Here is a 229235-nt window from a genome sequence, read left to right on the forward strand (position 1 = left end):
GGAAGGCGGCACAAAAGTGCTGGAGTTTTCGTTAACAAGTACGATGACGTATTTGGATGAATCAGGCGAAACCGAACAACCGAGCGGCATGTTTGGCGGCGGACGCGGACAAGGCCGACAAGGGCAGGATGACAATGAAATGCCCCAGCCACCATCCCAGTAAATAGCAAGCATGGTCAAAAATAAGAGGTCCAAAGAAAAATCGAACGATTCGACCCTTAAATAGTCGAACTCGTTCGATTCTTCTTTTCTGAATTTTATTAATTCGAATTAATATGGAAAATGATAAAGCAGCACTTTAATATGAATGGTAGCAAACACTCCGGCAAGGTACTTCGCTTTCCGCGGGCACGGCTTCAGCTAACTTGGTAAAGAAAGTCGCTTTACCAAGTGGATCTTCAGCTCGCGCTGTTCCCGCTGGAGTCTACGTATCTTGCCTCCGTTAGTTGAAGCGCTTCAACTTTAGTGAGAGATTCCTTGTTGAAGATAACCGTCACTTTCGGGAAATTAAGCCAACATTGAATCAATGTAAATCTCTCTATGCTAGTAATTGTGGTCTTCAGAACACTTTGTTGGCGGAAGTGAAATAGAAACTCCTCTGCTGATTTAGCCATAGAGAGTCTATTAATTGCTTTTTAATGCTGTTCAAACTTATCTGATCAACGTAAAGTAGTGAATGCTGGTTTGTTAAAATTACATCCACCATTCTATAAGCAGAACACTGTTAAATAGCGAAGGCAAGATGCGGAGACTCCTACGGGAGCAGCACGAGCTGAAAATCCCGCAAGAAAGCGATTTATGCTTTCTGAGGAAGTTGAAGCCGTGCCCGTGGAAAGCGTAGTGTCTTGCCGCAGCGATTAGAAGCACTCATCAAACAGCAGAACTTAAAGGAAGTTTATATTGGTAGAATCATTGTTGGTAATCGCCTGGATAATATCAGGAAAGAAAGGCTAACTTTCTATGATAAAATAACCTTGGGAGTTGAAAAGAATGAGCAGAGTGTTGATCATAGAAGATGAAGTCGCCATTAGCAAAGTACTGAATGTTTATTTACAAAAAGCCGATTTTGAAACAAAAGTAGTAATGGAAGGCAACCAGGCTATCCCGGCTTTTCAAGAATGGAGTCCGGATTTAGTATTATTAGACATTATGCTCCCGGGAATAGACGGCTGGCAAATACTAAAAGAAATAAGAGAAATAAGCACATGCCCTGTTATCATGTTGACTGCTCTAGGCGACGTCAATTACCGGCTGGACGGTCTGAATGGCGGGGCAGACGATTATATTACAAAACCGTTTATCGGGGATGAAGTAATCGCAAGAGTGAATGCCGTGTTACGCAGATTCCGCACCGATGATAACCAATTGAAAAAGTTCGGAGCCCTGCATATTGATCACGAGGCACACCGGGTCCTCCTCCATCAAAAAGAAATCGAATTAACACCACGTGATTTAGCATTGCTGTTATTTTTATCCGAGCATCCGAACAAAACGTTTACGAGAGATCAACTGATCGAGCAAGTATGGGGCTGGGATTATGAAGGCAGCGACCGGGCTGTCGACTTATCAATCAAACGGTTAAGAAAATCATTGAAAGATTGGTCCGGTGAAGAAGGAGAAATAAAAACGCTCAGAGGGGTGGGGTATCAGTTCCGTGTTCAAGAAAAATAAAAAAGTATCATTACAGCGATATTGGACAACCCGATACCTGATTACACTTGTGGTTGGACTTGCGGTTATCACGGTTCTTTCAGCGATGTGGATTCGCCATACCACCTTGGAAAATCGACTGAATATGATGGAATTCATGGCAGAAGAAACAACCAACCGAATTGAAAATATGACGGATGAAACGCTGCCTCCTGAATTTGAGATACATCGCCTTTTGACAGATAGAGGCAGATTTATGAATGGAGAAAGCAATCCCATCATTTATGTAACCGACCTAGAGGGGACGATTATTAGTAGTAATTTGCCCCCACAATCCAATGGCCAGGAAATCCATTCCTCTATTTTGGAAAAAGAAGATACCATTCAAACCATCACTTCCGAAAACGAAGAACAAGCCGAACTTTATGTCGTGAAAAAGCCGATTGAAACGGAAGATGCGACACTTGGCTGGGTGCTCTATGTGGAATCTAAAGCGGAACTGACAAAAGTTCGCCAGGAATATGGACAATTAATGATCGTAATAGGCAGTCTGCTTATATTGGGCTGGATTGCCATTTATTTTATAACGGGCCGATTATCCAAACCGATTAAAGAAGTTGCAGCAGCTGCCAAACAAATAGAGGAGGGGAATTACGATGTGCGTTTTTCCACAGATGCGAAAGAGGAAGAGGTTCATGAGTTAATCACTTCCTTCCAGCAAATGTCGCAAAAGTTAGAGCATCTGGAAGCCCTCCGGACGGAGCTGTTGGCAGGGGTTTCCCATGAATTAAAAACACCTGTCACCTCGATAAGCGGACTGTTGCAAGCGATCGATGAAGGTGTCGTCGACAAAGAAGAAGCAAAAGAGTTTTTGCAGCTTTCCATCAGAGAATCCGAAAAAATGAAAAAAATGGTGGAAGACCTGCTGGCTTTTAATAAATTTGCAGCAAACGCAGTACCGGTTTCAATGGATACCTATTTGATCAATGAATTGATGATGGATACCCTGGACGTTTGGAAAAAAACCAACATGCAAGAAGGCGTACAAATGGATGTTTCGTTGTTGAAAGATGATCGGACGGTTGAAGTGGATCCTTTGCGCATCCAGCAAATTATGACCAACCTCTTGAACAATGCTTCTCAGGCAATAGGGGACAAAGGAAGGATCACGGTAAAACTCCATACTACCCAGGATAAGGTAATGATCGATGTAAACGATACTGGCGAGGGAATTCCGGAGCAGGAACAATCGTATATATTCGAGCGGTTTTACCGGGGAGAGAACAAAAAGTACAAAGTTGGCGGTTTAGGACTGGGACTGCCTTTCAGCAAAATGATTGCGAACGTGTTAGACGGTGAGCTCATGCTTGTTGAAAGCAGCCATTCCGGTACCACTTTCCGCGTTGAATTACCGCTTTCCGAACAAGCCCCTGCTGAGGAATAGTTGTGGGGCTTTACACAATAGGAGGAGTTATGCGGCGGAAGCTTTACAGGTTAAGAGTGGGAGAATGGGAGGGCAATGGGATGCTTTGTCGAACTGGAAAGTTGGTGAACAGGAAAAGAGTATGAATACACAGTTGAAAGAAACGCATACGAAAAAAATTTTAACGGAAGCAAAAGGATACTTGAATGTTGGATTTACGCATTCCTTGAATCCATACAGCGGATGTGGATTCTCTTGTTTATACTGTTACGTTAGAGAAATGCCTATCCAAACGTTCAGAGATAGTACATGGGGAGAATGGGTCGATATTAAAGTAAATGCAGTCGAGAAATACCGCCATGAGATAAAAAAACTTCGCAAGAAACATTCCACGGTGAATCTCTTCATGTCTTCTGCCACAGACCCATATCAGCCGATAGAACGCAAGGCAGGGATAACAAGGGGCCTGCTAGAGGAAATGGTTGAAAATCCCCCTGATTTTTTGCAGATCCAAACTCGCGGCCCTCTTATCACGCGAGATATCGATTTGCTAGTTCAGCTACAAGAGAAATGTAAAGTGCTTGTATCCATGACAATTGAAACGGACAGAGAAGATATAAAGAAGCTATTCGCCCCTTATGCTCCGGGGATCCAATTGCGATTAAAGACGTTGAAAGAAGTCCACGAAGCTGGTATCTTCACCCAGGCTGCAATCTCACCGGTTTTGCCATTTACTCCTGACTTTCCAAAGGCACTGGAAAACATCGTAGACAGCATTTGGGTTGATACATTGAATATCGGTGATGGAATGTTTGGAAAGCGTTCCGCTAGGTTAGGCATGCCCAGGTTATTTAAGGAAAATGGACTGGAAAAATGGTATCAAAAAGATATCCACGTAAGAGTGGAAAAGTATTTTAAAAAATACTTCCCCGATCATATGGTAAGAGTTTCAAGAGAAGAAGCATTTCCGGAATTATGGAATAAGTAGTTCAAAAATTAAGTTGGGAATTCATATAAGAAAAGCGTAAGCGCCTTGGTCACCCCCGACAAGCTTAAGCCCAGCCTCGAAGTGGCGGTCTTTTGCCACCCAGAGGCTAGGCTTAAGACCTCGAGGGGGTAGGCGCTGCAGCTAGACAAGAAAAGCGCAAGCGCCTTGATCACCCCCGACAAGCTTAAGCCCAGCCTCGAAGTGGCATCTTTTGCCACCCAGAGGCTAGGCTTAAGACCTCGAGGGGGTAGGCGCTGCAGCTAGACATCTCTGAGATTTATACTTGCTTATCTTTTAAAAAAGAAGTCGGCCACTCCAAAAGGAAGAGACCGACTTCTTTAATTCTATTAATTTATTTTACCCATTTATCAATCAGATCTTGATTCTCTTCGACCCACTTTTTCGCCCCGTCAAGCGGTTCTTCGGCATTTTCTGTGTAATCGATCAGCTCGCCGATTTGCTTATCATTCATCTTCCAATTTTTAAACCATTCGCTCACTTCCGGGTAATCTTCCGCAAATCCTTGTCTGGTGGCATGGTGAATCTTTTCCACACCGCCGAATGTTTCTTGCGGGTCCTCGAGGAATTTCAGATCATATTTAGAAAATATCCAATGCGGGCTCCAAAGCGGTGCCACGATTGGTTCCTCAGCTTTTACTGCTTCTCCAATTTCAGCCAACATCGCAGGTTCAGAGCTAGGCAGCAGCTCATAATCGAGATCATAGTCTTTAATTAATTGTTCGGTTACTTCCATCGTACCTGCGCCAGGATCAAAACCGACAATTTCACCATCGAACAGCTCTTTGTGGTCGTTTAAGTCCTCTACACTGTTTACTTCTTCCAAATAACTTGGCACGACAAGTCCTACTTTTGCGTTATCGAACCACGTTGCATCGGAGAAATTGACCGTATCTTGGTATTTCTCCAGGTAATTGGCATCCTGAACAGGCAGCCATATTTCCAGGCTGGCGTCCAACTCGCCGTCTTCCAAAGCCTTCATTGTTGTACCCATATCCAGTACATTTAACTTCACGTCATAGCCTTTCTCTTCTAGGATGGCTTTCCACATATTTGTAACAGCAATATTTTCAGCCCAGTTAATTTGGCCGATCGTTATTGCTTCTTCGCCTTCTTCTGTTCCAGCTTCGCTGTTAGATTCTCCGCTTGTGTTTCCACATGCTGTCAATACTGCGAGCATGAGAATCGCTAAAATAAGACTAAGCTCTTTTTTCCAAGTATTCATGTTGAAAAAAACTCCCCTTTGTTCTTGTATATTTATTTAAATACATTTCAAATATTAAATGTATTTAGAAACAATTTAACGAAAAGATCAAAAGAATTCATCTCTTCTTTACAAAGAGACGATAACATTCCTATAGCCAGGTAGTCTATAGCCATCTTTCTATAGACTACCTGATAACAACCTGTCCACTTAATCGTGCTGGTCTTTCGGTAAAAACTCAAATATCTTGCCGCTTCTTATACTTGCAACTAAGTCATCCAACCAGCGATAGTAGGTTTTGGATCCCTCTAGTTGATCATAGTACTTTTTTGCATCGGCAACGATTTCCGGTGTGCTGGTGGTCTCTTTTATGACATCTATTAAATCTTCTTGTGCTTCCTCGATTGCTTCCATATTCATTTTTACTTCTCGTTCCCACATCTGACAATAAAACACCATGAAGGAACGAAAGAAATTTTTCTCCGCAGCATAGGTATGCTTCCGGGAGCCACGTGTAAATGTCTTTTTCACCATGGCTATTTCCTGGAGCTTACGTACACTGGTACTCATACTCGGTTTACTCATGTCCAGCTCCGTACGCATTTCATCCAGGGTCATCTGATCTTTAAAATACATGGTCGCATATAAGTTTGCGGCCGATGGGGTTACCCCATATAAATCCATTGTCTCTGCAATGGCGCCAATCACTTTGTCCTTTGCTTCTTCTATTTTCATTCTTGATCTTTCTGTCGATTCACTCATAAAGTCGCTCCTTCGCGATAAAGTAAAGCGCGTTAAATAACATTTAAATTTTCTTCACAAAACTTATGTTATCGCGTTCAGATGAAATGTCAAATGGAAAATCGCAATCCGTGCCGGATGCAATTGCCTGCTACCTGCATAACGACAACTATTACCGGGTATTTTGATTCTTCTTAAACTTACACGTTTTATTCTACTTTGACAGTCAAAAAAAGAAATGATATGATTTTTAAATGTTAAATATATTTTTAATAAACTTAATCTAATTTGAAAATTGGAGTTGATAGTTGTGAATCTAAAACAACAACAATACATTAATGGCAATTGGGTGGATGCGAACGCAGGGAATACGCGGGATATTATTAATCCATTTAACCAGGAAGTGATTGCTACCGTTCCAGAGGGGGATGAATCCGATACAAAGGCAGCAATCGCTGCAGCAAGAGTAGCATTTGATCATGGTGAATGGCCTACAACCCCGGCAACGGAACGGGGGGCGGTTGTAAGGAAAATTGCTGAATTAATAGAAAGAGATAAAGAAGAACTTGCTCATCTGGAATCATTGGATACAGGTAAAACAGTAGAAGAAAGCCGCGGAGACATGGAGGATATCGCTGGTGTTTTCCGTTATTTTGCCGAGCTTGCCGATAAAGATGGCGGGGAGTTGATCGATTCTCCTATTCCTAACTCTATCAGCAAAGTAGTGCGCGAACCAGTTGGTGTGTGCGGCCAGATTACCCCTTGGAATTATCCATTGCTTCAAGCGTCCTGGAAACTGGCTCCAGCGCTTGCGACTGGAAACACATTAATCATGAAGCCAAGTGAAATCACACCACTAACGACCATAAAAGTATTCGAACTAATCGAAGAGGCGGGAGTGCCTGCTGGTGTTGCCAACCTGGTTCTTGGTGCTGGCAGTACCGTGGGTGCCGAGCTGTCTGATAATACGGATGTAGACCTTATTTCCTTTACAGGTGGAATTGTTACTGGGAAGAAAATCATGCAAGCGGCAAGCGTGAATGTGAAAAAGCTGGCCCTTGAACTTGGTGGGAAAAACCCGAATGTCGTTTTTGCTGATGCTGATTTCGATGTAGCAGTCGACCAGGCGTTAAACGGGGTTTTTTTCCACGCAGGACAAATCTGTTCCGCTGGCACAAGACTGATTGTCGAAGAAAGTATTCACGACGAGTTCGTAAACGCACTTGTTGAGCGAGTGAAAAAGTTCAAGCTTGGCAACGGATTTGAGGAGGATACGCAAATGGGTCCGCTTATTTCAGCGGAACATCTTGCCAAAGTAGAAAAATATGTAGAAACAGGTATCCAAGAAGGCGCTACAGTAGCAGTTGGCGGCAGCCGTCCGGCTGATCCAGAACTGCAAAATGGATTTTTCTATCTGCCTACCATTTTCACAGACTGCACGACAGACATGCACATTGTTCAAGACGAAGCGTTTGGTCCAATTATTACGGTCGAGAAGTTCCGGACAGAAGAGGAAGCAATAAAGCTTGCGAACGATTCGATCTACGGGCTTGCCGGCGGCGTTTGGACCAACGATATTGCAAAAGCGGAGCGCTGTGTAGCGAAGATGCGCATGGGAACGGTTTGGATCAATGACTTCAACCTTTACTTCCCGCATGCCCCATGGGGTGGATTCAAGCAGTCTGGAATTGGACGCGAACTAGGAAAACTGGGGATGGAAGAATATACCGAAACAAAGCATATATTCCAAAATCTGAAACCTGAATCGATTAACTGGTTCTAAGCTATCAATCTATTATGATTTCCAGGATTGGGAGGGATACTTTTCATCCCTCTCAACTTAAAGCCCGGAACTTACAGTAAATGATAGATAAAAACAATAAATTTCATAAAGGAAGAAAGACTTTTTCTTACTTCTTTCTTCCATTTTCAACACCAAGGAGGAACAGAAGATGAGTGAAACATACGATATTGTGATTGTTGGCGGGGGGAGTGCGGGTTCCGTGCTCGGCGACCGCCTGAGTGAAGATGGAAAAAAAAGTGTCCTTGTTTTGGAGGCAGGACGCAGTGATTATCCATGGGATCTATTGATTCAAATGCCGGCAGCTTTGCCATTTCCAGCAGGTAAAAGCCTTTACGACTGGAAATACGAATCGGACCCTGAACCGCATATGAATGGGCGACGTATAAAGCATGCCCGTGGTAAGGTGCTCGGAGGCTCGAGTTCGATCAACGGGATGATCTATCAACGTGGAAATCCAATGGACTATGAACGCTGGGGAGCAGACGAAGGGATGGAATCGTGGGATTTTGCGCATTGTCTTCCGTATTTCAAACGCTTGGAAAATGCTTTAGGGTCGCCGGATGATGATCTTCGCGGCCACGACGGCCCGATTAAATTGGAACGCGGGCCAGCCAAAAATCCTTTATTCCAAGCCTTCTTCAATGCAGGGGTAGAAGCCGGTTATTCCCGCACCCCTGATGTGAACGGTTTTCGCCAGGAAGGATTCGGTCCGTTTGATAAGCATGTTTACAAAGGCCAGCGATTGTCAGCTTCACGCGCTTATTTGCGTCCGGCGATGAAGCGTGAGAATCTGACGGTCAAGACTCGCGCTTTTGTAACGAGTATCGACTTCGATGGTACGCGGGCTAAAGGATTGACCTATCGACGCAACGGGAAGACGCACCAAGTGAACACAGGGGAAGTCATTCTTGCAGGCGGTGCCATCAACACGCCGCAGTTGCTTCAACTGTCCGGTGTGGGCGACGCCGAGCACCTTCGCTCTTTAGGCATTAAACCGGTAGTTGACCTTCCAGGTGTAGGAGAAAACCTCCAGGATCACCTTGAAGTCTATGTCCAACACGCTTGTTCAGCTCCTGTTTCCGAACAGCCGAACTTGAATAAATTGCGGATGCCTTGGATCGGTTTGCAATGGATGCTCGGACGTACGGGAGCGGCAGCGACCAATCATTTCGAAGGCGGAGGTTTCGTCCGTTCAAACGAGGACGTCGATTACCCGAACTTAATGTTCCACTTCCTGCCGGTAGCTGTGCGGTACGATGGACAAAAAGCGGACACCGCTCACGGATTCCAAGTACACATCGGACCGATGTACTCTGATGCCCGTGGATCATTAAAGATTCGTTCGAAAGATCCGAAAGAGCATCCGAGCATGGTCTACAACTATCTATCTACGGAACAGGACAAACGCGAGTGGGTGGAAGCAATCAGAATCACCCGTGAAATTATGTCTCAACCTGCTATGAAGCCTTACAACGCAGGGGAAATCTCACCGGGCCCTTCCGTTCGTACAGACGAAGAGATATTGGAATGGGTAAGGAATGATGCTGAGACAGCCCTTCACCCGTCTTGTACGGCAAAGATGGGGCCCGCTTCTGATCCTATGGCTGTTGTAGATCCAAAAACCATGAAGGTCCACGGGCTTGATAATGTACGAGTGGCAGATGCTTCGGCGATGCCTTACGTCACAAACGGCAATATCCATGCGCCGGTCTTGATGCTGGCGGAAAAGGCAGCGGACTTAATCCAGGGGCGTAAACCGCTCGAACCTATTCATGCGGATTACTATCGTCATGGAGTACATCCAGCCGATTCAGGCACCGTAACTGCTAAATAATATGTTTTATGAGAAGGCCTCTTTTATGATGTGTTTGCTCGAAAAGCATCCATCCTTGTGAAAGAGTACCTTCTTTTTTTATGGGAAAGAGTACAAGGAATTATGGGAAAGAGTACAAGGAATCCCCACATGTATACTGTGGCTCGGTAAACATTCTGTAAAAAACCTGGAAAGCAAATTAAGGCTTTCCAGGTTTTGTTTTTTTGCCTTCTTTATTTTGTCTCCAGCTGGTTTTCAGCTAGTTTTGCCAGGTCCTGGGCGTTTGTGCTGATTTCTTGGACTGTGGCAGAAATGTCTGTGATTGCAGTTGCCTGTGTATCCGTCATTTGATGGATTCCGGAAAATGCATCATCCAGTTTGGCAATCAGGTTTTGGATATTCTTGGTGGCATCATTGATTTTTTTGACATTATCTTTTGAGTTGTTGGCAAGTTTCCGAATCTCCTCCGCCACAACACCGAATCCTTTACCCGCTTCACCCGCACGTGCGGCTTCAATCGATGCATTCAGACCCAGCAGGTTGCTTTGTTCAGAAATGCCCTTGACCACCGTTGATATTTCGCCGATTTCTTCGGTACTTTCACTTACTTTTTTCACTTGTGAAGAAACATCCGTTACATGCTCGGCCAAATCGTTTATGGAGCCTGTGATTTCCTGAACAGAAGCCGCAGACTGTTCTACAATTGCTAACAAACTTTCGGCCACTTCGTGAAGTTTATTCGCTTTTTCCAGACTGGTTCCGATCCCAACGCCTCCAATAACGGTACCATTCTCGTCACGCAGTGGGATGGCGCGGGCGATTAGTGGGAAGCCGAATAATTCTTTCGGAACTATTTCCGATTTCGGAGAGTTTTCCCTAATGGCATTGGTGATGATGTCTCCCTCTGTAAGCGGATCGCCGGGGCTGACATTAAGGGAGAATGTTTCCCCTGGAATATTGATGATCAGTTTTTCCGTATCATAGATGCCGACCGTGATGTCATCGTTTATTAATTGATTTAAGACGGGTGCCACCTTGAGAAAAGAATTTAACAGCTCTGAATCGGTCCCTGTTTGAGTTTTAACTTCGGTCATTTTATTCCTCCTCGTTTCGTTTAGTATGGAAACTGGCGCTGTCCATAGTTGATCGAAATCCATTTCAACGTCGTGAATTCCTCAAGACTCCATTCCCCGTTTAGCCGACCTAGACCAGATTGTTTTTCACCGCCGAATGCGACAATTGGTTCGTCATTAATCGTGATGTCGTTCACGTGAATCATGCCGGTATGTACCTGCTTTGCTAACTGGACACCGCGTTCTCCATCCCTTGTGTGCACAGCACCACTTAGACCAAAGTTGGTATCATTCGCAATCCGGATTGCTTCTTCATCCGTACTAAATGTCATAACACTTACTACTGGGCCAAACATCTCCTCACGAGCAATGTCCATATCCGGAGTCACACCTGTCAATATGGTTGGTTCCACCATATTACCTGAAATATTGCCTTGTAGCAGTGGTTCAGCCCCTTGTTCTATGCCTTTCTCGATGAGTGCTTTTAAGGTCTGGGCCGCTCTTTCGTTTACGACAGGGCCAATAACGGTATCAGGGTCTCGTGGATCGCCGGTTTTAAGGGAAGCAATTTTATCTCTATATTTGCTGATAAACTCGTCATAAACAGATTGGTGGACAATGATACGGTTTGCGGACATACAGATTTGGCCCTGATGGGTAAACCGGCTGAATGCCGCTGCGTTCACCGCATAGTCGATATCCGCATCGTCCAAAATGATAAATGCGCTATTCCCGCCTAATTCGAGCAGTGGTTTTTTAAAATGCTTCGCTGCCAGTTGTGCGATATGTCTACCCACGCCAGTGGAGCCTGTAAAGGAGATAATCCTTGGGATAGGGTGCTCTACAAATGAATCGCCAATTTCGCTAATGTCCGTAACCACTACATTGAATAGACCTTTGGGAATGCCAGCTTCTTCAAAAATCTTTGCAATCAATGTACCTCCGACGATAGGTGTTTCTTCGTGCGCTTTTAGAACAACACCATTACCAGCGCCGATTGCCGGGGCAATCGATTTAATGGACAAGAAAAAAGGAAAGTTGAATGGGCTGATAACTCCTACTACACCAGCAGGCATGCGATATAGGCGGTTCTCCTTCCCGTTTTCAACGGATGGTAGAATTTTGCCTTCTTTTTTAAGTGGAAAAGTTGCTGCTTCCTTGATCATATTTTTGACAAGGCCTATTTCGAACGCTGCTTTTAATCGTGTGCCACCAAGTTCATCGATAATGAGGTTCGTGATCTCCTCTTCATGGGCATCAATATATGTTACAGCATTCTCAAGGAGGTCTCGTTGTTGATAAGGATTAATTTGATTCCATTCATCCATAGCTGCTTGTGCTGCTAAATAGGCAGCATCTACATCTTCTGTCGAAGCCATTTTGAACTCTGTTATTACTTCACCGTTGTATGGATTTATATCTTTCAATGTGCGGCTGCTTTTTCCATCAATCCATGAGCCGGCAATGTATTGTTTGTTGAGCGAGTGGATGTCTAACATAATATTCCCCCTGGTATGTAAAATGTAATACCTTTTTAATATCGGCATAAATAGTCCATAAGTGAAGGTTTGTTTGTGAGGTAGCTTCAAGCCTTTCACGGCAAATGTGAAACGAATCGTTAAACTAATGAAGGAATAGAGGCACAAACTCTTGAAATTAGACGAAAAGCGGTCTGTATGGATACTAAATTCCACACAGACCGCTATTTTTAAAATTCTATTTCTCATAGTACTTCAGTTTTTCAGTGGGCGGCCTCCCATTTTGTGTGGAGGGGTTCCCTACCAGCCATATACACTTTCACACGTATTAGCCTGTGGTTCATAATAACAATGCTGTTTATATTGCCCTGTAAACGGCTGTCCGTACCACTCTGGTGGACACTCGCCATAAGGATTGAAGTACCAGAGGGAAAACTTGGAGGGATGTTCTCTCCAATAGTCCAACACTTGCCTGGCTAACCTTTTTTCTGCGCTTCTCGCTCTGTTATAAAAAACGTTCCCCTTTTGCACGGCTTCAAACGAGTAATTTCCTCCCTGTACTTGGAAGATGACATCCCGAATGGAACGTAAACCTTCAAAGTCAGAGCAATTGGCTTTCAGCCGATTTACAATGACATTTCCGACCATCAGCATCCCTTGCTTTCCTTCCCCTTCAGCTTCTGCCCTTATCATCCTTGCTACTAAGTCAACATCCTTGTCTGTATATTTTACTCTTGCCATTTTTGTATCACCTCTAAGAGCATTCTATGTAAAATGCCCATAAAGTTGCTTTTTTACATGAACAATATAGTGAAAGAAGATGAGTATGGCTGAGTGGGCTGCTTATATACAAACACTCGATGGTCGGATAATCGTTTGGGAATCTCTGGTCTTAGAGACCCTTTCCCTCGATTACTTATTTTCCTTCCCAATCTCCGGAAGTACGGTCTTTGCCACTTTTTCATCCAACGCTTCATAATCATAATACTTGATGGTTTCATATAGCTCTTGGCGTGATTGCATGTCTTCGAGCTTTTCTTTTTGCGTGTCGTGTTCCATGATTTCCGTAAAAACCCGCTCGTAAGCTTTGGCAGCCACGCGCAGGGATGTAACGGGATAAATGACCATGCTCATTCCGAATGAGAGGAAATCCTCTCCTGTAAAATAAGGGGTTTTTCCGAATTCGGTCATGTTGGCGAGGAGCGGTGCGTTGATAGCTGACGATGCCTGCCGGAAGTCTTCTTCACTTGTCAATGCTTCAGGAAAGATGGCATCGGCTCCAGCTTCGACGTACATATTGGCTCGCTCCATGGCTTTTTCCATTCCTTCCACTGATTTTGCATCTGTCCGGGCTACAATGACAAGTGTGGGAGCGACTTCTCTGATGGTCCTGATTTTTTGCATCATTTCTTCTGGTTCAATCAGTTTCTTTCCATTCAAATGCCCGCATTTTTTTGGCAGCAGCTGGTCCTCTATTTGCACGGCGGCAACTCCGGCTTCGACCATTTCTCTTGCCGCCCGGGCTACGTTGATGACGCCTCCGTAGCCTGTATCGATGTCGACGAGTAGAGGGAGATCGGAAGCCCGGATAAGTTCTTGGGCTTTTTCGGCCATTTCATTTGAATAAATGAGGCCAAGGTCAGGAAGCGCCCGACTTGCCGTATAGGCAGCGCCGGACAGATAAATGGCCTGGAAGCCGACATCCCGGGCGATTTTGGCGGATATCCCGTCGTGAGTGCCAGGGATTTTTAGCAATTCCGGTTGGTTGATCAATCTTTTAAACGTTTCTGCTCTTTCTGGCTGCGTTGATTTTGGTTCGACGATCCAAGACATCTATGATTCCTCCTTCATTATATGCGGAATAGCTCCATGAACTGATTGACAGGTGTATCTGTCAGTTCATTATAGTTCTCGCACAATTCAAGAATTTGGTTGGCCTGGCGAAGTGGAAACCGTGTCTTTATATTGTGCTGGAATTTATCCAAAAGCAGCGGTATGCCTTCCTCACGGCGGCGTCTGTGTCCTATCGGGTATTCTACTGCTATTTGGTCGGTGTGTGTGCCATCAATGAAGAACACTTGGACAGCATTGGCGATGGAGCGCTTATCCGGATCGAGATAGTCTTTGCTGTATTGTTCATTTTCGGTTATCACCATTTTGTTTCTCAAGCGGTCGATTTCCGGGTTGGCGGCTACCTCGTCTTCATAGTGGTCCGCATTCAATGATCCATATAGAAGGCCGATGGCTGTAATGTATTGGATACAATGATCTCGGTCTGCCGGATTGTAAAGCGGTCCCTTTTTATCGATAATACGGATGGCTGATTCATGTGTCGTAATGGTTATTCGCTCGATGTCTTCGATTCTTCCGTTGATCTGTTCATGAAGTTTGATTGCTGCTTCCGCTGCAGTTTGAGCATGAAATTCAGCAGGGAACGATATCTTAAACAAAATGTTTTCTATCACATAGGAGCCAAAAGGACGTGCCAGGGTCAATTCTTTTCCGCCGAAGAGGACATCCTGGAATCCCCAACCCGGCGCCGAGAGGGCAGTCTTATAGCCCATTTCTCCGTTCATTGTCATTAAGGCCAGTCTCACTCCCCGGCTTGTTGCATCTCCGGCTGCCCATGATTTTCGAGATCCAGTGTTTGGTGCGTGACGATAGGTGCGAAGGCTGGAATTATCGACCCATGCTTGTGAAACCGCATTGATGACATCTTCTTTGCTGCCTCCAAGCATAGCGGTCACTACGGCTGTCGTGGCCACCTTGACGTAAAGCACATGGTCAAGGCCCTCGCGGTTGAGGCTGTTTTCCAGTGCCAGTATCCCTTGAATTTCGTGAGCTTTTACGATATTTTCCAGCACTGTGCTCATCTGAAGTGGCCTTTTTCCTTCCGAACATCTTTTACGGCTGATATAATCGGAAATTGCCAGGATTCCTCCTAAGTTGTCGGAAGGATGTCCCCATTCTGCAGCAAGCCAAGTGTCATTGTAATCGAGCCAGCGAATCATGCATCCGATATTGAAGGCCGCATGGACAGGGTCCAGTTCATAAGGTGTACCTGGAACACGGGAGCCATTCGGGACGACGGTGCCAGGTACGATAGGGCCTAAATGCTTGGTGCACTCTGGATAGCGTAAGGCTAAGAATCCACAGCCAAGCGTATCCACCAATACATATTGTGCTGTTTTCAACGCTTCTTCGCTAGTGATCTTGCCATATACGGCGTAATCGGCAATACGTTCTAATACTTGGTCGGCAGTTTGTGCCGTTTTCACGTTCATTTCTGTCATTGTCAACGCCACCTTTTCATTATGTAGTAATCTTAAAAAAGCCAGCCGGGATATCCCGGCAGATTGTTATTTAAGGGTGAAGTCCACGCGGACCAGTATAGAGAACTCTTGGTCTGAACAACTTATTGTTGGCATATTGCTCAGATACATGGGCGCACAATCCCAGCGTCCTGGCCGCAAAGAAAATAGGGGTATACAAGTCGATCGGGATACCCAATAAGTAATAAACAGGCGCTGCATAGTAGTCCAGATTCGGATAAAGCCCTTTTTCTTCTTTCATCAATTGTTCCCCAGCTTCGCACATTTCCATGAGCTCCTCCTGTTTTTTCTCCGCTGCGAGCTCCCTCAATGCTTCTTTCATCAGCGTGGCTCTTGGGTCCATTTTTTTCATATAAACACGGTGTCCGAAGCCCATCACTTTTTCTTTCTTTTTAAGTTTTTCATAGAGGAGATGGCGGAATCCATCGGTTGTTTTGCCGTTTAGCAACATATACATAACTGCTTCGTTCGCTCCTCCGTGCAGGTTTCCTTTCAACGAAGCGACTGCTCCGGTCAGCGCCCCGTAGATATCTGAGTTCGTCGAAGCAATGACGCGTGCAGTAAAAGTTGAATTCGGCATTTCGTGTTCACTGTAAACCATCAAAGACTGGTCAAAATAGGAGGCTTCTGTTTCTGTAGGTTCTTTACCTGTAATCATATGCAAAAAATTTGCACTGTAAGACAGTTCCTGTCGCGGAGCGACCACGGACTCGTTGTGAAGGATGTGATAGCTGTTCGCCACGATATTGGGAATCTTCGCCAACAGACTGACAGCAATCTGCCTGATTTGTTCTTCGCCCCGTTCGTCTAGATGCTGTTCGTATCCTGCGAGTATGGAAATCCCTGTCCGCAACGCATCCATTGGGTGTGTATGTTTAGGCAGTTTGTGGAAAAGGGAGAAGAAATCATCTGGGAGCTCATACTCTTCTTTTAATTCTTGTTCAAGAGTGGAGCGTTCTTGTTGCTTAGGCAGTTCTCCCTGAAGTAACAGCTGAACGAGATCTAAATATTCCCTGTTTTGGGCGAGCTCGATTAAATCATATCCTCGAAGGACAATTTCTTCCGCTTCCACATCCAAGTAAGAAAGCTTCGTTTCGGATGCAATCACCCCGTCCAAACCGGGTTTATAACTCGTTTTTTCTTGCATAAGACCCCTCCTAGTCGTATTTAAGCAAGCGCTTTCAAAAAAGTGGTTAAACATTAAAATCCGCATGGCTGCCGACAGTCTTCGTAGATCGATATTCCATTCAATATGCAGTTTTACTTTTTAAATATAACAAATAGTTGGAAAGTAAACAATTTTTCTTTGAAAATGGGAGAGACAGGTTTTTTTCCATAATGAACGAATTTCCCATAGCTTGTTTGCTCGGAAGCGAGGAAAACGTAAATTCTGCTCAGTTCAACAGGTTGGCCTGCGCACTGCAATGGCGTTTCGACATTTCTTTTCCAAAGGTCGGGATGTTTTCCTGTGGCTTGCCGCCGGAAATTTGCTGTGTAGCATCTTTGAATAATTAATTGTATTTTGAAACCTATCTTCTCAAAAGTCGTAGAAGATATTGGAATAAATAGAAAATTCTTAATATAGTGAAAGGGTGAAAGAATGGCAGTAAATATGGAATCAGCAGTAGATTTTAAAAAGTTAATGGCTACAGAACTACAAATTAATCTTTAGTGAGTTAAGTAGTGAATCAAGATTTACATTTGTAACAGAATCGGCCCTTATAGAAGGGAAAATGCATTTACAAGAATCAGATTTTAATGAAAAGTCAGCACCGCTGGGTCACTCTTTAGTCACAACAGAAAGAGCACCAAAAATTGATATTAAAGGGAAAAACATAATTAACATCAAATCCTGTTTTTACCTGAAAGATGTTAAACTGATTCCTATTACAGACCAAAGTAATCATTTTTATCTAAATGAATTTATTCTATTTTCCGACCACATCTTAGGGGTAACTTTAATTGAAGAAGAATAACGGAGCAGTGTTGTTAAAGTAAAAGGGTGCTTTAGTTGAAGAGGAAAAACGTATAAGTGTCTAATAAAAAAGTAATGCAAAAAATTGAGATGAAGCACATTAAGTATTATTACAAGACATAAATAAAATTATGGAGGTATAGTTATGTGGTTAATATTAGGGGCGATTGCCATAGTAGCAACTTTTATAAATTTGTATATGTATAAAGCAGGAAAGGATTATAAGCTTGCTATGGCGATGGGATTATCATTTACAGCATTAACACTCTGTGCAGAGTACAGTCTTGTATCTCGGTGGGTAAAAGTGGAAGATTGGGCAGCCTTATTGGATGTAGTACCTGGTATGGAAAGGGCGCTATGGGTTTTGACAATTGTTTCTATCTTACTAAATATAGCACCTATACTTTTAGAACGAAAAGGCAAGAAGTAATTACTTAATTTTCATTTATATATTATGCAATTATTGTGTAGGTCTTTATGTATAACCAAGGGGTGCTTTAGTTGAAGAGGAAAAATTAAATATCACATAAAAACGCTCAGAAAACCTTCTGAGCGTTTTAGTTTGCTATTACTGTTAAATTGGGTTTGGAATGTATGCGAATTATTGTGTTTTTTCTAAAGTTATCAGCATTTTTTCCTCCCCAAATTAAACCTGTTAATTATAGGAGTGCTTTCTAATGAAAGTTTTAACTACCTAGTTTGCATTCAGTCCTCCGGTTGCACTATATACATGGCCTGTTACATAGCTTGCTTGCTCGGAAGCGAGGAAAACGTAAATACCGCTCAGCTCAACAGGCTGGCCAGCGCGCTGCAAAGGCGTTTCCGGTGTTTCTTTTCCGAAGGTCGGAATGTTTTCCTGTGGCTGGCCGCCGGATATTTGCAGGGCAGACCAGAACGGTCCGGGTGCTACGGAATTCACGCGTATCCCCCTGGAGGATAATTGTTTTGACATGGATTTTGTGAATCCTACAATGGCGCTTTTCGTTGCTGCATAATCCGGTAATAGTGGAGATGGATTATAAGCCTCTACCGAAGAGGTGGTGATGATTGAACTTCCTTCAGGCATATGAGGCAACGCTTCTTGTACCATCCAGTACATGGAAAACACATTGATCTCGAATGTAGAAACGAGTTGCTCGGTGGTAAGATCGGCGATATCTTTCACTGCCTGTTGCTTCCCAGCTACAAGTACAAGGGTATCCAAACCACCTAGCGCCTTAACTGCATCTTGTACGAGCCTGCGGCTAAATTCCTCTTCACGCAAGTCTCCGGGCAGCAAGATAGCTTTTCGTCCTTCTTGCTCGATTAATTCTTTTACCTCTTGGGCGTCGGGTTCTTCAACGGGAAGATAGTTGATTGCTACGTCCGCACCTTCTCGTGCATAAGCAATTGCGGCAGCACGGCCGATGCCGGAGTCGCCACCTGTAATCAATGCTTTTCTCCCTTTTAGTTGGCCGGAACCTTCATAGCTGTTTTCTCCACAGTCTGGAACAGGCTCCATTTCTTTTTGGATACCTGGCGGGTTTTGATATTGTTTTGGGAAATCTTTATGATAATACTTTTCTATTGGGTTCTTAGGCATAAATAAAACCAACCTTTCTGAAATCTTGTAAGGACATGTAGGTTTCCTACCTCGTTCGCAGCAAGGATAAACATTGCCGGGACGAGCAAAGGGAAAATACCGCAACAATCAAGAGGAAACGGTCGGATGTTAAAAATAAGTTGAAAGCGCATTCATTTTCTGGTACTGTAGAATTGTCGAAACGTTTCAATGATTTAAAAGAAAAGAACGGGAAGTTTTGGAATGGAAGGGGGAAGGGTGTACTTTCTTCAACTCAGAGCATGCAAAAGTGGTAAGCCAGCATAAGCGGAGCGAAGATAATTAGGAAAAATGGCAACGATAGTGCGTAACAGAAGTCCGAATTTCTCATGGCCTTTTACCCGATCTACAAGAAATGCAGCAGGCGACAATCCGGATAAAGGTATGTTATTGGAAAACGGTACAACGAAAAGAAGTGCGTTCAAAGCTATTATATGGATGGTTTCATGACGGCATTGATTGAAACGTTTCAATCAGCGTTGAAGGGTTTTATAACATATCAAAGGAGTGTGGAGATGTTGAAGAAGGGAAGCAAAGTCTTTCTGTTTGCAATAATCCTGATTGGTACTGCTTTTGTTTTGGGGGCCTGTTCCAATGCTTCCTCTGGTTCTGACGATACGCTTCAAGTATGGACGATGTCTGATGAATTGGAAGGGTTTGTGGAGGATTATGAAGCAGAACATGATATCGAGATAGAAGTACAAACAATTCCTTGGGAAAATGCACATGACAAATTATTGACAGCAGTCGCCTCCGGGAAGGGCCCCGATGTGTTGCAAATCGGCACCACGTGGGTCGCGGAATTTGCGGAAGCCGGAGCTTTTTATGATATGTCGGATGATATTGGCGACTATGAAAATTTAGAATTGGGTAATTTTTTTGAAGGGGCTAGAGGGACAGCGGAATATGAGGATCAAGTGATCGGGATTCCATGGTATGTGGATACGCGGGCCCTTTTTTATCGAACAGATATTTTAGAAGAGGTCGGCTATCCTGATGGACCGCAAACGTGGGAGGAGATGATCGATGCATCTGAAAAACTTGCGGACAGAGGGGACGGTCAATATGCAATCGATTTACCCCGAACAGACCCGCAGTTCCCGTTTATGTTAGGTTGGCAGCAAGGTTGGACGTATGAAGTAGGCGAAGGATCAGCAAACTTCGATGATCCTGCTTTTAAAGATGCAGTTGATATTTATACCAAATTCTATGAAGAAGGATATTCCCAACTGGAAGAGGGCAAAGAGATTGTCCAGGCATTCAGCGATGGGTCTAAACCGATGTTCTTCAGCGGCCCGTGGGATATCAAGACAATAAAGGATAACGGCGAAGATATTGAAGGAAAATGGGATGTCGCGCAAATGCCAGAAGGTGAAACAAATAAATCGATGATGGGTGGAGCGCATTTGTCGATATTCCATAATTCGGAGAAGGTGGACGAAGCGCTTGATTTCATTAATTGGATGGCTGATACCGATACACAATTGGCCTGGTATGAAACAATGAGCGAGTTGCCGGCTAATCAAGCGGCATGGGAAGATTCGATTTTAGCTGATGACCCGATGGTGAGTACCTTTGGAGAACAACTGAAGTCAACGGAACCACTGCCGCTGATTCCAGAATATGAAAGAATGGGAAATGAACTGTTAGACACACTGGAACAGATTTACCGAGGCGGTGCAGATACAGAGGAAGCACTAGAAAACTATCGGAAAGAAGTAGACGATATTTTGTCCGAATAGGCTTCTTACTAGAGAGGGGGGCGATTATACCTCTCTCCTTTTCTTATTGTATAGGAAATTATAAATTTAACTGTCTGTGGATAATTATTGGCTGAACCAGCCATGTCCGGCTCCAGCGCCTACCCCCTCGAGGTCTTAAGCCCACCCTCTGTGTGGCAAAAAGCGCCACGTCGAGGCTGTTCTTAAGCTTGTCGGGGGCTCACACGATGTGGGTCATGCAGGCGTTGCCACAGGATGTGGCGGCTCTAGCCTGTACTCCTTTAAACAGGCGCTTGCGCTTTTGTCCTATGTTTAACACGATAACCGAATAAGAGGAGAATGGAAATGATGGAAGTAAAAGATGAAAAAATGATCCTGAATGGAGAAGAGGTTATCCTTTTCGGAGGGGAGCTGCATTATTTTCGTGTGCCGAAGCCGGAATGGAGAAACCGCATCAGGCAAGCAAAGGAAGCAGGGCTGAACATGATCAGCACTTATATTCCCTGGGGAATTCATGAATATGAAGAAGGTAAAATCGACTTATCGGGTACTTCGAGAGAGGAACTTGATCTTATTTCCTTTTTAGAGATCGTCAAGGAAGAAGAGATGTACTGTTTGGTCCGTCCGGGTCCGTATGTGATGGCCGAGGTGATCGATCACGGAATTCCGACCTGGTTTATTGAGCATTATCCGAATGCCATGGCAAAAACGGAGGAAGGCAAAGTCCATCCGACCAGAGTGGTCAGCTACATGCATCCGACTTATTTAGAGAAAGTGGAAAATTGGTACAAGTATGTTTGTCCAATCATCGAAAGATTTCAGTGGCATCATGGCGGACCGATTATCATGTTTCAATTAGACAATGAAGTCGGGATGTTTCATTGGGTCACAAACCAGGGAGATTTTAGCTCTGTAACGCTGGACCTCTTCACGAACTATTTAGAAAACAAGTATTCCTTAAGCGAGTTTAAGGAAACATTTCATGTCGAGGATAACAGTATTGCCGATTTTGTGGAAACGAAGATACGGCAGCCGCAAGCGCTATATAGCATGACATTGAAAAACGAGTTCAGTTTATTTATGCGGGTACATTACCGGCAATATATCGAACGTTTGAAACAGCTTGCAGATAGCGAGGGCATCCAGGTGCCTTATGTGATAAACATTCATGGGTTTGATACCGTGGACCACTTGAAACGGGGGACAAAATATCCGATCGGATTATCGCAATTAGTAGAGGTTGCCAAAATAGATGGGGTAATGGCGGCAGGTGATTATTATATAGGAAACATTGAGTATGATAACTTTGTTGACATTGTCCTAGCGAATGCGTTTACCAAATCCATTCAATGGAAAGAGCAGCCTCTGTTTTCCGCTGAATTCCAAGGAGGCAGCATTCCCGACCGGCCGAGACTGCAGCCAAGTACATTCGACTTAACGACCCGCCTTTGCATTGCCAACGGGATGAATGCGGCAAACTATTATATGTTTGTCGGCGGCGAGAACTTTGGCGGAATCGGTATATTGGGCAGGCGTCATGAATGGCAGGCCCCTTTAACGATGATGGGTGAAAAACGGGCACACTTTCAGGTGATCCAGCATCTGGGGCATATGCTGCGGGTTTATCAGCAGCCATTAGCACGGTCAAAGCCGGAGATCCATACCCATCTTGCCTTCTATCCAGACTACTTCATGACCGAATTCAGCAATCAATTCACGGCTGAATGGGATAAATCGCTACAACAGGAAAGAGAAACCAATCTCTTTAATGGGCTGGCGAAAGGTCTGCGCGTGAACAACATTGTCTATGATGGCTTCAACTTATTAAAGGACGGCAATATAAATGTAGCAGAAATTCCGTCCCTGTGGGTGTTTGCCCATGAGCGGATGGACGGAAAAGTCCAGAGAAAGCTGATGGATTATATCGAAACGGGCGGCGAACTCGTCTTGTTTCCGGTCATCCCGACTAAAGATATGAACGGGGAGCCATGCACCGTGTTGAAAGATTACATGGATGTGGATGTAAAAGGGACCGAAGCTGGCGGGTTTGTTCAGGTAGACGATGTCGACAATGTGAAAATCGACCGCATGGAAACGTATGACATCCAGGAAGGCGCCTTCGGATGGGCTGAAAACGAGGAAAAATCTGTGGTCGCTTTCGAGAAGCGCTTAGGAAAAGGCAAATTAGTGATGTTCGGTGTCAGCATGGAATTTGACTATCAATATAAAAAAGAAATATACAGAAATCTAGCGGCAAAAATCGGCGTGAAAAGTAGTATCCGTGTCGAGGCGGAAGTGGATGTTTCGGTGAGAGCCGAGGGCCGGGATGGAATGTTTGTTTTCCTGAACAACTTTGACGAATACGAAAAGGAAACAACGGTCGGTTATCGAAACAACCAGTTGTTCGATGGAAAAGCAATAACCGTTCCTGGCAAAGGTGGCCTCCTGTTACCGATAAATGTGCAGCTGCGCGTTGATTTATCGATTCTGTATGCCACAGCGGAAATCGTCGAGCTGACGGAGGCGGACCGGAAATTAGCGATGATGATCAGAAGAAAACAAGGCCAGGAAGAAATCGTGCTTCAGTCAGAAAACTGGCGTCCCGAACAGAATGGAAATATTCAGATCGTGGATACAGGTGCGGGAGAATACCGTGTTCTTATTGATTCGCCGGAAGAATATGAAACGATAGAACTTTTACCAGTGTAAGAGACTTTGTGTGTTGGTTCAGGCTATCTTTCTTGGTTTTCTGGTAAGTATGTGGGCTTGAGCAAGTTTCGGCACAATTTTTCGTTCTTTGGGGGTAGGGCTTCAGCAGGGAGGCTGACCAGCCACCCGCGGAAAGCGTAGTGGTAGCGAGAAATCGTCTTCATGCCGTATATAGTAGTTGTTTACCACCTGATAATTGTTGAAAGGGAGGACAAGTCTATGAAAATACTCTATATCGATATCGATGCCTTGCGTCCTGATCACTTAGGGTGCTATGGCTATCATCGTAATACCTCGCCAAACATCGACCGTATCGCAGAACAAGGCGTCCGTTTTACCAATCATTATGCCTCCGATGTACCGTGCGCCCCGTCACGCTCTGCTTTGTTCAGTTCGCAGTTCGGAATCCATAACGGGGTCGTCAACCACGGTGGATTACAAGCGGATATGCGCCCGATCGGAAAAGACAGACCATTCAACTTTCATGACTCACAGTACCAGACATGGGTGGACACGCTGCGAAGCAAAAACATGCATACGGCGATTATCAGTCCATTTCCCGGCCGCCACGAAGCCTGGCACATTTTACGCGGATTCCTGGAAACATATGATACGGGAAAACATGCGGGAGAAACAGCGGATGATGTGACAAAAGAGGCACTGGATTGGTTGGAATCCCGCGGAAGGGATAAGGAGGATTGGTTCTTATACCTTAACGTGTGGGACCCGCATACGCCTTATCGAACACCTGCCTCGTATGGGAATCCGTTTGAAAAGGAGCCGGCACCTGAATGGCTTACCGAAGAAAGGATTGCCGAGCACCGTGCCAGTTTTGGCCCCTATAGCGCACGGGATCTACCTCCAGTAAGACAATGGCCGGGGATTCCGGAAGAAATCCACGACCGGAATGATTTCAAGGCATGGGTAGATGGGTATGATACCGCCATCCGTTACGTAGATGAACACATAGGGAAAATCATCGATCAGTTGGAAATACAAGAAATCCTGGAAGAAACAATCATCATCATTTCTGCTGATCACGGGGAAAACCAGGGAGAGTTGAATGTCTATGGAGACCACCAGTTAGCCGACCATGTCACTTGCCGTATCCCTTTTATCATCTCCGGACCAGGTATTATCCAAGGTCATGTGGATGAGGACTTGCATTATCAAATCGATGTCGGGCCGACGCTGGCAGAACTTGCTGACGGGAAGCAGCGTGAAAAGTGGGACGGGCGAAGTTTTTTGCCTGCCATTATCGATGGAAAATCGTCGGGGAGGCCTCATTTGGTTGTCAGTCAGTGTGCCTGGAGTTGTCAGCGAGGCGTGCGTTTTGATAATTGGATGCTTATCCGTACATATCATGACGGATTAAAGGAACTTCCCGATTTCATGTTGTTTGATATTGAAAACGATCCGCATGAAACCAATAACTTGATTGATGAACACCCTGAAGTGCTGGCGAAAGGTCTGCGCATCCTGGATGAATGGGTGACAGAACAGATGAAGACCTCTGATTCACCCGTCGATCCGATGTGGAGCGTGATTCATGAAGGTGGTCCTTTTCATACAAGAGATGACCTGGATTTAGATCGGTATTTGGAAAAACTACACAAAGAAGGCAGGAATGAGGCAGCGGCTAGATTAGAACAGCGATATCGATAAGAAAAGCCATCATCCAAATCGTAGGTTGGAAGAGCGCTGCCCCTCAAAGAGTATAAAAAAATCGAGCTTGCATGTTCAAGCTCGATTTTTCCTTTACTCAGAAAACTTTTTAAATGCCAGCACGGCATTATGCCCGCCGAAACCAAAACCATTGGAAATGGCATGGTTTATCTCTGTTTTGACGGCTTGATTTGGTACGTAATCCAAATCGCATTCCTCATCCGGTGTTTCATAATTAATGGTCGGCGGAGCGGTGTCTTCCAGGATGCTTTTCAGCGTGACGACTGCTTCGAGCCCGCCTGCCGCACCGAACAGATGTCCGGTCATCGATTTTGTCGAACTCACCTTCAGGTCGTAAGCGTGCGAACCAAATACACGTTTAATCGCATTTGTTTCCGATTTGTCTCCGTCCGGTGTGCTTGTTCCGTGGGCATTGATGTAATCAACAGCCGTCGGTTCGATATTTGCCATATTCAAAGCAAGCTTCATGGCGTTGGCAGCACCCTCAAAGTCAGGAGCGGTGATATGATGGGCATCCGTTGTCGACCCATAGCCGACGACTTCCCCTAAAATGGAAGCCCCTCTTGCTTTGGCATGCTCATATTCCTCCAGGAATAAAATGCCTGATCCTTCTGACATGACAAACCCATCCCGTCCGCTGTCAAAAGGGCGGCTGGCTTGTTCTGGAGAATCGTTGAAGGTGGACATGGCCCTCATTTTTGAAAATCCAGCAAAAGCTACCGGAGTGATAGAGGCTTCTGCCCCGCCGGCAAGAATGCCATCTGAGTAGCCGTGTTTGATATTCAGATATGCTTCCCCGATGGCCTGATTCCCTGTGGCACAAGCCGAGACAGGGGAGAAGCTTGGACCTTTGAAACCATTTTTGATAGAAAGGATGCCTGAAGCCATATTGCTGATCATCATCGGCACCATAAACGGCGAAACTCGCTTCGGCCCTTTGTCGAGAAACGCTTTGTGCTGTTCCAGCGTCGTATGGATCCCACCGATGCCGGATCCGACATAAACGCCGAGTCTTTCCTTGTTTGCTTTTTCCAAATCCAAGCCGGACTGAGCCAAAGCTTGCTGAGCTGCGGCAACGGCATACTGAATGAATAAGTCATACTTACTTATTTCTTTTTTCTCGAGATATTGCGCGGCATCGAAATCGGTAATATAACCGGCGATTTGCGTATTTATGTTTTCATAGCCATCTGCTTGGATTCTTTTAATGCCTGATTTCCCTTGTTTCACATTGTCCCAGAGAGCCTCGACAGTGTTTCCGAGTGGCGAGACAACTCCGTATCCTGTTACTACTACTCTTCTTGTCATATCCATGTATCTCCTTGATCACATTTTATTAGTCTATTGAACGCGGTCCATACCTTTGAAAAAAAGGCATCTCCCAGGACACGCTGATATTGCAGGCCACCCTTCGCACTAGTGATGAGGAGGGCTGCCAATCCTTCCAAGTCATCGATTGCTTTCAGGCCGCCATCCTGTTTTGCATCTTCAAGCAGCTCTGTCAATATCCTGATTTCCCTTTGGCTGATCTGTCGGACTTTTTCCTGCATGGGTCCGGGCAAGTCATTATAGTCTACCTGTAATGCGGAAATCGGACAAACCGCATGCCGATCAACTTGAGCCGCTCTTTTGGAGAGGAAGACCAATGGTTTGTCGGTGGTTTTTATCGTTTCCTCTTTGATGGTGGCATATGTTTGTTCAAGTGTTTCTTCCAGATACGTACAAACGGCGATGCCCAAATCTCCTTTCTTTTCAAAATGATAATGAATGCCAGCCTTTGTGATACCGAGCTCTTTCGCCAAGTCATCATAGCTGAAAGCCAGAAAGCCTTTTTCTTTTATAAACTTCATCGTTAATAAAACGATTTGGGTTTTTTTCTTTGTCATGGCCATACACTAACTTACTAATAGGTAAGTCGTCAACTGAACGGGTTCCTTCAAAATGAAAGCAATGGTATCTATATCACCTCATTTACAGGACATGGGTAGTCTTGATAATCAAAAGGTTATAATAGAGAATGGATAGATAACAGAAATATTGAAAATGCCCGCGTTATCACGGAAAGTGTTTTTGGTGAAATTGAAGAGGAAGGGCATTACTCGATCGTTTTGGGGAGTGAAATAAATGCAGGATATTTCTATTTTAATAGCGGACGATGAAAAGGAGATTGCCGATTTGATTTCCATTCATCTTGAAAAAGAAGGATATCGCGTCTTCGTGGCGGCGGATGGCAAGGAGGCATTGGACATAGTCCAGCGTCAATCCATTGATCTGCTTGTTTTGGATATCATGATGCCGAAGATAGATGGATATGAAGTGACCCGCCAGATCCGGGAGCGTTACAATATGCCGATTATTTTTTTGAGTGCGAAGACTTCGGATTTTGACAAGGTGCAAGGGTTGGTGATCGGTGCGGATGATTATATGACAAAACCCTTCAACCCGATTGAGTTGATTGCCCGGGTTAATGCAAAGCTGCGCCGGTTCAAGAAATGGAATCACAAGCAGACAACACAGACGTACGACCTGGAGTTCGGCGGATTGCATATTTCTCCTGACCAGCGTCGTGTATTGCTTTATGGAGAAACGGTTGAATTGACGCCGAAGGAATTTGATATTTTATATTTACTGGCCAGTCATCCGAAGAAGGTTTTCAGTGTAGAAAATATCTTTCAGCGAGTCTGGGATGAAGCGTATTATGAAGGGGCCAATACCGTGATGGTTCATATCCGCACCCTCCGGAAAAAGCTGAAGGAAGACAAGCGGAAAATTAAATTCATCAAAACAGTTTGGGGCGTTGGATATGCATTCAATGGGTAACCTATTACACAGTTTTCGAGCGAGGATGGTGATGTTATTCGGTTTGAGTATGCTGCTTTCCGGGCTGGTCACGTATCTGATCTATAAAGCTTTGCAATATTATTACCATACCATGGTTGATTACCAGGATCCGCTCACACGCTTGCGTGCCTTTATTCTCCAGGTGGGAGATATTAATTTCTTTTTAATCATTTTTATACCGGTTGCGATATTGTTTTTCTTCGTACTTACGAAGCCTTATTTAACGTACTTTGATGAAATATCGAAGGGAATACACTACCTTGCCCGAGGAGATTTTCAACACACGATTGCCATCCAGACAAAGGATGAATTCGGAGATATAGCAAAAGACATCAACCTGGCAGGAGAGAAACTGAAAGAGGCGATTGAGAGAGGTGATTTTTCAGAGAGCAGTAAAGACCAGCTGGTGGTGAATCTTGCACACGATTTGCGGACACCGCTTACCTCTGTTTTGGGATACTTGGATCTGATATTGAAGGACGATAGCTTGACGGAGGAGCAAAAAAAGCATTATATTACTATCTCTTATACGAAATCCCAGCGCCTGGAGAGGCTGATTGATGAATTGTTTGAGCTGACAAGAATGAATTATGGCATGATGACCGTTGAAAAAACCCTGATAAACCTAAGTAATTTACTGAATCAGTTAACAGAAGAACTATATCCGGTTTTCGAACAAAATCAATTGGCTGCCAGGTTGGATATTGTTCCGGATTTGCCCGTTTCGGGAGACGGCGAGCTGTTGGCACGGGTATTTGAAAACCTTCTGGCCAATGCGATCCGCTATGGACAGGATGGTCAATTCGTAGATGTAAAAGGATTTAAAGACAAAGATGACGCAGTAGTACAAGTTATCAACTATGGAGATAGTATTTCAAAAGATGAATTGCCCTACCTTTTCGATATGTTTTATAAGGGGGATAAAGCCCGGGTGCATCAGGAAAACAGTACTGGTCTCGGCTTGTTCATCGCTAAGAACATCATGGAGCAGCACGGCGGTACGATTACTGCGGACAGCAATTTAATCCGTACGGTATTTGAAGTCCGAATGCCGCTGAATGGAGAAGAAATGGACCAGACTTAGAGGTCGTTCGCATTACTTTAAGAAATATTTAAACTTTACCCCACTTCTTTTTTAAACAGTTTTTCCTATTCTATAACCAATTCGAAATAGGAGGAAACAGAAATGAAGAAGTGGGTTTTATTATTGTTGTTATTATTAATCGGTTTTGGTTATTTTTACGGAGATAAGACTAGTCCTTTCTTGCAAGATAAGGTGAAAATAGAAGAAAAGGTAAAGGAAGGTTTCCAGAATACCGAGAAAATAGAGGTAGGAAAAGAGCAAATTTATGAGGGCGAGTTGTTGCTGGTAAATGAGCAGTATGCAGTACATGAAGAAAGTGTTAGACAAGATATTGTAGAATTGTTTAACCATCCGGAATTGACGAAGAACTACGGACTGCTAAACAATGACATAAAGCTATCGGCGACTTTGGCCGAGGATTTTTCTTCGATGGTACAAGCTGCTGAACAAGATGGAGTGCAAAATTTTTTAATCAGCAGTGGCTATCGCGGTTTTGAAGAACAAAATCGATTGTATCAAGACATGGGTGCAGATTACGCATTGCCGGCAGGAAAAAGTGAGCATAATCTCGGACTGTCACTTGATGTGGGATCGACAGAGGCTGAAATGAGGGTAGCGGAGGAAGGGAGATGGATAGAAGAAAATGCATGGAAGCATGGTTTTATCCTGCGTTATCCGAAGAATAAAACGGCGATCACCGGCATTTCCTATGAGCCTTGGCATATTCGTTATGTTGGCTTGCCGCATAGTGTAGTTATGCAAGATAAAAACCTGGCGTTGGAAGAATACCTCGAATATTTGAAACAACAAGAAGAAATAACCGTCGAAGTGGATGGAAAAGAATATGTCGTTTGTTACTATCCGATATCGGAGACCGGGACCATCGAGGTGCCGGCGAATGGCGATTATACTATATCCGGCGACAACATCGGCGGCGTCATCGTGACATCGGAGAAATAGCAGAAGGGAAGCCGGCGGATAAACAGGAATGGTTAAATTAATGGAAGCGATCAAGAAAGTGTAACTTTTCCCTTGATCAATCAGTTAATCGAAATGATTTTTCTCTTTGTACTGCAAATTCTTTTTCATATCCTGATGTAACGCTATTAAATATTCCTGATTATCCTTCAAGTCTTTCAACTGCTTCAAAATAAAGATCAAACAGATAAGTGTAACGAGTATAAATAAAATTACTCCCAAGTCTATAAAAAAACTCATTTTGCTCCCTCCAAGTGTATGTCTAAGTATACCAGGAAGCTTTTGCGCAAGCATCCATCTTTTAAAAAGGCTCTTTTCGTAAAGATTGTTGCTTTTGAATTGGACAGGGTTTAATTTACTTTTTATGGTATTATATAAACAAGAATTTGTTCAGCTAACTGACAAAATACGGAAAGAGTAGTAAAGAAAGGGGGAATTAAAATGAACAATATTGAATCAGTAGTCGATTTTAAAAAGTTAATGGCCATTGAATTACAAATCAATCTTGCGGAATTAAAGAATGATTCAAGATTTACATTTGTAACAGAATCGGCTTTTATCGAAGGTGTAATGAACTTACAAGAGTCCGATTTCAATGGAAAGTCAGCACCGTTAGGGCATTCTCTTATAACGACAGAAAGAGAATCCAAAATCGATGTTAAAGGAAAAAATATCATGAACATCAAAGCGTGTTTTTACCTAAAGGATGTTAAACTGACTCCTTTCTCAGACAAAAATAATCCTATTTACCTGAACGAATTCATTTTATTTTCCGATCATATCTTAGGGGTAACGTTAAATGATAAATAATTCTACAGTATGATAAGAATCACTGCGAACCCGTCCCAGTTGAATTTCCTGTCCAACCCTCTATATAATGAAAAACATTGCAGCAAAGAATAGGGGGAGAAAAATTGGGATACATAAGAAAAATTTTGCCAATGGTGATATTGGTGCTATTGTTGGCAGCCTGCAGTAATAATGAAACCAGTGAAACAAACGATGGAGATGAAGGTGGAGAGGAAGAGAAAGTGCTCCAGCTAAGCGCCCCGGGGGAAATCCCTGGTCTCGATCCGACGATGGCAGATAACGATTTCAGCTTTGACATGATCAACCAGGTATTTGAAGGATTATACCGTCTTGATAAGGAAGGGAAGCCCGAGCTTGCCCTTGCAGCAGAAGAGCCGGAAGTAAGCGAGGATGGAAAAGTTTATACTTTTACCATTCGAGAGGATGCGAAATGGTCGGATGGCTCGCCTGTTACGGCCGGTGATTTTGAATATGCTTGGAAAAAAGCGGTCAATCCGGATACAGCAGCGGCTTACGGACCGCAGTTTGAGGAGATTGTCGCCAACGCTTCCGAGATTCTTGTCGGCGACAAGCCGGTCGACGATCTCGGAGTCGAAGCACTTGATGAACATACGTTGAAAGTGACCTTGGAAAACCCTGTGCCATTTTTCAAGGAACTGTTGACAACGGCGATTTTCTTCCCGCAGCCGGAAGACTTTGTCGAAGAGCAGGGAGAAGCATACGCGAGAGACTCGGAACATATTCTGTTCAATGGACCATTTGTCATCGAAGACTGGGCGGGCACCGACACATCATGGACCTTCCAGAAAAACGATCAATATTGGGACAAACAAGCAGTGAATGTCGATAAAATCCAAATGAATGTTGTCAAAGATACGTCGACCGCTGTGAACCTTTATAAAAAGGATCAGCTGGATCGTATTGAATTGACCGGCGAATATGTGGATGAATATAAAGATAGTGAAGAATACCATACCTTTTTGACTGGTGCTACTTCTTACTTGAAAATGAATCAGGGTAAGGATGGTGAAACCACTGATCTAGCCAATTTGCATATCCGTAAAGCAATCAACATGGCATTGGATAAACAGGAAATGGTCGATACCATTCTTAATAATGGTTCCATCGTGGTCAATGGCAACGTGCCAAAGGGACTGGCTGAAAATCCGGAAACCGGAGAAGATTTCCGTGCCGAAAATGGGGATTTGGTTGAATACGATGTCGAGCAGGCGAAGGACGAATGGCAGCAAGGACTGGACGAGCTTGGCAAAGAGGAACTGGAGTTCACGCTGACCACTTCTGATTCTGGAACGTCCAAACAATTTGCTGAAAACCTCAAGTATCAGCTAGAGTCGAACCTTTCCGGTATGACGCTGAATGTCAAAAGCGTCCCGCCTAAGGCCAGCATTTCAGCAAATGTGAACCAGGAATACGAACTGATTTTGACGGGATGGAACGGTGACTATCAAGATCCGTTGACCTACTTGAACCTGTTCATTACAGACAGCCCGGGAAATCACACTGGCTATTCAAACGATGAATATGACCGACTTGTCCTTGGAGCCAAATCTGATTTGGCCAACAAGCCGCAGGAACGGTGGGACGCCTTGCTGAAGGCGGAAAGAATGCTGATTGAAGACAGCGCCGTGCTCGTTCCGTTGTATCAGAAAGGCAGTGCTTATTTGCAGCAGGATTATGTGAAGGACCTGATCACCTACCAGGTGAGTGCCGATAATTATAAATGGGTCGACCTGGAAAAATAAGAATAAAAAAGTTGAAAAGGCCATTCTGTCGAGGGGGAGAAAACCACGACGGAATGGTCTTTTTTGTAAGGAGCTTTACGGACCTTATGAAATACGAAATTGGGGCGAAAAAATCAATTATCGTGCCCGGATAATGGAGGCACGGCCCTACAGGGACTGTAGCAAGGGATTATTTGAATGAGTAAATCACAATACTGCACATTGATTGTTCATTAATCTAAACTGAAAGCGTATACAAAGGCGTTTTTTTCCGTGCTACAATGAAACCAACAAGAGGGGGTGATGCAGTTTGGACGATCGCAGTGATCGAATCTTAAAAGAGATACTGAATTATCCTGGCACAACCAGCAAGCAGCTGGAAAAGAAGTATAATCTGTCGCGTCGTCAGCTTGGCTACAGTCTCGGCAAAATTAACAGCAGACTGAAAAAGAACAAATTGCCCGTCATTGAAAGGACCCGGCAAGGCCAGTTTTTAATCGGTCAGGAAGTATATTCTTATTTCAACCGGGATTCCGAAACCATCGACGAGGCGGCAGCACCCGTATTATCGGAAAAACAGCGTGTATATTTAATAGCGTTGATGCTGATCAGCAGGGAAGATCTATCCCTCTATCATTTCACGCATGAATTTTATGTCAGCAAAAACACCATATTGCAAGATTTGAAACTGGTGGAGGAGCTTGTCGGGAAATTTGACCTTTCCGTCCGGTATTCCCGGAAACAGGGCTATATTCTGGAAGGAAATGAGTTTCAAGTCCGGCGTCTGTTGACATATATCACGAACAAGACGCTGGAAATGATCAATGGCAAAACACACTTTCAAAACATTACCGGCATTGGAGAAAAAGACATCCAGGCACTGGCAGAAAGAGTCGGTGGAGTGGAAAAAGAGCTCGGCTTGAAATTCACCGATGAGAAACTTACCACGATGCCGTACATTCTTTCACTGGTCATCAAAAGAATCGACAAAGGATACTTGATCAACTCTTTTTACATCAAATATGAAGAACTGTCAGATACCAAGCAATATCAGGCGACGGAAAAAATATTATCCGATATTGGGCAAATCCCGATGGAAGAGCGACTGTTTATCACGCTGTTTCTCCTGTCTACCAATGTTTACTGGTCGGGTTTTTTGACAGAAGAAACGATTCCCAATCTAATCAGTGCGCTCAGGCAAATGCTGCGGATATTTGAAAAACGGGCATGCATTACCTTGCAGGATAAGGACCAGCTGCTCAACAAACTCCTTTTGCATGTCAAACCGGCTTATTATCGGATTAAATACCAGCTGACGGAAATGACGGAACATCCGTATGAACAGAACAAGCAGCTGCAAGAATTGCATCATTTGGTAAGACAATCTACCGGACCGCTGGAGGAGCTGATCGGATTACCGATACCGGAAAGCGAAACAAGTTATTTAACGCTGCTGATCGGCGGATGGATGACCAGGCAGGGGGATGATATCCGCAAGAAGTGGAAAGCAATCGTTGTTTGTCCGAAAGGTGTATCAGTGTCCAGGATGATGTACAGCGAGCTTCGTCATTTGTTTCCGGACTTTATTTTTCTCGATACCTTGTCGATGAGGGAGTTTCAGGAGTATCAATTGGATTACGATATTGTCTTTTCCTCTGTTCCGATAAACACGAAAAGGAAACTGTTCATTGCCAATCCGATTATGGAGCAGGAAGAAAAGGAAAGGCTCAAAAAACAAGTGATGCTCGAGCTTAGCGGAGTTTTCCCCTCTGACATTGATATAGATGATTTGCTCGAGGTCATTTCTGACCATGCCGACATTCGAAATGAAAAGCAGTTGGCCACGGCTCTTTACCAATATATCCACCGGGATCCTAATGCTGCGATAAAACGCAGCAGCTCCGAGCAAGATGGCCTGACTCTGGCCGATTTGTTGAGACCGGAACTGATTACACTCAAGCAAACAACCGGCTCGTGGGAAGAAGCGGTCCGGATTGCGAGCGGTCCTTTGCTGGAAAGCGGGGCAGTCACAGAGGGGTATGTCGAGGCGATGCTGGGTCATGAAAAAGATCCATATATTGTGCTTGCGCCAAATATGGCGATTCCCCATGCTGCACCTGATCAGGGGGTACGGAAAGTGGGGATGAGCATGCTCCGTTTGGAAGAGGGAGTGCCCTTCACAGAGGATTACTCGATTCAAATCATTGTAGTTATCGCAGCTGTTGATAAAAAGAAACATTTGAAAGCCTTAATCCAGCTGATGGAGCTGGCAAGATCAGAAGAAGCACGAAGCCAGGTGATGAACGCAGATACTTGCGCAGCCGTTCATGCTGTGATTCAGCAATATTCCGACACGTATTATTTCCAACAAGGTAGCGAGGTGGAGACATGAATGATTTCTATTTTGAAGAAGCCAACATACTTTTAAATCTGGAAGCAGAAAACGACAAAGACGTACTAGTTCAGATGGGGAGAAACTTGCAGGAGCTTGGTTTAGTTCGGGAGAGCTTTATCGATGCGATTGTCGCCAGGGAAGAAGAATTTTCAACCGGACTTCCTACCAGCACCATTTCCGTGGCGATTCCCCATACCGATATCGAACATGTGAAGCAGAAGTCGATCGGTATCGGGGTCTTAAAGAATGAAGTGGCGTTCGGCGTGATGGGCGATCCCGAGGAAACGACGCCAGTCAAGGTGGTGTTCATGCTGGCGATGGATGAAACGCATTCCCAGCTTTATCTATTGCAGCGGTTGATGAGTATTTTTCAGCATAACACCATGTTGACCACAATCGCCCAGGAGCAGGACAAAGCAAAGATTGTCAGGCTTGTGAAATCAGAATTGGACGTAATCAATGAAGGAGGAGAAGTGACATGGCAAAAAAACAAGTATTAGTGGCCTGTGGTGCAGGAATCGCGACGTCAACCATCGTAAACAATGCAATCGAGGAAATGGCTAAAGAACATCAGCTGGATTTGGATATCAAACAAATCAAAATAGCAGAGGTGAACAGCTATGCGGAAACAGCTGATCTTTTGGTAACAACAGCGACCATTCAAAAAGACTACGACTTTCCGGTTATCACGGCACGTTCCTTTTTGACCGGTATCGGAGTAGAAGATACCAAAAAACAAATACTCGATGCATTGCTGAGGTAAAGTAAAATAACGGAAGGAGCAACAGTCTGAGTATGGGTGAAACACTATTTGTGAAATATTTCACAAATAGTGGCGTTTGTGGATGCCGATAAAAATCTGGGGGGATGAAAGTGCAGGGATTTGTTGATTTTATACAAGGTTTTCTCGATTTAGGAGCGACGGTCATTTTACCAGTAGCGATTTTTATATTGGGTTTGGTTTTTGGTCAAAAGCCGGGAAAAGCGTTCCGCTCCGGCTTGACCATCGGGGTAGCGTTTGTTGGTATTTTCCTGGTTGTCGATCTGCTCGTCAACAACTTAGGACCGGCTGCCCAGGGAATGGTGGAAAGGCTTGGAGTAGAGTTGAATGTCATTGATGTCGGGTGGCCGGCAACGTCATCGATTGCCTGGGCCTCTGTGGTTGCAGCCTTTATCATTCCGGTGGGCTTGGTTGTCAATGTCGTCATGCTATTGACGAAAACCACCAAAATCATGAACGTGGACATTTGGAACTTCTGGCATTATACCTTCATGGGAGCAGTCGTATATGCCATTTCCGACAGTATTGTCCAAGGGCTTATCGCAGCGGTCATTTTTCAAATTATCACCCTTAAAATTGCCGATTGGACAGCGCCGATGGTCAGGGACTTTTACGATTTGCCCGGAGTGGCCATTGCAACAGGAAGTACGGTTTCCTATGCGCCGGGAATCTGGCTGGTAAAATTACTGCAAAAAATACCAGTCATCAAAGACTTGAATGCCGATCCGGATACCATTCAAAAACGATTCGGGATTTTTGGAGAGTCGATTTTCATTGGGTTGGCTTTAGGAGCGATCATCGGGGCTTTGGCAGGCTATGGGGTCGGTGACATCATTGATATCGGCATGGCAATGGCAGCTGTCATGGTATTAATGCCTAGGATGGTCAAAATTTTAATGGAAGGCCTGATGCCAGTATCGGAATCGGCACGCGAATGGCTCAACAAACATTTCGGCAACCGCGAAATCAATATCGGACTCGATGCGGCCGTATTGCTTGGTCATCCTTCGGTCATTGCTACTGCTTTAATCCTGGTTCCGATAACGGTCGTTCTCGCAGTCATTTTGCCGGGAAACGCCTTGCTGCCTTTCGGCGACTTGGCTACCATTCCGTTCGTTGTGGCTTTTATCGTAGGGGCTGCACGGGGTAATATAATCCACTCCGTAATCGTAGGGACAGTGATGATCGCATTGTCGCTGTATATGGCGACAGATATTGCACCAGTTTTCACGGAGATGGGGGCAAACGCTGATTTAGAAATGGACATTGCTGAAAAGTCGACACGAATATCCAGTATCGACCAAGGCGGAAATTTAATCAACTGGCTCATCTGGAGAGCTTTCGAATTATTCAACTAATGAAGTGGAGGAGCGATGTTTAGATGAAATCATTAGTCAAAACAGCGCCCGGATTCGGTCATCTGGAGATCCAGGAACGTCCGGAGCCGTCGCCTGGAAAGAACCAAGTGAAGATTCAGGTCAAATGTGCCGGTATCTGCGGCTCTGACATTCACACGTATGAAGGCAACTATCGCGTCGCAGTGCCTGTGACATTGGGGCATGAATTTGCAGGTGTGGTCGTGGAAGTTGGGGAAAATGTCTCGGAATTTAAGGTCGGTGATCGTGTCACTTCTGAAACGACTTACCAGATTTGCGGCGAGTGTGCATACTGTCAGTCCGGAGATTATAACCTCTGCAGCAATCGTAAGGGGCTCGGTTCCCAACAGGATGGCGGTTTTGCCGAATATCTGATTGCCCGGAAAGAAAGTGTCCATCATGTACCGGAGAACGTCGATTTTCACGCTGCCGCCATGACAGAGCCTTTAGCCTGTACGTACCATGCCGTAGAAAAAGCCGTTATCCATCCAGGTGACCTTCTTATCGTTCTCGGTCCTGGGCCGATTGGTCTTTTGACTGCCCAGGTTGCTAAAAGCCGCGGTGCCGTTGTCATTATTACTGGGCTGGATCATGATCAGGTTCGTCTGGATAAAGCGGAAGAGATCGGGATCGATCATGTGGTCAATATTCAGCACGAGGATTTGAAACAATTGGTGGACCGCTTAACGGATGGCTATGGAGCCGATATCGTGATGGAATGCTCAGGAGCTATTCCTGCAGCAAAACAGGGATTGGATTTGCTGCGGAAGAAGGGGCAATATGTCCAGGTCGGTTTGTTTCCGAAGGCGGAGGTTGCCTTCGATCTGGAGAAAATCATTCAAAAAGAAATCCGGGTAATGGGCACGAGAAGTCAAAAGCATGCGGACTGGGAACCTAGTCTGTCATTGATGAATGAAGGAAAGGTGGATGCTGCCACATTGGTCACCCATGAATTGTCGATTACCGAATGGGAGAAAGCTTATGAGGTGATAAAAAGCGGGGAAGCAATTAAAGTGTTGCTCAAACCAGTTGGCTGAACCATGCCATTGCTGTACCGGAAATACTGAAAAGGAGTGGGAAAATGGTTGATAGTTTTTTGGATTTGATGCTTGGCAATTTCCGTCTAATCAGTTCCTTTTATTTTCAGCACCAAAGCCTATTTAATGCGATCATAGTCGGAGGAACGGTATATCAGCTGTTTTTCCGCAAAAGCAACCCTACTCGCAGACAAACGCGCAGCGAAGGATAGAAAGGATGGGGAGGATGAAAGCACTCAACCTATACGGGGTGAAGGATCTCCGCTGTGAGCAAACTCCGGAGCCTGTCGTAGAGCACGAGAATGAGGTAATCATAAAGGTAAAAGCGGCGGGGATTTGCGGCTCTGATATTTCCCGCTATCAAAAGCTCGGTCCCTATGTTACAGGAATGACATTTGGTCATGAGTTTTCGGGAGAGGTTGTGGAAACTGGAAAAGCCGTCACCGGAATAAAAACAGGCGACAGAGTAGCTGCCTGTCCGGCGTATGCTTGTGGGAAATGTGAAAACTGTCGAAGCGGTGAACCGGCCCGCTGTGCCGAATTGACTGTCATCGGGGCCCGGTATCCAGGAGCCTATGCGGAATATGTGAAGCTTCCTGCCGGGCATGTCATGCGGCTGCCTGACAATGTCGACTATGACACAGCGGCTCTCGTTGAGCCTGCATCCGTTGTTGCCCACGGGTTTTACCGCACGAGCGTCCGGCCTGGGGCGGAAGTAGCGGTCATGGGAGCCGGCAATATCGGTCTGTTGGCGATTCAGTGGGCGAGAATATTCGGTGCCGAAAAAGTATATGCTATCGATGTCGACGATCAAAAGCTGGAAATAGCCAAGCAGCTGGGGGCTGATGTGACGGTCAATCCATTGGAACAGCCGGCTGACGAACAAATCATGGAACAAACTGGCGGGCATGGTGTCGATCTGGCGGTAGAGTCTGCCGGATCCCCTGTCACCTCTTCGCAAGTGTTGGCATTACCGCGAAAAGGCGGCGAAGTGGTGTTTTTAGGGATTCCTTATGCCGACGTTACGATGGAGCGGAATTATTTTGAAAAAATCGTTCGCAATGAATTGAGGGTGCTCGGTTCCTGGAATGCCGTGTCTGCCCCTTTTCCAGGTAAAGAATGGACAGCGACGATTGACTATATGAGCAGCGGTGCAATCCAGGCCGAGCCGATGATTTCGCATCGTCTTCCACTTGAAGAAGGGCCATCTATGTTCCAAAAGCTCGTCAACCGTGAAGAGAAAGCCGCCAAGGTGCTGTTCTATCCGGAAAAGGAGTAAGCGCTGCTAGAGGAAAAGTAATGTTAAAGCTAGTGTCTCCAAACAAAACCGGACTTATCCGATCCACACGCTCCAGAATATGGAGGGATTGGCTTGATACTTCCTCGTATCAAAAAGGATAGGAAGAGGAAAAGTAACAAGGAACGACCATCTAGGGGGTGAACAGCTCATGGACAAGCAAAGAGGTATGTGGATTCCGCTGATTGCTTCAGTAGGAATCGGTGCCGCAGCTTATTACAGCATGACGAAAGGACAGGGGCTGGGTAAAACAATCCAACAGTCGATGCCGATGATGTCCGGCATCACCGGCCAGGGCGGAAACGCTCATTCACCGCAAGCCCAGAACCTTTTCTAATAACCCTATAGATTTAAAAAGCACCCTTTGAACAGCACTCCAGTACGGAGCCGCCTCTCAGGGTGCTTTTTTTGTTTTTTTTGGGGACTGACCCCTACCGTGTTAGCATGCTGCAGTGTAGAGTGGCAGGGGTCAGTCCCCATGATTATCTTCTGTTATTCTCCCCTTGTTTTAGTCGAATTCGTCGTAATCGTAGTGGAAGGGTTGTTGGCCGTAAGGGTTAAAGCCTTGGCCTGGGAATCCTCCTCCATATCCCGGGTAACCGCCTTGACCAGGAAAACCATATCCAGGAAAGCCGTGTCCAGGATATCCATGCCCGTGTCCAGGGTAGTTCCAATTAGGACTGCCGTGATGGGGTCCGTGGTGTTGTTGCCAAGGCTGGCCGCCGTAATGTGGCTGGTACCCAGGCCCACCATAGCCGCCTCCGAAACCTGGATAGGAATACCCTTGATTGTAGCCGGGATAATTGCCACCACCTGTATAGCCGAATGGAGAAAATTGTCTCATATCTTCTTTAGGGAACAAAATCAATCACCTTCTTTTCTGGATTCACCATTATCTTATTGTGCCAATACCCAGAGTGAGCTTATCCCGATAGAAATTAGGCTGCTATCCTGATGTGAGCTAAAATTTTTAACAATGTCGGATGTTTTTTCTGAAAAATCCGGTTATTTCCTCGTTTTCCTGCTGTTGCAGCTTGGACGGCTCTAGTCCGAATGTAGTATAGTTATAGTAGGGAATTATGTGTACAACTTACACATAAAAAATTTGGAAGGAGTATGTATCTATATGACCCAGCACGCTTTTTTGTACAACTCCAAGATTAGTAAGGTCCTTAGAAATATCAACCAAGTAATCGTAGGAAAAGATGAACCCGCAACGTTAAGCCTTGTTGCTTTACTGGCCGAAGGACATGTCCTCCTCGAGGATGTTCCGGGAGTGGGAAAAACCATGTTAGTCCGGACTTTGGCCAAATCACTAGATTGTGATTTTAAAAGAATACAGTTTACTCCGGATTTGCTTCCATCTGATGTAACCGGAGTTTCGATATACAACCCGAAGGAATTGGAATTTGAATTTCGAGGAGGGCCGATTCTCGGCAACATCGTCCTGGCTGATGAAATCAACCGGACCTCCCCGAAAACACAATCTGCTCTATTGGAAGGCATGGAAGAAAACAGCGTCACGGTCGATGGCAACACAATCCAGCTGAAACATCCCTTTTTTGTCATGGCTACCCAGAATCCGATTGAGTATGAGGGGACATATCCACTGCCGGAAGCCCAGCTTGACCGGTTCTTGCTCAAACTGAAAATGGGTTATCCGACTGCTCAAGAAGAACTGCAAATGCTGGAAAAAACATCGAAAAACCATCCCATCAACGATATTGAAGCAGTGATTGACAAAGAAGAATTGATCACGATTCAAAAGGAAGTCAAGGATGTATATATGGACCAGAACGTCCAGCGCTATATCATCGATATCGTGACCGGGACAAGGGAACACCGGGGAGCCTATTTAGGGGTCAGTCCCCGCGGGTCGATTGCCCTGATGAAAGCGGCCAAAGCGTATGCCTATATTCATGACCGCGATTATGTGCTGCCGGATGATGTGAAATATTTGGCGCCGTTCGTGTTGGCCCACCGGATTATTTTGACTTCGGAGGCAAAGTTTGAAGGCATAACGGCAGAATCGATTATAGAGGAGCTGCTCGGTAATGCCTCGATCCCTGTACGAAAGGAATATAGTTGATGAAACGCTCGTTTTCCATGGGCTTTAAGTTTTTTTTCGTCTTACTGTTATTTGGCATCTTTTTTGCCTACGCTATGTTCCAGGGAGGCTTCGTCAGCTGGTTTTTGTTTTACAGTTTTCTGCCAATCATTGTCTACATGTTTTTATTGCTCATCTATCCAATTTCCAATTGGACGGTTAAGCGCCGCTTGTCCAGACATATTGTCCAGGCTTCCGATCATCTTTCAGTCGAAGTGGAGCTAAGCCGGCGCTTCGCTTTTCCACTTTACTATTGCATTGTCGAAGAGTACTTTCCCGCAAGTCTGCAAAAAGAAGATACCAGTCGTTCGAAATTTCAGCGTATGAACGAGCTAGATGCGCTGGCGAAACGGAGAGTCGTGAAACGTGTCTCCTTTCCATGGTTCAAGCGGAAATGGACATACCGTTATACCTTGGACAACGTGCCGCGCGGGGAGCATCACCTTGGTGCCTTCCGCGTCAAAACCGGTGACTTTTTCGGCTTTATCAAAAAAGAATACGTATACCCGACCGCCAGTTATCTGCTCGTATTTCCATCGCAACGCGACATTGTCTTTCGCGAAAAAGTGAACAGTTTCGAGGAAGGAGCGTCTGCTTCTTACAATGTGAATGCCAAGAATACCAACGTCGTCACGGGTGTTAGGGAGTATATGCCGGGTGACCGTTTTTCCTGGATCGATTGGAAAACGACTGCCAGAAAAAACACCGTTATGACGAAGGAATTCGAGCAGGAAAAGAGCTCGAACATGGTGCTGATCCTTGACGCCGTTGCCTTTCCCGGCCAGGACCAGATCGCCTTCGAAGGAAGTGTCGAAGTGACTGCTTCTCTGTTGGAAGCCTTAAAACGGAAAGCTTCGCAAATTACCTTCATTGGGGTGGGAGAGGAGCGCGTGTTTTTCCCTTTTCAAGAGGATCCGGCAAAAAATTTATTGAACCAGAACTATCTGGCCCGGATTCAGCCTGGCGGCAATGTACCGTTTTCCAGGATGCTCGACCAGGAGACACGCAATATTCCGCAAGGGCTGGTCGCCATGGTTGTCACCAATCAACTTGATCAAGCCACCATCAAAGCATTGGAGCGACTAAAGCGGAAAAGTAAAAAAATGATTGTCTTTTTGATTAAACCATCTGCAAAAATAACGGGGGAAGATAGTAGAATGATTCACCAATTATCCGTTGGTGGTGTGTCGGTGAATGTACTGACGGAGGAGCAGCTGGTGCAGCAGAAGTTGGAGGTGAGCAGCTGATGGCTTTGTTTTCGAGCAGTAAACGCCAGCTTGTTTTCCGTATGATCATCTATCTGTGTGGTTTCTTACTGCTTTGGGAATGGCTGCGTCCCTTGGAAACGCTGACGGACACCGGCAGCCTCTCAGCTTTCGTGATTTACACCGGATTTTGTTTTACCATATCGGTTCTGAATATGAAATGGTGGCTGTCGATACCCCTGAAATTGGGCGGTTTACTGTTTGTACTCGATGGCTTGTTTATTTCCGAGCCCATGTTCTCAAAAGGCTGGTTTTATTTATTATACTTGCACGTGCAATATAATGTAGAAATGATTTCCAGCCAGAACTGGACGGAAATCACACCGTTGTTCCGCAGCTTACTGTTTTTGATTTTGTTGTGGCTGATGAGTTATTTAATGTATTACTGGTTTGTCATCTCAAAAAGGATATTCCTGTTTGTACTGCTTACCTTTATCTACTTGACGGTGCTCGATACGTTTACTGCCTATGAGGCAAACACAGCCATAGTCCGTGCTTTTATCGTGTCATTGATTGCGCTTGGCGTCTCAAATTTTTATAAAGAGTTGGGCAGGGAGGCAATGACCTTTACCGGGTTAAAACGGGTTTCCGCCTGGGTGCTGCCACTGGCTGCGGTGATTGTTTTTTCCAGCCTCGTCGGCTTTGCTGCACCTAAACTGGACCCGCAGTGGCCTGATCCAGTTCCGTATTTGACCAGTACATCACCGGATGCCGGTTTTGGAGAAGATGGCACAGGCGGGGTGCAAAAAGTCGGTTATGGCGAGGATGATTCCCGTCTCGGCGGTTCCTTTGTCCAGGACGACTCCCTTGTCTTTCAGGCCCAGGTTGAAGAAAAGCACTATTGGCGGATTGAAACGAAGGATATTTACACGGGAAAGGGATGGGAACGTTCCACAGAACCAGAATATAACCTGACCAGCGATGGATCGGTAGATTTCGATACATTTGAAAACTCTGTAGAAACGGAGTCGCTTCAAGGGATCGTCACCTTTCAATCCAATGCCTTTTTCTCTAAACTTGTCTATCCATATGGGATCAAGCAGGTGGATGGGGAGGAAGATGTCAACTATCTGGTCGACAGTGAGTTCGGTTCGATTGCCGTGGAAGCCCCTGAGCAGCAGGGAATTGTCGACCAATACCAGGTTTCCTACGAAAACCCTTCCTATTCAATCGATCTCCTGTCGGAAGCCAGCGGGGAAGATCCGCAAGCAATCAAGGAAAACTACCTTCAGCTTCCGGATGACCTGCCGAACAGGGTCGGAAATCTTGCCAGCCAAATCGTATCCGAGGAAGAGACGAGGTATGATCAGGTGAAAGCGGTCGAGCAGTATTTCAACCGCAACGGCTTTGTCTACCAGACAGAAGATGTGGCGGTTCCAGGCCGTAATCAAGACTATGTCGACCAGTTTTTATTTGAAACAAAGGCCGGTTATTGTGATAACTATTCGACGTCAATGACGGTGATGCTCCGAACACTCGGCATTCCGGCGCGCTGGGTGAAAGGTTTTACAGGTGGAGATCTGGCGCCGGCTTCGGAGGACAGCATCGAAGGCCTGAATACCTACAAAGTAACCAACTCCAACGCGCATTCCTGGGTTGAAGTGTACTTTCCGGAAGTAGGATGGGTTCCATTTGAACCGACACAGGGCTTCAGCAATCCGGTTGATTTTTACCAGGATGTCAATCAGCAGCAGGACAGCTCTGACACCGATGAGGCTGCTGAACAGGAAGAACAGGAACGTCCTGGCAACCAGCAGGAAGTAGGGGCGGAAGAGGATGAAGCAGCTTCAGAAGGCAATGCCAATGTCCAGCTTACAGGTGGCTGGAATTGGACAGTCGCCGCTTTGGCAGTGGTGCTGATTGCAGCGGTCGTGATCCTCTTTCTCACCCGGTACCGTTGGATGTCGGCCTGGATGCGCAGGAAGTTTCATCACCAGCAAAATCCGCAAATGTACCAGGAAGCCTATCTATTCTTGTTAAAGCTGCTGAACCATAAAGGGATGGGTCGTCAGGATGGCCAGACTTTAAGAGAATATGCCATCCAGGTCGACAAGCGCTTCGAATCACAGGATATGGTTCGGCTTACGCATCAGTATGAACGGATGCTGTATCGGAATGAAACAGATTCGGCGCAATGGGGAAATATTACTGAATTGTGGGAAAACTTAATTAAACGGGCATTGTCTTGACCAGCTGTTTGCAGCGCTGATAGAATGGTAACAATTCAAGCGGGCCTGACTAGTCAGAGCCGGAATACAAAGGAATAAACACTTCATATATCCTCGATAATAAGGTTCGAGAGTCTCTACCGGGGCACCGTAAACGCTCTGACTATGAAGGTGGAAATCACCAGCTGTTCCAGGCTGTGCGGTATAGATTTCTGCCTTCCTCGAGACGGGAAGGCGGAAATCTATTTTTTTGCATTTTATATGGAGGGATTGCCGGTTCCTATAATAAAATCCGGCAGCTACTACAAGAAATGACAGCAATCAATTTGCGGAGCTAAGGAGATGGATGGGTTGGAAAACAATGAAATGATATTGGTTCTTGATTTTGGCAGTCAGTACAATCAGTTGATCACCAGAAGAATAAGAGAATTCGGCGTATATAGTGAATTGCATTCCCATCGCTTGACGGCTGAAACGATCAAACGGATGAATCCGAAGGGGATCATCCTCTCAGGTGGACCGCACAGTGTCTACGATGAGAACAGCTTTCGCTGTGATAAAGAAATTTTTGAACTGGGAATTCCGATTTTGGGAATCTGCTATGGCATGCAGCTGATGACGCTGCACTATGGCGGGCATGTTGAAAGAGCGAAAGAAAGAGAGTACGGCAAGGCGGACATCGACTTGACCGGCAGCCCGATTTTGTTCAACGGCACTCCGGCCAAGCAAACGGTATGGATGAGTCACGGCGATAAAGTAATCGAGCCTGCCGAAGGTTTCACAATCGATGCCACCAGTCATTCGACTCCGGTTGCAGCCATCAGCAACACGGACAAGCAGCTGTACGGCGTTCAATTCCATCCGGAAGTAAGAAATACAGAGTATGGCAATCATTTATTAAAACAGTTTGTTTTCGATGTATGTCAGGCCAGCGGCGATTGGACGATGGAAAACTTCGTCGATCAGGAAGTGGAAAAAATCCGCGCCAAGGTCGGAGACAAGAAGGTGCTCTGTGCGCTTAGCGGTGGCGTGGATTCGTCGGTAGTAGCGGCATTGATCCATAAAGCGATCGGGGACCAGCTCACCTGTATTTTTGTCGACCATGGACTGCTTCGTAAAAATGAAGGCGACATAGTCATGGAAACATTCCGTGACGGATTCCATATGAACATCATCCGCGTCGACGCACAGGACAGGTTTTTAAGCAAACTGCGCGGAGTGGCAGACCCGGAACAAAAACGGAAAATCATCGGCAACGAATTTATTTACGTCTTCGATGATGAAGCGGATAAATTGAAAGATATTGATTACCTGGCGCAAGGTACGTTGTACACCGACATTGTAGAGAGCGGAACGGAAACCGCCCAAACGATCAAATCCCACCACAATGTAGGGGGACTTCCGGAAAACATGCAGTTTGAGCTGCTCGAACCGCTGAACACGCTGTTCAAAGACGAAGTGAGAGAATTGGGCATCGAGCTCGGTGTACCGGAAGAAATCGTTTGGCGTCAGCCTTTCCCGGGACCGGGACTTGGCATTCGGGTACTTGGAGAGGTAACGGAAGAGAAAGTGGAAATCGTCCGGAAATCGGATGCGATTTTACGAGAAGAAATAAAGCTGGCCGGACTGGAGAGAGATATCTGGCAGTACTTTACTGTGCTTCCGGACATCCGGAGCGTGGGGGTCATGGGCGACACCAGAACCTATGACTATACGATCGGCATTCGTGCGGTTACCTCGATCGACGGCATGACTTCGGACTGGGCGAGGATCCCATGGGATGTTCTCGAAAAGATTTCCACCCGGATCGTCAATGAAGTCGACCATATCAATCGGGTTGTTTATGACGTGACCAGCAAGCCGCCGGCAACGATTGAGTGGGAATAGAAGAACAAAACACGAACATTGCTATCATTTAACAATAAAACATTCGTGAAACCCCTTGACGAAAATGTAGGACGTTAGTATGATAGTGAAGTAATTTTAAATAAATATTGATTGAAACAACCGTCGTATAATTTTGGGGATATGGCCCATGAGTTTCTACCGGACTACCGTAAATGGTCTGACTACGCTGGTGATTGACAGAGGATTTTTTGTCGATTCCCATACGTGTGTCCGGTAGCGCTCTTGGTTTAAACCAGGAGCGCTTTTTTCGTTGTATAGGAAATGATAAATTTAACTGTCTATGGATAATTATTGGATGAACCAGCCACGTCCAGCTCCAGCGCCTACCCCCTCGAGGTCTTAAGCCCACCCTCTGTGTGGCAAAAAGCGCCACGCCGAGGCTGTTCTTAAGCTTGTCGGGGGTGAGCAAGGCGCTTGCGCTTTTGTCCTTGGAACAGCAATTATTAGTTTTTGTATATGTTGAAAAAATTACTGCGACGGAATGGGGAGGAATAGAGAATGAAAAAATATTTTCGGTTTGAGGAACTTGGCACTAACTATCGGACAGAATTCATCGCCGGGCTGACCACTTTCTTGGCGATGGCTTATATTTTGTTTGTCAACCCGGCAACGTTAGCGCTAGTGGGCGTTGAGGAACTGCCGGAAGGCGTGACGCGAATCGACCAGGGAGCCGTATTTACCGCCACCGCGCTGGCAGCAGCTGTGGGAACCTTGGTCATGGGATTGTTTGCCAAGTATCCGATTGCGCTCGCCCCGGGGATGGGCTTAAATGCCTTCTTTGCATACACGGTCATCCTTGGGTATGGAATTCCGTGGGAAACAGCTTTAGCAGGCGTGCTTGCTTCCGGGCTGATTTTTATCGTTTTGACATTGACGGGACTGCGGGAAAGAATCATCAATGCTATTCCTGGCAATCTTAAAATGGCGGTTGGAGCTGGTATTGGCTTGTTCATCGCTTTTATCGGCTTTCAAAATTCAGGAATCGTCATCGGTGACCCGGACACGATGGTGGCCCTTGGGGATTTGACGGATCCGAACACGTTGTTGGCGGTTTTCGGAGTTGTCGTAACGGTCATCCTGCTCGCTTCCAACGTGAAAGGCGGCGTATTTTACGGAATGATCATCACCGCAATTGCTGGTATGATTGTCGGATTGATTGATCCGCCATCAAGCGCAGGCGACATCGTCGGACCGGCTCCAAGCCTTGCGCCGACCTTTGGACAGGCTTTCGCCCATTTTGGGGATATCTTTACGATCCAGATGCTTGTCGTCATCCTGACGTTTTTGTTCGTAGACTTTTTTGATACGGCTGGAACACTGGTGGCTGTTGCGACCAAAGCAGGTCTTATGAAGGACAACAAATTGCCGCGTGCAGGAAAAGCATTGTTCTCGGACTCCGCCGCAACCGTTGTCGGAGCCACGCTTGGCACATCGACGACGACTTCTTATGTCGAGTCGACAACCGGCGTAAGTGCAGGAGGAAAAACAGGTTTCACGTCCGTGGTTACGGCTGCCTTCTTTTTGCTTGCACTTTTCTTTTCACCACTTTTGAGTATCGTGACTTCTGCGGTGACCGCACCCGCTTTAATTATCGTTGGTGTCCTGATGTGCTCCACATTGAGGGACATCGAATGGGGCAGCTTTGAAATTGCCGTGCCGGCGTTTCTTACGATCATCATGATGCCGCTGACTTACAGCATCGCTACCGGAATTGCCATCGGTTTTGTCTTTTACCCAATCACGATGCTCGTAAAAGGGAAAGCAAAAGAAATCAATCCGGTTATGTATCTATTGTTTGTGATATTCATCTTGTATTTTATTTTCTTAAGCTGATGAAAAATGGATGGAAGATAATATAAATCACTAAACAGCAACAAAATCTCAACAATTGATTGATTACGCAATGGATAGAAACTGCGCAGTAATTGTAATAGGAAGTGCTATGCCTATTCAATAAGAGTTTTAACCAACGCTTCGGTAGCATACTACGCTTTCCGCGGGCACGGCTTCAGCTAACTTGGTAAAGAAAAGCCCTTTACCAAGTGGATCTTCAGCTCGCGCTTTTCCCGCTGGAGTCTGCGTATGCTACCTGCGCTAAGAAGTATGCTGATTATCGTAAGCGTAGAAACCTTTTCCCTTGAGACCCAAAAAGACATCTTAAAAACGCTTGTCAGGAAGCATGTACTTCTCTTCATAAAAAAACAGTTGAGGGTTCCGTCTTTTCTCGGTTCTCTTGGACTTTCTGCTTGTTTTCCTAGCTATGTCTTTTGATAAGACGTTTCTTGTAGTACCAAGTGAATCAAGGAAAAAATGTCTAGTACACTCGTTTATAAACAGGATGCTGTTCTAGCGGAGGAAATACCCGGAGACTCCAGCGGGAGAAAAGGCATCGGTGAGATCCCGGAGAGCGTTAGCTCGAGGAAGCTCACCAGCCGCCCGCGGAAAGCGCAGGGTAATTCCGCAGCGTCTGACTACACATTTTCTAATCAAGGACGGAAAGGAACCATTTAGTTCGCAGTTTATATGAAATCGGCAATGAAAGACCGAGCGAATTCGAATATGTAAAATTCGAATTATCGTTCGGTTTTTGCTTTGGCCGCTGTGACTTTTGCCCAAGTGCTAATCTTCATATTTTCCTAGGGTTGCATTAGCACTCATGCCAAACAAGGAAGGGGAATGATGGAAACAACACAAAGGTATTGCTTTACTCGAAAACACTCCTTTCTTGCATCCATCCTACTAATCCTCCATGTCGACAATCTCTAAACGAGTTTTCTTGTCGTCGTTTTTCATCAAACGATGCAGCCGGATCACCAGCAAGCCGCGTTGATAGGAAGCGTCCACTTTTTCCCGGCGTACAGGAAAGGGTAAGTCGATTTTTCGTTCAAAATTGCCGTGCAGGATCTCTTCACGGACGACCTGCCCTTCCGCTTCCTTCATGTCGATGCTGCCCCGGATTTCCAAGGTGGCATGATGAACAAAAATATCGATGTTTTTCAAATTGCTGACTCCCGGAAGGTTTACGATACAGACAATTTCTTTTTCCTTCTGATACAAATTCACCTGTGGCAGGGGCGGTTTCAATACACCTTCAAACTCGTTCCAAAAGCTATCGCCGAAAAAGTTATCCATATTCCGCTTCCAATCCCCCATGTTTTTGAATGGATCCACAGCGTTTCCCCCTTTTTTAGTTGTTTTAGCCAATTAAAATGCGATATATTGTATGCATGAAACAAAGATGGGTGAATGTCCCGTGCTTTCGGAGTAATGTTTAGGAGGAATTAAATGCTCGATAATGCGATCATCATGGTATCCATCATTTTGATTATCAATATTGTTTACGTTTCTTTTTCCACCATCCGCATGATTCTGACCCTGAAGGGCAGAAGATATATCGCAGCCATCGTCAGCATGTTTGAAATCACCATTTACGTATTAGGGCTCGGTCTGGTACTCGACAACCTGGATCAAATCGAAAATATCATCGCCTATGCACTTGGTTTTGGCATCGGTGTTGTCGTCGGTTCGATGATCGAAGAGAAACTCGCATTAGGCTATATAACTGTCAACGTCATCTCATCCGATCCGGAAATCGAATTTACGAAGCAGCTGCGCGACAAAGGGTACGGTGTCACCAGCTGGTATGCTTACGGCATGGACGGCGACCGGCTCGCCATGCAAATTTTGACCCCGCGCAAGTACGAACTCCAGCTTTACGAAACGATTCGTTTGATCGATTCCAAAGCTTTTATCATCGCATACGAACCGAAGCAGATCTATGGCGGATTCTGGGTGAAACAAGTTAGGAGGGGACGGATCAAAAGTGGCAAAAAAGAAGAGCAAGAGCAGCAGGAAGCCATCCGGCAAAACGAACAGTAAACGAAAGTTTGAAATATTGGAGGGCGAGACCATCGATCAGTGCCTGGATCGGATTGCAAAAGAAGGGTACACCCCAATCAGGAGGACAGAGGAACCCATTTTCGAAGAGGTCAATGAGAAAGGAGAAACCAGCTATCAGCCGGTAGATCGAACGATTATATTTGAAGCTGTCCCTGTCAAACACGAACGATAAATTTAATTGAAGAAGGATTGTTCGATTTTTGTTGACCATTTTTGTAAAGCTTGTTATCATAGAAATGCATTCGCAAACAAGGGCGGACTTTCGTGCCGCGTAAAGCATAATCAGCTGAATTTACCATACCTCATATAATTTTGGGAATAGGGCCCAATAGTCTCTACCCGTCACCGTAAATGACGGACTATGAGGGAGGATGTAACCCCGCATACGCAGTATGGCGGTGGTTCTATGGATGCATATATACGGTAGACGTGTGCCCATTCATCTTCTCTCATGAAAACGAGGAGGAGATGAATGGGCATTTTCATTTTTACATTCGCTAAGGAGCCGGCGATACATAATAAAGAAGAAATGGGGAGAGTCTGCTATGGCACTAGTTGGGGTTATCATGGGAAGTATTTCGGACTGGGAGACGATGGAGCATACCTGCAGCATGCTGGAAGAACTGGAAATCAGCTATGAGAAACAGGTTATCTCGGCCCATCGGACGCCGGATGACATGTTCGCCTACGCCGAATCGGCGAAGGAAAAAGGCTTGAAAGTCATCATTGCCGGTGCCGGCGGTGCCGCTCATCTGCCTGGCATGGTAGCCGCAAAAACCACCCTGCCAGTCATTGGCGTTCCAGTACAATCGAAATCGTTAGACGGCATGGACTCCCTGTTGTCTATCGTGCAAATGCCTGGCGGTGTGCCAGTCGCCACCGTGGCAATCGGCAAGGCAGGCGCTAAAAATGCCGGACTGCTTGCCGCGCAAATGATCGGGGCTTTTGATGACCAGACAGCCAGCAGACTGGAGGCTTATCAAGCAGCACAACGAAAAAAAGTTGCAGAAATGAGGGATCAGCTTGCAGACAAGTAGCGTTTTACCTGGCAGCACGATCGGAATTTTGGGGGGCGGCCAGCTGGGAAGAATGATGGCAACAACAGCCAAACACATGGGATACCGGATCGCCGTACTGGATCCTACGCCTGATTGTCCTGCCGCTCAGGTGAGCGATCGTCATATCGTCGCAGCATATGACGATATGGAAGCCATCAAGCAATTGGCAGAAGTCAGTGACGTGGTGACATACGAATTTGAAAATGTAGATTTAGATGCTGCGCGCTACCTGGAAAAGGAAGAGGTGCTTCCCCAGGGGGCGGAGCTGCTGCAAGTAACACAGGATCGTGAAACGGAAAAACGCCGTCTGGTGGAAAGCGGCCTGTCGGTGCCTGCTTTTGCGATAATCGAAGAGGAGCAGCAGTTGAAGGAAGCCGTGGCAAAAGTCGGTTTGCCTTTCGTACTGAAAACCTGCCGCGGCGGTTATGACGGCAAAGGCCAGATGATCGCCAAGTCGGAAGAGGATCTGGCAGAGGCCGGGCAGTTCATCTTGGATAGCGGCCGTTGCATCTTGGAAGAATGGATTCCTTTCGAGAAAGAAATCTCGGTCGTTTTCACTCGTTCGGCGGCTGGGGATATTACCTTTTTTCCTGTAGCGGAAAACGAGCATAAAAACCATATTCTCCATAAAACAATCGCCCCGGCGGCTGTTTCAGAGTCTGTACGGGATAAGGCGCTGGCTGCTGCAAAAACCGTAGCTGAAAGTCTTGCCGTTGTCGGCACCTTTGCAATCGAAATGTTCGTTGCCGGTGAGCGGGTGCTGATTAATGAAATGGCCCCGAGACCGCATAACTCGGGTCACTATACCATCGAAGCATGCAACGTGTCACAGTTTGAACAGCATGTCCGTGCAGTTTGCGGTTTGCCACTCGTGCCAGTGTGTTTTCACGGAGCAGCGGTCATGATGAACTTGCTTGGCGATGAAATGACAGCCTGTCTCGACAATATTGACTCCTTTGCTGAGGGGCATTTGCATATTTACGGTAAAAAAGGTGTCAAGCCGAACCGGAAAATGGGTCACATCACGTTTGTCGGCCCGCATCTGGCAGACATAGTAAACAAATTAGAGGAAGAAACGGTGATCCATCAGTAGTTTTCAGGATTTGATGAATACTAAACATAATAGCCGATCACTGGTTCGTGAATATTCAGGAGGTAACGTATGATTAATCGATATACAAGAGAAGAAATGGGAGCAATTTGGACCGATGAAAATAAATACAAGGCATGGCTGGAAGTGGAGGTTCTCGCCTGTGAAGCTTGGAGTGAACTTGGTGTCATTCCGAAACAGGATGTGGAAAAGTTAAGGGCGAAAGCTTCCTTTGATGTCGACAGGATTTTGGAAATCGAACAGGAAACACGCCATGACGTGGTTGCCTTTACAAGAGCGGTATCCGAATCGCTGGGGGAAGAACGGAAGTGGGTCCATTACGGTCTGACATCAACCGACGTTGTCGATACGGCATTATCTTATTTGCTGAAACAGGCCAATGACATTTTGCGCAGTGATATTCAAAGGTTTATCGATATTCTGGCAGTCAAAGCCCAGGAACATAAACATACAGTCATGATGGGACGGACACATGGCGTCCATGCTGAACCGACAACATTCGGTTTAAAAATGGCACTTTGGCATGAAGAGATGAAACGGAATTTGGAACGATTTGATGCTGCGGCGAAAACGATCGAGACTGGAAAGCTTTCCGGTGCAGTCGGTACTTATGCCAATATCGATCCGTTTGTGGAAAAATACGTTTGTGAAAAACTGGGACTTACACCGGCACCTGTATCAACGCAGACCTTGCAGCGCGACCGGCATGCGCATTATGTATCAACGCTATCGTTGGTAGCCACGTCGATTGAGAAGTTCGCAGTAGAAATCCGCAATCTGCAAAAAACCGAAACGCGCGAGGTCGAGGAATTTTTCGCAAAGGGGCAAAAGGGTTCCTCGGCTATGCCGCATAAGCGTAATCCGATCGGTTCGGAAAACATGACTGGCATGGCCCGTGTGCTGCGCGGGCATATGGTGACAGCATACGAGAACGTTGCCCTTTGGCATGAACGGGATATTTCGCATTCATCAGCAGAACGGATCATCCTTCCCGATGCCACAATTGCTTTGAATTATATGCTGAACCGTTTCGCGAACATAGTTAAAAACCTGACAGTATTCCCGGAAAACATGAAAGCCAACATCGATAAAACCTATGGCGTGATTTTTTCTCAAAGGGTGCTGCTTGCATTGATCGACAAAGGTATGAGCCGTGAGGAAGCGTATGATCTGGTCCAGCCCAATGCGATGAAGGCATGGGAAGAAGGCATTCCATTCCGCAGCCTGGTGGAACAGGAATCGAAAATCACCAGCTTGTTGAATGAAGGGGAAATCGCCGATTGTTTCGATTACACGTATCATTTGAAAAATGTGGACGGCATTTTTGAACGTATCGGACTTTAAAGCTGTGCAGGCGCTGAAAGCTGTAATCCAGACAACCAAAAAGGAATGGATGGGGTGAAGCAATTGAAGGGCGAGCTATTGTATGAAGGCAAAGCAAAGCAAGTATTTCAAGCAGAGGACAAACTCGATCAATTGGTACTATCGTATAAAAATGATGCGACCGCCTTTAACGGCGAGAAAAAGGCGGTTTTTTCAGGAAAAGGCAAGTACAACAATTTGATATCGGCAAAGGTTTTTGCATATTTGCGTGACAAAGGTGTGGCAAGCCATTTTGTACGGAGCCTGAACGATACAGAACAGCTCGTGGTAAAGACAGACATCATTCCGGTCGAAGTTGTCGTACGGAACCTTGCAGCCGGCAGCATCACCCGCCGGCTCGGCATTGAAGAAAAGACGGTGTTTACACCTCCGTTGGTAGAGTTGTTTTATAAAAAGGATGAACTAGGGGATCCGCTGATCAATGACGAGCACGCTTTGCTTCTTGCGGATGTACAACCAGAAGAACTGGAATCGATCAAAGTAATGGCATTGGAAGTGAATCAGCATCTGCAGACATTCTTTGAATCTATTAATCTGACACTGGCGGATTTCAAGCTGGAGTTTGGCAGAAATACCGACGGCGACATCATTTTATCTGACGAGGTCTCACCGGATACATGCCGGCTTTGGGATAAAGACAGCGGCGCTAAGATGGATAAGGATGTATTCCGGGAAGATTTGGGCGACCTTTTGCAAGTATATGATGCGATTCTTCAACGACTGGAGGCGGTAGTATGAATACAGTGAAAATCTTTATTACTTTGAAGCATGGTGTTTTGGATCCACAAGGAAAAGCAGTTCAGGAATCGTTGAACAAGTTGGGTTTCCCGGAGGTAAAGGGTGCAAGGGTTGGAAAATACATGGAACTGCAACTCGATTCCCAGGAGGATATCGATCGGCAAATCGAGGAAATGTGTGCCAAATTGCTTGCCAATCCAGTTATTGAAGATTATCAGTACACGATCGAGGAGGGAACTGTCCAGTGAAATTTGCGGTGATTGTTTTCCCAGGCTCGAACTGTGACAGAGACATGTATCATGCGGTGCAGGACTCACTCGGCGAAGAAGCGGAACTCGTTTGGTACGAGGATGCCGATTTGTCCGGATTTGATGCCATCTTACTGCCCGGGGGATTCTCTTATGGAGATTACTTACGGTCCGGTGCGATTGCGGCGATGTCCAATATCGTCAGTCAAATCAAACAAAAGGCTTCCGAGGGGATGCCGATTTTAGGGGTTTGCAACGGATTTCAAGTGCTGCTGGAATCCGGGCTTTTACCCGGTGCCATGCTGCGGAACAAAAAGCTGAAATTCATGTGCCACCAGGAAGAGTTGGTGGTGGAAAACAATCAAACCCAGTTCACATCTTCCTATGAGGAAAAGGAGACGATATCCCTTCCGATTGCCCACGGGGAAGGCAATTATTTCTGTGACAAGGAAGTACTCGCCGACTTGGAGGCGAACCGGCAAATCGTTTTCCGCTATGGTGACAATCCGAATGGTTCTGTCGGGGACATAGCCGGAATCATCAACAAACAAGGAAATGTGCTCGGTATGATGCCCCACCCCGAACGTGCAACAGAAGCGGTGCTGGGAAGTGCTGATGGCCTGAAGCTATTTAAATCGGTCGTAAACCATTGGAGGGAAGCATATGTTGCAGGCGTCTGAGATAAGCCCGGAAGTGGTTGAAAAGGATTTGCTCTATAGAGAGATGGGACTCACCGATGCGGAATACCAGCACATCAAAAAGGTGTTGAAACGACGGCCTAATTTCACCGAGACAGGCATATTTTCGGTCATGTGGTCGGAACACTGCAGCTACAAAACCTCGAAGCCGCTGCTGAAAAAATTCCCGACGAAGGCTCCTCATGTATTGCAGGGACCAGGGGAAGGAGCAGGAATCGTCGATATCGGCGATGGTCAGGCGGCTGTGTTCAAAATCGAGAGTCACAATCACCCATCAGCTGTCGAGCCTTACCAGGGAGCAGCCACCGGTGTCGGCGGCATCATCCGCGATGTTTTTTCCATGGGAGCACGGCCAGTCGCCTTGCTCAACTCGCTCCGTTTCGGCAGCCTTGCTTCTGAACGTGTCAAGTATTTGTTTGAAGAGGTTGTCAACGGAATAGCTGGATATGGCAACTGTGTCGGCGTGCCGACAGTTGGTGGAGAAGTACAGTTTGACAATTGTTATGAAGGAAATCCGCTCGTCAATGCGATGTGTGTCGGATTAATCGACCAGAAGGATATTCAAAAAGGAATTGCGGCCGGAAGCGGCAATACCGTCCTGTATGCAGGTGCGCCAACAGGACGGGACGGCATACATGGCGCCACTTTTGCATCGGAAGATTTGTCGGAAGAATCCGAAAGTAAGCGTCCTTCAGTTCAGGTCGGTGATCCATTCATGGAAAAACTGCTGATCGAAGCCTGTCTGGAAGCGATCCATTGTGAATCATTGGTCGGCATGCAGGATATGGGAGCAGCCGGATTGACTTCATCCGCCAGTGAAATGGCCAGCAAAGCAGGGATGGGGATGGAAATGAACCTTGATTTGGTACCCCAGCGGGAATTGGAGATGACCCCATATGAACTGATGCTGTCTGAATCGCAGGAACGGATGCTGATGGTAGTAAAGAAAGGCGAAGAACAGGAAATCATCGATATTTTTCAAAAGTATGGGCTTGAAGCCGTTGCAGTCGGACAGGTGACGGACGATAAACAATTCCGCTTGCTGCACAAAGGCGAGGTGGTTACCGATATCCCGGTCGACTCCCTTGCGGAGGATGCGCCAGTTTATCATAAACCTTCCAGAGTACCTGCTTACTTTAAAGCGTATCAACAAGTCGATTATTACCCTGAAGGTATCCAGAACTATACCGAAACGCTCAAGGCGCTGTTGCAGCAGCCGACCATCGCTAGTAAGGAATGGGTGTATGATCAGTACGATTCAATGGTGCAGACAAATACCGTCGTGACACCAGGCTCCGATGCAGCGGTGATCAGAGTGAAAGGGACGGACAAGGCGCTCGCCATTACCACAGATTGCAATTCCCGCTACATCTATTTGGATCCGGAAACCGGCGGGAAAATCGCAGTGGCAGAAGCAGCGCGAAATATCGTCTGCTCAGGTGGAAAACCGCTCGCCTTGACCGACGGGCTCAACTTCGGAAATCCGGACAAACCGGAGAACTTCTGGCAGATGGAAAAGAGTGTCGATGGCATGAGTGCAGCCAGTCTTGTTTTGAACACTCCGGTTATTAGCGGCAATGTATCCCTGTATAATGAGACGAATGGCCAGGCAATTTTTCCGACCCCTGTTGTCGGAATGGTCGGCTTATTGGACTCACTGAATCATGTGACGCCATCTTTCTTCCAGAAAGCGGGAGACGCGATTTACGTAATCGGTGAAGCGAAAGCGGAGTTTGGCGGAAGCGAACTGCAAAATGTCCTGGAAAATACTTACTTCGGCAAAGCCCCTGCAATTGATTTGGAGTTGGAAACGAAACGGCAAAATCAATTATTGGAGGCGATTCAGGCTGGCACCGTCGTTTCTGCCCATGACCTGGCGGAAGGAGGTCTTGCAGTGGCGTTGGCGGAGAGTTGTTTCGCCGGTCGGATCGGTCTGGATGTACAGTTGGAAGGAGACGCTGTAACCGAATTGTTCAGCGAAACCCAGTCCCGTTTCCTCGTATCTGTTAGTCCGAACAATCAACAGGTGTTTGAACAGACGGTGGAAGATGCCATTCAAATCGGTGCTGTCACAGACGATGGGCAGTTTCGTATCCGGATTAATGGCGAAACAAGAATCGATCAGGCGGCAGAAGACCTGAAAGCACTTTGGAAAGGGGCCATACCATGCTTGCTGAAATCAAAGGCTTAAATGAAGAGTGCGGCGTATTTGGCATTTGGGGGCACGAAAAGGCGGCAGAGGTTGCCTACTACGGACTGCACGCATTGCAGCACAGAGGCCAGGAAGGAGCGGGGATTGTAACCAGTGATGGGGAATCCCTGCATCTTCATAAAGGAAACGGTTTGATCAATGACGTGTTCCAACAAGACGAGTTTTCCCGGCTGAGAGGGAACGCGGCTCTGGGCCATGTCCGCTATGCGACGCAGGGGGGTGGCGGTTACGAAAACGTTCAGCCGCTCGTTTTCCGGTCGCAAAAGGAAAGCATGGCACTTGCCCACAATGGCAATCTGGTCAACGCGTATGCCTTGAAGCATCAGCTCGAAGCACAAGGAAGCATTCTGCAAACGACTTCTGATACCGAAGTGCTGGCTCATTTAATCAAGCGGAGCGGGCATCTGCAGATGGAGGAAGCGATTATTCAGGCGCTCAGTATGATCAAGGGAGCCTATGCCTTTTCCATCCTGACCGAGAACAAGCTGTACGTAGCTTTGGATCCGCGCGGCTTACGCCCGTTGTCATTAGGCATGCTTGGAGGTGCTTATGTCGTTTCATCCGAAACCTGCGCCTTTGATGTGATCGGTGCTTCTTACTTACGGGAGGTAAAGCCGGGAGAATTGTTGATTATTGACGAACATGGAGTGAGCTCCCGCACATTCGCTTCCCCGCTAAACCGGACGCTTTGTTCGATGGAATATGTTTACTTTTCCCGTCCGGACAGTGATTTGAACGGAAAAAACGTCCATGCTTCACGGAAAACGATGGGCAAAGAGCTGGCCAAGGAAGCGCCGGTCGAGGCTGACGTTGTGACCGGTGTTCCTGATTCCAGCATTTCAGCCGCAATCGGTTATTCGGAAGCATCCGGCATTCCGTATGAACTCGGACTGATCAAAAACCGCTATGTCGGCAGGACGTTCATCCAGCCCTCACAAGAGCTGCGGGAGCAGGGTGTCAAAATGAAACTTTCCGCGGTAAGGGGAATCGTAGACGGCAAACGGGTAGTCATGGTCGATGACTCGATTGTTCGCGGCACGACGAGCAAACGGATTGTCCGAATGCTGAAGGAAGCCGGCGCAACAGAGGTCCATGTCCGGATTGCTTCCCCTCCGATCGAGAATCCTTGCTACTACGGCATTGACACCTCGACAAAGGGCGAATTAATTGCCTCCAACCATAGCGTTGAAGAAATCAGAGACCTGATCGGTGCCGACAGTCTCTCCTATCTAACGACAGAAGGATTGGAAAATGCGATAGTAGCTGGTGATGATTCAGCAGAACACGGTATCTGCAACGCCTGTTTCACCGGGAACTATCCTACTGAAATATATCCTGAAACAGCACTTCCGGCCACAAAGGCGTAGCAGCCAGGCCTGGTTACAGAAAAGGAGCGTTCATATGAGTGAAGCTTATAAGCAAGCAGGCGTGGATGTAGAAGCTGGTTACCGCGCGGTAGAGTTAATGAAAAAACATATTGCCAAAACCGACCGAAAAGAAGTGATCGGCGGTGTCGGCGCCTTTGCCGGATTGTTCGAACTCGGTTCATTTTCTTACCAGGAGCCTGTCCTTGTTTCAGGGACGGATGGAGTCGGGACCAAACTGAAGCTGGCTTTTGAAATGAATAAGCACGACAGCGTAGGGATCGATCTTGTAGCCATGTGTGTCAACGACATTGTCGCGCAAGGTGCAGATCCGTTGTTTTTCCTGGATTATATCGCATGCAGCAAAAATGAACCGGAAAAAATCGAGCAAATTGTAAAAGGGATCTCGGAAGGCTGTGTGGAAGGCGGCTGTGCGTTGATAGGCGGAGAAACAGCGGAGATGCCGGGGATGTATCAACACGGTGAGTACGATTTAGGCGGATTTGTCGTGGGCATCGCTGAAAAAAGCAAAATCATCACCGGCAGCGAAATCGAGCCAGGGGATGCGGTTATCGGGATTGCATCGAGCGGCGTCCATTCCAATGGCTTTTCTCTCGTACGAAAAATCATCGAGGAGTATCAACTCGACTTGAACAAAGTCTACGAACCGTTGCATCAAACCTTGGGTGAAACTTTACTGGCGCCGACGAAGATTTATGCGAAGGCTGTCCAGTCCCTTCGCGGTCAGTTCACGGTAAAAGGGATTTCTCATATAACCGGCGGCGGTTTTTATGAAAATCTTCCGCGCGCGTACCCGGAACATCTAGGTGTGACCATTGATACCGGATCGTGGGAGGTTCCGCCGGTATATGAGGTACTGCAAAAACATAGCGGTCTTGCGTTTCAAGACATGCTCGGCGTATTCAACATGGGAATCGGAATGGCAGTAATCGTTCCGGAAAAAGAAGCTGCAGCTGCCATCTCCCTGCTGGAACAACAAGGAGAAACGGCTTTTCATATCGGGAAAGTGACCACTGAGCAGGGAGTGAACCTTCGTCATGCATGAGAAACAGCGGCTGGCTGTATTTGCTTCCGGAACCGGCAGCAACTTTGTGGCAATAGCAGATGCAATCGACCAGGGGAGATTGGATGCGGAAATCGTTTTGTTGGTTTGTGATAATTCTGAGGCTAAGGTTATCGGAAAAGCCAGGGACCGTCAAATTCCCGTATTTGTTTTTCAAGCTAAAAACTATCCATCAAAAGTGGATTATGAACGGGATATATTGCAAGAACTGAATCATTGCCAGGCGGAATGGTTGATTTTGGCCGGTTATATGCGGCTGGTCGGCGATACGCTGCTCGACCCTTTCGAAGGGCGTATCGTCAACATTCATCCCTCTTTGCTACCTGCCTTTCCTGGTAAGGATGCAATCGGACAGGCGCTTTCCGCAGGGGTCAAGGTGACCGGGGTAACGGTCCATTTTGTCGACGAAGGGATGGACACAGGGACAATCATCGATCAGGAAGTTATCAGGATCCAGCCCGAGGATGATCAGGACACCTTGCAGGCAAACATCCAGGAAATCGAACACCGGCTTTTTCCCAAGACGATTCAAGCACTCATTCAGACGGAAAAGAGAGAGGAGATTAAATCATGAAGAAGCGCGCATTATTAAGTGTGTCAGATAAAAGCAATGTAGTTGATTTTGCGAAAGGGCTGGACCGGCTGGGCTATGAGCTGGTATCTACGGGAGGAACCTTGAGGACCCTGCAGGAAGCTGGACTTTCGGCTGTTCCGGTTTCAGATGTAACCAAATTCGATGAAATTCTGGACGGCCGGGTCAAAACGCTGCACCCGAATATTCACGGCGGGTTGCTGGCAAAACGCGATGAAGACGGACATCTGAAGCAGCTGGAGGAGCGGGGAATCGATCCAATCGATATCGTAGTGGTCAATCTTTATCCATTTAAACAAACGATTGATCAACCCGAGGTCACCGAAGCGACTGCAATTGAAAACATCGATATCGGCGGTCCGACCATGCTTCGGGCAGCGGCGAAAAATTTCCGGGATGTCACAGTGGTAGTCGACCCTGATGATTATCAGCAGGTGTTGGAAAAGCTGGAACATGGCGGACTGCAAGTGGATGACCGTAAACAGTTAGCGGCCAAGGTCTTCCGTCATACTGCCAATTATGATGCCATGATTGCCGGGTATTTTTCCGAAATTACAGAGGAGACCGCTCCGGAAACTTACACCGTTACATATGAAAAAGTACAATCGTTGCGCTATGGGGAGAACCCTCACCAAAGTGCAGCTTTTTATAAACAGCCGAATGGAAAGAGCGCCTCGATTGCCAACGCAGAACAGCTGCATGGCAAGGAGCTTTCCTACAATAACATTCAGGACGCCAATGCAGCATTGGAGATGGTCCTGGAATACGAAGGACCGACAGCAGTCGCGGTCAAGCATATGAACCCGTGTGGGATCGGGGTTGGAAAAACAATTGGAGGAGCTTTCCACAAGGCCTACCAGGCAGATCCCGTTTCGATTTTTGGCGGTATTGTCGCTTTAAACCGTGAAGTGGATAGAGCGACTGCAGAACAATTGAAGGAGATTTTTTTGGAAATTGTCATAGCCCCTTCCTTCTCAGACGAGGCAATGGAATTGTTGACGGAGAAGAAAAATATCCGTCTATTGAAAATACCGATGGAGACTGCCGGCAATAACGGGCAAAAAGTCGTCAGTGTCACCGGCGGTCTGCTGGTGCAGGACGTCGATAGCGGCCAAGTGACCGAACAGGATTTGACCGTGGCGACAAGCAGAAAGCCAAATGAGCAAGAAATGAAAGACCTGCTGTTTGCCTGGAAAGCAGTCAAACATGTGAAGTCCAATGCCATCGTGGTTGCCAATCAAGACCAGACATTGGGGGTTGGCGCCGGGCAAATGAATCGCGTAGGCGCGGCGAAAATCGCACTTGAACAAGCTGGGGAACAGGCTAAAGGAGCTGTCATGGCTTCGGATGCCTTTTTCCCGATGCCTGATACGGTAGAGATCGCTGCGAGGGCTGGAATTACTGCGATTATCCAGCCAGGAGGTTCAAAGCGGGACGAAGATTCCATCAAAGCCTGCGACGAACATGGAATCGCCATGGTCTTCACTGGCATGAGGCATTTCAAGCATTAACAGGACGGAGAAAGCGGGACCTGAAAAATGAGGTTCCGCTGCTTTTGATTCAGAGCAGTACAGAGGAGGGATTTGATGAACGTATTAGTAATCGGCAGTGGCGGACGGGAACATAGCATGGTAAAAAAGCTCAAGGAAAGCAAGCATGTCGATAAGTTGTATGCCGCACCGGGAAACGGCGGGATCTGCCAGGATGCACAGTGTGTACCGATAAAGGATGACCAAATCGAAGAACTTGCTGCGTTTGCGAAAGAGACGGACATCGACTGGACCATCGTCGGTCCGGAAAACCCGCTGGCCGCAGGCATTGTCAACGCGTTTGAAAAAGAACAGCTGCAAATTTTCGGACCTGCGCAGGAAGCGGCCATCATTGAAGGCAGCAAGGATTTTGCCAAAGGATTCATGGATAAGTATGGTATTCCGACTGCTGCTTATCAAACCTTTACCGACGCTGACCAAGCCAAGTCTTATATTCGTGATCAAGGAGCCCCGATTGTTATCAAAGCAGACGGACTTGCAGCCGGCAAAGGAGTAGTAGTGGCCGAGACGCTGGAACAGGCTCTGGTTGCTGTTGACGATATGCTGATGGAAAACGAATTTGGAAATGCGGGAAGCAGAATTGTCGTTGAAGAATTTTTAGAAGGAAAAGAATTTTCCCTGATGGCATTTGTAAACGGCAGCCAGGTCTATCCGATGATACCTGCCCGTGACCATAAACGGGCCCATGAAGGGGATAGAGGACCGAATACCGGCGGGATGGGCGCCTATGCTCCAATCCCGGAATTGGACGCTGCGGTTGTCGAATCAGCCATCTCTGATATTTTAAAGCCTGCTGCTGCCGGAATGGCCGCAGAAAACCGGTCGTTTTCCGGTGTGCTTTATGCTGGCTTGATTGAAACCCCCGAAGGTCCCAAAGTAATCGAATTCAATGCCCGGATGGGCGATCCGGAAACCCAGGTCGTGCTCCCGTTGCTGGAAAATGACTTGCTGCAAGTCATCATCGATGTGAAGGCAGGAAAAGATCCTCATTTGACATGGAAGGAAGCAGCATGTATCGGAACAGTCGTTGCTTCTGCCGGCTATCCTGGCGCATACGAAAAATCCAAACCGCTGCCTGCTCTGAATGGTGCGGAAGAAGAAGGCTGTTTTGTGATTCATGCCGGCACAAAGCAGGAGGGCGATCAATTTGTATCTGCAGGCGGCCGCGTCCTGCTGGCTGGCTCGTTACAAAAAGATCAGCAGGCTGCACAGGAGGCAGTTTATTCCTTCCTGAAAAGGTTTGATGGCAATGAGGACTTTTTTTATCGTCGTGACATCGGTTTTGCCGACAAAACAGAAAAAGCATAAAAGGGCAGCCACCAGCTGCCCTTTTTCCATGCCTAAACAAGCTTGATGATTTTTCCGATAATAAGATAAGATGTTTCTATGTGTTACCTTTGCGGAAAACCTATAAACTACGACATGGTTTGGATGCGTCTTCCTGACTTCTTACTTTTGTTGACTTGGAATTCGACGCTGTGAAAATACCCTGCGCTTTCCGCGGGCGGCTGGTGAGCTTCCTCGAGCTGACGCTCTGCGGGATCTCACCGAGGCCTTTCCTCCCGCGGGAGTCTCCGGGTATTTTCTTCGCTAGGAACAGCTTCCTGTTTATAACCCCGTGTACTAGATATTTTTTATTCATGGTACTCCATGTACCGTTTTATCAAAAGACATAGCTAGGAAAACAAGTAGAAAGTCCAAGTACAGGAGAAAAGACGGAACTCCAACTGTTTTTTATTAAAAGACGTACATATTTCCTGACAACCGTTTTTAAGATGGCTTGTTGGGTCTCAAAGAAAAGTTCTCTACGCTTGCGATAATCAGCATGCTTTTTAGCGCAGGTAGCATACGCAGACTCCTGCGGGAACAGCACGAGCTGAAGATCCACTTGGTAAAGCGGTTTTCTTTACCAAGTTAGCTGAAGCCGTGCCCGCGGAAAGCGAAGTATGCTACCGAAGCGGTGGTTAGCACGCTTTTTGAATAGGCAATGACACTTCCCATTACAGTTAATGCGCAGTTTCTATCAACTGTGAATAGCTAGGCTTCAGGCTTCGACTAAGGATTAAAAGGCTCCCCCTCTTATAGGAATAAAGCCCGGTTTCGTAAAGGACCAGTTATCATCATAATTAATCGACGTTTTCGTGAATAGAATAATAGTAAAAATATGAAGATTTTGTTATATTATCTTCCAAATGCTTATCTTTGATTTCTACCTTGTGTTACGATAGAAAAAACAATCAGAGAATAGGAGAATTTGCCATGAATGAGCACCGCTATCGCTGGAGAAACAAACAACTGCGCGAACATGTTTCCGTAATCGACGGTCTGCTTGCACCGACATTGCTTTTGAAAAATGTCGTTTACTTAAATGTATTCTTAAAAAAATGGATCAAAGCAAATATTTGGGTATATCAAGACCGTATCGTTTATGTCGGAGACCGCCTGCCAAAAAACACAAATGGCACAGAAGTAACCGACTGCGAAGGAAAGTATGCTGTACCTGGGTACATAGAGCCGCATGCACACCCGTTCCAATTATATAATCCGCATCAGCTGAGTGAATATGTTGCCCAAACTGGTACGACAACATTGATGAACGACAACCTGATTTGGCTATATTTATTAGAAATAAAGAAAGCGTTTACACTTTTGGATCATTTTATGGATCTGCCCGTGTCGATGTACTGGTGGGCAAGATTCGATCCCCAATCTTCTTTGCAGGATGAGCTGGGTGTGTTCAGTAATTCCCAAGTCATTTCCTGGCTCGAGCACGAAGCCGTTGTTCAGGGAGGGGAACTGACTTCCTGGCCGCAGGTGCTGGAAGACGATGACCGGATTTTATACTGGATGCAGGAATCGAAACGACTGGGAAAACCAATCGAAGGCCACTTCCCGGGCGCTTCGGAACACACATTGATTAAAATGAAACTGCTCGGCGCTAGTGCCGATCATGAAGCCATGACCGGCCAGGATGTAGTGGAACGCCTGCAATCCGGTTATCAGGCAGGGTTGCGGTATTCCTCGATTCGACCGGATTTACCGAAGATTCTGGAAGAAATCCAACAGCTGGGCGTGGATCAGTTTGACCAGCTTACGATGACCACGGATGGATCAACCCCTTCATTTTATGAAAAAGGCATGATGAACCAGTGTATCCGCATAGCATTGGAACAAGGGGTCCCTGTCGAAGATGCCTATATGATGGCCAGTTACAATGCCGCCAAGCACTTCAATATGCGAGACAGACTGGGGAGCATCGCACCGGGGCAGGTAGCACATATCAATCTGCTCGAAGCGAAGGACAATCCAGACCCTGTCTCGGTGATTGCAAAAGGCCAGTGGATGAAACGGAATGGCAGTCAGGTATCACTTGAGCGTTCCATTGATTGGAAGGAGTATGGAATCGGACCGCTGGAGCTGGACTGGGACTTGGAAGATGGCGATTTGCAATTTTCCATTCCTATCGGCTTGGAGATGGTCAATGATGTCATCATCAAACCGGTTGCCCTGACACTGGATGTCACCGTGGACGAAATCGAGGAAAAATATGATGAAGCATTTCTAATGCTGGCAAGCCGCGAAGGGAAATGGCGAGTCAATACGGTGATCAAAGGGTTTACCAACAAGCTTGGGGGTATGGTCAGCTCTTATTCCAACACAGGGGATATCGTATTGATCGGAAAGAACAAACAGGATTTGATGCTGGCATTCCGGCATATGAAAGAAATCGGCGGCGGAATCGTCATGGCTCACCAAGGCGAAATCATTTACGAGATGCCGCTGCCTTTGGCGGGTATGATGTTTTCCGGGAAAATGGAAGAACTGATTGAGAAAGAAAGAGAGCTGAAATCAATCCTGAAAGCATTTGGCTATCGGTACAATGATCCGGTATATAATCTGCTGTTTTTATCATCGACCCATTTGCCGTTTATCCGGATAACCCCGAAAGGAATCATCGATGTGAAAAAGAAGGAGGTTCTTTTTCCGGCAATCATGCGGTAAAATAGAGGTTAAAACAAAATAGAGAGAGAAAACAGACAAAGGTGTGTGGGGAAATGCGAAATAAATGGGTGAAACTGGCTCTCGGTTTGCTGCTGATTTTCGTGCTGGCAGCGGCCTGCTCGAAGGACGAGCAGGCACAGGAGCCTGAATCGGAACCAGATGATCAGGAACAGGAGGAACCGGTTGGCGAGCCGGAAGAACCCGAAGAACCAGCGTATGAAAATGTCTATCCGTTAACCGGAATTGGCACAAACGATCCAGTCGATAACCGGATTGTTGCTGTTATGGTCAACAACCACCAGAAGGCAAGGCCGCAGTCCGGCTTGACGAAAGCGGATATTGTTTTTGAGATTTTGGCTGAAGGAAGAATTACGAGATTCATGGCATTATTCCACAGTGAACAGCCGGAAGTAGTCGGGCCGGTGAGAAGTGCCCGGCCGTATTATTTCAATCTGGCGGATGACTATGACGCTCTTTATGTGTATCACGGGGCTGCCAACTTTATCGAAGACATGCTGAAAAACGGAGCCGCCGATCACTTGAACGGGGCGTACTATGATAATGACGGTCATTTGTTCAAGCGGTCACAGGACCGGGTGGCACCCCATAATTCCTATTTGCAGTTTGACGCCGTGAAAGAGGTCGCCGAGGAAAAAGGCTATGAGATGCAGGCAGAATATGAGCCGTTACCGTTTTTGAACGAGGAGGAAACAGCCGCTATTTCCGGGGATAGTGCCTCCGAAGTTTCGTTTTCTTACAATGATACCCCAGTACGTTATGTCTATGATGAGAAACTGGAAAAATATTTGCGGTATAATGGAGATAGCCAGACAGTTGAACTGGACTCCGATGAAGCGGTACAATTAGATAACGTCTTGATCATGGCGACTCATCATGAAGTCATCGACGATGCCGGCAGGCGTGAAGTGGACATGGAGTCCGGAGGCAAGGCGTACTTGCTTCAAAAAGGTATAGTACAGGAAGTCCAATGGGCAAACATCGATGGGGAAATCCTTCCGGTGAAAGACGGAGAACCAGTAAGACTGGTTCCGGGCATAACCTGGGTCAATGTAGTGCCGGACAGACAAAGCCTGGAAGAGACTGTCACCATCAACTAGGAAACGTATTGGACAACCTCTTACAAGGAGTGTAGGAAAATGCAAATAGATAAACTACGGGGCGAGCAGCTCGATCGATTGTTCGATGCCATTCTCAGCCTGGAGGATCGGGAAGAATGCTATCGTTTTTTCGACGATATCGCTACAATCAGTGAGATTCAGGCACTGGCACAAAGATTGTTGGTAGCAAAAATGCTCCGTGAAGGGGACACGTACGGGGTGATTGTCGAAGAATCGAATGCTTCGACGACAACCATTTCCCGTGTAAAGCGCTGCCTAAATTACGGGAACGACGCTTATTCGATGGTCCTCGATCGGCTGGAGCAAAACGATAAGGATGAAGAGGAAAGGTAATAAGGCGCCGGGTCTGCGATAACGTGGACCGGCGTTTGTTTTGAAGAATAAGAAGTCTTGGGGGTCATAACATGGTCAAATTCGGGATAATCGGTACTAATTGGATCACGGAAAAATTCCTTGATGGCGCTGCACAAGTGGAAGATTTCCAATTGACAGCAGTTTATTCAAGGACAGAGGAAAAAGCACGTACATTCGCGCTAAAGCACAAAGCCGAACATACCTACACAGATTTACAAGCGTTCGCGTCCAGCGATACTTTCGATGCTGTCTATATTGCCAGTCCCAATTCGCTGCACGCTGAACAGGCGATAGCGTGTATGGAACATGGGAAGCACGTGATGGTGGAAAAGTCGATTGCTTCTAACAGTCGTGAGGTAGAACGGATGATCGAAACGGCAAAACGGAACGGCGTTTTATTGATGGAAGCGTTGAAGACTGTTTTCCTCCCTAATTTTCAAACAGTGCAGGATAATCTGGAGAAAATCGGACCAGTCCGCCGTTACTTTGCCAGCTACTGCCAATACTCTTCGCGTTATGATGCCTATAAGGAAGGGACCGTGCTCAATGCATTCAACCCGGCTTTTTCCAACGGCTCGTTAATGGATATCGGCGTGTATTGCATCTATCCGATGGTTACGCTGTTTGGTGGTCCGGAACGTGTAACGGCTAGCAGTCTGATGTTGGAGTCCGGCGTTGATGGGCAAGGCAGCGCCATTTTTGACTACCCGGAATTCAATGGAGCGGTGATGTACTCCAAAATAGCTGATTCCTATCTCCCTTCTGAAATCCAGGGAGAGAAAGGTAGTATACTGGTGGATAATATCAACACACCTACGCGTGTGGAAATCAAGTATAAAGACGGCACGAACGAGGACGTCAGCAGACCGCAAGTGGAAAATGGAATGTTTTATGAAGCAGAAGCTTTTGTTGAGCTGATAAAGCAAGGGAAAACCGAATCGGATATCTGTACGCTCGAGCGATCGTTGGAAACATCCAGGGTGCTGGAAGAAATTCGAAAACAGTCGGGTGTCCATTTTCCGGCAGATGAGCGATAGATACAAATGGTAAAACAAAAGACAAGGAAAAGCCTAAATCACACGGGGATTTAGGCTTTTTTGTATGGAGCGACGCTGGGATGGTAGTTATCCTACTCCTTGTTTTTTCAGATTTTTCTAATAAACAATGGAAATGAATGTTAAAATGAAGGTAAGTAAGAGGCTAAATACGTCTGTTTACAAAGCAAGATTCGTAAATCTGTTGTTAAGGAAAGGGGAAAGACGATGGAGTTTACTGATTTTTCCGCATCCCAAATTAGAATCGCGAGACCTACTGATAAGTTTGAGGAGATAATTCGTTTTTATGAAAAGGGGCTGGGGCTTAAGATACTTACAACCTTCTCCGGTCACCGCGGGTATGAAGGTGTTATTTTTGGACTGCCTGATCTTCCTTACCATTTAGAATTCACCCGTCATGCAGACGGAAGTCCTTGTCCTGCTCCCACAAAAGACAACCTGTTGGTTTTTTATATTCCTGATAAGGATGATCAGGAGAAGGTAGCAGAGAGGTTGAGCGATATGGGATATGGAGAAGTGGAACCGGAAAATCATTATTGGAAAGAAAAAGGAAAAACAATCGAGGATCCCGACGGTTGGAGAGTCGTCCTAATGAACACGGACGGTATTTAAAGCAGAAAACGATGCAAATAAAGCAAAACCAGCGAGGTAGAGAAGATGAAAGATTTTTATACAAAAGTTATTGAGTTGCCACTAACAGATGAAGATCATGATAGCTTTCAATTCGTCCTCAATCATGCCGATTGATCGGAAGAAACGAAATGGTGGCCTTTATACAGCAACTAAACACGTTCGAAAGGCGGAGGGGGAGTTAGATGGATTTATTGCGGTTGGCAACGGACCTTTCTGAAATATACATGCAAAACGATAAGGTTGAAGGGGTCTTGCTGGGGGGTTCGGTAGCGCGTAATTGGCAGGATGATTACTCAGACATCGAATTATTTGTGTTTTGGAAAGAAAGTCCAAATGATGAGGATAGAAAAAGTCCTATTAAAGATGTTAATGGAAGGATTATTGTTTATTACCCTTATGAAGAAGAAGAGTGGTCGGAAACCTACATAACGCAAGGAATCAAGTTAGAGATAAGTAACTTTTTGACTAATACCATCCACAGGATTCTCGATGAGGTAATCTTATATTATGATACAGACTTAGATAAACAATGCTTGGCAGCTACTGTTTATGACGGGGTTTCACTTGCCGGTGAGGACATCATTGATCAACTAAAGAAAAAAGCGGAAGTATATCCTGAAGAACTGGGTGAGGCCATGATTAGAGAGAATCTTGATTTAGGAAGCAGATGGAGTAATCGAGAAGCATTGCTAGCCAGAGAAGATTGGTTGATGCTTTATAAGGTGATCACTTCTGTCCAGTCTAACATCATGGGAATGCTTTTTGGCTTAAATCGGTTATATGTTCATCATCCTGCTTTTAAATGGCAAAAGCGTACACTGGAAAGGATGAAAATAGCACCAAAAAATATATCGAGAATCCTTCCGTCTGTCTTCATTGCCCCTCCTGAGGAAAGCATTCGGGAGCTTGAAGGAGTTCTGCAAGAAATTTACGGATTGATTCAGAGGACACATCCGGAAATCGACTTGACGAGTGTTATGGAAAGAATCCGATTCTTGAGACCGCAAAGGCAGGGCGATTAACCGTGATTGGCTATATTTTTCAACAGGAGGAGACAGAACATGTACAAACATATCATATGGGATTTCGATGGGACACTGTTTGATACTTACCCGGTGATGGCAAAAATTTTTCAAGAATTGCTTCAAGAGAGAGGAAGGGAAGAGCCAGTAGAAAATATAGTGAAACAATTGAAAGTCTCGATGTCAGCTGCTCTGAATTATTATGAAAAGAAATACCAAATAGACGAGGAATTCAAGGCAAGCTATCAAGCACGCCGAAGAGAAGTGGAAGCTGATTCCTCCAAACCATTTGCAGGAATTACAGAGGTTTGTAAATACATCCATTCAACCGACCGGAAAAATTATTTGTACACCCATAGAGGAGAGTCTTCCATCAGATTACTAGAGAAGTTCGGGTTGGATGGTTATTTTTCAGATTTCATCACCTCGCAAAATGGATTTGAACGAAAACCGAGTCCCGCTGCCATTCGGCATCTAATAAAGAAACATGGCATCGTACCCACTGAGGCAATCATGATAGGCGATAGGGATTTGGATTTAATAGCGGCAAAAAACGCTGGCATAAGTGCTTGTTACTATACAGAGCTGGAAGATACAAACCCTCATGCTGAGTACATTATTAAAGATTTTCAGCAGTTGTACACCATAGTTTGAATGGACTTATAGGTTATACGGGCAGCCATATCGCGTTTTTTTATGGGGGAATTTATGTGACAAATATAACAAAAAGAATCATCGCCGGTGCGGTTGGTTTCATTATACTTTTTATCCTGACAATGACCTGGTTGTATCCTTATTCCATTTTCAGTCTCCATAAATCGTATGCGTACACACCAGACCCGGTTATGGTGGATGGATATCTCGAAGATGTAGAAGAGTTCAACGATATTTTTGAAAAAGACTTGGAAAAACTGGAGTCAGAAACACCGCTCGACATGACGGTGGAGAGAGCGCAGTATATACTTCCTTTATTCGAACAAGAATGGCTGGTTAGCAAGAACACGCACAAGATGAAGGAAGAAGATTTAGAAACGATGCTGTTTGAAGTGAGAAACACGAGGGAGACTTTGCTTAGCCTGGTTGAGCAAGGCGATTATTCAAAAGAACAAAGGGGATATTTAGTTCTCAGCATAGAAAGCTTGCTTTCATTAGAGGAATCGATTGTAGATTTCCAAAATAGCAGCTTCAGCTCCAGAAAAACGTTGAAAATTCAATTCCATAATCTTCACGTCGGTTTCATGAACAATTTTATGATGTTTAGTACCTTTTATGAAAGGAGCACAGAAATTTAATGAAAAAATGGATTGGTTCTGCAGGCATTTGTGTGAATCACCTTGGCGAATTGCTTATGGTTTTACAAGGAAAACCGGAAGAGGTTAAAAAATGGACAGTCCCGTCTGGAGGAGTAGAACAAAACGAAACCTTCGAAACATGCTGCATGAGGGAGATGGAGGAAGAGACTGGTAATCGGGTGGGGATAGGGGAGGAAATAAAGCTGAAAAGCTATAGGGATAAAACACTCGATATAGTTGTTGAAGTGCATTACTTTTTAGCTGATATTGTCGGCGGTGAGCGAAATATTCAAGATCCTGACCATTTGATTTATGATATTGCTTGGAAAAGTATCGATGAGTTAAAGGATTTAGAGCTATGCTTTCCGGAAGATCGAGACTTTTTGATAGATTGGGTGATGAGGTGCCAGAGAAAACATACGTCTCAATAAATAAGGGGGCTTACGAAAATGGAACGGGATACGGCCGGATTTGGTATCCGATTGCTTGCAAGGTTATTGGATGCTCTTATTCTTATCTTCTTTAGCGGCTTTTTATTGTATGTTTTAAAAGGAGGTTTTTCGATTGGCTCTATGAGCGGGGTAACCTGGCAACTAGTGTATACTTTTTATTTCACCGTTACACCGGTAGTATGGAGCGGTTATGTTATAGGCAAGCGTATTTGTAAAATCAAAGTGAAAAGGGTGGATGGGAAAAGGGTAACGGTATCCAATATGATATTGAGAGAAGTAGTCGGTTATTTTCTGCTGGGAATAATAACATTTGGCATCTCTACCCTTATCACTGCCGTGATGGTGCTTGTACTGAAAAACAACCGGGGGATTCACGATTTTGTCGGAGGCACCTATGTGACATATGCTTAACAGAAGAACATGTCCTCTGATAATCCGGAATGGTTCCATCCTGCGGAAATCTATTTGCTTTTTTATTCTATAAGGTTTAAACTAATTAAAGACATTAAGGGTCTTTAATATATGAAAGGAGGAGCGTACATGAAATATTCGAGAGCGACCAATTATGCCTTACACACAATGGTATATTTGATGTCGGCGCCGAGAGGGAAAACGGTTGGCGTAGATCAGTTGGCGAAGGCACAAGATTTGTCTCCGACATACTTGTCCAAAATCTTGACCAAACTGGTAAAAGCGGGATTGATTGAGTCGACTCCGGGTGTAAAAGGCGGCTACAGTATCGCAAGGAATTCCAGCGACATTTCTTTTTTGGATGTGATACAGGCAATTGAAGGGATGACAACGCTGTTCAGTTGTTCCATGGAACATCAAGAATCCCGTAATGGCGAATGTATGATTGAAAATGTGATGATCGATGCGGAAGAAAAATTGAGAGAAGAATTAGACAAAAAATATATAAGTGAAATCGCCAAACAAATGGAAGCCAAAAGAGAAGAGAAAAACAGGGTAAACCATTCCCATTAATTTTTTGTTTTAATTATAGATATTAAGAGTCTCTAATGTACTCGATTGAAGGAGGAAACAGATATGTTGTTAGATTGTGTAATTGTCGGAGGGGGACCGGCGGGTTTAAATGCATCGCTTGTCCTTGCCAGGGCAAAAAAGAATATTGTGCTGTTCGATGAAGACAAACCAAGAAATGCAGTCACGTATGAATCCCATGGTTTTATTACCAGAGACCGGATTAAACCATCGGAATTCAAACGCCTTGCCAGGGAAGATTTGAAGGAATACCCGAATCTTGAAATCCAGAATCAACGTGTGACCGATATTCAAAAAGTAGATGGAGCCTTCTTGGTCCATACAGGTGATGGCAATTGTTATCGATCCAGAAAGGTTATTCTGGCCACAGGGCTTACTGAAGTCTTGCCTGATATCGAAGGAATTCATGAATTTTACGGGACTAGTTTGTTCAGTTGTCCGTTTTGTGATGGGTGGGAATTAAGAGACCGTCCACTAGTCGTCGTAGCAGAAGATGGGCGTGCCATGCATGGTGTGAAATTGATAGCTAACTGGAGTAAAGACCTGGTGGTTTGTACGAATGGAAAAACTCCTTTCACAGCAGAACAGAAAGAATTGTTATCGAAGAAAAATATCCGGGTCATCGACAAGGAAATAGAAAGTTTTCAAGGTGACAAGGGCCAGTTGGAAAAAATCAGATTCAAGGAAGGGGAGGAACTGGAAAGGGAAGGAGGCTTTGTTGCGAGCGAGCTCAAGCAGGCATCCTCATTAATAGAAAGCGTAGGGTGTTCGTTGAACACAATGGGCGGAATAGAAACAGATGATTTTGGCCATACGGAGGTCGAAGGGGTGTATGCATGTGGGGATAATGCCCTCGTCGCTCCTGCCCAATTGGTTATCGCCGCAAGCGAGGGGAGTAGAACAGCGATTGGAGTAGTAGCTGATTTAGTGAACGAAGACTTTTAAAAACACACCAAGGTATTTAGTAAAGAGGAGGAAAAAATAGATGGAAAAACAGAAGAATGGCAATGAGTCGAGAAAGAAGGAACGGTTGGCGAGAAAAATGGAATTCCTCGATAATCCAGACAAAAGAGGCGATATACCGCCAGAACAATTATTGAGCATGATTGCGGTTAAACAGGGAGACACTTTTTTGGACTTAGGTGCCGGGACTGGTTATTTGACGATTCCTGCTGCTAAGGCATCTGGAGGAATGGTTTATGCATTGGATGTAGACTCAGATATGCTGGAAGTCATTGAATCCAAGGCGAAAAAACACAATTTGATGAATGTCCGGACGTTAAAAGGAAATATTGATGATTTACCATTGCCTGGCGATTCGGTAGATATTGCAATTGCTTCGCTGGTTCTCCATGAAGTCGATTCATTATCCCATTCCTTACAGCAAATCAGGCAAGTAATAAAACCTGAAGGGTATTTTGTTTGTGTCGAATTGGAAAAGCAGGAGGAAGACGGCCATCATCCTCGAATTGCCCATGAAGATATGGAACAGGAAATGATAAAGGAAGGTTTCCGTGTCATCAAGAAGCTGAAACCGACCGATAAGGTGTACATTCTCCTTGCGCAAAAATAGTCCCCTGTACAGGGAGAGAAAAATTAGGGAAACCGCTTGGAAACGACCCAAGCGGTTTTTTCTATCCTCCTGCCGGGGACTGACCCCCAACATGCTGCATTGGTAGCGCGACCTAGTGTTACCATGTTAGGGGTCAGTCCCCTTCACCTAAAAACTTCACGCTTTTTTCACTCTTTTCATTGATTGTTTTTTGGTATAATGATTAGATGGATATATATTAGAACCTCTGTGCAATCAGGGGCTTACTTTAGCAGCCGGGCCGTGGCCGGCTCCGGATGGAGGTAGTTGTTGAATGTATGATATGAAGCAATGGGAGCATGTTTTCAAGCTGGATCCCGATAAGGATATATCGGATGAAGCATTGGAGCGGATATGCGAATCGGGCACGGACGCAGTGATCGTCGGCGGCACCGACAACGTTACCTTGGATAACGTCCTGAATCTGTTGGGAAGGATTCGCCGTTTTACGGTTCCTGTCGTTCTAGAGGTTTCCAACTTGGAGGCAATCACCCCGGGCTTTGATTTTTACTATATACCAATGGTGCTCAACAGCCGTGACAAGAAATGGATGCTTGATCTGCAGCATCAGGCTGTAAAAGAATACGGTGAGGTCATCGACTGGAATGAAATGTTTGTCGAAGGATATTGTATTTTAAATGAGAAAGCCAAGGCTTTTCAGGTAACCGACAGCTTTATTCCGTCCGATGAAGATGTTGTTGCGTACGCGCAAATGGCAGAGAACATGTTCCGTTTGCCGATTTTTTATCTGGAGTACAGCGGTACGTATGGAGATCCCCAGCTGGTCGAAAAAGTTAGCAGGGAGCTTGATGAAACATTGCTATTTTACGGCGGAGGCGTGTCAGCGCCTGGACAAGCAGAGGAAATGAAACAATATGCAGACGTAGTCGTCGTCGGAAACAGTGTGTACGATGATCTGAAAAATGCATTGAAAACCGTTAAAGCAGTCAAGGGAAATAAATAAAGGTGGTGTCACATGTGAGTCGAACGATGGATGACTTGCTGAAAGGATTGAACGAGGAACAACGGAGAGCAGTAACCCATACGGAAGGACCGCTTTTGATTATGGCCGGAGCCGGAAGTGGAAAAACCCGTGCGCTTACCCACCGGATTGCCTATTTACTTGGAGAAAAAGAAGTTTCCCCGCGAAGCATTTTGGCAATCACCTTCACCAACAAAGCAGCGAGGGAAATGAAAGATAGAGTTTATCAGCTTGTGGGTCCAGATGGGGCTAATATTTGGGTATCGACCTTCCACTCGATGTGTGTACGGATACTGCGCAGAGATATCGACCGGATCGGCATCAACAGTAACTTTTCGATTCTCGACAGCAGCGACCAGCTGTCTGTTATCAAGCAAATTTTGAAAGACTTGAATATCGATCCGAAAAAATTTGAGCCGCGGGCGATGCTGGGCGCCATCAGTTCGGCGAAAAACGAGCTGATCACCCCGGATGAATACAGCAAAACGGTCGGAAGCTTTTATGAAAAACAAATCGCCGAAGTCTACGAGCGTTATCAGAAGACATTGAGAAAGAACCAGTCGCTTGATTTTGATGATTTGATCATGCAGACGATCAACTTGTTCGACCGTGTCCCGGAAGTACTGGAGTACTACCAACGTCGTTTTCAATACATCCATGTCGATGAGTACCAGGATACCAACCATGCGCAATATTACCTGGTAAAACAACTGGCAGACCGCTATCAGAATCTCTGTGTCGTCGGGGACTCCGACCAGTCGATCTATCGCTGGCGCGGTGCGGATATTCAAAACATCCTGTCTTTTGAAAAAGATTACCCGAACGCGAGAACGGTTATGCTCGAACAAAATTACCGTTCCACCAAATCGATTCTCGATGCGGCCAATACGGTCATCAAAAACAACTCCGGAAGAAAACCGAAAAATCTGTGGACGGAAAACAACGAAGGAAGCAAAATCCGTTATTATCAGGCAGCTACCGAACAGGATGAAGGATTGTTCGTTGCCGATAAAGTGGAAGAATTTATTTCTTCCGGTGATTATACGTACAAAGATATCGCAATTCTGTACCGGACCAATGCCCAATCCCGTTCCATCGAGGAAACGTTTGTCAAAGCGAACATCCCTTATCAAATCGTCGGCGGAACCAAGTTCTATGACAGGAAAGAAATCAAAGACATGCTCGCTTATCTGCGGTTGATTGCCAATCCGGATGATGACTTAAGCTTTGCGCGCGTAGTCAATGAACCGAAACGTGGTGTGGGGAAAACCTCTCTGGAAAAGCTGCAGGCTTATGCGGCCGAGCATGGAATCTCGTTGTACACAGCGGTCCAGGAAGTTGATTTCACCGGCGTGAGCGCCAAGGCGGCTAAATCGCTTGCCGAATTCGGTGCATTGATCCGCAATTGGACGAAACAACAGGAATTCCTGTCCGCCACCGATATGGTTGAACAGGTATTGAAAGGGACAGGCTATGAAGAGATGCTTAAGAATGAACGCAGTATTGAAGCACAGAGCCGCCTGGAAAACCTGGAGGAATTCAAAACGGTAACCAAGCATTTTGAAGAAAACAGCGAAGACAAAACCTTGATTGCCTTTCTGACAGATTTGGCATTGATCGCTGATATCGACAAGGTCGACGACGACCCGATGGGTGACAATAAAATCGTCCTTATGACACTGCATGCGGCAAAAGGACTTGAATTCCCAGTCGTATTCCTAATCGGCATGGAGGAAAACGTCTTTCCGCACAGCCGCTCGATCATGGATGACGAAGAGATGGAGGAAGAGCGCCGGCTTGCTTATGTAGGCATTACCCGGGCGGAAAAGCAGTTGTTCCTTACCCATGCAAAAATGCGGACACTATACGGCCGCACTAATATGAACCCAGTCAGTCGTTTCATCAATGAAATTCCGGAAGAGCTGATGGATGGCCTGGAAGAGGCCAAACAAGCACCGTTCGGCTTCGGGCCGACCCAATCGAAACCAGATCCGTTCGCGGCACCAAAACGGTCGGCGAAGAAAATCAATCGTCCGGCGACGACTGGCGGAGAAAGCATTGGCTGGCAGCCGGGCGATAAAGCCAATCACAAAAAATGGGGACAGGGAACGGTGGTCAAAGTCCATGGCGAGGGCGAAGCGATGGAACTGGATATCGCTTTTCCTGCACCGACAGGCATCAAGCGGCTTCTGGCAAAGTTCGCACCAATCACTAAAGAATAAATTGAGGTGTATGAAATGAATCTAGAACAAGCCAAAGCAAAAATCGAGGAACTACGAGACACACTAAACCAATACGGTTACGAATATTATGTGTTGGACAAACCGAGTGTGCCGGATGCCGAGTACGATAAACGGCTACACGAACTGCTTGAGCTGGAAGGCAAGTTTCCCGAATTGGTTACACCCGATTCGCCTTCCCAGCGTGTCGGTGGAGAACCGATTGATGAGTTCAAAAAAGTCCAGCACACTGTACCGATGCTCAGCCTGGCCAATGCCTTCAACGAAGAGGATCTCCGTGCCTTCGACCGCAGGGCTCGTGAAGGGGTAGGCGAAGCTGTCACCTACGTTTGTGAATTGAAAATCGACGGGCTGGCTGTATCGTTGAAATATGAAGATGGCAAGTTTGTTCAGGGGGCGACCCGTGGCAACGGAACCGTTGGAGAGGACATCACCACCAATCTTCGCACAATTGGCAGCATTCCGTTGAAAATAAGCCAGAAGGAACCAATCGAAGTCCGCGGAGAAGCATACATGCCACAAAAGTCTTTTCTCGCTTTAAATGAAGCGAAGGAACAGAATGGGGAAGAGCCGTTCGCCAACCCTCGCAATGCAGCAGCAGGCTCATTGAGACAGCTTGATCCGAGGATTGCAGCCAAACGTAATCTCAGTGTTTTTTTATACGGTGTCGGTCAGTGGGAAGCCGGTACATTGTCTTCCCATAGTGAACGACTAGAGTACATGCAGAAGCTCGGTTTGAAAACCAACCCTGAATGGCGCAAGTGTGAAAATATCGAGGAAGTAATCGAATTTGTCAACGAATGGGTCGAGAAGCGGGGCAGCCTTGACTATGATATTGACGGAATCGTGATCAAGGTGGACCGTCTGGATCATCAAGAGCAGCTCGGTTTCACTGCCAAAAGCCCACGTTGGGCGATCGCTTATAAGTTTCCTGCCGAGGAAGCGGTCACCAGGCTCTACGATATTGAACTAAGTGTCGGCCGAACCGGCGTAGTGACGCCGACCGCCCTTTTGGATCCTGTCAAGGTTGCCGGGACCACGGTTCAACGAGCTTCCTTGCACAATGAAGATTTGATCCGGGAAAAGGATATTCGAGTGGGCGACACCGTCGTGATAAAAAAAGCCGGTGACATCATCCCTGAGGTTGTCCGGGTAGTAGAAGAACAACGGACAGGCGAAGAAAAGGAATTCTATATGCCTGACCAATGTCCTGCCTGTGGAAGCGAGCTGGTCCGTCTTGAGGAAGAGGTAGCATTGCGCTGTATCAACCCTAACTGTCCCGCACAGTTGAAAGAAGGACTGATCCACTTCGTTTCCCGAAATGCCATGAATATTGACGGTTTGGGGGAAAAGGTGATCGAGCAGTTATTCGATGAAAACCTCGTGCACCATATTTCCGATATTTACAAGCTGGAACGCGATGAGCTGTTAAAGTTGGAGCGAATGGGCGAAAAATCCGTTGACAACTTGTTAAAGGCCATCGAAGTATCGAAGGAAAACTCTTTAGAACACCTTTTGTTCGGTCTCGGTATACGTTTTGTCGGAGCCAAGGCTGCAAGAACATTGGCAGAAGAATTTGAACAAATGGACAGACTGCAGGCCGCTGAGTATGAAGATTTGACTGCAGTTTATGAAATCGGCGATAAGATGGCTGATTCCGTTGTCCGTTATTTCCAAAAACCGCAAGTGAAGGAATTAATAGAAGAACTCAAGCAACTCGGATTGAACATGGAATATAAAGGCGTGAAAAAATCGGAGAAAACCGAGGATTCTATTTTTGCCGGCAAAACAATTGTATTGACCGGGAAGATGGAAACCTACTCCAGGCCGGAAGCAAAAGAAAAAATCGAGATGCTTGGTGGCAAGGTGACCGGAAGCGTCAGCAAGAAAACAGATCTACTGATTGCCGGAGAAGACGCGGGATCGAAGTATGATAAAGCAAAAGAGCTGGACATAGAAATATGGGACGAAGAACAATTGAAGAGAGCCTTGGAAGAGTAGGGGTGAGCAAAAAAATGAAAAGAAAAGCAGTCATTTGGTTATGTGTGCTCCTGGCGATGGCCGGGTGTGCACCTTCCTTTGACAACGATGAGGAAATCATCGAGGAAAACCAAGATGATACCAGCCAGGAAACGGCCATCATTCCCAGCTACAATGTGACCGAAGAAGAATACAAGGTGATTCTTCCCTACAAAGTCAGCAAAGCCCGCGGAGTGATCGTCGGTCAAATCGCCAACCGTCTCGATATCGGGGAATTGGAAGAAGGTTTGCGCAGGCATTCCAAACAATCCTTTGATCCGGATAAGTTTTATTTTCAAGAAGGGCAAAAAATCGATGAAGACACGGTCCTCACTTGGATCGATGAGTTGAATCCGGAAGACGAAGAAGATTGGGATGAAAAAGTGTACCGGAATAACCCAAGGTACTTATCCCACATTTTGGAACAGGACTACCTGCAAAAAACCGGAGAAAATACAGTCGAATTGGGCGGCATGTCAATCGGGATCGCCCTGAAATCGAACTACCGCTTCCAGACAGAACCCGGCGGCCCTTATTACTATGAGGACATCAGCGAAAAAGAGATGCTGCGTGAAGGGAAGAAAATAGCCCAGCAAATTCTGGAGCGTGTCAGAGGGATGGAGGATATGCCGGATGTTCCGATCATGATTGCACTGTATCGGGAAGAAGGGCGCAATGCTCTTGTTCCGGGTGAATTCGTAGCCAAGACATCCGTTTCTGCCAATTCCTCTTCCATTGGTGACTGGGAATCGATCGATGAAGAAAACGTGCTGTTTCCTTCCGACGATGCGAAAGAAAATTACTCCGAAGAAAGCGATCGGATGAAGACGTTTGAACAAGATGTAGCGGAATATTTCCCGAATTATACAGGGGTGATCGGTAAAGGTTTCTATATCGATGATGAATTGAAAAAACTGAGGATAGAAATTCCGATTGAATTCCAAGGAAAAGCGGAAGTGGTAGGTTTTACTCAATATGTCTATGGGTTGGCCATGGAAACCTTTGAAAATTATTATGACCTGGAAATTAATATCAAGTCCAACCAGCGGCAGGAAAGCCTGATCACAAGGGATGCGGGCGAGGATGAACCAGAAGTCCATATCTATCAGTAACCGTTACGAAAGCGTTTGAATTGCGCGACATTTTCGGTTAAAATGGGTAATGGTTGCGCCTGACAATCTAGTAAGCAAGTTCAGGCCAGAATGTTTGATAGAATAAGGAGGTCATGTTCATGGTAACACCTTACAAGCACGAACCTTTTACAGACTTTACGATTGAAGATAACCGTAAAGCGTTGGAAGCGGAACTAAAGAAAGCTGAAGAAAACTTTGGCAAAGAGTATCCGCTGATTATTGGTGGAGAGCGTATTACTACCGAGGAAAAAATCGTTTCTTACAATCCTGCGAATAAATCGGAAGTGATTGGGTATGTTTCAAAGGCCAATCAGGACCTTGCTGAAAAAGCAATGAAAGTAGCAGATGAAACGTTTGAATGGTGGAGGAAAACCAATCCGGAAATGCGTGCTGATATTTTGTTCCGCGCTGCAGCAATTGTGCGCAGACGCAAGCATGAATTTACTGCCCACCTCGTAAAAGAAGGCGGAAAACCATGGAAAGAAGCGGATGCCGACACGGCAGAAGCAATCGACTTCATGGAATATTACGGCCGTCAGATGCTTGATATGAAAAATGGCGTTGAAGTGAACAGCCGCGAAGTTGAGAACAACCGGCTGCACTATATCCCGCTCGGAGTGGGAATCACCATTTCTCCATGGAACTTCTTATTCGCGATCATGGCTGGAACAACTGTAGCCCCTATGGTAGCCGGCAACACTGTGTTGTTAAAGCCAGCAAGTACGACACCGATCATTGCATACAAGCTGATGGAAGTGCTGGAAGAAGCTGGTATACCTGCTGGTGTTGTAAACTTCGTTCCTGGAAGTGGTTCGGAAGTAGGAGACTATTTAGTCGACCATCCGCGTACTAGATTCATAAACTTCACTGGTTCACGTGAAGTCGGAACCCGGATTTATGAACGTGCAGCGGTTGTACAGCCGGGACAAAAATGGCTGAAACGCTCCATTATTGAAATGGGAGGAAAAGATACCATTATTGTCGACGACAATTCTGACCTTGAGCTTGCTGCCGATGCGATTACCTATTCCGCTTTCGGATTCTCAGGCCAAAAATGTTCGGCTTGTTCCCGTGTCGTAGCGCATGAGGAAATCTATGATGATCTTCTGGCGCGTGTAGTCGAGAAGACCAAGGAAGTGAATGTCCAGGACCCAACCCGTCACGATACGTACATGGGGCCAGTTATCGATGAGGCTGCATATAATAAGATTCTTGATTATATTGAAGTCGGCAAACAGGAAGGCAAGCTGATGGTCGGCGGAACAGGGGATAACTCCCAAGGGTGGTTCGTACACCCGACCGTGTTTGCTGATCTGGCACCTGATTCCAGGATTATGCAAGAAGAAATTTTCGGTCCGGTGGTCGGCTTTACAAAAGCAAAAGATTTTGACGAAGCAATCGAAATTGCCAACAATACCGAATATGGTTTGACCGGTGCAGTGATTACCAACAACCGGGAGCATATTGAGCAGGCTCGGGAAGATTTCCATGTTGGTAACCTGTATTTCAACCGAGGCTGTACTGCAGCAATCGTCGGTTATCATCCCTTCGGCGGCTTCAATATGTCGGGAACAGATTCAAAAGCCGGAGGACCAGACTATTTGTCCCATCTGATGCAGCCGAAAACAACTTCGGAAATGCTATAATATACCTTAGAAACCCATTCCTTTTACAATTAAAAGGAATGGGTTTCTTTATTTAGGAAAGTAGGAAAGTTTTTTACTGCTTAACCGCTACAAAAACCCCTCAACTTTCCCAATATGAATTTTTATGAAATGTGTTATGATGGAATTACAGGAAAAACCCATATTTATAGATTAGTCCAATAGGTCTAACGGTCATCTATAAACATAGGTTATTTACCCAAAAGGTACAAGGTGGTGGACAATCTATGGAAATTGGCCCTTTTATCAAACTGCATAGAATCAAACAAAACATGACACAGGAAGAGCTGGCAGAAGGAATTGTTTCCGAATCCTACTTATCCAAGATTGAAAATCGCCGAACAGAGCCAAGTGCAGATGTCATCAACATGCTGTGCACCAAGCTTGGAGTCGAAGTCAAAAGTGAAGAAGACACTTTGTTGAAAGAAAAGTGCCAGGAATGGTTTGATATGTTGTTCGAGGTCAACAGCAAGGAAGAAATCACTGAAAAGTATCAGGAATTACAGGAAACTATCGACAACAACTATTCCCACACTCAAGTTTTATTCGAAATCCATAAGATCCGTTACTACTTGATTATGGATGAAGTCAATTTAGCTTTGAAGCAGATTAACAACCTGAAAGAAGTTTCCAATACCTTTGATAACTACCAGCTGTATTTCTGGATGAAATTCAAGGGTAATTACAATTCCGTCATTGAAGAATTTGGTCAGGCGATCAGGCTATATAAAATGGCTGAAGAAAAGGCAAATCAAATTGACATTTCAGATGACGAAGCTGCTGATCTCAAGTACACCATGGCAGTCACATTTAGTAAATTGCGTAACACCTTAGAAGTGATTGATTATGCAAACAAAGCATTAGAAGCGTACAGTAAAAATTACAATTTCATTCGCTGTGCACAGTGTCATATTCTTCTAGGGATTTCTTATAGAAGGATTAGGATTTATGATAAAGCGATTAAAAATTATAATCTTGCCCAACATTTGGCTAAGTTAAATAAACATGACGAACTGATTCAACTTACCAATATTAATTTAGGACACTTATATGCAACTCGAGGGGAAACACAAAAATCCATAGCATGCTTCAAAGATGTATTAGAACAACAAGGTCATTTAAAAATGAAAGATAGACTGGTAGTCATTACCTCTTTGATGAGAGAATATTATCTTAGTCAAGAATATGAGAAATCTAGAGAAATGTTAAACCAAGGTTTAAAGTTGATGAAAGGTATAGATAAGGAGAGATTTAAGCTTTTTGATTATGAATTTGAAACATATACTCATGCTTTAAATAATGAAAATGAAAAATTCGAAAGAGTAGTCATTGATTCATTTATACCTTATTTGAAAAAACAAAAGGACTATGCATCTTTGATAATCTACACTAATATGGTTGGGAAGCATTTTGAAGACCAAAAAAAGTATAAGCTAGCAACAAAGTATTACAAGCTAGCCAATTATTCTTATGAACAATTAATAAAAATATAGGGAGGATGGAAAATTGAAAAAAAGTATCACTAAATTACTTTTAGCCATTCTATTTTTGAGTGGGGCTTATTTAATTGGAAATCAAGGCGAGTTCTTTTCTAAAGAAGCAGAGCCAAGTATTTTCTCTTATGAGTTATCTAAAGAAGCAGAACCAAGTATCTTCTCCTTTGAATTATCAAAAGAAGCGGAACCAAGTATCTTTTCTTTTGAGGTATCAAAAGAGGCCGAGCCGAGTATCTTCTCATTTGAATTATCGAAAGAAGCAGAACCAAGCATTTTTTCTCAAGACTTATTTTATTAATAAAGCAATTTTATATTGCTTTAATTATACTACTACCTACTAAACCTTACTTGCTCGGAATGGTGTCCAATAAACGCCGTTCCGGGTCTTTTTTTGTGTGAGTCATTTCTCAGGATAACACACAGGATGCAAATAACTTCTTTTTCAAATGATAAAACCAGAATAAACTGATAAATCGAAACGCTTTCAGTTAAAAATGTCCATTTAATTTTATTAATTTTAGTGAATAGATATTATCCTAACCACAAAATATAAACAAAAATCGGCAAAATGGTGCATAATCATTAATTGAAATGGAGTTTCGATAAATTTTATAATGTTCTGAAAACTAATGTATGATATAGTGAAGAAGTTGTGTCTGTATTTTCGCTTTTACCCTTCTCGCAATGATAAAAACGAAAATGCATACATAATGTATAAAGAAAAGGAGGAGAAAAAATGGAAGATTTTGCACTGACTGGTGCCACTTGGTTTTGGTTATTTGTACCTATGCCAATTTTGATCATCTTATCAATTATCACGTTATTCACGGAGAGGAGAGAATAAGAAAACATGGGAACAGCAACGTTAGTAACTTTTATTGTGTACCTGATCGGTATGCTGTTAATCGGAGTAATTTCATATCGTTTAACGAATGACTTATCAGATTACGTACTTGGGGGCAGAAGGCTCGGACCTGGAGTAGCCGCATTGAGTGCCGGTGCTTCGGATATGAGTAGTTGGCTGTTATTAGGCCTGCCGGGAGCTATTTATGCGACGGGACTGGCAGAAGGCTGGATGGCTGTTGGACTAGCAATCGGTGCCTATTTAAACTGGCAATTCGTTGCCAAGCGTTTACGGGTTTACACCGAAGTATCCAACAATTCCATCACGATTCCGGATTTCCTGGAAAACCGTTTCCGCGATTCATCCCACATATTGCGTGTGATTTCAGCAATTGTTATTTTAGTTTTCTTCACTTTTTACACATCATCCGGTATGGTAGGAGGCGCGAAGCTGTTTGAAGCATCGTTTGGACTATCCTACAGTCAAGCACTTTGGATCGGTGCAATTGTCATTGTGTCTTATACATTCCTTGGCGGATTCCTGGCAGTAAGCTGGACTGACTTTATCCAAGGGATTTTAATGTTCCTTGCACTGATAGTGGTACCGATTCGCGCCATCTTTGTAATCGGTGGCTGGGATGCTACCATTGACGCTGTCGGGCAAATCGAACCGAGCCATTTGAATATGGTAGCTGGTGTAGGAATCATCTCCATCCTTTCCTCATTTGCATGGGGGCTCGGTTACTTTGGCCAGCCACACATCATCACACGTTTTATGGCACTTCGTTCACCGAAGGACGTACCGATGGCTAAGTTTATTGGTACGACCTGGATGATTCTCGGTTTGTATGGAGCGGTGTTCACTGGTCTTGCTGGACTAGCGTTTATCAACACGCAGGATGTTGGCATGTTGTCGCAATTCGGTATTGAAGTGACCAGTGAAAATGGCGTGCAGATGCTGGCTGACTCGGAAAAAATATTCATTGCATTTTCGCAAATCTTGTTCGACCCGATTATCGCCGGTATCCTGTTGGCGGCAATTCTTTCTGCGATCATGAGTACAATCGACTCACAGCTGCTTGTTTCTTCTTCCGCAGTAGCAGAAGACTTTTACAAAGCGATCCTACGCAAGAATGCCAGCGAGCGTGAACTGGTATGGGTTGGCCGTGCAGCAGTTATTGCGATTGCCTTGATTGCAACATTTGTTGCTTCCAATCCGGATAGTTCTGTATTGGAACTGGTTAGTTATGCATGGGCAGGATTCGGTGCAGCGTTCGGTCCGATTATCTTACTTTCCTTGTTCTGGAAAGGAATCACCAGAAACGGTGCCCTTGCTGGTATTATCGTTGGTGCGGTTACCGTGGTTATCTGGGGAGACTTCTTAGAGGGCGGCATTTTCGATTTGTACGAAATTGTCCCTGGCTTCTTGCTTAACTTGATTGTCGCGGTTCTGGTTAGTATGACCGGTAGACCGCATCCAGAGGCAGAAGCAGAGTTCGATGAAGCGAAATCTCAATATTAATAAAGCACAGGAGTCCTTCCGATGGGAAGGGCTCTTTTTCTTACTGTATAGGAAATTATAAAATGCGCCACGCCAAGGCCGTTCTTAAGCTTGTTGGAGGCCCAACGATGTGGGTCATGCAGGCGTTGCCACAGGACGTGGTTTAGCCTGTACTCCTTTAAACAGGCGCTTGCGCTTTTGTCCTTGAAAGGGATTAGGACCATTCCGTTTCAGCATGCTGCCGAAACATGGTAAAATAGCAGGTGGTGGACTGTTGTACAAGTTGCCAATGGTCCGGTGTTTTTGCTATTATCATAAATATTGCTTCTATTCGTAACAGGTAGCTTATCAAACCGTGAAACAACGGAGAACCTTTTTTTATAAACGAATAAAACAAGCGGAGGTGACTGAGATGTCCAACATCTCGAAGGAACAAGTAAGACATGTGGCCCATCTGGCCCGGCTGGCAATAAGTGATGAAGAAGTCGAAAAAATGACGAAGCAATTGGATGATATTATTCATTACGCTGAAAGCCTCAATGAATTGAATACCGAAGATGTAGAACCGACTACACACGTACTGGACTTGAAAAATGTCATGCGCAAGGACGAGCCTAGAAAGTGGATCGAGAAAGAAGATGCATTGAAAAATGCACCGGACAAACAGGATGGGCAGTTCCGTGTCCCATCAATACTTGAATAGGGAGGCTTACAAAGCATGTCGCTTTTTGATTATACGTTAAAACAATTACAGGACAAGCTACATAATAAAGAAATCACCGTCAGCGATTTGGTTGCCGAATCATTCAACCGTATCAACGCTGTCGATGATCAAGTCAAAGCGTTTTTGACATTGGATGAAGAAAAGGCGAAAGCCAGGGCGGAAGAGCTCGATCAGCAGCAAGGAGACGCTCTCTCCTTATTATACGGCCTGCCGATCGGCATAAAAGACAACATTGTGACCAAAGGTCTGCGCACGACGTGTGCCAGTCAGTTCCTCGATAATTTTACCGATCCATTGTACGACGCTACAGTCGTCGAGAAACTCCAGAAAGAGAATACGGTTACCATTGGAAAATTGAATATGGACGAATTTGCCATGGGATCATCCAATGAAAATTCGAGCTACTTCACTACACGCAATCCTTGGAACACCGATTATGTACCAGGAGGCTCGAGCGGTGGTTCTGCAGCAGCGGTTGCCGCCAAAGAAGTATTTTTCTCCCTTGGTTCTGATACAGGCGGCTCGATTCGTCAGCCGGCTGCCTTTTGTGGTGTTGTCGGATCGAAACCGACTTATGGACTTGTATCCCGGTTTGGCTTAGTGGCATTTGCCTCTTCGCTGGATCAAATAGGCCCGATTACCCGCACGGTGGAAGACAATGCCCACCTATTGCAGGCAATAGTAGGACATGACCCGATGGATGCTACATCCGTTGATATCGACATTCCGAACTATGCTGAAACCCTTGATCAGGGAGTAAAAGGATTAAAAATAGCCGTGCCTTCTGAATATTTATCTGAAGGTGTCAATCCGGAAGTGAAGCAAGCAGTACTCGATGCTTTGAAAGTATATGAAGATTTAGGTGCTACATGGGAAGAAGTTTCCCTCCCGCATTCACGCTATGCAGTGGCCGCCTACTACTTGTTGTCATCTTCTGAAGCGTCCGCCAACCTGGCTCGCTTTGACGGTGTCCGCTACGGCGTCCGTTCCCAGCAGGCGGATAATATGATGGATATGTTCAAACGTTCCCGCAGCGAAGGCTTCGGAGATGAAGTGAAGCGCAGGATTATGCTTGGAACATTCGCATTGAGTTCCGGTTACTATGATGCTTATTATAAAAAGGCACAGAAAGTCCGGACGCTGATCAAAAATGATTTTGAAAAAGTTTTCGAGAATTACGATGTGATTGTTGGGCCGACGACGCCTACTCCTGCTTTTAAAGTCGGCGAAATTATCGATGATCCGCTAACCATGTACACAAATGATATTTTGACGATTCCAGTCAACCTTGCCGGGGTTCCGGGAATGTCCGTACCGTGTGGATTTTCCAGCGATGGGTTGCCGATCGGCTTGCAAATCATCGGCAAGCACTTTGATGAAGCGACCATGCTGCGGACCGCTTATGCATTCGAGCAGGCAACCGACCACCATAAAAAACAGCCTGAATTGGGAGGTGCCAACTAATGAATTTTGAAACGATTATCGGTTTGGAAGTCCACGTCGAGTTGAAAACCGATTCGAAAATATTCAGCCCAAGCTTCAATCACTTCGGTGCTGATCCGAACAGCAATGTCAATCCGATTGATTTAGGATATCCAGGGGTACTGCCGGTCCTTAACGAGGAGGCAGTGAACTTCGCGATGAAAGCGGCTATGGCACTGAATTGTGAAATTGCCACTGATACTAAATTCGACCGGAAAAACTATTTCTATCCGGATAATCCGAAAGCCTACCAAATCTCCCAGTTTGACCAGCCGATAGGCGAACATGGCTGGATCGAAATCGAGGTGGACGGTCAGAAGAAAAAAATCGGGATTACCCGTCTTCACCTGGAGGAAGATGCCGGCAAGTTGACGCATAGTGACGATGGTTATTCGCTTGTCGATTACAATCGTCAGGGTACTCCATTGATCGAAATCGTCTCGGAGCCGGACTTGCGTTCACCGGAAGAGGCATATGCTTACTTGGAAAAACTGAAAAACATCATTCAATATACCGGTGTTTCGGACTGTAAAATGGAAGAAGGCTCACTGCGCTGTGACGCCAACTTATCCATCCGTCCGATCGGACAGGAAGCGTTCGGGACGAAAACCGAATTGAAAAACCTGAACTCCTTCTCGTTTGTTCAAAAAGGGCTGGAATTTGAAGAAAAGCGCCAGCAGAAAGTGCTGCTTTCCGGTGGAGAAATTTTACAGGAAACAAGGCGCTATGATGAACAGACAAAAGAAACCATCTTAATGCGGGTAAAAGAAGGATCGGATGATTATCGTTACTTCCCTGAGCCTGATTTAGTACCTCTTTTTATCGACGAGGCTTGGAAGGAACGCGTCCGTTCGGAGATTCCCGAATTGCCGGATGCCCGCAAACAGCGTTATATCCATGAACTCGAGCTGCCTGCTTATGATGCCATGGTATTGACCAGTACCAAGGAGATGTCCGATTTCTTTGAAGAGACCATTCAACAGGGAGCGGATATCAAACAAGCTTCTAACTGGTTGATGGGAGAGGTGTCTGCCTACATGAACAAGCAGCAGGTTGAGCTGCATGATCTTGCTTTGACACCTGCAGGACTCGCGAAAATGATCAAGCTGATCGAAGATGGAACGATTTCTTCGAAAATTGCCAAGAAGGTCTTCGCCGAGCTGGTGGAAAAAGGCGGCGATCCAGAACAGATCGTCAAGGAAAAAGGACTCGTGCAAATTTCCGACGAAGGCCAGCTGAAAGAAATCGTGACTGGCATTCTTGATGAAAATGGGCAGTCGATCATCGATTATAAGAACGGTAAAGACCGCGCGCTCGGTTTCTTGGTCGGCCAGGTGATGAAAGCTACCAAAGGTCAGGCGAATCCGCCAATGGTCAACAAGATTCTGAAAGAAGAAATGGACAAGCGCTAATACTGCGAGATGGGGGATTGCTTCTAATGGGAAGCAATCCTCTTTTTTCCTGAAAAGTTGAAAGGCAGGCGTTCCTGGCATCCAGACAAGCTTGATTAATATTCCCGCTTTAAATCAGTGGAAAAAGCTTTTCAAACCGGCGGAAAAGGGCTATGATGGAAGATGGACTAGCAAACGGTGCTTGTCTTTGTTTTTTTTCAATAGGGCGGTCTGGCTTTAACAGATGCCTGCAATGATAGATGGAACAGGGGGAGACCTTATGAAAAGGGCCCGTATTATTTACAATCCAACATCTGGTCGAGAAGCCTTTAAAAAAGAACTTCCCGGCGTTTTACAATCGCTGGAACAAGCAGGGTACGAAGCATCGGCTCATGCCACTACGTGTGCGGGGGATGCCACCAAAGCAGCCCAGACAGCTGTGGATCGAAGATTCGACATCGTAATTGCAGCTGGGGGAGACGGGACAATCAACGAAGTAATCAACGGCATCGCCGGCAATGATTTTCGTCCGAAACTCGGTATTATTCCGGTCGGTACCACCAATGATTTAGCGCGTGCGTTGCACATTCCGCGTAATATTCATAAAGCAGTGGACGTTATCCTGGCAGATCGGGTGAAAGCACTCGATATTGGCCAGGTAAATGACCAGTACTTCATGAATATTGCCGGTGGCGGAAAACTGACAGAGCTCTCCTACGAAGTACCGAGCAAGCTTAAGACAGTGCTGGGTCAACTTGCTTATTACTTAAAAGGGATAGAAATGCTGCCGTCTTTGCGGCCGACTAAAGTAACCATCGAGTATGACGGAAAAATTTTCGAGGATGAAATCATGTTGTTTTTAGTGGCGAATACCAATTCGGTTGGCGGCTTTGAAAAACTGGCCCCTGGCGCAACGATGGATGATGGCATGTTCGATTTGCTGATACTGAAAAAAGCCAACATTGCCGAGTTTATCCGCATTGCCACGCTGGCACTGCGAGGCGCCCATTTGGAAGACGCGCTGCTTTTCCATGCCCGGGCCAACCGGATCAAGGTGCATACGGAAGAGAAGATGCAACTGAATGTCGACGGGGAATATGGAGGCAATTTGCCGGGAGAATTCGTCAACCTCTACCGTCATATTGAATATTTTGTCCCGGAAAGCTTCATTGAAAAAGAAGAGGCCAAGAAGGCGGCTAGACTGGAAAATTCTTAATAATGAGACGCACGGCATTCCCGCCTGTGCGTCTTTTGTTACCTTTCGGGCATTTGACTATTAGGAGAAATCGCCTTTATAAAAAATGCTTCACGGAAGATGTAAACAGATGGAAAAGGATATGTCGAAAAGGCAAATATTTCCCGGGAAATTACCGGAAATGTCAGTTTGTGAATAGATATTTCCTTTCCGTCCCTATATGTGGTAAACTTTTGTCAGCAATTGACAAGAAGGACGATGATAGTTATGGCTAAACAAAAGCCGCCTGTAAAAAAGAATCAGACGATCGAGCTTTCGTTCCAGGATCTGACCCATGAAGGGGCCGGTGTCGGAAAAGTGGAAGGTTACCCACTGTTTGTTCCGTATGCACTTCCCGGAGAAACGGCAAAAGTGAAAGTTGTCAAAGTGAATAAAAACTTCGGATTCGGTAAGTTGTTGGATATAAAAGAAGTTAGCCCAGAGCGAGTGGAGCCGCCTTGTGACGTGTATGTCCAGTGTGGTGGCTGTCAACTGCAGCATATGAGTTACTCGCTGCAACTGAAAATGAAACAAAATCAAGTGAAGAATGCCATGCGTAAAATCGCTCACCTGGAGGATGTACCGGTTCATCCGGTGCTGGGAATGGAAGATCCTTGGCGCTATCGGAATAAGGTGCAGATTCCTGTCGGAGAACGCGACGGAGAATTGATCACTGGCTTTTACCAAAAGCGCAGCCACAAAATCATTGAAGGCATGGACCGCTGCGTCATTCAGGACGAAGTCAATGACCGGATGGTGGAAGTCGTCCGTCGTATGGCCGACCGACTGGGAATCTCCGCATACGATGAGGAACACGATAAAGGAGTCCTTCGCCATATCATGGTACGGACTGGACAAGAAACCGGCGAGACGATGATCGTGTTGATCACCAGGACAGAAGAGCTCCCCCATCAGGAAGAGTTGGTCAAGGAGATTCATGAGACCTATCCGCACGTCAAATCCATTGTGCATAACGTCAACAAAAAGAAGACCAATGTCATCTTTGGAAAAGATACCAAGGTATTGTGGGGGAATGAGTACATTTATGATAATATCGGTGATATTAAATTCGCTATCTCCGCACGATCCTTTTATCAAGTGAACCCGCCGCAAACGAAACGGCTGTATGATACGGCCTTGGAATATGCGGCATTGACCGGAGGAGAGACTGTCGTTGACGCTTATTGTGGAATCGGCACAATTTCGCTGTTTTTAGCTCAGCAGGCGAAAAAGGTGTATGGGGTGGAAATCGTCCAGGAAGCCATCGCGGATGCTAAGAAAAACGCCAAACTGAACCATATCGAGAATACGGAGTTCTACGTCGGGGAAGCAGAAAAAGTCATGCCGTGGTGGACAGCGCAAGGGCTGCGCCCGGATGTCATCGTCGTCGATCCGCCGCGGAAAGGCTGTGACGAGGATTTGCTTGAAGCTATGATCACCATGAAACCGGAGCGGATCGTCTACGTATCCTGCAATCCATCCACCCTTGCAAGAGACCTGCGAATTTTGGAAGACGGCGGCTATGAAACCAAACAGGTTCAGCCAGTCGACATGTTCCCGCAAACAGGACATATTGAAGCAGTGGCGGAGATTCGCTTAAAAAAATAATTATGCAAATAGAACCTGATTTCGTTAAAATAATTCTTTTGCGAAATCAGGGGCGTTTTATTTCCAAGGAAAAACGTTATTTAGGTGAAATAAAAAGAAGACAGCCTTCTCCTAAAAAGGAAAAGGCTGTTTTGTAAATTATCCCTGGTATCAGGCTTTTTGGTCAAACTTATTGATTAGCGTATTATCTTCATCCACCAATCCTAAGGCGAACGCTTTTTCCATGATACCTTTTACTTCCTGCGTGCGTTTTGGATTATCTGTGTAATTCATTTGTGTTTCTAAAGCACTCCGGTGAAAATTGGACATTTCTCTCGCATTCTTTTGATTCACAACTTTTTCTTCGTCCAGAAGTTCCTGAAACTTAGAAAAAGAGAGATCTTCCTGTTGTTCCGTCATACTTGTACCATCCCTTAATTGGTTTCGCAAATGTGCAGAAACCGTAAGGCGGCTGTAAGCGGCGAATTGTGTATTATCGGGGGTGATTCTCATATCTTAAAAACTCCTATTCTACTTCAATATATAAGTTTTCATATAGTGTATTATTTGGTGGATAGTAGTTGTTCGCGGAAATGGTGAATCTTCCACTTGAAACTGCGGATAATGGAAAGCCGACATACTTGATCGTACCTATCACATTATTGCCGCTGTCGGTTACGTATTCATCATCTAAGGCTTTAAAGGTTTGGGAGGTGATATTATTTCCATTATTGTAAACCCGGAATGTACCTTGTTGAATCGTGCCTTCTACATAGACGGCCAGATATCCCGTTTCTCCCCCCATCGGATTCACAGCGCTTTGCTGGTTGAAGTTAACATCTTCCCATACATAATTGGCTGCGTCCGAAGTAACCCCGAATATTTGGACATTTGTCAATTCCGGCGCAGGTGCTGCAGATGCTTTATCAGCCGGTAATAATGGAATGGCCAAGAAAGCAATAAGAAGTACTCCTAACAACTTTTTCATTCTTCGTCCTCCTCTTTTTTGGTAATAAATCCCTACAACACCATCCTAAACCAATCTATCACAAAAAACAACAATCTTCTGAAAAATAGGAAGAGTGGTCTAACTATCTTATTGATTGGGAATTTTTAACTACTAAGCTTTTACTGTTTGATAAATAGTGCTTAAGCATGGTATAAGTGTAAAGGGAGCAAAGCCATTTTGCTTTTTTTATTTTGGGGATAAGGGTTTGTTACGTCCCATAATGAGAGGAATGGAGTTAAACATGACAGATAATTTTTGGCGCGATTTACCACGGCCATTTTTTGTACTGGCACCAATGGAAGATGTGACAGATGTTGTTTTTCGCCATGTGGTGAGTGAAGCAGCCAGACCTGATGTGTTCTTTACAGAGTTTACAAATACAGAAAGTTATTGTCACCCGGAGGGAAACCAGAGTGTGCGCGGGCGTTTGACTTTTACAGAAGATGAACAGCCAATGGTGGCACATATATGGGGGGACAAGCCCGAATTGTTTCGTGAAACGAGTATAGGGGTGGCGAAACAAGGTTTTAAGGGGATAGATATCAACATGGGCTGTCCGGTAGCGAATGTTGCACCCAAAGGGAAGGGGAGCGGCCTTATCCGCCGTCCCGACGTTGCTGCGGAGATCATACAAGCAGCAAAGGCAGGAGGATTGCCTGTAAGTGTGAAGACAAGGCTCGGTTACACAGAGGTGGACGAGTGGAAAGACTGGTTAGCGCATTTATTGAGACAAGACATTGTCAATCTTTCCATCCATCTGCGTACAAGAAAGGAAATGAGCAAAGTAGATGCCCATTGGGAGCTGATCCCAGAGATTAAGAAGCTTCGCGATGAAGTGGCACCAGATACACTGTTGACGATCAATGGAGATATTCCCGACCGTCAAACCGGATTGAGGCTCGCTCAAGAATATGATGTGGATGGAGTTATGATCGGCCGCGGCATTTTCAACAATCCATTTGCTTTTGAAAAGGAACCCCAAGATCATAGCAGTAAGGAATTGCTAGATCTGTTAAGGCTGCACCTTGATCTCCATGACAAATATTCAAAAGAATTCGAGCCACGTCCGTTCAAACCGCTTCTTCGCTTTTTCAAGATTTATGTCAAAGGATTCCGCGGGGCGAGTAGTTTAAGAAATCAATTAATGGGCACAAAGTCGACAGATGAAGTGCGAGCATTGCTTGATGACTTCGAAGGAAAGAATCCTGATGGGACGGTTGAAGAAAGCGAAGCGTGACGTGGGTTCACCTACATTAATTCGTTACTGATTCAGGATTATTTCTACCAGCTTTCACTCTATATGTACGTTATTCAATGCCTAATTAAAGAAAAGCAGACACGACCCTGATTTCGGTAGAAAGTTTTTCCCGAAATTCGGGGTCTTTTTATAGCTTGCACTTTCGGTTCTCATTGGTAACTTTTTAAGAAATGAATGTAGACTATGCCAGAAAGCTGAATATATAACCTCTTCTATACATACAAATCCTCGCTTATTCCTTTTTGCAACTAGCCCCTCGCTCTAACCAATTCAAGTTTTTTTAAAATGAATTACTTATAAAAAAAGGTATTAATACAACAATCGAGAATATATTTCATAAGTTTTCCATTGAAAATGTCTAGCGAAGGAGGAATTGTTATGAGCCAGGTCGTTTTAAATATCTCTATGTCACTCGATGGGTTTATAGCGGGAAGTAATGATTCTCAACAATCCCCATTAGGTGATGACGGTGACATCCTGCATGCCTGGATGTTTTCTGGAGATAAAACAAGCGAGGTTAATCCTTTTTTTAAGCTTTCCCAAATCGACCGAAACGTTTTCGACTTGGCAGCTAAAAAAACTGGTGCCATGATCGTTGGCAGACGTACTTATGACATCGTTAAGGGATGGGGTGGAAGTCATCCTTTAAAAAAGGTTCCTGTATTTGTGCTTACGAATAAAATCCCTAAGGAGTACCCTAAAGGCAGTACACCGTTTACTTTTATAACTGAAGGGATTGAACAGGCCGTAGAACAAGCAAAGCGATCAGCTGGTACAAAAGATGTAAGTATTGGTACCGCAAGTATTGCCCAACAATGCATACAAACCGGATTGTTAGAGGCAATGGATTTACACATCGCTCCTGTCCTGCTTGGCAAAGGCGTACGTTTATTTGATGAAATTGGGCAAGTAACAGTCCGATTAAAATCCACTCAAGTTCTTGAAGGAACAGGTGTTGTCCATGTTAAATACGACATTATGAAGTAATTTGATATAAGCATGATTTAAGTGTTGGACAGTGATTGCTGAAGAGTGGGAAGTCTGTATATTTTTATGTTACTCCGTTAGTCTTTTAATCATCAAATCTACTAAGAAGTAAAAACAAAGGAGGAGGACTTTGTTGGCGGTAATTAAATATTATGAAATACATGCATCTAACATTAATGAGGAATTAACGTGGAAGGGATAAAACGCTAGTTCTAATTAATAATCACAAACCTTTTCTTTGCATTCATCTTTTACTTTAGGAAAGCCTTCTTTTTCCCCAAGGCTATTCACCGTAAATTCTTGTGGATCAACACTTGCAGAGAAACCCGACTTTCCATTTACTGTGCCGCGAATCATCAATCCACCCATCGGATCGCTCATATCATTACTAAATTCCACCGTACGAATGTTTTCATAGTTATTATATAAATAACTTTCAACAGTTTCTTTAGCTTTATTTATAGTTTCCTCATCGAAGTTGTTTTTATTACTATTCACATTACAACCTGCTAGCATTATGAGTATGAACAAAATAATGAAAGTAATTTCACGCATAAGGAATACCAATCCTTTTTCAATTAATCACCACAAGTATTTTCTTTACATTCTTCTTTCCTTTCAGGAAACTCTTTACTTACTCCTATACTCTCTATAGTATAGTCACTTTCAACCCCTGCTGAAAAATCTGCCTCTCCATCGTTAACATTGCCATCAACGGTTAATCCACCCATCGGACTTTGATAAATATCAGTAACTTGCACAGTGGTTATTCCCACGAAATTATTTTGCAAATACTTCTCGACAGCCTCTCTAGCTTTTTCTTTTGTTTCATCATTATATAGTTGGTTGGTTGAATCAACATTGCAACCTGTAAGAATTATGGAAGTGATCAACAGTAAAGTAAATAGAAACTTCCACACTTTTAAAACCTACCTATTTTAATAATCACAAACTTTTTTTACGCACTTTTCTTTTTCAGCGGGGAAGCCTTCTTCTAAACTGATTCCGGCCACTGTAAAATCCTCGTTAAATGTTATAGAGAAACCACCTTTATTATTTACCTTACCATCAATTGTCAACGCTCCCATAGGGCTTTGTCTTTAAATGTAATTGATTCCACACCTTTATAGTTTGTTTTCAATATAGCTTTCAGCAGTTTTTTTAGCTTGAGAGATTGTGTTTTCGTCATACGGATTAGACGAATTACATCCAACACACATGATAGTGGTTAATACAAAAAGAAATTTCCACAAGGAGAATACCATCCTTAATTAATAATCACAGCCTTGTTCTTTGCATTCTTCCTTTATGTTAGGAAACCCTTCCCCTGCGCCAATACTTTCAATTTGAAGAGAATTATTCATGCTAATAGAAAACTCTGATTCTCCATTAACCGTTCCTCTTAGCATCACACCCATAGGGCTACTGTAATCCTCACTAAATTCTATTGTCTGGATACTTTCATAATTATTTCTTAAGAAACTCTCAGCTGTTTCTTTAGCTTGATTAATGGTTTCTTCATCGAAGTTATTTTGATCAATGTCGGCCATACATCCTACTAACGAAACGAATGGCAAAATAATAATGAATAGAAATTTTCCTAAACTTGGTAGCCATCCTTTTCCATTAATAATCACAACTTTTTTCTCTGCATTCATCTTTTCTATCGGGGAAGCCTTTTTTTTCGCCAACACTGTTAACAACAAAATTCTTCGGATCAACACTAACCGAGAAACCTGCTTCTCCATTAACAATGCCACGGATCATTATTCCCCCCATTGGGTTATTATGGTCATCATTAAATTCAATAGTTTGGATGTTTTCATAATTGTTTTTTAAATAACTCTCTGCGGTTTCCTTAGCTTGATTAATCGTTTCCTCATCGAAGTTGTTTTTATTACTATTCACATTACAACCTGCTAGCATTAAGAGTATGAACAAAATAATGAAAGTAATTTCACGCATAAGGAATACCAATCCTTTTTCAATTAATCACCACAACTATTTTATTTATATACTTCTTTCCTTTCGGGAAACTCTTTACTTACTCCTATACTCCCTATGGTATAGTCACTTTCAACCCCTGCTGAAAAATCTGCCTCTCCATCGTTAACATTGCCATCAACGGTTAATCCACCCATCGGACTTTGATAAATGTCAGTAACTTGCACAGAGGTGATTCCCACGAAATTATTTTGCAAATACTTCTCGACAACTTCTCTAGCTTTTTCTTTTGTTTCATCATTATATAGTTGGTTGGTTGAATCAACATTGCAACCTGTAAGAATTATGGAAGTGATCAACAGTACAGTAAATAGAAACTTCCACACAGCATTTACCATCCTTCATTAATAATCACATGTTTTTTCTTTACATTCTTCCTTTTCTTCCGGAAATCCTTCGTCTTTACCAATTCTAGATATCGTGAAATCCTTATTTAAACTAATCGAGAATCCAATTTCTCCATTTACCGTTCCATCTACTGTCATGCTTCCCATGGGTGCTTGGTATGGCTCTTCCAGTTCAATAGAATGAATTCCTTCGTAGTTATTTTCAATATAACTTTTAGCGGATTCTTTAGCTTTTGATATTGTTTCTTGATCGTAACTATTCTTGGTTTGGTTCACATTACAACCTCCTAATAGTATAATAGCTAATAAAGTAAATATTGGTAAATATTTTATTTTTTTCACAAAACCACCTCTTTAACAGGAGTATACAAGAGAAAGGAAAAATTATCTATGGGACAAGGTGTAACTGATTTTGAAGCAAGTGGTATCTCAGAGGAAACTTATAAGGACGGCAAAAAGGAAATTGAATTCTTAAACTTTAATGGTCAGAATATCGTTTGGAAAACCATCGAAACCATCACTGACAAAGACACCGGCCTTCACGGTTACGTCCTGCAGAATCCCGAGACAGAAGAAGTGGTAATCAGTTTCCGTGGTACAGAACTTCCGACCACTACCACTAAACAAGTCGAACAAAAATATGTTGCTTCCCCTTCACAGGATGCGAGGTTGGCAGGAGCTGGTGGAGGGGCGAAACTAAAAGATGGCAAACTGATTTATGAAACGAAAGACACGGACTTTTCTGAATTCGCAAAAGATGTGAAAGAAGATGTGGAAGGTATCGTCCTTGGTAATTCCAATTATAGCAAAAAGGAATATCGAAAAACACCTTATATAGCAAGCCCCTCACAAGATGCTGCGCTTCTTGCTGGTACAGCTAAGTTAAATCCCCATGATATAACCATCACATACACCAACAAAAACCAATTTACCGAAGCGGACACCATCGTTAATAAATATGTAAAGCAATTTGGTGCCAACAACATCACCTTTGTCGGCCACTCGTTAGGCGGCGGACTTGCTCAGTATTATGCGGTGAAGTATGATTCCAATGCCATTACTTTCGCTGCGGCAGATGTTTTTGATTTACTGTCCGATGAAAATCAAAAGCGAGCTCTAAATGGAGAATTTAAAGATAACATCATCTCTTACACTTACCCTGATGATTCTGTAGGAACCTATTATAAAAAATCCGTTGGTTCCGTTTATTATATGGGGGATCCTGCGCCCGGCGGCTGGGGATTATCGAGTCATGGCATCAAGAATTATATGGACAACAGCATGTATGATGAAAACGGCTATTTTCTGCCAAGTCTTTTATATGATGAAAAGATTCAAGACCAATTAACAATGTCACCTTTAGCTCTGAAAAATAGTGGCGTTTCGGACTTTCCTATCCGTATCCAGGCGAGTTTAATGGATAGTTATGTGACAGAGCTGAAGGACAGTGAGCACCAAATAGCAGTGACAAGAAAGGCTTTGATACATTTTCTCGATGACTACTTAGCAACGATGACGGAATTGAAGAGTAAGTACATAAATATGGTAGGTTATGGTGAATTTGATAAGTTGAACGCTTCTCATGTGGAAGAAGCCCTTCGTGATGTGACAGATATTGGACCAGAAGGAATCCCGATGTTACTTGATATCGATGAACTGGAAGACCTGTTGGCAAAACTTCAAAGGTCCCATTTGGACACAGGGGATATTGCTTATAACATGGAAAAAATGAGCAAGGATTTTACCCAGATGGATCAGCTGCTTGCCCAATGGTTAAAAATCCAATAATGCAATACAAGAAGAAAAGTGGTGGATTCAATGAAAGAAAAGAATATAGCGGACTGGTGGGAAAATTACTTAGAAACGGAGAGGCAAGAGTATGAGTTAAAGAAACGCATCAAAAGTGATTTGGAATCAAAAGTGGAGTTCTACAAGCAATACCTTGCCCGATGTTATAAGGTCCAGCCTCTTTCCGAAAAACACAGGGATATCATTGGTAAACTTGAACATAATTTTGACGGGAAAGCGAACCAAGCACTGATCCAGCGATTTGAGAAGAATCAATCCGATCTTGCGGAAATCAACAATCTTTACAAGGATATCTATGAAAATATAAAGCTGAAATCATGGTTTTGGTAAAAAGTTCCCGTTCGATATTCTGACTGATCAAGCGTAACTTTTTTAGATTCCATAAAGTTCTCTAACTTAAGCCTTCCAAGTAATAAGGAACACACAATTCTGATATAATGCGAAGAAGAAACAACCGGTATATAGTATATAAGACAAAAATGGTTGTGAGGGAGGCAGCATGTCAGCAAACAAACATATATCAAATCAGCAGCATGTTCCCAGAAATAAACTCGGGGAGATAGCTGAAAATAAATACTTTCAAGCAATTGTCATTGCGATCATTGTGTTAAATGGATTAGTCATCATTGCCGAAACCTATTTTGTGGGCAATCGAATGCTCCAAGTATTGGATCGGATCATTATTTGGATATTCGTGGTGGAAATGGTGATCAAATTGGCCGGACTCGGGGCTAAAAGGTACTTCTCGGATAATTGGAATGTCTTTGACTTTTTGATCGTGGCTGCAAGCTTGATTTTTTATACAGCCCCGTTTGTTACGGTTGTACGGCTGGTACGAGTCCTGCGTCTGTTAAGAATGATCCCTGCTGTTCCGGCATTACGAAAAATCGTCGACTCTTTAATGCGGTCGATTCCAGCTTTAACAGGAATACTGGGCTTGACGGTATTGATCTTTTCCATTTACGCGATTATCGGCACCACCTATTTCAGAGATGTCTTGCCGGCTGAATACTTTGGCAGCTTCCATGCTTCCCTGTTCACCTTGACGCAAGTGGTCACATTTGAATCGTGGGCCAGCCAGGTTGCAAGACCGGTAATCAACGAAATACCATGGGCCTGGATTTACTTTATCTCCTTCATCGTCATCGGCGCCTTGGTAATCCTCAACCTGGTAGTAGCGGTGATTGTAGACTTCCTCAGTCAGGAAGGCGAAGATCTACATCAGGATCAGTTGGAAAAGCTATCGAAAGATAACCAGGAACTAAAAGCGGAAATTCGGGAGATCAAGCAACTGCTTCTTGAGCGGAAGAACCCAGAGGTCGACAGTGAGGAAGAGCGGTAATAGGATTGGCATTCTCGTTGGAAACCACTAACTTCTTTGGCAAGTTAGTGGTTTTAATTTAAAACAGCATTGGTTTTAGAAATTATCGCCGATAATTGTAGTAGCTTTGGTAGTTTATCATTATATGGCTTTCATACTGAAATAGGAAAAACCAGCTACAGATATAGGGTTTTGCTGGATTGGTCCCAATCTTTGAGGTGTGATTGTTTACTTGGCATTTAGCATTGCTATCATAATGGAGTTTATAACAATAACCATGTCAATAGAATGGGAGGGAAAATAATGGAATTAGTATTTACCAGGCACGGACAAGGAGAACATACCTTGAATCCACCTGAAAGTTTACATATGACAGACCCCGGATTAACCGAAGCAGGAATCCTTCAGGCAAAATCACTTCGAAAGCAGTTCCCTTTATCAGAAACAGAACTAATTATCAGCAGTCCTCTAAGAAGAACGTTACAAACAACTCAAATATGGAGTGAGGGTACTGACTGTACGAAAATGGTGAGCCCGCTCGTCTCTCCAAGAATGTTTCCTCAAAATCCAGAGTGGGAGACCTTGCCTTGTGATACGCTCCTTCCAAGAGAAAAAGTAACAGAAGAATTCAATGATTTTTTCATAGAAGAACAATCTGGTGAGTGGTGGTCAAAAGGAATCAATAAGATTTCTGAACAAGCGTTTGCGCGTATTGCAAAAAAATTCCTGAATAGGTGTAAGCAAACAGGCAAAAAAAGAATTTATATCGTTTCGCATGATGGAACCATTACTTCTTATAGACAATACATCACGGGTGAAAAATTATCTCGTAGCGACTTTCCAAAAGAAACTGTCGACTTGAAAATAAGTTTTTAATTGAACTTGAGTGTGCCCCGATTCGCTTCTTCATCCATCCAACACTTCTTATACTTCTCGGAAAATTATTGCCAAAATTTGATTAATTTGCAATGATTATACTAGTGTATATTTAAAATAATTGAAATGCTAAATAAAATGGAAGAATAAATAAGAGAAGTATCCGAGCGTCTAAAGGGGGTTAATAAGTGAACGGAAATATTAATTATAAATTTTGGACCACCTGTATGATAAAAGATAAAAACAGAGTATTGCTGCTAAACAGGCAGCATGATGCGTTAAAAGGCTATATTCCTCCTGGTGGAAAAGTGGAGTTTCCGGAAAGTTTTGTAGATGGCGCAATTCGTGAAGTGAGGGAGGAGACTGGACTAGCGGTGAGAAATCTGGTCTACAAAGGTCTGTATGAATTTGTGAATGAAGAAAAAAGCGATCGTTATATCATTTTTAATTACATAACGGAAGACTTCAGCGGCGAACTGCTAGAAAATCCACCAGAGGGAGAACCGACTTGGATACAAATAGATAAGGCCATGCAACTTCCAATGCAGGTCGCAACGAAGTTGAGCTTTCCTTATCTGTTTGAAGAAGGTACTTTTGAAATGCAAATCTATTGGGATATTGAACAAAATCAAGAAGGAAAAGTGACTGTTAAACGGACTTGACGTTCATTTGAAAAATCCACGCAGTGAAGTAGTAGTTTCATTACTAGAGTTGTTGCTATACATAAAGAGCTTTCTTGTTAAAAGGATATCTAATCCAGACATGGAGGGATAAAATTTGAAAACGATAGGACTTATAGGTGGCATGAGCTGGGAATCTTCCGTAGAGTATTACCGAATTATCAATGAAGAAGTGAAAAACAAGTTAGGCGGTTTACATTCGGCTAAATGTCTGTTGTATAGTGTGGACTTTGAGGAGATTGAACGTTATCAAGCGGAAGGCGATTGGGAAAGTGCTGGAAAGCATTTAGGTGAAGTCGCATTTTCTCTTGAGAAAGCGGGCGCGGACTTTATCGTGATTTGCACCAACACGATGCACAAAGTGATTGATTACATAGAAGACAAAGTGGAAATACCTGTTTTGCATATCGCTGATGCCACGGCAACTCAAATTCGAACTGCCCGTATAAAAACAGTAGGATTGCTCGGAACAAAGTACACGATGGAACAAGATTTTTATAAGGCGCGATTGGAATCAAACGGAATCAACGTTGTAGTTCCGGACGAAGACGAACGGACTAAGGTGAACAGTATTATTTATGATGAATTATGTTTGGGTGAAATTGCCTCTTCCTCAAAGGATTATTACAAACAGGTTATTCGCCATTTAGTGAAAAATGGGGCAGAAGGGATCATTTTAGGATGCACGGAAATAGGCTTACTAGTTAAACCGGAAGACGCAGCAGTCCCTTTGTTTGATACGACAGTTATTCATGCAAGAGAAGCAGTAAAAAAGGCGTTAGACCTTACCAAACCCAAGCAGGATTAACGCTAATTTTGTTGAAGTACTAAAGAGACAGGAGTGTTTAGTGAGTAGTTCCGGTATTTAGGAGGGGATATCTTTATGAAAAAAACGGTGTTGTTTGTTCATAGTGCTGGTCCACAAGGTCAAGATCAGGGAAGCGGCAACTTGTCTTCCTATTTAAACAAGGAGCTTGGAGATAACTATAACGTTGTTTCTCCTGAAATGCCTGAACCAGAAAATCCAGTGTATGCATTTTGGAAGAATCAGCTCGAAAAAGAACTCCATAAACTTACTGGAGACGTGATTTTAATTGGTCATTCATTGGGTGGTTCTGTCTTGCTTAAATATTTAACGGAGCACTCGTGTCACCTCCATTTCTCCGGTTTGTTTATTATTGCCTCCCCATATTGGGGGCTGGAAGAAAATTGGAGGTCAAAAGAATTTACACTCCAGCCTAATTTCGAACAAAAGCTCCCTGCCATACCGAATTTGTTCCTTTATCATAGTGTGGATGAAGACATCGTTCCTTTTGCACACCATCTTGCATATGCTGAAAAGCTTCCACAAGCAACCACAAGGGAACTGGAAGGAAAACAGCATTTATTTCTTCACGGATTGCCTACACTGGTCCAAGATATAGAGGGCCTGGAAGCTGCTCGTTAAATGTTTTTCCGGTTGTCGACGGAAAGGTGAAATCAAGATTTCCAAGTGATGCGAAACGTTTATCGGCATAGCGAAAGTTCGCCTGAAAAAAAGGGAGCAAAGGAGAAAACGGATGAATAAAAACACAGCATTGATCATCATCGATGTACAAGAAGCTTTTGACGATGAAAAATGGGGAGTAAGAAACAACCTACAAGCGGAAGAAAACATTAGCAGAATCCTGACGCTATGGAGAGAAAACGGACGGAAGGTCTTCCATGTGCAACATATCTCAGGACAATCCCGACTCGCTATTTCATCCTGACAACAAAGGTTTCGCTATAAAAGAGTCGGTACAGCCAAAAAATGCGGAAGAGGTTATGACAAAGAAAGTAAATAGCGGCTTCATTGGCACGGATTTGGAAGAGAGGTTGAAGCATCATGGTATCTCAAGGGTGGTTATCACCGGTCTTACCACTCCGCATTGTGTCTCTACTACCACAAGAATGAGCGGTAATCTGGGTTTCGATACATACCTAGTTTCAGATGCAACGGCAGCCTTTGGATTAACGGATCAAAGCAATATCTATTATGATGCAGAGACCATCCACAATGTCTCTCTGGCCACCTTGCATCATGAATTTGCAACGGTTGTTTCCACAGAACACCTTCTGGATGAATGGGGATAGAAAAGCTGCTATGTTCAAGTGAAGGAAAAAACAGGAGGATTTTATATGAAAATCACACCAGAAAATACGCAATTTGCGGCGTACAGCCGCTTAACAGTCTCCGCCCATTTGCGCAATCAATTACAAAATGGAGCAAGTATGAGTCAGCAGCCGCAAGATATTTCGTTCTCTAAATTTCAGCAGCTGCTCGAACAGGAAAAAGTTGTAGACCAAAAAAATGTAAGGGAAATGTCTGCGTTTCACCGCGATGCATTGGAAGCTCAAATGCATTATACCAATCACTCAAAACGGACATTGGAAGTAAAGGAAATAATGGAGAAAGCTTTTACACTTGGGTTGGTGGATAAAGACAATACGTTGATAAATAAGGTGGATGAAAAAGTCTGATCAACCTGAATACTGAAGAACTTTAAGTGAAGCACCCATTTCGTTAGATGAGGTGGGTTTTTTTATGGAATAAAATCTTTCTTCGCTTTACTCAGGCTTTTTGATTTCTATCTTCATTTTTCCATCCCTAAATCGGGCATATGGATCCTCTTTTTCTCCTATCATTAACTTTCCTTCCCGCATGAAGACCGTTTCATGAAGCCTTTTCTTTGCTCCATTTATCTCTACTTGCAGCATGAGATGGTGCCAGAAAGTATGACCATCCGAATATTCTACGTCTGTAATGTTAAAGTCTTTGATGGCGTAATTTTGTTCTTTTAAAAATGCTATCTTTTCCATATAAAAATCTCTAGCCTGCGCTTTCGTCAACGTTGTTCCCATCGAAAAGTCTTCGTCCGCATCTTCTTCCTTATCTTGTAAAAATAAAACGTCGAATGCTTTTTCATAATCTTCCTGGATAAGTGATTGGTAGTATTGCTTTATCAGATGTTCCGCTTCTTTTTCGGGAAAGTAATTTTTTCTTATGTTTGGCCAGGAAAAAATTAATATAACTGTTACCGCAATAAAAATAAAAAGCGCTATTCCTTTTTTCATCGAAATCCCTCCTTTCCCGTCCCATTATTTTAACATATTTTGGTTATTATCTTCTATATCATTAGAAGCCTGCCTTCCTTCCGATAAGCTGATACCTAATAAGGAATGGTGTTAACGATATCTTGGTTACCCTCTATTTAAAAAATAGAATTTTAGAAATCTTTGGAAAATGATAAACTATTATAGATAAGGAAGAAAAGACTTTTGCTGAAAAAGGAGAATTTCTAGTGGAGATTATAGAACCAGCGGGATTAGATAATAGAATTGTCTCCAGAATAATAGATGCCATGATTATTTCCTTAGGGACTGTGCTCTTTTCCTATCTCTTGTACGGGGACTTTAATAATGGAAGTGAGTTTCGTCTTACTGATTTTTTCGGACTTCTTTATAGTTTGAGCTTACCTGTGCTCTGGTACGGCTATACACTGGGAAGAAGATTGGCAGGGAACCGTATTGTCAGAATCGATGGAAGAAAAGTCGGTATTGGCACCATGTTATTACGGGATTTCGTCGCGGGTATTTTCTATGTTCTGACCTTGGGAATTGGATTCGCAGTCAGTGCCTTTATGGTGGGGATTAGGGAAGACAGACGTGCTATACATGACTTTATAGCACGAACGTATGTGACAAAGTGTACACTGGAGAAAAACGAGGATGTTTCATAGCAAAAGGAATCTATTTGAAGAAAAAAGGAGTGGGATGCCATGACGGAGGATTTTCATTGTGAAGAAGTGTTAAGTGGAAAAACAGAAGTTAACAAGGTGCTGGAAACGGATAATGTGTTAGCTTACTATCATACCAAGCCATTTTGGCCAGTACACATTGTTGCCATACCGAAGAAACATATTTCCTCATTAATTACGTTGGAAGAAAAGGATAATGAATTATTGCTAGAACTGCTGGATGTTATCAAAAAGATGGCTGCTATGGTAACGGACCAACATGGAGCCTGTAGAGTAATCACCAATTTGGGGAATTATCAGGATTCCAAACACCTTCATTGGCATATCGTATCTGGAAAAGCGTTAAGGTGACTAATATCCTGCGTGGAAGAATAAGAGAGGGGGGAAAGAATGGCAGATGCAAAGTACCAGGAAGTATGGAATCTAGGTTCCTTGTTCCAGGGTGGGAGCAATTCCCGTCCATTTCAAGCACATTTGGGAAAGTTAAGAGCTAAGCTCGCGAAACTTGAACACGACTTGGGAAATTTCACTCCATCGCAAGCAAATGACACAAGTGGCTGGATTTTAGAGTTGTTGAATCAAATCGGGAAAGTTCGTGAATATTTATCACAAGCCAAATCCTTTATAACATGTATATTGGCACAGGATCCCAAAGACCAGAGCGCCGGTTCCCTTCAAGGTGATGTCGAATACATAAGCGCGCGTTTCGAGTCTGTCCTATTAAGGATGAAAAGTAGTCTGGCATCTATAGAGGAAAAATTCTGGCAGGAAATCCTCGATAAGGGAAGAGTCAGCAACTACGAATTTATTTTGAAGGAATGGCGGAGAAATGGTAAAACGCAGCTTTCTAAGAAGGAAGAGTCATTATTAACCAATCTGACGGCCGATGGGTATCATTCTTGGGGAGCGTTTTATAAGGCATTGATAAATGATCTAAGTATTCATGTTTCCATTGAGGGAGAACAGAACGAATTGTCAATCGGACAAGCGATAAACCTAAGATCCCATCCCGATGAAAAAGTGCGAAAAGATGCGCACGAGGCTTTAGAACAAACATGGACGGAAAAGGAGGACTTATTCGCCAGAATTCTTAACCATATAGCCGGATTCCGCCTGCAAGTTTATAGAAAAAGAGGAATCGAGGACGTTCTGGAAGAGCCTTTAAGAGATAATCGGATTAAACAAGAAACCCTCCAAACGATGTGGCATGCAGTTCATAAAAACAAACAACCTTTAATAGCTTATTTAAATGAAAAAGCCCGCATTCTTGGTAAAACAAAATTGGAAGCTTATCAATTCTGGGCTCCCTTAACCAAAAGCAAGAAGAGGGTCTCTTATCGGGAGGCTGTTGATTTTGTCCTGGAGCATTTAGGCCGATTCGGACCCGAACTAGAAAACTTCGTTCGTGGAGCCTTTGAACAAGGATGGGTGGAGGCAGAAGACCGTCCAAACAAGTCAGTTGTTGCTTTTTGTGCCGGCTTCCCGCTCACAGAAGAATCCAGGATATTCATGACTTATGGTGGAACCTTCAAGGATGTTTTGACGCTTACCCATGAGTTAGGGCATGCTTTTCATAATCACGCCATGAAGCAGGTCGATGGGATGAATAAGCAATATCCGATGAGTTTAGCTGAAACAGCTTCGACTTTTGCCGAGATGATTATTTTTGATGCGGCGATTAAAGCTGCAGATTCAAAAGAAGAGAAGCTTTTTTTGCTAGATGAAAAATTAAAACGGAGTGTCATGAACTTTATGAATATCCATTCCCGCTTTCTATTTGAGAAAAAATTCTATCAAGAGCGAAAAAAGGGAACTGTTCCAGTTGGCCGTCTAAACGAGCTGATGGAAGAAGCGATGAATAAAGGCTATCAGGGCTCTCTTGAAGGCGGATCTGTCCATTCATGGATTTGGACACCGCATTTTTATATTACGAATTCTCCATTTTATAATTTTCCTTATACATTCGGTTATTTGTTTTCCCTTGGCCTCTATGCCAAAGCAAAGGAAAGCGGGAAGGCATTTGAGCAGGCTTATCTAGCATTACTGCGTGATTCAGGCAGAATGTCTGCTGAACAATTAGCAGCGAAACATCTTGGAGAAGATATCACATCCGAGACTTTTTGGGAAAAAGGGCTGGAAATGTGCAGGAAAGACGTGGAGGAATACTTATGGTTGGCTCGTTCGATGTGAGGAGAGCCGAAGTATTATTTAATTCAAGGAGAATGCAATATGGAGATACGTGAAGACGATGTAACCGGTACACACATAACAGCGTTAATCCTGGATCACCTTCAAAATATGGCGATCCATTCCCCGCCCGAAAGCAGGCATGCGCTTAATTTGGATGGTTTAAGAAGCCCCGATATTACGTGTTGGAGCGCATGGGAGGACAACGAATTACTTGGCTGCGGAGCGCTAAAAGAACTTGATGATACTCATGGAGAGATAAAATCAATGAAAACGTCTTCCAATCACTTGAGGAAGGGCGTTTCAAAGAAAATCCTTCAGCACATCATAAAAGAAGCCCAGGCCCGTGGTTATAAAAAGTTGAACCTGGAAACAGGCTCGATGGCAGCTTTTCTTCCTGCGCGGAAATTATACGAGAGCTTTGGATTTCACTATTGTCCGCCGTTTGCTTCATACAAGGAAGATGAAAATAGCGTGTTTATGATGAAAGAGACTTAGATTTCCTTTATACAATTGGATGCCCCTTTTTCTTCGCCCTTTACAATTTCTTCATACTGGCGGTAAATGAAGGGGGCTTCCAGCTGGGAGGCATTATATTTGGGTCGTTTTCCCAGCGTAAACAAAAGCTTTGATGGTTCATGAATTATTGAAGAAGGATCTGAATCAGATGGATGTATTTAATATATATACGATATTCCTTTTTTCAACAAAAAACTAATAACAGGTGGAATGATAATGGAACATTGGTTTCCTAAAAAGTTTACTCATAAGGAAAGATTGCAAATTGCCAACAAAATACTTGAAGTTTTAAAAGATAGATATAAAAAATCATTAGTATCGGTTGCAATTGAAGGCTCAACAGCTAAAGGCTTGGACGCACCAGAATCAGATCTTGAGTTAAGGGTGCTGTTGGATTGTGACTTGGATTATCATAGGTGGTATGCATTCTTTTTTGAAGGGATGTTTGTGGGGATTAGTTATAACTCTTATTTTAGAACATTGGAGGAATCTAAAGAGATTGATTACGAATGGTCTATAAGTGGTGATAACTTAGATACTGCTATAGTAATCTTTGACCCAAGTAATGTTTATGATGTGCTAAATCAAAATAATGAATTCGCTGAGCAAAGAGCAGATTTTAAAAAGCTAATAACAGAGTCTGTAACGGATATGTACGAACATATATATAAGGTTTTTACCTTGTCGGATAATGATTACATAAGCTTAAACAAGGAAGTGACCAACATAGCGTACTGGGCAGCTTTAACCGTTGGTTTAGCAAATAGAGTTAAATATAAATCGAACAAGAGTATGGTGGAAGAGAGTTTCGCATTAAAAAATACGCCTAGTAATTATGAAAAAAATATAAGAAACTTATTTTTAAATGAAAACTTATTTGATATAAAAAATGCTGTCAGTGTTTTATGGCCATCATTTGTTAAGTGGGTTTCTAGTGAGTTTGAGATAGATTTAAGCGATGATAATTTGAGCTTTGTGTAAAGACGAAAGGAACAACTCCATTATATGGTCATATTAAGTGCTTTTTTAAACTTTTAGTTGTTCTATCTCTGATAAATCAATGAGGATAAACGGGGTCCCCGAACTACAATTGTTATTTGACCACTTTAGCAACAAAAACAGCCGATACTTTCATAGACGCCTGGGATTCAGCCAAGCAAAGCAAAACGAACATCCCAATCGGAATGTTCGTTTGATGGAAGACTGCTTATCTTTTGACCGCATGAACGTAATGCACCGTCTCAAATGCAGACAAATAGTCAGAACGGTTTAGGAAAAATCGCTCCTGGATTGCCTCTGGTGATAAATGTTCATAAATAAGTAATCCTGCATCCTCTAACATTTTCTCCAGTTGGTTAAAAGAGAAACTAGATTTCATTGGTTCCCCGCTTGCTGCTGCCATTTGCACAATATGTTGGACTCTGTTCGATATTCCTTTTTCCTCAAAAAGTGTATCGTCCGGGTAATCAAAAACGATCGAACTGCCCGAAGGCACTTTGGCAAACAGTTTTTTCAATAAATCGGCATTTTCTTCTTTCATCAGATAATAGGACACACCTAAAAGACTGAAGAATGTTTTTTTGCTGGGAGAAAAACCTGCTTCCACTAGCGGCTGCTCCGTAAATCCTCCGGTTAAATCCATGGGGATAAAAGAAAGGTTGGCCGGCACTTCATAGTCCGACTGTTTCATCCGTTCCCTTTTAAATGCTTGTGTTGCTGGGTGGTCCACTTCGAATATTTTTAACTGATCCCTTAATTCGGGATGGCGTAAACTAAAGGTATCCATGCCAGCGCCAAGAATGACATACTGCTTAACACCTAATCGGATTTCATGAAGCAATACACTTTCACAATAGGCTGCACGTGCGAGAGGAGTAGGAGAAAGTTGAACTTGCGTAATCCATTTTAATATTTCATCTGGTTGGTCCTGAAACTGTCGGGCTACTTTTTCATTGAAAAAAGGAACCCCGTTGATCATGTTTTCCCGGATGTCGGCGAATTCTTTTTGGGTAATCAGTTTTTTTGCAACAAAGTCATCAAATACCTTTGGCTGGTCGTATTCACTGTGATAAGCACGGGCGAAAGCAGAAACAAGAGAAGTTAAACTGGACTTTTCGTTGTTCATTTATTGACCCTCTCCCTTAAACAAAATAAGATTCCCCTGGCCAGGAGAATCTTATTATACCTATACAATCATTTAATGTAAATTATAGCATAAATGGATTTTTTTATCAATTTTTTTGCTTGGTGTTATTCCTCTCCCAATTTCTTTGCAAGCTCACGGATATCCTCTTCTTGCTCCCTGCTTTTTTTGTAAATGAAATATACATTTTGAGCAGGGATCGTTTTTTGTGTTTCCATGGAAATGGGAATAAAACCTGTTGTGGAACGTTCGACCATTTCATCCGGCAAAAAACCCACACCCTCCAGCTCCTCGATCAGTTTCATTTCCAGCTCACTATGTCCGACTTCTATTAATGGTTTGAAAAAGTCACTTCCTAACTCAGCTTTCAACCAGTTTTCAAAATGATAACCCCAGTTCATATAAATCCACGGCAAACGGGTGAGTTCTTTTAGATTTTTTAGACTTGTACCAGCGAAGCACTTGTGGCCATACAAGCTATACGTGTCTTTCAATACGTGGATGGAAGCAATGTTCGGACTTAGCGGCTTACTATAGACGAATCCGGCATCAACCGTCCCATCGAGAACTTTTTCGACGATGACTGGAGAGTGATCGGTTTCCAATTTTAAGGAAAAGGCTCCATAGCGAGTAGGTAGCTGCGATAGTGATAGTGCGAAGGGCGGTATCATGTTCAGAAACCATCCGCTTGGACTTATCCCATAACTCCATTTGTCTTTGTAAATATGGCACTAGTTCAGCCCCGATTGGAGCCAGTTTTATCCCTCTCTTGCTTCTCACGATCAATTGTTTGCCGTAAAAGTTTTCTATCGCTTGGATTCTGGAAGTCACGGTGGACTGTGTGATATGTAATAACTCTGCTGCTTTGGTAAAACTTTTCACATCGGCCACGGTCAAAAAGGTTTTCAATTGTTCGTAATCCATTCTGCAAGTCGCTCCTCTGTTATTGGAAAATCCGATATTGATCATCGGAAAATTCATTTTGTCTATTATAGCACGTTGGATTAAAATGAGTGTCAGGATGATCAGGGAGGCGAGAACGATGGAAAATCTTCATGTGTTTATCGAAGAATTTGCTTATGCATGGATGGAGGCAAGAAGAAAACCGGGCACGCATCTGGAAAGAAAACCCCTCTTTATAAAAGTGGATTTCGGGGAGGAAGTGGCAGGGCGAAGAGCAGAGTTTTTGGTTGTACGGGATTCTGTCGATAAGAGAGATTTTTTAGCGGATGAAGGAGACCATTGGTTAAACGTGGTCGGTGACAATGATCCAGGAGAACTTGAGCATTATGAATGGGTCGCAAAAGAATACCTGATGTATCATCCTGATATTCCCCAACAATTTATCGGGAGGCAAAGCATTCATGATCACCACTCTGTAAAGCGTATTGATACGGGATCAATGGCTGCCAAGGTCAATGCTTTTTTTGACAAAGACTTTGCCGATCGGGAGCGGTTAAATGAATCTTCTGTTGAGTATTATGTCATTTATGATAACGGCGAATTGGCGGGACACGGGAGAGTTTCTTTCCTGAAGGAAAGGGATATTTGCTGCCTGGATAATATTTACATTGATTCCAAGTATCGCAGAAAAGGGTTGGCAAAAAAACTTTGTTCGCATTTGCTTGCCCAGGCTAAGGAAAATTCCTGCAGTCGTTGTATTCTGGGATCTTCTCAACAAGGCATGCGTTTGTATGAAAAGCTGGGATTCGACATCGTTTCTAATATGTATGTCTATCAATACAAAGCGGGGGAGGGAAAATAGATATGGATCGTAAGTTAGCGGAACATGTGAAAACAGATCGCTTACTGCTCCGAAAGCCAAGGGTGGAAGATGCCGGGGATGTTTTTGCGATAGAAAGTGATCCGGAAACCAATCGTTTTAGACCAGCCGGCCCGATGAAGTCGATGGAAGAAGCCATTGAAACGATAAAAGAATGGAGAGACAACTGGTCTGCAGACGGATGCGGGTATTGGCTCGTTGTTTTGCCGGAAACAGATGAAGTAATCGGCATCACCGGCATCAGAAGGATTTACTGGAGGAAAAGGGATGTGTTGAATCTATACTATCGCTTTTCACCCAAAGCATGGGGAAAGGGCTATGCGGCAGAAGCGGCCGCTTTTTCAGTTAAAGTGGCTCGAAAAAACCTCCCAGGCTTTCCTGTGCTGGCAAGAATCCGCCCGATTAATACACCCTCGCAAAAAGTTGCAGAAAAAAGTGGATTAAAGCGACGGCCAGACTTGGATACAGCCGGCCATAAGGTTTTTGCTTTGGGGTGGGAGATTGATATGGTAAACGGATAGAAGATAATAGGATATTGTGAAATGTCATTTTGCACAATTCCAGTTTATGTTAACATTGGTTAAAAATAAACTGGATGTTGGGGGCTATGTTTAAGTCAGATTTTGTAAACTATACAATTCGGATTATCCTCATGTGGGTGACCTACACAATAGTTATCTTCAGCCAGGAGGACTTCAGGAATAACGCCGTGCTATTAGCCATTGTCACCATTTTGTATCTGTTGTTTTCCTATATTTATGTGAGAAAAGCGGTAAAAGCGAGCAAAAAAGAAAGGGAATCCTGTTAATTCCAGTAAGAAGAATTTGTTGACAATACAAAGCACTTCAAAATAGAAAATAGTGAGGCAATTACATGCAAAACATATTCATACTAGCGTTAGTCTCGTGTACTATCCTGATTTGCGGATGCGAATCAAATGAGGTGATGGATTATTACGAGGAAACAAAAAGCACCGATCTATCAGAGATAGCCATCAATACACTGACTTTGAATGATACGGATACGCAGGTGAAAGAGGTATTGGGGGAGCCTGATTTTACAGAAACAGTGGAGCAGCCTCCATCCACTTATTACCTATATGGCGATGATGAACAAGTTTATGATTTGGATGTCAGGTTGGTCGATGGGAAAGTAAAGCGGTTTTTCCTTTCGAAAAATAACTTTTCTTCAGGAATAGGGGACCTGATTGGAAAACCTGAACAAGCTGTTTATAAGTTATTCGGGGATGATTATTATGAACGGACGGATACAGGGACGGATGTGATTGGCTACTTTGACAAGCCGAATAAAATAAATATGGAATTCACGGTCGATGAAACGGTCACAGGCATCATCGTATCGGAAATAGAATGAAAGAGATGAAGCCCCGGAATCCAACAGTTTTTCCGGGGCTTATTTTACGTAAGAAAGTTCTCCTTACTGCTTCAAAGGTTCCTGTCTCATACTCAAGCTAAATCCGACATAGGCCAGCAATGCCAGCAAAATCGATGTGACGACTGCATGCATTCCGAATGGCTCGGGATAAAAAGACTGGAATACTATATAAGAGATGATGCCGACCAGCATCGAAGCAATTGCTCCGTATTTATTGCCTTTATCCCAATACAAGCCCATCACAATTGGCCAGATGAACGCCGCTTCCAATCCGCCGATGGCAAACAGGTTCAGCCAGATGATTAAGTCTGGCGGATTTACCGCCATTAGGAAGACCAGGATGCCAAGCAATGCGGTGATCCCCATGCTCATTCCTTGTACTTTTTTTCTGGATGCTTCCGGTTTTATATAGTTGATATAGACGTCCTTGACGATTGTAGAACTGACAATCAACAAGAGCGAGTCGACCGTCGACATAATAGCCGCCAACGGTGCGGCCAAGACAACACCTGCCAGCCATGAAGGCAGTACTTCCAGAGCAATCAGCGGCATGACTCTGTCACCAATTTCAATGCCAGGCAAAATAGGCCGGGCAAATACACCAATCAAGTGCATATTCAGCATGATGACCCCGACGACGATGGTGCCGATCATCAATGCCAGATGGAACGACCTTGTATTTTTGTAGGACATGGCCCGGACGGCGATCTGCGGCAGGGCTACCACCCCGACTCCTACCAGTATCCAGTAAGACGAAACGTAAGGAGCAGTTAGCGTCCCATCAGAGCCGAACGGGGTAACCAGGTTGGGGTTTTCCGCCTGCAGGTCTGCCATGATCTCCGAAATACCGCCTCCTGCGATGATGACAGCTATAAGCAGCACCAGCGTTCCGATAAACATGATGCTTCCTTGGATGGCATCGGTCAACGTGACGGCACGGAAACCGCCGAATGTCACATAAATCAACACTGTCACGACAAAAATGAATAAAGCTGATGTATAAGACAAGCCGGTCAAGGATTCAATCAGTCTACCCCCGCCTATCCATTGCGCCGCCATCGCCGAGAATAAAAAGACGACGATACTGACGGCCGATAGGAGAACGACAAGCTTGGATTGATAGCGTTCCTTCAAAAAATCAATCAACGTGGTTGCTTTGTATTTTCTGGTGACAATCGCAAACTTTTTTCCAAGGATCATTAAGGTAAAGTATCCGGTTGCCACCTGTGTGACGGATAATAATACCCAGCCTAATCCTTCATTGTAAGCCACACCCGGGCCGCCGATGAAGCTGCTTGCACTTCCGTAGGTTGCCGTCATGGTCATGGCAAGAACAAAACCGCCTAAACTCCGGCTGCCCAAGTAATAATCCTGGACAAATGATTTACCGACTGTTTCTTTTCGGCTAGCCGTCAGCCCGATAAAAAAGATCAGGGCAACGGAACCAAATAACGTAATTGCTGCTTCCCAATTCATTGGTCCTCATACACCTCATCATCAAAGGATACATCCGTGAAAAAACGCTTCACGACAAAAAATACGAGTATCGCCATTACGACGACTCCGGCCACACAGCTGTAGAAAAACCATGCTGGCAAGCCAAAAACATATGTATATTCTGAGGGGTCTTTTCCGCCTAATCCATAGGCGAAGGCAAACCACCAGATAAAATTGAATAATACTAAACCAATCCCGATAAGTGCTTCCTTGTTGGCGATTTTAAAGCGTGGATCTTTTTCTGCCGAAGTTTTTTCGTTCAAGGTTCATCCCTCCCCGGTTTGAATTCTTAACTTTCTTCTATTCCTCTATTTTAAAGGTTTTGCACCCTGAAAAGCGAGAAACTTGTTGGCGATTGCTTTTACCATTATAGACCTTAGCGCGAATTTCTGCGTTATTCAACTCTGGAAGCTTCCGTTAGAGGAATCCTGCTTTTTCTTGTTGAATAGGAAAGTAAGAAGGAAAAGTTACATATATTCACGGATAAGATAGTTCATTTTATGTTTATGAGAGGAAATCGAAGTGACGCAAGAAGTTTTTCCTAGAAAGACAAATAGCTGTAAGAAGGGTTTGAGCAGAATGTCTCTACGTAATGTTGTATATTTTGAGTATGTTATCGGTTTTATTATCTGTCTGTTTATCTATATAACATTGGATTATTCCATTCTACTATTTTTTCTCCTGTTATTAGTACCGGATGTAACCATGATCGGTTACTTATTCAACCCTAAAACTGGTTCGCTTGTTTATAATATCGGGCATAGTTTGATGTTGCCGTACATTCTCCTTTTCATAGCTTATCTAGGTGAATTTTCACTCCTGCTGATGGTCGCTTTGATATGGATTGCGCATATTTATTTAGACCGTTCCCTTGGCTTTGGATTAAAGTATTCGAAAGGTTTTAAGGTAACACACTTACAAAAGATTGACTGATAGTATTCTAAACCGTCAAGAATGAGGAAATACAGGAAAGGTGATTTGGTTGCTGAAAAGAAAAACGTATGCTGGAATTCTGACTATTTTGATGACGGCCTTATACTTTGGGTTTCAAATGCCGGTTTTTGAAGAAGAAGGACCATTACAAAATAGTATTGTATTTATCCCTTACATTACCGCGGGAGTATTGTACGGCGGGTTTATTTCCATATGGATTGAGAGGATTACTGGTGAATTCGGAGAAGCCCGGATATATTATGCTTTTATTTTTCACTTGGGAGCTGCAATCCCCTGTGTTTTCTATCCTTTCCTCCTCCTGTATGCTGTCCCGGTTGCAGCGGTGTTCTTTGTATGTGATGAGTTCTTTCGTTTTCGTATGAACACCTCATAGTAGGAAAACCGCTACTAGAGTTCTGGCTGAAAATTTATCTGGCATCTTGCAGGAAAACATGTTAAAAAAGGATAGGAATCAACTTAAACGTGTAATGCCATTTATGGATGCGATAGAATAATAGATTCCGTATGGAGGGAGGAATAAGGATGCTGAATTTAAAAGCGGAAATCATGGAGACGAAAATCAACCATTTAGATAAAAAAGGTTCTGGCCGTGCAGTTGTCTGGCGGGACACTGGGCAGGAGAACCCTCGGAAGTTAAAGTTGATGATACCCAAGACGCTTCCGGGCGAAAAGGTGCGGGTGTCAGTAGAGAACCCGGAAGCGAAGCGGACCAAAGGAGCCCTGGAAGAATTGGTAGAGGTCCATCCGGAAAGAACGGCTGCGCCATGTCCGCATTTTGACAAGTGCGGAGGCTGTGCTTGGCAGCATTGGCAATATGAAGGGCAGCTGAAGCAAAAGACTGCTCACGTGAAAGATGCCTTGATATCCCAAGGATTTAATCCGGAAGTGGTCCGAGAAACCATTGGGATGGACGAGCCTTGGCATTACCGCAACAAAATGGAGTTCACGTTTGCCCCGGACGGCTCGATGGGCTTGCATGAACAAGGAAACTTCCGCAACATCATTCCGCTTGAAACATGCCTGATTGCGGGTGTAGAAATGACAGCAGCTGTCATGGAAGTAGCCGATTGGGCGAAAGAACATGCATTGAGCGGTTACGTAAAGGATGCCCACGAGGGGCTGCTTCGCCATTTGATGGTAAGACAGTCTTTTGTGACGGGAGAAATCATGCTGGGATTGTTTGCGACGGAAGGTCCTGACGGTAGACTGGCAGCCGCTGCCGATCAGCTGAAGAAAAGAATGGAAGAAAAATATCCGCAGGTGAAAAGCTTGTTATGGCTTGTGAATACCGATTGGGCGGACCGTATCCAGGCGGAGGAAATACACCTGCTGTCCGGCCGGGACTTCATCTATGATGAAATTGGAGGCTATCGCTACCGTCTTTGGTTCGATACTTTTTTCCAGACCAACCCGATCCAGGCACAGAAGCTGATCGACCTTGCTTTGGAAATGGGTCAGCCCAAGGAAACAGAAAAAATGCTGGAGCTTTTCTGTGGGGTCGGAACTTTTTCCCTCCCTTTCGCAAGCAAAGTTGAAAAACTTGCTGGCATAGAAATCGTTGAAAGTTCAATCGAATCGGCAAAACGAAATGCGGCAGATAACGGCATCTCCAACACGGACTTCTTGGCTGAGAATGCCAGAATGGGAATCGACCAGGTGCTTGAGAGACTAGGCACGCCGGATATCCTGCTGCTGGATCCTCCCCGTGCTGGCGCAGGCGGAAAAGTGATGCGCAAAATCGGCCGGGCGCAACCGCAGCGGATCATATATGTATCCTGCAACCCCGAGTCTTTTGCAGTGGATGTGAAGGAACTGGAGCAGTTCGGTTACACGCTGAAGGAAGTGCAGCCGGTCGATTTGTTTCCGCATACGGTGCACGTTGAGTGCGTATCGCAGATAGTTTTAAAAGAAGCAGCAGAACCCTCAAAATAGGGGGTTCCTGCTTCTTTTTTTTTGAAACAGAAAAGCGATAGTGAATAATAGGAGTTCCATCAGCATTAACTTCAATCCTATTGATTAACCGATGTAAGTTTGCTGGTGTAACTTCATTGAAGTTAAGGAATTCTAGTAGCTCTCAAACAGGGACTACTGGAAAGAGAAAAAATCTTCAAAAGATGATTGAAGAGGCTCAAGCAAAGAAGTTGTAACTGCTAAACTAAACTTAACAGTTTCTGCTTGATAGAATTGAACACTTTTTCGCCTATTACTTCCTTCCATCAGGTAAGATTAACAAGGATGTTAATGAATGATGGAGGGGGATTTAAGGAGTGGGAAGGTTGGAGAAAATTGTGTTGGTTCATCAATTAAAAAGAGAAGGATTTAAGATTTCTGCAATAGCCAGAAAATGCAATATATCAAGAAATACAGTTTATAGCTACTTAGAACAAGACTTTGAGGAAGCATTGGAGTGGGTGGAGAAATTAAAAACACGAAAGAAGAAGCTTGATCCCTATCAGTTAAATATATTGGATTAGCTCCATGAACACCCAGACCTTTCGGCCTCTCAGATTTCTGACTGGCTGGAGGAGCGCTGCTCCTTCAGCCATGTAGGAGCGAGTACAGTTCGTGCTTATGTAAAAGAGCTGCGGGAAACGTACCATATTCCGAAAGTGTTACTCCCCCGTACTTTTGAGGCACTTCCAGAGCTGCCAAAAGGAAAACAAATACAAGTTGACTTTGGAGAACTGAAAGTGAAAAATTCCGAAGGAAAAACAGTAAAGCTTTATGTCATCGTATTTGTGCTTTCTCACTCCCGTTATAAATATACAGAATGGCAGGAGCACCCTTTCACAACAAGGGATGTACTAAGGTGTCATGAAAATGCAATGGAGTATTATGGAGGGATGACAGAAGAATACGTCTATGATCAGGATAAGTTAATGACCGTCAGCGAAAATGGAGGAGATATTATTTTCACTGATGAATTCCAAGCCTACAAACAGGATCGAGGTTTCCGAGTTTATCTATGTAGAAAAGCAGATCCTGAATCAAAAGGGAAAGTAGAAAACGCAGTGAAGTTTGTGAAATACAATTTTGGGAAAAATCGCGTGTTTCACAACATTGAATCATGGAATGAGCAATGCCTCGCATGGCTAAAACGAAAAGGAAACTATCAAGTGCACAATACAATAAAAAAGAGACCTATCGAAGTGTTCGCCCTGGAAAAGCCACACTTGCGAGAAGTCTCTGCACCACTCTCTTTCGAGAGTAACCTTGGCTCTAGTATAACAAGGATTTATTGTAATTGAGGATCGAGAAGAAAAATGTTAAACAAAGGGTTGATCGGGTGACTTCCTCGATTTATGTTTCATAGGAAGCCCAGTATGAAGCATTATAGTAATATTTGAAACGATAAAAAGTAGGATATCTCACTTCTCATTCTTTAGCCATGGAACTAGAAAGTAAGTCAGGAAAGTATTTTCCGGCAAAACGCAAAAATTTTGAAGCACCCGGAACTACTCGGGTCTTGTTCTTCTCCATGCCGTTGATTCCATGTTTAACGAGTATCTAAACTCAAATTTGGAATGCTGCTCCTGCCCTTCATGCTCGGTTCAAGATTTGTTTCTGCAACGAGCGGCGGGACGAGCTCCATGATGTGAATATTCCTCTGCCTGCTAATTATCCAGAATACCTATGATTGGCTCGGGGAATACTGTAATAATTATACAAAGCATGAAACATAACCCTTTAGATTTATCGTATCTGAGCCTTGTCTTTCCGTCTTTAAATTATATGCACGTCTAGATGAAGTTTCATATTTTCTCACGATAGTCACTTTTTTATTCTATATTTACACCAGTGAATCACGAAAATCTTCACCTCATCTTTACACCATTATGATACGCTACCTTTAACTCTAACCTTTTCGGCATTGCGAGGGAGAAAAATGCAAAAAAACATATTAATTGTAGAAGATGAAGACATTTTACGGGAAATCGTGAAAGATTACTTAATGGATGAAGGATATAACGTATTAGAAGCGGTAGATGGAAAAGGAGCTTTAGCGATATTTGAAGAACAGGAAATACATTTAATTATTTTAGATATTATGCTTCCAGAGTTGGATGGATGGTCTGTATGCAAACGAGTTCGCAAAACATCTAATGTGCCTATTATTATATTGACAGCTCGTTCGGAAGAAGACGATACGCTACTTGGATTTGAATTGGGAGCAGATGACTATGTGACAAAACCCTACAGCCCACCCATTTTATTAGCAAGAGTAAAGCGATTAATCAATAGTCGATATTGTCAGGATGGTAAGTTAACAAATGAAGACAGCTTAATTATTAGTGGTATCCATGTTCATTTTCCTACACGTATCGTGACAGTAGACGGGGAACAAATAAGTTTGACATATACAGAGTTTGAAATATTAGCCTATTTAATGCAAAACCAAGGAATTATTATAACTAGAGAGCAATTAATCATGAAGATATGGGGATACGAATTTGCGGGGGATGATCGCACCATCAACAGCCATATTCGTAACCTACGTCATAAATTAGGTCATAAAGCAACTAGTATAGTAACGGTTATTCGGGCTGGTTACAAATTCGAGGTCAAAGCATGAGAATAGGAATTGTATTAAAACTATTTATGCTGACAACACTGTTATGTATGCTGGTTTTGGTCATTATGTACATCGGACAAACTATATTCTTTAAGGAATACTATGCTAATCAAAAGATAAAGGAAATAAATACGAGTATTCAATCTTTTGAGAAAGAATACTTAAAGGCTGAAGGAGACGTCCAAGCAATCAAAAAATTGGAACATGATTTCCAACAAGAGAATACGACATGGATTACCACGTTAGATAGTGTAGGAAATATTAAATACGCCAACGACTTCTCTGTGGAAATAGATATAGAATCCTCCAAATATAAGAATTTCTCTAATCGTATCATCAACATTCCATTGTATAGCTTCATTGATTTAGAAGAGCTAGATAGGCTAAGGTTTAATTTGGAACAAGTAAATGATATTTTTATTGATGGGATAATTAAAGATAATACCGTTGTCCCTGCTATTTTAACAGGAGAAAACAGTAATTTTTCATTGGAGAATAGGCTTTTATCCGAAGAGTTATATGGAAAAAGAACGGAAACAGAGCCTTCTCCAGAAGAGAGTTCAAAAAGAAACACCAAATATTCACAATTACCAGCAGAGGAGTTATATAGCCAAAAAACGGTTTCAGAATCTTCTCTATTAGAAAGCTCAAAGATATTTTTAAAAGGACGGATTACGAATTTACAATTACCAGTTGGTTTAACTATTTATAACAATCGTCTGTTTATAGAAAAAATAAAACAATTTCAAGTAAAATTACTATTAGATAAAATCAACCATAGCCATGCGCAAACAATGGATGAAGAGGAAAATAATATTCAGTACAAGCTCTTTATCAGACCTATCACCGATACGACTGGCGAAACCACTTATATTTTTGCGATGACGTCATTACAGCCAGTGGATGAAGCTGTTCAAATGCTGGAGGATTATTATCTATACCTTATTCTATTTGTACTACTTCTCATTGTCCTAGCATCCCTTTATTATTCCAAAAAAATAGCTAAACCATTGTTACAAATAAATGATACGACAAACAAGATAGCACATTTAGATTTTTCTGAGAACATCCCTGTTAAATCAAAAGATGAAATTGGTGCATTATCACAAAATATTAACACCCTTTCTACTACCTTACATTCGTATATTAATCAGTTGAGACAAGATATAGAGAAAGAAAAGCAACTGGAAACTACACGTAAAGAATTTATTTCCGGAGTTTCTCATGAATTAAAGACTCCTTTAAGTATTATGAAGAGCTGTATCTCCATTATCGAAGACGGTGTCGCTGCGGATAAGAAAGATTACTATTTTAATGCATTGAGAAAAGAAGTAGATAAAATGAATTTGCTCATTGTGGATATGCTCGAATTAGCAAAATTCGAGTCTGGTACGTATAAAATGGAAATGGACGTCTTCCCTATTGACGAGAGCATTGAATATATTTGTGAGCAATTGGCTTTAGAAATAGCAGACAAACAATTACATGTCCATCAACACCTTTCCAATAATAAGGTATTAGCAAATCAAAATCGAATAGAGCAAGTTTTAACGAACTTTATTACCAATGCAATTCGTTACACCCCAGAAAATCAACATATTTTTATTTCGACGATCGAAGACAATGGGCGCGTAAAAGTATGTGTAGAAAATAACGGGGATCCTATTGCACAGGAACATTTAGATAAAATCTGGGATCGTTTTTATCGAGGAGATACGTCCCGCAATCGTTCAGAGGGCGGAACAGGATTAGGGCTTGCTATTTCAAAGAATATTTTAGAGCTACATGGTGCGGAGTACGGTGTATTGAATACAGAAGATGGAGTGATGTTTTTCTTCTATTTAGATAGAAAAGAATGAAAAAAGCTTGTCCATTCATTTTTAAAAATGAACGGACAAGCTTTTTTGTTATGTCAAGCCCATATAGTCACGGAAATCCTGCATATTCCTAAATTTTTATTTGATATTGTTATGATCTGCACCTAATCTTTACCTCTCTTTATTAATTTGTAAATAGTTCAAAAAAGAGAGGAAAGATGAACGATGTTATTACAACGAAATCATAAAAGAAATCATTGGGTAAATAAGTTAAAGGTTAAAGGGATCTATACGAAACCAAATAGATGGTTACTCCTATTACTCCTATTTCCACTGCTAATACTATCAGCCTGTACGAGTGGTCCTGAAAACAGTAAAAAGGATGACGCTACTCCTAACAAAGAAAACACGAAAAGCAGTGGTACTGCTTTTAAGGTTGTCATTGATCCTGGACATGGTGGTAAAGATAACGGGGCAACAGGTGCCAGTGGCCGATATGAGAAAAATTTCACTTTAAGCTTGTCCAAAAAGGTGCAAAAGCTGTTGGAGGACGAGCCAGAAATAGAAGTTTTGATGACAAGAACAGACGATAGTTTTCTTTCCCAAGAAAGTCGATACAGACCGAAATATGCCAACAAGCAAAATGCGGATGTATTTATATCTATTCATGGGAACATTTTTTCCGATCCCGATGTCTCGGGCACAGAAACGTTTTATTATCATAAACATTCCCGCCAATTGGCCCAGACCATACAGAAGCATGTGGTAGAAGCCACTGAATTTAGAGATAGAGGAATCAAGAAGGAAGAACTGTTTGTTGTAAAAGATACGGAAATGCCGGCTTCTTTAATAGAAGTAGGCTATATGACGAATCCTCAAGAAGAGTCCAAAATGTGGACTGACGAATTTCAATCACGTGTTGCCACTTCCATAGTTGAAGGAATTAAGGAATATAGAGAACAATCAGAGGGACAAGGTAATTTGGAATGGATTTCTTAGCAATATCAAAAGTTTTCGGATGGCCATCCCAATTAAAAGAATGGCTTTTACTTTTTCGTTTTTATCTTAATTCCATTTCATTTCTATCTCTTCTTTACTCTATTGTATTAATCTTTCAACAAGCATAAAAGCAATATAGAATTGAGGTCTTGACATGAAAAAGCTTATACTATTAATTTCCCTTTCCTGTCTGGTTATTCTTTATGCCTTTCCAAGTGAAATAGATCGTAACCAAATGGAATCAAGGATAAATAATCTTGCTATTACAGCTCTTAACACAGAGTCGGAACCCGATAATCAAACATCCGAAAAATTGAACCACTCACAAGAAAAGGCTGAAAAGACTGTCTACTTAACCTTTGATGACGGCCCTACTTCCGCAACCTCGGAAATTTTAGATATATTACATCAATTTAATGCTACAGCGACCTTTTTCATGCTGGAACCTGCTATGAAGGAATCACCAGAAGTTGTAAAACAGATCGTAGAGAAAGGGCATGCTGTCGGGTTACATGGCGTGACCCATGAAGTCAACCATTTTTATAAATCGGAACAAGCTGCCTTGGAAGAAATGACTGCCTCCCAGAAGACACTCCAAGAGATAACAGGTATTCAATCCAATTTGATTCGGACACCTTATGGCAGTGTTCCGTATTTAACTGAATCATTTCGAGAGGTTTTAGACAATAATGGATTTAAAGTGTGGGATTGGAATGTGGACAGCAGTGATTGGTCTTTATCCGATGAAGAATATGTAGATAGGGTGATTGGACAAATAGAAAAGCTAGATAATGAAGAAGTGACGCCTATCATTCTGATGCATGATAAACAAAATACAGCAGACCATTTGTCTATTCTATTAACCTATTTATCAGAACATAGATTTCAAACAAGGAAAATCGAAGAAGATACAAAATCATATAACTTTAATTGTTACCAACGTTGTTACCGACTATCTACACAGAAGTAGGATCTTTATATCAATGTTGGGAACTTTTGCTGAATATGAAAGAACCTTAATAATAGAAAGAGTAGAAGGTGGCATGGAAAAACGAGCGAAATCAGGTAGGTGGAACGGTGGAGTTATATTAGGGTATGATACAGTTGATAAAAAATTAGTTATTAATGATGATGAAAGCAAGGTTGTAAATGAAATTTTTGAATTAAGAACAACTAGGCTTGGGTATAAGGCAATAGCAAACTCTTTAAATAGACAAGAAAAAAAGACTAAAAAAAATAATGACTTTAGCATAAATGCCGTTAAAACAATTTTAGAAAATAGAACTTACATAGGTCAATTAAATTGGGGTTCTTATAGGAAATGGGAAGAGAAAAGAAGGAGTGGAAAGACTGACCCTATTAGTTCAGAGGGTAAACACGATCCAATCATTGATGTTGAACTTAGGGAAAGAGTCCAAGAAGTTAGTCGTCGCAATAGGGAATCTTCAAACAACATTAAAAACATAAAAAGTGATTTTCTATTGTCAGGCATCCTAAAATGTCCTGTCTGTGGGGCAGGTACTGTAATGAGTAAATCTCAAAAAAGAGATAAGACTGGTTATCGTTTATACTACATGTGTCAAAATTACCATACTAAAGGAAGAGAAGTTTGTAGTTCAAACTTAATAAATAAAGAAATGATTGAAGAAAAGGTATTAAAGACTATAAATGGTCTAGTTTCAAATAATGATATTGTTAATGAAATCTTAGATAAAATAAGTAACGACAAAAATACAGATACATTAGAATTACAAAAGCAAATATGGGCTATTAAAAAGGAACTTATTGCAAAACAGAAGGAACAATCTAAAATTGATGCCGATTATTTTAGTAATGATATCACCGCTAAATCATATGGAAGGTTATCTGAAAAAATTGAAGAGGAAGTTGAAAGGTTACAAGAGGTTAATAATAATTTAGAGGATAAGTATGAGAAAATATTGTTAACCTATTCTATCGACGAAAAGATTGTAAAATAGGCTTTATCAAACTTTAACGAATTATTTGTTAATGCAAGTAATGAAGATAAAAAAGCCATAATCAGATCACTTATCAAGCGAATTGAAATGGAAGCTAATAGAAAGGATGTAAAACGTATCGTCTTCTGGTTTTTAGAAGACGATGCGTTATCTTACAAAGATGCTTTACCAAAAAATGAAATGCGGAGAACCGTATCGGTTTGTAATATAAGGTAAACACCACTACATCTTTATTGTCTGCGACTACTATTCAACACATGTGGAGTGTGTGGCGCAACTCATTTTAAAAGAAGGCAACTAACCCTTAGGGTGTTGCCTTCTTTTAAATGAGTTGCAAGGGGAATTAACCTGCTATCCTAGTTAAGGTTACTTTTTCTCAACAAGCGAGTGGAGAATTAGAAAGACGTCTATCACTTTCACAACTTTCGGCATTTACACATTGACAAGCCTGTTATTTTTATTCGGTTGAAGTTCATTTATTCTTTTTATGATAAAGAGCAACAAAAACCAACGAAGCAAATTCTATAAACCAAATAATCCATAAAATGAATTGAACTTGCCCAATAGGAGTACCACTTACTCCGCCGTTTGCAAATTTATATAACCACACAAATTCCCCCCACATAATGATGGCAATTAGTTGGGTAGATAACGTTAAAATGAGCAAAATAAGTAATCTTGTCATATAAAAACCTCCTTTATATATTTCATTAGTGTAGAAGATTTTCTATCAAAATTTCGATATCCCTTCAATTAATAGTGCTATCGTTACTTCCCCAAATCGCTCCGTATCTTGAACCTACTGTTCACCGGACTGAACTTCAACATTTCCAATAACTGATCGGCCATATAAGCCGGCGACAGCTTAAAACCGCCTTCCACCCATTCTATGATCATACCGAAAATCGCATAGGCCTGATAGCTTGCGTGAAGTTCCGGATCAATGTCCGGCCTTGGTTCTATATCAGTTAAATCATGCAGCGGCAGTTTTTTCAATTCATTAGTGATTCGTTTATGAAATCCAGGCAGAGCATTGGACTGGATAATCAATTGATAAAAGTTTGCATGGGCGTAAACATGCTCGAAAATTTTCACGGCAGAAGAAGATAGGCTGTTAAATGTGAAGGAATCTGTGTCCTGATAGGGTTGGCGGTAGGAGTCGACAAGGTCCGAGATGACTTCCTCGATGATTTCTTCCAGCAATTCTTCTTTATATTTATAGTGTTTATAGAACGTTCCCCGGTTATAATCAGCAAGCTCCACGATATCCGTGATAGTGATGGCTTTGAAATCGTGATTTTGCATCAAGGTAATCAGTGCGTTTTGCAGCGCTTTTTTCGTTCGTTTGATTCGTTTGTCAATCTTTTGGTTAGGTGACAATGTGATTCTCCTTTGTGCATTATCTGCAGTTTATTCAACAAAAGGGCTGAATTTGTTACTAAGTGTACATTTGCAGGATGCATTGGTCATTGTGCTTCTTGCTTCCTTCTCATTATACTATAGTTAGGTGTTCGTTAATGAACATCTGTTGAATAAATTTCGTTGTAAGCAATGAAAGGATGGGATAAAGCATGAAACTGAAAGATAAAGTTGCAATCGTAACAGGAGCAGCGTCAGGGATGGGAAAAGCAATTGCCCAGTTGTATGCTGCGGAAGGTGCGAAAGTGGTGGTCGCTGACATCAACCTGGATGGAGCAGAAGCTGTAGTGGAGGAAATCATCCGCAATGGCGGAAATGCCAAAGCTGTTTCCGTGAACGTGGTAAAACAGGAAGACGTAGACAATATGATTGATACCGCGGCGACGGAATTCGGCACCTTGGATATCCTGGTGAACAACGCTGGTATCATGGACGGATTTCAGCCTGTCGGGGAGATTGAAGATGATCAATGGGATTTCATTTTCGATGTTAATACAAAAGGTGTCATGAGAGCGATGCGCAAAGCGATTCCAATTTTCCTGGAAAAACAAGCGGGCGTCATCATCAATACTGCTTCTACCGGAGGGCTTAATGGTGCTCACGCCGGGGCTACTTACGGTGCATCGAAGCATGCGGTGATCGGGCTGACGAAGAACACAGGCTTCATGTATGCCGATGAAGGTATCCGTTGTAATACCATTGCTCCTGGTGGAGTAGAAACAAATATCGGTTCCTCCATGAAAAATATCAATCAATTTGGCTTTGAGCGTACCAAATCTGTCCGTGATGTCATGCCTCGGACCGGCAAGCCGGAAGAAATCGCGAAGGTTGCCCTATTCCTGGCATCGGATGAAGCAAGCTTTGTCAATGGAACAGTTGTTACAGCTGATGGCGGATGGACAGCGGCATTTTAATAAATTCAGACACCCGGAATTGAGGATGAAAGTTCTCGAGTTCCGGTTTTTTCATGCATCCCTTTGATTTACGCTGAAACTTTAAAGAGCTTTAACCGTAAACACTAGTAATACCAAGGCATGGTGGGTTTTCTATGTGGACTTTATTTCTAGTGCTCATCTGTATTCTGGTTGTCGCAACGGTGGTCATGGTGCCCTTGCAAGTCCGCTACTTAAAGGCTATGAAAGAAGAAATGGAACGAAAAAGACTATCCCAGCAGGAGTATTTCGATAAAATACCGGTCCAGGAAGAAATGCTGCATGCAACAGCTCGAGGAATTCCTTTTATCATTCCGGCCAATTTTATTGCCTGGTTGTGGTTGAAGTAGGAAAAGGAATTATAAACTTGTTAAAAAAATTTTATTTTAATCATGACAAACGTACAAACAAGCCCCTACCTTAGAAGCGTATTTCTCCGTTAACAGTTGATGATGCATCAACATATCGTTATATGCTTTATCCAGCTTTTCTATATGGTACACTTCTCCAGGTGCATCCTTATATGCTGGAACGCGCGCCGAATCCACTTGTTCAAACCCCGCTGAAGCAAGGAAGTTTTTCCATTCCTTTTCCTCTAGCAGTTCAGAAAATCCATAGAACGCTTTAAATTCTGCTTGTTCATCGGGATCTAAGTGACCAATTTTCGTCATTTCGTTCATCACTAAAGTGCCATTAGGCTTCAGTACTCGCCTGTATTCCTTTAAAGCCTTTCGTACCTGGGTGAAAGCTGTCACGGACTCGGACAAGACCAAATCGAAGCTATTCTCTTCGAATGGAAGTTCTTCTATATTTCCTTTGAAGACCCTTACAGGCGATGGAATTTCGGCGGCACGCCTTCTGGCTTTTTGGATCATTTCTTCATGTTGATCAATGCCGTAAACGGTACATGCGTACTTTTGGGCAATGTAAGCGATGGTTTGCCCGGTACCACAGCCTGCATCCAGCACGTTCGATTGCTTGTTTAGTTCCAGCGTATTTAACATCCGTTTCGTTTGTTTGAAGCTTCCGGGATGGGCCCCGTTAATATGGAGTGCTGCCAGCAAATCAGCATAGTTTTTCGTCACTTTTCTGCACCTCCAAGCTTTTTAATATCATTAAGTTATGTTATGCATGCTCGGTAGGTTTGGGAGTGGGGCTTCCCTCACTTTACTTTTGTGAAAGAAAGCCGAACTTGTGTGCTTTCTTTTCCTGCTTTGAAGGTGGTATAATCTTTTAGGCTATTTATTCATACATCAAAGGAGAGAACACAGATTGAAAAAGTTATTGCTGAGCATTCTAATGATTTCATTGGCTGTACTGTTCGCTGCCTGTTCAGATAGCGACGCGGATAAGGCAGACCAAGACACATCAAAAGCAGACGAAGAAACTGCTGACAAAAAAGAAACAGATTCGACTGATGTTAAACCAGGCGATATCGAAATAACGGATGAAATAAAAGACATGACCTATTCCACGATGGAAGGGTATGAAGGAGTCAAAGACGCTTATATCGAAGTTGACGGCGACCAAATCACCATGACCTTGCAGGTGGACGCCAGTTTAAACGAGGACAAGCGCAAAGAACTGGGAGATAACTTCGTGCGAAATCTTTCTTCCAATGCTTCGTTCTATTACGATGAACTGGAGGGACCAGAGAAAGACAGTTATGGTACCCTGTTTGAAGTATTTGATCTGCAAATCGGAGTGGGGCCTGGGTCTGAAGATATTCTTCAGGGGGCAAAGGTGACTTCTGGAAAAAGTATTATGTGGTGATTGTTACAAGAAGAGACCAAATCGTAAAAGGTTTTGGTCTCTTTTTATATCTCCTTTTCGTGAAGCGTTCAGTGCTTATCTATCCATCTGACGAAGGGAAATGAATATCCTGTGTTGAATGTATAACTTATACCGGCGTATTATCTAACAAAAAATACAAAATCAATAATCGGAGGAATTTTTTGGGCAAACACAGAGAAACACCAGAAGACAGAGGAGCACGACATCGGTAGGAAGAAATGAAAAACAATGCAACGGGCAATTTGCATGATGCTTATCATCGCTCGCAAAGTGGAAGTCTTGTGGACTTGGTAGAGGGATTGGGATGGAAAGGAACAGGAATCCTCATTGTTGTCTTCATCTTGGGATTTCTTCTCTATGCCGTCTGGTTTCATTAACCAAAAAATCCCCTCGGCAAAATTAAGTTACAGGGATAAACGGAGGAGGGTACGATGATTTATCGAAGAAAAACCTATCACATTGACCCAATTATCAAAGAAGAATTTAACGAGCATTTCAACAAGACACTTTTGCCTACCCAGCTCAAATATGGTGCTAGACTAGTCGGCAGATGGATGACCAAAGCAAACAATGTGACCATCGAGATTTTTGCTATGTGGGAATATCAAAGTTATGAGGAATACGAAAAAATTGAAAGCAAGATTAGGGCTGATAAAGGACGCGTAAACCGGGTAGAGGGTTGGTTTGAAAAAATGGGAGGTCGAGAAAAGCTTAAAGCGGTATTTTTCAAAATCGACCAGGACTTTTTGGAATCGACTGTACCACGAGATAAAACAATCATGGCAAAAAAACCTTAAGCAACAGTTCGCTTCTAGTTAATACTATAGGAGTTTTGGAGAGGATTCTTTTCACGAAAGAATGCTCTTTCTTTATGTCTGTGAAATGTAAATAAAGATAAAAACATGGCTCAAATCATTAATTATTTATTGTAAATCGATAAATAACATGATACTATTCAGATGAATACTAATCAGGTGAGGTGCTCTTTATGAAACGTGGAACAACACTCTTTTTGCGTATCGCTGTAATCCTTATCGGCATTCCGATATTGGCACTATGCATTTTTGTCGTCCCGGAAATAGGGAATTTCACAGCGGAATTATATCCGGAGATGTCTTATCTAAAATATCTTGTCTGGATCGATTTATATGCAACAGCAATTCCTTTTTACTTTGCGCTATATCAAGCATTTAAGCTCTTAAGCTATATCGACAAGAACAAAGCCTTCTCGGAACTGTCCGTGAAAGCATTAAAAAAGATAATGTATAGTGCTCTCACAATCAGTGCTTTTTACGTAGTGGGCATGCCCCTCTTCTATCTTATGGCGGAGGCAGATGATGCCCCTGGAATCATTCTCATTGGAATGCTCGTTATTTTTGCTGCACTTGTTATTGCAGTGTTTGCTGCTGTTCTGCAGAGGCTTTTACAGGAAGCGATTCATATAAAATCGGAAAACGATTTAACGGTCTGAGGTGAATAGAATGGCAATTATAATCAATGTGGATGTCATGCTGGCGAAAAGGAAAATGAGCGTTACCGAACTTTCGGAGAGAGTCGGGATTACGATGGCGAACCTTTCGATATTGAAGAATGGAAAGGCGAAGGCGATCCGGTTATCGACTTTGGATGCCATTTGTAAGGCTTTGGATTGTCAACCTGGAGATATATTGGAATACCGGGTCGATGAAGACACCGAGGAATAGGAGGAGGGAGGAATTGGGATGAATCAAATGGGGAAAAGTGGTGTTGTGCAAGAAAGGCACCACTTAAAAATAGAGGACATGAGACCGGTTAAGCAACTAATTCGGTTTGGATGGGAGCAGGCGTTGTCCTGTTTGTTTCCAGTCGTTATTTTTACGTCTCTGGCCCTTACAAAAATCACGCCGGTTCCCTTGCTGCCAAGGTATGACTGGCTGCTTATTATCTGTCTTTTGATGCAAGTATTGATGGTGTATGCTGGACTTGAAACGAAGGATGAACTAAAAGTGATCACATTGTTTCACGTTATCGGTCTTGCTCTCGAACTGTTCAAGGTACACATGGGTTCCTGGTCTTATCCGGAAGAAGGATATTCCAAAATTTTTGGAGTTCCTTTGTACAGCGGGTTTATGTATGCAAGTGTCGCGAGCTATCTTTGCCAGGCTTGGAGAAGGCTGGATGTGGAACTGATTAAATGGCCCCCGTTTGTGATCGTTGTCCCTCTTGCAGCGGCGATATACCTAAACTTTTTCACCCACCATTATTGGATGGACGTTCGTTGGATTTTGTCAGGTCTTGTGGTAATTGTCTTTTGGAAGTCCTGGGTCAGCTACGAGGTTAATGGTACGCGTTACCGTATGCCGCTGGCACTATCATTCGTGCTAATTGGCTTTTTTATTTGGATAGCAGAAAATATCGCAACATTCTTTAGTGCATGGGAATATCCGAACCAAGCCGATGCATGGAGTCTCGTTCATCTGGGCAAGGTGAGCTCCTGGCTTTTACTGGTGATTGTCAGCTTTCTCATCGTAGCGACGTTAAAACAGGTGAAGGAGAACGTTTCCTCGGATTCAACTACAAGAGAATTTCCATCTGAAGTTGATTCCTACAAATTAAACAGCGATCATCCAAGCCGATGATCGCTGTTTAATTTGCTTATATTTCTTTTTCAATTAATTCCTCGAAGGATTCAAGGTTTTCTTCAAATACGGGCACGGATTTTTCTTCCTCTGCTTTTCGGACCAAATGGACCAGCAGATCATTAAATGGTGTAGGAGTTCCGGTTTCTTTTCCTTTTGCAACTACTTCCCCATTAATATAGTCAATTTCTGACTTGCGATGCTTTTCCAAGTCCTGCAGCATACTTGCCCGCAACAGGGCTTGGGGCTCGAAAACTTTTCTTGCCATGCTGATTACCTCTGATAGGTTGCTCTTGTCCTTGTTTATTTTAAATGTCTTGGCAACATCGATGCCGGCAATAGAGGTGAATTCTACACCGGATGCTTGTCCGGCTTCCAGGGTTTCATCCGCAAGCATGACCGCACTGGTTACAGCCGTGTCATTCGCCAGTACATCTCCATAAGTACAGCCGAACACGGTAGAAGTACCGCTCATTGCAACGTTGACCAACAGCTTGGACCATTTCGTGCCGATCAGGTTTGTGGAAATTTCTGTTCCGCCTACAAGCTCCAGGACGTCCTTCAGTTTTTCCGTCCGTTCTGTGATACTGCCGTCCAGCTCACCGATTTGAAAAGCATTGGCTTTGAAGGATTCCGATGCGGTAGTCAACTCCGAGACGCCAGGTTTGATCCAGGTAGCGCCGAATTCCACTGAACCTCCAATCACACGTTTTTCGCCTAGTTCATCTGCAAGCCCTTCTTCCGGCACGCCGTTCTGCAAAGAAAGAACGATGCTTTCTTCGTTTATGTACTGCTTAAGGTTTTTCAACACTTGCACGTTATAGACCTGCTTTGTCAGCAGTAACACCAAATCATACACACCGTTCATCTCAGCGGGGGTAATGGCTGTTACGGGAATGGTTTCTTCCACTGTACCAACTATCGTTGCCCCCGACTTATTCAACGCATCCACGTGCTCCTGGTTTACATCGATTAAATCCACTGTTTGCTTTCCTTTTGATAAATAAGCTCCAATTATTGTTCCTAAAGACCCGGCACCCATAACTGCGATCCTCATTGAAAAACCTCCCATGATGTATGAATAATTAGGTTAATATACCTAAAAAAATACTGTTAAAAACATTAAAATTATAACAAAACGGGAATATTTTATCAAACGGTATTCCTTTTATGGGTAAAATGTATTACGATGGAAACCACGGAAAAATATTCTTTAATTTCAGATTGATAGGGGAAAGGGAGATAGTATGGAACAGCATGATAGCTATAATACGCAGCGAGTACATAAGGTCAACTTGGTGTTGCTGTTAATCGTCGTTTTTCTGTTAGTCATTCCGATTGTCATCGAGCGGGGGCTTGGTGATAGCATGGGCATTATTATTGCAGGGTCACTTGTTATATTACTATCAGTGGGTAACTACTTTTTGCCGATTCGTACATATTGGAAAGGATTTGCCTTCGCATTACTGCCTTATTTGGTCGTCATCGCACTTTTCTTTACAGATGGTTATGCGTTGAACAAGCATTATTTACTATTATTATCAATTGCCATGATCGCACTTTATTTTAAGAAAGAATTGATCCTTTTATTCGGTATCGTAGTGGACATCGGACTAGTGGTGACGTATTTGTTCAACTCTGCTGAGTTGTTGAATGTCGATGATAATTTCAAAGGATTTATCACTGTTTTTATTCTGGTCAACGGAGTATTGGCGGCTCTTTATTTATTGACCAATTGGGGGCGTGAGCTGATCAATGCTTCCTATGAAAAGGAAGAGGAAGCAAAGCAGTTGATAGGGAAACTGGAAGAAACATTCCGTTCGATCGAGGAGGGAACCGCTACACTGGAGAGCAATATCAGTCATTTTAACACCAATATTTCTACTATTTATGATTCCAGTCATAATATTTTGGATTCGGTCCAGCAAATGGCTGCCGGTATCCAGGAAGAAGCGAACAGTGTTACGATGGTTAGTGAATCGATGGGAAGTTCACTGCAAAAAACCAATCAGACGATCGCGATTTCCCAACAGATAGCCGACCAGTCGGGTGTCATGAATAACAAAGTGCAAGATGGCTGGGATAAAATCAATCAGGTCACAGAACACTTTACTACAGTGAATACAGCGATTGGGACAACAACTGTAACGGTTTCGGATCTGCAGTCGAGCTTGGAAACTGTCAACTCCTTGTTAGAAGGCATTAAACAAATTGCCGACCAAACGAATCTGCTGGCATTGAACGCTGCAATTGAGTCCGCACGGGCCGGTGAGCAGGGGAAAGGCTTTGCTGTCGTAGCAGATGAAGTGCGTAAGCTGGCGGAGCAAAGCGCAAGCATCACGGTGGATATTACCGAAGTAACCAATACGCTTTTCCTTAAATCGCAGGAGGCGCAGGAAAAATCGAGCCAGGGTGAGGTTGCCGTAGCAGAAGGGCAAAAGCTGTTAACCGAAGTCTCGACGTTTTTTGAGGAAATGAAGGATTCATTCCAGGGGACGAACGAACAGCTTTCGTTAGGAATGGATGAAATCAAGTCGGCTACGGACAATTTCGCACAGATTCAGACCCAAATCGAAAATGTAGCAAATATATCGGAAGAAAATGCGGCATCCACGCAGGAGATTGTTTCGACACTGGAAAACGAGCATCAATTGATCGCTGCGATTAACGACGCTGTGGCAGAGATTAATAAGCTAAGTGGTGAGTTGAAAGAAATGGTCAACAACAAGTAAGAAGATTGGTTGATTCGGTAATGGAGATTGCCGGGATGAGTGGGATGAGCCAGATAGGATGGAATGAAGAAGGAACAGTCGGCGGTAGAACCGTCCCTGTTCCTTTTTTGATGGGCGTTTAGTTTTGTGCTTCGCGAAATGCTTCCTCTGTTCCGACAAAACCAATCATCGTGGAAAGCTCCGTGCCATCCTCAGCGGTACAAGAACTCAGATAGACAATAGGTCCCCGCTGGGATATGTAGGAGCATTCGTATGTACCGACCGGGGATTGTTCATAGTTGCCATAATTATTTTCGAATGTGATGGTTTCCCCATCATAGGAAATCTTATTTTCGCTATGGCTCCCGTCGAGATCAAACACCGAAATCGTTACTTCGTCTTCTTTGTTTTCTTCCACATTGTTCATGAGTTGAACGAGCTTGTCGGCATTTTCAACTTCTACTGCACCTTGGGCGATTTCTTGAAAGCTGTTGGCTTGATGCTGGGCGATTACGTGATCGTTTTCCCGGGCGTCTTCAACGGAGTAGCTTTCTTCTGAATCTGCACTCGAGCAGGCAGCAAGCGGTGTGATTGATAGCAGTAAGAATACCAGTATTTTTTTCATAATACCTCCTGAGCGTTTTTTGGATGGCAGTGATCTGTTTTTTATGTATTGGAATGCTTAAAATTGCTTGAATGATGACGAACGAAGCAATGGACTGTGATGTTTTATGTAACAGCGAGAGGTAGGAGTCAGTTTGTTGTAGATAAGCATATCCCCTAGGAAGTTGCACATCCTTTTGTTAAAATCCTTATTCTTTATATATAGTATATTTTTAAAATGCTGCTAATACAATGTTTATTTCATTATTTTACCATTTATGCTCTTGCTTGTTGCTAATCTGGGTTGCTTCTTCACAGAAAAAACTAAGGCAGTAAGCCTTAGTGAATTGTTTCGAATCACTTGAAAGGAAGCACATTATGCCGCTCGATCACGATCGTCATCCGCAGGAACAACCGTGTCAGGGATGGTTTCTCTCTGAACATCCCAAAAATAAACCCGTGGCAGCCCAAAACACAGCCAATACTCCTGCACCAAAGAAGTACCCACAAACAAAACCAACTGCCAATCCATCCCTCTCACTAACCAACCTCCTTTCTTCGGAAATTAAGGGGTCAGTCCCTGATTCGATGTGAGCGATTCGATCGGCCCTGAATGGGGACTGACCCTCGAAATTGCAAAACCGCTCAGTGGCCGGGTTTCCGGAGTACTCCCCATCCTAAAGTGGTGAAAAACGCCTATTTGGGGTCAGTCCCCACGGGTCCGTGTTGGGGGTGACTCCGTCTGAATGGGGACTGATCCCTGTTCGTTTCCGGTCGTTTCTCTGGTCGGTTCTGCCCGGTATTTACAGTATATCGTTGGTTGGGCTTGTTTAAGAACTGGGGGTGGGTCAGTATAACAATATAGTTTCCGGCGTCTACCTGCTGGTAATCTGTGCTGGTTTTTGCAACAATAGAAGGGAGGATGCAGTTACTAGAAAATGAGAATGAATCCAGCCGGAGGGAGCAAAACTTCCGATGAAAAGAGGGTGATGCTATGTATTTAACGGTGAAAGAAACGGCTGAATATTTATCCATGAAAGAGTCGGTGATTGAAACGCTGATTTTGCATAACCGTATCCGGGCCATCCATGATGGCGAGCAGTACCTGGTCAACAAGGAACAGTTTGTTTCCCATCTGGAAGAAGTGGAAAAGTACAAGCAGATAATTCAGGAATACCTTGCTGAACCTCTGCCGGAAGATATTGATGTGAAAGACGAAGATTAAGAACAAAAGCGCAAGCGCCTGTTTAAAGAAGTACAGGCTAAAGCCGCCACGTCCTGTGGCAACGCCTGCATGACCCACATCGTTTGGGCCTCCGACAAGCTTAAGAACAGCCTCGGCGTGGCGCTTTTTGCCACACTGAGGTGGGCTTAAGACCTCGAGGGGGTAGGCGCTGGAGCTGGACGTGGCTGTTTCAGCCAATAATTATCCACAGGCAATTAAATTTATAATTAACAAAAAAGGCGGGACACCTTGGTTGGCGTCCCGCTTTTTCGCATTATTCGTCGTGTAAAAAGTCTTGCATCAAGGCCGCATTGTGTTCCACATCAATCGATAATGCCAAGCCAACACCTTCATATCTAACATCTTCATAGGAGCCGTCCTCTGGAATTCTCAATGTTTCAAATTCCTTCGTATTCCCCAGCACCACATCTTTTGCCATACTGGTAATCAAACCAGTACGGACATTGGTGTCTACATATCCTTGTGCAAAGCCGACCAATTCTGGAAGCTTGGTGACCGTCGAGACGCTTTTAACCTTATCGGTAAGCTTCTTGATGACTTCCTGCTGGCGCTGCACCCGGCCGAAATCACTCTTGTCATCGTGACGGAAACGGGCGTACGCGAGTAACTCTTTCCCGTTCAATTTCTGCGTCCCTTCTTCCAGTTGAATCCCGAGCGCTTTTTCGTCCTGGACCATTTCCGGCGTTACCGTTGCTTCGATGCCGTCTGGTGCTATTGTATTGACCACATCGACAAATCCTTCAAAGCCGACAATTGCATAGTAATGCAGATCTACTCCGAAGTTATGGCTAATCGTTTCGCGCAGTAAATCAGGACCACCAATCGCATAAGCCGCATTGATTTTGTTATAGCCGTGACCGGGTATTTCAACATAAGTGTCCCGCATAATCGAGACGATTTTCGGACGCTTCGAACTGGAATCATAATGAGCGATCATAATCGTATCCGTACGCGCAGGCTCATCTCCGCGGGAATCGTCACCCAACATCAGCACATTGAAATTGTCGGCTGTTTCTTCTGCTCCATGAAATTCGTACTCTTCCTTTGGCTGCTTTTCTTCAGCGGTCGACTTGGCTTGATACCATTGATAGACGGAATATCCACCGATCGCGATTATAAGCAACAGAAAGATGACAAGAAAACGTCTTCTTTTTTTTCGTTTACGCCTTTTTCTTCTATATTCCAACCTTTTATCATTCGTCTCTGTCATGATAAACTCTCCTAGTTTACTAAATAGTGGTCCACTCTCCGGACAGCTTTCAACATTATTCTACCATATTGTAGTTGAAGATAACTACAGTATCCTGGTTGTTTTCCTATGGTGAATCATTGCCGGAAATCTGACAGGAAGAAATGGTTGTTTGCAGAAACTATTGTCAGGTTACCTTCCAAAACTGTAACAATTTTTTAACAATTCATCTATAATGTGACTTAATACAGACATTTCAGCCTTCAAGTTCTTCTTTTTATATGCCTTTAGACCAGTAACAAGCTCCGCATTCTATCTTCCCTCTCGGACTTTCGCCTCAATTTTCTCCTATAAAGAAGATCTTGCCAGTCCAGCCAAAATAAAACTTGTTTTACCCAGAAAAAGAAGGGGTATCTATTGGTTACCAGTTATTTTTCTGACAATATTATCAAGGAGGATGGGGAAATGAAACCAGTGAAAAATGTAGAGAAAGGATCGCCAGAGAATTCATCTGCGGTTACTGAACAGGAAATACAAACAGAAAAGACAACATATGATAATAAATCGATAAAAGTTAATAGAGGTACCAGAACATTTCAGGAAAATAACGCGGAAACAGATCAAAATAAACAACAACGAAAAAAGGATAAAAAAGAGCAAAAAGGTTCGACATTTCTTGTACTGGCGAACCGGCTCCCGGTAGATAGTTATACAGATGAAAATGGAAATATACAATGGAAAAGGTCGCCAGGCGGACTCGTTACAGCATTGGAACCAATGCTGAAGAAGAGAGAAGGTGCCTGGATTGGCTGGGCGGGCGGCACCAGTGAACCGCCAGCACCATTCAGAGAAGATGGCATGAAAATAGTGCCGATCGAACTGACGCAAGAGGATGTGGAAGAGTACTACGAAGGTTTTTCCAATGCCACGCTTTGGCCGCTTTACCATGATGCCATGGTAACGCCGAAATTTGATCGAAGCTGGTGGGGTAAATACGTAGAAGTGAACCAGCGTTTTGCCGATGCTGCGGCCAAAGAAGCAGCAGAAGGTGGAACTGTGTTCATTCAGGATTACCAGTTGCAGCTTGTCCCACAAATGCTAAGGGAATTAAGGCCAGATGTCCGGATTGGATTCTTCCTGCATATACCTTTTCCGCCCAAAGAGTTGTTCTCCCAACTCCCTTGGCGACGCAGAGTGATGGAGGGGCTGCTCGGAGCAGACCTTATTGGCTTCCAAGTACATGGAGCTGCTCGTAACTTCCTGGATTTGACGCGTGACTTCCTCGGACTATCCCCGACGGAAAATACGGTTGTCGCCAAAGACGGCCGTCAAGTAAAAGTCGACGACTATCCTATCTCTATCAGCAGTAAGGAGTATGACACCCTGGCGCGAAGTGCTGAGGTGGAAAAATTAATTCATCAGTACCTTAGTGAACTTGGAAACCGGCGCATCATCCTTGGTGTCGATCGCTTGGACTATACCAAAGGCATTGACCGACGCTTGAAAGCTTACCGTGAAATGCTTGCTGATGGCATGCTGGATCCCGAGGAAGTAGTCCTCGTCCAAGTGGCACCGCCGTCCCGTGAACGGGTGGAGAGCTATGCAAAACTCCGCGAAGAAGTGGAAAGGGAAGTCGGCGGCATCAACGGGGAATTTGGCCGGTTTGGACTTCCGGCTGTCGATTATATCCCGCGTTCCTTAAACCGTACAGAACTTGCCGCGTTGTTCCGCATCGCTGATTTGATGATGGTAACACCGATCCGCGACGGAATGAATCTCGTATGCAAGGAATATGTCGCTTCCCGCATTTTTGGAAATGGGAACCTGATTTTGAGTGAGTTTGCCGGCGCTGCCCAAGAACTGAAAGAAGCATGGTTATGCAATCCGCATGATATCGATGGCATGAAGGAAGTAGTCAAAGCGGCTTGGGATGCATCGGAAGAGGAGCAAAAACGCCGGATGAGCACCATGCGCGATCATGTATTTGAATACGATGTCGACCGCTGGGCGAGCGACATTCTGCATGATTTGGGAATTGATTAAAGAAAATTTATGAAAAAATTTACATTCTGTTATAATAGAAGTTGATAAGATGAACAAGAAAGGAGCTTTCCCAGGCAAAATGCCGGGAAGGGCTTTTTCCTTTCTGAATCATGGAACGGACAATACACACAAAATCAGCAAAAGGGTGAGAGTAAATGACCAAAATCAAAAAAGCAATCATTCCAGCAGCAGGATTAGGAACACGGTTTTTGCCGGCAACAAAGGCGATGCCGAAGGAAATGCTTCCGATTGTGGACAAACCGACGATTCAATACATCGTGGAAGAAGCAGTGGAAGCCGGCATCGAGGACATTATCATTGTGACCGGTAAAGGCAAACGTGCCATTGAGGACCATTTTGATTATTCTTTTGAGCTGGAAGAAAATTTAAGAAGAAAAGAAAAATATGACTTACTGGAAAAAATCAAACAGCCTGCAAAAGTGGACATTCATTACATCCGCCAGAAAGAACCTCAAGGCCTAGGACACGCAGTGTGGAGCGCGCGGAAGTTTATCGGGAATGAACCGTTTGCTGTCCTGTTGGGGGATGACATTGTACAATCCGACGTCCCTTGTTTGAAGCAGTTGATGAATATTTATGATGAAACCTTATCGTCTGTCATCGGCGTACAATCTGTTCCAGAGGACGAGACACAACGCTATGGTATCATCGATCCTTCCAGTGAGAACGGCCGCCTGTACGAAGTTTCCGACTTTGTGGAAAAGCCGCCTCAAGGATCTGCGCCATCCAACCTGGCTATTATGGGACGCTACATCCTGACACCGGAAATTTTCATGTATCTTGATAAGCAGGAAAAAGGTGCAGGTGGTGAAATCCAGCTTACGGATGCGATTCAACATCTGAATACCATTCAGCGCGTGTTTGCCTATAACTTTGAAGGGAAACGATATGACGTAGGGGAAAAATTCGGTTTCATCAAAAGTACCATCGAAATGGCGCTTCAGGATGAAGAAATGAGCGAACAGCTTACCGAATTTCTTCGCAAAGCACTAAAAGAGAAGGATGTAGAAAACAGCATCAATTAATACTCAAGCAGAAGACTGTCGTGAATAAGGCACGCAGTCATCTGCTTTTTTTGTTGTAGGAAAATTAAAAAATTAACTGTCTGTGGCTCATTATTGGCTGAAACAGCCACGTCCAGCTCCAGCGCCTACCCCCTCGAGGTCTTAAGCCCGCCCTCTGTGTGGCAAAAAGCGCCACGCCGAGGCTGTTCTTAGGTTTGTCGAAGGCCCAAACGATGTGGGTCATGCAGACGTGGCCACAGGACGTGGCGGCTCTAGCCTGTAATCCTTTAAACAGGCGCTTGCGCTTTTGTCCCTGTCTGAAGGAGAAAGGCTCCAGCATCCCAAATCGAGTCTCAAGTGAAATGGAGATGAATGGGGCAAAAAGACGCTCATTCAATCTATGAAGAACAAAGACAAAACATATTGACTAAAGCAAAAACCAAAAGATGATTGGAAATCCTGCGCATATCAACTCCATCGGTTTTTCTTTTTTAGATTTTTCCTATTACACTACTATGATGTCTTATTCCCAGTCATTTTCTCGATTTCAGCAGCTTGGCTGCGCGCATGACAACTTCCTCAAAAGCTGGGGCATGCCCATCTCCGGGTTGATACCATTTTCTGATTCGATCGATCAACCAGATAGGAACCGGTTTTCCATCAATTAGGTGGTAATACAAGTCATAGCCCTTTTTTAAATGATCCCAACGACAGTCGCTGCCAGTTTTGATATATTCGGAAACATCCAGCAATTTTGCCCGGCCGTTCTGCATCAGGATGTTTTTAAGATGGATATCTCTTGGATTGAGGCCTGAAGATCGTACATACTGACGGGCAGCTTCAACGTCCGCTATCAATTGGCGAGGAATCGAAATACCCCGGATCAGGCAATCGTATAACGTGATGCCAGGTTCATAACTTAATACAAGATAACGGTCCCCGGCACCGTAACAGACAGGAAAATGCCGGTTTTGCCCAAGTTGTTGATAAACTTGATATTCAATCGCTTTTTTAGCAACTTTTTCACTCGCAAAAAGTTTAAAGGCATAACCGGGCAGCGGATCAAAAAGGAAAACTGCCGCATCCGTTCCAACTCCGGCAATCGTCAATCCTTTCATGCTGCCAGTAACAGTTACCAGCTTATTGTCCGCCGTAGAATGAACTTCCATTTGCGATAAAGCTTGTTCGGCTAGCTTCCATTCTGTCATTTTGGTCCCGTCCTTTACCCGGCTGTAATTATGTCATTCATGTTCTTCCTAACATTATACGATAAGAAGGTGGTTACTCGTTAGTTTTTTCTATCACTAGATAGAAAAAATTGGTTTCTATTCACCAGAAAAAAGCAGAAGGTGACAGGAATAAAGCGGGATATTGTCGAATGTAAAGAAGGATGGGAATCGAGAGGGAAAAGTAGGTGGAAAATATCGACTGTGAACAATCGAGACGGGTAGTCAAAAAGTATAAACAAGGTAAACTTTCAAATAGGAAAAAAGAAAAATTAGAAGGGCATGTCAGCCAATGCCCTGATTGTCGCCAGTATTTTCAGGAATATCAGGTGAAGAGCGGAAAAGGGATAAAGGAATGGCTTGCAAAAACAACTCCGAGGTTTTGGGGGATAGTGCTAATCGGATTTTTGTTTCTGGCAGGAGCAGCTTATGCTTTCGGTGGAGTGAACAAAGCTACTGATTGGTGGAAGAGCATGCGGATGCCTACAGAAGACAGTTTGGCGGAGGTTGAACAATATGGTATTGGAAATGAAGTGCATGTCAGTCAGCAGGATAAGGGAGTTGAAGTAACCATCACCCACGTGATTGCCGATGATTTTCAAACCTTTGTTTATTATGAAGTGGAGGATCATGTAGAAGGTAGATTGCTCCGTCTGGATTATTCTCAACCTCCAAGAATTAACAGTGAAAAAGGCGTTTTTGATATGGGGCGTTCTTATGGACAGCTTGTCAATGGTTTGAACGATGCCGAACAGCAGCAGGAGGGCAAGTATCGTGGGCGTATTGCCTTGGCGCCGATCAAGGAAGACACCGCTGCTTTTGATTTGGAAATCAGCATGCTGATGGAGGTTTCCGTGGAAGACTTAGCCGATTCGAATGATCCATACCAGTACGGTGGTTCCCATTCAACGGGTACTGCTCTAAATGGCGAGTGGAAGTTTACCATTGAAGCGGACAAAGAGGACATAATCGAGAAGCCTGTGAACGTAGAGGCGGAAATTGAAGGAAACCGCATTGTCATCGATCAGGTCAGGATTGCGCCGACCGGGACGATGATCGATTACAAATATGAGCTTGGCCCGGACGGTAACGACAAGTTCTTTTATTTCGACCGGTTAATTGGTGAAAAGCAAACTTACCAGCGGGAAGACCTGGGCATGGTCTATGCGGAGGAACAGCAACTGGACAACCAGTGGGTGCATGAACATGCGATGTTCAAATCAATGTATCGTTCCCCGGAAGACTCACTAGAGCTTGGTGTTGGCAGGATAGAAGAATATGTCATGACGGAAAAATCCTTCCCGATCGATCCGGATAAAGATGAACCCCAAACCTTCACTTTTAAAGGGACGGACATTTCGGTAACCGATATAAACATCGATGGAAAAACCAGTGTAACCATCAAAGAGGATTGGGATGAGGAAAGGGAGTTTGAACGGGTTCAGTATGATATTCGTACTGATCCGCCAAGCATGTCGGTATCTCAGGAGGAAAAAGACGGAATCCTTGTTGATGAAGATGGAAAAAAATATGATCCGAATCAAGTACAAACGTGGGACGAAATGCAGAAACTCCGTTATTTTCCGCTGGAAAATACGTACACCCTGGAGGCTAATGGAGCGGAAGAAGTGAAGCCGATAGAAGTGAGGATAAGCAGTTATCAGAAAACGTACTTTTCGACAGAAACCATTTCTTTTGACTTATAAGTGGAGGATAAAACAACGTGTTACACTCTTGATCTAACTAACAGATTAATAATCTTTTAATCTATATCGATTTTAGATTAATCGGTGGTTTTTTCGTGATACTTTCGCCGATTCATTATAGAATAGAGATAAGACAACGTTTTCGAAACTCAGAAGATTTAGGGGAAGGTGACACTTTGCAAACTTTAGAAAAGGAAAGGGACAGTAGTATGTCATTAAGGCGAGACGTGAAAGCATTGGGTAATATTCTTGGAGAGGTATTGTTGCATCATGGCGGACCTGAACTTTTGGAAAAAGTGGAAAAGATACGGGTCACCACAAAAAAGCTTCGTAATGAATATGATGAAGGAACATATAAAGCGTTGAAACAGGAAATCGCAAACCTGAAAGCGCCTATGCGGCAACAGGTGATTCGGGCATTTTCGGTATATTTTCATTTGATCAATGCCGCCGAGCAAAACCATCGCATTCGCAGGCGTAGGGAATATCAGCTTCAAGAAGGAGAGATGGCGCAGCCCGGTTCGATTGAAAGCGCTGTGGTTTCATTGAAAAACAAACAAGTGGATGAAGAAACGATTCAACAGGTGCTTGATGAGTTATCCCTGGAGTTAATCATTACTGCCCATCCGACGGAAGCAACAAAGCATTCTGTACTGGAAATTCAAAAACAGATTGCGAGTATACTGCAAAAGCTTGATCAGCCCCAGCTTACCAGTAAAGAACGGAAAGAGCTGGAAGATGGCCTGGTGAACGAAGTGACTATTCTCTGGCAGACAGATGAACTGCGTCACAGGAAACCAACAGTGATGGATGAAGTGCGCAACGGGTTATATTATTTCGATCAAACATTTTTTGATGTTCTGCCTGAAATCCATCAGGAGCTGGAAGAACAGTTGAAGGAGAACTTCGACAGCAGCTCTTGGAAAGTGCCGAACTTTCTGCACTTTGGTTCCTGGATTGGCGGTGACAGGGACGGCAACCCGAATGTTACGCCGGAAGTAACCTGGGAAACTTTGCACAAACAACGCAATTTGGCGTTGAAAAAGTACAAAGAAAACATTGTACAGCTGATGAAGCGTTTCAGCCATTCGACCGAGCGGGTGGACATCAGTAAAGAACTGATTGATTCCGTCAAGAAAGACGAAGCCAAGTATATGGATAATGGCCAGGCTTGGGCGGTCGAGGCAGAAATATACCGCCGTAAATTTGCGGTAATGCTGAAGCGGCTTGAAGAGACAGGGGAATCGGCTATCGGCTATCAGGATGCAGCCGAGCTCCTCGACGATCTGCAATTGATTGAGACCAGTGTCAAGTCGCACCAGCCGGTCGACCGGGAGTGGAAGGCACTTGGCAAATTAATCAGACAAGTACAGTTATTCGGCTTCCATCTGGCTTCGCTGGATGTACGTAACCATAGTGGAGAACATGAAGCGGCGATAACGGAAATCCTGAAGAAAGTTCATCTTGCTGATGATTATGCATCACTTTCAGAAACGGAAAAGCAGAAAGTGCTTGAAGACGTTCTGAATGATCCCCGGCCATTGTTGCTATTGAATGAAGATTATTCTGAAGAAACCCAGCAAATGCTCAAGGTCTTCCAAATGATTAAAAATGCCCACGATGAATTCGGACGGAATGCCATCACGGTCTATTTGGTCAGTATGACTGAATCGGCCAGCGACCTGTTGGAAGTTCTTGTACTGGCAAAAGAGGCTGGTATTTATCGTGTGCATGCCGATGGCTCAGTGGAAACACACTTGAATGTCGCACCATTGCTGGAAACGGTAGACGATTTGATTGCTGGTCCGGAAATCATGGAAACGTTGTTCCGGATGGAATGCTATAGTAGCCATTTAAAAAAGCACGGCAATCAGCAGGAAATCATGCTGGGCTATTCCGACGGCAGTAAAGACGGCGGTACGCTTACTGCAAACTGGAGATTGTACAGGGCTCAGCAAGAGATTCACGATGTAGCCAAAAAGTTCGGCCTCGGTTTGAAGTTTTTCCACGGACGAGGCGGTTCGCTGGGTAGGGGCGGCGGTCCATTGAACCGCAGTATCTTGTCCCAGCCGCCAGAAACATTGGGTGACGGGGTCAAAATTACTGAGCAGGGAGAAGTGCTCTCCTCTCGCTATTTATTGGAAGATATCGCCTACCGTAGCTTGGAGCAGGCCACTTCCACCCTTTTGGAATCAACAGTCGACAATACGATCGGGTTTGTGGCCGGCAATGAACTTGAGGAAAAGGAATGGCGGAGCATTATGGAGGATATTTCCAATGTTTCCCTGAAAAAATACCAGTCATTGGTGTTCGGTGATCCAGACTTCCTGACTTACTTTCAGCAGGCAACTCCGCTGAATGAATTAGGTGCTCTGAATATTGGATCACGTCCAATGAGCCGGAAAAACCGGAATCGGTTTGAAGATTTACGTGCGATTCCGTGGGTTTTCGCTTGGACCCAAAGCAGGCAATTGTTACCGGCATGGTATGCCGCCGGAACCGGATTGAACAGCTATGCATCAAAAAGCGCCGGGCATTTGCATCAGTTACAGGAAATGTATGAAAAGTGGCCTTTTTTCCGTTCGACTATCGATAATCTACAGATGGCCTTATTGAAAGCAGATATTACGACAGCCAAGGAATATGCAGCCTTGGTGGAGGATAAGGAAATTGCCGATCGTATCTTCGGCGACATCGTGGAAGAGTATAATAGAACCAAAGAAGTGTTGCTGGAAATCACCGGAAACCAGGAACTGCTGGACAATACGGTGAATATCCAAGAATCGGTTCATCGCCGGAATCCATACGTCGATCCACTGAACTTGCTGCAAGTCAACTTGATCAAGGAATTGCGAGACCAAGAGGATCCGGATGATGACCTGCTTGTGGAAGCGTTGCTGACCATCAGCGGTATTGCCGCCGGCTTGCGCAACACCGGTTGATATCAAGACAGCCCCGGGTAATAGGGTATCTATTGCCCGGGATTTTTATTTGATTAGATAAAATATAAGTTGTGGCGTGCCCTTGACCAACTACAGCAATTTATCGAGGTATGCCAAGCTTTCATGTAGCAAGGAGGAGGTAACAAATATGACAACAGTACAAGCTAAGTTACTATTGGACGCCAAAGCAGAGTTGGCGGAGAGTCCCTATTGGGATGCCGAGCGGCAGCGATTGTATTGGGTCGATATCAATAACCATCAGCTGCATGTTTTTTCGCCTAGTGATGGAAAGGATGAAACGATTCAATTTGATCAGTTTGTGAGCGCTGTAACGATGACCGCTTCCGGGAATCTGCTTTTGGCAATGCATCATGGAATACATCAATGGAACCCAGACAACGAAGAATTAACCTTGATCGCCAACCCGGAGGAAAACAAGCCGGAGAACCGCTTTAATGAAGGGAAATGCGACCCGGAAGGAAGGTTTTGGGCCGGAACGATGGCATTGAACGCCGAGCCGGGCGCAGCTTCCTTATACAGGATGGATACAGATCACGCAGTAACCAAGATGCTATCAGACGTAACGATTTCTAACGGATTAGCCTGGTCTACAGAGAAAAATACGATGTATTACGCAGATACGCCTACCCAAAAGGTTGAAGCATTTGATTATGAACCGACAACCGGAGCCATTTCCTATAGAAGAACGGTCATTCATATTCCGGAAGAGCAGGGAGCACCAGATGGAATGACCATCGACGAGGAAGGGATGCTTTGGATTGCGCAATGGGGCGGCGCCAGAGTTGGCAGGTGGAATCCGGAAACTGGAAATTGCCTCCAGACAATTGAACTGCCGGCAGCGCATGTCTCGTCTTGTGTGTTCGGGGGCGCTAACCATGATGAATTGTATATCACCACCGCGCGTGAGCACTTAACAGCAGAGCAACTGAAACAGCAGCCCCATGCCGGAGGTTTGTTTTGGATCAAGCTTAATGTAAAAGGAGCGGCCAGTAATAAGTTTGCTGATCAATCATAGTGGCAATGCTTGCATTCTAGTAAGGAAAAGGTCATTCCTAAAAAGAAGAAAGTCTGTGAGGAATTTTCATTTCTCACAGACTTTTAACATTAACCCGTTTGGTAAAAGGGAGCTTAGATTGCCTCTTCCCCTGTTGAAATGACCGATTCTTGTTCTGGTATTTGCTTCTTTTTGTTGCGGGTGAACAGTCGGTAGACCGCTGGAATCAGGAACAACGTGATAAAGGTTGCAAACAGCAGGCCGGAAATGATTACCGTCGCCATTGGCGCCTGGTAGTTTCCGGATGTACCGGAGGCAAACGCTAATGGAAGCATTCCGCCGGCAGTCGTCAGCGTAGTCAGGAAAATCGGGCGAATCCGGTTTTTTCCCGCTTCCACTAAAGCCGCATCAACGTTAGCACCATTCTTGCGCAACTGGTTGGTGCGATCGATCAGCAAAATCGCATTGTTAAGCACGATGCCAATCAACATGACAATACCCATACCTGACATGATACTTAGCTCGCGCTGTGTAAGAAATAAACCAACAATAACACCTACCACCGTCATCGGAATAATCGACATGACAATAAGCGGATGGGCGAGATGATTGAATTGAACAGCCATCACCAGGTAGACAAGGAAAATAGCCAGAAGGAAAATTACTGCCATATCCATCATTAGTTCCTGCTGTTGTTCCAGGTCTCCTGCAGTCGATATCGAATAGCCGCCAGGTAATTCATAGTCATCAATTAGCTTTTGTACCTCCCGGTTTATCGTGCCCAAGTCTTTCCCCTCAATATCGGCAGATACAGAGACATATCGTTCTCCGTTTGTATGGGAAATCTCATTCGGTGTTTCAACCGTTCTCAACGCCACAAATGAAGATAATTCCTGTTCCCCTTGCGTCGTAGGGATTTTCTTTTCCAGTAGTTGTTTTTGACTGAGTGTTTCATCACTCCAGGCAGCTGAAAGCGGTATGGTTTCATCTTCGGTGACCATTTCACCTACCGGTATGTCCCAAAAAGCTTGCTCGATATACTGCTTGATTTGTCCTTGTGACAAACCGGCATCCTCAATCTTTTCTTTATTCAGCTCCACAACTTGTTCAGGAGAAGCGTTTTCCATGGAATGGGTGACTCCTACGATTCCCTCTATTTTTTTTAAGTCGGTGATAAACTGCTCGGTTAACCCATTCAGTTCAGAGAAATCCTCGCCGGCAATATGGACTTGGACCGGATAACCACCGCCGCCCGTCATGGCGTTTTGGACACTGGTTAACGGTGTCTTGTCTTCCAGACTGCGCAGCGATGCCATGATATCCTCGTTGATATCCTTTTGCTCACGGGTAATGTCTTCTCCTTTGGTCATGTTGATAATAGCATAAAGCATATCGCCATTATCCATGACATAGTTGGTTTCTACATCATCGATTTCCTGCAATTTGTTATCTATTTGCTGAACTAGCGTTTCTTTTTCTTCTGGTGAAATCCCGGTTTCTGTCTCCACCATCAATTCGGAATATCGGTTGAAAACGTCGGGCATGATAGTCATTGGCAGTTTGGTGACCAGGAACAGGGATGCGGCGAACAAGACGAAGAACAGACCGATTACCGACAAGCTATAACGTTTTTTGCGAACCGTCCAAGCAAGTATGCGCTGGTATAGCTGCAACATTTTCCCATCCTTTTGCGTGGCTTGCTTTTTCCCGAACTTCAAAAATCTTTCGGAAAGAGCGGGAATCAACGTAAAGGAAACAAGGACCGAACTGGTTAAGGTGAAAACGACCACCAAGGACAACATAATCATGAATTGTGCAATTTCTCCTCCTAGCAATCCGATAGGAAGAAACACGACAATGGTGGTAAGCATCGAAGCGAAAACGGCAGTAGCTACTTCTTTTGTCCCTTGTAACACCGACTGTCGATTTGATAGTCCGGCTTCTTTTTTTCGATAAATGGATTCGAGAATAACAATGGATGAATCAACCATCATCCCTATTCCTAATCCGAGTCCGATCAGGGTCAACATGTTGAAACTGTAATCAAACAGCCACATGGCCGTGAAAGTTAGCAGGATGGATGTCGGTATCGACAGGGCGATGATTGCGGTTGCCCGGATATTTCGCAGGAATAATAGCAAAACAGCAATTGCGATGATCCCGCCGATTAAAATGTTGTTACTGACACCATCTATGGATTCCTGGACATAGTCAGCCTGGGCTACCATCTCATGAAGTTCGAAACCATTGACTAGACCTGCGTCTTCGATTTCTTTTATTTCAGCTCGTACTGCATCAGCCATTTCAATTTGACTGACACTATCAGTACGGCCCACTTGAACGAAAATAAAGTCTTTGCTGCCATTTTTCCAGACGAACGCGCCATCTTGGACAGGCTTTAGTGATACCTCGGCAACATCCTTTAAATGGATAACTCCGTCTGCTGTTGCGATTTCGGTGTTCTCAATATCCTGTATATCCGTGTAAGTGGTATCCCATCGAAGGGAAGGAGAGTCTTCATCATTGCTGAAGCGGCCCAATGTCGCTTCACTGTTGGCGGTCTGTACGGCCTGAACCGCTTGCTGGGCATCCAGTGCATGACTTATTAGCTTTTGTTCATCGAAAGCAATCACCGCTTTATGTTCTTCAATCCCGGATAGCGATACATCACGCACCTCAGCTAAATCCTCCAGCCGGGGCTCCAGAACATCTTTGGCGAAAGCTGTCATCTCTTCCATCGACCCGCCGGAAACATCCATGTAGAACTCGTAGCTTTGGTTGGAACCGTAACGACCGGTTTCGATATGTTCAACTGCAGGCATGTCTGCTGCAGCAGCATTAACCGACGATTCTACTTTTGGATAAAGTGCATCGCCTTTTCCTCTATCAAAGGTTACCTGCAAGGAGCTTCTCCCGATGCCTGTTGTTGATTCTACGTCTGTTACACCGTCCATAGCCAGTAACTGTTTTTCGATTGGATCGGTAATCGAACGTTCAACATCAGCAGACGCCATTTCTCCTGCTAGCATCTCTACGTAGGCTCCGTCCATGTCGATTGCAGGCATCAGTTCTTTGTCTAGTTTAACGGCAGCATAGCTGCCGATCATCAGAATAAGTACTACCAACAGCCCGATTAAAATCTTTCGTTTTAAAAAAAATTCCAACAGCTTCATTTACATCCTCCTTGATTGGTTTGTGGAACCCGCACATTGACAACGAACATCTATTTCTGCGTTTGTGTTCAGCAGAGGTAGTTAAGTCTTATGTTAAACCCAGGATGTTAACTTCTTGGGGAGAAATAGTAAAAAGTTCATGAATTCTTAAGGGGAACAAATGTTGACTCGTTTATCACATGCTTTTTCATCCTATGTATATCTTATCGTTGCCTTATTTGTTGCATAATGATCTCTGGATGTATCTCGACTAGGCCTTTAGACTGATGAGGAATTACTAGAAAAATGTAGTCTCCTGAGTTGGCGTTGTGCTTTCTAATGGTCAACCATTCTTTTATATATGATTTTCCATATGTTGAATAGTTGTGTTGAGAACCTTTAGAAATTTTACTTCTCTTTGCGAGAAGTTACGATCTCTCTCTAACATATGTCCACTTAGTATTAGGTATAGTACTTTTGTGCCAAAGAAAAAAACCATCAACGTATCGAAGACGCTGATGGTTTTATTTTGCGTTAAGGAGGTAAAACGGTTTTTATAAATCAACCCAGTACCGGGAGTTTTTTTCTAGCTGCGATAAATTCAGGCCTAGGCGCTGCGCCGGAGAATGGTTCGACCAGCCGGTTTTCTACGCTGTTATACACCATAAACAAGTTATTACGGCCATACGGCGTGATATTGCTGTTGCTGCCGTGCATCGTATTGCACTCGAACAGCAGTACGCTTCCTGCTGGTCCGGTCGGAACGGAAATACCATATTCTTCGGCAAGCCAACGCATGCTGTCATGGTCCGGTACGCCGAATTCCTGCATTTTTAATGATTTCTTATAATGGTCTTCAGGTGCTTCTCCGATGCAGGAAATAAAATGCTCGTGAGAACCAGGAATCAACATCAGCGGTCCGTTAAAGGAATAGTTGTCAGACAATGCAATGGATACACTGACCGCACGCATCCGCGGCATTCCGTCTTCGACATGCCAAGTCTCGAAATCGGAATGCCAATAAAATTCTTTTCCGGTAAACCCTGGCTTATAGTTGATTCGTGACTGATTGACGTAGACATCGCCTCCGAGCAGGTAATTGACGATGTCCAAAAGTCGCTGGTCTGCAGAAACCTTATCAAAATAGTCACTGTTCTGGTGTACGGCAAAAATGGAACGAATTTCCTCACTTGTCGGTTCGCGGACGACCTCCGGCTTGTCCGATTGTTTGTATTCATCAGCCAGGCCGTAGATTTCTTTGCTCATCTCTTTTACTTCATTTTCGGAAAAGAAACTCTCCAACATCAAAAAGCCATTTTTTTCGTACGAGTCTATCTGTTGTTGCGAAAGTGGAGAATGATTTTCTTGTCCTTCTCCTGCATGAATGACCGGGTCCTTTCTCGGAATAATGCTGACTTCCTGACTTTTTCTGGACGGATATAGATCTTGCATTAATCGCCACTCCCTTTTTGATTTTTTGTTTTGGATGATCCATTTTGCTTTTCTGCTAAGTAAGAAAACAAGCCTTTAAGTCTGTCCAAACAAATCCGGACTCCTGCGAATTGATTCACCTATGTTTTGGTGTCCGGTAGTCCAAGCGGGGAATGCCACCTCCTTTTTAATGAACATTCAGAAAACTTTTTCACCTCCAACCCTAATAGACAAAAGCTTTATTGGCAAAGCCGCTGAGGGCGACTCTCGGTTAATACAGCCCTCTCTAAGACGGTTGGGAAGAAATATATAGCGCTTGAGTTGTTTATCTCAAGCTTGTGTAGGCAAGATAGTTGATTTGGGGCTAGTCCTTTTTAAAGAAACATAGGTGGTTTGGTATGTGAGAGGAGTTGGGTATAAAACTTAGGAACCCAATATGGATCACCAAGGAGGAGCAAAATGGCTAGCAATAAACTTGCTTTACATGAAACGCTAGAAGTGCATGAGATTCTTACCTTAAAACAGTCGGCGATTCTCAAGGCGTACGCGATGAAAACATTAGTGGAAGACGACACCTTGAAGCAAATGTTGGACAATGAAGTGAATCGTTCGGAAAAAGCTATTAAAGAACTAGAGGAAGTATTAGGTCAATAAACAAAAGAGAGGATGACATACATGGAGCTATTGGATAAATTAAAGACAGCCGGAAAGATGCGAGATGAAGTAATTGCGACAGATTTTCTTGTAACTGCCAAAGCTGCAGTCAGAACATATGCTGTTGCTATCACGGAAACTGCTTCTCCAGAAGTCAGGGATGTGTTGAAAAAACAATTGAATGAGGCGATTGATACACATGCTAAAATTGCTTCTTACATGATCAAAAATGAAATGTATCATGCTTATGATATAAATGAACAGCTATCACACGACAAGGAAAAAGTAAAGAAAGCCTTGGAAATGGTCAATGGATAAAATAAAGAAAAGCGCAAGCGCCTTGATAAGGAACAGGCTAAAGCCGCCACGTTCTGTGGCAACGCCTGCATGACCCACATCGTTTGGGCCTCCGACAAGCTTAAGCAAAGCCTCGAAGTGGCGGCCTTTTGCCACACAGAGGATTTGCTTAAGACCTCGAGGGGGTAGGCGCTGGAGCTAGACATCTCTGAAATTTATACTTTCTTATCTTTGAATAAGGGCCCTGCATCCGATCAGTTGATCGTTCAGGGTCTTTTTTATTACTTATTTTGTTTTTTCCATTCCAACATAACATTGATAATTTTAATAAGTGCTTGGCGATCTTCTTCGCCTAATTGGTTTAAATGTAAGAGGATATTCATCTGCTCATCTTTAACATTCTCAGCGAGACGGAAGAGTTCGGAAATGGGAATCCCCAACGAAAGGGTGACTTTATGAATGGTATTGATGGTAGGGTTTTTTTCACCTCTTTCAAGCTGGCCGATATAGGTGGGATGTAATCCGGACAAATGAGCCAGTTCCTCCTGACTAAGTACTTGCTGTTTCCTAATTGCTCTGAGCCGTTCACCTACTACTTTTGAAATTGGCTTCTGGTGCATGCTATCACCTCTATACTAGAAATATACATGGTATTTGTGAACAACCGAAGATACTATAAATAGTGTTTTGTAAGCGTTGAAATACTAAAAGTATTTTAGTAAGATGTTTATAGGCAATTATCCCTATTGGTAAGGAACCGTATGGATAAGTAGAGAAGGTAATGGTTATAGAAAAAGGAAAGGTATTGCTGCTGTTTCAACTAGACGCAACTTTAAACTGGATGACATAACTATTGGGTTAAAGGTGATGTAAAAATGTTTGATAACTTGTCAGATGATATTTTGATGGACGCTTATTTGAAGGCGCTTGAACTGGATTTAGAAAAGGATTTTATTTCCCTGCTGGAAAAGGCCTTAGTGTACCGTGGCCTGTATGTACCAAAGTAAAGAACCTTACTTGATGCTGATTGTAGGGGACGACAGGTTGATCAAACAAGTTGACGTCACGGAGATATAATTCACTAAACGATCAGGAAGGACCTACAGGCTTTTATGCACAAGGGTACTAGGACATGCAAATCAGATAATGAGCGTGAATTAGAAAGGCGCCCCCAATTAAATTGGGAGCGCCTAATTTTATGAACACTATAAGCAACTTGTCTTCTTCTAACAAGTATCAAACCAAATGAATGTTGCCGCGGTCTAAGTTCCACCTGGATGTTTTTAAAACTTAAACGACGTAAGCCCTACCTCTCTTACATCCTCACGGCTCCGAAGCCGATCCAGTGTGAATAAGTGTTGCTAAAAACTAAGCAGAATGCCAGTTTAATGAGACTTGTCATTCTTAATAAGTTACTTCTTTGGCGAAGTCCATTTTTAAATATAACATTCTGCCGGTGGAATGTCAATACTCTATATATGTTCACTTCCATTGTGTGCACATATAAAATATACCCTTCCTTGCTTCACCTTAACCCTACAGAAAATAAAATGATAAAAATTACCCAGAAAAAGATAAGTAAAGAAAGTAACAGGGAAAACTAACGGGGTCAGGCCCCAAAACAGGAATAACTGCCAGAAAACCGGGTAAAAGAAAAGGCGGAGGGTCAGTCCCCGAGAACCCTATAATCTGATGGAATGGTGCTTCTGGGGACAGACCTTAAATCAGGACAAATCGTACCATAGCGACAATCTTGCTTTATTTGAAGGTGGATTTCGGTGGAATGGGGACTGACCCCACCCTCCTGACCCCACCCTCTCCTGCTGCCTCCTCTCCAGTCACCAGTTGGCTGGACTGGCAGTTTTGGTGTTTTGTATTATAATAGGGAGGGTTGAGGATTTAATACAGATGATTTCATACTAAAGGAGTTGTTTTGGTGGTAAGTAAACTTGACATAAAATTAATTGCATTAGACATGGACGGGACGTTGCTGAATTCGAACGAGGAAGTTTCGGAAGCGAATCGCAAGGCGATTACTGCAGCCCGCAATAATGGGGTGGAGGTTGTACTTTCCACCGGACGCCATCGGTCATCCTGCGAAGCACATGCAGTTTCTTTGAACCTTTCTTCTTATTTGATCACCGTAAATGGGAGTGAGATTTGGACTTCAGAAGGCGAACTGGTATCCCGCCAGTCTTTGGATATCGAAACCATAAAAAAATTGGTCGATCTTAATGAACGATATGGCACACGCGCATGGATGGCTTCCACAGAAAAAGTCTTCCGTGGAGAGTTCCCTGCTGATTTGGAAGGATACGAATGGCTCAAAGTCGGAATCGATATCGACAGCGAAGAGGTCAAAAATCGAATCCTTGAAGAATTGGAAGGTAATGATTTGCTCGAGCTAAGTAATTCTCATCCGATGAATATTGAAATCAATGCGGTCGGCATCAACAAAGCGAGAGCTCTTGAAAAAATTTGCGGGTTGATGGGCATTACGCTGGATCAGGTAATGACTGTAGGCGACAGTCTTAATGACATCAAAATGATTCAGGAAGCAGGACTTGGAGTAGCGATGGGCAATGCCCAGGAAGAAGTAAAACAGACTGCCGATTGGGTTACAACTGATAATAACCATGACGGAGTTGCCAAAGCAATCGAACATTGGATTCTGTAAATTCCGCAAGTCAACAAACGCCTGGTTTAGCATCCAGGCGTTTGTTGTTTCAAGACACGAATGAGTGCTGTCCGGGCCAGCGCCTACTCCCCTCGAGGTCTTAAGCAATTTCTCTATGAGACAAAAACGTCCCTCCAAGGCCTTGCTTAAGCTTGTCGGGGGTGAGCAAGGCGCTCTGCTTTTATTAAATACCATTACGATTGTCGTTCAACGTATCTACTAGTTTCATTGCATAATCAGCGGCTTCTTCAGGATAGGCAATATCGAATTGTCTGCATACGTCAGTGGAAATCGTGCGAAAAAAATCCATGGTGTTTTTTAATGCTTCCCACATTTCCTCCTGCTCATAGTGTGCGTACAGCTTTTTGAACTCCTCACTGACTGCTGGCTCCGTCCATTTTTCAAAAAAACGATATCCATGCCAGATTTGGATGTCGGCACCTTTTCGTGCTTTCACTTGCTTCTTCAACATTAAAATAAGGCAGTCTTTCATATAGCCATCACAAATGGACTTTCCGTCCAACAGTTCCCCACGTCGAAACTTTTTCGCTGCCAGGTATGCATGATACCAAAAATCATGGATAAGGTTTTCAATATCCATAGTCGCCATCCCTTGGTTATTGGAGAGCGGCGCTTTCGCTTTTTGGATGATCGACCGGGTGATGTCATCTTTATCGATCACTACTTTTACCCCTTTGGCGAGAACATGGAGTACTTCCGTGTTTTTTTCCATCCCGGATAAGGATGCTACCGGAAACAAGGCAAAATCGACATCCAGTCCACCCTCAAACAGGACTCTTCGTTCCGTGCTATCTCCTACAGCAGTCCTTTCCAGAAAGGTAATAACAGGTCTCCCCATGTGTGACAACCATTCCGTATCTTTTAAAAAGGGTGCCGTATCTTTAGAGAAAATGACTAAATCGAGATCGGCCCATTCATCTGCCGGCATTTCTGTTCTTGCTCTGGAGCCGACAATGAAGGCGGCCCGGATGTTTTCGCTTTCTTCTGCATAAAGAACAAAACGTTTTATCAGATCATCAAAGGTTACTCGAGACATCACACAGTACCCCTCCTTTACTACTCGCCAATTCGTTCATCAACCAAAGCTCCTTGTTTCACATAACGAATGATTTTAGCAGCCTCGGCAAAGGCGCGTTTTCTTCCGTGTTCGGTTTGAAACCAATTGTTTTTACCGGTGAGTAAATCATCTGCAGGACATAAAGAAAAGGCTATCCAATCCGGCATATAGGTCTTCATTGTTAAATAAAGTCGTTTCATATGATAGGAAGCAGTTACGATTAGAAGTCTTTCAATATTATACAGATGGAAAGCACGATCCAGCACGAGCAGGGAGGCGAGTACGTTCTCCAGCGTATGCCGGGATAGGTCTTCGGTTAGAATGTTTTCTTCCGGGATGCCCAGTGTCACTGCTTCGTTTTTCAATTCGATTGCTTCAGGAACGGTTTTTTCTCCCCATTTCACACCACCAGAGAACAGGATCTTCCCGGCGCGCCCTTGTTTGTAAAGCTCGATAGCCTTGGGGAGCCGGTACCGGACAGCCATACTGCTGCCGGCCACTACGATACAATCACCGTTTTGGTTGTCATCCTCCACACCGGAAAACAATAACGTTTCCAGCTGGGCATCGGTAAGCTTGTTTTCGTTCAGTTCCGAAATGTACATTTGTCACCTCACCTCCATTTGATTGGTTGTCTTTCTTTAGAATATGTAGCTTCCATTTAAATGTATCATAACCCAGTAGGAATCAGCGCCTGTTCTTAAAAAAATAATGAAAAAGCCATGTTGTATGAAAAAAGCCTAAATCTCAAGAAGATTTAGGCTTAGTGCTTTCACTTTTTTGTGGTTCTCTCTTTTATCCTGCTGTTGGTATGGAGAAAGCTGCGAACTTCCTCTGGGGTCATTCCAAGTCCTTTGGCGTTGATGATCAGTTGCATCCATTCCTGGTCCAGAACATCTTGTTCATTCTTTTTTCTCATTGTTTTCCCCCGTTATGGATATTTTCTTTTCCATCCAGCCAGTTCTTGAATTTTACATATTCCATGAGGTCACGAAAGTCATCTTTGCTCATGCCTTCCTCGATTGCTTTTTTAAAAAGTCCCTCCCATTCTTTATCCAGTTTGGGTGTTTCCGTATTCTTGTTATCCTCTGGCTGCTGGCCCAGCAGGTAATCAATACTCGTATCAAGCGCTGTAGCAATCTTGGATAGTATTTGCAGGGACGGATTTTGTTGTATGTCACGCTCAATATAGCTTAAATAAGACTTTGACACACGTGCCGCCCTGGCAAGCTCTGTAATCGAGTACCCTTTCTTCTTCCTTTGGTTTCTAACCCGGTTACCAATCATGGCTTTCTTCCCATCTTTGGTTGTAATAAAGAACAGAGCACATGCATACGATGTTGTTTTGTTCATTATATAAAACAATACGTTCTATAAAAAATACAAAATAGTAAGAAAATGAGCGTATTTTCTTGAAAACGAACGATATTCGTTCTTAATTAAGAAAAAACGGACAATTTTGCGGTTTTTCAATCTTGCGATAATGACATATACTCCAATTGTTGGTTCTTTAAAAAGAACAACGCAGAATGAATAACGAACAGATGCAGTCCTTGTTTGTAACTCCTTCAGTAGGTAGGAGTTCAAAAATATAAAAAAGGAAAGAAAGAGGAGGAGAAAGAATGAGCGTTAAAAAGAAATTAGGTATGGGAGTTATGTCGGCAGCGCTTGGGTTATCTTTGATCGGAGGAGGTACATATGCGTATTTCAATGATACTGCTGAATCAAACAACACTTTCGCTGCAGGTACACTAGACCTTTCGGTAGATCCTGTGGAAATTTTTTCTGTAGATAATCTGAAGCCGGGAGATTATATGCTTCGATCTTTTGAATTACAAAATGGGGGAACCTTGGATATTGCCAGAGTTCTAATGGACACTTCCTATACGGTAAACGATGCTGATGGCGATAATGCTGGAGAGGATTTCGGGGAGCATTTGGTAGTTAAGTTCATCAAGAATGAAGGCCATCCAGAACATATCTTTGATGATGACGAGTACACAGTAGTCTATCAAAAAACGTTAGCAGAACTTGCGGATATGACTCCAGACGATTTGGCTGTAGAGCTGGAGGACTTCTTGATATGGGATTATGAACAGGATGGAATTCCTGCAGGTGGAACAGACTACTTATCTGTGAAAATCGAATTCAACGATAATGGAGAAGATCAAAATAAATTCCAAGGCGATTCTCTTGATCTGACTTGGACCTTCACTGGCGAACAAGAAGCTGGCGAAAGAAGATAAGCTGATTTTCTGGAAAGGTGAGGATCCCTCACCTTTCCATCCTTATTCTTTCTCATCAATAGGCAACCAGCTTTGTATATTGATAAGAAAGAATAAATATTAGGGAGGCCCTCACATGCGAAGCACGCGTTTAGCAAAATATAAAAGAAAATACAAAAAAGCTGTGATAGCTTTGCAAATCCTGGCAATCTGGTATGCCGCCGTGTTCAGTGCTGCGTTGCTGACATCTCCGACTGGAGCGTACTTTAACGACTCTGCCGAAGCAATGACGAAAATTCCGGTTGGCGAGTGGGAGACGGATGAGTGGGATAAGAGTTCACTAGTTTTCCTTGGTGAAAAAGAACAAAAGGTGGAAGCGTGTGAACCGGAAAAAATCAAGGTCAAGCTTAAAAACGGCGGAGAAGACATGAAGGTCACTTCTAGCTATGAAGTGTATTATGCAGCCGATGGAAATCCGAAAAAAGGAAAAAAACTGGAGCTGGAAACGGATGAAGGTACGATAAAGAAATTGAAAAGCGGTGAAGAAGTTGAGTTGACATTCTTGGCTGGGGAACCAGGAAATTATAAATTCAAAGCTTATCAGGTTGAAGGACACCCGGGCAAAGGAGAACTTTGGAGCGAAACGATTACGATAGAATGCAAGAAATCGAATAAGACAAAAGCCGGTGAGAAAGAAAAGGTAGAGGAACAGCCTGCTGAAGAAGCTGAGGAAAAGGCAGAAGCAGAAGACAAGGCAACCGAAGAAAAAGACAGCAAACAGACCGAGGAAACCGAAAAAGAGGAACAAAAAGCTGAAGATAAAAAGCAGGAGTCTGACAAAGCAATCGATGAGAAACAGGAAGAATCGAAAGATAACCAGGAAGAATCGGAACAAAAGCAACAAGATCAGCAAAAACAGTCTGAGGAAAAGCAGGTAAAAGCTGCGGACACCAAATCAGAATCTTCCGAAGGTCAGCAGGAGAAAGCGAAGGAACAGGAAAAATCGCTATCCAAAGAAAAGAGCGAGGGTGACAAGGAATGAAGAAAGGAATGAAATTAATTATGAGGTGGCTCAGCCGCCTCGTAACATTTACATTATTTGCGACACTCCTGTTTATGGTTTTTGTGGTCATTTCCTCGAAAGCATCCGGCGGCGAGCCGCAAGTGATGGGTTATCAGTTGAAAACAGTCCTATCAGGTTCGATGGAGCCAGGAATCAAAACCGGTTCCATCATTGCGGTAAAACCAGGCGGCGATATGACACGTTTTGAAAAAGGCGATATCATTACCTTTCAGACAGAAGAAGAGCTGCTGATCACCCATAGAATCGTCGATGTAACGACTAGCGGTGACAATGTTCTTTATGAAACAAAAGGAGATAATAACGACGCTGCGGACAGAGAACCCGTTTTATCGCAAAACGTCATCGGTGAGTACACCGGATTCACGGTTCCTTATATCGGCTATTTTATAAGTTTTGCCCAGTCTAAAGAGGGAAGTGCATTGCTTTTGATCCTGCCGGGAGTTCTCCTGCTCGGCTACGCTGGGTTCACTATTTGGCAGACGATTTCCCAGCTTGATGCCAAAAGCAAAAAAGCAGCTGCGGCAAGTCAGGAAGAAACAACGGAGTCATAATTGATGAAGATAGAGGGTGAGAAGGATGAAAATTAAAGCCCGGCTTCTTTTTACGACGGCATGCGGTCTAGCAGTTTTTATCATGTTTTTTTCCACAGTCGGTTACCACAAATCGTTCGCCAGTAGTAACGAAATAGATATTGAAACCTTGCCAACAGACATCTTATTCGATGTGGACAATATGAAACCTGGTGACTGGGCGACGAGGACCTACACCATCCAAAACAAGGGTTCCCAGGATATGGACTACTACCTTTCAGCCCAGTTTAAATCAGGATCAGAAAAACTGTATAAGGCCTTGAAGCTTCAGGTGAAAAATGGTGAAGAGTCTTTATACAGTGGAAGCCTTGCCGGTTTTACGGATTTGGAGAAAAGACTACTGGCTGTGAATGATCAGGAAGAATTGACATTCACCGTTGATTTTCCAGAAGAGCTTGGCAACGAATTTCAGGGACTAATCAGTGATTTTGCTATCATAGTTAGTGCGGAAGGATACCCGCCAGCTGGTGTTTCACCAGATACTGGATCAGACTCCAGCTCAGGTGAACCGGACGGTGCTACTCCAAGTGAGGGTAAAAGCCTGCCTGACACCGCAACGAATTTATTCAATCTATTGATTGCTGGTACAGCTTTATTCCTTACCGGAGCAGCCATTTATCTGTACAGCAGACGCAGCAGGAAAGACATAAAAATAAGTTAGCTGAAAAAGGTCTTGCATTACCCCCAATAATCAGGACCTTTTTCTATACAAGAGACGTTCTTCAAAAAGAACGTCTCTTTTAAAAGGTGAAAATATAAAAGATCTAGGTCTAGCGTGATGCTGTCTAAGGTAAAAATCGCGGGGCGGGACGCTTGCGCTTTTTTAACAGAAATGGGGAGTTGGATGAAAACGTGTTTCCTGTACTTGGCATTGCTTAATTTGTTGGATGGCGTGATTACCTTCCTGGGAATCAAGTATGAATATATATCGGAAGCAAATCCGTTAATGAACAGTCTCTACCAGAGTGGCCCATTTCTTTTCTTGCTTATAAAACTACTGTTGTCCGCGATGCTTATCGGTTTTTGCGTGATCCATAAGCTTCCGAGATCACTAGTAGCAAGGCTGCTGGCATGTACTGCGGCCTTTCTGTACTCGGTTATCTGCCTGATGCATGGTTTCTGGTTATGGCAGCTTACCTGATGTCATATTCATAGACACAGAAGGAGGTTCTTTTCATGTATCGAAAGACGTGTGATCGTTGTTCACAGCCTTCGTACAGCAGTACCAAAATTGGCGGCTGGTTATGTCCGGTCTGTAACCAGGATTTATCCCAGCTGAAAGCGCGGGATCCGAATGATCCGCGGGATATGCCGCGGAACGATTATCAGACAAATAAGCTAAAAGTGCGCTATCAACAACAACCGGATCATCCACCAGCTTTTTCGGCTTATATTTAATTTCCTGAAGAATAGACTGCTCGTACCGACAAACTGTGACAAATGTATTATACTTATTGTATAGGAAGTTGGATGGACAACAGGGAAAGGAGCGCTGAAGATGTCTTTGCATCTGTTAATCAATGGGATTCCCTTACAGGCGTATAAATGGGAAGAAGAGCAGTCGGACCAGTATATATTAACGATAAATGTTAAATTGACCAGGGAAGAATATCGAAAACTCGATAAAATCAGAGAATATTCGGCCAAGAACGGAGAGGGTTTCCATGTGATGATTGCCGATTACGTAAGACCGATGCGTTTTGGGAAAATCATTTATTCCGATCACGGAGATTTTGTTAAATGGAGAGCCACACTGGTTGAAAAAGACAGAACCAAAGAGCTGCAAAAGTTTTATGGGAAGCAGGAGAAAGAGGACTTGGCCGATACGGTCATCAAGCTGAAACGAGCCAACGATAAACTGCTTGCCTTGTTGCAGGATAAAGGCATTTTGACAAGTGATGAGGCAAAGCAGGCGGGTCTGGAGGACGAGACAGGCTTGGTTGCGGATGAAGTCGACCTTTTTCAAGTGGAGGATATTGACTTCTATTTGGATGGAACGGATAACAAGCAATCCGGTGTTCATTGAATAGTAGGTCTGGAAGCACTTCTTTTTGAGCGTTAAAAGAGGGGTGCTTTTTGTATGGGTGCATGTTTGATAGTTATTGTGTATTCTGGAAGGGAAAGGATGAAAGCGGAAGAATGATGGGAGACTAGGGGGAATATCGAATGGCAGTAGTAACGGAAACCGGGCGGTTGCGGTTGCGTTTGATGAAATGGGACGATCACGCTGACATCATGAAAATTTTTTCTGATCCAGTTGCGATGCGTTATTACCCGAGTATGAAGAACGACGAAGAAGGCAACTTCTGGATCAATTGGACGCTCGATAATTACCGGAAATTCGGCGTCGGGCTGTGGGTCGTCGAGGATTTGGCCACAGGGGAATTTTTAGGAATGTGCGGATTGGTTCCACAAAAGGTCGACGGAACGGTACAGATGGAAATCGGTTATTTATTCGTGAGAAAGCATTGGGGGAAGGGTTATGCGACAGAAGCGGCCCTGGCCTGTAAAGATTATGGGTTTGATCATTTGAAATGTGACGAATTGATCTCTTTGATTGATCCTGACAACCAGCCATCAATCAAGGTTGCCAGGAGAATCGGCATGGAATTCATAAAAAACATCACCAAGTGGAATAAGACCATAGCGATTTACCATGTGGAAAATCGTTGATAGGCTCCGTTGTAGACGGAGGCGGGTCATTTTTGTATCTCGAAGATATCCTCCAGTTTTGCAGATAGGAAAGCGTGGGAATCCTCTACACCGATATTGTAAAACTTCGGTGCAAGCTCTTCCGTAAAGAAATCCAGGATGAGCGATGCTGCAAGATCCCCTAAATCTTCATTCCTTTCTTTGGAAAAATAGGATTTGATTGCAGCAGTCATATCCTCTTTCTGTTGAGGTGTGAGTTCAAAGCTTTGTTTCATCGTGAAACCCTCCAGGGAATGGATATTGTAGTTAGTTTGAGTATAGCAGAGTCATTGCATAGAAGATAGAAGAAAAAGGAGGTGCCCCAATGGCAGCATTAGACTATGAAATTATCGAAACAATCGGAGTGATTTCCGAATCACCGAAAGGCTGGAAAAAGGAATTGAACTTGGTCAGTTGGAATGGCAGGGATCCGAAATATGACATTCGGGACTGGGCCCCGGATCATGAAAAAATGGGGAAGGGTATCACCTTGAACAAAGAAGAAGCAGAAAACCTGAAAAAAGCACTCGAAAACCTCGATTAAAAATCGCGCGGGGTCAGTCCCCCACCCTGGCAGCATTGCGTCTCGGTAGAGTGGTGGGGGACTGACCCTGCAGTTAGGAGGGGAGCTGATGCTTTCGGAGGATTTAATTGAGTTGGCGAAGGAGCGGATGCGTCCATATGCTTGTGAAGGATTTGTGCAGGGGCGCGGGCCTAAAGGGGCCGATTTGATGTTTGTCGGGGAAGCGCCGGGGAAAACGGAACTGGAGATCGGCAGGCCGTTCACCGGACAGGCCGGGAAGATTTTTTCCGGATATTTGGACAGGCTGGGAGTGACCAGAGAAGAAGTATTCATTACAAGTGCTGTACGGAGCAGGCCTTATAAGATTGTTGAAAAAATAGTGAAAGGCAAGCCTGTCACGAAAAATTACAATCGCACACCGAATAAAAAAGAAATTCTCGCCCATGCGCCGATTCTGGACGAGGAAATCCGACAGGTGAAACCGAAGCTATTGATCCCAATGGGTAAGACTGCCGTATGGAGGTTGACCGGCCGGGATGTAAGCATGCAGGAAGTTACCGGCCGTTTGTTTGAAATCCCAATTATGCAGCTGGCAAGTCTCGATCAAACAGATTACCGGCTGACTGAAGAAACCTATCTTGTTTTTCCCATTTACCACCCGGCAGCGATTTTATATGCACGTCGCTTGGAAACAAAAGCTTATCAAGATATCGATCGCTTAAAACAGCTAAAGGACAGCCTCTGATTAAATTTCTTGATCAGATAGGCTGTCCTTTTATGCATGATAAATGAATGATAGCTGTTCATACGCGCTATTCCAAGCTGCCATATTTAAGCAGGGATTGTTCCTCTACGATTTCCCGGTCGCTGTGCGGATGCTTGGTGTCTTCGATAATCTGATAGTCCTCTTGTCCTTTGCCGGCAAAAATAAGGATATCTCCTGGTTCGCTTTGTTCGATTGCATGGCTGATCGCTTCCTTCCGATCGGCGATCAACGCGTAATTAGCGTGTTTCATCCCTTTTTCCATGTCACGTAAAATCGTCTCTTCATCTTCGAACCGAGGATCATTGATCGTCAGAATCACATAATCTGCCCGGGATGCTTTTTCAGCCATGGCTGGTCGCTTATATTCATCCCGGTCACCGCCCGTGCCGACCATGAAAATCAACCGATTCTCTTTGAAAGGTTCTACGGAATCAATTGCTTTTTCAATTGCATCTGGTGTATGGGCATAGTCGATATACATGGAAATCGGAGCATCGATATCAACCTTATCCATCCGCCCGTCAACCGGCGACAGTTCCCGGATGAATTGGACGAGATGTTCCACCGACACACCGTGCGCGTACAAAGCGGCCATTGCTGCGAGAACATTGTAGACATTGAACTCACCAAGCAGGTTCATTGATACCGTATAAGATCCTTCAGGGGATTGTAAGGTGAAGACCGTTTTATCCGGATAATAGCGGATATTCTCTGCCTGAAAATCAGCAGGTGATCGCAGGCTGTAGGAAATAATTTCCGCGGCAGTGGCTGCCCTGTACGTATCGAACCATGCATCGTCTTGATTAAGCACTGCATATTTGGTTTTGGTCATATCTTGCCCCAATTGGGAAAATAAAAGTCCCTTGGCATAGCCATACTGTTCCATCGTATCATGATAATCCAAATGATCGTGGGTTAAATTGGTGAATACGACGATGTCGAAATCAACGCCCCAAAGTCTGCCCTGGCTTAAACCATGGGAGGAGACTTCCATCGCCATATGATCAATACCCTGATCCAGCGCATGCTGGAGGATCTTTTGGTTGGTCAGCGCATCGCAGGTAGTGTTGGTACTTGTGATTTTCTCGTCGGATAATTCCACGCCGATTGTTCCGGAAACAGCCGACTTTCTCCCATCCTTTTGTAAAAGGGAGTGAATCAAGTTCGTTACTGTCGTTTTACCGTTCGTTCCAGTCACGCCGAATAGCTTCATTTTTGTAGAAGGAAAATCATAGTAATGATTGGCAAGGATAGCAGTGGCTTTATAAGTATCATTAACAATGACAAGTGCCGCCTTGTCCAAGTCGACATCCAGTCTTTTTTCGGCGATGATAACCGAAGCGCCGTTATCGATTGCTTGTTGGAAAAAATCATGACTGTCGACGGTGAATCCGCGAGTACAGATGAAAATGCTGTCAGGGGCTGTCCGCCTGGAATCGTTATGGATCGCAGTTACTTCTTCAGGCAGTGTTCCGTATATTTGTTTGATTTTAAGTGATGAAAGTAGTTCTGCTGTTTTCATATCGCAACCTCTCAATCCAAAATGTCTATTTGGCTTGTCCATTATATGTAGTTGTTTTTTCGGATAATTGTCAGAAGACTCTTTCCGATAGTACCCCTATACCCAAGATTACAAGCAACTAATCTTATGATGTGTTTATTGGATGGGATATGTGCGATTTTATCTCTCAGATGAAAAAGACGCTGTTACGATGTGCGACGTATCGATTAGCTTAGCTAGTTCACGGGTAAGCAGTTGGATTTGTCCATCTTCTTTTAATTTCCCGGAAACCTCTTCATAGTGAGACTGATTGCGAAAAGTAATTTGTCCGAATAAAAAGTCTTCATCTTCTGCCTTTTGAAAGTAGGTGGATAAGCCTGCTGCCGCATCGGAACTGGAAGGAAGATAAATCTCATGTTCAATAGCGCCGTGAGACATATTGATCAAACCGACTTGTTGATTAAGGGCGATAAATTGGTTTGTATGATGCTTCTTTACCCGGTAAAAAGAGACAACAGTGAACAAAGCAATCCACTCCTTTTCCTTCACTATATGAATAGGCAGAGTAAAGTGTGAAAAAGAAGCAGATCGCATGTATTCACAGTAAAAAGTTATGCAGGCAGCGTTATTTCGCTGCTTTTTGCAATTTGTTGATCATTTTCAGCGCCCGACCCGTTCCAATTGCCACCGATTCAAGCGGATTCGGGGCGATATGGACAGGTACCGAGATTTCATCAGCCAGCCATTTTTGCATACCCTTCAGCAGTGCGCCGCCGCCTGTCAAGGTGACACCATGGTCGACGATGTCTCCACTCAACTCAGGAGGGCAGTTTTCCAGTGTTGTCCGGATGGTTTCCAGAATCGCCTCCAGCGATTCTCTAATGGCGTCTTGTACTTCCGTGGAAGTGATCGTAATTGTACGCGGCAGACCGGTAACCATGTCGCGGCCGCGGATATCCATGGACAACTCGTCATGGTCGATCAAGGCATAACCGATTTCCATTTTGACGTTTTCAGCTGTTCTTTCTCCAATCAAGATATTGTAGTGCTTGCGGATATACTGAATGATTTCATCGTCCATTTTGTCTCCTCCAGTGCGGACAGAACGGCATGATACCACGCCGCCGAAGGAAATGATGCCGACCTCACTAGTACCTCCGCCGATATCAACGATAACGTTGGCCACAGGCTCGTCCACCGGCAGGTCAGAGCCGATGGCAGCAGCAACCGGTTCCTCGATAAGATGTACTTCCTTGGCGCCATAACTTTTTACGGCGTTATGGATCGCCCGTCTTTCCACAGAAGTGCTTCCTGACGGTGTACAAACGACTACCGTCGGCTTACGCATCGATAAGCCGGCGACTTTGCTAACTTTTTTCAATATTTCCTTAAGCATTTGGGCTGTGACATCATAGTCCGCGATGACGCCGTCTTTTAACGGTCGGATTGGTACAATGTTTTGTGGTGTCTTCCCGACCATTTCTTTCGCTTCGCTGCCTACAGCTACAACATTTTTTGATTCCATATCAATAGCGACCACAGAGGGTTCGTTTAAAACAATTCCTTTGGATTTCGTGTACACTAATATATTTGCAGTTCCTAAATCGATTCCAATCTCAGCGTTAGAAAACATATATCATTTCCTCCATTGATGACAATTTTCAATTATAGCTTTTCTCCCCCGTGTTTTTATTTATGGGGGTGAAAAGCGTGGGATTTATTGGTTTTTCCATAATTTCTTTTCAGGCCATTCCAATTTAGAGTGTTGATTTTTGATTAAAATCAATGATAATAAGGTTTCAAAGGATGCTTTTTAGCAAAACGGGTATTTTATAAAAAAAGGCAGGAAGTTCATTCCCGCCTTTTGCGCTTTTTCGTAAAAGCCTACTGTTGCTTTTCTGCTAATAGGTTTGCAAGTACTGGCTTTTTATAACGCTCGAGTTTGCGTCCTTCCAAGCGACGGACACCCAAATTCTTTAATTCGTATACGTACCAACCTTTGCTTCCTACGTGCATCCCTATCATCCTTTCCCGTTTTTTCAATGTGCGAAACGTCTAAAACATGTTTTTGACGTTTCCTTTAAGCTGGGTAAGCACCAACTTAATTTTTTTCACGGGACATTGTAACATCTACAAAAACAACGAAAAAGTGAAAAGGCTAATTCAATGTTCATCTAGGTGCTATTATATAAGATATAGAACGGGTTTGTTACTTGTAAATTTTGCTACATGCCCGGATGCGGGGCCACTGTTATAATTGGTATATAGTGGAACGGAAAAAAGAGAGGAGGAACGGCGATGGATTTTGCGAGTCGTATGGCAGAGGAAAAAATCCAACAAGCAATCCGGGATGGAGAATTTGATAACCTGCCCGGGAAGGGGAAAAAGCAGGAATTGGAAGATTTGTCCGCAGTCCCGGAAGATATGCGAACGAGCTATCTTATGATGAAAAATTCCGGTTACCTTCCGGAAGAAATCCGCCTGCAGAAAGAATTGGTTTCTCTGCAGGAAATGTTGGATCTAGCCAAGAATCCAGAGCAAAAAGAAGGCTACCGCAAACGACTTTCCGAAAAAGAAATCCAGCTGCGTATGCTGGTCGAGAAGAAAAACTTGAACAAAAACAGCGGATTCCGGAAATACTCCGGAAAAATCACCAAACGCTTCGGAATATAACTAACAGCAGCTGGCGTGGTCAGCACTAGCGGGGGCACTAGCGGGGTCAGTCCCCCGAGGTGACTTATCATGTGCAAAATGCTGTTATGCCAGGGTATAGCTCCTGGCAAATTAACGTTCTTTACGGGATTTCAGGCACATTGGGGTCAGTCCCTCCTAAGGGCTATAAAGTAGCCTGAGGCCAGAGTGGGGACTGTCCCCAAATTAGTCACAAACAGAAAGGAGGATTGGGATGTGTGGTCGTTTTACATTACAGGCTGGCGAACTGGAAATCTTAAAGGAATATGACTTGGATCAGCGGCTGGAAGGCTATCAAAGTCGATTTAACATTGCTCCGGGTCAACGAATTTTGTCGATCATCCATAATGGGGAAGAACGCAGGGCCGGGTTTTTGCGTTGGGGTTTGGTCCCGTCGTGGGCCAAAGATCCGAAAATTGGTTATAAAATGATCAATGCACGGAGCGAGTCTGCACATACGAAACCAAGTTTTAAAAATTTATTGGCGCGCAGACGCTGTTTAATTGTTGCAGATAGCTTTTATGAATGGAAACAAACAGACGGACAAAAGCAGCCGAAACGTATTTCATCCTCCCGGCGTTCTTTATTTGCTTTTGCCGGTCTGTGGGATAAATGGGAACGAGAAGATGAAGAACCGTTATTCACGTGTACAATCTTAACAAGAAAGGCAGACCGTTTTATGGAGGACATCCATGACCGTATGCCAGTCATCCTTCCTAAAGAAGCGGAAGAAGACTGGATAGCCCCGGTAAAGCGGACTCCAGAAGAAGTGACCAGTTCCATCGAGGAACTGCCCTCAGAACCATTGCAGGCATATGATGTGAGTACATTCGTGAACTCACCAAAAAACGAAGGGGAGACCTGCATTAAGCCATTGGCCTAGGAGCTGATGGCTTTTTTTGAAAAGACAGGGAGAAGTGATTGGGTTCTGCTTCTAAAAAAGCATATAAAACACATCCACTCCCTTTATTCCTTTATCATGATAGCGCGCTACCATATTGGGGGTCAGTCCCCTGCCCTCCCAGTGCTCTGGTATCTGGGCTTTCCTGCGGACCCTTCTGTAACAAGTTTTCGACTTTTTTCTTTTGGTTTCGGTGTTGTTCGCGTTTTCTCTGTATTCGTGATATACAATCGCTTTCTTTTCCTTTATACTTAAGGGGTAATATGCCATACATTTACATTAAAACTAAAGGTGACTAAAATGACGCTACTAAACTTAGATCCCAGCTTTGCTGAGCAGGAACTCGAGGATTTATTCAATCGATTGAGTGCTGCGGAAGACCGGGATGAATCTATGCGGTTGATGGTCGAATTAAAAAACTTTGCCCGGAATCATTTCGAAAGACTTCATCAATTCACACATGCGTTGGAGCAGTCGGATACAACGATTACCATCACGGACAACGGGGGAAGAATTACATATGTCGATGACAACTTTTGCGAAATGACCGGATTCACTGCCGACGAGATACTCGGCAAAACGCACCGGCTCATAAATTCTGGATATCACCCTGATTCTTTTTTCCGTGAGTTATGGCTGACAATCCTGGAAGGAAAGGTATGGCGTGGTGAGGTGAAAAACCGCCACAAAAACGGTAGTATTATTTGGATGCAGACGACCATCATCCCTCTATTGGATCAGGAAGGGATTCCTTGTTCGTTCATCGCCTTCCGCAAAGACATATCAAGAGAAAAAGAGATGGAGCAGCAGTTGATCAAAACGATGGAGGATGAGTTTGAACGAACGTTCGATGCGTTGATCAATATGATTTACAAAGTACAGAAAAGAGAAGAAGACGGCAGGTTCTTTCATACGATGATCAAGGGCAGGCTTGCCAAAACACTCGGTTTACCAACGGAATTGGGTGAAGGCATCTATTTGGAAGACTTTCTCCAGTTAGAGCAGGCAGAACGATTCAAGGAGAAATATCAGGCCGCCTTTCTTGGCGAGGAAGTCAATTTTAAAATGGAGTTCAACTCTTTGTATTTGTACTTCACACTGGCACCCATTCGGGAAAATGGGGAGGTGGTCGAAGTGGTCGGATCCGCCGTCGACATTACCTCCCTCGAGGAAGCAGAGCAGCAAGTGCGCCATTTAGCCTATCACGACCAGCTGACAGGACTGCCGAATCGCAGCAAGTTAGCGGAGGATTTAGATGTGTGGATTGCCCAGGACAACGGACCATTTGTTGTGTTTTACTGTGACCTGGACAGGCTCAAATACATAAACGATGCGATGGGGCAGTTTGCCGGAGACCAGGTGATTTCCACGATTGCTAAAAGGATCGAGGATGTAACCTGGGGCCAAGGAAACCTGTATCGCTATGGCGGGGACGAGTTTATTTTTGTTCTGCAGGATGAATGTACCGATGAAGTGATGGAGCAAATAGGCAATCTCATCCTAAAACAGATCAACAAGCCGCTGATCATCGCCGGCAAGGAATTTTTCATTACCTGTTCCATCGGTATCAGCAGGTTCGGCAGCCATGGAAAAACCTCCGAACAGCTGATTAATCATGCGGGTATCGCCATGCACTACTGCAAGGTGAATGGCCGCAATGGCAAGTTGGTTTACTCGAAAGAAATGAATCAAACATACAATGATCTTATCCTACTGGAAGGCGAGCTACGACGCGCTTTGACGAAAGAGGAATTGACGCTGTATTATCAACCGAAAATCGACGTAAATAGCGGCGAAATTATCGGTATGGAGGCGTTGACGAGGTGGTTCCATCCTGAACGCGGCTTTATTTCTCCACAGCGGTTCATCACCCTTGCTGAAGAAACAGGGTTGATCATCCAACTGGGGGAATGGGTCATCAAAGAAGCCTGTCGTCAGCAAAAGCAATGGAAGGAAGCTGGTTTTAAGATGCAGCGGGTGGCCATCAATGTGTCGGCACTCGAAATCCAGCGTAAGGATTTCACGGCAAAAGTCCGCAACATTCTTAAAGAAACCGGCGTACCACCCCAGTGTCTTGAACTGGAAATAACGGAAAACAGTGTCATGCAAAATACCGAAGAATGTATAGAAACCATGAATGAATTACGGGAGATGGGAATTACGCTGTCCATCGATGATTTTGGAACCGGCTATTCATCTTTTGGTTACTTGCGGAAATTCCCGATCAATCATTTGAAAATCGACCAATCGTTTATTCGGGATGCATTCCATGAACCGAGCAACGCGGAAATCGTCAAAGCCATGATTCAGCTTGCCCATACGTTCGGAGTCAAAGTAGTCGCTGAAGGAGTGGAGGAACGTGCTGCCCTCGACTTTCTTAAACATCAGAACTGTGATTACTATCAGGGTTATTATTTTAGCAGGCCGGTTCCGGCTGAAGAGTTCGAAAACATGCTGATACCTGAAGAGGTGTGACCTCGGGTTTATTCCTCCATTTACATAAAAACTCCCGCCAAAAGGCGGGAGTTTTCTTATGCTCCATAAGTATTTTGCTGATCCGGCTGATTTTTTTCTTCCTTAGCGACCTTAAGAAAACGCTTGGTTTCGGCTGCCACTACGCCGGAAAGTCCGAGCAGTCCGATCAGGTTCGGAAATGCCATAAGACCGTTCATGATATCGGCAATTCCCCATACCACATCAAGGGCAGCGACAGAACCGACGAATACAGCAAGAACAAATATGATCCGGTAAACAGGAATCGCTTTGTCGTTGATTAAGTAACCAATGCATTTTTCCCCATAATAAGACCAGCCGACAAGCGTTGAAAACGCGAAAAAGATAATGCCGATTGCCACAATATAAGTACCTGTATTGCCAAGAAATACGCCAAATGATTCAGAGGTTAAATCCGCTCCGTCCAATCCGCCTGTATATTGTCCGGCCATGACAATCGTTAATCCGGTGATGGAACAGACGAGGATGGTATCGATGAATACTTGGGTCATGGATACGAGTGCCTGTCTGCCCGGATAGTCGGTCCTCGCTGCCGCAGCAGCTATTGGTGCTGAACCAAGACCGGCTTCATTGGAAAATACGCCGCGAGCCACCCCGTAGCGAATTACGGTACCGAGAATACCGCCGCCAAGAGCGCTGCCCGTAAAGGCATCTGAAAAAATGGTTCCCAGAGCTGAAGGGACGAGGTCGATGTTCAGGATAAGAATGATCAATCCGCCAAGGACATAAAAAGCAGCCATGATCGGTACAAAGAAGGAGGTGACTTTTCCGATGCTCTTAATCCCGCCAATGATCACAAGGAAGACGAGTACCGTTAAAATTACTCCGGTGATCCAGGTCGGGATACTGAACGAGGTTTCCAGGACATCGGCTACCGAGTTTGCCTGCACCATGTTGCCGATCCCGAATGCCGCTATCGCACCGAACAATGCGAATAAAACTCCGAGCCATTTCGCCTTCAGTCCCTTTTCCAAATAGTACATAGGACCGCCGGACATTTCACCATTACTGTTGGTGACACGGTACTTCACGGCCAAAATTGCTTCTGCATACTTCGTGGCCATTCCGAAAATTGCCGTAATCCACATCCAGAACACGGCACCTGGACCACCCAATACCACAGCAGTAGCGACACCGGCGATGTTACCGGTACCGATGGTAGCGGCCATTGCTGTTGTCAGTGCCTGATAGTGACTGATATCCCCTTTTGACTTTTTGTCCTGTTTGGCAGGACTGAATGCCAGTTTCAGCGCATAGGGCAGAGACCGTATTTGCAAAAAGCCTAGCCGCAGCGTTAGATAAATCCCTGTACCGACCAATAAAATCAGCAGTGGCGGTCCCCAGACATAACCGCTGACCGTATTGATCATGTCCAATAATTTACTTTCTTCTCCCATATTTTTCCCCCTTAAAGTATGTACTATTAAAATTTTCCGAAAATTTAGGTAAAATGTCAAGGATAAAAATTACCAGCATGCTGAATGGATGGTGTTGGTCATAATAAAACCTCCAGTAGAAGGAAAACTAAGCAGAAAAGTAGAAGAAGTAACGCATCGGTGTTAACGCTGAAGTAAAAATAAATCGCTTTCGGGGTGTTTTCCGTGAAAATCGGAAACAGAAACGTTACATTTATAATAGTACAACGAGACTTTTGGAAAGCGGGTGAGAACAACTAGTGATTAACGTTTTATTTGTATGCCTGGGTAATATTTGCCGGTCCCCTATGGCCGAAGCGATTTTTCGTGATTTGGTGCAGAAGGAAGGACTGGAGAATGAAATTACCGCAGATTCAGCAGGAATTGGCGACTGGCACACCGGAAAGCTTCCGCACGAAGGGACCAGGGCAATTCTGGACGAGCGTGCCATTTCCTATCAGGGCATCACTGCCAGGCAGGTACGCCCTGCAGATTGGAACGACTATCAGTATATTGTTGCGATGGATGAAAACAACGTCAACGACCTCGGCCTGATCAGAGAGAAAACAGAGGGAACCAAGGTGGCCAGGCTGATGGATTATGTCGAGGATGCGGAAGAAGTCAATATACCAGATCCCTACTTTACGGGGAATTTCGATTATGTTTATGAATTGATTTATCAGGGCTGTAACCAGCTTCTGGATCAAATGAAACTGGACCATCATTTAAAGACAAGGAGTGGATTGGATGAGTGATTCAAAGTTAGTTAAAGGGATGATTATCGGAGCAGCAGTTGGAGGGTTGATTTCGTTGTGTGACCGTTCGACAAGAACGCAATTTGTCGGGAATCTGAAAAAGACAGGCAACAGCGCGGGCTATTTTTTGCGGAACCCATCTGTGGCCGTACACAATGTCCGTGAATGCTATGAAAATGTAGCGGGCACTTTAGCTAGTGGAGCAGAAAGCGCATTGGAGATCATGAACCAAGTGCAAAGTACATTGGAAAATGTCAGCCAGCTTGATGACGATGATAAGTACAAATAATCGGTTTGGCAAAGGAGAATAAAGGTAGTGGGCGAGTTGATCCAGTTTGTCATTCGGCTTATCAAACGGATATTGGACGATGATGTGGGTGGCATGGCAGCACAGCTTGCCTTCTTTTTTCTATTGTCCCTGTTTCCGTTTTTGCTGTTTTTGATTACGTTGATCGGCTATCTTCCATTGACGCAGCTTGATATCATGCGGTTTGTTTCCCTGTATGCCCCGGAAGAAACGTTCAACTTGATCAATGAGAACCTTAGCGGTATTGCAGAGAGCCGTAATGGTCGTTTGCTGTCAGTGACGATCCTGGCCACATTGTGGACGGCGTCTAATGGTATCAATGCAATCATCCGTTCTTTAAACGCCGCTTATAATGTGGAAGAGAATCGCTCGTTTATCGTTTCCCGGTTAATTGCAGTGGTGCTGACAGTGGCGATGGTATCGGTGATTGCAGTGGCGTTCCTGCTGCCGATTTTCGGGAAGACGATTGGTATTTATTTATTCTCTTTCTTCGGCCTGTCGTCGGACTTTTTGCAGCTGTGGAATGCCTTACGCTGGTTGATTTCTTTTGTCGTGTTTTTTATTGTGCTGCTTGCCCTTTACAAAATGGCGCCAAACAGGAAGGTGTTCTTCAAGGATGCGGCAGTCGGTGCGGCATTTGCCACACTCGGCTGGCAGCTGGTTTCTCTTGCCTTTTCCTATTACGTGGACAACATGGGCAGTTATTCTGCTGTTTATGGAAGTCTGGGAACCGTCATCGTCTTGATGATATGGTTTTACCTTTCCGGTATGGTTATTATTGCCGGTGGGGAAATAAATGCGTTATATGAAAAGTTCCGTTTGAAAAAATATCATCAATGACAACGAAAATGGCTATCCTTTAAAAGGGTAGCTTTTTTGTGTTTTTGTTTTTCCAAAAATGGAGGAGCTTAAAATATAACAGTGATTATATTAAAGAGATACAGTTTACAAAAATATTGATTTAAAAGGAATATGCTGTTATCTTTTTATGTGTAGTTATATATAACAAAATAGTAGAGGCGGGATGAAATGAAGAAAGTTTTATTATGGTTTGCCGTAGCCACCATGACGGTGTTATTGGCAGCCTGTGGAGACGAAGCAGAGAATTCGCAAAATTCAGGGGAAGACTCAGGCTCGAGTAAATGGGAGGAAATCCAGGAAGCAGGGGAAATCGTCGCAGGTACTTCCGGTACCCTTGTGGCCGCTTCTTATTACGAAGGGGAGGAAGAAAACACCGATCAGCTTACTGGTTATGACGTGGAAGTGATGCGGGAGGTTGCCGATCGACTTGGTCTTGATGTTTCCTTTGAAATCATGGGAATCGACAGTATGCTGCCGGCAGTCAACAGCGGTCGTATAGATGTGGCTGTCAACGATATCGAAGCGACAGATAACCGTAAAGAGAAATTCAATTTCAGCGAGCCTTACAAATACTCTTATTCGACGATGGTCGTTCGCAAAGAGGATAACTCAGGAATTGAATCGCTGGAAGATCTTAAGGGGAAAGAAGCTGGTGGAGGAGCTACAACCATCTATAGTCAAATTGCCGAGCATTACGGCGCAGAGGTGGTACCTTACGGAAATGCTCCCAATGAAGCTTATTTACGCGATGTAGATAATGGGCGAACCGATGTGATCGTAAATGACTACTTTCTGTCCAAGTTCGGAGTAGCCGCTTTTCCTGAATTTGATATCCACTTGCATCCTGATTTAAAGTTCCATCCGACTGAACAGGCTGTCGTTATGCCGAAGGATGCGGATGTACTGACCGAGAAAATCAACGGGGCACTTGCTGAAATGCGCGAGGATGGTACATTGACCGAGCTGGCCGAGAAATTTTATAAAGAAGATGCTTCACAGAAACCGGAAGGAGAAATCCAGGAAATCGAAGGGCTGGACCTGTAACCGATTATGATCAATGTGAACGGTTTTTCCTTTGGCGGTTTGTTTGATGTCGAATTAGCGTTAGAGAATCTGCCATTCGTTTTGGGCGGCGTGCCGATGACAATCGCTGTATCGTTTGCCGGAATGGCACTCGGGCTCATCTTAGGAATGTTCCTTGCCTTGGCCCGCGGCTCGGAAAAGAAGCTGTTGCGCTGGCCGGCGAGGGTATATATCTCGTTTATGAGAGGGACGCCGATTTTAGTGTTTTTATTTATTTTGTACTTTGGCTTACCGGTAGCAGGGATTGAACTTACCGCATACGTTGCCGCTGTGCTTGGATTTGGACTGAACAGCGCTGCCTATATTGCAGAAGTGAACCGGTCAGCGTTGAATAGTGTGCCGAGAGGTCAATGGGAATCGGCTCATGCCCTGGGATTCAGCTACTGGCAGACGCTTCGGCGGATTATACTTCCGCAGGCATTCCGAATTGCAATCCCGCCGCTGACAAATATTTTTCTCGACCTTGTCAAAGCAACCTCGCTCGCCGCGGTGATTACCGTTCCTGAATTGTTTCAGAAGGCGCAAATCGCCGGCGGCAGGACTTTCGACACGATGACCATGTACGTACTGGCTGCGTTTATTTACTGGCCTTTATGTTCTGTCATCTCTTTTCTGCAGGAAAAATTGGAAAAACGGTACAGCCGTTTTGTAAAATAAAAAGAGATGCAGAGAAGGGAGACAGTTCATATGGGAAAAATAGCCGTGATCGGTAGTCTTAACATGGATATTATCGTATCCGTGGAAAGGATGCCGCAAAAAGGAGAAACAATCCACGGAAATACGGTGCAATACTTACCTGGCGGTAAGGGTGCCAACCAGGCAGTGGCTGTCCATAAATTGGGCGCAGACGTCCAGCTATTCGGAAAGGTCGGGAAGGATTCGTTCGGGGACGAGATTCGCGATAGTATCTCCCGGCAAGGGCTGTCTACAGACACTATTTTCCCGGTGGAAACAGCGACTGGCATTGCCAATATCACGCACTTACCTGATGATAACAGTATTGTAGTGATTCCTGGTGCCAATCAGAAGTGGAACGCGGAAACCATCAGGGGCTTTTCAGAGGAAATCGGCTCTGCCGACGTATTAGTGATGCAGCTGGAGATTCCAGTCGATGCTGTCCATCAAGCCTTAAAACTGGCAAAACAGCATCGGGTGCCGACCATCTTGAATCCTGCTCCGGCTAAACAGCTGCCGGAGGAAATGCTGCGGTTAGCGGATTATATCACTCCTAATCAGACAGAACTGGAGACATTGACAGGCAGGCGAATTACCACGGATGAGGAACTGGGCAGAACGATACAAAAGTGGGAAACAGATTTCGGCGGGCGGTTGATCGTCACCCTGGGAAACAAGGGAGCGGCTTACGCCGAAAGTGGAGAATTAAAAATCGTCCCCGCACCAGAAATCGACCGCGTCCGGGATACAACGGGAGCAGGGGACTGTTTCAACGGAGCACTTGCCTATGGAGTAGCAGAAGGCTGGGAGCTTTCCAGCTCAATTGCTTTCGCGGTGACAGCCGCTTCATTGTCGGTCACGAAATTTGGAGCACAGGCAGGTATGCCGTCTTTGGAGGAAGTATTGAAATGGATGGGTTAGTTAAATGCCAGCTTGGCAGCATTGGGGTTTCTGAGGTGCTGATGGACTTTGTGCTTATGAATCTACCGAGTAAGGTTTAGAGATATTCTTGTCTCTAAGCCTTATTTTTAATTGATACCCTAACACTAAAGTTAGGAAAAATCACTGAATGACAATGCTCCCTACATTACTAGACTCGTCGTTTATTAAAAGAATTTATCTTAAAAAACGTTATTTCCAAAAGGAAATAACGTGTGTGAATCGGTATATCTTTTAGCCACTGAAGTTGTGGGGGATTTTTATTCAGCTGCACGAATTGGCTGCTTCGACTGTTGCAGGAGCAATGCTCCTAGGATGACGATCAGCATCGCAACGATGACATAGAAAAAGGAAACGGCAGGAAACAAATCGATAAACACACCGCCAAGATAAGGGCCGGAAATGCTGCCTATGCTGAAGGCGATTCCGCACATGATATTGCCTGCAGGAAGCAGGGCTTTCGGCAGGATATCGGTCATGTAGGATACACCTAAAGAAAAGATGGACCCCAGGAACATGCCCGCCAATGCAAAGGTAATGAACAGCCAGGCTGCTGAACCTTCAAACAGAGCGGCCAGCAGAAACGAGGCACTGCCGAAGCAGAGAACGAGACTTAACAATTTTTTGCGTCCGATTTTGTCACTGAGAATTCCGAGTGGTATTTGCGTAATCAAGCTACTGGCAGCAAAACAGGGAATAATCAGCGACAGCACATCGACATCGTGGCCGATCCGCAAGCCGTAAACCGGAAAGATCCCGTTCAACGTAGCTTCCAAGAAGCCATATCCGAATGGCGGAAGCAATGCCACCCAGGCAAGTTTCCAGGTTTTGATGAACCTTCCCAGCGAAGAACGCGGTGCAGCATGGACACGGTCCTCCCCCTCTTGCTGTGGCCATTCATTGCGGATAAAAAACAACGATGTCCAAACCAAAAAACAAAGTACCGCGGAAATGATGAACGGCAAGTTTTCATTGACGGACAACAAACGCGTCATCGTCGGCCCGATGGAAAACCCGAGACTGAAAAACAGTCCGTAATAGGCGATATTTCTTCCCCTTTTTTCTGGTGCTGACGTATAGGTGATCCATGTTTGTGTTCCGAAATTGAGCATGTGGTCCCCAATCCCGACGGTAACCCGCAGGATGAACCAGAACCATAAGGCATGCCATATTGGGAAAAATGCCAAGGAAATAAAGACGAGCAGCCCGCCGATCAATATCATCGGTTTGAATCCCAATTTTTGCATTGGTTTCTCCATGAATGGGGAAGCTAACAGTACTCCTATGTATAATCCGGTCGCATGGAGTCCGTTCACTGAGGATGGCACTCCATCCTGTTCTAAAATGAGGGCGAGGAGCGGAAGCAGCATCCCCTGTGAAAATCCAGAAATCGTTACAAGACCGATCAATAGTTTAAATCGTGTCCGATCGGAAACCATCGCTCATTCCTCCCATCTGTTCTGGACCTATGAACCATGCCTGAAAACCTCGGGAACAAGATCCATCAGGTTGTTTTATGTAGAGAATAGCAATCCTTTCCAATCTAATATGTCCTGTTGAAAAGGTCAACTCTTTTATCTTGCTTATTTTGTATTAAAAAAGCGGTGTTCCGGGAACATCAATACTAAACGGATACAAGGGAGTGGTGAGATGGATTTTTATATGAAGGAACAAGGGGTACGAACCTCCTTCGATTATGGGCAATTAAATATATCCGGTAATGAAGATTATGGTTTCCGGCCGTACCAACTAATGGTTTCCTCGATTGCCGGTTGCAGCGCTTCTGTATTCAGAAAAATAGTCGAGAAGCAGCGAATGGAGTTGGAGGATTGGAAAATTACTGCTGACGTCGAGCGAAATCCCGAAGAGGCGAATCGGATAGAACGGATTCAGCTACATTATATTGTAAAAGGAAAAAACCTCAGCGAGGAGAAACTGAAAAAAAGTTTGGAGACGGCAAGAAAAAATTGTTCGATGATCCGCTCTGTCGAAGACAGTATTACAATTGAAGAAAGTCTTGAATACATCGAGCTGTCTGTATAAACTGAAAGGGTCTTATCTTTTTATAAGACCTTTTTTCTTTTACTCAAAGACAGGGCTCTCCGCATTAAGAGAGTGTTCTTAACGGAGAAGCGAGCAGAGGAGTCCTATATATGGGGAAACAATTAGTCGTACGGTGGATATTTTTCCTTGCCGGTTTGATCGTGCTGTCATTTGGAATCAGCTTGACTATTACGGCCGATTTGGGAGTCGGTGCCTGGGATGCGGTCAATGTCGGATTATCCGATGTAACGGATTTGACAGTCGGGAACTGGGTGATGATTATCGGAATTGTTTTGATAGGGGTGAATGCCTGGCTTACAAGGGAACGACCCGATTATTTTGCAATCGTTACCATCCTGGTGATTGGAATGATGATTGATTTTTGGCTGCTGATCGTCATGGAAGCCTGGCATCTAGACGGTTTAGCAATCCAGGCAGCAACGCTTGTTGGTGGTGTTCTGGTACTTGCTTTCGGAGTCTCTTTGTATTTACAACCCAAATTGTCATTGAATCCGGTCGATGGGTTAATGGTTGCCATACAAAAGCGTTGGAAACTTCCGCTTTTGGCGGCCAAAACCATTACGGAAGGATTGGCCCTCGTTGCTGCTTTGCTTATCGGCGGTCCAGTCGGTATCGGCACAATCGTGATCCTGTTGCTGATCGGACCGGCGATTCAATTTTTTGAACCGCAAGCTAAGAGGCTGCTGACAGCATTGATACATAACCAGGGATAAAATAGAGGAGAAGCCCGGCGTCCATGTGGAAAAACGGTCCAGCTGGTTTTTTCTCCTCTTTGTCCGGGTGCATAACAAGCCCTGTTAGTGAAATACTAGGGAAAAAACCGAAAGGATTGGGCACATGAATAAGCTAAAATGGATATTGACGATTGCCTTATGTCTCATGATCGCTTTTCCTTCACTGCTTCGGGCAGAAGAAAAGAAGCGGGAGGATGAGTCGAAAACGAATGAGATTCCCAGCCATGTGTTGAACGTTTCCAAGGAAAATACCTATCCTAATTCTGCGAAGGATGAAGCAGTTTTAGAACCGAGCAAGCTGGTAAAGGAGCTAATCGAAGCTTCCGATGTAAAAATAGAAAATCCGGAATTAATTAAATTGTTGAATGAAACATCGTTGAAGCCTTCTCCGTTGGCGATCGGTTACCGCGGAATGGTATATATGGGGCACTGGCCGCTGAATTATAAATCTGCTGAAACAACTCCCAACTGGGAATACCAAAAAATCAATACAAATCAGTTAAACAACATCGGCGGTGAGAATCAGAAAACAATGAGTTACAACCAGGAAGAGGAAAAACATATAAAAGGGGCATTGACGGCAAAAATCACCAACGCCGACCAGGTAAAACGGATGATGCTTCTTGACGCCAAAGCAAACACCGACCTGCCGTTGTCGTTTCATACCGTATTAGGCAAGGGAACGAAAACAAGCAATGCATACGGCGTGCCAAAGGAAAAAATAGGCTTTTTAACGGCATATGCGCCAGCTGTAAATGAAAAAGGGCAGGTAACCTTCGGGGAAGTATATTTGGAACTGAAGGGCTCCAAAAAACGCATCGTCGTGAAAAATGTCACCAAACAAGGAATCGGTGCCTGGATACCGGTGCAAGACCATGTTTCTTTTTCGTTTCAGCTGAAATAACCAACAAAAAAGCATTCGATTTTTACAATCGGATGCTTTTTTTGTCTAGGAAATTATAAATTTAACTGACTGTGGATCATTATTAGCAGAAACAGCCACATCCAGCTCCAGCGCCTACCCCCTCGAGGTCTTAAGCCTACCCTCGGTGTGGCAAAAAGCGCCACGCCGAGGCTATTCTTAAGCTTCTAGGAGGCCCAAACCATGTGGGTCATGCAGGCGTTGCCACAGGACGTGGCGGCTTTAGCCTGTACTCCTTTAAACAGGCGCTTGCGCTTTTGTTCTGGAGTGGAGCTTTGATGATAATCTAGAGAGACGATCGGAGCGGCTGTGAGATCAACTAGCCGGGAAAAGACGGGCAGTCTTGTGCGCAAGAAGATCCATTCCAATCCAGAGAGCGACTATCGACTATCCATATCAACTCGATCATGAAAAAAATTCAATGATGGGCTCTCCCCTTGTCGAAAAAAGAAAATCAAGAAGATCAACTGGAATGTTGATCTCCTGGACGGTTGCGGTAATTGATTTGCTGTTCGGCCATCATGATGCCGTGTTCGTACATCGTTTCTGCGAGGATGCGTCGCGTTTCTTTGGCGGCGGTAAAATAAAGCAGGTCATTGCACAAACCGGTGACCGTGTACTGATAGCCATGGAATTGGTCATTCAGCGACGACATGCCATACAGCTGAAAAGATTCAATCGGATTTCCGGTCAGATCTTTTTTTAAATAATCCCCCAGCTCGGAATTAAGCCGCTCGACCGTTTCTTCCAAGAGTGCAAATATCTTCTTCGGGTCTTCATAAAAACTGACGCTGACATTTTCGATTACCCGCATTTCTTCCATATTGTAATTTTCAATAGTATGGATTTGGCCATTGCCGATGGTGGTCAGCTTTCCGGACCACTGGCGCACCTTTAGAAAACGCAACCCGATTTCTTCGACCAACCCTTCGTAGGTATTATTGACCTTGACCCAGTCCCCTTTTTCAAGCTGTCTTTCATAAAGAAGGAACATCCCGGCCAACAGGTCTTTGACCAGGCTTTGGGCACCGAATCCGACGATAATCCCGAGGACACCGGCTCCGGCAAGGATATTGCCTGCATGGATACCGAATTGACCTAGCACATATACGATAAAGCCGAAGGTGGCGATATACTTGATCAACGAATTCAACATCGATTCAATCGTTTTTTCTTTTTTTTCTTCAATAAAATTGGTCCTTTTGAAAAAGGAATGAATAATCCTCCGTAAAATGACGACTAATAGGAACGTAAGGATGGCTCCGATGACAATATGCGTGATCGGATTTCCCCAAATTTTCTCCGTGTATCCCCAAATATCTTGAAATGACATAGCATATACCTCCACGATTTGCTTAAAGGGTATTATAGCATGTTCCCGGAAGTAGTTTAAGTCCAACTGATCTATCTAGGGGAGAAGTGGACATGCTGGCTGTTTTCCGTTAGGATAGGAAGGGCTTTTTAATGATAGGGTGTAAAAAAGACAGTGATCCGCTAGAAGGAGGAGCAGCTTAGATGGCAGACCAGGACAAAATCGAACAGCTGAAGGTTCACTTAGCAGGTTTTATGACTCGTCTGGAAAACATGGATCCGGAAGAAACGTCCATTGAAGACATTGATCAGTTGATCAGCATTTTGGACAGGATGGAGACAAGTTTGAAATGATTTTTGTCAAATGCCGGCAATTTTCGATTGTCGGTTGATTTTTTTTATCCAATCCTTTACTATGGTAAAGTGGTAGAGCGATAAAGAAACGTTTTGTTGAGAGGAGTATAGATTACGTATGTGGATTGTTCTTATTTCTGTATTAGTCATGACCGTGCTTAGTCTTTTGCGCGTGAATGTCATCATAGCGATTATCGCTGCGGCGCTCACTGCTGGATTGATGGCCGGATTATCACTGGCTGAAGCGGTCGAGATGCTGGTCAATGGAATGGGAGATCAGGCAAATACTGCGCTGAGCTATATTTTACTTGGAGCATTTGCAGTCGCTATCAGCTATACAGGCATCACCAGCCTGCTGGTGAATTATCTGATTAAAGCGTTGACGGGCAAAAAAACGATGATGCTGCTGGCGATTGCCGGGATTGCTTCGCTGTCGCAAAACTTGGTCCCTGTGCACATTGCCTTCATTCCTATTTTGATTCCGCCATTATTGAAATTATTCGATAAAATGAAAATGGATCGTCGTGGAGTGGCAACGGCACTGACGTTTGGTTTGAAGGCACCGTATATTATGATTCCTGCCGGTTTCGGTATCTTGTTCCATCGCACGATTGTCGATGGAATGGCCAGCAATGGCAGTGAATTGACGATGAATCAGGCAGCATTGGCCATGTTAATTCCAGGTTCCGGAATGATTGTCGGGCTGTTGATTGCTGTGTTCATCACGTATCGCAAGCCGAAAGAACCGATTGGAACCAGTGCGGAAACAGGGGCAGACGAAGAAATGGGTCAGGCGGTTGCCTTTAACAGGAAACATACTTTTACGATCATAGCAATTGTAGCAGCGTTAATCGTGCAGATTGTGACAGACAACCTGATTATCGGTGCACTGACAGGGCTTGTGCTTATGTTCGCCTTCCTTGTCGTTCCTTTTAAGCAGGGAGATGGTATTATCAGTGAAGGAGTTGCGATGATGGGTACCATTGCCTTCGTTATGCTCGTCGCTGCCGGTTATGGAAATATCTTAAAGGAAACAGATGCTGTCACAGGAATGGTGGAAGCTTCCTCCAGTGTGCTTGGGGATAATAAAGTGATCATCGCATTTGTCCTGTTGTTGGTCGGTTTGTTCGTCACCATGGGAATTGGTTCTTCCTTTGGCACCGTACCGATTTTAGCAGCCCTGTATGTACCGATTTGTCTGGCAGCAGGCTTTTCGCCAATGGCTACGGCGGCATTAATCGGAACGGCCGGAGCATTAGGTGATGCTGGTTCACCCGCTTCCGACAGTACGCTCGGACCGACGGCAGGCCTAAACGCGGACGGCAAGCATAATCATATTTGGGATACCTGTGTCCCAACCTTCATCCATTACAATATTCCATTATTTATCTTTGGCTGGATTGCAGCGGTTATCCTGTAAATTTTGCCTGAAAGCGGCTGTCTCTTCATTGAGGCAGCCGTTTTTTATCCTGGCGATGGAAATTTTTGCGCCAGTATTTCCTGCATAATCTTTCTGCCCAAAGAAAAAATAAGCGAAAAAGAATCTGGGTGAACCACATGTATAAATTTTATTGGGTTATGCTTGCACTACTGCTGTTTTGGGCGGTCGCTATGCCGACAGGTAACCAGGCTGAAGGGTACGGGTGGGGATACAAGAAAAACAGCAACCACCAGCCGCCGGAAGTAGGAAAATATGACACCATTCTAGAAGATAATGGCGGTTACTATCTCGATAAGTCTGGAGAAAAAGTCATTTACTTAACCTTTGATAACGGCTATGAGCAGGGGTATACGGACAAAATACTCGATGTTCTGAAGAAAAAGGATGTACCGGCAGCCTTTTTTGTAACGGGACACTATGTCGACAGCAGTCCGGAATTAGTGAAACGGATGGTGGATGAGGGTCATATTGTCGGCAATCACTCCTATCATCATCCGGATTTCACCAAGTTATCGAAGAAAAAAATGAAAGAAGAGCTGGACAAGCTCCAATCAGCTGTGGCGAAAATCAGTGACCAAAAAACGATGCAATATGTCCGGCCGCCAAAAGGAACTTTTACCGAACAGTCGATCAAATGGGCGAACGAACTCGGCTATATCCACATGTTCTGGTCATTGGCCTTTGTTGATTGGAACACGAATAGTCAGAAGGGCTGGCAATCTGCCTATCAACAGGTGATCGACCAAGTCCATCCTGGTGCGGTCATCCTGCTTCATACGGTTTCGGAGGATAATGCAGAAGCACTGGAGTACATGATCGATGATATGCGTAAGCAGGGTTACACCTTTAAAAGTTTGGATGACTTGGTCATGAAAGATTTACTGCCAAGACCGTTTTACCAGTTATAAAGCTGCAATCCGCCTTTCCTTTTGGAGGGGCGGATTTTTTTGGTATCAATAAGGGTGAGTGTATTGGTGATTCTGGTCCAGCTTCTTTATCGTGGTAATCGAGTCTCGAGCCCCTATAACTTATCTTATCAAAAGGAAAAACTGTCAGAGGTCAAGTTTTCTACTATAATAAAAGGAGACAGGAAAAGGTGGGAGGCGGAAAATGTGCTGCATCATGTGGAAATGAACGTGTCAGATATAGAAGCTAGCCGCAAGTTTTGGGGCTGGCTGTTGGAGGAATTGGGCTATAACCTTTATCAGGAGTGGGAAAATGGTTTCAGTTATAAGGAGAACACCACCTACTTGGTGTTTGTACAGGTACAGGAACGGTTTCAGGATGCGGGCTATCATCGAAGCAGGGTAGGGTTAAATCATCTTGCATTTCACGCTGAATCGAGGGAACATGTCGATAAGATGACGGAAAAGCTAACAAAGAGGCAGGTGCCGATTCTTTACCAGGACAGACATCCGTTTGCCGGCGGAGAGGACTATTATGCCGTGTTTTTCGAGGACCCGGACCGGATAAAGGTAGAGCTTGCAGCACCTGAATAAATCAATAAGGAGCATGTATATGTGGAAAGAGACCATTACACTGGATACAATGTATGACTTTGATTATTCATTACAACGGTTGCAAATGGATCCGTTGCTGTTTATTGATCGTAATGAGCGCAGCGTGGACATTCCCTTGAAAACGGAGGACGGCGAGAAGCACAAGGTAACGGTCAAAGCGAAGGGAAATACGCCACATCCGGTATTTGAAATATCGGGTGACCACGACAATTATAAGACGGAGTTATTAAAACAAACGTTTGATTTATTTCAGTGGGAGAAGGATTTGACCATAGTCAACGAGCATTTTATCGGCACAAATTTAGAACAGCTTTTCTATGCACATCCGGGGACACCGATTGTGCGGGACTTCGATTTGTATTTTTCTCTGATGAAAGGGATCATCCACCAACAATTGAATATGAAGTTCGCCTATACACTGAGCACGAGGTTTGTTGAAGCCTACGGCACTTTTCTGGATGGCGTCTGGTTTTATCCGGAACCGGAAGATATCGCCCGGCTTCATTATGAAGACCTACGGAGAATGCAGTTCAGCCAGCGGAAAGCGGAATATGTGATTGATACGTCGAAAAAAATTGCCGGAGGGGAAATCGATTTAGAGACACTTGCTGCCCAGTCAGATAAACACATCATCGACCAATTGGTGAAAATCAGAGGGATCGGTCCCTGGACTGCGGAAAATTGGTTATTGTTCGGCCTTGGACGTGATGACTTGCTGCCCAAGGCCGACATAGGGATTCAAAATGCGCTTAAGTTTTATTTTGAAATGGATAAGAAACCGACCATACCCGAAATCACCGAAATGAGCGCTGGATGGTCGCCTTATCAAAGCCATGCCTCTTTGACGCTTTGGCGCAGCATTGAAGGTTGAGTGAGATCAACGCTGCATTTGTAGATACAATTGCTGGTAGACGGCCGCTTCATCCTTATTGCCTAACGTCAAATATACTTTGGACAAAAGATGTACTGGTTTTGGATCCTCGGGTTTTAGTTCCATTTCCCATTTAAAGCAGTCGATTGATTTTTCCGGCTGATGGAAGTACAAATATAGTTCGCCAAGCGTTCCCTGCTGTTCAGGGTCTTCTTCCAACTGTTGCATTTTGTTCAGTTTTTGTTCAATTGGCAGATGAATCCCCTGTTGTTGAAAGGCTTCGAGCCATTGTTTGAGGGTATCCAAGTCATAGTCACGGAAAAAGGCTGATATGCATCGTATCACGATCGGTTCCAATAACTGTGGCTGATCGGAAAACAGATCGAGCAGACGGTGGTTCAGACGGCTGAAGAGGGGCGGAAATATCGATAAGTCAGCTTTGGCAAAACAGTCGGCGATGGCTTGTTTGTGCACGTCTGAAGGTTGGATGTCGTTCGCAGTCAAAAGCTGAACCACAGCGTCGGGCTGTTGGCTTTCGAGAAGTTTTTCAAGCAGTTGGGTGCCCAATGCTGCTGGTAATTCGGGGGAGTAAGCCAGCTGACGGTAAAACTGCAGCTGCTGCTCCTGGTCGAAGTGCTGTTCAATCAAGTCAAAAACGATAAGATCCTCTGCTATTGTCCGGTTTGTGAGCAGGTGCAGCCGGACGGCAATTTCGTCGATCAAACGGTTTTGTTTGTGCAGGCTGTCGAGCAGTAAACGGCTGGTTTCCGGATCAGTCAGGCGATCGAAGCTGACCCTCTCGAAATGCTGCGGGTCTGAAGAAGCAACCTTTTTCACATCCGCATACCGCTGTCGATAGCGCTGAAAGTCCAAGTGCCCTTGCATGTCACGGGCAAAAGCGTCTTCTGGTGCAAAGTCGGCAAAAATGTTCAGTGTCTTGTAAGCTAATAGCATTTGACCGTTCCGACGGTATTTGTAATAAGTATTTTTGAGCAATTTATGGATGGGTTCATTGGCAGCAAAGCTGTCGAATAAGGTGAGTATATAGGCGGTTTCCAAGGGAGAGTGGCTGGCGGCTATTTTTTTGTACAGTTGATTAAAGCTGATCGATCGGAATGAAGGATGGTCGGACAGCACCTGGAGTGTGAGCGGATGTGTTCCGGAAAAGCTGATTCCTCTGGCGAGTGCGCGGTGGAGAAAGGATCCAAGTTTTATGTGTTTGGCCCGGATGCCGTTGAGCGGCTTATTTTTGTACATATATAAGTAATAACAGGCGTCGTTCCGGTCAACCGCTTCGATAATCTTACACGAACGGTACACCACCATTTGCTGCGGTTTCAAGTCGATTGTCTTCTTATTAGCCATTAAGGTAACAGTTTCCCTATTCATGACAATCCCTCCTTCATATTTGTAACTAGCATATCACAAAAAACCAAGCATTTCCCCCCTCACAAATTAAGAAAACATAAATATTCAAGAACAGAAGAGATCCGGGGACAGTCCCCGCCCCGCGGTAGGGTCAGTCCCTAAAACCCAGTTTAGCCTCGACCGAATTGCCGAAAACCCCATTAAACCAGGATTTTACCCCCATCGGGGTCAGTCCCCAATACGGAGAAAGGACTGACACCACGCAGCAGGAGGGACTGACCCCCGACTCTGATCCTGTCCGGTTTGGCTGGTACTGGTCTCGAAATGTAAAAAGGGACAGTTCCGTTTGATAGCGGGGACTGTCCCTTGTATTATTAGTCTTCAATCATGGCGAGGTAGCGTTTGGTTTCTCCGTTGTGTTCGGCGATCAGTATGTTTTCTTTATCGGTAGCATAAATGGCGGTGCCGGCAGGGAGTTTGGTCGCCATGTTATCGGTGAATTCATCTCCCTCTGAATAAGTGGATTCAATGGTTCCGATTTGTTTCTCTTTGGTCACATCCATGGATTCGAGCGACTTCAAGTTGGTTTTATATATCCGTTTTTTCCATTGGAACACATCGGCATTCTCGTCTTTTTTCAGGATTTGTTCCACATCAGGGTATGCCTGATTGTGAATCCCTTCATTCCCTGATGATTTTTCTTCTGAATTTGTGGAAGCGCAGGCAGTTAAAACGACGGACAGCAACAGGAGAAGAAGCAGACGAAACCTCATGATCATCACGCACCAATCTTAATTTTTTTCCAATCAAGTTTAGCAGCCTGGCCGGTCCTGAAGGGGAATTCCGTCTTACTGAAAACTTGACTGACTTTGCTAAAGTATTCACCGATTTACTTTTGTTAAAACTTGCTAATCTACAAAAGTTTATTTTCTTACCAAAGACCTACAAAACGACCTACCCCCCACACTTTTTCCCGCATCATTCCCCCCTTGTAAAAGCTGGAACCAAATTTTATCATATTATTGATAGCGCTTCCATAAAGTTTTCATAAGTTTTCTTACTTTTCATAGACATTAGTAATTGATATAATGACTAGAAATTAATACCTGATACTAAAAAGAAATGAGGGATGAACGGATGGATAAAAAAGAGCTGATTGCTCCGGAAAATTACAACATTGCAATGGAAGTAGAGAAGTATGCCAGCGGTCCGGAACGGAAGGCGTTGATTTATGAAGATAATGAGGGAAACCAACAGGAAATCACCTATCAAGAGCTGCTGGTTAACGTTAACAAGATCGGAAATGTGTTTTTATCCAATGGTCTCAAAAAAGGGGACAAGGTATTAGTCATGATGCCCCGGTTGATCGAGTCGTACCAAATTTACATGGCTGCTCTTAAAACCGGTGTTATTATCATTCCTAGTTCAGAGATGCTGCGCACGAAGGACTTACAGTACCGGGTCACACATGGAGAAGTTGCTGGTATCATCAGCTATCATCCATTTGTTGAACAATTCACAGGAATTAAAGAATATGATGAATTAATCAAGTTTTCGGTCGGCGGTGAAGTGGAAGGATGGCATCACCTTGACCAACTGAAAGAAAAGGCGTCAGATCAACTGGAAATGGCTTCGACGACCAGGGACGATATCGCCTTTCTTCCATACACGTCTGGAACGACCGGCAATCCAAAGGGGGTTGTCCATACACATGGCTGGGGTTTTGCCCATCTGAAAACGGCAGCGAATAACTGGCTGGCAATCGAAGACGGAGACGTAGTTTGGGCGACAGCTGCTCCAGGCTGGCAAAAATGGGTGTGGAGCCCACTTTTGTCTGTACTCGGTTCCGGTGCCACCGGACTGGTTTATAATGGAAAATTCGAGGCGAAGAAGTACTTGTCTCTATTAGAAAAGCATGAAGTAAATGTTCTTTGCTGTACTCCGACGGAATATCGGTTGATGGCCAAGCTGGATAATTTGGACAGTTACTCGTTAACCAAGCTGCACAGTGCCGTATCGGCAGGAGAGCCTTTGAACCGCGAAGTAATCGATACATTCCGGAAGTACTTCGATATCACGGTGCGTGATGGTTACGGGCAAACTGAAAACACCCTGCTGCTCGGATTCATGAAAGGTATGGAGGTAAAACCCGGATCAATGGGCAAGCCCACCCCAGGTAATGAAGTCGAATTGATCGACGAAGATGGAAACCCGGTGGCAGTTGGCAAGGTCGGGGATATTGCCATACCGCTTGATACGCCTGCCTTGTTCAAGGAATATTATAAAGATCCGGAACGTACCAAAAAATCGCTGCGAGGTAACTATTATGTCACCGGCGACCAGGCATCAAAGGATGAGGACGGCTATTACTGGTTCGAAGGGCGAAGTGATGACATCATCATTAGCTCTGGTTACACAATCGGGCCGTTCGAGGTGGAAGACGCTTTGGTCAAACATAAAGCGGTCAAGGAATGTGCCGTCGTAGCCAGTCCCGACCCGGACAGAGGTAATGTGGTCAAGGCATTTATTGTCCTTCAGCCGAATGTAGATAAAAATAAGGAAGGCCTTGTCAAGGAATTGCAGGACTTTGCCAAAAAGTGGACCGCTCCTTACAAGTATCCTAGAAAAATAGAGTTTATCGAGGAGCTGCCGAAAACCTCTTCAGGTAAAATAAGAAGAATCGAACTGCGCCAAAAAGAAAAAGCAACCACTAACTAATAGGCGGGGACAGTCCCTTGTTCTCAGAACCAGGGACTGTCCCCCAACGCTTTAGAGTGATAAAGGGGTATTTGCGAATCTAGTAGGATGTGTTATGCTTGGGATAAATGAAGAGCTATTCTAATAGGAGGAGAACAGATTGAAAATCTTACGCGAACTTGGATGGGTTGTACTGCTGGCTTCTATTTTGATTATGATTCCCTTCAAGGTGATCGGTCCGCTTCAGCAAGAATTGCCGAACACAGAAGCGGAAGAAAGCTCGTCCGTCAATGAATCGGTTCATGAATAGCTGTTCAGGTAACTACAATCCTGATTGCAAATGCGCATTTATATAAAGAAATATTTTTCTTACATTTACTAAGCCATTCCGGAAGCGGAATGGCTTTTCTTAATCGAAAGCTATGATAGACGATAATGTAGATTATTGGAGTTCCTCTTCCTCCTTTTAATTAATACTCCTATTTGTTTAATACGCATCATCTCTCTAAAGTTGTCAAAGATGAAGTGGTTAGTTCTTCGCTTTCTATAACGATTGCAGTTAAACCTGTACTTGTTTTCGTTTCGTGCCATTCATCTTTATCCCAAAATACCGCTTCGCCACAATGAATTTTGAAATACTCATCCGTTTCGCCTCTAACCCAACCTTCTCCGTTTACAATTAATAGTAGCTGAGGGACAACAGCTTGATGATAACCAATTATTCCATTACCATCTAAGTGCATACAAGCAATATGAGCTGCTTTCTTTGTCTGCGTAATTCGTGAAATCACAAAATCAGAGTCGAATTTTGTGATTTTCTTACCTGTCTCTTTTTTAAAGTGATATATTTCCATAATACCTCCGACATCTACTACTTTATTGCCCTCTCGGTTGTTTTCATTCATAGTTTATCACCTATTAATCATGCGGAAAATATTGATAGCCTTGTTATCATCCAGTTGTTCATCTACACAATGTTTAACAAAATCCTCTGCCTATTGGTAATTGAGAACAAACAATAAATTTGACCATTTTTGATTAAAGGAATAAAATAGCGGGTAATAGGATGAAAGCAAGGGTTTATCCTTCTCAACCTCAGACAGGCTAATACAGCCAATTCTAAATTTATTTATAAAAATTCTAATGTAGGGGTTGAAAGTCAAAGAAAGTCAAACTATAATAAAAGTAAGGTCAAAGATAGTCAAAGTCAAAGACCAAACTACTTACCTTATATATCTGAAGGAGGGAAAGCGAATATGCAATGCCAAAATTGCGGTGTTCGTGAAGCAACCATTAATGTAAACCTTCGTTTTAATAATCAAACACAACAATTGAACTTATGCGAAACGTGCTTTCAAGAAATAAAAAATAGTGCAAAAAATCCATCCGGCTTTTTCAACCAAGGCGGTATGGACTTCAACCAATTCTTTGGCGGGGGAGCTTCTCCGTTTGAAGGATTCCAGCAAGGAGGCGGTCAGGCGCAACAACAGCAAGCCAACGGCGGAAAAGGCGGCGGTTTGCTGGACGAGCTTGGCAGAAACCTCTCACATGCTGCGAAAGCAGGTTTGATTGATCCGGTTATCGGACGTCAAAATGAAGTGAAACGTGTGATTGAGACATTAAATAGAAGGAACAAAAACAATCCGGTTCTTATCGGGGAACCTGGTGTAGGGAAAACGGCGATTGCAGAAGGCCTTGCCTTGAAGATCGCTGAAGGCGACGTTCCTGCTAAACTGATGAACAAAGAAATTTATCTGCTGGACGTAGCCTCTCTGGTAGCCAACACAGGCATCAGAGGCCAGTTCGAAGAGCGTATGAAACAGCTTGTATCCGAACTGCAAAACAGAAAAAACGTCATCCTGTTTGTCGATGAAGTACATCAACTAGTCGGCGCAGGTACAGCTGAAAGCTCCCAAATGGATGCCGGCAACATCTTAAAGCCCGCTTTGGCTAGAGGGGAACTGCAATTAGTCGGTGCAACGACGTTGAAAGAGTACCGCAAAATTGAGAAGGACGCAGCGCTGGAACGCCGTTTCCAACCAATTATTGTGAAAGAGCCAAGCGTCGAAGAAGCAGTGCAAATCCTGCAAGGGCTGCAAGAGCGTTATGAAAACTACCATCAAGTAAGCTATACAGACGAAGCCATCCGCGGTGCGGTAACGTTGTCACAGCGTTACCTACAGGACAGATTCCTGCCGGATAAAGCGATCGACTTGATGGATGAGGCGGGAGCGCGTTTGAATCTTGCCAATTCCCAATCCGATAAGGATGCCATCCAAAAACGCCTGGATGAGCTTCATGAGGAAAAAATGCAAGCGGCAGAAAAAGAGGACTATGAACGTGCTGCCAACTTGAGACACCAGGAAATCAAGCTGGAAAAACAACTGGAAGAAGCAACAGAGGCACCTGCTGCCGAAGTGACAGTAGAAGATATTCAGTTGCTTGTAGAAGAAAAAACCGGTATTCCGGTTCGGAAAATCCAATCCGACGAGCAGCAAAAAATGAAGTATTTGGCAAAAAATCTTTCCGAAAAAGTAATTGGACAAGATGTTGCGGTGCAAAAAGTGGCCAAAGCTGTACGACGCAGCCGCGCCGGCTTGAAATCAAAACATCGTCCAATCGGTTCCTTCCTGTTTGTCGGCCCGACTGGTGTTGGTAAAACAGAATTGACCAAGGCGCTGGCAGAAGAGCTTTTCGGTACAAAAGAATCGTTGATCCGTCTTGATATGAGTGAGTACATGGAGAAACATTCTGTGTCTAAAATCATCGGTTCCCCTCCAGGTTATGTCGGCCATGAGGAAGCCGGACAACTGACAGAACGTGTGCGCCGCAATCCGTACAGCTTGATTTTGCTGGATGAGATTGAAAAAGCTCATCCGGACGTCCAAAACATGTTCCTGCAAATCATGGAAGATGGTCATCTAACCGACAGCCATGGCCGCAGGGTGAGCTTTAAAGAAACAGTCATCATTATGACAAGTAATGCGGGAACCGGCGACAAGCAAATTTCAGTTGGATTCACCAACACAACAAATGAAGCAGTTTCAACCCTGGAAAATCTCAGCGAATACTTCAAGCCAGAATTCTTGAACCGGTTCGACGCAATCATTCCATTCAATGAATTACAAGAATCCGACTTAATTCAGATTGTCGATTTGATGATTGCCGAATTGGAAGAAACGTTGAAAGAAGAAGGATTGACCATTACGATTTCCGACGATGCGAAAAGATACCTTGCTGACAAAGGATATGACCCTCGCTTCGGTGCAAGACCGCTCCGCCGTGTCATCCAAGAAAAAGTCGAGGATGGTATCACCGACCTCGTATTGGATGAAGAAGATATCAAGTCGATAAACGTCGAACTTGTGGAAAATGAAATCAATGTAGTAAACGCATAAGCAAGAAATGTGGCTGGTCCCTGATAGGGGCCGGCTTTTTTACATATTCAAAAAGCATTTGTTTTACAAAGACGGTTATTCCCTATGCTGAAACATTCAGGAAGCTTTCAAGCGAAATGAATACTGCTGCTGCAATCAAAGCGAATGTTTTCTTTTTGGTTTTTCCTGCTCCAGTCGGCTTCCCACCGCATAAAACCACGGGTTCTTTCTAATTATAAGGTTAACCATCACGTTGACGGAGGTTTTTTATGTGGCAAGGCTGATTGCTGCTTTTGTTATGGTATGTTTGATTGCGATAATCCTCCCTATTACTGCAGCCGGCCGCCATGCAGAAAACGAGCTGCAGGTGCATTTCATCGATGTCGGACAGGGCGACAGCATTCTGATAGAAGCACCGAACGGACGAAAAATGCTGGTGGATGGAGGACCGCCGTCTGCAGCGGAAAAAGTGACTGAATATCTTAAGGAAAGAGGAATCAACAAGCTGGACCTGGTTGTAGCGACTCACCCGGATATCGATCATATCGGCGGACTCGTCGAAGTTTTGGATGAATTTGACGTCAAGCATTTGATCGACAGCGGCAAGCTCTATACCACCTCTACCTATTTTCACTATTTACAGCAAATCAAAAAGAAAAAAATACCAGTGACGGTTGCAGTGGGGGAAGAGAATATTGTCATCGATCCGCAGCTCACAATCCGTGTTTTGAATACACAAAATGCCTTCAAAACAAATAATCAGTCGTCGATTGCTCTTTCTTTAAGGTACGGCCGTGTAGACTTTTTGCTGATGGCTGACGTGGAGACAATCCAGGAACAAAATATTCTGGACGTGAAACAGCTGCAAGCAGAAATATTGAAGGTGGCACATCATGGAAGTGGAACCAGTACCTCGTTTGATTTTATCCGGGAAGTACGGCCGGAAACCGCGATTTTGTCTTACAGTAAGAACAATGAATTCGGGCATCCTGTCGACAGGGTAGTTGATTACCTGCAGCTTGCCGGCGCCACCATTTACTCGACTGCCAAGGTCGGGGATATTGTGATCCGGACAGATGGGAACACCTATGACGTGGATGTTTCAGGTACAGATCGGGTTTTGAACTATTAAACGGTTTCCGATATAAAAAAGGCTGGCTCCTTTCGGAACCAACCTTAATCATTTCTGTTGCTGAAAATATTATTTGTTGTTATTATTGTTTCTAGAGCGACTATTACCGCCTTTTTGACCGATTTCTTCATAGAATTCACGGTCATATTTGTCGCTAGTAGTGTTACCGCCTTTTTGGCCAATTTCCTGGAAGTGATCTTTGTCATATTTATCGCTTACAGTGTTACCGCCTTTTTGGCCAATCTCTTGGAAATGGTCTTGACCATATTTATCGCTTACGGTCTTACCGCCTTTTTGACCGATTTCTTGAAAATGGTCTTGACCATATTTATCACTTACAGTGTTACCGCCTTTTTGTCCAATCTCCTGGAAGTGATCTTTGTCATATTTGTCGCTTACAGTGTTACCGCCTTTTTGTCCAATCTCCTGGAAGTGTTCTTTATCATATTTGTCGCTTACAGTGTTACCGCCTTTTTGGCCAATTTCCTGGAAGTGATCTTTGTCATATTTATCGCTTACAGTGTTACCGCCTTTTTGTCCGATTTCTTGGAAGTGGTCTTTGTCATATTTGTTGCTTACAGCGTTACCGCCTTTTTGACCTGCTTCTTCTACAGACATCTTATTGTTTCTGCGTTTATTATTGTTTGCCATCTTTATCTTTCCTCCTTTAAATTGTTTTCACTACTACGAATTCCACGTATGGACGCTTTTAAACTTTTCTTCTTCGAAGAGGCTACTTTCGATTCATGAATTTTACTTCAATTGGAAACTCTATCAGTCTCTTTATCTACTTAACTTTATTGGCAGCCGAAGGAAGGCTGGAATACTTGCCAAAGTTTTAACTATTGTTTTATACTTAAATGTTAGAAAATTCAATCAATAAAACAGGCTGCCGTGCGGTTTTTGATGATAAGGAAGAGGGAATATCTCCTTATAGAAGTTAGTATATTATTCCAAATGATAATGGAGGTAACCCGAATTGATGATAAAATCAGAAGAAAAGACCGTTGAGTGTACGACAGAATATCACAAGCTTGAAACGTTATTCATTTGCAGGCCGAAATATATGGAAATCACCGAAATTATTAACGAAACACAACGGTATTATATCAATGGTAATATCGACGTCGATTTGGCGATGGAACAACATGAGGATTTTGCCCGGGCACTGGAAAAACACGGAGCGGAAGTTATCCGGCTGGAACCAGAACATCAGCTCAATGAACAAGTTTTTACCCGGGACATCGGTTTTTGCATTGGCGAACGATTGTTTTTATCGGAAATGAAGACAAATATCCGTGGCGCCGAAGTAGATGTGTTAAAACAAAACCTACAGGAGAAAAACATCGCTTATCATCGCCCTTTTTTACAATCGATTGAAGGCGGAGACGTGATGGTCGATGGAGATAAAATCTGGGTCGGTATCAGCAAAAGGACCACGAAAGAAGCGGTGGAGACACTGCAGTCGCAGCTGGGGAACGATTACCAGGTGATCCCGCTCCCTATTGATAAAAGTATTCTTCATCTTGATTGCGCATTTAATGTACTTAGTCCCGACTGGGCGCTGGTGTATCCCGATGCATTTGCCCCGGAAGATTATCAGAAACTGAAAGAAAACTATCAACTGATTGAAGTTTCCGCTGCAGAGCAGTTTTCCATGGGAACCAACGTACTTTCCATTGGTGGTGGAAAAGTGATCAGCATGCCGCAAAACAAGGATGTTAATGAAAAAATGAGACAAACCGGTTTCCAAGTGATCGAAGTGGAGTTTTCCGAAATAATAAAATCGGGAGGATCTTTCCGTTGTTGCAGTCTCCCGGTTTACCGGTCCAATAGTTGATAAAAAAGAAGCCGCCGTGATTGGCAGCTTCTCTCTTATGATCGATTTGTTGTAATTGATCAACTTCGTCCGGTATTTCTTTCAGGTCGATTTGATCTGCTTTTCCTGGTATTGATCTTCTTTCAGGCAGAGTTGATCTACGTTTCCTGCCATTTGCTCATCATTCAGGCAGAGTTAATCCACTTCACCAGGTACTTGATTTACTTCCAGGTCGATCTATCAGCCTTTTCCTGGAAATACTCTTCTTTTCTCACTCAGATAAAACTGTAACCAACATAAGCACAAAAAAGAAAACGGAATTGAGGATTTCCAGGATGCCGATTTTTTTAATAGAAAGCGTTCTTCCCGGCAGCAGCCAGGCTCTTAACAAGCTTGGAAAGTAAGCGACCGCCAGCCATAATCCTACAATGAAAAAAAGACCAATCGTGAGTAAAAGATGATAACACCAGGAAAAGTACAGAAACTGCCGGTTTTTCTTTTGTCTGATCATCGTTTTTACGTAAAAAATACTGCCGAAAAAGAATAAAAAGTTATAGGCTGCCAATACAATTGCTGTTTGATCAATGGTTCCGGTGCCGAGAAAGTAGCTGGCCAGTCCGCCGATACAAAAGGTGACCACAGCAACCACATCATTGAGGAAAGCTCTTTCCTTTTTCTGTTTGGCAAAGTAAATATTGATCCAAAACAAGGGAAGCATAGAAATGCCGAAGAAAATCAAGCGCCACTCTGTCCAAAGTACTGGGAGCAGAAACAGCAGGGCGGCAAGACCGAATAGAATTGCTCCTTTTTTATAATGGGAGTTGTTCCGTTTCTTCTTGAACACCATGATAAACGGATAAGATGACAAATATAAACACAGCCACCCTAGAAACAAAGGAATATGCCAGAATGTAAAGCGGCCGGCAATGGATCCGAGGAAGAAAGGGATAATCAGCATTGCCCAGGCACCGTGCTGCTTCGGGAGTAGTTTTTTCATTAGAAAAACTCCTTTAAAGGAATTGGTTTCTTCCATTATACTGGTTGGGATAGAGAGGTACCGTGAGATTTATCACACGAATGAACTGGAATATGCCTGATCATTGTATTGGAAACACATTTTTTGCTCAACCTCTTGCAAAACAGCTCGGTAATGGTATATAATACTTCTTGTCTGAGTCAAACAGGAATAGTAATCGAATACGGGGCATTAGCTCAGCTGGGAGAGCGCTACACTGGCAGTGTAGAGGTCAGCGGTTCGAGCCCGCTATGCTCCATCACTCAACCCCTTGTCTATCAAGGGGTTTTGCTATGTGTGCGCTTTTAGTTAAGGATGTTTTTAATCCTTTTGGGGACGGATTGTTGACGTTTTTTTCTAAAGGTGCATATTGTTGAATCCTTTCTTCATAGATTCCACTTTAAGTCAGCATCCCAAATGGGGTGTTTTTTTATAGGCCGAATTCTTCCGTTACCCTTGTCGATTTTCGTCGAACAAAAGCTATAGGAAATTTTCGTCTAATGTCGAATTTATATGATGTAGGGAGTTGTACATCTTGGAGCGTTTGTACAAGATGTTAGAATGCTTACTTAGTGATTTAGGGATGTATTGGGAAAAGTGGTATTTAAATTTCTTTCCTGTAAAAACAATAGGTTTGGTTCTGTCCTAATCTAGAAATTGATCATTCAGATTACATAACAGATAAGGGACAACAAAAGTGGTATCGTATTCAGGCTGCAGTTACGAATTCAATAATAGTATTTATCACTGGTATCTGAAGCGGTGCTCTAAAAGGAAATAGGGTAGATTCGAATGGAGATTTACATTCTATTTACCAGCCACAATAAGGAGAGGATGAATAATGTCGGGATTAACCAATGTTTCTAACAGCCAACACATTAATCTCAATCACACTAATCGCAGTACACCACGACAAATATCGAATGGAGAGAGCCTCCATAATTATTCAAATATGAAGCTAGATAAGCTGTTTCTCTCTGATGTAGTGGGTGAAGCAATAAATCAGTCCTCAAAGCTGGAAGTGACCGAGATTAAAGATAAAACTTCAGTGAGGTCAGAATCAGATTATAATGACTATTTTTCTTCTTTTGTTGAAGAGTTAGAAGGGATTTCTGAAGAAGAAAAGAATCAGCTTTCGGAACTTATAAAGAAAGCGATAACCAGGAATGAAGATTTTTTCTCGAGTGGATGGACTAGTTCAAAAGAAAGCATATACCATCTTCAAACGAAAGAAAAGCTCCATTTAATAGCAGAAAAGGCATTACCCCCTTCTTTTGCAGGGGAGATGAAAAATGTATCGAATCAATTTATAGATGATCAGTTGGAGCAGACGGTTGACAAGTCATTACGAACTTACGAAATCATTTACAATCGAGATAAGTCAAAAGCAGGTCCATTAGGGGATATAGCAGACCGCTTACAAACTGCCGTCCAAAATATTCAAGAAGGAAACCATATCGTTCAAGTTGAGCAAAAACACTACAGTGAATTGTTTTCTGATTTAAAACTGTCTGATCAATTCCAACACGATTATGAAGAAGTGATGAAAGGTTACAAGGAGATTCAAAAAGAACAATTGGGTGGCACGTGGAACAATAAGTCTGAGACAAGTGTCAATCAAAGTATTCAGTTACTCAGGGAAGATTGGAACGAATTTATCAACCAGTTTGAAAAATTCAAGGCCTACCGTGTGTCATCCATTCACAACGCACGTGTAGATATCAAAATCTGAAATTTAGATGGGTAAATAAACCTCATATAAGAAGGCATCCATTTCGTCTTAGTGGGTGCCTTCTTATATGAAGTAGAAATAAGCGATAAGGGAAATTATACTATCTCTTTCCTATAGACATGAATGCCCTCCCGGTATATGGTGGTTGATGATAATCTTTCCTAAAGCAATAAGCTGTTGAGCTACTTCCTTACAATCTTCGCCAAAATCCTTATAATTAGGAATTATTCATCTATCTATGAGATAATTTATCGAATGAAGCTTTCAGGTAAAGGGGAAATTCGCTATGAAACGAAATGTGGTTGTCCGAAATAACGTTACGATAAAAGGTAAAGGGAGCCGGCCTATCCTGTTTGCGCCTGGATTTGGTTGTGATCAATCCGTATGGAGCAGGGTTTCTAAGTCTTTTGAACAAGACTATCGAGTCATTTTATTTGATTACGTTGGGATGGGGAAATCCGATATAAAGGCTTTTGACAATGATAAATACAGTACACTTGATGGCTATGCACAGGACGTACTGGATATTTGTGAGGTATTGGCGTTAAAGGATGCCATTTTCGTTGGACATTCGGTAGGAAGTATGATCGGTATGTTGGCTTCCTTGCGACAGCCTGATTACTTTTCTTCCCTGATGATGATTGGTCCGTCTCCTTGCTATCTCAACCATCCACCTGATTACTTTGGCGGATTTGAAAAAGAAGAGCTGTTTGGTTTAATGGACATGATGGACAAAAATTACATCGGATGGGCGAACACTTTTGCTTCTACTATTACAAATGACGCGGAGCACCCGGAAGTTGCTGAAGAGTTGGAAGACCGCTTTTGTTCGACAGATCCCGTCGTTGCACGCAAATTTGCAGAAACTTGTTTCTTTGCAGACAACCGGAAGGATTTGCCGCGAGTGACCCTGCCAACCCTGATTCTACAATGTGCTGAAGATGTAATAGCACCGACTGTAGTGGGGGATTACATGAATCAACGATTACCGGTAAGCACCATACGTTATATGAAAGCCAAAGGCCATTGTCCCCATATGAGTCATCCTGACGAGACGGTTGCATTAATACATGAATATTTAGAGAAGCTTGAATCAGAGAAAATAGGTGGTTTAACTTAATGGACGAACAGCTAAATCAGGCACCATGCGGTTTTCTTACCTTGTCAACTGAGGGTACAATTTTTTCGGTGAATGAGATGTTGCTGCGATTACTTGGGTATCAACGGGCCGAGTTGGATGGACAGCATATAAATGTCATCTTATCACCTTCGGCGCAGATGTTTTTTCAATTATATTTCATCCCTATGGTGACACATAAGGGGTTTGTCGAGGAGATGTACCTTTCATTGATGAATCACCAATCAGAAGAAATACCAATACTGCTAAATGCTTCCATGAAGAAAGACAGTCAGCCTTCACTTATCGATTGTGTTTTCCTTCCAATGCAGAGAAGGAACGATTATGAAGATCAACTGTTATTCGCCAACAAGGTTGCTAAAGATGCTCTAAATAAAAAACAAGAAGCCATGGAAGCACTGGAAGCGAAACAGGCCCAGTTAATTAAAATTAATAAGCAAAATCAAAATGAATTACAGCTGGCAAAAAAAATTCAAGAAACCTCGTTAACGGATGCTTTTGGCAATGCCAAGATTCAGATTGAATCTTATTATAAGGCATCAAAGGAATTATCAGGAGACATCTATGGTTTTTATCAGATCAATGACCACCAATATGGTGTGATTTTATTGGATGTAATGGGACATGGAATTTCTTCTGCTTTAGTAACCATGTCTCTACAATCCTTATACCAAAAAGTAATCCCAAAGGGAACGAGCCCAGCTTCTGTTATGAAAGAATTAGATAGCCATTTACATTACTTATTTCATCATGATGAGGAGGCTTGGCATTACTGTACTGCTATATACCTTCTTATTGATACCGAAAAGCAAACGATGGAATATATCAATTCTGGCCATCCCCCCGCGATTTATCAAAATAAACAAGGGAAACAGGAGACATTGGGTGCTACGAACCCTCCGCTAGGCACATTTGAGGGAACAACGTACCATTCCAAAACCATCAAATATGCTAAAGGATCCAGATTGTTATTATACACGGATGGCGTATCGGAACTTATCGGGTATGACTATATGGAGGAATTTTTGAGGTATGCGAAAACAAATTCGTTATGCCATATGAAGGAAGAATTAGTAAGGGAACTACAACAGAAACAACATAGTTACGACCAAAAAGATGATCAGTGCTTTATACTAGTCGACTTAAAATCATAGCAGTGAATAGGTGCGCGTCGGTGGCACACTCTATATAAAGAATAACGAGCAAAAAAAATAACAACCACTATTTCAAAAAAAATCAGCTAGCATTCTCAAGAATCCAAAACCGCTTTGCCATACAGACTTCTGCTATGCTATAATGTACCTACTACAGACGAAAGGAATGATGGGTGGACAATGAAGAACTAATCTTATTCTCAACTGTTTGAAATAGCATATTTCAAAACACACGAAATAGGATTAGTCTGCCCATTAATTTATATCATTCCATAGCTGTCGCAACATGCAGCTTATTTGATACGGCACCGGTACGGCTAATCCTTCCAACTCGCTTGGGAGGATTTTTTATTGGCTGCTTTTTATCGATAGACCCACCATGCCGGCCATTTGAAAGTCCTCCCTTTATAGAAAGGGATTGATGGAATGACCGAATTATTGAAGCTGAACAATCTTGGCTATGAGGTCATGAATGTAAAGTTGTTTGAAAAGGTGAATACTAGTGTACAGCAGGGAGAAGTCATCGGTATCATCGGCAAAAATGGTGCCGGGAAATCGACGCTGCTGAAATTGATTAATGGAGATATTGTGCCGACAAGCGGTCACATACAGTGGCTTCAGCAACCTATCACCATGGAAATGGTCGAGCAAGAAACAGAAATTCATAAGGTGGAAAACATGTCCGCAGACGAAGGAAAACTGAGAAAGGAGTGGCAGGTACCTGATCATGAGTACGATCAATATAGTGGCGGGGAAAAACTGAAAGCACGGCTTGCTGCCGGATTTTCAAAAAACGCGCAGCTGTTGTTGCTGGATGAACCGACCAACCATCTCGATCAGCAAAGTACGGATCTTTTACTACACCTCTTCAAAAGCTACCGGGGCACTATCCTTTTCGTATCGCACGATCGTTATTTTTTGGATAAGGCCGCCACGAAAGTGTGGTCATTGGAAGGCAATACGCTGATCGAGCATACAGGGAATTATTCCAGCTATATGAAGGTACGCAAGCAACGCAGGCTCACCCAGCAGCGCGAGTATGAAAAGCAACAAAAAATGGTGGAACGGATCGAGGGGCAGCTGAACGAACTCACCTCCTGGTCGAAGAAAGCGCATGCGGAATCGACGAAAAAAGAAGGATACAAGGAATATTACCGGTTGAAGGCGAAACGAATGGATACCCAGGTAAAGTCGAAGCAAAAGCGATTGGAAAAAGAACTGGAAAAAAACAAGGTGGACCCTGTTGAACCTGAATACACGGTTGATTTTTCGATGAAAGCCAATACCAAGGTCGGCAAGCGTTTCCTGGAAGTGAAGCATTTATCTAAATCCTTCGGTGGTAAAACGTTGTTTCAAAATGCCAGCTTTATCATCCAGCACGGGGAAAAACTGGCCATCACAGGCCCGAATGGCAGTGGGAAAACGACTTTGTTGAACATCATCATGGGCAAGGAACCGGCGGAAGGCGAGGTGTGGATCTCGCCTGCAGCGGATATTGGCTATTTAACCCAGGAAGTATTCGATTTGCCGCTTGATGAAACGCCGGAGCAATTGTTTTATCAAGATACGTTCGAAGGAAGAGGAAAGGTCCAGAATTTGATGAAGCACTTAGGATTCTCTGCTTCACAGTGGACAGAGCCTATTGCCGAGATGAGCATGGGTGAGCGGGTGAAGTGCAAGCTGATGGCTTACATTTTGGAGGAAAAGGATGTACTCCTGTTGGATGAGCCGACGAACCATTTGGATTTGCCTTCACGTGAGCAGCTGGAAGATACGTTAGCGCATTATAACGGAACGCTGGTTGTCGTATCACATGACCGTTACTTCCTGGAGAAGGCAACGGAAGACAAACTCGTCATAGATAATCATCAGATTCAAAAGCAGGGTAATACAGCCATATCCCAAGTGGATGAGCAGGAAGCATTACGGATGAAACTGGAAACAGAACGTCAAGAAATACTGGGAAAGCTTAGTTTTATGACGCCAGGTGACAAGAGTTATGCGAAGCTGGACGCAAAGTTCCTCGAGCTTACCCGACAGATTAAGCAGCTGCGTTAACGGATTATTTAGAACCGCTTCTCTTAGATGTAACGAAGAGAAGCGGTCTTTCTTTTTAAAGACCATGCCACAAAAGCAGAAAATGACTTGATAAAAAGCATTAGCTTTTACTTCGATTGCAATTTTCTTGTTCCTCTTTTTTAAACTTTCTTGAAATCTAGAATTAAGCTATAAAAAAAATTTACTAAACAAGAATTAAAGCGCAAAAAAAAGGAAGAGTTGTTCACCTTATTTCTAGTACACTATTGCTACAAAGGGGTGAGGTGATGAACAATAAATCTATTGGAGTATTTCAAGGAATTGCATTATACATTGCTGCTATTCTTGGTTCAGGCGTCCTATTTTTATCAGGGGTAACAGCCTCAATGGCGGGACCCGCATCTATTATATCCTGGCTTATTGTTATTATCATTAGCTTTCCGCTAGCTTATTCTTTTGCTTGTTTGGCAAGAAAATATCCTGATGCTGGGGGAGCAGCAACCTTTGTTAGAAATTCTTTCGGATATCATCTTGGCAATATCGTTGGGTGGTTTTACTTTGTAACAGCAGCAGTTGGTCAAACCATTGTGTCTTTAACCGGTGCTTATTATGTCAGTCAGGCATTTGGACTTTCAAGTGGAGAAGCAACAGTAATTGCAATCTCTATTTTGGGAATTGCAGGTGCTTCCAATTATTACGGCGTAAATGTTAGTGGGAAAGTTGCATTGATTTTAAGTTCTTTTTTATTAATACTTATAGTAGTGGCAATATTGGTGTCACTTCCAAGAATACAATGGGCGAATTTTACTCCTTTTGCCCCGAATGGGTGGTTTTCTGTCGGGAGCGCTATAACGGTTATCTTTTGGTCTTTTTTCGGTTGGGAGGCGATTTGTAATCTAGCCGAGCAATTTAAAAGACCGGAAAAGGATCTTGTCAAAGGAGCAGTTGTTAGTGCAATCGTTATTGGATTATTATTTTTAGCGTTGAGTGTTGTCACTATTGGAACAGCAACGTATGGCAGCCAAGAAAGCAATCTTTCTCCTATTGGGATCTTAATGGGAGCGACATTAGGCTTAGGTGCTAAAGTCTTCACTGCTATTTTAGCTTTAATTATTTGTACAGGCACATCAAATGCTTTTGTAGCTAGCCTGACGCAATTAGGTTATTCATTAAGCAGACATGGTGCTTTTCCCAATTTTTTTTCACGAAACCAAGTAACTACTCAAATCCCAAGACGAATGGTATTATTCGTTACCTTGTTTTCAATGGCAGGTGTGTTAGTTACAAAGTCTTTATCTTTGACATTTGATAACATTTTGTTTATACCGACCTCTCTTGGGATTCTAGTTTATGTTCTTTCAATGGCTGCGGGTGTTAAATTATTCAGGAAGAACACTTTAGCATGGTGGGCATCGTTAACCTCTTTCGTTTTATGTTTAGGAGTTCTTCCGTTTTTTCAATTGTATATATTTGTCCCGATGATTGTCGTGGTTTTATATACGATTTATATGATTTTTAGCAAGAAACTTTCTCTTATAAGGGAGGTTTAAAATTCAATGAAGAATCAAATTAACCATTCTAAGGAAATCATGTGGCAAGCGACTGTATCATGTGATTCATCATATGATGGGATATTTTTTTATGCGGTCAGGACAACAGGAATTTTCTGCCGTCCTTCTTGTAGGTCTAAGGTTCCGAATTGTGAAAATGTATCCTTTTTTCTAAATGGGAACGATGCCCAAAATGCAGGCTATCGACCATGTAAAAGATGCCGGCCAGATTTAAATATGAAAATATATGACCCCTTAGAAAGCCTTGTGAAAGATACTAAACAATTGATAAAAAATAAGTATGTTCAAAATCTCTCTTTACATGAGATAGCGTCAAGGGTTGGGGTTAGCCGTTTTCATTTAAATCGGATCTTCAAAGAAAGAACAGGATATACACCACGAGTATACTTAGAAAAGATAAGAGTGAATGAAGCGAAGGAACTTCTTTTAACGACCAATCTTAATAGTACGGAAGTTGGTTATCGAATAGGCTATCAAAGCGTTTCTAGCTTTTATAATGCATTTAAGCGAAATACAGGACTTTCACCGAGTCAATTCCGCGCTTACCGAAACTTAAATAACGTCAACCAAGAATTGGACTGAATTTACGTTCGTTAACAAAAGCTAGAACGAATTAACAGGAGTGCGTTGCGCTTCTGGTATTATTTTGATCGAGAAAACTGTTGTAGAGATAAACGTAAACCAAGAGAATAAAAGAGATAGCGTTTAAGCAAATTGATCTAAATATATTCCATAAAATAGAAAATTGTGAAAGGAACCAGCCCCTGTTTGTCGAATTGATAATATAATAAGGAGGGGGTCGGATGAAAGTAATTCTGAAGTTTTCGGATGGGAATGTCATAGAAGTACCAGATGCTTCTAAAACCCATGAATTTGTCGAACTAGTCGAAAGATCGAGAAGGGTCAACAAAGTATTGAATTTCGAGAACCCTTCCAGTGGCTTTCAATTAAAACGGAATGCCGGAGATATTGTTTCTGTCGAGGTCGAATTTTAGCAGTAAGAAAGTTCCACGAATAACAATGCAGCGAAAGACTGTATTGTTTCCTCCTGCAGAGGCCAACTCTTTTCGGGCGTACTGGTTAAGATGTTTCCTAGTAATTAACCGCCGTGCTTGTACATTTGACAGAATTTTTAGTTAAAATGAATAGGGGGCATATAACTAGATGGGGAGGAAGGATATGGGCCGAAAGCTGGAACCACCTCCGGTGATGTTGTACTTTCTCATTCTGGTGAAATCACAGAGGTGAATGTCGAAACAACCAGCGGCGATGTATCGGTCGAATATGGTTTACCTCAAGAGCGATTTGAAGTTGATTTTCAAAGCAGCTCGGGTGATGGGCGTGTTTCAATGGAAGAAGTTTTGTTTGAAGAAAAATCCGAGCACAATATCCATGGTTTCATCGGAGAGAATCCTATCCATGTACTGAAAGTCAGGACGAATTCAGGTGACTTTAGATTGAAAGGCAGGTAACTTCACAGGCTGTTACACGGCATTGCAACCAGGGCTTTTGGACAATGCGAGACAGAAAACAAGGTAGACGGGTATATTTATGGCAAAAGCGGTGAGCTTGTTTTTTTAGATGAAAAAGGGACTTTCCTGCATAAAGTCCCTCCCTAGCTCCTTCTCACTCATTTGTGGGAGTGTTCCGTCTTTTCTGTGCCTGCCAGGTCCTAATCATACTGGGAATGCCGGCCATCATACTAACCATCAGACTCCACATTACATACCGCCATTCCCCAGTGAAGATGGCTACCCCGATGAAAAACACGAGTTGGCCGACTAGCGCAAACCAAGAAGCAATCCAAGCAAATCGCAGGTTTTCTTTCATCTCATCCTCCTATCTTGAAATCAACTGCCTCCTTATGTAGACAATTGGTCCGATAGTTTATACCATATAGTTTAACATGAAAGCCTGTTAGAAAAGTGGGTTTATACAATATGTGTAATTAGGGGTGATAAGATGTATCGCAAAGTAATATATATCCTATTTATCCTATCTTTTATATTATTGGTAGGATATTTTGCGTTCATGTATTTTGTTCGCCATTTCCCCTTTAATGGCTGATTATTCCCCAATACTGAAACTCGCGGAAGGACTCCGGCGATTTCGCGTTGAAGGGCAGGTGACTCCGTCGGCATATTACCAGGAAACCTCTATAGGATCGAAGGTGATGCCTCGTGCTTCACCGCTTAAAGTATGAAGGACTGATTCAATAGTCAGTTCATACTTCCCACCTTCTTCCACGGTGAATGTTTGTTTGCCAGGAAAAGATTGATTGGGTTTGACAGTGGTTTGATAAGCAATATCCGGATAAACCATTTCATCGACAGCATCATCGCTTTTCAGGTTTATCATCCCGAATTGAATTATTGCCATTCCGTGGGTGAGTGTGACAGGCTTTTCCCCTGTATAGGTTAAAAGCCCTTCTACGGTCAGCGTATCGGGAGAATGGGAATAAATTTTGGCAAGAAGATGGAAGTTATCCCTTTCTTTTTCCAATGTCATCGGTTCTTGTCCTGTTGTAAAACTGTTTTGCTTTTCCTGTTTTTCGGCTGCCTGGTTTTCCGAATCTCCACAGGCAGCCAGTAAACAGATTGCCGCCAGTAGAACTGCAAATATTGTTTTATTCTTCATGTTATCCCCTCCTGCTTAAACAGTCGTCTCTCAGGGGGAGGGGTTTCTAAAGAAATTGTAAAGAAGAAAAGGAGTAGGACATAACATAACCCCACTCTGAAAACCGAACTGGGATAGGGAAGACAAAAAACCCAACGATAGCTAATGCTTAGCATTTTCGAATATCGTTAGGTTATCGCTTTTGTTACTATGCTTTTTTCCCAGCTGCTTTTTACCAGTCAAAGATATACTTTAACGTTAAGGTGATCGCCGTATGGCTTAGGGCTCCGATTAAAAAGGCCGGCAAATGAGCGTTTTCTTCGGAAGGTAGTTCTTTTTTTAACACATTCAAAATCATCGCTCCGGAAATAAATGCGTATACAAGCGCCAGTACAAACGGTGGGAATGGAACGGCAATTCCGGCTACCCAGCCGGTAAAAATACCGAATGCCAAAATGTAGCGACCGAATTTTTCATAGCGGAGGGCGTCTTCCCGCCATAAGTCATGTGAGACGGCCATATAGTGAAATCCTACTGCGACCCCATAAAAAGCTGCTTCCACCCCTTCGATATCCGTTCCAAATACAATAAAGGCGATCAGCATGTTATAGACACAGAAAAAAGCGATTTGAATCCAAAAGAAGCGGCCTTCGCCATTGGGGTGTTCCCTCTCCGCTTTATCCGCTGCTTTGTGGATGGCATAAAAGACTATTACGCCGATAAGTCCGATGAAGTACAGCTCCGTTTCCATTGTCAATCCACCGGCTTTGTCTCCGTAGTCCTCTTGTTGTTTATGCAGAGATGGCAGGACGTAGACAAATACGTAAGAAACGGCGATCCCGCCTGAAAATGAAAGCCATCGTTCAGGGCCAAGCCGGGATGAAGCGATGATTTTGTTGGAGAATAATTGGACAATCAAATAAACAATTCCAATAATGATACTGCCAGCAGACACTTGGTTTCCTCCATCCTGATGATTTTTCCGTCATTTCAGCGATTCCCTTGGGGCTTTTGCAATAAACCAATATAACAAGTGCCAATCTGTTCCCTTTGCAGAGTGGCAGTAGACGTTTTACAATAAGAGCAGTGTTTTGTTTTATGTAAAAAGACGGGACGCAGGAACGGAATCGTAGGTGAACAGCATGAAGGCATTTATCAAACAAACTGCATCGGAATTGTTTCCCGGTTGTTTTGCCATGGTAATGGCGACCGGAGCTTTATCGATTGCTGCAGAAGTACTTGGCATCGGGTGGATTGCCACCTCCTTATTGGTATTTAATATAGTCGTTTATCCACTGCTCTGGCTGCTGACGCTCATTCGGCTGATCGGATACTTTCCGCTCTTGGCTGCAGATTTTGCCAACCATGCGAAAGGGCCTGGTTTTTTTACGTTGATTGCTGGTACATGTATGCTGGGCAGTCAATGGATCATTGTAACGGGGAACGCCTATCTGGCTTTCTGGCTGTGGGTAGTCGGCCTCGTTTTATGGTTGGCCATCATGTATAGTTTTTTTACCATTGTCACGGTGCGAAAGGCGACGCCCACGCTGGAAATGGGAATAAATGGCGCCTGGCTTTTAGCTGTTGTGGCAGTCCAGTCCTTATCCATTTTAGGCAGTTTGTTAGCAGAAACATTGGAAACCGGGAAGCAGCTGATGTTGTTTCTGACTCTGAGCTTTCATTTGCTCGGATGCATGCTGTACATCATCCTGATTACGCTGATTTTTTACAGGTTCATTTTTCTGAGGATGGAGCATGCGGAACTTACCCCGCCTTATTGGATCAATATGGGGGCAGTGGCGATCAGTACGATGGCTGGTTGTACCCTGTTGCTACATGGCGCCAGTTGGCAGCTGATTGATACAATCCGGCCGTTTCTGACGGGATTCACCCTATTTTTCTGGGTATTCGGGACCTGGTGGACCCCGCTTTTGCTGATTTTGTTTATATGGCGGCACTTGTACCATCGTTACCCGCTAAGCTATGAACCGCAGCAGTGGGGGATGGTGTTTCCGCTTGCGATGTACACAATCAGCACATTTTATTTAGCTACGGTGCTTCATCTGGATTTTTTGTTCTTCATCCCGGAGGTGATGGTATATGTCGCCATGACAGCTTGGTTGACCGTAACCATGGGATTACTTCGACATGTAGTCAAAAAATATCGTACTTATGAGGCAGATGGAAAGCAAACACAGCTTTACAGATGAAGAGGAGGGCTAACGGTGCAGGTTAACAGAAAGCGGGTGTATGAGCAACCGGAAAACGAAGACGGTGTGCGCGTTTTGGTAGATCGGATTTGGCCTCGTGGTCTTACGAAGCAAAAAGCGGCAGTGGATCATTGGCTGAAAGAGCTTGCACCGTCAACCGAACTGCGGAAATGGTTCCAGCATGATCCGATAAAGTTTCCGGAATTCAAACATAAATATATCCAGGAATTGGAGTCAGACGAAACAAAGAGAGAGCAAATCGATAAATTGGTAGCGATCATCAAAGAAAATCAGTCTGTGACACTCGTATATGCGGCGAAAGATACAGCGCATAACCAAGCGGTTGTTCTTCAAGAGTGGCTAAGCAGCATGTGCTGAAAGGCCGTTGATTTGAGCATTGACGCTTTTGCTAGTAAAATAAAGGTGTAAAAACGATAGAGAGGATTGTTTTTATGTTCAACCTTTTTAAGAAGAAAAAGTGTGCAATGTGCGGCCAGAAAGCAGTAAGGCCGACTGAATATATAAATGATAACGGCGAAAAGGTTCTCGTTTGCTACAAGTGTGTCCCATATGCGGAGAGAAGGGCCTTCCGGAAAGCATAACGAGGGAAAAACAATGGCGTGCAAACCGATGTGGTTTGGCACGCCTTTTTTATATGGTTGGATTCTTCGATTTTTCCGGAGCGTTTACATAGGTTAGAATCAAAATATAAAACGGATATGCGAATAATCCAGACAAAATGATCACCCCGGATGCAGGGTTCGGTTGATCACCCGGGTTTGTGATAGGAAACAACCCGGCAAACCAGTAAGTAAAAATGAGAAAGAACGGAATCCACAATACTGCTGTCCAAAAACCGGCGTTTCGGCCTTTCAGCCATTTTTCACTTAATAGAAATATGCCAATCGTCCCCACAATGAACAGTGTCAGCGTGACGGCGAGAAGTGTTCCATTGACGACTGTCGGCTTCCACCCGGTTAACCGGTATATTCGATAAATGTTTGCAGTCAGTTGGATTGGAATCAGTGCCATTAATGCATAAAGAATACTGACCCCGTTTAACTTCAGAAAGTATGGCATCCTTCCTTCTCCGTCAATATCCTTTGTCATAGTCGACAAGGTTGATGGAAGGTGCTGCTCCTTTGAGATACTCTTTTAGATTGGGAATGAAAATGTCTTCGATTACGCGCTTGTCATAATGTTCGGTGGAACCGGCCGAGTGCGGCGTCAGGATGACATTTTCCAGCTCCCAGAGCGGACTATCTTCCGGCAGCGGTTCTTTTTCAAATACATCCAGCCCTGCGCCGGCGATTTTTTCCGTTTTCAAGGCTTCCATCAAGGCGGGCTCGTCGACGACTTCTCCGCGGCCGATATTAATGAAAAAGCTGGAGGGTTTCATGGAATGGAACTGCTCTTTTCCGAATAAATGACGTGTTTCGCTGGTGAGCGGCACCGTGACGATGACATAGTCGCACGATGGTAGAACATCGTTCAGCCGTTCCGTGGTGACCATCTCATCGACAAACTCCTCCGGTTTTTGCGAATGCCTTACGCCGATTACCTTCATGCCGAATGCTTTGGCAATTTTGGCTGTTTCTTTCCCAATCGCACCCATGCCGATAATGCCGGCTGTTTTCCGGTGTATTTCCAATTTCAACTGTTCATGGGCCCATGTTTTTGATTGCTGATTGCGGACATAGGCATGAATCTTTCTTGTCAGGCCGAGCATGAGCGCGAAAATCGTCTCGGAAATCGGATAAGCGTGCACGCCGTTTGCGCTCGTCAAAGCGACATTACGTTCTGCGAACCGGTCGAGAGGATGGCTGTCCACGCCGGCACTCCAGCTTTGCACCCAGCGAAGATTGGATTCGGCTTTCAGCGATTCGTTCATGTCTTTTTTCCAGCCGGCAATGATTTCTGCCGATTGGATGTGCCTCTGCCACGTTTCTTTCTCTTTTCCGACAATCACCTCCCAATCTGGTACAAGGTTTTCCACTTGGTCTTGGAGTTCTTTTTCAATGTTTTGTGCGATTATCAGTTTACGCTTGCTCATATTGTCACCGCTTTCTATTATTTAATGATCTTTCCTTTCCATCATTCTATCATGGCAGCGTAGTGAAAAGCGGATGATCCGCTTTTACGAAGGAGGAGGGGCTATCGTTTTGTATTGTTTTTCTTGAGCTGGTAGTAGTAGCCGGACAATGCGTAAATAAAGAGAGCGAGAAGAATAGCAATATCCATGTTATACAGGGAAAGGAGAGGATGCGGTGAGCGAAGAGAATCAAGAGCGCTGATGACCACCCCGACAGGAACAAAAAGGAGGAGCCAGGTGAAATATTTCTGCTTTTCTATTGTTTTTTTCATAGACTGCCTCCTAATGTACTGATTTTATTTCCTCTAAATATACATATAGCTGCTCTTCTGTTAGTTCACCCACGTGCCTGTTGACTATCTTTCCGTTCGCATCGATAAAGTAAGTGCTTGGAAGATAATTCACTTGATATTTATCCATTAATTTCTGTCCTTTATCTAGTAAGATAGGGAGCTGTAGATTGTTTTCTTCGGAAAAGCTTTCAACAATTTGTTTATTTTCACCTGCATTTACTGTTAAAAATACGATCTGGGAATCTCGGTATTGTCGGGAGGCTGCTTCCAAAACGGGCATCTCCCGCTGACAAGGCTCGCACCAACTTCCCCAGAAATTCACCATTAATGCTTTTCCTTGAAAGTCTTCCTTGTTGACAATATGCCCGGCAAGCGTGGGCAGCTGGAAAGAAGGTGCCTCTGGGCTGGGATTTTGTACCTCCTGGTGTGATTTTAAAACCTGAGAAAGAAAAAGTACGATTAACAATGTAACCAGCAAACTGCCAATAACGGTCAATAATTTACGGATAACTATCCCTCCATAAAATCCGATAATTGTATTTTATCATACCTGGAGTTTGTTGGTTCGCTTCAAAAAATACATTCTTCCAAAATATGCAGTCAAGGAGGAGCGGCTATGCTTAAAACAGGACCACAAACGAAAAAGAGAATCAATCTTCATATGTGAAACTAGGAGGAAAAAGAAAAGCTTGCAGAAAACAAAAAGTTTCCTTGCAAGCTGAGCGGATTCACCTGTTTTCTGTTTGGCTTTCGCGATCATCCTCCTGAGAGGAAGGGAGGGGGGGCTCCGGATTGTTGTCACTTACCAGCTCGTTGGCAGACTTTTTAAATTCTTTTAGCGTACTCCCCAAAGCTCTGCCGACTTCTGGCAGCTTTGATGGACCGAAAATGATCAACGCAAGAATGACCAGCAAAATCAAACCAGGAATACCGATGTTTTGCAGCATGTTTATCCTCCTGACTATAGTATAGGAACGCCGTGGCGCTCCAGGGCAGCCACTTCCAAGTCTGACATGCCCTGCTGTTCGGCAAAAGCTGTAAGCTCTCCGGAAACGGAAGGACCTAAGCCTGCCGGTGGTGCGGCGTGAGCCATCTGGCGTTGTCGGCCTGCATTTCTCCGGGCAAATGGCCCCCAAATTGCAAAGGTGATTCCGGGTGTTTGCATGTTGACGAAGAACGTGCGCCCGTCAGGTGAAAAAGTTGGACCGGCAAGTTCCGAATCATTTAACTTGTTTTCGGCAAATTGATAGACCTGTCCCTCCGGAGTGATTCCCATTACACGGTCATTTCCCGGACCATCCTCGACAAACCAGACATCTCCCCAGGGGGTGATGCAGAGATTGTCGGGCATCTCCATTTCATTGGCGCTAGCTGCTTCATAAAATAGCTCAAGCTGGTTGGTCGCAGGAATGTACCGGTAAATCCTGCCCTGCTCGCCTGTGCTGCTTCTTGCGGAAGTGTCGCTGAACCAGAAAACGCCGGCAGAAAATTGCGATCCCTCCAGCCTGCTGAATTGGATGCATCCCTTTGCTTCCGCATCATCGCTGGCTTTTTCCGGGTTAATGGTCTTCCAGATGACGTTATACTTTTTATGCGGATACAGTGACTCCGCATGACGGTTTGGCGTTTCTTCATATGCTGCTGCCTGCAGAGTTCCGCCTTTTTGCAGTGCGCCTGGCCGCGGACTTGGATCGACAGGAATAAAACGATAAAGAAAGCTTGGAGAGGAATCCTCTGTTAAATACACCATTCCGGTAGCGGGATCGACATCACATGCCTCATGGGAAAAGGCGCCCATTTCCCGAATAGGAGTACGTGACCGTTTGTTTTCCGGATCATTCGGATCCACTTCAAATACATAGCCATGTCCCCTTTCTAAGGTTTCCTCGCAGGTGAGCCATGTTCCCCATGGTGTCCCGCCCCCCGCGCAATTGCGGATCGTGCCGGATGAAGAAACATATTCATCGATCACTTTCCGGTTCGGCCCGACTACCAAAGCAGTAGTTCCTCCAGTATTGTCTTTGTCGTACGGATTTTTTCCGATAACCGGGTAGGAGGTATTTCCGGTCAATTCGTGGTTGCGGACAAGCACAGTAGAGTTATGCTTGCCGGGGAATGCTGCCATGCCGTCAAATGCAGAAGGGATCGGACGTCCATCTGATAACTGTCCCCCTTCTTCGGAAATAATCCGGTATTGGAATCCACTTGGCAAATCGAGAATGCCTCCGGGATCCTTCTGTAGTTTGCCATAGCCGTTAAAGATACTGTCCTGGTTTTTATTACTGGCGGCCATTAGCGATTGAGTACCAGGGAAAGAGAGAATCCCGGTTGTCCCCAACAATGCGATCGTACTTAATCCACCGACTTTTAAAAAATCTCTCCTATCCAAATTCGAAGGCTTCCTTTGCAAAACAATCATTCCTCCTTGGGTCCGTGTGCTGACAGGTCTTTGAAGAATCCTCTACTATCAAGCTAGCATCCTTCTTTTAAAACTAGATATAGTTGGTGTAAAGCCTTTGTGAACCAAGAAAAATGATGAAATGGTAATAGGTAAAGAGAAGGAGAAAAAGGAGAGATTGGGTCAGAAGACAACAAAAAGCAGGAATAAGGTATCAAGGTAAAATTGGAATGAACAATTTCCGTAATGGAACAACTATATTATAATATGGACAAGGGGGTTGAGGATATGGAAGACCAAACGGTATCGGAGAGCCGTTATATGATGGTGAAAATGAACAGCATGGAAACGGCGACAATCCGAAACATAGATCCTACTTTTTACGTCTATGATAAAAAAGGAGAGGAGACCATCTCTTTTTCCGTTTCCGAGATTGCTGATTTAGAAAATAAAGAACTGAAAGCTTATTTAAAAGAGTATTTTCAGCAACTGGCAGAAGAAGCCTCCAAATAGGAGGCTTCTTTTACTATTTACTGACGTTCTGTTCAGGCTCGGAGACTTGCTTAATCTGACTTAGCGTAGCGCCGTTACTTAAGTCTCCGTGTTATAGGAACCAAAGTACGTTTCCCCTTCTTCGATTAAATTCCATGTGTTCTCATTTTTGATTTTTATAGTAAACTCTTTCTCCTCTTTATCAAATGGATCTATAACTTCTATAGAATATGAATGGTGTGTGGAATCTTCATGTTTTTGTTTTACTTTTATGTAACTTGCAGTAATGTTTTGGCTGCAGCCAGATGTCACCATTTACAAAATAATGAAGGGTACTAATCTAGTCTTAAAAAACATACTTATCCTCCTAAATAATGTTGAAGGAATAATACGATGATAGTTATCTAGCCATTAGTTTAGCGGAAAACATAGAAAATACCAATTTTTATTATATACCTTGTAAAAAAAAATATTGTAGGCTCTTTTGTACACAGAACCTTTCGGGAAAAATCCTAAAAGTAACAAAAAGAGGCCTCCAAATAGGGGGGGGGCTTCTTTTTGTTATCACTTGCCCGTCATTAACTGCTGCTTGAGGCAGCCGCAGCTGAGGCTCCTGCAACAGCTGCAAGCATGGCTGCCTGTTGTGCCTGTATAACGGTTTCCATCGTGGTGTAAAGGCTTGTTTCCAGCAGGGATGAATCTGCGAGCTTTTCGCTCATGAACAAATTGATGGCTAGGATGGTCGTGATATCCTTTTGCCAACGGAATGACTTGTGTTTGTTTAACTCATCGATAATTTGACTGATGACATCCAACTCGACGAGATCCTCCGGCAGCAGTGCCAGCATGCCCATCTCCGGATAAAACTTGGTTTTCTGTTTAATTCCTGCCTGTCCAAAAGCCTGATAAATATGGGATGTACGCTCGACAAGCAAATCCACATCGACATGCTCATCCAATGTCAGGATATGACTGAGAAACTGTAAGTCATTCCCCTTGCGGAACCCCTGGTTGTTCAGCCGCTCGTAATACGCTTCTGTCCGGTCGGTCAATTCCGTTACAGTGCCATCGTTTTGAGCCAGCAGTGCTGCCAGTGGATAATCACTGCTGGAGGTAAGAAAACTGTGCTCGTCCTTCATCTTTTGGAACATCGCATCCGTCTTGAGAATGTCATCGCTGAAATCGCCGTTTTCCTTTGCATGGGAAAGCAGGACCATGGCGGAAATATAGGTGAAGATTCCGCGACGGAACCCTGTCTCTATCAGCCTTTTATATATCCTGCGCAATTCCTGGAATTTTTCCCGGGGATTCGCAAACCGGACATCGAGCATCGCGGCAATGGTGAATCTGGAATGAGATTTCAGCGAGGAAAACATCCCCACTTCCTGTTTTATATAGTCAGCTAGGCGGACAAATCTTCCGTAATCAAACGTTTTCCCGTTTACAACATACATGGAAGCGGCCATCATCAGTATCCGCTGGTCTGAAACTTTCCATTTCAACTTTGCTTTCAGTTCGTCAAAAATTTCTAAGTTCGCTGAGGCCTTCTGCTGTAGTTCTTGGGTATACATGTAAACACGTCCTTGTTAGTGCGGTTTACTAAGTATACGAAAGCTATCTGCTAAAAGTTTCATTCACACCGGTAAAATTACCTGGCGACTTCCTCAATAAGCAACTGATAGTTATCAGGCAGCGTATTTTCTCGTTTTGCTTTCTCAATAAAGGCAGCTGCCTCGTCGTATGTGTCGAATAGCAGCTCCTTATTATCTTGATAAAACTCTATTCGTATGCCGCCTTTTACTAACCCGGTTACTTTATACACGTTATCTACTCCCCCAGTTTAACATATGGAACCGTCGAATGGATTGTTTTGCTATACAGATTGGAAAAATTTACAAAATAAAAAGCCGAAAAGGAGTTCATTCCTTTCCGGCTTATGTCTGGCTTTCAGCATCCAGCTCATTTCCACCTGTTATTTTTCTGGTTTCATTATAATAATGATATAGCCTTTATCCAAGGAGAAGTCCCAATCGGCGAACACGTCCTCGATTTGGACTCCAAGCAACGATTCCAGCAAATCAGTATTCAGTAAACTTTTTTCCAGCCGGCGTTTGGACAGCTTCAACTGTTCCTCGAATCCGGCAGCTATCAGTTCCTTTTCAATCCGTACCAGGATTCCTTCCCGGACGATTACCAGTGTCCTCGGATTCAGCATCAGTGAATGCAAGCTGCGCGGAGCCTTTTGCGCCTTTTCACTGAAGCGGACAATTTCCTCATGCACCTGTTCCCGGCTTGGATAGCTTAAATAGTCATTATCGTTTTCCATTTCTCTTTCTGCCATCTCTGCAATAATGATGCCGGTCTTGTTTTCCAAAGACCAGTCGTAATAAATATTGCTGATTTCCACTTTTGCCGTTGTCCGGATGGTCGCCTTGATATCAGGAAGCAGTTCCTGCATCAACAAATCCCGTGTTTCTTGAACCTTTAAATTGTTGTTTTGTTTGACGAGCACTTTTTCCATTGGTGCCAGAAAATCACGAAGATGAATGGTGATAAATGGCCGGACAAACGAAACATAAATGGATGATGGGCCTTTGCCGAAATTTTCTCTGAATAGCTTTCCAGTATAGCTGGCAATTTCTGCTTCGATTGATTTCTTATCCATTGTTGTCATTCCTTTTAGCTAAGGACCGAACGTTATTTTCCAGTCCCGTACTCAATTATAACATTTCCCGATTTGAATGTAAGGCAAACGGCCTTTTCCTCGGACAATTGTATCTTTTGACGCAGAAAAGCACAATAGATTAGTCATATAGTAGGAGAAACAACTTACAGGTCATTCTCCATACCAATTATTCCCTATGTTTGGTAGCAATCCAGATGCTTATACATTTTTTGTCGTACTGCCCTTAACGTTTCGACCCGTTTTGATTGGGATATATAAAATAGAAAAAAGTTTATCGGGAAAGGCGTGAAGTAGATGACTGCAGAAGTGACCATCATGAACAAGCTGGGCATGTCGCTTGCTGCCGACAGTGCTGTGACGAGCGGCAGGGAAGGTGTGCAGAAGGTGTATAACTCTGCCAACAAGCTTTTTTCCCTATCCAGGCATCATTCCATCGGATTTATGGTATATGGTGCAGCTTCTTTTATGGAAGTTCCTTGGGAGGTCATCATCAAATCTTATCGAGCGGAACTAAAAGACCGTACTTTTGATGATGTCAGCGATTATTTTGCTGATTTTATTTCTTTTTTGAACCGGGATGACCGGTTTAAAGCAGAGGATATTGAAGAGATCATCATACATAGGACCTTTTCAGATCTCCTAAAACGAATAGTCCGCGATGTCGAAGAAGATGTCAACAGCCGAAAAAGCGAAGGGGAAGACGTCACCGACGAAAAAGTCACCGAGCTACTTATTATGGAAGTTGAAAAACAGACGACAACGTATGCGGAAATGGAGAAAGAATTTCTGGAGATCGAGTATGCCCCATTCAAGGAAAAGTTTCAACACGTCATATCGGAAATCAAACAAGAACTGATTGTTTACACGGTACCTGACTCGCTCGAAGAAAAGCTGACCAGACTAGCCTTCGAAGCGGTCAAAAAGGATTTCTTCAGCGTAGGCAGCACTGGTCTTGTCATTGCAGGATACGGTGATAAAGAGATTTTCCCCCATTTGCTCGAATATCGACTGGAAGGGTTTGTGTTCGGAAATTTGAAATACAAAAAGCTCCGGGAAAGGAAAATCACCTATACCAATGATAAACAGGCAGGTACAGCAAGCATCACGGCGTTTGCTCAAAGAGAAATGGTCGATTCCTTTATGGGCGGAATAGAACCGAACATGGAAGACGCAATGTTCGGCATCATCGACCGGGTGCTTGGAGATTATCATGAACATATTCAGAAGCAGTTGAATATCAAGTTTTCGACGGAACAGGTTAGAACCATGAAGAAAATGGGTAATGAACTATATGAGTCGATCAAAGATTCAGTGGAAGAATATCAGCAGGATCAATATGTTAGGCCGTTGCTCGGCATCGTCAGGTCGCTTCCGAAAGAAGAACTGGCGGAAATGGCAGAAGCTCTGGTCAATCTTACTTCCTTCAAGAAGAGGCTGACGAGAGCGACGGAATCCGTCGGACCGCCGATTGATGTTGCTGTGATCACCAAGGGAGACGGTTTCGTCTGGATCAAACGGAAAAATTATTATGATCCGGAAATTAACCAGCCGTTTTAACCACTGCAGCCGTTTTCCCGGATGGCAAATAAAAGGAGAGGGGCAGGAAGCAAATGGCTTTGAAGGATGAACAGTCCCGTAGAGAAGAGTATTTCAAACTGCCGGACAATGACCGGGTTCTATTTGAACAGGAAGAGGCAGAGAAGAAAGAAAAAGATAATGTTGTCAACAAGGTATTCGAAAAATTCGATAAAAAACAGGATAATCATAAATAATCCCGGGAAACCGGGCTTTTTTTATTTTAAAGCGGAGAAAGTGGATGGGAAAACCAGAAAAAGCTGTTCATGTGGATTATGAAGATGAAAAGAGAGCGAAGAGTGGAGGGAAAGCCGTTCATGCCTACATTGCAATCTAATCTGCTGTTGAGCTTCGGCGCCAATCCTTCGCCGTTTTACTCCACCCTCTGTGTAAAAAAAACGCCATAATGACGTTTTAGGGTGGATCATTGCAACCTTTAATTTTCAAGAACGAAGTATAAATGCGACATGCCTTCGTCATCGCCTACAGGTTCGCCAGGCGTCTGATTTTTTATCGGAACGGGCAGGCGGCCAGCTTTTCTTCCGATACCGTTATACCCGGCTGAATTCCTCGACCATACTGGCAATCATCCGGTGAATCGCCTTCTGTCTTTTAACGGGAAGGTCCTTCATCTGTTTCACCTGCTGCTTGAATTGCGGGTGTTTGATTATGTAGTCGAAAATTTCCAGGGTCTCCTCGTCAATGGCTTCGCCTGTAGAGTTATACAGTCGATTGAACTCCTTTAGTACGTCTTCACGTGGTGTATCGATGCCGACAATCAGATCGACGGATATATCAAAAATTCTGCTAAGTTTAATGATGGATTTGAGATCGGGGAGGACGGTGCCATTTTCCCATTTGGTTACGACAGAGCGGGAAACATTCATTTTTTCAGACAGCTGCTTCTGTGTCCAGCCCGATTGTTCGCGGTAATATTTCAAATTGTATGCTAGTTGTTCATAGTTCATCCGGCAATCACTCGCAACTCGTATTTGTTAATCGTTATCGTAACATTATTAGTAGAAAAAGTGCGGAAACCGTTGTTCTATTAGTGAACATGTAGTAAAATGTTACCAAATAGAACAAAAGGAGGAAGTAAAGGATGATTGGCTGTCTTGCTTTATACCCAGAAGAAGGTAAGAATATGGCGGAATGGCTGGTGAATGGATTGAGAATGGACAGCGCAGAGGTGTCGGTGAAACAGGAGCTGGAAGGGACGCTCACCGTCATGCTTCCAGGTACGACAAAGACAGCGGTTTGGCAGGCAGCATTGGAATTGGAATGTGCCGGTATTGCAGCGGGTTACGGTTTTGGTGAAACAGCTGCTGAAGCATTGCGAAGTGCGCGTGAGCTGCTGGGCAGGCGAATAGACGGAGATTTATCCTTTACATAAAAAAACTGGTATAGCTGAGATGCCGACCCACCCACTTGGTTCTCCTTAAAAAAAGAAGGCTTTCGCCAATTTACTGGCGAAAGCCTTCTTTTTTCAGATTGTCGAACTCTTAACCGAAAAGGGGAGGAATCGGGAAAACGTTTGGAGTAGGACAATCTCTTATTAACAAGCTTATCCACAAATCAAACCGGTTATACACACGGTTTGTGGATATTTTCCACATTATCCACAATAATTGGTAAAAAGTTAATAAGATTTTCATCAACAATCAAAGTTTAATTACTTCAACTATTTCAGACACTTATCAACACTGTGCACAACCATGTGGATAACCTTTGCCCACAATTTACTGGGCTACAGTGAAGGTTTTCCCTGCCTGGACAAACTTAAACCCGCTTTTTTGTTTCAGCATACATTCGATCTGCTGTCTTGAATTCTTTTTGATATAGCACTTGCTGGGTTTTAGATAACGTGTTCTTTGGATCGTTGACGCCTCGCTTATTGCTCATCGAATCCCTCGCTTTCGAATCGCCCGCCGTCCAAAGGGAAGATACAGGCTTTTCCTCTAGCGTTTCCCAAAACGCTTCCTTTATACGACGGCTTCCCCTTCGCTTACTTCGACCGGCTGATGATGGAGGAAATAGCTTGTCGGAGTGATGACAAACAAATCGTACACGGGAACATCATAGTGCGCATTAATGGCTTGATAAACATCCGGGTAGGCGGATTGTCCAGAGAGAAGGTATGGCAGCTTCAGGGCAGCCCGCATCGAACGTTCGTTAGTCTGGCGGATTTTGATAAACACCGCTTCCATCCCGTGCAAGGTGAATACTTCTTCCAAAAATTGCTCTTTGGCAATCCGGTTGTAGCCCTTGCCAAAAAAGGGCTGGCCGATCCATGTTGCCAGAAAGCCTTTGTTATCGCTCATATCAAATAAATTGATGGTGCCGATCGGCTGCTGGTACTCATCCAGAATCGTGCGCGACAACAGCATGCCGGCTTCTTCCTGTTCGATTGTCTGTTTAGTCAAAAAGTAAAATTCATCCATCGAAAATGCTTTGTGGCGGACGTATGGAAACACCTTCGGATGGCTCATCAGTTCGAATAATTGGGGCACCTCGTGTAAGTCTCGTTTTTTCAGCATAAAAAAAATCCCTCCTATTAGTGGAGAGGATGAAAGTAACACTAGGAATCGCTAGTGGTCCGCCTCACCCTCGAATTTTTATCAACTACCAACAAAAATTCGGGGTGGGAATCGAACCCACTAGAACCAGTCAAACTGGTGGCGCACCATTTGCCTTCCCATTTTCTATTTTTATTCCCTTTGTACAGATGGGAAAATACAGCCGCTTTTTACAAGAATATAGTACACAAAAATTTGCAAAAAGGGAACAAAAATCTTCAGGCAATATCCGACAACTTTTTCGCACTCGGAGCGTGCTGCATGCAGGTGGGCGGTTTATGCAGAAAATATATCGCGTAATGCCGGTTCCAGATACGGATATTGAAAGGCATACCCATGGGCTTGAGCTGCTGCAGGGAGTACAGTCTGACCTTTTAGTACCAGCTCGCTCATATCTCCCAGTGCTGTCTTCATCAGTTTTTCGGGTACAGGCAGCCAGCAAGGCCTGTTGAGCACCTTTGCCAAGGTTTCGCTGAAATCTTTATTGCGCTGCGGCTTTGGAGCGGTGACGTTCAGGGGGCCGCTTATTTCGTCGGTGTCGAGGGCGAACAGGATCAATTCGATTACATCATCGATATGAATCCAGGAAACCCACTGCTCGCCGCTTCCGACCTTGCCACCTGCCATTAGTTTGAAAGGCAGTGACATCAACGGCAGGGCACCCTGGCGGCCAAGAATCAAACCGAATCGCGCATAAACCGTGCGGACGCCGAGCGTTTCGGCTTCCGCTGCTTTGGCTTCCCACTGGGCTGCAACGTTTGCAAGAAAATCATCGCCCGGTTCTACCGTTTTTTCTGTGAAAGCTTGGGTGGTGGATGTACCGTAGTACCCCATTGCCGAACCATTGACCAGAACATGGGGCTTTTCCGGCAGTGTCCGGAGAAGCCGGATTACCTCTTCGGTAGACTTCAGGCGGCTGTTCATGATTTTTTGCTTTTTTTCTTCCGTCCAATAACCAAAAATCGAGTCGCCTGCTAAATTGACAAACGCATCGAGTGCCGGCAGTTCGGCTTCCGGTTCGCTGTGTTCCTGCAGCCATCCAATATAGGTAACCGAATCCGTGTTGCGGTGGTTTTCCGGATGACGCGTCAATACGTAGACATGGCTCCCTCTTTCGACAAGCTGGTTGATTAGATGACGACCGACAAATCCTGTTCCTCCCGTAATTGCAACGTTCATATCATGGCCTCCTTTAGTATGTAAGAGTAAGATATCTTTATTATACGATGTTTCGATGCGTGTGTGTGATTTCCTTCCGTGCTAAAATGAAGAGTGGAGGTGAATCCCGTTGGCAACTATATCCCGGATAACCACACAGAAGAAAAACAAACACCGCTATAATATTTTCCTTGACCGAAATAACAAAGATGCATACGCATTCAGCGTCGACGAGGATATCTTGATTTCCTTCCAGCTGCGCAAAGGAATGGAACTGGACGAGCCGACAATTAACGCGCTGATTGAAAAAGATAACATCCACAAGTCCTTTACCCTGGCATTGAACTATTTAAGCTATCGAATGCGCTCCAAAAAGGAAATTCACGATTATCTAGTCAAAAAAGAAGTCGAACCAGAACAAATTCCGGTAGTCATCGACCGACTGGTAAGGGAAGGGTTTCTTGATGACCGGGAGTTTGCTGCTTCCCTTGTACGGACCCGAAAGAATACGACGAGCAAAGGGCCGTTGCTCGTCAAAAAAGAACTGCTGGATAAAGGCGTATCCGCTGCGATTGTCGAAGAAGCGATTCAGCTTTATACCTATCAGGATCAGTATAACAAGGCGTTGAAATGGATGGAGAAAAAGATGAAACTCGACGGCAGGAAGTCGTTCCGCGAACAGCTGCAAAATGTGCAGAAAACATTGATGCAAAAAGGATTTACCGGCGATGTCATCAAAGATGTGCTGGCGGAAGTGGACACCGACGACGATAACGATGCTGAATGGCAGGCGGTCGTTTACCAGGGAGAAAAGCTGCTGCGCAAGTATGCGAAAAAAGACGAAGGGCTGCAGCTCAAACAAAAGCTGAAGGGTGCACTTTACCGGAAGGGCTTTGGGTTCGAAGAAATCGATCGCTTTATCGAAGAATATGTGGAAGAAGCAGAATAAAACCAGGCTGTGCTATTTACAGCCTGGTTTTCTATGGCGGCCATTTTTTTAGTATCTCCTACTCTTGGCTAATACAATCTACGAACGACCACCAGGGATTATATGAAAAGGGTTAATAAGCAGCTGCGGAATTCCGCGGGCTGCTGGTGTCCTTCAATAAATCCCGCGTTCTTTCAAATCGTTTATTGCCTGGTGGACGTGATCGACGACACGAGTTGCGGTTTTTTGGACTTCAGGATGCGCAGTCGACATCGCGTAGCTGTATGGTGTCATTTCCAGCATTGGCACATCGTTGAAAGAATCGCCGATCACAGCAATCTCCTCTGCGGTAATACCTAGCTTTTCAATGAGGCGTTGCAGGCCGAGTGCTTTGCTGATTCCTTTAGGAACGAAATCGACACAATGGGCATCGGACAGATAACTCTCCATGACCGGACCGAATTCTTCCGTGATTTCTTGTTTGATTTTGAGGATGTCTTCGGTTTCGCCGTGAATGGTGAATTTGGCAGGGAACACGGTCTCGCCGTAATAAGCTTCCAGCCGTTTCTCCTCTTTGACAGGAAAATAAAGCAAGTGCTCGAACGCTTCGATTTCCGGCGTTTTTTCTGCTACATATACATCATCCGCTGTAGATACAGAATAAACGACAGGATACTTCGCTATCGCCTGGTGCAGACGCCGGCTCAATGCTTCGGGAAATGTTTCGGTGTGTACCAGTCCATCTTGCCCATGATAAACGAAGCTGCCGTTCTGGCTGACCCGGTGCCCCGTTTGGTTAACCTGTTTAAATACTTCGAGAATATCGCGGTCCATTCTTCCGGAAGCAACAGCAAATTCCACGCCCTTATCTACCAGACCGGCAATAGCGTCGATGTCCTCCTGCAGAATATGATTTTCCTTTCCAAGCAATGTACCATCAAGATCGGTGACAAAAAGTTTGAGCATAGTTTTGGCTCCT

The 229235-nt window shown here is 44.1% G+C and carries 235 protein-coding genes, 1 tRNA gene, 4 pseudogenes and 3 riboswitches (1 of these 243 running past the window's edge); of the genes and pseudogenes, 165 read left to right on the plus strand and 75 right to left on the minus strand.

Going from position 1 to position 229235, the window contains the following annotated elements:
• The 4 genes from ERJ70_RS01850 to ERJ70_RS01865 form a co-directional block, all read left to right on the plus strand.
• Nucleotides 1-163, plus strand: the 3' portion of a protein-coding gene (locus ERJ70_RS01850) for a carbohydrate-binding domain-containing protein (protein WP_209366748.1). 1922 nt of this gene lie to the left of the window's left edge; only the last 163 of its 2085 coding nucleotides appear in the window; its start codon lies beyond the left edge, outside the window; its stop codon occupies nt 161-163.
• 827 nt (nt 164-990) lie between these two features.
• Nucleotides 991-1671: a response regulator transcription factor gene (locus ERJ70_RS01855; RefSeq protein WP_209366749.1), complete on the plus strand. Its 681-nt coding sequence runs from the start codon at nt 991-993 to the stop codon at nt 1669-1671.
• A complete protein-coding gene (locus ERJ70_RS01860) occupies nt 1655-3094 on the plus strand; it encodes a HAMP domain-containing sensor histidine kinase (protein WP_209366751.1) in 1440 nt (479 codons plus the stop codon). Before ERJ70_RS01855 ends, ERJ70_RS01860 begins: the two co-directional genes overlap by 17 nt.
• Before the next feature lie 121 nt (nt 3095-3215).
• Nucleotides 3216-4061 (plus strand): SPL family radical SAM protein, encoded by an 846-nt coding sequence (locus ERJ70_RS01865; protein WP_209369089.1) that lies wholly within the window; start codon nt 3216-3218, stop codon nt 4059-4061.
• A gap of 352 nt (nt 4062-4413) precedes the next feature.
• Here ERJ70_RS01865 and ERJ70_RS01870 read toward each other — a convergent pair whose 3' ends face one another.
• Nucleotides 4414-5304 carry a glycine betaine ABC transporter substrate-binding protein gene (locus ERJ70_RS01870; protein ID WP_209366753.1) on the minus strand — a complete coding sequence of 297 codons (891 nt, stop codon included), beginning with the start codon at nt 5302-5304 and terminating at the stop codon, nt 4414-4416.
• Nucleotides 5305-5493: 189 nt separating this feature from the next.
• Nucleotides 5494-6045 (minus strand): choline uptake/conversion transcriptional regulator CudC, encoded by a 552-nt coding sequence (gene cudC, locus ERJ70_RS01875; RefSeq protein ID WP_209366754.1) that lies wholly within the window; start codon nt 6043-6045, stop codon nt 5494-5496.
• Between the two features lie 289 nt (nt 6046-6334).
• On the opposite strand from cudC, the gene betB reads away from it, so the two are divergent.
• Both betB and betA read left to right on the plus strand, forming a co-directional pair.
• Entirely contained in the window at nt 6335-7807 is a 1473-nt protein-coding gene (gene betB, locus ERJ70_RS01880) for a betaine-aldehyde dehydrogenase (RefSeq protein WP_209366756.1), read from the plus strand.
• Between the two features lie 169 nt (nt 7808-7976).
• A complete protein-coding gene (gene betA, locus ERJ70_RS01885) occupies nt 7977-9662 on the plus strand; it encodes a choline dehydrogenase (protein ID WP_209366758.1) in 1686 nt (561 codons plus the stop codon).
• A gap of 212 nt (nt 9663-9874) precedes the next feature.
• On the opposite strand, the gene ERJ70_RS01890 is transcribed toward betA, so the two are convergent.
• The 7 genes and pseudogenes from ERJ70_RS01890 to ERJ70_RS19950 all read right to left on the minus strand — a co-directional run.
• Nucleotides 9875-10735 (minus strand): methyl-accepting chemotaxis protein, encoded by an 861-nt coding sequence (locus tag ERJ70_RS01890; protein WP_209366760.1) that lies wholly within the window; start codon nt 10733-10735, stop codon nt 9875-9877.
• Nucleotides 10736-10755: 20 nt separating this feature from the next.
• A complete protein-coding gene (locus ERJ70_RS01895; protein ID WP_209366762.1) occupies nt 10756-12213 on the minus strand; it encodes an aldehyde dehydrogenase family protein in 1458 nt (485 codons plus the stop codon).
• Nucleotides 12214-12492: 279 nt separating this feature from the next.
• Nucleotides 12493-12933 (minus strand): cell wall hydrolase, encoded by a 441-nt coding sequence (locus tag ERJ70_RS01900; protein ID WP_209366764.1) that lies wholly within the window; start codon nt 12931-12933, stop codon nt 12493-12495.
• 171 nt (nt 12934-13104) lie between these two features.
• The gene (gene prpB / locus ERJ70_RS01905; RefSeq protein WP_209366766.1) at nt 13105-14025 is read right to left on the minus strand and encodes a methylisocitrate lyase; all 921 of its coding nucleotides are present in this window, start codon (nt 14023-14025) and stop codon (nt 13105-13107) included.
• A 17-nt stretch (nt 14026-14042) separates the two neighbouring features.
• The gene (locus ERJ70_RS01910; protein WP_209366767.1) at nt 14043-15485 is read right to left on the minus strand and encodes a bifunctional 2-methylcitrate dehydratase/aconitate hydratase; all 1443 of its coding nucleotides are present in this window, start codon (nt 15483-15485) and stop codon (nt 14043-14045) included.
• Between the two features lie 70 nt (nt 15486-15555).
• Nucleotides 15556-16671: a citrate synthase gene (gene mmgD, locus ERJ70_RS01915; protein WP_209366769.1), complete on the minus strand. Its 1116-nt coding sequence runs from the start codon at nt 16669-16671 to the stop codon at nt 15556-15558.
• A gap of 113 nt (nt 16672-16784) precedes the next feature.
• Nucleotides 16785-17014, minus strand: a pseudogene (locus tag ERJ70_RS19950) (hypothetical protein); the annotation flags it as partial.
• A 243-nt stretch (nt 17015-17257) separates the two neighbouring features.
• Between ERJ70_RS19950 and ERJ70_RS01920 the strand changes: the two are divergent.
• Both ERJ70_RS01920 and ERJ70_RS01925 read left to right on the plus strand, forming a co-directional pair.
• Nucleotides 17258-17500, plus strand: coding sequence for a hypothetical protein (locus tag ERJ70_RS01920; RefSeq protein WP_209366771.1), 243 nt, complete (start codon nt 17258-17260; stop codon nt 17498-17500).
• A 144-nt stretch (nt 17501-17644) separates the two neighbouring features.
• A complete protein-coding gene (locus ERJ70_RS01925) occupies nt 17645-17929 on the plus strand; it encodes a hypothetical protein (protein ID WP_209366772.1) in 285 nt (94 codons plus the stop codon).
• Between the two features lie 264 nt (nt 17930-18193).
• Here the strand turns inward: ERJ70_RS01925 and ERJ70_RS01930 are convergent, their stop codons facing one another.
• Nucleotides 18194-19081: an SDR family oxidoreductase gene (locus tag ERJ70_RS01930; protein WP_209366774.1), complete on the minus strand. Its 888-nt coding sequence runs from the start codon at nt 19079-19081 to the stop codon at nt 18194-18196.
• Nucleotides 19082-19614: 533 nt separating this feature from the next.
• Here ERJ70_RS01930 and ERJ70_RS01935 point away from each other — a divergent pair.
• The 3 genes from ERJ70_RS01935 to ERJ70_RS01945 all read left to right on the plus strand — a co-directional run bounded on the left by ERJ70_RS01935 (nt 19615) and on the right by ERJ70_RS01945 (nt 25194).
• Complete coding sequence (locus ERJ70_RS01935; protein ID WP_209366776.1) at nt 19615-20841, plus strand: sugar ABC transporter substrate-binding protein; 1227 nt, start codon at nt 19615-19617, stop codon at nt 20839-20841.
• Between the two features lie 324 nt (nt 20842-21165).
• Entirely contained in the window at nt 21166-23529 is a 2364-nt protein-coding gene (locus tag ERJ70_RS01940; RefSeq protein WP_209366777.1) for a beta-galactosidase, read from the plus strand.
• Nucleotides 23530-23748: 219 nt separating this feature from the next.
• Nucleotides 23749-25194, plus strand: a complete 1446-nt coding sequence (locus ERJ70_RS01945) for a sulfatase family protein (protein WP_209366778.1) — start codon at nt 23749-23751, stop codon at nt 25192-25194.
• Nucleotides 25195-25287: 93 nt separating this feature from the next.
• Here the strand turns inward: ERJ70_RS01945 and fabF are convergent, their stop codons facing one another.
• Both fabF and ERJ70_RS01955 read right to left on the minus strand, forming a co-directional pair.
• The gene (gene fabF / locus ERJ70_RS01950) at nt 25288-26523 is read right to left on the minus strand and encodes a beta-ketoacyl-ACP synthase II (RefSeq protein ID WP_209366779.1); all 1236 of its coding nucleotides are present in this window, start codon (nt 26521-26523) and stop codon (nt 25288-25290) included.
• Entirely contained in the window at nt 26520-27101 is a 582-nt protein-coding gene (locus tag ERJ70_RS01955; RefSeq protein WP_209366780.1) for a TetR/AcrR family transcriptional regulator, read from the minus strand. Before ERJ70_RS01955 ends, fabF begins: the two co-directional genes overlap by 4 nt.
• Nucleotides 27102-27339: 238 nt before the next feature.
• Between ERJ70_RS01955 and ERJ70_RS01960 the strand changes: the two genes are divergently transcribed.
• The 3 genes from ERJ70_RS01960 to ERJ70_RS01970 all read left to right on the plus strand — a co-directional run bounded on the left by ERJ70_RS01960 (nt 27340) and on the right by ERJ70_RS01970 (nt 30100).
• Nucleotides 27340-28035 (plus strand): response regulator transcription factor, encoded by a 696-nt coding sequence (locus ERJ70_RS01960; protein ID WP_209366781.1) that lies wholly within the window; start codon nt 27340-27342, stop codon nt 28033-28035.
• Entirely contained in the window at nt 28028-29140 is a 1113-nt protein-coding gene (locus ERJ70_RS01965) for a HAMP domain-containing sensor histidine kinase (protein ID WP_209366782.1), read from the plus strand. Before ERJ70_RS01960 ends, ERJ70_RS01965 begins: the two co-directional genes overlap by 8 nt.
• A 102-nt stretch (nt 29141-29242) precedes the next feature.
• Complete coding sequence (locus tag ERJ70_RS01970) at nt 29243-30100, plus strand: M15 family metallopeptidase (RefSeq protein ID WP_209366783.1); 858 nt, start codon at nt 29243-29245, stop codon at nt 30098-30100.
• 84 nt (nt 30101-30184) lie between these two features.
• Here ERJ70_RS01970 and ERJ70_RS01975 read toward each other — a convergent pair whose 3' ends face one another.
• A complete protein-coding gene (locus tag ERJ70_RS01975) occupies nt 30185-30358 on the minus strand; it encodes a hypothetical protein (protein ID WP_209366784.1) in 174 nt (57 codons plus the stop codon).
• Nucleotides 30359-30559: 201 nt separating this feature from the next.
• On the opposite strand from ERJ70_RS01975, the gene ERJ70_RS01980 reads away from it, so the two are divergent.
• The 10 genes from ERJ70_RS01980 (at nt 30560) to ERJ70_RS02025 (ending at nt 39893) form a co-directional block, all read left to right on the plus strand.
• On the plus strand, nt 30560-30928 hold the full coding sequence (locus ERJ70_RS01980) for a hypothetical protein (protein ID WP_209366785.1): 369 nt from the start codon (nt 30560-30562) through the stop codon (nt 30926-30928).
• Nucleotides 30929-31059: 131 nt separating this feature from the next.
• Nucleotides 31060-32691 carry a peptide ABC transporter substrate-binding protein gene (locus ERJ70_RS01985; RefSeq protein WP_209369091.1) on the plus strand — a complete coding sequence of 544 codons (1632 nt, stop codon included), beginning with the start codon at nt 31060-31062 and terminating at the stop codon, nt 32689-32691.
• 289 nt (nt 32692-32980) lie between these two features.
• Nucleotides 32981-35062, plus strand: coding sequence for a BglG family transcription antiterminator (locus tag ERJ70_RS01990; RefSeq protein WP_209366787.1), 2082 nt, complete (start codon nt 32981-32983; stop codon nt 35060-35062).
• Nucleotides 35059-35565 carry a PTS sugar transporter subunit IIA gene (locus tag ERJ70_RS01995; RefSeq protein WP_209366788.1) on the plus strand — a complete coding sequence of 169 codons (507 nt, stop codon included), beginning with the start codon at nt 35059-35061 and terminating at the stop codon, nt 35563-35565. Before ERJ70_RS01990 ends, ERJ70_RS01995 begins: the two co-directional genes overlap by 4 nt.
• Nucleotides 35544-35828 carry a PTS sugar transporter subunit IIB gene (locus tag ERJ70_RS02000; RefSeq protein ID WP_209366789.1) on the plus strand — a complete coding sequence of 95 codons (285 nt, stop codon included), beginning with the start codon at nt 35544-35546 and terminating at the stop codon, nt 35826-35828. Before ERJ70_RS01995 ends, ERJ70_RS02000 begins: the two co-directional genes overlap by 22 nt.
• A 110-nt stretch (nt 35829-35938) precedes the next feature.
• A complete protein-coding gene (locus tag ERJ70_RS02005; protein ID WP_209366790.1) occupies nt 35939-37204 on the plus strand; it encodes a galactitol-specific PTS transporter subunit IIC in 1266 nt (421 codons plus the stop codon).
• A 23-nt stretch (nt 37205-37227) separates the two neighbouring features.
• On the plus strand, nt 37228-38259 hold the full coding sequence (locus ERJ70_RS02010) for a zinc-binding dehydrogenase (RefSeq protein ID WP_209366791.1): 1032 nt from the start codon (nt 37228-37230) through the stop codon (nt 38257-38259).
• Between the two features lie 44 nt (nt 38260-38303).
• Nucleotides 38304-38471: a hypothetical protein gene (locus ERJ70_RS02015; RefSeq protein ID WP_209366792.1), complete on the plus strand. Its 168-nt coding sequence runs from the start codon at nt 38304-38306 to the stop codon at nt 38469-38471.
• Between the two features lie 14 nt (nt 38472-38485).
• The gene (locus ERJ70_RS02020) at nt 38486-39538 is read left to right on the plus strand and encodes a galactitol-1-phosphate 5-dehydrogenase (protein ID WP_209366793.1); all 1053 of its coding nucleotides are present in this window, start codon (nt 38486-38488) and stop codon (nt 39536-39538) included.
• Between the two features lie 169 nt (nt 39539-39707).
• The gene (locus ERJ70_RS02025) at nt 39708-39893 is read left to right on the plus strand and encodes a hypothetical protein (RefSeq protein WP_026569204.1); all 186 of its coding nucleotides are present in this window, start codon (nt 39708-39710) and stop codon (nt 39891-39893) included.
• Nucleotides 39894-40064: 171 nt separating this feature from the next.
• Here the strand turns inward: ERJ70_RS02025 and ERJ70_RS02030 are convergent, their stop codons facing one another.
• Nucleotides 40065-40400, minus strand: a complete 336-nt coding sequence (locus ERJ70_RS02030) for a spore coat protein (protein ID WP_374099804.1) — start codon at nt 40398-40400, stop codon at nt 40065-40067.
• Nucleotides 40401-40682: 282 nt separating this feature from the next.
• Here ERJ70_RS02030 and ERJ70_RS02035 point away from each other — a divergent pair, with 282 nt between their 5' ends.
• The 5 genes from ERJ70_RS02035 to ERJ70_RS02055 all read left to right on the plus strand — a co-directional run bounded on the left by ERJ70_RS02035 (nt 40683) and on the right by ERJ70_RS02055 (nt 48837).
• A complete protein-coding gene (locus ERJ70_RS02035; RefSeq protein WP_209366794.1) occupies nt 40683-41645 on the plus strand; it encodes an AAA family ATPase in 963 nt (320 codons plus the stop codon).
• On the plus strand, nt 41645-42910 hold the full coding sequence (locus tag ERJ70_RS02040; RefSeq protein ID WP_209366796.1) for a DUF58 domain-containing protein: 1266 nt from the start codon (nt 41645-41647) through the stop codon (nt 42908-42910). Before ERJ70_RS02035 ends, ERJ70_RS02040 begins: the two co-directional genes overlap by 1 nt.
• Nucleotides 42910-45117 (plus strand): transglutaminase TgpA family protein, encoded by a 2208-nt coding sequence (locus tag ERJ70_RS02045; protein WP_209366798.1) that lies wholly within the window; start codon nt 42910-42912, stop codon nt 45115-45117. Before ERJ70_RS02040 ends, ERJ70_RS02045 begins: the two co-directional genes overlap by 1 nt.
• A gap of 63 nt (nt 45118-45180) precedes the next feature.
• Nucleotides 45181-45282: riboswitch (purine riboswitch) on the plus strand.
• Between the two features lie 156 nt (nt 45283-45438).
• Nucleotides 45439-46983 (plus strand): glutamine-hydrolyzing GMP synthase, encoded by a 1545-nt coding sequence (gene guaA / locus ERJ70_RS02050; protein ID WP_209366800.1) that lies wholly within the window; start codon nt 45439-45441, stop codon nt 46981-46983.
• 103 nt (nt 46984-47086) lie between these two features.
• A riboswitch (purine riboswitch) is annotated at nt 47087-47188 on the plus strand.
• 314 nt (nt 47189-47502) lie between these two features.
• Nucleotides 47503-48837: an NCS2 family permease gene (locus ERJ70_RS02055; RefSeq protein WP_209366802.1), complete on the plus strand. Its 1335-nt coding sequence runs from the start codon at nt 47503-47505 to the stop codon at nt 48835-48837.
• Between the two features lie 906 nt (nt 48838-49743).
• Here ERJ70_RS02055 and ERJ70_RS02060 read toward each other — a convergent pair.
• Nucleotides 49744-50175, minus strand: a complete 432-nt coding sequence (locus ERJ70_RS02060; RefSeq protein WP_209366804.1) for an Hsp20/alpha crystallin family protein — start codon at nt 50173-50175, stop codon at nt 49744-49746.
• A 114-nt stretch (nt 50176-50289) separates the two neighbouring features.
• Here ERJ70_RS02060 and ERJ70_RS02065 point away from each other — a divergent pair, with 114 nt between their 5' ends.
• From ERJ70_RS02065 to rlmD (ERJ70_RS02260), 40 genes are all read left to right on the plus strand, one after another.
• A complete protein-coding gene (locus ERJ70_RS02065; RefSeq protein ID WP_209366806.1) occupies nt 50290-50883 on the plus strand; it encodes a DUF2179 domain-containing protein in 594 nt (197 codons plus the stop codon).
• The gene (locus ERJ70_RS02070) at nt 50828-51076 is read left to right on the plus strand and encodes an NETI motif-containing protein (RefSeq protein ID WP_209366808.1); all 249 of its coding nucleotides are present in this window, start codon (nt 50828-50830) and stop codon (nt 51074-51076) included. The genes ERJ70_RS02065 and ERJ70_RS02070 overlap by 56 nt, the downstream gene beginning before the upstream one ends.
• Before the next feature lie 110 nt (nt 51077-51186).
• Nucleotides 51187-51286: riboswitch (purine riboswitch) on the plus strand.
• A gap of 163 nt (nt 51287-51449) precedes the next feature.
• Nucleotides 51450-51941: a 5-(carboxyamino)imidazole ribonucleotide mutase gene (gene purE, locus ERJ70_RS02075; RefSeq protein ID WP_209366810.1), complete on the plus strand. Its 492-nt coding sequence runs from the start codon at nt 51450-51452 to the stop codon at nt 51939-51941.
• The gene (purK, locus tag ERJ70_RS02080) at nt 51928-53055 is read left to right on the plus strand and encodes a 5-(carboxyamino)imidazole ribonucleotide synthase (RefSeq protein ID WP_209366812.1); all 1128 of its coding nucleotides are present in this window, start codon (nt 51928-51930) and stop codon (nt 53053-53055) included. Before purE ends, purK begins: the two co-directional genes overlap by 14 nt.
• A 69-nt stretch (nt 53056-53124) precedes the next feature.
• A complete protein-coding gene (purB, locus tag ERJ70_RS02085) occupies nt 53125-54417 on the plus strand; it encodes an adenylosuccinate lyase (protein WP_209366814.1) in 1293 nt (430 codons plus the stop codon).
• 63 nt (nt 54418-54480) lie between these two features.
• On the plus strand, nt 54481-55194 hold the full coding sequence (gene purC / locus ERJ70_RS02090; protein WP_245208175.1) for a phosphoribosylaminoimidazolesuccinocarboxamide synthase: 714 nt from the start codon (nt 54481-54483) through the stop codon (nt 55192-55194).
• On the plus strand, nt 55191-55442 hold the full coding sequence (gene purS / locus ERJ70_RS02095; RefSeq protein ID WP_209366818.1) for a phosphoribosylformylglycinamidine synthase subunit PurS: 252 nt from the start codon (nt 55191-55193) through the stop codon (nt 55440-55442). The genes purC and purS overlap by 4 nt, the downstream gene beginning before the upstream one ends.
• Nucleotides 55439-56122 carry a phosphoribosylformylglycinamidine synthase subunit PurQ gene (purQ, locus tag ERJ70_RS02100; RefSeq protein WP_209366820.1) on the plus strand — a complete coding sequence of 228 codons (684 nt, stop codon included), beginning with the start codon at nt 55439-55441 and terminating at the stop codon, nt 56120-56122. The genes purS and purQ overlap by 4 nt, the downstream gene beginning before the upstream one ends.
• Nucleotides 56106-58331 (plus strand): phosphoribosylformylglycinamidine synthase subunit PurL, encoded by a 2226-nt coding sequence (purL, locus tag ERJ70_RS02105; protein ID WP_209366821.1) that lies wholly within the window; start codon nt 56106-56108, stop codon nt 58329-58331. Before purQ ends, purL begins: the two co-directional genes overlap by 17 nt.
• Nucleotides 58307-59719, plus strand: a complete 1413-nt coding sequence (gene purF, locus ERJ70_RS02110) for an amidophosphoribosyltransferase (RefSeq protein WP_209366823.1) — start codon at nt 58307-58309, stop codon at nt 59717-59719. The genes purL and purF overlap by 25 nt, the downstream gene beginning before the upstream one ends.
• Before the next feature lie 34 nt (nt 59720-59753).
• On the plus strand, nt 59754-60782 hold the full coding sequence (gene purM / locus ERJ70_RS02115) for a phosphoribosylformylglycinamidine cyclo-ligase (RefSeq protein WP_209366825.1): 1029 nt from the start codon (nt 59754-59756) through the stop codon (nt 60780-60782).
• Nucleotides 60775-61374: a phosphoribosylglycinamide formyltransferase gene (gene purN, locus ERJ70_RS02120; protein ID WP_209366826.1), complete on the plus strand. Its 600-nt coding sequence runs from the start codon at nt 60775-60777 to the stop codon at nt 61372-61374. The genes purM and purN overlap by 8 nt, the downstream gene beginning before the upstream one ends.
• On the plus strand, nt 61371-62903 hold the full coding sequence (gene purH, locus ERJ70_RS02125; RefSeq protein ID WP_209366827.1) for a bifunctional phosphoribosylaminoimidazolecarboxamide formyltransferase/IMP cyclohydrolase: 1533 nt from the start codon (nt 61371-61373) through the stop codon (nt 62901-62903). Before purN ends, purH begins: the two co-directional genes overlap by 4 nt.
• Nucleotides 62904-62978: 75 nt before the next feature.
• Nucleotides 62979-64250: a phosphoribosylamine--glycine ligase gene (gene purD, locus ERJ70_RS02130; RefSeq protein ID WP_209366828.1), complete on the plus strand. Its 1272-nt coding sequence runs from the start codon at nt 62979-62981 to the stop codon at nt 64248-64250.
• A 951-nt stretch (nt 64251-65201) separates the two neighbouring features.
• On the plus strand, nt 65202-66944 hold the full coding sequence (locus tag ERJ70_RS02135) for an adenine deaminase C-terminal domain-containing protein (protein ID WP_209366829.1): 1743 nt from the start codon (nt 65202-65204) through the stop codon (nt 66942-66944).
• 53 nt (nt 66945-66997) lie between these two features.
• Complete coding sequence (locus ERJ70_RS02140) at nt 66998-68062, plus strand: DUF3048 domain-containing protein (RefSeq protein WP_209366830.1); 1065 nt, start codon at nt 66998-67000, stop codon at nt 68060-68062.
• Between the two features lie 39 nt (nt 68063-68101).
• Nucleotides 68102-68416 (plus strand): YerC/YecD family TrpR-related protein, encoded by a 315-nt coding sequence (locus ERJ70_RS02145; protein WP_074600195.1) that lies wholly within the window; start codon nt 68102-68104, stop codon nt 68414-68416.
• 71 nt (nt 68417-68487) lie between these two features.
• Complete coding sequence (locus ERJ70_RS02150; protein WP_209366831.1) at nt 68488-69474, plus strand: Gfo/Idh/MocA family protein; 987 nt, start codon at nt 68488-68490, stop codon at nt 69472-69474.
• Between the two features lie 225 nt (nt 69475-69699).
• Complete coding sequence (locus ERJ70_RS02155; RefSeq protein ID WP_209366832.1) at nt 69700-70104, plus strand: VOC family protein; 405 nt, start codon at nt 69700-69702, stop codon at nt 70102-70104.
• A gap of 203 nt (nt 70105-70307) precedes the next feature.
• Entirely contained in the window at nt 70308-71147 is an 840-nt protein-coding gene (locus ERJ70_RS02160) for a DUF4037 domain-containing protein (protein ID WP_209366833.1), read from the plus strand.
• Nucleotides 71148-71186: 39 nt separating this feature from the next.
• Entirely contained in the window at nt 71187-71801 is a 615-nt protein-coding gene (locus tag ERJ70_RS02165) for an HAD-IA family hydrolase (protein ID WP_209366834.1), read from the plus strand.
• Between the two features lie 56 nt (nt 71802-71857).
• Nucleotides 71858-72439, plus strand: a complete 582-nt coding sequence (locus ERJ70_RS02170) for a hypothetical protein (RefSeq protein ID WP_209366836.1) — start codon at nt 71858-71860, stop codon at nt 72437-72439.
• Nucleotides 72439-72870, plus strand: coding sequence for an NUDIX hydrolase (locus ERJ70_RS02175; protein ID WP_209366838.1), 432 nt, complete (start codon nt 72439-72441; stop codon nt 72868-72870). Before ERJ70_RS02170 ends, ERJ70_RS02175 begins: the two co-directional genes overlap by 1 nt.
• Nucleotides 72871-72888: 18 nt before the next feature.
• Nucleotides 72889-73302, plus strand: a complete 414-nt coding sequence (locus ERJ70_RS02180; protein ID WP_209366840.1) for an RDD family protein — start codon at nt 72889-72891, stop codon at nt 73300-73302.
• Between the two features lie 129 nt (nt 73303-73431).
• Nucleotides 73432-73875, plus strand: a complete 444-nt coding sequence (locus ERJ70_RS02185) for an RrF2 family transcriptional regulator (protein WP_209366842.1) — start codon at nt 73432-73434, stop codon at nt 73873-73875.
• Nucleotides 73876-73938: 63 nt separating this feature from the next.
• A complete protein-coding gene (locus ERJ70_RS02190; protein ID WP_209366844.1) occupies nt 73939-74838 on the plus strand; it encodes an NAD(P)/FAD-dependent oxidoreductase in 900 nt (299 codons plus the stop codon).
• Between the two features lie 40 nt (nt 74839-74878).
• Nucleotides 74879-75466, plus strand: a complete 588-nt coding sequence (locus ERJ70_RS02195) for a class I SAM-dependent methyltransferase (protein ID WP_209366846.1) — start codon at nt 74879-74881, stop codon at nt 75464-75466.
• 292 nt (nt 75467-75758) lie between these two features.
• Nucleotides 75759-76448: a heptaprenylglyceryl phosphate synthase gene (gene pcrB, locus ERJ70_RS02200; RefSeq protein ID WP_209366848.1), complete on the plus strand. Its 690-nt coding sequence runs from the start codon at nt 75759-75761 to the stop codon at nt 76446-76448.
• A 26-nt stretch (nt 76449-76474) separates the two neighbouring features.
• The gene (gene pcrA, locus ERJ70_RS02205; RefSeq protein WP_374099805.1) at nt 76475-78688 is read left to right on the plus strand and encodes a DNA helicase PcrA; all 2214 of its coding nucleotides are present in this window, start codon (nt 76475-76477) and stop codon (nt 78686-78688) included.
• 15 nt (nt 78689-78703) lie between these two features.
• Nucleotides 78704-80707: an NAD-dependent DNA ligase LigA gene (gene ligA / locus ERJ70_RS02210; RefSeq protein ID WP_209366852.1), complete on the plus strand. Its 2004-nt coding sequence runs from the start codon at nt 78704-78706 to the stop codon at nt 80705-80707.
• A 14-nt stretch (nt 80708-80721) separates the two neighbouring features.
• On the plus strand, nt 80722-81837 hold the full coding sequence (locus ERJ70_RS02215) for a CamS family sex pheromone protein (RefSeq protein ID WP_209366854.1): 1116 nt from the start codon (nt 80722-80724) through the stop codon (nt 81835-81837).
• Nucleotides 81838-81956: 119 nt separating this feature from the next.
• On the plus strand, nt 81957-83504 hold the full coding sequence (pruA, locus tag ERJ70_RS02220) for an L-glutamate gamma-semialdehyde dehydrogenase (protein ID WP_209366856.1): 1548 nt from the start codon (nt 81957-81959) through the stop codon (nt 83502-83504).
• 245 nt (nt 83505-83749) lie between these two features.
• Nucleotides 83750-85015, plus strand: coding sequence for a helix-turn-helix domain-containing protein (locus ERJ70_RS02225; protein WP_209366858.1), 1266 nt, complete (start codon nt 83750-83752; stop codon nt 85013-85015).
• Between the two features lie 13 nt (nt 85016-85028).
• A complete protein-coding gene (locus ERJ70_RS02230) occupies nt 85029-85316 on the plus strand; it encodes a hypothetical protein (RefSeq protein WP_209366860.1) in 288 nt (95 codons plus the stop codon).
• A gap of 552 nt (nt 85317-85868) precedes the next feature.
• Nucleotides 85869-87383: a sodium/proline symporter PutP gene (gene putP, locus ERJ70_RS02235; RefSeq protein ID WP_209366862.1), complete on the plus strand. Its 1515-nt coding sequence runs from the start codon at nt 85869-85871 to the stop codon at nt 87381-87383.
• 391 nt (nt 87384-87774) lie between these two features.
• Nucleotides 87775-88065 (plus strand): Asp-tRNA(Asn)/Glu-tRNA(Gln) amidotransferase subunit GatC, encoded by a 291-nt coding sequence (gene gatC, locus ERJ70_RS02240; protein ID WP_074600211.1) that lies wholly within the window; start codon nt 87775-87777, stop codon nt 88063-88065.
• 15 nt (nt 88066-88080) lie between these two features.
• Nucleotides 88081-89550, plus strand: coding sequence for an Asp-tRNA(Asn)/Glu-tRNA(Gln) amidotransferase subunit GatA (gatA, locus tag ERJ70_RS02245; RefSeq protein WP_209366864.1), 1470 nt, complete (start codon nt 88081-88083; stop codon nt 89548-89550).
• The gene (gene gatB, locus ERJ70_RS02250; RefSeq protein ID WP_209366866.1) at nt 89550-90980 is read left to right on the plus strand and encodes an Asp-tRNA(Asn)/Glu-tRNA(Gln) amidotransferase subunit GatB; all 1431 of its coding nucleotides are present in this window, start codon (nt 89550-89552) and stop codon (nt 90978-90980) included. Before gatA ends, gatB begins: the two co-directional genes overlap by 1 nt.
• 259 nt (nt 90981-91239) lie before the next feature.
• Entirely contained in the window at nt 91240-92175 is a 936-nt protein-coding gene (locus ERJ70_RS02255) for a diacylglycerol kinase (protein ID WP_209366868.1), read from the plus strand.
• A gap of 246 nt (nt 92176-92421) precedes the next feature.
• Nucleotides 92422-93801 carry a 23S rRNA (uracil(1939)-C(5))-methyltransferase RlmD gene (rlmD, locus tag ERJ70_RS02260; RefSeq protein ID WP_209366870.1) on the plus strand — a complete coding sequence of 460 codons (1380 nt, stop codon included), beginning with the start codon at nt 92422-92424 and terminating at the stop codon, nt 93799-93801.
• A 150-nt stretch (nt 93802-93951) separates the two neighbouring features.
• On the opposite strand, the gene ERJ70_RS02265 is transcribed toward rlmD (ERJ70_RS02260), so the two are convergent.
• Entirely contained in the window at nt 93952-94293 is a 342-nt protein-coding gene (locus ERJ70_RS02265; RefSeq protein WP_209366871.1) for a YolB family phage-derived protein, read from the minus strand.
• 13 nt (nt 94294-94306) lie between these two features.
• On the minus strand, nt 94307-94768 hold the full coding sequence (locus ERJ70_RS02270; RefSeq protein WP_026569252.1) for a DUF4879 domain-containing protein: 462 nt from the start codon (nt 94766-94768) through the stop codon (nt 94307-94309).
• A 262-nt stretch (nt 94769-95030) separates the two neighbouring features.
• Here ERJ70_RS02270 and ERJ70_RS02275 point away from each other — a divergent pair, with 262 nt between their 5' ends.
• Together ERJ70_RS02275 and ERJ70_RS02280 are read left to right on the plus strand one after the other, a co-directional pair.
• Complete coding sequence (locus ERJ70_RS02275; protein ID WP_209366873.1) at nt 95031-96026, plus strand: tRNA dihydrouridine synthase; 996 nt, start codon at nt 95031-95033, stop codon at nt 96024-96026.
• A 399-nt stretch (nt 96027-96425) separates the two neighbouring features.
• The gene (locus ERJ70_RS02280) at nt 96426-97034 is read left to right on the plus strand and encodes a dihydrofolate reductase family protein (protein ID WP_209366875.1); all 609 of its coding nucleotides are present in this window, start codon (nt 96426-96428) and stop codon (nt 97032-97034) included.
• 216 nt (nt 97035-97250) lie between these two features.
• Here the strand turns inward: ERJ70_RS02280 and ERJ70_RS02285 are convergent, their stop codons facing one another.
• The 7 genes from ERJ70_RS02285 to ERJ70_RS02315 all read right to left on the minus strand — a co-directional run bounded on the left by ERJ70_RS02285 (nt 97251) and on the right by ERJ70_RS02315 (nt 99727).
• A complete protein-coding gene (locus ERJ70_RS02285; RefSeq protein WP_209366876.1) occupies nt 97251-97532 on the minus strand; it encodes a DUF1433 domain-containing protein in 282 nt (93 codons plus the stop codon).
• 80 nt (nt 97533-97612) lie between these two features.
• Nucleotides 97613-97954 (minus strand): DUF1433 domain-containing protein, encoded by a 342-nt coding sequence (locus ERJ70_RS02290; protein ID WP_209366878.1) that lies wholly within the window; start codon nt 97952-97954, stop codon nt 97613-97615.
• 18 nt (nt 97955-97972) lie between these two features.
• The gene (locus tag ERJ70_RS02295) at nt 97973-98122 is read right to left on the minus strand and encodes a hypothetical protein (protein WP_209366880.1); all 150 of its coding nucleotides are present in this window, start codon (nt 98120-98122) and stop codon (nt 97973-97975) included.
• A gap of 183 nt (nt 98123-98305) precedes the next feature.
• The gene (locus ERJ70_RS02300; RefSeq protein ID WP_209366882.1) at nt 98306-98671 is read right to left on the minus strand and encodes a hypothetical protein; all 366 of its coding nucleotides are present in this window, start codon (nt 98669-98671) and stop codon (nt 98306-98308) included.
• Entirely contained in the window at nt 98661-98942 is a 282-nt protein-coding gene (locus ERJ70_RS02305; protein ID WP_209366883.1) for a DUF1433 domain-containing protein, read from the minus strand. Before ERJ70_RS02305 ends, ERJ70_RS02300 begins: the two co-directional genes overlap by 11 nt.
• Before the next feature lie 98 nt (nt 98943-99040).
• Entirely contained in the window at nt 99041-99364 is a 324-nt protein-coding gene (locus ERJ70_RS02310; RefSeq protein ID WP_209366885.1) for a DUF1433 domain-containing protein, read from the minus strand.
• An 18-nt stretch (nt 99365-99382) separates the two neighbouring features.
• Entirely contained in the window at nt 99383-99727 is a 345-nt protein-coding gene (locus ERJ70_RS02315) for a hypothetical protein (protein WP_209366887.1), read from the minus strand.
• A 48-nt stretch (nt 99728-99775) separates the two neighbouring features.
• On the opposite strand from ERJ70_RS02315, the gene ERJ70_RS02320 reads away from it, so the two are divergent.
• The 9 genes and pseudogenes from ERJ70_RS02320 to ERJ70_RS02360 all read left to right on the plus strand — a co-directional run bounded on the left by ERJ70_RS02320 (nt 99776) and on the right by ERJ70_RS02360 (nt 106573).
• Nucleotides 99776-101173, plus strand: a complete 1398-nt coding sequence (locus ERJ70_RS02320) for an alpha/beta fold hydrolase (protein ID WP_209366889.1) — start codon at nt 99776-99778, stop codon at nt 101171-101173.
• Between the two features lie 30 nt (nt 101174-101203).
• Nucleotides 101204-101524: a hypothetical protein gene (locus tag ERJ70_RS02325; RefSeq protein ID WP_209366891.1), complete on the plus strand. Its 321-nt coding sequence runs from the start codon at nt 101204-101206 to the stop codon at nt 101522-101524.
• A gap of 169 nt (nt 101525-101693) precedes the next feature.
• On the plus strand, nt 101694-102536 hold the full coding sequence (locus ERJ70_RS02330) for an ion transporter (RefSeq protein WP_209366893.1): 843 nt from the start codon (nt 101694-101696) through the stop codon (nt 102534-102536).
• Between the two features lie 282 nt (nt 102537-102818).
• Complete coding sequence (locus ERJ70_RS02335) at nt 102819-103391, plus strand: histidine phosphatase family protein (RefSeq protein WP_209366894.1); 573 nt, start codon at nt 102819-102821, stop codon at nt 103389-103391.
• Nucleotides 103392-103579: 188 nt separating this feature from the next.
• Complete coding sequence (locus ERJ70_RS02340) at nt 103580-104053, plus strand: 8-oxo-dGTP diphosphatase (RefSeq protein WP_209366896.1); 474 nt, start codon at nt 103580-103582, stop codon at nt 104051-104053.
• A gap of 115 nt (nt 104054-104168) precedes the next feature.
• Nucleotides 104169-104879 carry an aspartate/glutamate racemase family protein gene (locus ERJ70_RS02345; protein ID WP_209366898.1) on the plus strand — a complete coding sequence of 237 codons (711 nt, stop codon included), beginning with the start codon at nt 104169-104171 and terminating at the stop codon, nt 104877-104879.
• Between the two features lie 75 nt (nt 104880-104954).
• Nucleotides 104955-105518 (plus strand): alpha/beta fold hydrolase, encoded by a 564-nt coding sequence (locus tag ERJ70_RS02350; protein WP_209366900.1) that lies wholly within the window; start codon nt 104955-104957, stop codon nt 105516-105518.
• Between the two features lie 112 nt (nt 105519-105630).
• A pseudogene (locus ERJ70_RS02355) lies at nt 105631-106186 on the plus strand (cysteine hydrolase family protein).
• A 45-nt stretch (nt 106187-106231) separates the two neighbouring features.
• Nucleotides 106232-106573: a YolB family phage-derived protein gene (locus tag ERJ70_RS02360; protein ID WP_209366901.1), complete on the plus strand. Its 342-nt coding sequence runs from the start codon at nt 106232-106234 to the stop codon at nt 106571-106573.
• A gap of 87 nt (nt 106574-106660) precedes the next feature.
• Here ERJ70_RS02360 and ERJ70_RS02365 read toward each other — a convergent pair whose 3' ends face one another.
• The gene (locus ERJ70_RS02365) at nt 106661-107167 is read right to left on the minus strand and encodes a hypothetical protein (protein ID WP_209366903.1); all 507 of its coding nucleotides are present in this window, start codon (nt 107165-107167) and stop codon (nt 106661-106663) included.
• 227 nt (nt 107168-107394) lie between these two features.
• On the opposite strand from ERJ70_RS02365, the gene ERJ70_RS02370 reads away from it, so the two are divergent.
• From ERJ70_RS02370 to ERJ70_RS02390, 5 genes are all read left to right on the plus strand, one after another.
• Complete coding sequence (locus tag ERJ70_RS02370; RefSeq protein WP_209366905.1) at nt 107395-107832, plus strand: RDD family protein; 438 nt, start codon at nt 107395-107397, stop codon at nt 107830-107832.
• Between the two features lie 39 nt (nt 107833-107871).
• Nucleotides 107872-108201 (plus strand): HIT domain-containing protein, encoded by a 330-nt coding sequence (locus tag ERJ70_RS02375; RefSeq protein ID WP_209366906.1) that lies wholly within the window; start codon nt 107872-107874, stop codon nt 108199-108201.
• A gap of 39 nt (nt 108202-108240) precedes the next feature.
• Entirely contained in the window at nt 108241-110040 is a 1800-nt protein-coding gene (locus ERJ70_RS02380) for a M3 family oligoendopeptidase (protein ID WP_209366907.1), read from the plus strand.
• A gap of 39 nt (nt 110041-110079) precedes the next feature.
• Nucleotides 110080-110535 carry a GNAT family N-acetyltransferase gene (locus ERJ70_RS02385; protein ID WP_209366908.1) on the plus strand — a complete coding sequence of 152 codons (456 nt, stop codon included), beginning with the start codon at nt 110080-110082 and terminating at the stop codon, nt 110533-110535.
• A gap of 237 nt (nt 110536-110772) precedes the next feature.
• The gene (locus ERJ70_RS02390; protein WP_209366909.1) at nt 110773-111537 is read left to right on the plus strand and encodes a kanamycin nucleotidyltransferase C-terminal domain-containing protein; all 765 of its coding nucleotides are present in this window, start codon (nt 110773-110775) and stop codon (nt 111535-111537) included.
• A 226-nt stretch (nt 111538-111763) separates the two neighbouring features.
• On the opposite strand, the gene ERJ70_RS02395 is transcribed toward ERJ70_RS02390, so the two are convergent.
• The 3 genes from ERJ70_RS02395 to ERJ70_RS02405 form a co-directional block, all read right to left on the minus strand.
• Nucleotides 111764-112681, minus strand: a complete 918-nt coding sequence (locus ERJ70_RS02395; RefSeq protein ID WP_209366910.1) for a class I SAM-dependent methyltransferase — start codon at nt 112679-112681, stop codon at nt 111764-111766.
• 125 nt (nt 112682-112806) lie between these two features.
• Nucleotides 112807-113304: a LysR substrate-binding domain-containing protein gene (locus tag ERJ70_RS02400; protein ID WP_209369590.1), complete on the minus strand. Its 498-nt coding sequence runs from the start codon at nt 113302-113304 to the stop codon at nt 112807-112809.
• Nucleotides 113249-113623, minus strand: a complete 375-nt coding sequence (locus ERJ70_RS02405; protein ID WP_209366911.1) for a LysR family transcriptional regulator — start codon at nt 113621-113623, stop codon at nt 113249-113251. The genes ERJ70_RS02400 and ERJ70_RS02405 overlap by 56 nt, the downstream gene beginning before the upstream one ends.
• Before the next feature lie 118 nt (nt 113624-113741).
• Here ERJ70_RS02405 and ERJ70_RS02410 point away from each other — a divergent pair, with 118 nt between their 5' ends.
• From ERJ70_RS02410 to ERJ70_RS02420, 3 genes are all read left to right on the plus strand, one after another.
• A complete protein-coding gene (locus tag ERJ70_RS02410; protein WP_209366912.1) occupies nt 113742-114464 on the plus strand; it encodes a GNAT family N-acetyltransferase in 723 nt (240 codons plus the stop codon).
• A 2-nt stretch (nt 114465-114466) separates the two neighbouring features.
• Nucleotides 114467-115003 carry a GNAT family N-acetyltransferase gene (locus ERJ70_RS02415; protein ID WP_209366913.1) on the plus strand — a complete coding sequence of 179 codons (537 nt, stop codon included), beginning with the start codon at nt 114467-114469 and terminating at the stop codon, nt 115001-115003.
• A gap of 352 nt (nt 115004-115355) precedes the next feature.
• Nucleotides 115356-115856: a hypothetical protein gene (locus tag ERJ70_RS02420; protein ID WP_209366914.1), complete on the plus strand. Its 501-nt coding sequence runs from the start codon at nt 115356-115358 to the stop codon at nt 115854-115856.
• A gap of 63 nt (nt 115857-115919) precedes the next feature.
• Here the strand turns inward: ERJ70_RS02420 and panF are convergent, their stop codons facing one another.
• Both panF and ERJ70_RS02430 read right to left on the minus strand, forming a co-directional pair.
• The gene (panF, locus tag ERJ70_RS02425) at nt 115920-117353 is read right to left on the minus strand and encodes a sodium/pantothenate symporter (protein ID WP_209366916.1); all 1434 of its coding nucleotides are present in this window, start codon (nt 117351-117353) and stop codon (nt 115920-115922) included.
• The gene (locus ERJ70_RS02430) at nt 117350-117637 is read right to left on the minus strand and encodes a YhdT family protein (protein WP_209366918.1); all 288 of its coding nucleotides are present in this window, start codon (nt 117635-117637) and stop codon (nt 117350-117352) included. The genes panF and ERJ70_RS02430 overlap by 4 nt, the downstream gene beginning before the upstream one ends.
• 316 nt (nt 117638-117953) lie before the next feature.
• Here ERJ70_RS02430 and ERJ70_RS02435 point away from each other — a divergent pair, with 316 nt between their 5' ends.
• The 10 genes from ERJ70_RS02435 (at nt 117954) to ERJ70_RS02475 (ending at nt 127696) form a co-directional block, all read left to right on the plus strand.
• Complete coding sequence (locus tag ERJ70_RS02435; RefSeq protein ID WP_209366919.1) at nt 117954-118307, plus strand: DUF4260 domain-containing protein; 354 nt, start codon at nt 117954-117956, stop codon at nt 118305-118307.
• Between the two features lie 49 nt (nt 118308-118356).
• Nucleotides 118357-118701, plus strand: coding sequence for a hypothetical protein (locus ERJ70_RS02440; protein ID WP_209366921.1), 345 nt, complete (start codon nt 118357-118359; stop codon nt 118699-118701).
• 149 nt (nt 118702-118850) lie between these two features.
• On the plus strand, nt 118851-120260 hold the full coding sequence (rlmD, locus tag ERJ70_RS02445; protein ID WP_209366923.1) for a 23S rRNA (uracil(1939)-C(5))-methyltransferase RlmD: 1410 nt from the start codon (nt 118851-118853) through the stop codon (nt 120258-120260).
• Between the two features lie 344 nt (nt 120261-120604).
• Complete coding sequence (locus ERJ70_RS19955) at nt 120605-120802, plus strand: helix-turn-helix domain-containing protein (RefSeq protein ID WP_245208095.1); 198 nt, start codon at nt 120605-120607, stop codon at nt 120800-120802.
• A gap of 135 nt (nt 120803-120937) precedes the next feature.
• Nucleotides 120938-121576, plus strand: coding sequence for a DDE-type integrase/transposase/recombinase (locus ERJ70_RS19960; RefSeq protein ID WP_256439067.1), 639 nt, complete (start codon nt 120938-120940; stop codon nt 121574-121576).
• Nucleotides 121577-122214: 638 nt separating this feature from the next.
• Nucleotides 122215-122901 (plus strand): response regulator transcription factor, encoded by a 687-nt coding sequence (locus ERJ70_RS02455; protein ID WP_209366925.1) that lies wholly within the window; start codon nt 122215-122217, stop codon nt 122899-122901.
• The gene (locus ERJ70_RS02460; protein WP_209366927.1) at nt 122898-124760 is read left to right on the plus strand and encodes a sensor histidine kinase; all 1863 of its coding nucleotides are present in this window, start codon (nt 122898-122900) and stop codon (nt 124758-124760) included. Before ERJ70_RS02455 ends, ERJ70_RS02460 begins: the two co-directional genes overlap by 4 nt.
• A gap of 183 nt (nt 124761-124943) precedes the next feature.
• On the plus strand, nt 124944-125717 hold the full coding sequence (locus ERJ70_RS02465) for an N-acetylmuramoyl-L-alanine amidase family protein (RefSeq protein ID WP_209366929.1): 774 nt from the start codon (nt 124944-124946) through the stop codon (nt 125715-125717).
• Nucleotides 125718-125871: 154 nt separating this feature from the next.
• On the plus strand, nt 125872-126687 hold the full coding sequence (locus tag ERJ70_RS02470) for a polysaccharide deacetylase family protein (RefSeq protein WP_209366931.1): 816 nt from the start codon (nt 125872-125874) through the stop codon (nt 126685-126687).
• A 1-nt stretch (nt 126688) separates the two neighbouring features.
• Complete coding sequence (locus ERJ70_RS02475) at nt 126689-127696, plus strand: recombinase family protein (RefSeq protein WP_245208176.1); 1008 nt, start codon at nt 126689-126691, stop codon at nt 127694-127696.
• Between the two features lie 472 nt (nt 127697-128168).
• Here the strand turns inward: ERJ70_RS02475 and ERJ70_RS02480 are convergent, their stop codons facing one another.
• Together ERJ70_RS02480 and ERJ70_RS02485 are read right to left on the minus strand one after the other, a co-directional pair.
• On the minus strand, nt 128169-128381 hold the full coding sequence (locus ERJ70_RS02480) for a hypothetical protein (protein WP_209366935.1): 213 nt from the start codon (nt 128379-128381) through the stop codon (nt 128169-128171).
• 83 nt (nt 128382-128464) lie between these two features.
• Complete coding sequence (locus ERJ70_RS02485; protein WP_245208097.1) at nt 128465-129076, minus strand: TetR/AcrR family transcriptional regulator; 612 nt, start codon at nt 129074-129076, stop codon at nt 128465-128467.
• Between the two features lie 191 nt (nt 129077-129267).
• Here ERJ70_RS02485 and ERJ70_RS02490 point away from each other — a divergent pair, with 191 nt between their 5' ends.
• Both ERJ70_RS02490 and ERJ70_RS02495 read left to right on the plus strand, forming a co-directional pair.
• Nucleotides 129268-130029: an SDR family oxidoreductase gene (locus ERJ70_RS02490; protein ID WP_209366937.1), complete on the plus strand. Its 762-nt coding sequence runs from the start codon at nt 129268-129270 to the stop codon at nt 130027-130029.
• Nucleotides 130030-130163: 134 nt separating this feature from the next.
• A complete protein-coding gene (locus ERJ70_RS02495; RefSeq protein WP_209366939.1) occupies nt 130164-130397 on the plus strand; it encodes a DUF3949 domain-containing protein in 234 nt (77 codons plus the stop codon).
• A gap of 36 nt (nt 130398-130433) precedes the next feature.
• Here the strand turns inward: ERJ70_RS02495 and ERJ70_RS02500 are convergent, their stop codons facing one another.
• Entirely contained in the window at nt 130434-131132 is a 699-nt protein-coding gene (locus ERJ70_RS02500) for a class I SAM-dependent methyltransferase (RefSeq protein ID WP_209366941.1), read from the minus strand.
• 187 nt (nt 131133-131319) lie between these two features.
• On the opposite strand from ERJ70_RS02500, the gene ERJ70_RS02505 reads away from it, so the two are divergent.
• The 6 genes from ERJ70_RS02505 to ERJ70_RS02530 all read left to right on the plus strand — a co-directional run bounded on the left by ERJ70_RS02505 (nt 131320) and on the right by ERJ70_RS02530 (nt 134459).
• Nucleotides 131320-131820 carry a hypothetical protein gene (locus ERJ70_RS02505; RefSeq protein ID WP_209366942.1) on the plus strand — a complete coding sequence of 167 codons (501 nt, stop codon included), beginning with the start codon at nt 131320-131322 and terminating at the stop codon, nt 131818-131820.
• Nucleotides 131821-132059: 239 nt separating this feature from the next.
• A complete protein-coding gene (locus ERJ70_RS02510; protein WP_245208098.1) occupies nt 132060-132218 on the plus strand; it encodes a DUF6366 family protein in 159 nt (52 codons plus the stop codon).
• Nucleotides 132219-132272: 54 nt separating this feature from the next.
• Nucleotides 132273-132638: an NIPSNAP family protein gene (locus ERJ70_RS02515; protein ID WP_209366944.1), complete on the plus strand. Its 366-nt coding sequence runs from the start codon at nt 132273-132275 to the stop codon at nt 132636-132638.
• Between the two features lie 191 nt (nt 132639-132829).
• Nucleotides 132830-133312: a DUF2975 domain-containing protein gene (locus tag ERJ70_RS02520; RefSeq protein ID WP_209366945.1), complete on the plus strand. Its 483-nt coding sequence runs from the start codon at nt 132830-132832 to the stop codon at nt 133310-133312.
• Nucleotides 133313-133322: 10 nt separating this feature from the next.
• Nucleotides 133323-133544 (plus strand): helix-turn-helix domain-containing protein, encoded by a 222-nt coding sequence (locus ERJ70_RS02525; protein ID WP_209366946.1) that lies wholly within the window; start codon nt 133323-133325, stop codon nt 133542-133544.
• A 78-nt stretch (nt 133545-133622) separates the two neighbouring features.
• Complete coding sequence (locus tag ERJ70_RS02530; protein ID WP_209369094.1) at nt 133623-134459, plus strand: DUF817 domain-containing protein; 837 nt, start codon at nt 133623-133625, stop codon at nt 134457-134459.
• 16 nt (nt 134460-134475) lie between these two features.
• Here ERJ70_RS02530 and ERJ70_RS02535 read toward each other — a convergent pair whose 3' ends face one another.
• Nucleotides 134476-135516, minus strand: coding sequence for a ketopantoate reductase family protein (locus ERJ70_RS02535; protein WP_209366947.1), 1041 nt, complete (start codon nt 135514-135516; stop codon nt 134476-134478).
• A 190-nt stretch (nt 135517-135706) separates the two neighbouring features.
• Between ERJ70_RS02535 and ERJ70_RS02540 the strand changes: the two genes are divergently transcribed.
• Complete coding sequence (locus ERJ70_RS02540; RefSeq protein WP_209366948.1) at nt 135707-137191, plus strand: methyl-accepting chemotaxis protein; 1485 nt, start codon at nt 135707-135709, stop codon at nt 137189-137191.
• 118 nt (nt 137192-137309) lie between these two features.
• Here the strand turns inward: ERJ70_RS02540 and ERJ70_RS02545 are convergent, their stop codons facing one another.
• Together ERJ70_RS02545 and ERJ70_RS02550 are read right to left on the minus strand one after the other, a co-directional pair.
• Complete coding sequence (locus ERJ70_RS02545) at nt 137310-137795, minus strand: hypothetical protein (RefSeq protein WP_209366949.1); 486 nt, start codon at nt 137793-137795, stop codon at nt 137310-137312.
• A gap of 354 nt (nt 137796-138149) precedes the next feature.
• Nucleotides 138150-138314 carry a hypothetical protein gene (locus ERJ70_RS02550; protein WP_209366950.1) on the minus strand — a complete coding sequence of 55 codons (165 nt, stop codon included), beginning with the start codon at nt 138312-138314 and terminating at the stop codon, nt 138150-138152.
• A 453-nt stretch (nt 138315-138767) separates the two neighbouring features.
• Between ERJ70_RS02550 and ERJ70_RS02555 the strand changes: the two genes are divergently transcribed.
• Nucleotides 138768-138998 carry an excisionase family DNA-binding protein gene (locus ERJ70_RS02555; RefSeq protein WP_209366951.1) on the plus strand — a complete coding sequence of 77 codons (231 nt, stop codon included), beginning with the start codon at nt 138768-138770 and terminating at the stop codon, nt 138996-138998.
• A 274-nt stretch (nt 138999-139272) separates the two neighbouring features.
• Here ERJ70_RS02555 and ERJ70_RS02560 read toward each other — a convergent pair whose 3' ends face one another.
• Nucleotides 139273-140229: an LCP family protein gene (locus ERJ70_RS02560; RefSeq protein WP_209366953.1), complete on the minus strand. Its 957-nt coding sequence runs from the start codon at nt 140227-140229 to the stop codon at nt 139273-139275.
• A 444-nt stretch (nt 140230-140673) separates the two neighbouring features.
• Here ERJ70_RS02560 and ERJ70_RS02565 point away from each other — a divergent pair, with 444 nt between their 5' ends.
• Nucleotides 140674-142251 carry an alpha,alpha-trehalose-phosphate synthase (UDP-forming) gene (locus tag ERJ70_RS02565; RefSeq protein ID WP_209366955.1) on the plus strand — a complete coding sequence of 526 codons (1578 nt, stop codon included), beginning with the start codon at nt 140674-140676 and terminating at the stop codon, nt 142249-142251.
• A gap of 155 nt (nt 142252-142406) precedes the next feature.
• Complete coding sequence (gene galU / locus ERJ70_RS02570) at nt 142407-143297, plus strand: UTP--glucose-1-phosphate uridylyltransferase GalU (RefSeq protein ID WP_074600267.1); 891 nt, start codon at nt 142407-142409, stop codon at nt 143295-143297.
• Nucleotides 143298-143809: 512 nt separating this feature from the next.
• Here galU and ERJ70_RS02575 read toward each other — a convergent pair.
• On the minus strand, nt 143810-144484 hold the full coding sequence (locus ERJ70_RS02575; RefSeq protein WP_209366956.1) for a serine/threonine-protein kinase: 675 nt from the start codon (nt 144482-144484) through the stop codon (nt 143810-143812).
• Between the two features lie 206 nt (nt 144485-144690).
• On the opposite strand from ERJ70_RS02575, the gene ERJ70_RS02580 reads away from it, so the two are divergent.
• From ERJ70_RS02580 to ERJ70_RS02590, 3 genes are all read left to right on the plus strand, one after another.
• Entirely contained in the window at nt 144691-146208 is a 1518-nt protein-coding gene (locus ERJ70_RS02580) for a DUF4179 domain-containing protein (protein ID WP_209366958.1), read from the plus strand.
• 209 nt (nt 146209-146417) lie between these two features.
• A complete protein-coding gene (gene ppc / locus ERJ70_RS02585; protein ID WP_209366960.1) occupies nt 146418-149150 on the plus strand; it encodes a phosphoenolpyruvate carboxylase in 2733 nt (910 codons plus the stop codon).
• A gap of 148 nt (nt 149151-149298) precedes the next feature.
• Entirely contained in the window at nt 149299-150186 is an 888-nt protein-coding gene (locus ERJ70_RS02590) for an SMP-30/gluconolactonase/LRE family protein (RefSeq protein ID WP_209366962.1), read from the plus strand.
• A gap of 113 nt (nt 150187-150299) precedes the next feature.
• On the opposite strand, the gene ERJ70_RS02595 is transcribed toward ERJ70_RS02590, so the two are convergent.
• Together ERJ70_RS02595 and thpD are read right to left on the minus strand one after the other, a co-directional pair.
• Nucleotides 150300-153338 (minus strand): efflux RND transporter permease subunit, encoded by a 3039-nt coding sequence (locus ERJ70_RS02595; protein WP_209366964.1) that lies wholly within the window; start codon nt 153336-153338, stop codon nt 150300-150302.
• A gap of 540 nt (nt 153339-153878) precedes the next feature.
• A complete protein-coding gene (gene thpD, locus ERJ70_RS02600) occupies nt 153879-154769 on the minus strand; it encodes an ectoine hydroxylase (protein ID WP_209366966.1) in 891 nt (296 codons plus the stop codon).
• 438 nt (nt 154770-155207) lie between these two features.
• Between thpD and ERJ70_RS02605 the strand changes: the two genes are divergently transcribed.
• Entirely contained in the window at nt 155208-155402 is a 195-nt protein-coding gene (locus tag ERJ70_RS02605; RefSeq protein WP_209366968.1) for a spore coat protein, read from the plus strand.
• Nucleotides 155403-155423: 21 nt separating this feature from the next.
• Entirely contained in the window at nt 155424-155720 is a 297-nt protein-coding gene (locus tag ERJ70_RS02610; RefSeq protein ID WP_245208099.1) for a spore coat protein, read from the plus strand.
• 260 nt (nt 155721-155980) lie between these two features.
• Here ERJ70_RS02610 and ERJ70_RS02615 read toward each other — a convergent pair whose 3' ends face one another.
• Nucleotides 155981-156319, minus strand: a complete 339-nt coding sequence (locus ERJ70_RS02615; RefSeq protein WP_209366972.1) for a helix-turn-helix domain-containing protein — start codon at nt 156317-156319, stop codon at nt 155981-155983.
• A gap of 255 nt (nt 156320-156574) precedes the next feature.
• Between ERJ70_RS02615 and sda the strand changes: the two genes are divergently transcribed.
• On the plus strand, nt 156575-156706 hold the full coding sequence (gene sda, locus ERJ70_RS02620) for a sporulation histidine kinase inhibitor Sda (protein ID WP_209366974.1): 132 nt from the start codon (nt 156575-156577) through the stop codon (nt 156704-156706).
• Nucleotides 156707-157632: 926 nt separating this feature from the next.
• The gene (locus tag ERJ70_RS02625; protein WP_256439069.1) at nt 157633-158376 is read left to right on the plus strand and encodes a Cof-type HAD-IIB family hydrolase; all 744 of its coding nucleotides are present in this window, start codon (nt 157633-157635) and stop codon (nt 158374-158376) included.
• 184 nt (nt 158377-158560) lie between these two features.
• Here ERJ70_RS02625 and ERJ70_RS02630 read toward each other — a convergent pair whose 3' ends face one another.
• The 4 genes from ERJ70_RS02630 to ERJ70_RS02645 form a co-directional block, all read right to left on the minus strand.
• Nucleotides 158561-159433 (minus strand): aminoglycoside 6-adenylyltransferase, encoded by an 873-nt coding sequence (locus tag ERJ70_RS02630; RefSeq protein ID WP_209369097.1) that lies wholly within the window; start codon nt 159431-159433, stop codon nt 158561-158563.
• Between the two features lie 20 nt (nt 159434-159453).
• The gene (locus ERJ70_RS02635; protein ID WP_209366976.1) at nt 159454-160059 is read right to left on the minus strand and encodes a YdcF family protein; all 606 of its coding nucleotides are present in this window, start codon (nt 160057-160059) and stop codon (nt 159454-159456) included.
• A gap of 167 nt (nt 160060-160226) precedes the next feature.
• Nucleotides 160227-160373 (minus strand): anti-repressor SinI family protein, encoded by a 147-nt coding sequence (locus tag ERJ70_RS02640; RefSeq protein ID WP_209366978.1) that lies wholly within the window; start codon nt 160371-160373, stop codon nt 160227-160229.
• Nucleotides 160370-160741 carry a helix-turn-helix domain-containing protein gene (locus tag ERJ70_RS02645; protein WP_209366980.1) on the minus strand — a complete coding sequence of 124 codons (372 nt, stop codon included), beginning with the start codon at nt 160739-160741 and terminating at the stop codon, nt 160370-160372. Before ERJ70_RS02645 ends, ERJ70_RS02640 begins: the two co-directional genes overlap by 4 nt.
• A gap of 335 nt (nt 160742-161076) precedes the next feature.
• Here ERJ70_RS02645 and ERJ70_RS02650 point away from each other — a divergent pair, with 335 nt between their 5' ends.
• From ERJ70_RS02650 to ERJ70_RS02685, 8 genes are all read left to right on the plus strand, one after another.
• On the plus strand, nt 161077-161700 hold the full coding sequence (locus tag ERJ70_RS02650; protein ID WP_209366981.1) for a CalY family protein: 624 nt from the start codon (nt 161077-161079) through the stop codon (nt 161698-161700).
• A 115-nt stretch (nt 161701-161815) separates the two neighbouring features.
• Nucleotides 161816-162721, plus strand: coding sequence for an amyloid fiber anchoring/assembly protein TapA (gene tapA / locus ERJ70_RS02655; RefSeq protein WP_209366983.1), 906 nt, complete (start codon nt 161816-161818; stop codon nt 162719-162721).
• Nucleotides 162718-163314 (plus strand): signal peptidase I SipW, encoded by a 597-nt coding sequence (gene sipW / locus ERJ70_RS02660; protein ID WP_209366984.1) that lies wholly within the window; start codon nt 162718-162720, stop codon nt 163312-163314. The genes tapA and sipW overlap by 4 nt, the downstream gene beginning before the upstream one ends.
• A gap of 25 nt (nt 163315-163339) precedes the next feature.
• Nucleotides 163340-164014, plus strand: coding sequence for a TasA family protein (locus ERJ70_RS02665; RefSeq protein ID WP_209366986.1), 675 nt, complete (start codon nt 163340-163342; stop codon nt 164012-164014).
• Nucleotides 164015-164197: 183 nt separating this feature from the next.
• On the plus strand, nt 164198-164494 hold the full coding sequence (locus ERJ70_RS02670; protein ID WP_209366988.1) for a DUF5658 family protein: 297 nt from the start codon (nt 164198-164200) through the stop codon (nt 164492-164494).
• Nucleotides 164495-164529: 35 nt separating this feature from the next.
• Nucleotides 164530-164751: a hypothetical protein gene (locus tag ERJ70_RS02675; RefSeq protein ID WP_209366990.1), complete on the plus strand. Its 222-nt coding sequence runs from the start codon at nt 164530-164532 to the stop codon at nt 164749-164751.
• A 100-nt stretch (nt 164752-164851) separates the two neighbouring features.
• On the plus strand, nt 164852-165379 hold the full coding sequence (locus ERJ70_RS02680; protein WP_209366991.1) for a hypothetical protein: 528 nt from the start codon (nt 164852-164854) through the stop codon (nt 165377-165379).
• A 140-nt stretch (nt 165380-165519) separates the two neighbouring features.
• Complete coding sequence (locus ERJ70_RS02685) at nt 165520-166026, plus strand: GNAT family N-acetyltransferase (protein ID WP_209366993.1); 507 nt, start codon at nt 165520-165522, stop codon at nt 166024-166026.
• Between the two features lie 26 nt (nt 166027-166052).
• Here ERJ70_RS02685 and ERJ70_RS02690 read toward each other — a convergent pair whose 3' ends face one another.
• Nucleotides 166053-166280, minus strand: a complete 228-nt coding sequence (locus tag ERJ70_RS02690) for a DUF2164 domain-containing protein (protein ID WP_209366995.1) — start codon at nt 166278-166280, stop codon at nt 166053-166055.
• An 89-nt stretch (nt 166281-166369) separates the two neighbouring features.
• Here ERJ70_RS02690 and ERJ70_RS02695 point away from each other — a divergent pair, with 89 nt between their 5' ends.
• Together ERJ70_RS02695 and ERJ70_RS02700 are read left to right on the plus strand one after the other, a co-directional pair.
• Nucleotides 166370-166588: a YdbC family protein gene (locus ERJ70_RS02695; RefSeq protein WP_209366997.1), complete on the plus strand. Its 219-nt coding sequence runs from the start codon at nt 166370-166372 to the stop codon at nt 166586-166588.
• 88 nt (nt 166589-166676) lie between these two features.
• A complete protein-coding gene (locus tag ERJ70_RS02700; protein ID WP_209366999.1) occupies nt 166677-167312 on the plus strand; it encodes a uracil-DNA glycosylase in 636 nt (211 codons plus the stop codon).
• 67 nt (nt 167313-167379) lie between these two features.
• Here ERJ70_RS02700 and ERJ70_RS02705 read toward each other — a convergent pair whose 3' ends face one another.
• The 4 genes from ERJ70_RS02705 to ERJ70_RS02720 all read right to left on the minus strand — a co-directional run bounded on the left by ERJ70_RS02705 (nt 167380) and on the right by ERJ70_RS02720 (nt 170850).
• Nucleotides 167380-168855 carry a UDP-N-acetylmuramoyl-L-alanyl-D-glutamate--2,6-diaminopimelate ligase gene (locus ERJ70_RS02705; RefSeq protein WP_209367001.1) on the minus strand — a complete coding sequence of 492 codons (1476 nt, stop codon included), beginning with the start codon at nt 168853-168855 and terminating at the stop codon, nt 167380-167382.
• Nucleotides 168856-169014: 159 nt separating this feature from the next.
• Nucleotides 169015-169359, minus strand: coding sequence for a DUF1428 family protein (locus tag ERJ70_RS02710; protein WP_209367003.1), 345 nt, complete (start codon nt 169357-169359; stop codon nt 169015-169017).
• 100 nt (nt 169360-169459) lie between these two features.
• Entirely contained in the window at nt 169460-170467 is a 1008-nt protein-coding gene (gene mreBH, locus ERJ70_RS02715) for a rod-share determining protein MreBH (protein ID WP_074600291.1), read from the minus strand.
• 251 nt (nt 170468-170718) lie between these two features.
• Nucleotides 170719-170850, minus strand: coding sequence for a DUF2639 domain-containing protein (locus ERJ70_RS02720; protein ID WP_209367005.1), 132 nt, complete (start codon nt 170848-170850; stop codon nt 170719-170721).
• A gap of 282 nt (nt 170851-171132) precedes the next feature.
• Between ERJ70_RS02720 and ERJ70_RS02725 the strand changes: the two genes are divergently transcribed.
• The 3 genes from ERJ70_RS02725 to ERJ70_RS02735 all read left to right on the plus strand — a co-directional run bounded on the left by ERJ70_RS02725 (nt 171133) and on the right by ERJ70_RS02735 (nt 174901).
• A complete protein-coding gene (locus ERJ70_RS02725; protein WP_209367007.1) occupies nt 171133-171507 on the plus strand; it encodes a DnaJ family domain-containing protein in 375 nt (124 codons plus the stop codon).
• 232 nt (nt 171508-171739) lie between these two features.
• Nucleotides 171740-172408 carry an SOS response-associated peptidase gene (locus ERJ70_RS02730; RefSeq protein ID WP_209367009.1) on the plus strand — a complete coding sequence of 223 codons (669 nt, stop codon included), beginning with the start codon at nt 171740-171742 and terminating at the stop codon, nt 172406-172408.
• A 318-nt stretch (nt 172409-172726) separates the two neighbouring features.
• Complete coding sequence (locus tag ERJ70_RS02735) at nt 172727-174901, plus strand: GGDEF domain-containing phosphodiesterase (RefSeq protein WP_209367011.1); 2175 nt, start codon at nt 172727-172729, stop codon at nt 174899-174901.
• Between the two features lie 56 nt (nt 174902-174957).
• On the opposite strand, the gene ERJ70_RS02740 is transcribed toward ERJ70_RS02735, so the two are convergent.
• Complete coding sequence (locus ERJ70_RS02740; protein ID WP_209367013.1) at nt 174958-176337, minus strand: alanine/glycine:cation symporter family protein; 1380 nt, start codon at nt 176335-176337, stop codon at nt 174958-174960.
• Nucleotides 176338-176615: 278 nt separating this feature from the next.
• Between ERJ70_RS02740 and ERJ70_RS02745 the strand changes: the two genes are divergently transcribed.
• The 6 genes from ERJ70_RS02745 (at nt 176616) to rbsK (ending at nt 180957) form a co-directional block, all read left to right on the plus strand.
• Nucleotides 176616-177110: a low molecular weight protein-tyrosine-phosphatase gene (locus ERJ70_RS02745; RefSeq protein WP_209367015.1), complete on the plus strand. Its 495-nt coding sequence runs from the start codon at nt 176616-176618 to the stop codon at nt 177108-177110.
• Nucleotides 177103-177399 carry a hypothetical protein gene (locus ERJ70_RS02750; RefSeq protein ID WP_209367017.1) on the plus strand — a complete coding sequence of 99 codons (297 nt, stop codon included), beginning with the start codon at nt 177103-177105 and terminating at the stop codon, nt 177397-177399. The genes ERJ70_RS02745 and ERJ70_RS02750 overlap by 8 nt, the downstream gene beginning before the upstream one ends.
• A gap of 27 nt (nt 177400-177426) precedes the next feature.
• Nucleotides 177427-178257 (plus strand): YihY/virulence factor BrkB family protein, encoded by an 831-nt coding sequence (locus ERJ70_RS02755; protein WP_209367019.1) that lies wholly within the window; start codon nt 177427-177429, stop codon nt 178255-178257.
• A gap of 189 nt (nt 178258-178446) precedes the next feature.
• Nucleotides 178447-179322 carry a transporter substrate-binding domain-containing protein gene (locus tag ERJ70_RS02760; protein ID WP_209367021.1) on the plus strand — a complete coding sequence of 292 codons (876 nt, stop codon included), beginning with the start codon at nt 178447-178449 and terminating at the stop codon, nt 179320-179322.
• 6 nt (nt 179323-179328) lie between these two features.
• Nucleotides 179329-180018, plus strand: coding sequence for an amino acid ABC transporter permease (locus ERJ70_RS02765; protein ID WP_209367023.1), 690 nt, complete (start codon nt 179329-179331; stop codon nt 180016-180018).
• A 30-nt stretch (nt 180019-180048) separates the two neighbouring features.
• Entirely contained in the window at nt 180049-180957 is a 909-nt protein-coding gene (gene rbsK / locus ERJ70_RS02770) for a ribokinase (protein WP_245208100.1), read from the plus strand.
• A gap of 278 nt (nt 180958-181235) precedes the next feature.
• On the opposite strand, the gene ERJ70_RS02775 is transcribed toward rbsK, so the two are convergent.
• Entirely contained in the window at nt 181236-182414 is a 1179-nt protein-coding gene (locus ERJ70_RS02775) for an MFS transporter (protein WP_209367026.1), read from the minus strand.
• A 211-nt stretch (nt 182415-182625) separates the two neighbouring features.
• On the opposite strand from ERJ70_RS02775, the gene ERJ70_RS02780 reads away from it, so the two are divergent.
• The 3 genes from ERJ70_RS02780 to ERJ70_RS02790 all read left to right on the plus strand — a co-directional run bounded on the left by ERJ70_RS02780 (nt 182626) and on the right by ERJ70_RS02790 (nt 184677).
• Entirely contained in the window at nt 182626-183018 is a 393-nt protein-coding gene (locus ERJ70_RS02780) for an OsmC family protein (protein WP_209367028.1), read from the plus strand.
• Between the two features lie 110 nt (nt 183019-183128).
• Nucleotides 183129-183752, plus strand: a complete 624-nt coding sequence (locus tag ERJ70_RS02785; protein WP_209367029.1) for a YczE/YyaS/YitT family protein — start codon at nt 183129-183131, stop codon at nt 183750-183752.
• Between the two features lie 124 nt (nt 183753-183876).
• Nucleotides 183877-184677, plus strand: a complete 801-nt coding sequence (locus ERJ70_RS02790) for a YfkD famly protein (RefSeq protein ID WP_209367031.1) — start codon at nt 183877-183879, stop codon at nt 184675-184677.
• A gap of 481 nt (nt 184678-185158) precedes the next feature.
• On the opposite strand, the gene ERJ70_RS02795 is transcribed toward ERJ70_RS02790, so the two are convergent.
• The gene (locus ERJ70_RS02795) at nt 185159-186028 is read right to left on the minus strand and encodes a mechanosensitive ion channel family protein (RefSeq protein ID WP_209367033.1); all 870 of its coding nucleotides are present in this window, start codon (nt 186026-186028) and stop codon (nt 185159-185161) included.
• 182 nt (nt 186029-186210) lie between these two features.
• On the opposite strand from ERJ70_RS02795, the gene ERJ70_RS02800 reads away from it, so the two are divergent.
• From ERJ70_RS02800 to ERJ70_RS02820, 5 genes are all read left to right on the plus strand, one after another.
• Entirely contained in the window at nt 186211-186360 is a 150-nt protein-coding gene (locus ERJ70_RS02800; RefSeq protein ID WP_209367035.1) for an SE1561 family protein, read from the plus strand.
• A 118-nt stretch (nt 186361-186478) separates the two neighbouring features.
• On the plus strand, nt 186479-187780 hold the full coding sequence (locus ERJ70_RS02805) for a Na+/H+ antiporter family protein (protein ID WP_209367037.1): 1302 nt from the start codon (nt 186479-186481) through the stop codon (nt 187778-187780).
• Nucleotides 187781-187917: 137 nt separating this feature from the next.
• On the plus strand, nt 187918-188709 hold the full coding sequence (gene pdaA, locus ERJ70_RS02810) for a delta-lactam-biosynthetic de-N-acetylase (RefSeq protein WP_209367039.1): 792 nt from the start codon (nt 187918-187920) through the stop codon (nt 188707-188709).
• 204 nt (nt 188710-188913) lie between these two features.
• The gene (locus ERJ70_RS02815; protein WP_256439070.1) at nt 188914-189300 is read left to right on the plus strand and encodes a VOC family protein; all 387 of its coding nucleotides are present in this window, start codon (nt 188914-188916) and stop codon (nt 189298-189300) included.
• A gap of 19 nt (nt 189301-189319) precedes the next feature.
• Complete coding sequence (locus ERJ70_RS02820; protein ID WP_209367041.1) at nt 189320-190192, plus strand: DNA-3-methyladenine glycosylase family protein; 873 nt, start codon at nt 189320-189322, stop codon at nt 190190-190192.
• A 6-nt stretch (nt 190193-190198) separates the two neighbouring features.
• Here ERJ70_RS02820 and ERJ70_RS02825 read toward each other — a convergent pair whose 3' ends face one another.
• Both ERJ70_RS02825 and ERJ70_RS02830 read right to left on the minus strand, forming a co-directional pair.
• Nucleotides 190199-191581: a tetratricopeptide repeat protein gene (locus ERJ70_RS02825; protein ID WP_209367043.1), complete on the minus strand. Its 1383-nt coding sequence runs from the start codon at nt 191579-191581 to the stop codon at nt 190199-190201.
• A 353-nt stretch (nt 191582-191934) separates the two neighbouring features.
• Entirely contained in the window at nt 191935-192339 is a 405-nt protein-coding gene (locus ERJ70_RS02830) for a hypothetical protein (RefSeq protein WP_209367045.1), read from the minus strand.
• Nucleotides 192340-192697: 358 nt separating this feature from the next.
• Between ERJ70_RS02830 and mbcS the strand changes: the two genes are divergently transcribed.
• Together mbcS and ERJ70_RS02840 are read left to right on the plus strand one after the other, a co-directional pair.
• Nucleotides 192698-194278, plus strand: coding sequence for an acyl-CoA synthetase MbcS (gene mbcS / locus ERJ70_RS02835; RefSeq protein WP_209367047.1), 1581 nt, complete (start codon nt 192698-192700; stop codon nt 194276-194278).
• 139 nt (nt 194279-194417) lie between these two features.
• Nucleotides 194418-194567, plus strand: coding sequence for a hypothetical protein (locus ERJ70_RS02840; RefSeq protein ID WP_209367048.1), 150 nt, complete (start codon nt 194418-194420; stop codon nt 194565-194567).
• Nucleotides 194568-194754: 187 nt separating this feature from the next.
• Here ERJ70_RS02840 and ERJ70_RS02845 read toward each other — a convergent pair whose 3' ends face one another.
• The gene (locus ERJ70_RS02845; protein WP_209369099.1) at nt 194755-195111 is read right to left on the minus strand and encodes a cupin; all 357 of its coding nucleotides are present in this window, start codon (nt 195109-195111) and stop codon (nt 194755-194757) included.
• A gap of 402 nt (nt 195112-195513) precedes the next feature.
• Between ERJ70_RS02845 and ERJ70_RS02850 the strand changes: the two genes are divergently transcribed.
• The gene (locus ERJ70_RS02850) at nt 195514-197655 is read left to right on the plus strand and encodes an ATP-dependent Clp protease ATP-binding subunit (protein ID WP_209367050.1); all 2142 of its coding nucleotides are present in this window, start codon (nt 195514-195516) and stop codon (nt 197653-197655) included.
• A 250-nt stretch (nt 197656-197905) separates the two neighbouring features.
• Entirely contained in the window at nt 197906-198766 is an 861-nt protein-coding gene (locus tag ERJ70_RS02855; protein ID WP_209367052.1) for a ComEC/Rec2 family competence protein, read from the plus strand.
• 69 nt (nt 198767-198835) lie between these two features.
• On the opposite strand, the gene ERJ70_RS02860 is transcribed toward ERJ70_RS02855, so the two are convergent.
• Nucleotides 198836-199417, minus strand: coding sequence for a general stress protein (locus ERJ70_RS02860; RefSeq protein WP_209367054.1), 582 nt, complete (start codon nt 199415-199417; stop codon nt 198836-198838).
• Between the two features lie 331 nt (nt 199418-199748).
• Here ERJ70_RS02860 and ERJ70_RS02865 point away from each other — a divergent pair, with 331 nt between their 5' ends.
• On the plus strand, nt 199749-200606 hold the full coding sequence (locus tag ERJ70_RS02865) for a dimethylarginine dimethylaminohydrolase family protein (RefSeq protein WP_209369100.1): 858 nt from the start codon (nt 199749-199751) through the stop codon (nt 200604-200606).
• A gap of 250 nt (nt 200607-200856) precedes the next feature.
• Here the strand turns inward: ERJ70_RS02865 and ERJ70_RS02870 are convergent, their stop codons facing one another.
• A complete protein-coding gene (locus ERJ70_RS02870; protein WP_209367055.1) occupies nt 200857-201582 on the minus strand; it encodes a YwiC-like family protein in 726 nt (241 codons plus the stop codon).
• Nucleotides 201583-201786: 204 nt separating this feature from the next.
• On the opposite strand from ERJ70_RS02870, the gene ERJ70_RS02875 reads away from it, so the two are divergent.
• From ERJ70_RS02875 to ERJ70_RS02915, 9 genes and pseudogenes are all read left to right on the plus strand, one after another.
• A tRNA-Ala gene (locus ERJ70_RS02875) sits at nt 201787-201859 on the plus strand.
• Between the two features lie 582 nt (nt 201860-202441).
• Nucleotides 202442-203332, plus strand: coding sequence for a hypothetical protein (locus ERJ70_RS02880; RefSeq protein ID WP_209367057.1), 891 nt, complete (start codon nt 202442-202444; stop codon nt 203330-203332).
• A 286-nt stretch (nt 203333-203618) separates the two neighbouring features.
• On the plus strand, nt 203619-204452 hold the full coding sequence (locus tag ERJ70_RS02885) for an alpha/beta fold hydrolase (protein ID WP_209367059.1): 834 nt from the start codon (nt 203619-203621) through the stop codon (nt 204450-204452).
• Nucleotides 204452-205624: a SpoIIE family protein phosphatase gene (locus tag ERJ70_RS02890; RefSeq protein WP_209367061.1), complete on the plus strand. Its 1173-nt coding sequence runs from the start codon at nt 204452-204454 to the stop codon at nt 205622-205624. Before ERJ70_RS02885 ends, ERJ70_RS02890 begins: the two co-directional genes overlap by 1 nt.
• Before the next feature lie 426 nt (nt 205625-206050).
• The gene (gene abc-f / locus ERJ70_RS02895; protein WP_209367063.1) at nt 206051-207682 is read left to right on the plus strand and encodes a ribosomal protection-like ABC-F family protein; all 1632 of its coding nucleotides are present in this window, start codon (nt 206051-206053) and stop codon (nt 207680-207682) included.
• 266 nt (nt 207683-207948) lie between these two features.
• Nucleotides 207949-209234 (plus strand): annotated as a pseudogene (locus ERJ70_RS02900) (APC family permease).
• A complete protein-coding gene (locus ERJ70_RS02905) occupies nt 209218-209814 on the plus strand; it encodes a bifunctional transcriptional activator/DNA repair enzyme AdaA (RefSeq protein ID WP_209367066.1) in 597 nt (198 codons plus the stop codon). The pseudogene ERJ70_RS02900 and the gene ERJ70_RS02905 overlap by 17 nt, the downstream one beginning before the upstream one ends.
• Before the next feature lie 221 nt (nt 209815-210035).
• Entirely contained in the window at nt 210036-210227 is a 192-nt protein-coding gene (locus ERJ70_RS02910; protein WP_209367068.1) for a hypothetical protein, read from the plus strand.
• A gap of 204 nt (nt 210228-210431) precedes the next feature.
• A pseudogene (locus ERJ70_RS02915) lies at nt 210432-210704 on the plus strand (DUF4097 family beta strand repeat-containing protein); the annotation flags it as partial.
• A 154-nt stretch (nt 210705-210858) separates the two neighbouring features.
• Here the strand turns inward: ERJ70_RS02915 and ERJ70_RS02920 are convergent.
• From ERJ70_RS02920 to ERJ70_RS02930, 3 genes are all read right to left on the minus strand, one after another.
• The gene (locus ERJ70_RS02920) at nt 210859-211062 is read right to left on the minus strand and encodes a hypothetical protein (protein ID WP_209367070.1); all 204 of its coding nucleotides are present in this window, start codon (nt 211060-211062) and stop codon (nt 210859-210861) included.
• 312 nt (nt 211063-211374) lie between these two features.
• Nucleotides 211375-211869, minus strand: coding sequence for a hypothetical protein (locus ERJ70_RS02925; RefSeq protein WP_209367072.1), 495 nt, complete (start codon nt 211867-211869; stop codon nt 211375-211377).
• Between the two features lie 211 nt (nt 211870-212080).
• The gene (locus tag ERJ70_RS02930) at nt 212081-212803 is read right to left on the minus strand and encodes a DUF3270 family protein (protein ID WP_209367073.1); all 723 of its coding nucleotides are present in this window, start codon (nt 212801-212803) and stop codon (nt 212081-212083) included.
• A gap of 187 nt (nt 212804-212990) precedes the next feature.
• Between ERJ70_RS02930 and ERJ70_RS02935 the strand changes: the two genes are divergently transcribed.
• Both ERJ70_RS02935 and ERJ70_RS02940 read left to right on the plus strand, forming a co-directional pair.
• Nucleotides 212991-214058: a tellurite resistance/C4-dicarboxylate transporter family protein gene (locus tag ERJ70_RS02935; protein ID WP_245208102.1), complete on the plus strand. Its 1068-nt coding sequence runs from the start codon at nt 212991-212993 to the stop codon at nt 214056-214058.
• A 15-nt stretch (nt 214059-214073) separates the two neighbouring features.
• Nucleotides 214074-214436 (plus strand): DUF488 domain-containing protein, encoded by a 363-nt coding sequence (locus ERJ70_RS02940; RefSeq protein ID WP_209367076.1) that lies wholly within the window; start codon nt 214074-214076, stop codon nt 214434-214436.
• 273 nt (nt 214437-214709) lie between these two features.
• Here the strand turns inward: ERJ70_RS02940 and ERJ70_RS02945 are convergent, their stop codons facing one another.
• From ERJ70_RS02945 to ERJ70_RS02970, 6 genes are all read right to left on the minus strand, one after another.
• Nucleotides 214710-215138: a hypothetical protein gene (locus tag ERJ70_RS02945; RefSeq protein ID WP_209367077.1), complete on the minus strand. Its 429-nt coding sequence runs from the start codon at nt 215136-215138 to the stop codon at nt 214710-214712.
• A 13-nt stretch (nt 215139-215151) separates the two neighbouring features.
• Nucleotides 215152-216111 carry a D-2-hydroxyacid dehydrogenase gene (locus ERJ70_RS02950; RefSeq protein ID WP_209367078.1) on the minus strand — a complete coding sequence of 320 codons (960 nt, stop codon included), beginning with the start codon at nt 216109-216111 and terminating at the stop codon, nt 215152-215154.
• Between the two features lie 101 nt (nt 216112-216212).
• Nucleotides 216213-216422, minus strand: coding sequence for a hypothetical protein (locus ERJ70_RS02955; RefSeq protein ID WP_209367079.1), 210 nt, complete (start codon nt 216420-216422; stop codon nt 216213-216215).
• A gap of 10 nt (nt 216423-216432) precedes the next feature.
• Nucleotides 216433-216909 (minus strand): TlpA family protein disulfide reductase, encoded by a 477-nt coding sequence (locus tag ERJ70_RS02960; protein WP_209367080.1) that lies wholly within the window; start codon nt 216907-216909, stop codon nt 216433-216435.
• A gap of 262 nt (nt 216910-217171) precedes the next feature.
• Complete coding sequence (gene tatA / locus ERJ70_RS02965; RefSeq protein WP_209367081.1) at nt 217172-217390, minus strand: twin-arginine translocase TatA/TatE family subunit; 219 nt, start codon at nt 217388-217390, stop codon at nt 217172-217174.
• Nucleotides 217391-217404: 14 nt separating this feature from the next.
• On the minus strand, nt 217405-218832 hold the full coding sequence (locus ERJ70_RS02970) for an alkaline phosphatase PhoX (RefSeq protein WP_245208103.1): 1428 nt from the start codon (nt 218830-218832) through the stop codon (nt 217405-217407).
• 297 nt (nt 218833-219129) lie between these two features.
• On the opposite strand from ERJ70_RS02970, the gene ERJ70_RS02975 reads away from it, so the two are divergent.
• Entirely contained in the window at nt 219130-219354 is a 225-nt protein-coding gene (locus ERJ70_RS02975) for a hypothetical protein (RefSeq protein ID WP_209367083.1), read from the plus strand.
• Nucleotides 219355-219911: 557 nt separating this feature from the next.
• Here ERJ70_RS02975 and ERJ70_RS02980 read toward each other — a convergent pair.
• The 3 genes from ERJ70_RS02980 to ERJ70_RS02990 all read right to left on the minus strand — a co-directional run bounded on the left by ERJ70_RS02980 (nt 219912) and on the right by ERJ70_RS02990 (nt 221998).
• On the minus strand, nt 219912-220904 hold the full coding sequence (locus ERJ70_RS02980; protein ID WP_209367085.1) for a DUF4003 family protein: 993 nt from the start codon (nt 220902-220904) through the stop codon (nt 219912-219914).
• Nucleotides 220905-220981: 77 nt separating this feature from the next.
• On the minus strand, nt 220982-221155 hold the full coding sequence (locus ERJ70_RS02985) for a hypothetical protein (RefSeq protein ID WP_209367087.1): 174 nt from the start codon (nt 221153-221155) through the stop codon (nt 220982-220984).
• A gap of 150 nt (nt 221156-221305) precedes the next feature.
• Nucleotides 221306-221998: a Na-translocating system protein MpsC family protein gene (locus tag ERJ70_RS02990; RefSeq protein WP_209367089.1), complete on the minus strand. Its 693-nt coding sequence runs from the start codon at nt 221996-221998 to the stop codon at nt 221306-221308.
• A gap of 315 nt (nt 221999-222313) precedes the next feature.
• Here ERJ70_RS02990 and ERJ70_RS02995 point away from each other — a divergent pair, with 315 nt between their 5' ends.
• Nucleotides 222314-223576: a hypothetical protein gene (locus tag ERJ70_RS02995; RefSeq protein WP_209367091.1), complete on the plus strand. Its 1263-nt coding sequence runs from the start codon at nt 222314-222316 to the stop codon at nt 223574-223576.
• Nucleotides 223577-223629: 53 nt separating this feature from the next.
• Nucleotides 223630-223791: a hypothetical protein gene (locus tag ERJ70_RS03000; RefSeq protein ID WP_209367093.1), complete on the plus strand. Its 162-nt coding sequence runs from the start codon at nt 223630-223632 to the stop codon at nt 223789-223791.
• 354 nt (nt 223792-224145) lie between these two features.
• Here ERJ70_RS03000 and ERJ70_RS03005 read toward each other — a convergent pair whose 3' ends face one another.
• Entirely contained in the window at nt 224146-224562 is a 417-nt protein-coding gene (locus ERJ70_RS03005; protein ID WP_209367095.1) for a helix-turn-helix domain-containing protein, read from the minus strand.
• A 134-nt stretch (nt 224563-224696) separates the two neighbouring features.
• Here ERJ70_RS03005 and ERJ70_RS03010 point away from each other — a divergent pair, with 134 nt between their 5' ends.
• A complete protein-coding gene (locus tag ERJ70_RS03010) occupies nt 224697-224987 on the plus strand; it encodes a hypothetical protein (RefSeq protein ID WP_209367097.1) in 291 nt (96 codons plus the stop codon).
• Nucleotides 224988-225373: 386 nt separating this feature from the next.
• Here the strand turns inward: ERJ70_RS03010 and ERJ70_RS03015 are convergent, their stop codons facing one another.
• From ERJ70_RS03015 to ERJ70_RS03025, 3 genes are all read right to left on the minus strand, one after another.
• The gene (locus ERJ70_RS03015) at nt 225374-225496 is read right to left on the minus strand and encodes a YfhE family protein (protein ID WP_083334884.1); all 123 of its coding nucleotides are present in this window, start codon (nt 225494-225496) and stop codon (nt 225374-225376) included.
• A gap of 80 nt (nt 225497-225576) precedes the next feature.
• The gene (locus ERJ70_RS03020) at nt 225577-226131 is read right to left on the minus strand and encodes a GNAT family N-acetyltransferase (protein ID WP_209367099.1); all 555 of its coding nucleotides are present in this window, start codon (nt 226129-226131) and stop codon (nt 225577-225579) included.
• A gap of 315 nt (nt 226132-226446) precedes the next feature.
• Nucleotides 226447-227349, minus strand: a complete 903-nt coding sequence (locus ERJ70_RS03025; protein ID WP_209367100.1) for a TIGR01777 family oxidoreductase — start codon at nt 227347-227349, stop codon at nt 226447-226449.
• 109 nt (nt 227350-227458) lie between these two features.
• On the opposite strand from ERJ70_RS03025, the gene recX reads away from it, so the two are divergent.
• A complete protein-coding gene (gene recX, locus ERJ70_RS03030; RefSeq protein ID WP_209367102.1) occupies nt 227459-228277 on the plus strand; it encodes a recombination regulator RecX in 819 nt (272 codons plus the stop codon).
• 153 nt (nt 228278-228430) lie between these two features.
• Here recX and ERJ70_RS03035 read toward each other — a convergent pair whose 3' ends face one another.
• Nucleotides 228431-229222, minus strand: coding sequence for an HAD family hydrolase (locus tag ERJ70_RS03035; RefSeq protein WP_209367104.1), 792 nt, complete (start codon nt 229220-229222; stop codon nt 228431-228433).
• Nucleotides 229223-229235 lie beyond the last annotated feature (13 nt).

Source organism: Sediminibacillus dalangtanensis, assembly GCF_017792025.1.
Lineage (GTDB): Bacteria > Bacillota > Bacilli > Bacillales > Amphibacillaceae > Sediminibacillus > Sediminibacillus dalangtanensis.

What these genes read in the sequence shown, in the direction of transcription:
- ERJ70_RS02615 (WP_209366972.1), bottom strand. Translation starts at nt 156,319, where the DNA reads ATGCACCAGAAGCCAATTTCAAAAGTAGTAGGTGAACGGCTCAGAGCA.
- betA (WP_209366758.1), top strand. Translation starts at nt 7,977, where the DNA reads ATGAGTGAAACATACGATATTGTGATTGTTGGCGGGGGGAGTGCGGGT.
- ERJ70_RS02595 (WP_209366964.1), bottom strand. Translation starts at nt 153,338, where the DNA reads ATGAAGCTGTTGGAATTTTTTTTAAAACGAAAGATTTTAATCGGGCTG.
- ERJ70_RS01970 (WP_209366783.1), top strand. Translation starts at nt 29,243, where the DNA reads ATGAAGAAGTGGGTTTTATTATTGTTGTTATTATTAATCGGTTTTGGT.
- ERJ70_RS02420 (WP_209366914.1), top strand. Translation starts at nt 115,356, where the DNA reads ATGCAAAACATATTCATACTAGCGTTAGTCTCGTGTACTATCCTGATT.
- gatC (WP_074600211.1), top strand. Translation starts at nt 87,775, where the DNA reads ATGTCCAACATCTCGAAGGAACAAGTAAGACATGTGGCCCATCTGGCC.
- ERJ70_RS01985 (WP_209369091.1), top strand. Translation starts at nt 31,060, where the DNA reads ATGGTGATATTGGTGCTATTGTTGGCAGCCTGCAGTAATAATGAAACC.
- ERJ70_RS03025 (WP_209367100.1), bottom strand. Translation starts at nt 227,349, where the DNA reads ATGAACGTTGCAATTACGGGAGGAACAGGATTTGTCGGTCGTCATCTA.
- ERJ70_RS02180 (WP_209366840.1), top strand. Translation starts at nt 72,889, where the DNA reads ATGGAACGGGATACGGCCGGATTTGGTATCCGATTGCTTGCAAGGTTA.
- ERJ70_RS02830 (WP_209367045.1), bottom strand. Translation starts at nt 192,339, where the DNA reads ATGATCATGAGGTTTCGTCTGCTTCTTCTCCTGTTGCTGTCCGTCGTT.
- ERJ70_RS02460 (WP_209366927.1), top strand. Translation starts at nt 122,898, where the DNA reads ATGAGAATAGGAATTGTATTAAAACTATTTATGCTGACAACACTGTTA.
- ERJ70_RS02320 (WP_209366889.1), top strand. Translation starts at nt 99,776, where the DNA reads ATGGGACAAGGTGTAACTGATTTTGAAGCAAGTGGTATCTCAGAGGAA.
- ERJ70_RS02020 (WP_209366793.1), top strand. Translation starts at nt 38,486, where the DNA reads ATGAAAGCACTCAACCTATACGGGGTGAAGGATCTCCGCTGTGAGCAA.
- ERJ70_RS02700 (WP_209366999.1), top strand. Translation starts at nt 166,677, where the DNA reads ATGCTTTCGGAGGATTTAATTGAGTTGGCGAAGGAGCGGATGCGTCCA.
- ERJ70_RS02350 (WP_209366900.1), top strand. Translation starts at nt 104,955, where the DNA reads ATGAAAAAAACGGTGTTGTTTGTTCATAGTGCTGGTCCACAAGGTCAA.
- purM (WP_209366825.1), top strand. Translation starts at nt 59,754, where the DNA reads ATGAGTGAAGCTTATAAGCAAGCAGGCGTGGATGTAGAAGCTGGTTAC.
- ERJ70_RS02555 (WP_209366951.1), top strand. Translation starts at nt 138,768, where the DNA reads ATGTATTTAACGGTGAAAGAAACGGCTGAATATTTATCCATGAAAGAG.
- ERJ70_RS02765 (WP_209367023.1), top strand. Translation starts at nt 179,329, where the DNA reads ATGATCAATGTGAACGGTTTTTCCTTTGGCGGTTTGTTTGATGTCGAA.
- ERJ70_RS02435 (WP_209366919.1), top strand. Translation starts at nt 117,954, where the DNA reads ATGTCTCTACGTAATGTTGTATATTTTGAGTATGTTATCGGTTTTATT.
- ERJ70_RS02630 (WP_209369097.1), bottom strand. Translation starts at nt 159,433, where the DNA reads ATGTCTCGAGTAACCTTTGATGATCTGATAAAACGTTTTGTTCTTTAT.
- ERJ70_RS03010 (WP_209367097.1), top strand. Translation starts at nt 224,697, where the DNA reads ATGATTGGCTGTCTTGCTTTATACCCAGAAGAAGGTAAGAATATGGCG.
- ERJ70_RS02990 (WP_209367089.1), bottom strand. Translation starts at nt 221,998, where the DNA reads ATGGATAAGAAATCAATCGAAGCAGAAATTGCCAGCTATACTGGAAAG.
- ppc (WP_209366960.1), top strand. Translation starts at nt 146,418, where the DNA reads ATGTCATTAAGGCGAGACGTGAAAGCATTGGGTAATATTCTTGGAGAG.
- ERJ70_RS02785 (WP_209367029.1), top strand. Translation starts at nt 183,129, where the DNA reads ATGGGGAAACAATTAGTCGTACGGTGGATATTTTTCCTTGCCGGTTTG.
- ERJ70_RS02135 (WP_209366829.1), top strand. Translation starts at nt 65,202, where the DNA reads ATGAATGAGCACCGCTATCGCTGGAGAAACAAACAACTGCGCGAACAT.
- ERJ70_RS02035 (WP_209366794.1), top strand. Translation starts at nt 40,683, where the DNA reads ATGACCCAGCACGCTTTTTTGTACAACTCCAAGATTAGTAAGGTCCTT.
- ERJ70_RS02575 (WP_209366956.1), bottom strand. Translation starts at nt 144,484, where the DNA reads ATGACAGAATGGAAGCTAGCCGAACAAGCTTTATCGCAAATGGAAGTT.
- ERJ70_RS02470 (WP_209366931.1), top strand. Translation starts at nt 125,872, where the DNA reads ATGAAAAAGCTTATACTATTAATTTCCCTTTCCTGTCTGGTTATTCTT.
- ERJ70_RS02390 (WP_209366909.1), top strand. Translation starts at nt 110,773, where the DNA reads ATGGAACATTGGTTTCCTAAAAAGTTTACTCATAAGGAAAGATTGCAA.
- ERJ70_RS02365 (WP_209366903.1), bottom strand. Translation starts at nt 107,167, where the DNA reads ATGAAAAAAGGAATAGCGCTTTTTATTTTTATTGCGGTAACAGTTATA.
- ERJ70_RS02375 (WP_209366906.1), top strand. Translation starts at nt 107,872, where the DNA reads ATGACGGAGGATTTTCATTGTGAAGAAGTGTTAAGTGGAAAAACAGAA.
- mmgD (WP_209366769.1), bottom strand. Translation starts at nt 16,671, where the DNA reads ATGCAAGAAAAAACGAGTTATAAACCCGGTTTGGACGGGGTGATTGCA.
- ERJ70_RS02665 (WP_209366986.1), top strand. Translation starts at nt 163,340, where the DNA reads ATGAAAATTAAAGCCCGGCTTCTTTTTACGACGGCATGCGGTCTAGCA.
- purE (WP_209366810.1), top strand. Translation starts at nt 51,450, where the DNA reads ATGGCACTAGTTGGGGTTATCATGGGAAGTATTTCGGACTGGGAGACG.
- ERJ70_RS02520 (WP_209366945.1), top strand. Translation starts at nt 132,830, where the DNA reads ATGAAACGTGGAACAACACTCTTTTTGCGTATCGCTGTAATCCTTATC.
- ERJ70_RS02890 (WP_209367061.1), top strand. Translation starts at nt 204,452, where the DNA reads ATGGACGAACAGCTAAATCAGGCACCATGCGGTTTTCTTACCTTGTCA.
- ERJ70_RS02160 (WP_209366833.1), top strand. Translation starts at nt 70,308, where the DNA reads ATGGATTTATTGCGGTTGGCAACGGACCTTTCTGAAATATACATGCAA.
- rbsK (WP_245208100.1), top strand. Translation starts at nt 180,049, where the DNA reads ATGGGAAAAATAGCCGTGATCGGTAGTCTTAACATGGATATTATCGTA.
- ERJ70_RS02560 (WP_209366953.1), bottom strand. Translation starts at nt 140,229, where the DNA reads ATGACAGAGACGAATGATAAAAGGTTGGAATATAGAAGAAAAAGGCGT.
- ERJ70_RS02740 (WP_209367013.1), bottom strand. Translation starts at nt 176,337, where the DNA reads ATGGGAGAAGAAAGTAAATTATTGGACATGATCAATACGGTCAGCGGT.
- ERJ70_RS01890 (WP_209366760.1), bottom strand. Translation starts at nt 10,735, where the DNA reads ATGACCGAAGTTAAAACTCAAACAGGGACCGATTCAGAGCTGTTAAAT.
- mbcS (WP_209367047.1), top strand. Translation starts at nt 192,698, where the DNA reads ATGGATAAAAAAGAGCTGATTGCTCCGGAAAATTACAACATTGCAATG.
- ERJ70_RS02935 (WP_245208102.1), top strand. Translation starts at nt 212,991, where the DNA reads ATGAAGGCATTTATCAAACAAACTGCATCGGAATTGTTTCCCGGTTGT.
- ERJ70_RS02645 (WP_209366980.1), bottom strand. Translation starts at nt 160,741, where the DNA reads ATGATTGGTAACCGGGTTAGAAACCAAAGGAAGAAGAAAGGGTACTCG.
- ERJ70_RS02385 (WP_209366908.1), top strand. Translation starts at nt 110,080, where the DNA reads ATGGAGATACGTGAAGACGATGTAACCGGTACACACATAACAGCGTTA.
- ERJ70_RS02015 (WP_209366792.1), top strand. Translation starts at nt 38,304, where the DNA reads ATGGTTGATAGTTTTTTGGATTTGATGCTTGGCAATTTCCGTCTAATC.
- ERJ70_RS02760 (WP_209367021.1), top strand. Translation starts at nt 178,447, where the DNA reads ATGAAGAAAGTTTTATTATGGTTTGCCGTAGCCACCATGACGGTGTTA.
- ERJ70_RS02195 (WP_209366846.1), top strand. Translation starts at nt 74,879, where the DNA reads ATGGAAAAACAGAAGAATGGCAATGAGTCGAGAAAGAAGGAACGGTTG.
- ERJ70_RS03020 (WP_209367099.1), bottom strand. Translation starts at nt 226,131, where the DNA reads ATGCTGAAAAAACGAGACTTACACGAGGTGCCCCAATTATTCGAACTG.
- pcrB (WP_209366848.1), top strand. Translation starts at nt 75,759, where the DNA reads ATGTATGATATGAAGCAATGGGAGCATGTTTTCAAGCTGGATCCCGAT.
- ERJ70_RS02360 (WP_209366901.1), top strand. Translation starts at nt 106,232, where the DNA reads ATGAAAATCACACCAGAAAATACGCAATTTGCGGCGTACAGCCGCTTA.
- tatA (WP_209367081.1), bottom strand. Translation starts at nt 217,390, where the DNA reads ATGCTGCAAAACATCGGTATTCCTGGTTTGATTTTGCTGGTCATTCTT.
- ERJ70_RS02800 (WP_209367035.1), top strand. Translation starts at nt 186,211, where the DNA reads ATGGCAGACCAGGACAAAATCGAACAGCTGAAGGTTCACTTAGCAGGT.
- ERJ70_RS02295 (WP_209366880.1), bottom strand. Translation starts at nt 98,122, where the DNA reads ATGGGAGCGTTGACAATTGATGGTAAGGTAAATAATAAAGGTGGTTTC.
- ERJ70_RS02410 (WP_209366912.1), top strand. Translation starts at nt 113,742, where the DNA reads ATGGAAAATCTTCATGTGTTTATCGAAGAATTTGCTTATGCATGGATG.
- ERJ70_RS02565 (WP_209366955.1), top strand. Translation starts at nt 140,674, where the DNA reads ATGAAACCAGTGAAAAATGTAGAGAAAGGATCGCCAGAGAATTCATCT.
- ERJ70_RS02515 (WP_209366944.1), top strand. Translation starts at nt 132,273, where the DNA reads ATGATTTATCGAAGAAAAACCTATCACATTGACCCAATTATCAAAGAA.
- ERJ70_RS02255 (WP_209366868.1), top strand. Translation starts at nt 91,240, where the DNA reads ATGAAAAGGGCCCGTATTATTTACAATCCAACATCTGGTCGAGAAGCC.
- ERJ70_RS01955 (WP_209366780.1), bottom strand. Translation starts at nt 27,101, where the DNA reads ATGACAAAGAAAAAAACCCAAATCGTTTTATTAACGATGAAGTTTATA.
- ERJ70_RS02735 (WP_209367011.1), top strand. Translation starts at nt 172,727, where the DNA reads ATGACGCTACTAAACTTAGATCCCAGCTTTGCTGAGCAGGAACTCGAG.
- ERJ70_RS02680 (WP_209366991.1), top strand. Translation starts at nt 164,852, where the DNA reads ATGTCTTTGCATCTGTTAATCAATGGGATTCCCTTACAGGCGTATAAA.
- guaA (WP_209366800.1), top strand. Translation starts at nt 45,439, where the DNA reads ATGGATGGGTTGGAAAACAATGAAATGATATTGGTTCTTGATTTTGGC.
- purH (WP_209366827.1), top strand. Translation starts at nt 61,371, where the DNA reads ATGAAGAAGCGCGCATTATTAAGTGTGTCAGATAAAAGCAATGTAGTT.
- ERJ70_RS02335 (WP_209366894.1), top strand. Translation starts at nt 102,819, where the DNA reads ATGGAATTAGTATTTACCAGGCACGGACAAGGAGAACATACCTTGAAT.
- ERJ70_RS02185 (WP_209366842.1), top strand. Translation starts at nt 73,432, where the DNA reads ATGAAATATTCGAGAGCGACCAATTATGCCTTACACACAATGGTATAT.
- ERJ70_RS02395 (WP_209366910.1), bottom strand. Translation starts at nt 112,681, where the DNA reads ATGAACAACGAAAAGTCCAGTTTAACTTCTCTTGTTTCTGCTTTCGCC.
- ERJ70_RS02870 (WP_209367055.1), bottom strand. Translation starts at nt 201,582, where the DNA reads ATGAAAAAACTACTCCCGAAGCAGCACGGTGCCTGGGCAATGCTGATT.
- pcrA (WP_374099805.1), top strand. Translation starts at nt 76,475, where the DNA reads ATGGATGACTTGCTGAAAGGATTGAACGAGGAACAACGGAGAGCAGTA.
- ERJ70_RS02040 (WP_209366796.1), top strand. Translation starts at nt 41,645, where the DNA reads ATGAAACGCTCGTTTTCCATGGGCTTTAAGTTTTTTTTCGTCTTACTG.
- ERJ70_RS01960 (WP_209366781.1), top strand. Translation starts at nt 27,340, where the DNA reads ATGCAGGATATTTCTATTTTAATAGCGGACGATGAAAAGGAGATTGCC.
- ERJ70_RS02380 (WP_209366907.1), top strand. Translation starts at nt 108,241, where the DNA reads ATGGCAGATGCAAAGTACCAGGAAGTATGGAATCTAGGTTCCTTGTTC.
- ERJ70_RS02820 (WP_209367041.1), top strand. Translation starts at nt 189,320, where the DNA reads ATGTGGAAAGAGACCATTACACTGGATACAATGTATGACTTTGATTAT.
- ERJ70_RS01920 (WP_209366771.1), top strand. Translation starts at nt 17,258, where the DNA reads ATGCATTTACAAGAATCAGATTTTAATGAAAAGTCAGCACCGCTGGGT.
- ERJ70_RS01925 (WP_209366772.1), top strand. Translation starts at nt 17,645, where the DNA reads ATGTGGTTAATATTAGGGGCGATTGCCATAGTAGCAACTTTTATAAAT.
- ERJ70_RS02780 (WP_209367028.1), top strand. Translation starts at nt 182,626, where the DNA reads ATGGATTTTTATATGAAGGAACAAGGGGTACGAACCTCCTTCGATTAT.
- ERJ70_RS02155 (WP_209366832.1), top strand. Translation starts at nt 69,700, where the DNA reads ATGGAGTTTACTGATTTTTCCGCATCCCAAATTAGAATCGCGAGACCT.
- ERJ70_RS01945 (WP_209366778.1), top strand. Translation starts at nt 23,749, where the DNA reads ATGAAAATACTCTATATCGATATCGATGCCTTGCGTCCTGATCACTTA.
- cudC (WP_209366754.1), bottom strand. Translation starts at nt 6,045, where the DNA reads ATGAGTGAATCGACAGAAAGATCAAGAATGAAAATAGAAGAAGCAAAG.
- ERJ70_RS02480 (WP_209366935.1), bottom strand. Translation starts at nt 128,381, where the DNA reads ATGACAAGATTACTTATTTTGCTCATTTTAACGTTATCTACCCAACTA.
- ERJ70_RS02790 (WP_209367031.1), top strand. Translation starts at nt 183,877, where the DNA reads ATGAATAAGCTAAAATGGATATTGACGATTGCCTTATGTCTCATGATC.
- ERJ70_RS02995 (WP_209367091.1), top strand. Translation starts at nt 222,314, where the DNA reads ATGACTGCAGAAGTGACCATCATGAACAAGCTGGGCATGTCGCTTGCT.
- ERJ70_RS02950 (WP_209367078.1), bottom strand. Translation starts at nt 216,111, where the DNA reads ATGAGCAAGCGTAAACTGATAATCGCACAAAACATTGAAAAAGAACTC.
- rlmD (WP_209366870.1), top strand. Translation starts at nt 92,422, where the DNA reads ATGGCTAAACAAAAGCCGCCTGTAAAAAAGAATCAGACGATCGAGCTT.
- ERJ70_RS02145 (WP_074600195.1), top strand. Translation starts at nt 68,102, where the DNA reads ATGCAAATAGATAAACTACGGGGCGAGCAGCTCGATCGATTGTTCGAT.
- ERJ70_RS02415 (WP_209366913.1), top strand. Translation starts at nt 114,467, where the DNA reads ATGGATCGTAAGTTAGCGGAACATGTGAAAACAGATCGCTTACTGCTC.
- ERJ70_RS01870 (WP_209366753.1), bottom strand. Translation starts at nt 5,304, where the DNA reads ATGAATACTTGGAAAAAAGAGCTTAGTCTTATTTTAGCGATTCTCATG.
- ERJ70_RS01980 (WP_209366785.1), top strand. Translation starts at nt 30,560, where the DNA reads ATGAACAATATTGAATCAGTAGTCGATTTTAAAAAGTTAATGGCCATT.
- ERJ70_RS02610 (WP_245208099.1), top strand. Translation starts at nt 155,424, where the DNA reads ATGGAGCTATTGGATAAATTAAAGACAGCCGGAAAGATGCGAGATGAA.
- ERJ70_RS02865 (WP_209369100.1), top strand. Translation starts at nt 199,749, where the DNA reads ATGATAAAATCAGAAGAAAAGACCGTTGAGTGTACGACAGAATATCAC.
- ERJ70_RS02685 (WP_209366993.1), top strand. Translation starts at nt 165,520, where the DNA reads ATGGCAGTAGTAACGGAAACCGGGCGGTTGCGGTTGCGTTTGATGAAA.
- sda (WP_209366974.1), top strand. Translation starts at nt 156,575, where the DNA reads ATGTTTGATAACTTGTCAGATGATATTTTGATGGACGCTTATTTGAAG.
- fabF (WP_209366779.1), bottom strand. Translation starts at nt 26,523, where the DNA reads ATGACAAGAAGAGTAGTAGTAACAGGATACGGAGTTGTCTCGCCACTC.
- ERJ70_RS02725 (WP_209367007.1), top strand. Translation starts at nt 171,133, where the DNA reads ATGGATTTTGCGAGTCGTATGGCAGAGGAAAAAATCCAACAAGCAATC.
- ERJ70_RS02275 (WP_209366873.1), top strand. Translation starts at nt 95,031, where the DNA reads ATGACAGATAATTTTTGGCGCGATTTACCACGGCCATTTTTTGTACTG.
- purB (WP_209366814.1), top strand. Translation starts at nt 53,125, where the DNA reads ATGATTAATCGATATACAAGAGAAGAAATGGGAGCAATTTGGACCGAT.
- ERJ70_RS02750 (WP_209367017.1), top strand. Translation starts at nt 177,103, where the DNA reads ATGAGTGATTCAAAGTTAGTTAAAGGGATGATTATCGGAGCAGCAGTT.
- ERJ70_RS02670 (WP_209366988.1), top strand. Translation starts at nt 164,198, where the DNA reads ATGAAAACGTGTTTCCTGTACTTGGCATTGCTTAATTTGTTGGATGGC.
- ERJ70_RS02540 (WP_209366948.1), top strand. Translation starts at nt 135,707, where the DNA reads ATGGAACAGCATGATAGCTATAATACGCAGCGAGTACATAAGGTCAAC.
- ERJ70_RS02850 (WP_209367050.1), top strand. Translation starts at nt 195,514, where the DNA reads ATGCAATGCCAAAATTGCGGTGTTCGTGAAGCAACCATTAATGTAAAC.
- purS (WP_209366818.1), top strand. Translation starts at nt 55,191, where the DNA reads ATGAATACAGTGAAAATCTTTATTACTTTGAAGCATGGTGTTTTGGAT.
- abc-f (WP_209367063.1), top strand. Translation starts at nt 206,051, where the DNA reads ATGACCGAATTATTGAAGCTGAACAATCTTGGCTATGAGGTCATGAAT.
- ERJ70_RS02650 (WP_209366981.1), top strand. Translation starts at nt 161,077, where the DNA reads ATGAGCGTTAAAAAGAAATTAGGTATGGGAGTTATGTCGGCAGCGCTT.
- ERJ70_RS02880 (WP_209367057.1), top strand. Translation starts at nt 202,442, where the DNA reads ATGTCGGGATTAACCAATGTTTCTAACAGCCAACACATTAATCTCAAT.
- ERJ70_RS02925 (WP_209367072.1), bottom strand. Translation starts at nt 211,869, where the DNA reads ATGAAGAATAAAACAATATTTGCAGTTCTACTGGCGGCAATCTGTTTA.
- ERJ70_RS02975 (WP_209367083.1), top strand. Translation starts at nt 219,130, where the DNA reads ATGGAAGACCAAACGGTATCGGAGAGCCGTTATATGATGGTGAAAATG.
- prpB (WP_209366766.1), bottom strand. Translation starts at nt 14,025, where the DNA reads ATGTCTTGGATCGTCGAACCAAAATCAACGCAGCCAGAAAGAGCAGAA.
- galU (WP_074600267.1), top strand. Translation starts at nt 142,407, where the DNA reads ATGACCAAAATCAAAAAAGCAATCATTCCAGCAGCAGGATTAGGAACA.
- ERJ70_RS02845 (WP_209369099.1), bottom strand. Translation starts at nt 195,111, where the DNA reads ATGGAAATATATCACTTTAAAAAAGAGACAGGTAAGAAAATCACAAAA.
- ERJ70_RS02490 (WP_209366937.1), top strand. Translation starts at nt 129,268, where the DNA reads ATGAAACTGAAAGATAAAGTTGCAATCGTAACAGGAGCAGCGTCAGGG.
- ERJ70_RS02730 (WP_209367009.1), top strand. Translation starts at nt 171,740, where the DNA reads ATGTGTGGTCGTTTTACATTACAGGCTGGCGAACTGGAAATCTTAAAG.
- ERJ70_RS02175 (WP_209366838.1), top strand. Translation starts at nt 72,439, where the DNA reads ATGAAAAAATGGATTGGTTCTGCAGGCATTTGTGTGAATCACCTTGGC.
- purF (WP_209366823.1), top strand. Translation starts at nt 58,307, where the DNA reads ATGCTTGCTGAAATCAAAGGCTTAAATGAAGAGTGCGGCGTATTTGGC.
- ERJ70_RS02825 (WP_209367043.1), bottom strand. Translation starts at nt 191,581, where the DNA reads ATGAATAGGGAAACTGTTACCTTAATGGCTAATAAGAAGACAATCGAC.
- ERJ70_RS03005 (WP_209367095.1), bottom strand. Translation starts at nt 224,562, where the DNA reads ATGAACTATGAACAACTAGCATACAATTTGAAATATTACCGCGAACAA.
- ERJ70_RS02150 (WP_209366831.1), top strand. Translation starts at nt 68,488, where the DNA reads ATGGTCAAATTCGGGATAATCGGTACTAATTGGATCACGGAAAAATTC.
- ligA (WP_209366852.1), top strand. Translation starts at nt 78,704, where the DNA reads ATGAATCTAGAACAAGCCAAAGCAAAAATCGAGGAACTACGAGACACA.
- ERJ70_RS02225 (WP_209366858.1), top strand. Translation starts at nt 83,750, where the DNA reads ATGGAAATTGGCCCTTTTATCAAACTGCATAGAATCAAACAAAACATG.
- ERJ70_RS02190 (WP_209366844.1), top strand. Translation starts at nt 73,939, where the DNA reads ATGTTGTTAGATTGTGTAATTGTCGGAGGGGGACCGGCGGGTTTAAAT.
- ERJ70_RS02010 (WP_209366791.1), top strand. Translation starts at nt 37,228, where the DNA reads ATGAAATCATTAGTCAAAACAGCGCCCGGATTCGGTCATCTGGAGATC.
- ERJ70_RS02055 (WP_209366802.1), top strand. Translation starts at nt 47,503, where the DNA reads ATGAAAAAATATTTTCGGTTTGAGGAACTTGGCACTAACTATCGGACA.
- ERJ70_RS02805 (WP_209367037.1), top strand. Translation starts at nt 186,479, where the DNA reads ATGTGGATTGTTCTTATTTCTGTATTAGTCATGACCGTGCTTAGTCTT.
- panF (WP_209366916.1), bottom strand. Translation starts at nt 117,353, where the DNA reads ATGAATTGGGAAGCAGCAATTACGTTATTTGGTTCCGTTGCCCTGATC.
- ERJ70_RS02980 (WP_209367085.1), bottom strand. Translation starts at nt 220,904, where the DNA reads ATGTATACCCAAGAACTACAGCAGAAGGCCTCAGCGAACTTAGAAATT.
- ERJ70_RS02465 (WP_209366929.1), top strand. Translation starts at nt 124,944, where the DNA reads ATGTTATTACAACGAAATCATAAAAGAAATCATTGGGTAAATAAGTTA.
- ERJ70_RS02280 (WP_209366875.1), top strand. Translation starts at nt 96,426, where the DNA reads ATGAGCCAGGTCGTTTTAAATATCTCTATGTCACTCGATGGGTTTATA.
- ERJ70_RS01855 (WP_209366749.1), top strand. Translation starts at nt 991, where the DNA reads ATGAGCAGAGTGTTGATCATAGAAGATGAAGTCGCCATTAGCAAAGTA.
- ERJ70_RS02000 (WP_209366789.1), top strand. Translation starts at nt 35,544, where the DNA reads ATGGCAAAAAAACAAGTATTAGTGGCCTGTGGTGCAGGAATCGCGACG.
- ERJ70_RS02910 (WP_209367068.1), top strand. Translation starts at nt 210,036, where the DNA reads ATGAAAGTAATTCTGAAGTTTTCGGATGGGAATGTCATAGAAGTACCA.
- ERJ70_RS01965 (WP_209366782.1), top strand. Translation starts at nt 28,028, where the DNA reads ATGGGTAACCTATTACACAGTTTTCGAGCGAGGATGGTGATGTTATTC.
- ERJ70_RS02860 (WP_209367054.1), bottom strand. Translation starts at nt 199,417, where the DNA reads ATGGCAAACAATAATAAACGCAGAAACAATAAGATGTCTGTAGAAGAA.
- ERJ70_RS02945 (WP_209367077.1), bottom strand. Translation starts at nt 215,138, where the DNA reads ATGCCATACTTTCTGAAGTTAAACGGGGTCAGTATTCTTTATGCATTA.
- ERJ70_RS02605 (WP_209366968.1), top strand. Translation starts at nt 155,208, where the DNA reads ATGGCTAGCAATAAACTTGCTTTACATGAAACGCTAGAAGTGCATGAG.
- ERJ70_RS03000 (WP_209367093.1), top strand. Translation starts at nt 223,630, where the DNA reads ATGGCTTTGAAGGATGAACAGTCCCGTAGAGAAGAGTATTTCAAACTG.
- ERJ70_RS02885 (WP_209367059.1), top strand. Translation starts at nt 203,619, where the DNA reads ATGAAACGAAATGTGGTTGTCCGAAATAACGTTACGATAAAAGGTAAA.
- ERJ70_RS01895 (WP_209366762.1), bottom strand. Translation starts at nt 12,213, where the DNA reads ATGTTAGACATCCACTCGCTCAACAAACAATACATTGCCGGCTCATGG.
- mreBH (WP_074600291.1), bottom strand. Translation starts at nt 170,467, where the DNA reads ATGTTTTCTAACGCTGAGATTGGAATCGATTTAGGAACTGCAAATATA.
- ERJ70_RS01940 (WP_209366777.1), top strand. Translation starts at nt 21,166, where the DNA reads ATGATGGAAGTAAAAGATGAAAAAATGATCCTGAATGGAGAAGAGGTT.
- ERJ70_RS02065 (WP_209366806.1), top strand. Translation starts at nt 50,290, where the DNA reads ATGCTCGATAATGCGATCATCATGGTATCCATCATTTTGATTATCAAT.
- ERJ70_RS02215 (WP_209366854.1), top strand. Translation starts at nt 80,722, where the DNA reads ATGAAAAGAAAAGCAGTCATTTGGTTATGTGTGCTCCTGGCGATGGCC.
- rlmD (WP_209366923.1), top strand. Translation starts at nt 118,851, where the DNA reads ATGCTGAATTTAAAAGCGGAAATCATGGAGACGAAAATCAACCATTTA.
- ERJ70_RS02405 (WP_209366911.1), bottom strand. Translation starts at nt 113,623, where the DNA reads ATGGATTACGAACAATTGAAAACCTTTTTGACCGTGGCCGATGTGAAA.
- ERJ70_RS03015 (WP_083334884.1), bottom strand. Translation starts at nt 225,496, where the DNA reads ATGAGCAATAAGCGAGGCGTCAACGATCCAAAGAACACGTTATCTAAA.
- ERJ70_RS02635 (WP_209366976.1), bottom strand. Translation starts at nt 160,059, where the DNA reads ATGTACATTTCGGAACTGAACGAAAACAAGCTTACCGATGCCCAGCTG.
- purN (WP_209366826.1), top strand. Translation starts at nt 60,775, where the DNA reads ATGCATGAGAAACAGCGGCTGGCTGTATTTGCTTCCGGAACCGGCAGC.
- ERJ70_RS02530 (WP_209369094.1), top strand. Translation starts at nt 133,623, where the DNA reads ATGAGACCGGTTAAGCAACTAATTCGGTTTGGATGGGAGCAGGCGTTG.
- ERJ70_RS02590 (WP_209366962.1), top strand. Translation starts at nt 149,299, where the DNA reads ATGACAACAGTACAAGCTAAGTTACTATTGGACGCCAAAGCAGAGTTG.
- ERJ70_RS02705 (WP_209367001.1), bottom strand. Translation starts at nt 168,855, where the DNA reads ATGAAAACAGCAGAACTACTTTCATCACTTAAAATCAAACAAATATAC.
- ERJ70_RS01930 (WP_209366774.1), bottom strand. Translation starts at nt 19,081, where the DNA reads ATGCCTAAGAACCCAATAGAAAAGTATTATCATAAAGATTTCCCAAAA.
- ERJ70_RS02545 (WP_209366949.1), bottom strand. Translation starts at nt 137,795, where the DNA reads ATGAAAAAAATACTGGTATTCTTACTGCTATCAATCACACCGCTTGCT.
- ERJ70_RS02795 (WP_209367033.1), bottom strand. Translation starts at nt 186,028, where the DNA reads ATGTCATTTCAAGATATTTGGGGATACACGGAGAAAATTTGGGGAAAT.
- ERJ70_RS02675 (WP_209366990.1), top strand. Translation starts at nt 164,530, where the DNA reads ATGTATCGAAAGACGTGTGATCGTTGTTCACAGCCTTCGTACAGCAGT.
- ERJ70_RS02525 (WP_209366946.1), top strand. Translation starts at nt 133,323, where the DNA reads ATGGCAATTATAATCAATGTGGATGTCATGCTGGCGAAAAGGAAAATG.
- ERJ70_RS02045 (WP_209366798.1), top strand. Translation starts at nt 42,910, where the DNA reads ATGGCTTTGTTTTCGAGCAGTAAACGCCAGCTTGTTTTCCGTATGATC.
- gatB (WP_209366866.1), top strand. Translation starts at nt 89,550, where the DNA reads ATGAATTTTGAAACGATTATCGGTTTGGAAGTCCACGTCGAGTTGAAA.
- ERJ70_RS02510 (WP_245208098.1), top strand. Translation starts at nt 132,060, where the DNA reads ATGAAAAACAATGCAACGGGCAATTTGCATGATGCTTATCATCGCTCG.
- ERJ70_RS02330 (WP_209366893.1), top strand. Translation starts at nt 101,694, where the DNA reads ATGTCAGCAAACAAACATATATCAAATCAGCAGCATGTTCCCAGAAAT.
- pdaA (WP_209367039.1), top strand. Translation starts at nt 187,918, where the DNA reads ATGTATAAATTTTATTGGGTTATGCTTGCACTACTGCTGTTTTGGGCG.
- ERJ70_RS02690 (WP_209366995.1), bottom strand. Translation starts at nt 166,280, where the DNA reads ATGAAACAAAGCTTTGAACTCACACCTCAACAGAAAGAGGATATGACT.
- purL (WP_209366821.1), top strand. Translation starts at nt 56,106, where the DNA reads ATGTTGCAGGCGTCTGAGATAAGCCCGGAAGTGGTTGAAAAGGATTTG.
- sipW (WP_209366984.1), top strand. Translation starts at nt 162,718, where the DNA reads ATGAAGAAAGGAATGAAATTAATTATGAGGTGGCTCAGCCGCCTCGTA.
- ERJ70_RS02030 (WP_374099804.1), bottom strand. Translation starts at nt 40,400, where the DNA reads ATGAGACAATTTTCTCCATTCGGCTATACAGGTGGTGGCAATTATCCC.
- ERJ70_RS02775 (WP_209367026.1), bottom strand. Translation starts at nt 182,414, where the DNA reads ATGGTTTCCGATCGGACACGATTTAAACTATTGATCGGTCTTGTAACG.
- ERJ70_RS02905 (WP_209367066.1), top strand. Translation starts at nt 209,218, where the DNA reads ATGAAGAATCAAATTAACCATTCTAAGGAAATCATGTGGCAAGCGACT.
- thpD (WP_209366966.1), bottom strand. Translation starts at nt 154,769, where the DNA reads ATGCAAGATCTATATCCGTCCAGAAAAAGTCAGGAAGTCAGCATTATT.
- putP (WP_209366862.1), top strand. Translation starts at nt 85,869, where the DNA reads ATGGGAACAGCAACGTTAGTAACTTTTATTGTGTACCTGATCGGTATG.
- gatA (WP_209366864.1), top strand. Translation starts at nt 88,081, where the DNA reads ATGTCGCTTTTTGATTATACGTTAAAACAATTACAGGACAAGCTACAT.
- ERJ70_RS02535 (WP_209366947.1), bottom strand. Translation starts at nt 135,516, where the DNA reads ATGAGGATCGCAGTTATGGGTGCCGGGTCTTTAGGAACAATAATTGGA.
- ERJ70_RS02270 (WP_026569252.1), bottom strand. Translation starts at nt 94,768, where the DNA reads ATGAAAAAGTTGTTAGGAGTACTTCTTATTGCTTTCTTGGCCATTCCA.
- ERJ70_RS01865 (WP_209369089.1), top strand. Translation starts at nt 3,216, where the DNA reads ATGAATACACAGTTGAAAGAAACGCATACGAAAAAAATTTTAACGGAA.
- ERJ70_RS02025 (WP_026569204.1), top strand. Translation starts at nt 39,708, where the DNA reads ATGGACAAGCAAAGAGGTATGTGGATTCCGCTGATTGCTTCAGTAGGA.
- ERJ70_RS03035 (WP_209367104.1), bottom strand. Translation starts at nt 229,222, where the DNA reads ATGCTCAAACTTTTTGTCACCGATCTTGATGGTACATTGCTTGGAAAG.
- ERJ70_RS01935 (WP_209366776.1), top strand. Translation starts at nt 19,615, where the DNA reads ATGTTGAAGAAGGGAAGCAAAGTCTTTCTGTTTGCAATAATCCTGATT.
- ERJ70_RS02325 (WP_209366891.1), top strand. Translation starts at nt 101,204, where the DNA reads ATGAAAGAAAAGAATATAGCGGACTGGTGGGAAAATTACTTAGAAACG.
- ERJ70_RS02695 (WP_209366997.1), top strand. Translation starts at nt 166,370, where the DNA reads ATGGCAGCATTAGACTATGAAATTATCGAAACAATCGGAGTGATTTCC.
- ERJ70_RS02455 (WP_209366925.1), top strand. Translation starts at nt 122,215, where the DNA reads ATGCAAAAAAACATATTAATTGTAGAAGATGAAGACATTTTACGGGAA.
- ERJ70_RS02165 (WP_209366834.1), top strand. Translation starts at nt 71,187, where the DNA reads ATGTACAAACATATCATATGGGATTTCGATGGGACACTGTTTGATACT.
- ERJ70_RS02495 (WP_209366939.1), top strand. Translation starts at nt 130,164, where the DNA reads ATGTGGACTTTATTTCTAGTGCTCATCTGTATTCTGGTTGTCGCAACG.
- ERJ70_RS02140 (WP_209366830.1), top strand. Translation starts at nt 66,998, where the DNA reads ATGCGAAATAAATGGGTGAAACTGGCTCTCGGTTTGCTGCTGATTTTC.
- ERJ70_RS01910 (WP_209366767.1), bottom strand. Translation starts at nt 15,485, where the DNA reads ATGACAGAAATGAACGTGAAAACGGCACAAACTGCCGACCAAGTATTA.
- ERJ70_RS02955 (WP_209367079.1), bottom strand. Translation starts at nt 216,422, where the DNA reads ATGAAAAAAACAATAGAAAAGCAGAAATATTTCACCTGGCTCCTCCTT.
- ERJ70_RS02640 (WP_209366978.1), bottom strand. Translation starts at nt 160,373, where the DNA reads ATGAGAAAAAAGAATGAACAAGATGTTCTGGACCAGGAATGGATGCAA.
- tapA (WP_209366983.1), top strand. Translation starts at nt 161,816, where the DNA reads ATGCGAAGCACGCGTTTAGCAAAATATAAAAGAAAATACAAAAAAGCT.
- ERJ70_RS01975 (WP_209366784.1), bottom strand. Translation starts at nt 30,358, where the DNA reads ATGAGTTTTTTTATAGACTTGGGAGTAATTTTATTTATACTCGTTACA.
- ERJ70_RS01900 (WP_209366764.1), bottom strand. Translation starts at nt 12,933, where the DNA reads ATGGCAAGAGTAAAATATACAGACAAGGATGTTGACTTAGTAGCAAGG.
- purD (WP_209366828.1), top strand. Translation starts at nt 62,979, where the DNA reads ATGAACGTATTAGTAATCGGCAGTGGCGGACGGGAACATAGCATGGTA.
- pruA (WP_209366856.1), top strand. Translation starts at nt 81,957, where the DNA reads ATGGTAACACCTTACAAGCACGAACCTTTTACAGACTTTACGATTGAA.
- ERJ70_RS02920 (WP_209367070.1), bottom strand. Translation starts at nt 211,062, where the DNA reads ATGAAAGAAAACCTGCGATTTGCTTGGATTGCTTCTTGGTTTGCGCTA.
- ERJ70_RS02265 (WP_209366871.1), bottom strand. Translation starts at nt 94,293, where the DNA reads ATGAGAATCACCCCCGATAATACACAATTCGCCGCTTACAGCCGCCTT.
- ERJ70_RS01995 (WP_209366788.1), top strand. Translation starts at nt 35,059, where the DNA reads ATGAATGATTTCTATTTTGAAGAAGCCAACATACTTTTAAATCTGGAA.
- ERJ70_RS02720 (WP_209367005.1), bottom strand. Translation starts at nt 170,850, where the DNA reads ATGCACGTAGGAAGCAAAGGTTGGTACGTATACGAATTAAAGAATTTG.